Origin of the sequence: Pauljensenia sp. 20925_1_25 (assembly GCF_041433955.1) — a bacterium.
In the GTDB taxonomy this organism is placed as follows: domain Bacteria; phylum Actinomycetota; class Actinomycetes; order Actinomycetales; family Actinomycetaceae; genus Pauljensenia.
In genome coordinates, this window is sequence record NZ_JAPWCL010000001.1 from 1 (window position 1) to 230686 (window position 230686).

Below are 230686 nucleotides of genomic sequence, written 5' to 3' on the forward strand. Positions count from 1 at the left end.
GAGGCCTGCGGGGCCTGGCCGGGCTTCGAGACGACGCGCCGAGCGAAGCTCGTGGCGCGGACGGCGAGCGGGCGGGCAGGCCTCGCGCCGCCCGGAAGTGTGGTGGCGAAGCTGCCGCGCGGAAGCGAGGCAGGCAGGAACTCAGCGTCCGGAGGCGTCGAAGTCGAAGAGGGCGATTGAGGAATAGATCCCGGATGGGTAGATGCGGTCCAAGCGGAAGCCGGGGACGATCCAGGAGGCTTCGACGGTTGCGCCGATGTCGAGGGCGAGGTCGAGGGCGACGTCGTCGACGTCCTGGGCGAGTGTGACGTGTGGGTGGTAGGGGAAGCGTGCTTCGTGGTCGAGGGGGCCGGAGCGGATTTCCTCGGCGATGTCGGTGCAGGCGTTCGCTCCTTCGGTGAGGGTCATGAAGGCGACGTTGGAGATTGGCCGGAAGGAGTCGGTGCCGGATAGGGTGATGCGGAAGGGGGCGTGTCGGGCGGCGATGGCGCGTAGGTGGTCGATGACGTCGGCGCGTGCGTCGCGGGCGACGGGTGTGGGTGGCATGAGGGTGATGTGTGCGGGGATGCGTGATCCGGCGAGGTCTCCGAGGCGTAGGCGCAGGTCTGTCAGGTGTGAGACCCAGGGTTCGGGGATGGCGACGACGACGCCGAGCCAGTCTTGGCCGGGGAGTCGTTGGGGGAGGAACATGTGGCCTGCCTGTGTCGCGGGGTGGGCTTCCCACTGTACCGGTGTGGTGGGGTTGGATAGCGCTTGAAGGTTGTGAGGGCGTTCACGTAGCCTTGTGGTGAGTGAGACCAAGGAGGATCTGATGACCGCTCTCGTGTGGGCCGATGCTGCTACCCCGGAGGAGGGTGCCGAGCAGGCTGCGGCTCTGTTTCGTGAAACGTTTGACTATGAGCCGAGGGGCGTGTGGAGTGCGCCTGGTCGCGTCAACATTATTGGCGAGCATGTGGATTATAACGGGGGGCCGTGTCTGCCGATTGCGTTGCCGCATCGTGCGTTTGTTGCGTTGTCACCGCGCTCGGATCGGATGGTGCGTCTTGTGTCGACGCAGACGCGTGCGGCGGTTGATGTGTTGGATTTGGATACGTTGGGTCCGAAGGGTACGCCGGGTGAGGTGACGAACCATTGGACGGCGTATCTGGCGGGTGTGGCGTGGACGCTGGATCGGGCGGGGTATGGGCCGTTGCGCGGCTTTGATGCGGCCTTGTGGTCGTGTGTGCCGCTGGGCGCTGGTCTGTCGTCGAGTGCCGCGTTGGAGTGTGCGACGGCGGTTGCTCTCGATGAGGTGTGCTCGCTGGGTCTGGCGGGCACGGTTGAGGCCCCGAACGATGAGGGGCGCAAGGTGCTCGTGGATGCCGCCCGCGCCGCTGAAAACCAGGTGGCGGGTGCGAACACGGGTGGCCTGGATCAGACGGCATCCCTGCGCTGTCGTGAGGGGCATGCGCTGGCCCTCGACTGCCGCGATATGTCGATACGCCAGGTTCCCTTCGACCTGAGCGCGGTCGGCCTCGAGCTTCTCGTCATCGACACGCGTGCCAAGCATTCGCTGGCGGATGGCCAGTACGGGTCGCGCCGCGCGGATTGTGAGGAGTCGGCTCGGATCCTGGGTGTGGATCAGCTGGTCGATGTGGAGGATGTGGACGAGGCCTCGGCTGCGTTGGGTGGTGAGCGTTTGGCTGCGCGCACCCGCCATGTTGTGTCTGAGATTGCGCGTACGCGCGCCTTCATCGAGCTGTTGGATGAGGGGCCGTTGGAGGGTGTGCGCGTGGCGGTTGCGGGTGCCCTCATGAATGATTCGCATGACTCGCTGCGTGATGACTATGAGGTGTCCTGCGAGGAGTTGGATGTGGCCGTGGAGGCGGCGCGAGCTGCGGGCGCGTATGGTGCTCGTATGACGGGCGGCGGTTTTGGCGGCAGTGCGATTGCGCTTGTCAGTGCGGACGCTGTGCTCGGCGTGGCCCGGGCTGTTGCGGACGCCTATGAGGCGCGTGGTTGGCAGTCTCCTCACTTCATCCGGGCTCTGCCGGGTGTGCCAGCGGGGCGGCTGAGCTAAAGAATCCTGAGACGATCCGAGGGGCCGGTGCTTCAGCATTTGAAGCACCGGCCCCGGCCTCGTTACACTTGAGGAAGCAACGAAAACGCGGGAAGGACGCAACATGGGGATCGGCAAACGAGCATGGCAGGTGGCGGGCGCGGCGGCTGGCGGCGCGAGTCTCTTCGGCGGCGGTGTGGCGATTGGGCGTCTGCTGCGCCTCGATTCCCAGCGCGGTGACTACCGCCGGTCCTGGGAGAATCACAATCTGGCCACGCTTGAGCGCCTGCGTCAGCTTGACGAGCACCCCGAGGGGGAGTCCCCCTACTTGATCGTCTCCCTCGGCGATTCTTCCGTGCAGGGTATGGGTGCCTCGCGCGTCACCGAGTCCTACCCGGCGCGCCTGGCCTCAGCGATTGCGCAGCAGATGGATCGCGAGGTTCTGCTGCTCAACCTGTCCCTGTCGGGTGCCACCATCGAGTCCGTGGAACTCACTCAGCTCCCGCAGATGCGCGGCTTGGGCCTGCTGGACGGCCCCTACCGCCCCGACCTGGTGACGCTGACTATCGGTGGTAACGACGTGATGGCCGAGGATATGGCCCCCGGCCAGTTCGAGGAGCGTCTGCGTCGGATCCTGGCTGCGCTGCCGTCCGGTGCCCTCGTCTCCACGATCCCGTCGTTTGGCATCATGCCGCAGGAGAGCCGCGCGCAGGACATGTCCGACCGCATCCGCGCCGCTGTCGAGGACTCTGACGCGCACCTGGTCGACCTGCGTTCTCTCACCCAGGAATACTCGCTGCCGACGTACACGTTCGCCTACCACGCGGCGGACTTCTTCCATCCCAATTCGGCTGCCTACGCCAAGTGGGCGCAGCTCTTCGCCGACGCCTGGGCCGAGTCCCGACGTGAGCCAGCCCCCGTCGTCGAGGACGCCCCCCAGTGGGACATGCTCTCGGCGCGGGTGGCACAATCGGAGTATGACGACTGACGGACCGTGGCTCGTCGTCGGGTTAGGTAACCCCGGCGCGCAGTATGCCTCCACTCGACACAACGTCGGGTATTTGACCCTCGACGTGCTGGCCGCGCGCGGCGGTGCGACCTTGACATCGCACCGCTCGCGTACGCACACCGCCGACGTGCGCCTCGGGATCGGCCCGGGTGGCGTGCCCGGCCCCCGCGTGATTCTCGCGCGCTCGGACAGCTACATGAACACCTCGGGCGGCCCGATCAGTGCGCTCGCCTCCTTCCTGAAGGTCCCCCCGGCTCGTATTCTCGTCATTCACGACGACATGGACCTGCCCGCGCACACCCTGCGCCTGAAGGTCGGCGGGGGAGAGGGCGGCCACAACGGCCTGAAGTCCCTCACCCAGCACCTGCATACCCGCGATTACGCGCGCCTGCGCATCGGCGTCGGGCGTCCCCCGGGGCGCATGGATCCCGCTGACTATGTGCTGGCCGCCCTGCCCTCCAAGGAACGCCCCGACTGGGACGTGACCTTCGAGCAGGCAGCTGACGTCGTCGAAGACATCGTGACCAAGGGTTTTGCCCCCACCCAGATGATCCTGCACACCGGGTCCTGAACAAGGTGGTGCCCCACGTTGGGCACCACCGCGTACCCTCACCGCGAAAGGCAGCGCGTGCTACTTACCGGACTCCTCCCGGACATCTCCACCGATCCCGCGATCGAAACGGCCACCGACTCCATCGAGGCGGGCCGTTCGGGCACAATCGTCGCCCCCGTCGGTATCCGGCCACCCCTCCTTGCGGCCGTCGCCACGCGCGCGGCAACGCCGCTCGTGGTCCTCACCGCCACCGGGCGCGACGCCGAGACGCTGACCAACGCCCTGGCCTCGTGGATCCCGGGTGTCGCGATGCTGCCCGCGTGGGAGACCCTGCCCCACGAGCGTCTCTCGCCCCAGGTCGACACGATGGCCCGGCGCATCGCCGTCCTGCGCCGCCTCGTCCACCCGGTGGCCGGAGACGAGAGCGCGGGTCCGATCTCGGTCCTCGTCGTCCCCATTCGTGCGTTCCTCCAGCCGATTATCTCCGGCCTGGCGGACCTCGAACCCGTGCGTGTGCGCACCGGCGATATCCTGGACCTCACGGACGTCACGAACCGACTGGCTGAACTCGGATACGAGCGCGTCGACATGGTCGAAGGACGCGGCCAGATGAGCGTGCGCGGCGGCATCCTCGACGTGTTTCCACCCCAGGAACCCCACCCACTGCGCGTCGAGCTGTGGGGCGACGAGGTCGACGACATCCGCGCCTTCTCCGTCTCCGACCAGCGAACCCTCGGCGAGGCCGCCGACGGGGTGTGGGCCGTGCCCTGCCGCGAACTGCTCCTGACCCAGGCCGTGCGCGCCCGCGCCCGCGAGGCCGCCGCTCGCCTGCCCGGTGCCGCCGAGATGCTCAGCCTCGCCGCCGAAGGAATCGCGGCCCCCGGCATCGAATCCCTGGCCCCCATCCTGGTGTCCGGCATGGACTCCCTCCTCGACCTGCTGCCCGCAGGCTCACCGATCCTCGCCTCCGACCCCGAACGCATCCGTGCTCGCGCCGCCGACCTCGTCGCCACGACCGAAGAGTTCCTCGCCGCCGCGTGGAGCGCCGCAGCCGGGGGAGCCGACACCCCCCTCGAGGCCTCCAAGGCCTCGTTCCTCGACCTGGGGGACCTGTGGGGGAGTGGGACGCGCCCCTGGTGGGAACTCACCGACCTGCCGCCCGCCGACCTCGCCTCCGCCATCGACGAGGCCGACTCGCCCTCAGCGGACGGCCCCGCCCCCGTCGTCGTCTCGCCCACCCTCATGCGTGTAGGTGCCCGCGACGTGCACCCCTACCGCGGGGACTTCGCCCGCGCCGCCGCCGACCTCACCGACCTGGCCAGAGACGGCTGGCGCATCGTCGTCACCACCGAAGGCCCCGGCCCCGGCCGACGCATCCGATCCATCCTCACCGACGCCTCGTGCCCGGCTGCGCTCGCGGACAACGTGGAAGCGCAGCCAGACCCCGGCCTCGTCACGATCACGACCGCGCAGGCCGGCGTCGGCTTCGTCGCGCCCCACCTGAAACTCGCGATCCTCACCGAGGGAGACCTGACCGGTCGCGTCGGAGCCACCACGCGCGACATGCGGCGCATGCCCTCGCGCAGGCGCAAGGGCGTCGACCCCCTGACCCTGCACCCCGGTGACTACATCGTCCACGACCAGCACGGCATCGGGCGTTTCATCGAGCTGGTCTCCCGCACAATCGGGCGTGGGGACGCGGCCTCCACGCGCGACTACCTGGTCATCGAGTACGCGCCCTCCAAGCGCGGCCAGCCCGCCGACCGGCTCTTCGTGCCCACCGACGCGCTCGACCAGATCTCCAAGTACACGGGATCCGACGAACCCTCCCTCACCAAGATGGGCGGGGCTGACTGGGCGAAGACGAAGGCCCGCGCGAAGAAGGCCGTCAACGAGGTCGCCAAGGAACTCATCCGCCTGTACGCCGTACGCCAGCAGACCAAGGGACACGCCTTCGGACCCGACACGCCCTGGCAGCGCGAACTCGAGGACGCCTTCCCCTACGTCGAGACACCCGACCAGCTCGTCACCATCGACGAGGTCAAGGCCGACATGGAAAAACCCGTCCCCATGGACCGCCTGCTCACCGGCGACGTCGGCTACGGAAAGACCGAAATCGCCGTGCGCGCCGCCTTTAAAGCCATCCAGGACGGCTACCAGGTTGCGGTCCTCGTGCCCACGACCCTGCTGGTCACCCAGCACGCGGAGACCTTCGCCGAACGCTACGCCGGGTTCCCCGTGCACATCGGCACCCTCTCGCGCTTCTCTACCCCGAAGGAGACCGAAGAGGTCAAGGCGGGGCTGGCCTCGGGCAAAATCGACCTGGTCATCGGCACACACTCCCTGCTGACCGGCACCGTCTCCTTCAAGAAGCTCGGCCTGGTCATCATCGACGAGGAACAGCGCTTCGGCGTCGAACACAAGGAAACCCTCAAAGCCCTGCGCACCGACGTGGACGTCCTATCCATGTCCGCCACCCCCATCCCACGCACCCTCGAGATGGCGATCTCCGGCATCCGCGAGATGTCGATCCTCCAGACCCCGCCCGAAGAACGCCAGCCCGTCCTGACCTTCGTCGGCGCCTACACGGATGCCCAGGTCAGCGCCGCAATCCGGCGTGAGCTGCTGCGCGATGGACAGGTGTTCTACGTGCACAACCGCGTCGACTCGATCTCCTCGGTCGCCGCCCACATCTCCGAGCTGGTCCCCGAGGCCCGCGTGCGCACCGCCCACGGCAAGATGAACGAACACCAGCTCGAGGCCGTCATCCAGGACTTCTGGAACCATGAGTTCGACGTCCTCGTGTGCACGACCATCGTCGAAACCGGCCTAGACATCTCCAACGCGAACACGCTCATCGTTGACCGCGCCGACACCTTCGGCCTCTCCCAGCTCCACCAGCTGCGCGGGCGCGTCGGACGAGGCCGCGAACGCGCCTACGCGTACTTCTTCTACCCGGGTGATAAGGCTCTGACCGAGACCGCGCACGAGCGCCTGAAAACAATCGCGGCGAACACCGAGCTGGGCGCAGGCCTGGCCGTGGCCCAGCGCGACCTCGAGATCCGAGGTGCCGGTAACCTCCTGGGAGGCGCCCAGTCCGGCCATGTCGAAGGCGTCGGATTCGACCTGTACGTGCGCATGGTCTCCGACGCCGTGGCCGCCTACCGTGGCGATGCACCCGCGGAGAAGGCGGACGTGCGCATGGACCTGCAGGTGGATGCGCACATTCCTGAGGGCTACGTACGCGGCGAACGCCTGCGCCTCGAGGTCTACGCCAAGATCGCGGCCACGACCACCCCCGAGCAGGAGAAGGACGTGCGCGAGGAACTCGTCGACCGCTACGGCCCGATTCCTCCCCAGGTCGACCTGCTCTTCGCGGTCGCACGCCTGCGCGAGACCGTGCGCCGCGCGGGGATCACGGAGATTGTCACTCAGGGCAAGTACCTGCGCGTCTCGCCCGTCGAGCTGCGCGACTCCCAGGTGATGCGCCTCAAACGCCTGCATCCGGGCACGGTCATCAAGGCCGCTGTCCGCCAGGTCCTCGTGCCCCTACCGCTCACCTCGCGCGTCGGCGGGTCCCCGCTCACCGATGGTCCGCTCCTGGAGTGGGTGGAGACGCTGGTGACCAAGATCCTTGTGCCTTTTGGCGAGTAGTGCCTGTGGTGGAATACACTGGTCCTATTGCGTCGCAACACATCTGAGGAAGGAACGCTCGTGCGCTACACACGCCAGCTGGCATCCACCGCCCTGATTGTGGCCGCAGGACTGGGAATGGGGGCGTGCTCCACCCATCCCGGCGCTGCCGTCATCACCTCGTCGGGAGTCACATACTCCAACGCGGACATCAAGGAAGCCGCCCAGGAGCTGTTCGACATGAAGCTCACAAAGTCGGTGGACACCGAGTATGGGATCCGTACGAGTCTGATGAATAGTGAAGCCCTGGCCGCCGCAGGTGCCAGCGTGGGCATTACCGTCACCGACGAACAGGTTGACGCGCTGATCGCGCAGGATGTCGCACAGGCTGGAGGCACTGTGCCCGCCACAATGGGGCGTGCGACCCGCGCCATCTTCGAATCTGAGACGATCAGTCAGCTTATCAACGCGCAGGCTCAGGTCGATCCGACGGCTGGAAAGATCGCATCCGCCGCCCTGGCAGAGGCGCAGAAGAACTCCGGTGCCATCCTCAACCCGCGCTTCGTTCAGCCCTCCCTCGGCGGAACCAACACCCCGGAGGTCCCATTGTACGGAGACGCAGTCGCCGCTCCGAAGGACCCCGACGTGTCCTCGCTGATGGGTGGGGGAACGAATGGCCCTAAGACGCAGTGACGCACGTGTGAGTGTTCGCTCACAGTAGGCGGGGGACTAATGTCGCTTGTCCGGCGTCGCGCATAGGAGCGTTTCGCTCCAAACAATAAGACGTCGCCTCATCGGGGGTGACCACACATGGCGGTCCGTATTACCGTTGTACTGACCGCTTCCACGCAACAACATCGATTGGAGAATGACGTGGCAGTTATTGAAGGCATTGGTGCACGCGAGATCCTCGACTCGCGCGGTAACCCGACCGTTGAGGTCGAGGTCGTCCTTGAGGACGGCACCGCTGCGCGCGCGTCCGTTCCCTCCGGCGCGTCCACCGGCGCGTTCGAGGCCGTCGAGCGTCGCGATGGCGACAAGGGCCGCTACCTCGGCAAGGGCGTCCAGGACGCTGTTGACGCCGTCGTCGAGCAGATCGCCCCCGAGCTCATTGGCGAGGAAGCCGACGATCAGCGCTACATCGACCAGGCCATGATCGACCTGGACGGCACCCCCAACAAGGGCAAGCTCGGCGCGAACGCCATCCTCGGCGTCTCCCTCGCCGTGGCCAAGGCCGCCGCGAAGTACGCGGACCTGCCCCTGTACAAGTACCTGGGCGGCCCCAACGCTCACGTCCTGCCCGTCCCCATGATGAACATCCTCAACGGTGGCTCCCACGCGGACTCCAACGTTGACATCCAGGAGTTCATGATCGCCCCCCTCGGCGCTCCCTCCTTCCGTGAGGCCCTGCGCTGGGGTGCCGAGGTCTACCACACGCTCAAGGGCGTCGTGAAGGACCGCGGTCTGTCCACCGGTCTGGGCGACGAGGGCGGTTTCGCCCCCAACCTGGACTCCAACGCTGAGGCCCTCGACCTGATCGTTTCCGCGATCGAGAAGGCTGGCTTCAAGCCGGGCGAGGACGTTGCCCTGGCCCTGGACGTCGCCTCCTCCGAGTTCTTCAAGGACGGCCTGTACCAGTTCGAGGGTGAAGGCCGCTCGACCGAGTACATGGTTGAGTACTACGAGAAGCTCATCTCGAACTACCCGCTGGTTTCCATCGAGGATCCGCTGGATGAGGACGAGTGGGATGCCTGGAAGGCCTTGACCGCCGAGATCGGTGGCCGCGTCCAGCTGGTCGGCGACGACCTGTTCGTTACCAATCCCGCCCGCCTGAAGAAGGGCATTGAGCTGGGTGCTGCAAACGCGCTGCTCGTGAAGGTGAACCAGATTGGTTCGCTGACCGAGACCCTCGACGCCGTCGAGGAAGCGCACCGCAACGGCTACCGTTCGATGACCTCGCACCGCTCCGGCGAGACCGAGGACACCACCATCGCCGACCTGGCCGTCGCCACCAACTCCGGCCAGATCAAGACCGGTGCTCCCGCTCGCTCCGAGCGCGTCGCCAAGTACAACCAGCTGCTGCGCATCGAGGAGCAGCTGGGCGAGGCCGCCGTCTACGCCGGCCGCTCTGCCTTCCCTCGCTTCAAGTGAGCCTAGGCAACTAGCCGCATAGCTCCGCGCGGGTCCGCAAGGATCCGCGCGGAGTTTTTTCACGGCGTGGAACCAGGCCAAAATCGCCCCGATAGGGCACGATAGAAGAATGGCTAGTCGTCGTCCCTCCTCCCGCCCATCCCCGCGTCGTCGCGCGTCCTCCTCTGACGGGGCGCGTTCGACGCGCGAGATCAACGCGGAAAAGTCACGTCAGCGCCGGGCTGCCGCACAGGCCGCAAAGAAAGACGAGGCCTCGGCGCGGGGAAAGAAGAAAGCCAGCACAGCGGATCGCAAGAAAGCCGGGCGTACTCAGTCCGATTCCGCGAAGGCAACCGCGTCCTCGGCCCGTGAGCGACTGGCCGCACGCACTCGTGAACGCGGTGCGAAGCGGACGCCGCGCGAGAATGGCAACATCCTGTCGATCGGCGGCTTGGACGTGTCCACGCGGCTTGTCGTCGTCATGGTCGTCGCGGCGATCCTCTCAGTTATGCTCGTGCCCAGCCTCTTCCAGTGGTGGCAGCAGGAGCGCGAACTCGCGCAGATCAAGTCACAGGTCGCTGAGCAGCAGAAGAAGAACGCCGACATGCAGCGTCAGCTTGACCTGTGGAACGATCCCGACTACATCTCGACGCAGGCACGCGAACGCCTGGGATACGTGCGTCCGGGTGAAACTCAATACACGGTGGTTGATCCGGGGCCGCAATATCAGGACTCCGCCATGGCTGCTGCGGCGACGCCCACCGGACCCGCACGCCCCTGGGTGCAGCAGGTCGCTATCCTAGTGGGGAAGGCGGACCAGCCGCCCACCTCGAATCCCATCCCGTCTGCTGATACCAGCGAGTCGGGACAGGAGAACACCACCGGCGAAGAAAGCGAAGAATGAGCCTCGTTAACACCACGGACGCCACCGAAGCGGACCTTGAGGTCCTGCGCGACCAGCTGGGCCGCGTGCCCCGAGGCGTCGTCGGTATCGCCGCGCGCTGCGTGTGCGGGCGTCCCACGGTCGTCGCAACGGCTCCGCGCCTGCCCGACGGGACTCCGTTTCCCACGACCTACTACCTGACCCACCCGGCCGCCGTCAAGGGTGCCTCGACGCTTGAGGCCGAGCACGTCATGGAAACCCTCAACGAGGAACTCGCCGCCGACGAGGAGCTGCGAGCTGCTTACGCGCGCGCCCACCAGGCCTACATCGACGCGCGCCTGACCTTGGGCGACGTCCCCGAGATTTCCGGCGTCAGCGCCGGCGGTATGCCCACGCGCGTCAAGTGCCTGCACGCCCTCGTTGGCCATTCCCTGGCCGCGGGTCCCGGCGTGAACCCCATCGGAGACCGGGCACTCGCAATGCTGGAGGAACGCGGTCTCTTTTCGACCGCGCGCTGCTCCTGCTGACCGCGCCCACCGAAGCTAGCCCCGGCCTCGTCCGGGACGACACACACGAGAAACGAAGCGATGACCCGCGTAGCTGCCATTGACTGTGGAACAAACTCAATCCGACTGCTCGTCGCCGACGCTACCGTCGGCGAGGACGGTCGCACCCGCCTTGCCGATCTGACGCGCCAGATGCGTATCGTGCGCCTGGGCAAGGGGGTGGACGCACGCGGCTACCTGGACCCGGGAGCGATTTCGCGCACCGTGGAAGCCACCATCGAATATCAGCGGATGATCGAGAAGCTCGGCGCGACGCGCACCCGCTTCGTTGCGACGTCGGCGACGCGCGATGCCTCCAACAGCGCCGAATTCGTCCGCCAGATCAAGGCGGTCATCGGCGTCGAACCCGAGGTTATCGTCGGCACGGAGGAGGCCTCGCTGTCCTTCCGCGGTGCCGTCGGCGGGCTGGGGGGCAGCGTGCGCACCCCCATGCTGGTTGTCGATATCGGCGGCGGCTCGACCGAGCTGGTGCTGGGGTCGACGAGCGTCAAGCAGGCGATCTCCATCGACATGGGCGCCGTGCGCGTCACGGAGAAGTTTTTCGCCCGCGTGGATCCGTCCGGAGGAGTGCCCGCTGAGGACCAGGCCCGCGCGATCGCATGGATCGACGAGCAGCTGGACGGTGCCGAGAAGGCAGTGGACCTTGCGCGCGTGCGCTCCCTCGTCGGGGTCGCCGGGACCGTCACGACGCTGACCGCGCAGGCCCTGGGCCTGACCTCCTACCAGCCCGAGCGCATTCACGGTGCCCGCCTGAGCGCCGCCCAGTTCGACCAGGCCGTGCGCTTCATGGTCGACCAACCGACCTCCGTCAAGGCATCCCTGGGCTTCATGCCCGAGGGCCGCGAGGACGTCATCGCCGCCGGCGCGCTCATCTGGAGTCGGATCGTGACCCGCGTCCTCGCGCGCGCGGAGGCGGCCGGGCACCCCATCAGCGACATCATCACCTCCGAGCACGACATCCTCGACGGTATCGCGATGGCGATGGTCGACCAGGCTTGATGCGCGTGCCAGCCTCCCGTAGGCTGGTAGCGTCCCGCCCCCGTAGCCCAATTGGCAGAGGCAACCGACTTAAAATCGGTGTGTTGTGGGTTCGAGTCCCACCGGGGGTACTGTCACGTGCGCCTCATGGACGAGGCCGTGGCTCCTTGCGCGTGCGCGCGCCACAGACGGAGGCCAGTTTCGTTGTACGCATAACGGTACGTTTCCCTCCGCGCGTGCCTCCGTGCGAGACTTGAGGCAATACGTCACTGAACAAGGAGGAAATATGGCCAACCCGGTGATGAACTCAATCGTCAAAGACTGGTCCACCCAGCAGACAACCCCCGCCGGATACCCGACCATGCCCGGCTACCAGCCCGCCTCGCAGCAGGCTCCCAACCCGTACGCCGGACAGACGAACCCGTACGCGGCCCAGCAGGCTCCGGCGTACGGTCAGCCGACCGGTTACGGCGATCCGCAGGCCTACGGCCAGCAGCAGGGAGCATACGGTGATCCGATGGCCTCCTATGAGGCGATGATGACCGCTCCCGCCGCCGATGCAGTGGATCGCGGCCGCATGACCTACGACGATGTCGTGGTCAAGTCCCTCATCTGCTTCGGCCTGCTCCTGGCAGGTGCGACCGTCGGCTGGATGATGGGTCTCGCGTCGCCCTCCATCGCGGTGGCCAGCATGTCCGTCGGCTGCCTCGTGACCCTCGGCCTCGGCCTGTTCGTCCAGTTCTCGAAGAAGGTGCGCCCCGGCGCAATCATTGCCTACTCGCTCATTGAGGGCGTGGTGCTTGGTGCGCTGTCCTGCTTCTTTGAGATCGTGTACCCGGGCATCGTGGTGACCGCGGTCCTGGCGACCCTCGTCGTCATTGGCGTGACGCTGGGGGCCTTCAGCTTCGGCTTTATCCGCAACTCGGGCGCGGTTACCCGCATTGCGACCATCGGCTCGATCTCGTTCTTCTTCTACTACATGATCAGCCTCATCCTGTCCCGTTCGGGCGCGGTCGACATGACGGCCGTCAACAACTACAAGGTGTTCGGCTTCATTCCGCTTGGCGTCATCATCGGCGTGATCGCGATTATCATCGGCGTCCTGTGCCTCGTGCGCGACTTCGACGCCGTCAAGGTCGGCGTGAACACCGGTGTGCCCGTCAAGTACTCGTGGCTGTGCACCTTCGCGATCATGACGGACGTCATCTGGATCTACCTCGAGATCCTCAAGCTCCTGTCCTACTTCATGCGCCGCGACTGACGGCCATCCCTCTCAGCGACCCCTACCCCAACAAGGAAAGACACCATGGAGAACATTTCTGTCACCGGCGAATTCGGCCGCAAGCCCGCCCTCGCCTTCGAGGGTACCCCTTCCGACGAACTCGTCGTCGAGGTCCTGCGCGCGGGCGACGGCCAGGTGGTCGAGGCCGGCGACACGATCACCTGCCACTACTACGGCGCGGTCTTCGGCTCCGCCACCGACTTCGACAACTCCTTTGATCGCGGCGGTGCCCTGTCCTTCCAGATCGGCGTGGGTATGGTCATCCCCGGCTGGGACGAGGGCCTGGTCGGCAAGCGCGTGGGTGACCGCGTCCTGCTGTCCATCCCCGCTGAGCTTGGCTACGGCGCGCGCGGCGTCCCGCAGGCCGGCATCCCCGGCGGCGCAACCCTCGTGTTCGTCACGGACATCCTCGGCGTGAACTAATCGCAGTTGACAAACGGGGCGGGCCAGCACTGGTGTGCTGGCCCGCCCCGCGTGCGTGAGGCGTCCTCCAATTACTCGTGGGGAAGCGCCGGGCAGGCAACCCCGGTGCGAGCGTGGCACTCATAGCCGCCAGGATTCTTCGCCAGGTACTGCTGGTGGTACTCCTCGGCGAGCCAGAAGCGGGCATTCGACTCGGGCGAGGGAGCCGGAGATATCACCGTCTGGATCGGGCCGAAGCCGCGTGCGGAGAGGACCTCCTGGTAGGCCTCGCGCAGGGCCTGCCCGATGCGCAGCTGGTCGGGTGTGGTCGTCCAGATCTGCGAGCGATACTGGTCGCCGATGTCGTTGCCCTGGCCACCCACCTGCGTGGGGTCGTGAATCTCGAAGAAGAGACGGATCAGGTCGACCGCGCTGGTCGCCGACGTATCGAAGACGACGCGCACCGTCTCCGCGTGGCCCGTCGAATGCGAACACACCTGCCGGTAGGACGGATCGGGGGAGTGCCCGCCCATGTAGCCCACCGCCGTCGAGACAACACCGGGCGCATTCCACAGTGCCTTTTCGACACCCCAGAAGCACCCCCCGGCCAGGAAGATAACCTCCTGGCTGGCCCCGGCCTCGTCAATGAGAGGCGTACCAAACACGGCATGTACGGAGGAACGGACCCCCGTCTGTGCCAAACGAAAGAAAGTATCCATGTCTCACATTTGACCACCGCCACCCCCACATGCGCCCGATGAGCGCGTAAAGACGGGAAAAAGTGACAGGCGCGGGTAGTCTTGGGGCGTGAGAAAAGGAGAACCAGTGGCTACAGCACCTAAACGACCGCGCTGGAATCTGTCGGGCCTAATGGGACGGCTGAACGCAGCGCTACCCGCGAAGAACGCCGGAAGAGGAGCATTCTCTGGCGAGATGCACACTCCCGCCCCCGTGGTTCTCTCGGTGCGCGAGGAAAACCACGATGAACTTGACGCCTCCGCCCTGGTGCCACGTACCCTGCGCGTAGCCGCGGCCTTCTCGTGGCGCACGCTCGTCGTCGTCGGGCTGGTCACCGCTTTCCTGTGGGCCGCCGCCGGGCTCACGCTCGTCATCATGCCGGTCGCGATTGCCTTGACTCTCGCCGTGCTGCTCGAACCCCTCGTTTCATGGATGCGGCGCAAGCTGCACTTCCCCTCGTCCCTGGCCGCAGCCGTCGGCCTCCTCGTTTTCTTCTTCGCCGTTGCCGGGGCGCTGAGTCAGGCAGCCGCCGAGCTCATCCAGCAGGTCCCGCAGCTGGCCGTGCAGGCTGCGGAGGGCTTTGGCACCCTCATCCAGATGATCTCGACCAACGACTACCTGAAGAACGGCCCGCTCAAAATCGACACGACGGTGCTGAACCAGGCGGCCGATCAGATGCGCAGTGAGGTGATGAACTGGCTCAACACGAACAAGGAGACGCTGGCGACCGGTGCTCTCAACATCACGTCGTCGGTGGGCACGCTGGCCACCTCCGGCCTGACGATGCTTTTCTGTCTGTTCTTCTTCCTGAAGGAAGGGCGCTCGATCTGGCTGTGGTGCGTGCGCCTGCTGCCCGCTCCCGCGCGCGTTCCCGTCCACGAGAGCGCGATCCGCGGTTGGGCGACCTTCGGCTCCTACGTTCGTACGCAGATTCAGGTGGCGGCCATCGACGCGGTCGGCATTGCACTGGGCGCGTTCTTCCTGGGTGTGCCGCTCGCCATCCCGATTGGTGTTATCACGTTCTTCGCGGCATTCGTGCCGATTCTGGGTGCCTTGACCTCGGGTGTCATCGCGGTGATGGTTGCTGCGCTGAACGGCGGTCTGTCGAAGGCGATCATCATGCTGATCATCATTCTGGTCGTCCAGCAGATCGAGTCCAACATCTTGCAGCCCTTTATGATGTCGAACGCGGTGTCCCTGCATCCCGTGGCCGTCATGCTGGTTATTACCGCGGGATCAGCGATCGCGGGCATTGCGGGTGCGGTCTTCTCCGTGCCGATTGCGGCCTTCATTAACGCGACGGTCATGTACCTGCACGGCTACGACCCAATGCCTGAGTTGGCCACGGCGCAGGACCGGCCGGGAGGCCCCCCGGGAACGCTCGAGAAGCAGATCGCCGCGACGTATGCTGGTAAGCCTGATACGCGTCCCTACACGTCGGTCCTCGAGGCCGATGGGGACGAGGTCGTGGCATCCGTGGATGCTCACGCCGAGGTTCGCGTGGAGCGGGAGGCGCCCGCCCCCTCAGGTGCGGTTGCCGAATCTGCGGGGGAGAAGTCGGGCGAACCCCCGACGCCCCACGTGGAGGCCTGATCCTCCCCTTCGAATACGTAGACGCGAGTGGGTCCCACCTGATGGTGGGACCCACTCGCTGCGTATGTAGCACGCGGCAGCGCGAACGCTGCGCGCAGGCTCAGCCTTCGAAAGGCTTGGCGTCGAGGATCTCGACGTCGATCATGCGGCCGGTGGGGGCCTCGAAGGAAAGCTTGTCGCCTGCCTTGTGACCGATGACGGCGGCACCGAGGGGTGCCTGCGCGGAGAAGACCTGAATGCCCAGGTCGCCTCCGGCGTCGCGAGAGCCGAGCAGGAACGTCTGCTCGCGACCGGCGACGATGGCGGTGACAACCATTCCGGGTTCGACGATGCCGTCGTCGGCGGGGGTGTCGCCAACCTCGGCGTGCTCGAGCATCTCCTGGAGGACCTGGATGCGCGTCTCGTTCATGGACTGCTCGTTGCGCGCGGCGTGGTAGCCGCCGTTCTCGCGCAGGTCGCCTTCCTGGCGGGCTGCATCGATGAGGCGTGCGATCTCGACTCGCTTGACCTCGATGCGTTCCTTGAGCTCGTACGCGAGCAGGTCGTACTGGGCCTGCGTAAGCCATTGAGTGTCGGCCATGGTTCCTCCATTGACGTGTGTCAGTCGATTGAGCGCCGACACGTGGGTGTCGGCGCGCACGGTGTTGAGTGTAGCAACAATGTGCACGACGACGTGGTCGGCGTGCGCGGTCGTCGCGTTAGGAACCTAGGACTGCCAGGTAGACGGCGATGCAGTGGCAGGCCCACGCGGCGACGGTGAAGGCGTGGAAGATCTCGTGGAAGCCGAACCAGGTGGGGGAGGGGTCGGGTTTCTTCGCGCCGTAGACGACAGCTCCCAGCGTGTAGAGGACACCGCCCGCGACAATGAGCCACACGATGGCGGGGCCGCCTCCTGCCCACAGCTGAGGCAGGTACCAGACGGCGACCCAGCCGAGGGCGACATACACGAGGGTGCTGAGCCAGCGCGGTGCAGTGGGCCAGAAGAGGTTGAGGAGGATGCCGATGATCGCGCCTCCCCAGACGACGGACAGGAGGATTGTGGTGTCGGAGCGGCTGAGGAGCGCGATGGTCAGCGGCGTGTAAGTGCCCGCGATGAGTAGGAAGATGTTGGAGTGATCCAGCCGCTTCCACATGATCTCCCAGCGTGGGGCCCAGTAGAAGCGGTGGTAGGTCGCGGAGACGCCGAAGAGAATGAGGGAGCATGCCAGATAGACGGCCGACCCGATTTTGGTCGGGGTCGTGGGGGCCAGACACACGAGCACGATGGATGCGGCCAGCGACAGGGGGGCGGCTGCCAGGTGGAGCCAGCCGCGCAGCTTCGGCTTGATTTGGACGAGCTGTCCGGACGCCCACTGCTTGGGCGTGAGCGATGCGATCTTCATCTCTTCACCTCATCAATTTCTTACGCTACCGTAGGTTACTACGGCGTAAATTCCGGGGTTCGGCATGTTCTCGCACTGCGAGAGTATTTCTGTTTCCCTGTGACGAACGGCGCGATACCCTTACTGTCATAAGAGTAGGCCGCTTCGGCCTGTGCGACACGAAGGAGAGACGACATGGGCCAGTGGAACATGCTCTACGACATGTACGAGCGTCGCCTCAAAGCCGAGCTGTCCGATGCAGCAGTCCCCAAACACATCGGCGTCATCCTGGATGGAAATCGGCGCTGGGCGAAGTCGCTGGGGGCAACCGCCTCGCAGGGACACCGCGCGGGAGCCGGCAAGATCGCCGAGTTTCTCGATTGGTCCGAGGACGCTGGGGTCTCCATCGTCACGCTGTGGCTTCTGTCTACCGACAACCTGGCGCGCGACGAGGGCGAGCTGGGTGAGCTGCTGCGCATCATCTGCGAGGCCGTCTCCCTCCTGGCGGACCAGGGGCGTTGGAAGCTGGCCGTCGTTGGTGACCTAGCTCTGCTGCCTGAGCAGGTGAGTGAGGATCTGCGTGCGTCCGTCGCGCGCACCGCAAGCGTGCAGGGTATGACCGTCAACGTCGCGGTCGGCTACGGTGGCCGCCACGAGATTACCGAGGCCGTGCGCTCCATGATGCGCGAGGCCGCGGCAAAGGGACTCACCCTCGATGAACTCGCCGACTCCTTCACCGACGCGGACATCACCGCCCACGTGTACACGAAGGACCAGCCCGACCCCGACCTCGTCATCCGAACCTCGGGCGAACAGCGCCTGTCGGGCTTCATGCTGTGGCAGTCCGTGCACTCCGAATACTACTTCTGCGAGGTCTACTGGCCGGACTTCCGTCGCGTCGACTTCCTGCGCGCCTTGCGCTCCTACGCCCAGCGTGAGCGCCGCATGGGCAAGTAGCCGCGCCCACCAACGAACGAGGCCGGGATCCCATCACGGGACCCGGCCTCGTTGGTGAATCTGGAGGTGCCAGACGGGGTCTGCTCAGGCGAGTTCGTGCGCCCAGGGTGGATTCGCGCCGCTGCGTGACACGGTCACGTCGGACACGGCGCTGGCGCGGTCGATGATGGCGCGCACCTGTTCCTCCGGGAGGACGCGCAGTGCCTCGCGTGCGCCTGTGCCACGCAGTCCCATGCCCCACAGAGCGTCAATCATGCCGCCCATGAAGGAATCGCCCGCCCCGACCGTGTCGACGACCTTGACGTCGCCCGGCGTCTTCGTGAAACGCAGGCCCGAGGCCGTGGCAACCAGGCAACCGTGCTTGCCGCGCGTGACGACCACGAGCGACGGACCCAAGCCCAGCCAACGTTCCACGACCTCGTCGATGGCAGCCCCGCCCGTCAGCCAGTCGATGTCTTCGTCCGACACCTTGACGATGTCGGACAGAGCGATGAAACGCTCAATCGAGGCGAGTGCCGTCTCGGGATCACCCATGATCGAAGGGCGCGCGTTCGGGTCGAAGCACACGAGTGCATGCTCGCGTCCGCGCTCCAGCGCATCCAGGACAGCCGACGCGCCCGGTTCAATGATCGCCGAAATGGAACCGGCCTCGAGGATCTGAGCTGTCTCGGGAACCTCAATGGGGGCGGTGGGTGCCCACTCCAAGTCGAAGGTGTAGGAGGCCGCACCGTTTGCGTCCAGGTGTGCCAACGCGGACGACGTGTGCGAAGCGCCGCGCGAGGCGTCGGTGATGAGCACGCCCGAATCGGCCATATGGAACTCAATGAGGCGTCCACGCGCGTCCGAACCGATCCACGTCGCCAGCTCAACTGGCCGTCCGAGCCGCCCGAGGGTCAGCGCGACGTTCGCAGGGGATCCACCCGGGATTTCCACGGGGAACTCCGGCTGATCGTGCGTGATCATGACATCGATGAGGGCTTCGCCGATTGCGAGCACGTGGGGGATGGACTGTGTCATCTGGTCTCCTCGCTTGCGGTCCGAAAACGTCCGGAAACTAGCCTAGCGGGCGTCGACCGCCTGCGTCCCCGTGCGCTCCGCCAGGCGAGACTGTGCCCCGTCGAGGATTTGTGAGCAGCGAGCTGCCAGCGCTTCCCCGCGCTCCCAGAGCGTCAGCGTGTCTTCCAACGGTGCTTGACCACTCTCAAGTGTCTGGACAATACGCACCAATTCGTCGCGCGCGGCCTCATATCCCAGGGACTGAGGATCGGGAAGCTGATCGGTCGGGGTCATTGTGTTGTTCCTTACGATTGATGGGCGGGTGGGACGAGGCCGGGGCTGAGGTCCCGGGTCACGATTCGGTTGGCGCAGTGGGGGCGGTGGCACCCACGACCTGAGCGACCATGCGGCCAGACGCGAGGATGCCTTCGATGAGGTCCCCCTTCTTCACCTGTGCCGAGGAGGTGATGAGCTGGCCCGACGGGGTCTTCAGCAGCGCGTAGCCGCGATCCAGCGTCGCCTGCGGGGACAGGGCAGTCAGTGTGGCGCGCGCACGGGTCAGGCTCTGACGCTCCGACGCCAGGCGGCGCTCGACCGCCGTGCGTAGCGCGGTCACGCGCTGGTCGAGGGCCGCGCGATGCCCGTCGACAATGGCCCCCGGCCCCTGGAGAACCGGCCGCGACGTCAGGAGCGACAGGTGCGAGCGCTCCGTCATGAGGCGACCGGCCAACGCTCCACGCATGCGGGAGACGGCTTGGGCGACACCGTCGCGTTCGCGGGCACGGTCCGGGACGATGCGGCGCGCCGCGTCCGTTGGGGTTGAGGCGCGGTAATCCGCGACGAGGTCCAGCAGGGGAGAGTCGCCCTCGTGTCCGATGGCGGACACGACGGGGGTGCGGGCGTCGGCGACCGCGCGCACGAGGCGTTCGTCGGAGAAGGGGAGGAGGTCCTCGACCGCTCCGCCGCCGCGCGCGATCACGATGACGTCCACGTCCTCCATGGCGTCCAGCTCGAGCAGCGCTCGGCCCACTTCGGGCACGCAGTGATCGCCCTGGACGGCGACCTCGCGGATCTCGAAGCGCGCGTCTGGCCAGCGATCCGAGGCGTTGACGACCACGTCGTCTTTCGCTTTCGCGCCCCGACCGCAGATCAGCCCAATCGTGCGCGGCAGGAATGGCAGGGGTTTCTTGCACGCATCCGAGAACAGACCCTCGGCGGCCAGGCGGGCGCGCAGCGCCTCAATCTGGGCCAGCAGGTCACCCACACCCTGCAGGTGAATCTCCGCCGCCTGCAGGTTGAGTCGGCCCGAGCGCTCCCAAAACACGGGTTTCACGCGCGTCACCACGCGCGCACCCTCGGTGAGCGGCGTGGAATCCATGACGCCCGCCCACGCGGTCACCGTCATCGACGTGTCCGTCTCCAGGTCGCGCAGCGTCAAAAAGTGCATCTTCGCGCCCGGGCGCACCTTGTACTCGACGACCTGGCCCTCCACCCACAGGGGACTCATGCGGTCCACGTACACCTTGATGTTCTCCGTCAGCCTGCGCAGCGGCCACGGATTATCCCGCGTCGTGTCGGCAGCTTTCGCGGCGGGCGGACGTGCGGGAGCGTGCGCGGTCCCCGCTGTGGGGGAGGAGGGGGCATAGGGCGAGGTCACTCCCACAGGATGCCACACGCCGCCCCCGTCTGCGTCCCTGCGCCCGAGCGTGTGGGAAGTCGGAAGCGTGGGCGAGCCCAGGCCTCGCATCGGAGGTGACAATGTGTGATTCCCACGCCCCCGCGCACGCCCTCGCCCCCGGGCGCTAGGGTGGACGCATGAATGAAAACGTCGACCTGCGAGCCAGCGCCGAGACCCCCCTGCCCGCCCCCCACGGAGAGGGAAGCGGTCGCATTCTCCTTGCGGCCCCCCGCGGATACTGCGCCGGCGTGGACCGCGCCGTCGACGTCGTCGAAAAAGCACTCGAGCTCTACGGCGCGCCCGTGTACGTGCGCAAAGAGATCGTCCACAACAAGTTCGTCGTCGAGTCGCTGACCAAGCGCGGCGCGATCTTCGTCCAGGAGACCGACGAGGTGCCCGAGGGTGCCCGCGTCGTCTTCTCCGCGCACGGCGTCTCCCCGGCCGTCCACGAGGCCGCCGCCACCCGCCACCTCGCCACGATCGACGCGACCTGCCCGCTGGTGACCAAGGTGCACCGCGAGGCCGTGCGCTTCGCGAAGGAAGACTACGACATCATCCTCGTCGGCCACCAGGGGCACGAGGAAGTCGAGGGCACCTTCGGTGAGGCACCCGGCCACATCCAGGTCGTCGGCACCCCCGACGAGGTCGACAACGTTGTCGTGCGCGACCCTTCGCGCGTCGTGTGGATCTCCCAGACCACGCTCTCCGTCGACGAGACCCGCGAGACCGTGGACCGCCTGCGCCAGCGCTTCCCGCAGCTCATCGACCCGCCGTCGGACGATATCTGCTACGCCACCCAGAACCGCCAGGGTGCCGTGAAATTCATCGCGCCCCAGGTGGACGTCATGGTCGTGGTCGGCTCGGCGAACTCCTCGAACTCGGTGCGCCTCGTCGAGGTCGCGCTCGAGGCCGGGGCGGGGTCCGCGTACCGCGTCGACAAGGCCGAGGAACTCGATGAGTCCTGGTTCGAGGGTGCCCGTACTGTGGGCCTCACCTCCGGCGCATCCGTTCCCGAAATCCTCGTGCGCGACGTCATCGAATGGCTGCAGAACCGCGGATTCCCCACCGTTGAGGTAGCCCGTACCGAGACCGAATCGACGACCTTCGCGCTACCCCGCGACTTGCGCGCCGACCTGAAGAAGGCCGGCATGGTGCCCGCTCGCCCCCACGCACCCCGCGTCGCCGGACCCGACCACACCAGTTGAGACCGTACCTCCGACCGTCTGACAGTGCGGTAAAGTGGCGTGCAAGGACGAGTATTCGTCGATTGTCGAGCCAACGCGGAGGTTGTGCATGGATCCCATCGAACGAGTCAGCGACGCAGTCGCCGCCCTGGCCGGGCGCGACCTGACGCTTGAGGACTACCACCAGTTCCTCCTCGACGCAGCGGCCCTCCTCGCGCCCGCACGCCCCGTCATCGTCGGCGGAGGCAGGCACGGGAGCGAGGCGCGATGGCGGGTCGGCGGGCGGACGCTCGCGATCAGCGGCGGCGACAGGCCCGATATGCCCCTGGTGTCGGTGAGCTTCGTGGACACCGAGCACGCCGAGGACGAGGAGTTCCGCGAGGTTAAGTGGGGCCTCATCCAGGACACCCCCTTCCACTGGGCGATTTTTCTCGGCCCCGAAACGCCGGAAGATGTCTGGGCTAAGCGCTGCGGATGCCTGTGCTACAACTGGGAACTCTTCGACGAGGTCTTCGATCCCGTCTTCCGGTCCTTGCCCCACGACCTGGCGAAACTCCCACCCGCGTGGCGTCCGCAGATCGTCTACCAGTGGGACATGAGCGTTACCGCCCTGGGCGTCGTCACCGTGCGCGCCACCGTCGACGGGGTCCAGATCTCCAGCGACGTCACCGGCGACTCCGTTACGCTGCCGCCCGGCTTCCAGATGGGAATCGGGCGGATCCTCGCGGGCCTCGCGCAAGGGGCACCGCTGCGCGACGTGCGCTTCCTGGAATCCCGCGGCTTCAGCATCGGCCCCACAAGCCTGACGGGACGGGAAACCCCCGAACTCCTCCAACAGATCGCGTGGATGGAAGAACACAACTGGGACGAGCTCGGCCCCGACACCGAGCACAACCGGTGCCCCGGTCTGACCTTCGACGAGCTGCGTACCGCCGTTGCACTGGCCGCGGGCGACACTGAGGAGGAACCCAGGCCTCGTACCACACGGGACAACCCCGCACCCATGCGCGCAGGCCTGACGACCGAGCAGCTCCAGTGGCTCGTCCAGCAGTGGCTGGGCGGCGCGCCCATCGCCGACCTCCTGACACGCGGACTGGGCGGGGAGAACGGCACCTACCTGACAAAGCAGGCCATCGTCGGCACTGATTGGGCGGCCTACCAGCCCGAGCACAACGGCGAATGGGCGATCATCGTCTCCCCCGCCGAAGGCGAGGAGTGGAACGACGACCAACAGGTGGCGGGTGCCGCCTGGCAGCTGTGTACCACGCTGACAAACATGGTCGGGCCAGCCTTCGCGGGGCGCACCACCAGTCATTTCGCCTACACGCGATTCTTCCGCGTCGGAGAGCGCGCCCTTAGCATCGATACACTCCTCGGGCTGCGGCTCCGGCTCGGAAGCTTCGAGGAAATGAAGGCTTTCTACCCGCGCGACTAGCTCGGTGTGCTGCCCTGAGCGTCGGCGTGACGTAGCGCGTGGGTGCTACGCCGTCCGGCCTGCTCCGATAGGATGGGGGCGTGTCTCTTACTATCGGTATCGCTGGACTGCCCAACGTCGGCAAGTCCACCCTGTTCAACGCCCTGACCCGCGCGACCGTACTCGCCGCGAACTACCCCTTCGCGACCATCGAGCCCAACGTCGGCGTCGTGCCCCTGCCCGACCCGCGCCTGAACAAGCTCGCGGAGATCTTCGGCTCCCAGCGCATCCTGCCCGCCACCGTGTCCTTCGTGGACATCGCCGGTATCGTGCGCGGCGCCTCCGAGGGTGAAGGCCTGGGCAACCAGTTCCTCGCCAACATCCGCGAGGCCGACGCGATCTGCCAGGTCACGCGTGCATTCTCCGACCCCGACGTCGTGCACGTCGACGGCAAGGTGGACCCGGCCTCGGACATTGAGACCATTAAGACCGAGCTGATCCTCGCCGACATGCAGACGATCGAGAAACAGATCCCGCGCCTCGAAAAGGAGGTGCGCGGCAAGAAGACCGAGCCGATCGTCCTCGAGACCGCGCGGGCGGCCCTCGACCTGCTGGAGCGCGGTGAGCTGCTGTCCGGCCCCGAGGGAGCCAAGCTGGACCAGGACGCGCTGCGTTCCTTCCAGCTCATGACCTCCAAGCCCTTCATTTTCGTGTTCAACATGGACGCCGCCGAAATGGACAACGAGGAGATGAAGGACGAACTGCGCGCCCTCGTCGCCCCCGCCGAAGCCATCTTCCTGGACGCCCAGTTCGAGGCAGAACTGGTCGAACTGGACGACGAGGACGCCCGCGAGATGCTCGAAGAGTCCGGCCAGGACGAGTCCGGCCTGGACAAGCTGGCCCGCGTCGGCTTCGACACCCTCGGCCTACAGACCTACCTGACCGCAGGCGAGAAGGAAGCGCGCGCCTGGACGATCCACAAGGGCGACACCGCCCCCAAGGCCGCCGGCGTCATCCACACGGACTTCGAGAAGGGCTTCATCAAGGCCGAGGTCGTCTCCTACGACGACCTGGTCGAAGCTGGCTCCATGGCCGCCGCGAAGGCCGCCGGCAAGGTCCGCATGGAAGGCAAGGACTATGTGATGCACGACGGTGACGTCGTGGAGTTCCGCACAGGGCTTACGTCTAAGAAGTAAACTGGAGGCATGAAGCCGACCTCCTCCCAGCCTGTCCGTGCAGCCATCTACCTTCGTATCTCTCTCGACCGCGAGATGGACGGCCTCGCGATTGACCGTCAGCGCGAGGACTGCGAGAAGCTCGCTCAGTTCCGTGGCTGGGAGATCGTCGAGACTTACGTCGATCAATCAATTTCGGCCTCGGATAAGACGAAAAAGCGCCCTGCCTACCTGCGGATGGTCGCTGACTACGAGGCGGGGCTTCTTGACGCGATCGTGTGCTACGACCTCGACCGGCTCACCCGACAGCCTCGGGAACTTGAAGACTGGATCGACCGAGCAGAGTCCCGTGGCCTACTTCTTGTCACTGCGAACGGCGACGCTGACCTTGGCACCGACGGCGGGCGCATGTACGCCCGCATCAAGGCTGCGGTCGCGCGAGCGGAGGTCGAGCGCAAGGGCGCTCGCCAGTCTCGGGCGCACGTCCAACGTGCCCGGCAAGGGAGGCCACCCAAAGGGGTTCGTCCGATGGGCTATACCACCGCTGGCGAGCTCATCCCTCACGAGGCTGAGGCTGTGCGTGCCATCTACGCTGCCTTCCTTCGAGGGGACTCGCTGCACGGAATCGCACGCGCCCTCAGCGGCGCTCAGGCCGACGGCGAGGCGGCTGGGGTTCCGCGCGTGCCCCTGCACAGTCGGACGATCGTCCTCGAACGCAATGCTTGACGGCAGGCTGAGGGCAAGCAGCTTCGCCCGGTGCCCGATGACAAGCCCTGGTCGCCCTCGACGGTGCTCGGCATCCTGCGGAACCCTCGTTATGCGGGGTACTCGGTCTACACCTCGAAGGACACTCGTCGGCAGGAGGCCGGGGAATCGCGCCGTAAGGCCCTGCGAGACAACCTCGTCAAGGATGAGAACGGGGAGCTCGTCCTCGGGCAGTGGGAGGCGATCGTCGAAGCAGATCAATGGTGGACAGTTCAGAACCTTCTCGACGACCCTGCCCGCGTGACGAACCGCAGCGGCTCCACCGTTCGCAAACACCTGGGGGCAGGGCTTTATCGATGCGGTGAGTGTGGGGAGCCGGTGCGAACCCGCGCCCGCTACTACAGCTGCAACGCCGGGCATCTCAACCGAACCCGAGACGCGATTGATGACTTCGTGCGGGCTCTCGTTGTCGCCCGGCTCCAGAAGAAGGACCTCAGGCGTCACAAGAAGCAGGCGGACCCCGAGGTCAAGGACGCTTTTTCGGAGCAGATCGCACAGCAGCGCGCACGCATTGCTCGTGCTGAGCGAGACTACGACGCCGAGGTGATCGAGGGTGCTGACCTCGCCCGCATCCGCGACGCTGCTCGCACTGAGATCACCCGCCTTGAGGCCGAGCGCCTCGCCTCTGAAACCGGAACGGTGCTCGCGCCGATCCTCGGCACACCAGACCCGGCAGCGGCTTTCCTGGAGGCTCCCATCGCGTTGCAGCGCACCATGATCGACACGTTCATGACCGTGACGCTCAAGCGGGCAAAGCAGGGCAAAAAGGGCTTTGATCCTGAGTCGGTTGAAATCGTGTGGAAGTGAAGTGGCTCCGAGGTGCTGACGTTGGGTGCTCCAGGTGGGGATCCAGAAGCATACAAGACCGCACCCTGCGGGCGCGAAAAGGCGAAACTGGTCAGCGTCCCTTCGGGGCGCGAGCTCATCCGCACAGGAGGACGAGCTCGTGAGGTGAAATGCCCATGCATCTGGTCGGCAACATGTGAATGAGACCGGGAACACACAGTGCTGCACACATTGCACACATTGTGCACACATCATGTGTACAGTACTTTTTGTTGAGATACCAAGGAAAACTTGGTGTTGCACACACTGCACACATCTGAACGCATTACGTCCTCTATAGGGCAAGTGCCACGAGCAGCAGGTGATCGCGTCCTAGGATGAGTTCGACACGTGCTCCCTTAGCTCCACCCAATGCTATCTGACCTGCGCATATGCGTTCGGAACGTCGGTGCGTGGGGTATGCGTGGGGTATAGCAGCCGCACGGACGCTTCACGCCGGGCACGGTGTCGCTGCTTCCGAAAGGCGAAACACCATGACCCGCACGTTCACCCCCATCCAGCCTGACCCCGGCGATGCTCCAGCGGCACGGCTGGGGTCCGCCCGTCTCCACGCCCTCGAGGCGGTGGCCCGATGAACGCTTCGACGATTCCCTTCCGGGATCTCACCCCTGCCCGTTGGTGGTGCTCCTCCACCCTCTCAACTGACCCCGGCGACCCTGCCACCTGGTACCGGAGTCTCGTCCTCGAGGCGCCCGGCGACGGCGCGGAGATCCTCCTCGAGGTCACCGTGAACGACGAGGGCGGGCCAACTGTGGACGCGTTGACGACTGCGCACACCCTCCGGGATCTCGAGGCGCTCCGCCGGACGCTCGCGGATCTCGTCCCCACCTTGGCGGCGCTGTCGACGTGTCGGGATGAGGTGCGGGCGTAGCGTCCCGTTGTCGTCCTAGTTGCGCCCCTGGGGCCGTTCGTCGGCTCTGGGGGCGCTTCCGTGTTCGCCCTCTCATGGTGTTCGGGCCTTTGTGCTCGGCTGCTTCTGCTTCGCGTTTGGCTTTGGCGCGTGCGGCGTACCTCTCCGCCGACGCTTCACAGAGTCGGAAGGCCGGGTGTGTTACGGCGGACTCGACCTGGCTTCCACCACTGACATCACGGCGTTCGTCCTCGTCTTTCCGCCAGAGACCGGCGACGACAAGTGCGTGATCGCGCCGTGGTTTTGGATCCCCAAAGACAACATCGAACAGTGCGTGAACCGTGATCATGCCCCGTATGACCTGTGGGAACGCCAAGGCTTCCTGCAAACCGGCGAAGGCGACGTCGTCCACTACGCCGGCATCGAAACCTTCGTCGAACAATTAGGGGAGCGCTTGGACATCCGTGAGATCGCGTTCGACTGATGGGATGCGGTCCAGATGAGCCAGAACCTCGAAGAAGCGGGCTTCGCCGTCATCGCCTTCGGGCAAGGCTTCAAAGACATGAACCCACCCTCCAAGGAACTGATGAGAAGGCAACCTCGCCCACGCAGGCCACCCCGTACTGGCATGGATGGTCGACGACATCCATGTCCGAACCGACCCGGCAGGCAACATCAAACCCGACAAGCAAGAGTCCACCGAGAAGATTGGCGGAGTCGTCGCCACCATCATGGCCCTCGACCGAGCCATCAGAAACGGCAGCGCGCCAGGCTCGGGCAGAGTCTACGACGAACGAGGGCTGTTGGTGTTCTAGCGAATTGCCGATCTACTTGTCTTCAATGCACTCATTTGTCGAAGAGATCCTCTGTGCGCCGTGATGGTCTGCCATCCACCGCTGATCGTTGACATCTGTAAAGCAAAAGCGAAAGTTCTCGTTCAAGATTACGCGGGGTGGTTGTGAACTGAATAGATCCTGACTGTACGTGTTCGCGTATTCAACCTTCTCGCCAGGTGAAACGGTCGGAAAGGGGATCTCGAATCCATGCTCCGTATTCTGGAATTCGTGGTAATTATCGCCGGAGACGCTTAAGGTATTAAGCGGTTTGGGCATGGCTAGAACCAGGTTGAATACTGGATTCGGTGACGAGTTGTGGAAGGTGGAAGTGATCTCTTTCCCATACTGGCCTGATTCGACCTGTGAGATGTCCGCGCTAATTGTTATTCGGGCAAATGCTTGATTTGCTTGGTGGAATTGTTCTGCCTCGATTGCGCGATTGCGATCATGGATGTTGAAGCCAAGTGCCGCTACGGCGATGATGACTGAAACTAGCGAAATTGCCTCAGATGCGGAGATCCAACTGCGCCAAGATTTCTTCTTCTCTCGGGTTTTGTTGCCCGATGATTTTACTGACTTCCTGGTCATGGGTTTGCTCCATTGTCTCTAATCGGGCACACGCTTCTTCCCCGGTCATCGATCTGATCTTATCTGTGAAAGGTGAGGCAAATGGGATTCTTCGACTGGCTGCGCGGCATCAACATTCAGCCAAGCTGACGACCACGCGCTCACGAGCGGTGGCTACTCGTTCTGAAGCGTCCTGGGGTTTGTTCCGAGTCTCGCGAAGGAGAATCGGAGTGTGCCCGGGAAGGTTCGGTCCCGAGTTGCCTAAGCGTGCAGTTCGCGTGGTCTGCGAGCGTCAGGCCCGTGAGGGCGGGGCGTGCGGTGTCCAAACGAGGGCGTGCGGTGTCCAAACGAGGGCGTGCGGTGTCCAAACGAGGGCGTGCGGTCGGCGGAATCGAGGCGAGGTAGTCCTCGACCTCATTCCCGGCGGCCGACTGCGCCCTCGTCGTCATGCGTTCTTCTGTCCCGGCTGTTGCGGAACGACCGTCCCCGCGAGCGCCTTCTCGCTCGGGCGCGCGAGCGGTCCGACGAGGTCGTGGGCGACGTAGGGCTCCTCGAGGAAGGCGACCTCCTCGGCCGAGAGCTCTAGCGAGAACGCGCGGACGGCGTCGTCGACCCTCGAAGGCTTCGAGCACGACGATCGGCATGTCGATCTCCCGATCGCGATCGTACTTCTGGCGCATCGTCCCGTCCGTCGTCGAACGGACCGAGTCGGAGTCCCAGGTCGATCTTGTGAGGTGGCCCGAGGCGAGCGGGCTGTACGGCGTGAGGCTCATGCCGTACTGGCGCACGACCGGGATGAGCTCGCGCTCGTCCTCGCGGTAGAGCAGGTTGTAGTGGTTCTGCAGGCTCGATAAGCGCGTCCATCCGTTCTCGTCGGCGACCCGCTGGAGGTTGTGGAGCTGGTAGCCGTACATCGCGGAGGCGCCGAGCGCCCGCGCACGACCGTCGCGGACGAGCCTGTCGAGCGCCTCCATCGTCTCGGCCATGGGAGTCGAGTAGTCGAAGCGGTGGATGATGTAGAGGTCGAAGCGGTGGATGATGTAGAGGTCGAAGCGGTGGATGATGTAGAGGTTGAGGTAGTCGACGCCGAGGCGCGTCAAGGTCCCCTCGATCTCCCGCTCGATCGCCCCCTCGACAGATGTCCCTCGTTGAAGTAGGCCTTCGAGGCGAGGACGACGTCCTCGCGCGGCACGGCGAGGCGACGGAGGGCTTCGCCGATGTACTCCTCGTTCGTGCCGTGCGCGTAGGTGTTCGCCGTGTCGATGAAGTTCACGCCGAGTTCGAGGGCGCGGGTGATGATCGCCTCGGTCTCGTCCACGCGGACCATCCACTAGTGGAAGCGGGGAAGACCTTCCCGAAGCTCATCCCGCCGAGCCAGAGCCTCTGGATCGAGATGCCGGTCGTGCCCAGCGTCGTGCGTTCCATGATCGGTCCTCTCCGTGCGTTCGATTCGTCGTCGGCCGTGGGGCGTCGCTCTTCCGTCGAATCCCCGCTGAGGGCCGGGCCTGCGCCCCTGCCGTGCCTCGGAGCGAGAACTCCGCGACGCGCCGGCCGGCCGGATCCGCTTCCGCAAGCATCGCAGACCCCACTCGGCCTGTGGAAACCGATCGCCCATCACCTGCTCGACCAGCATCTCCGATCAGCGAGCCCAGCGCCGCGTCCTCGATCCCTCGCTCCGTGTGTCGTCCGCTTCATCTTCTTCCCAAGAATCACCCGCCACGTCTAAGGTTAGGCTTGCATAAATTTACGAAAGGGCCGAGGTGAAGACACTTTCACGAACACTCTCAGGAATCGCCATGGCATCGCTCGCGCTCGGCACTGCGAGCCCGACGTTCGCAGCCGTCGCGACGAGTCCGGCGTCCGGTTCCGAACCGGCGAACCCGACGTCGACGACCGAGCACGGGGAACGCCGCGCCAGCGGAGCCGATTCGGACTCGCTGCGATTCTCCTGGATCTACGAGTCGCGCTACGGCGACATCATTCGCAAGACGGATCGCCTCACGTACAAGGACGCGGGCGCGACGACTCCCGTATCCTGCGACATCACCGGCGATAGTCTGGCCGACATGATCTTCGCGAATCGCACGGGCCTCCACGTCCTCCCCTACATCCCCTACGGTGATCCGAGCGACGAGGTCGAGATCTCGCTGAGCGAACAGCGCAACCTCCTCACCACCGCGGCCCCGGCCGGTGAGAACGCATTCGGCAATGCCGTCACCTGCGTCTCCATCAAGGGCGCGCCCCACGTCGCCGTCGCCGGCGGGCGCGCGGTCTACCTGTACTCCTCCGACTCCGCGGCCCCTCGACTCCTGGCCGCGATCGACCCCGACGCCGATGTGCTCGCGATCGCGGGAAGCCCGGACAGCCCGTTCCTCGCGGTCGGCACGGCCGATAAGGTCACGATCGTCGATACCGCGCGCTTCGAGACGACGCCGAAGCCTCCCGCTCCGCCCTCGGATCCCCCCACCGGATCCAACGACGACGAGTGGAACGAGGACGGCCCCGAACCTCCTCTCGGCTCGGGCGGCGAACTCGACCCCGACGTCGCCGACCTGTTCGACTCCGACGACTCAACCCCGGAGCGGAGCGCGACCGAGACCGGCGCCGAATCCGACGCGAGCGCGGCCGGTGCTGGAACCGCCGACGCGAGCGCGCCCGGCGCGCGCCGCCTGCTGCGCGATATCGCCTCCGCCACCTGGAACGTCGATACCTCGAAGGGCCTCGCACTGCTCGCCTTCGGATCCGACCTCGCGGTCGGCACTCCCGCGACGAGCACGGTGGCCTACGCCCCGGCGTCGGCGAGCAGCCTCGACGGCGCGCCCCGTATCGTCGGCGCGTCGAAGCAGGGAGCAAGCGCTGAATTCGGTGCGGCGATCGCCCGGATCGGCGACATCAACGCGGACGGCGCTCCTGATCTCGCCGTCGGCGCGCCGGGCCACAACAACGAGGCCGGCGCCTTCGCCGTCGTTCAAGCGGGGATCGACACCGTCATCGACCTCGACTCCACGGCATCCGCCCCGGTTCATGCGAGCGAATCGGCGAAACGGACCGGCTATCTCTTCCGCAGCCCCCTGTACGGACGGCTCGGCGCGTCACTCGCGTGGGTCGACGGCGGGGAGTATCCGGGCGCCCTCTTCGTCGGCCGCCCGAAGGATGGCGAGCACCCCGGTGCGCTCGCGATCTCCGCGAAGGCGTTCACGCAGGACTTCAACGCGGGGCAGGGGATCCTCGATCTCCCCGGCGCGCACCATGCGACATTCGTCTCCGCCGAGGGCGGTGAGAGCGACCCCGGCGCGGGGCTCGGCATCATTCCGCGCCGAGGAGACGACCCTCTGCAGGGCGTCTACACATCGGACTCGAAGGGCCGCATCGACGTATGGACCGTCGACATGTTGCGCCAGGGCGAGAAGACCCACAGCGACGACGAGGAGATCGTCGCTCCGATCCCCGAGCCCCAGCCCCGCAAGGAGGAGACCTCCTTCGTCCCGCTCGACACCCCGACCGAGAAGTCGTGGCTCGGCGAGTTCTCGTCCGGCCTGGGGGGCTCGCTCGCGCGAGGCGCGTGCGATGTGACCGGGGACGGGCGCCCCGACATCATCTCGGGCAACGTCGTGCGGTCCCAATGGAAGTGGGATCCGTACTACGCGGAGAGCACGCCCACGCGCGGCTGGATCTTGAACGTCACCGGCGAGATCTCGATCATCCCGGGCGGTACCGCCGGTCAAGCCCTCCCCTCCGCTGAGACGATCTCGATCCTCGGCCCGCGTCGCACCGCCGACCCCGCAACCGACGCCAACATCGGGTTCTCCGTAGCGTGCCTGGGCGACGTCAACAAGGACGGCGTGGACGATATCGCCTTCGGCTCGCACACGATGTCTCGCGTGTGGGTCGTCTTCGGCGGCTCGCACCTGCGCGACGTCGACCTCAACAAGCTCGATCCGGCGCACGGCTGGTACGTGGATCTTCCGTCGGTGGGCGCGGGCGCGTTCAACATCACTCGCGTGGGCGACGTGAACGGCGACGGCATGGCCGATGTCGGTTTCATCGTCGCGAACGCGGCCGTCTCCGCCGACAAGAACGCGACCCCGCAGGGCGCGGCGTTCATCCTCCGCGGCAAGGCCGATGGCGCGCCCGTCGACATGCGCGACCTCACGAAGAACGACCCGGCCGTTCTTCAGCGCATCGATTCGCCGGAGGGAAACACCTTCAACAGTTTCACACGCGTGGGCGACGTGAACGGCGACGGCACCGCGGACTACGTCGTGACCGACTTCCAGCACATGCGCGACTACGTGATCCCCGGCAAGGCGTGGGTCGTCTACGGGCGGGCCGCCGACGCTACGAGCGACCGCTCCGCCGCCGGAGCGCGCGTCCGGGCCGGAGCCCCCGGTGCCGGCTTCGCGCTCACGATGCCCTTCGACGCCTCTCACCGGCTCGGCGCGGGCACCTCGGTGGCGAACGTCGGCGACGTGACCGGCGATTCGATCAACGATTTCGTCATCGGATTCGACGGCGGCCTGCTCGCGAACCAGGGAACCGGCGGCGTCGCGCTCGTGGCGGGCGAGAAGGCCGCGATCGGCCAGGAGCTGGACGACGTCGTGATCTCGCCGAAGGACCCGGGCGCGACGTCGGCGCGCGTCAGGATCATCACCGGCCCCGAAGGCGAGAAGGACCACGGGTTCGGATACGCGGTCGACGCCCTCCCGATTCCGGGAGCGGGTTCGGCGATGCTCGTGGTCGGCGCCTACGGCTCGACCGGGAACGGGCGCGCGTGGGTGTTCTCGACCGACGAGTTCGCGTCGGATCCTCGAGGAATCGCCGATATCAAGGGGACGGAGATCGCTTCGCGCGGCGAGCGCTCCCGATTCGGCCGCGCCGTCGCCTTCATCGGCGACTACCTCGGGAAGGCCACGGTCGCCATCGGCGGAGACGGCGTGATCGACGACGCCGCGACCGGCGACCAAGGTTTCGCCCACTCGGCGCACATCCTCGCCAGGGCCGTCGACCTGCCCGATGGCGCCGCGCCGAAGCCCGACGGGAACGCGCGTCCCGGCGATTCGTCGACCGCTCAGTCCTCGACGACTCAGACGCCCTCCCCGGGTGCCGAGGTCGCGAAGGGGCCGGGTCGTGGGAAGGCCGATCTCGCGCGCACCGGTTTCACCGCGGGCGGCATGATCGCGGTGGCACTCGGTTGCCTGGCGGCGGGCGCGGTGCTGATGCGCCGCGGCGCCGAGGACTGATCCTTCCAACCTCATCGAGGAGTCGTCCCCGCGAACGGGGGACGGCTCCTCGATGCGTTCCCCCGTCGGGGAAGGGCGCTCATTTCGCAGCCGGGCGATGGGCGCCGAGAACACCATCCCGGCGCTCGCGATTCGCGCGGGAGGCGCCGACGCGGCGCAGGAAGCCGGACTGACCGCCACCGCTCCCATCGACGCCGAACTCGTCGTGCGCGCGGCCCCCGACATCGTCTTCGTCGAGGACTTCATGGGAGCGGGCATGGGCCCCTTCCAAGAACTCCTGTCGAACCCGGCTCTGGCCGAGGTCCCCGCCGTGAAGAACAAGCGGATCGTGCTCCTGCCGATGAACGAGGCCTCGGCGGTCGCCGGCACGAATCTCCCTCTCGGCTACGAGAAGATCATGACCGAGGTGCATCGGTGAGACGCCGAGGACGCGGCCCTCTCGGGGGCGAAGCGGCGACGGCTCGGGGACGCTCCCCGGAGGCGCGCGCCTTCTTCGCCCCCGGGAACCCGGCGATCGCGCGTCAAGCCCTCCTCATCTCGATCCGCGCCTGCGCCGCGGCTCTCGCCCTGATCGGCATCGCCGACGTCCTCGCCGCGCACCTGGTCGGCGCCCGACTTCACGAGTCCTCGATCATCCTGACGGCGGTGTGGATCCTCGTCGTCTGCCTCGCCAGGCTCGCCCTCGGCCGCGAGACCGACGCCTCCCGGAGCCGCGAGGCCCGCCGCATACGGCGGGCCCTGCTTGAGCACGCCTTCCGCCTGGGGCCCGCGCGAATCGGCGCCGAGGAGACCGGGCGCCTGATCTCGCTGCTCACCGACTCCGTCGAACGCGTCGTCGAATACCGGCAGGCCTACATCGGCGAACTCATCGGCGCCGTCGCCACGCCCTTCCTCGTCCTCGTCGTCGTCGGGGCGCTCATCAACCCGGTCGCCGCGCTCGTCCTCGTCGCCTGCATCCCCTTCGTCCCCCTCTCGATCGCTCTCTTCCAGCGCTTCGTCCGCGACGACTCGTCGGCTTCGCGCGAGATGCGGGCCCGTCTGTCCGCCCAGTTCCTCGAAGCCATCCAAGGCCTGTCCACTCTGGTGGGGATCGGCGCGGCCGACCGCGTGGGGGAGCGCCTGGCGCGCACGGGCGAGGACAACCGCCTCGCCGTCATGCGGGTTCTCGCGCGGAATCAGCTCATCCTGTTCGTCATGGAGGGGGTGTTCTCCCTCTTCCTCGTGACGGCCGCGATCGTCGTCTCGTGGATCAGACCACCTCGGCAAAAAGTTGCGAAAAACGCCTCATCGGAGCGAGGTGGTCTGCACTTTGGGCGAATCGTGACGAGAGGCTCAGCCCCGGCCTCGTGAATGTGAGTGCCCTGCCCGCGACAAACGTGGGGGCAAGGCGATCTCGCCCTGCCCCACGTCTCACGCGCCTGTGTCTGTTCCAGTGATTGTCGGCGACGGCTGGCCCGTGACGGCCTTCGATGTTGATGTTGAACTCACCGAGCGCGCCAGGCGTACGAGGACATCAACCTGCTTGGGAGGCGTCCCCAGAGACGTAGCGACGTCCTCGTTCAACAGCTTCCTGAGTTCGGTCACGGTCCACTCGACCTCGCAGTCCGGCGCGATGCTCGTGTCCGCTTGAACCCAGAGCTTGCTCGGAGAACCGGTGACGAAAACGGTGCAGCGCTCGACCCCGGGAAGGTCCTGAACGCGCTCGGACAGCGCCTGCGACAGAACATCGGGGGAGAGAATAGCCAGCAGAGCGCCATCGGAGCCGCTGAGCCTGAGTGGAGAATTCGCAGGCCTGCGCGGCACCTGCATGAGGAGCAGGAACAGACCGACAACGAAGGCGAGAACGGACGCCAGAACGCCGCACGGCACGAGCCAGTGGGCGTGAGGCGAGAGAATCGCCCCGATCTGGTCGTGCGTCGCGGCCAGGTACGCGGAAATGCCGGGCAGATGGTGGCCGGCGTCGAGGCCGGATGCGAAGAACCATGCGGACGCGCAGACGATAAACAGCCCGAAGAATGCCAGGAGAACCCTGTTGAGAGCGGCAGAAACTGAACGCATAATCGGCTCTCCTTCAACTCACACGCCTGGCGCGGACGCGGCTGCGGGTGATGCCCTCGGGGTTGAAAACCTCCAGGGCCTCGTCGGTCTTCTCGGACGCGGCTTCGCGCACGGCGTCTAAGTCATCCGCGTCGCTGAAGACGACAACGTCGACTCGTGACCTGCGCACGGTGGCGGAAGCGGACCGAATCGTGGCGAGCTGTTCGACGTGCCTCTTTACGAGGATTGCCAGGTCAGAACGGTGAAGTGCCGTCTGCCCGGGGATATCGTCGGGAAGAAAAGCGACGTGCCTGGGGCGACCGGGCCACAGGGCTGCGACAAGCATCAACAGGCCGCATGCGGCCGCGATTCCGGCAGCAATAAGTGCCGCGATGGAGCTAAAGGACACCGTGCCGATCGCGTTGAGCGTGGTGACGGTGCGCTGCGGCCAGGACCCCGTGAGGAGGCGGTATCCCGTCAGCCATGTGCCGAGTCCCCCGATAATGAGGAGAAGCAGCGCCAAGACGGTGGCAGATGCGCTCCGGGTCGGGCGATAAATGAGCGCCGGTACGGGTGCTCTCATCTCAGGCTCCTCCTGACATGATTGCTCGGGTTGAGCCACGAAATGTCGATGGACATCTTGGCGACGCGTACCCCGCACAGCTTTTCGACGCGACCGCTCACGTGCGTGCGTAGGTCCTCGATAGTGGAGGACAAGGGGGTGGGGAAGACGAGGCCGAGGTCCAGATGAAGGATCGCGCGCTGCCCATAGAGTTGGCATGTGGCCTCGGGCCGAGACCCGAAGTTTCGGCGGGAGCCAATCCCGAGGACTCCACCTGCGTTCGAGCCGACGGCGGCAAATTCAAACGCGGCTTGAGCGGCGATTCGGGCGACGACATTGGCCGGAATAGTCGTGGTGCCGCGCTGTGTCAAGGAGGATTCCTTCTCGCGCGACGGCTTCGACTGCGTGACTGCTGAGTCAGGCGCGGCCACGCTCGTCACCTCTTTCGCCAATCGAGGATACGTTGGACATCGACCCGGCCCTCCAGATAGAGGCCCACTACCCATCCGACGACGCCGCACAGGGCAACGAGGACGAAGCTGGCGAAGGAACCGAACGCGAGAACGGCTCCCATGAACAGGCCCACCAGGAGAGCCAGGTGCGTTGTCTTCATGAGAATTCCTCAGATCCAGGCGTCGAGGTCGACTACTTCAGATCGGTTGAGGCGGAGGTGTTTATTTCCTCCTCGGGCAGGTGGACGTCGGTGACGTCGATGTTGACCTCGACGACCTCCAGGCCGGTGGTTCCTTCGATCTGGTCGATGATGTTGCTGCGAATATCGTTGCAGACGTTGATGATGGAGTAGCCATACTCGACGACGACGATGACATCAATGGCGGTCTGGGTTTCGCCCTTGTGTACGGTGATGCCGCCGGTGACGTTGGTCTGGGTGGTGGGGATGCGGTCAGTTACGGCGCTGAAGGCGCGGCGCACGGCGTTGCCCATGCCGTACACGCCGGGTACCTGGCGGGCGGCCATGCCGGCGATCTTAGCGACGACGTTTTCCTCGATGGTGGTCGTGCCGTGGTCGGTCTGGAGGGGACCCTCGGGGGTCTTGTCCTGGTCAACGTTCTCGTTGTTGTCGCTCATGTGAGCCTCTTTCATTGAATCGAAGGTGGGGGCCGCTGGGTGATGCGCGGCTCAAGCAACAGGTCAGTGACGTGTCACTGTAGACACCGCGATTAGCTTGTGTGCCCTGCTGATCGCCCTGGTTTTGCTCCCCGCGACCATTCTTCCGTGGTTTGTCGGATCCTGTTGGTTGAAAAAACGCTGTGATCTCGTTAAGTGAGATGTGTCACTGACGGGTGGTAAATAGTGATACGAGGTCACGAGAATTTTCTTCATGACGAGGCTGTGGCCGGCTTGTGTGGGCGTGTCACTGAGTTGCTGTTGGGGGCAATGAATACGCGCAGACAGGCTCTGCACGGCGCATCAACCGTTATGGAGATCAAGCCCTATCCTGGTGCTGGAGGATTCTATGCGGATGACAATTGACGTTGACGACGAGTTGCTCGCGCGCGCCGAGGAACTCACTGGGATCAGTGAACGATCCGCGTTGATCAGGGATGCGGTCGAACTCCTCGTTCGCATTGAGACTGGACGACAGCTCGCTGCGCTCGGTGGTAGCGATCAGGTGGCGGAGGCTGTGCCCCGGAGTCGCGAGCACGCATGAGAGTCCTCGTCGACACGAATATCTGGATCGATTACCTGCGGCAAACTGAGCCGGTCCTGGTCGACCTCCTTGAGCGCGACCAGGTGTGCGTGCACCAGAGTGTCATCACCGAGCTCGCGCTGGGCAACCTCAGGGATCGGGCGATCTTTCTGAAATTGATGATCGTTCATGCCGTGGGCTACCGAGGGGTCCGGCACCTCCTTGAGGAGCGGCGGCTGTGGGGCAGGGGACTGAGTGCTGTCGATGCGGCGCTCCTGGCAAGCGTTGTCGTGACCCTGGGGTCTTGTTGTGGACGCGCGATAAACGCCTGCGTCAGGCCGCACGTGACGTGGGCGTGTTGGCCGACATTGAATGAGGTAGGGGTCTCCGACGAGGCCGTGGCCGGGTCGAGTGAGAGGGTGGCCCGGTCGCTTGCTTATGGCGAGAGCAGCAGGTCCGTCTGCGTGGCGAGGTGTGCGATGCTCTTGGAATACCAAGGGATCCTCGCCGTGATGGCGAGGATCCCCGTAGTAGAGTGCGCCGGTCCAAGCCCGATGCGATTAGTAGGATGGTAGCACTGGGTCGTTGAGAACCAAAGGGTGCTCCGTTCAACGGCGGTGCCTTTTCAAGCGCAGTCGTGATGGGTGACGGCCTGGATGATGCTGGTCCAGAAGGGGTTGAGATCGTTGACTACCACTAAAATTGCTCCGATTCACCCGGGTGAAGTCCTCATGGAAGACTTCATCGAGGGCTTCGGAATTACGCAGCATAAGCTCGCCGTCGCTATCGGTGTTCCGCCCCGCCGTATCAATGAAATTGTTCATGGGAAGCGGAGAATCACGGCGGACACCGCAATGCGTCTCTCCCGCTACTTTGGTACGACCCCGGGTTTCTGGATGAACCTGCAGATGCGCTACGAGCTCGATCGCGCCGAAGATGCGCTGGGGGATACGTTGAGCGGAATCGTTCCCCTCGCGACGGTTGAAGTCGCCTAAACCACCTCAGCCTGACGAGGCCATGGCCGGGTCGCGCGAGGCCGTGGCCCGGCTGTGCTGTTATGTGAGCTGGGTGGACTAGAAGCTGCATCAAAATCCGAATCAACTGATGATGCCTGCGGTGCTATGCTGAGGGTGGAGGTAAGCATGAGAACCACAGTGACACTCGATGATGACCTGCTTGAGCGCGCCGAGGAGCTGACAGGGGTCAGTGAGCGATCCGCTTTGATTAGGGACGCGGTTGAGCTCCTCGTCCGCATTGAGACTGGACGGCAGCTCGCTGCGCTCGGCGGCAGTGATCCGGGGGCGGAGGCTGCGCCTCGGAGTCGCGAGCACGCATGAGAGTCCTCGTTGACACGAACATCTGGATCGATCACCTGCGGAAAAGTGAGCCGGTTCTGGTTGATCTGCTCGAGCGCGATCAGGTGTGCGTGCATCAGAGTGTCATCACGGAACTCGCGTTGGGGAATCTCAAGAACCGCTCGATCTTTTTGAAAGCGCTTGAGCGCCTCATGATCGTTCGCAACGTCGACGACCAAGGCGTGCGGCACCTCGTCGAGGAACGGAGGCTGTGGGGTAGAGGACTCAGCGCGGTCGACGTGGCACTCCTGGCAAGTGCTGTCGTAACCCCCGGTGTCTCGCTGTGGACACGCGATAAGCGCCTGCGTCAGGCGGCGTGCGACGTGGGCGTGTCGGCAGACTTTGAGTGAGATAGGGGAACTCTGAGCGAGGTTGTGGTCGGGTCGCGCGAGAGCGTGGCTCTGCTTTGCTGTCGGTTGAGTGCGAGTGTGAATCGTGTCGTCGATCACCCGGGTGGTAGGGTGTGGCCATGATGACGGATAGCCGGTACTTATGACCGCGCTTCTCAAGGAGGTAACAATGCAGGGAGCAGCTCTCGGGGATGACGGCGTTCAGACCGTGCGCTACTGGCTCTACGTGCCGGGCCACCGCACATCCATGTGGGACGACTTTTACGCGCGCGGCATCATGGGGCTCGCCTAGGGGGAGCTAGGTGACTTGAGGGCGTACGCCAGCAGGTCGGACATGGAACGCCAGCTGCTTCAGACATCCTCTCTTGGAGTGGCAGCACCGCCCCTTAGAAGCGTTCTACCCGGTGATCTACCTGGACGCGATCCGCATCAAAGTCCGATGCGATCACAGGGTGGAGAACCGGGCCTCTCACCTGGCGGTCGGAGTGGACATGGAGGGGCTGAGCTGTCCCGGGTATTGTGGAGAGTGTCTTAGGCCGGATTGAAGGTTTGGGATGTTTGGTCAGCGCCAGTATTCGATGGAGTTGCGTGAGCGTGCGACGCGTATGGCGTTGGAGGCTCGTGCTGATCCCGGGCGGCGTAGGGGTGCTATTAAGCGCATTAGCGGCCAGTTGGGGATCGATCCTGAGGCGCTGCGTACGTGGGTGCGCGCCGTGGAGCAGGGCGGGCGCAATGAGCGTGGCGAGATCAGTGATCAAGAGGCCCATATCCGAGCGCTGGAAGCTGAGAATCGTGAGGTATGGCGCGCCAACGAAATTTTGAAGGCGGCATCGGCTTTTTTCGGGGCGGAGCCAGGTCGCCTCGGACGCTAGTCTGCGATTTCATCGAGGCCAACCGGCATCGGTGGGGAGCTGCGCCGATCTGCACTGCTTTATCCCAGTTTGGGGTGCGGGTTGCTCCCAGTGCCTATTGCGCTGCCCGGACTCGTGCCTTGTCGGCGCGCAGCGTGCGCAACGAGGCGCTGATGCGTGTGATGAGGCAGGTGTGGAAGGAGAACTACTGTGTGTTCGGGGTGCGTAAAATGCACGCCTTCCTCAACACTCACGAGTTGGGCGTGGGACACGTGGCGCGGTGCACGGTCGAGAGACTGATGCGGCGTATGGGCATTCGTGGCGTGAGTCGGCGTCGGACCCGCCATGTCAGCCTTAGCACCGCGCCATGCATGCCCCTTGGACCTGGTCAATCGGCATTTCGGGGCCCATGATCTCAACGAGTTGTGGGTTGCGGACATCACCTACGTGCCAACCCAGGCTGGCTGGGTCTACGTCTCCTTCGTCACCGACGTGTGCTCGCGTAAAATCTTGGGCTGGAAAGTTGCGTCCTCGCTGCATACCGACGTGGCCCTGGACGCGTTGAACATGGCGATCTACCAACGTCGCCGCGATGATATAGACACTCGTGGGCTCGTGCACCACTCCGACCGAGGCGTCCAATACCGCGACGTGCGCTATGGGCAAGCTCTCGCCCGTTGCCAGGCAGTAGCGTCGGTGGGTTCGACCGGTGACTCCTACGATAACGCCCTGGCCGAAGCGTTGAACTCCTTGTACAAAGCAGAACTCATCTACAACGAGGCGCGCCCCGGCTACGCCGGCCCCTGGCGCGATCGGAGAGGTCGAACGCGAAACCCCGCCTGGGTCCACTGGTACAACACTCGCCGCCCCACCTCGCCCTGGGCGGCATCACACCACAACAAGCAGAAAACCAACACACAACAACACGAAAGGAAGCGGCCTAAACAAGCCTCCACAAAACCCAGGACTTGACATGGGGCTCCACGCCTTCCGCAGGTCGCGCTCAAAACGCCAGGTTTGTTCCCAGCGCGGCCAATCCCGGCCCACGCGCCCGTAGACCGCGAGATCCCGGTAACGGGGTGTGCGCAGGTTGAGGACGTCGATGATCCCCGCCGGCCGCAGCACGAACACGTCACGTGCGGCGGCGGTCAAGATGCGGTCGGAGTACTCGCCGGTGCCGAGCGTGTCCACCTCGAACGCGACCGGATCAGCCTTCCCAATCGCATACGAGATGCCCACCTCGCACTCAGCGGCCAGCCCGGCGTCAACGATCGTATGAGCGATCAGGCGAGCCATGTAGGCCGCTGACCGGTCGACCTTGGATGGGTCCTTGCCGGAGAACGCGCCCCCACCATGAGACCCGAGCCCGCCGTAGGTGTCGACCATGAGCTTCCGGCCCGTCAGCCCGGTATCGACTCGCGGCCCGCCCTCAACGAACTGACCCGACGGATTCACAAGAATTTCGGTGTGCTCGTCTATGGGTAGGTAGGTCTGGCAGGCCGGGGCCACAATCAGCGAGCGCACCTCACGCTCCAACACGGCCAGATCCTTGCCCGCCTCATGCTGCACCGAGACCCGACGGTCTCGACGGCGGCGGGGGTACCGGTGTCGTCATAACGCACACTCACCTGGGCCTTGCCGTCCGGGTTGATCCCGCAGATCGTCCCCTCGGCCTGGGCAGTATCGAGACGCTCGCAGGTGCGATGTGCCAGGACGAGCGGGAGCGGGAGGCGTTCAGGGGCCTCGGCGGTGGCGTAACCGTAGACCGTGCCCTGATCGCCAGCCCCCTGCAACGCGAACGCTGAACTATCACCACCGCGTGCCTCCAGCGAGGTGGTGACCCCGGCGTTGATGTCGCTCGATTGGCGGCGCGTCCACACGTAGATCAGGATCCCGAGCGGACTGTATCCGGCACGCGCGAGGGCAGGGCGCACAGACTCCCGGATACGCGGGCGGTGGTTGGTGGTGATTTCGCCGGTGACGATGATCCGCCGACCGGCTGCCATCACCCCCACCGCCACCCGTGCGGCCTTGTCGTCGTAGAGGATGTCGTCGAGGAACTGGTCGGCGATCTGATCGGCCAACTTGTCCGGATGACCAGCACACACAGACTCGGCAGTACAAATCGAATACATAAGCACACTCGCTTCCACGAATCGGAGGGGAACAAGAAAGCGTCCACCCCACTAGAGGATGGACGCGAAGATCATGAGGGGCGGTTAGTAGCGGGCGTTGAGCAGCTGCTCCGTCACCTCTTCGCCGGGCGTGGTGCCCGCGTAGTCGGTGGTGCAGGTGGCGCGCACGATCTCGTAAATCTCGTACCAATACACATTCGCCTGCTTTCCGAAACTCTGGGACATGGCGACAAACGGGCTGGCGATGGCAGCACCGGTGGTGGGGTGTTTGCCAAGCAGGCCGAACTTGGAGATCGCCTGCTCGCACTGCACATACCGGGCAAACGCCTGCGCATACGCCTCAATCAAGCGAGGCGCCACGAAATGGGAACAGCCACGTTGATCGAGCCACTGCCACGTCTCCCGATAGACGAGGTCAGCGCCAAGCGGTTTGCCGTCACGCTGAATCTCCGACAGATAGTCCGATGGTTCGGGCATCGTCTCCCCGGCACGCACCGCATCGTCGCCAATGTCATTACCTGCGAAGTCGAAGGGTTCGTTGAGCGGGTCTTCCAGGCGGGTGGCGGGGCGTCCGGCGGCGAGTTTCTCGCCCAGCGGGCCGGGCTTCGCGCTTGCACGCACGCAGCGTCCGCCCCTGTTGGTGCCATCTTTGGCCATGGGTCGCCTCCTCGCCGTAGTATCGTCATGATATCGGTACTGAAGTCCATGGGAGGTGTGAGTGGTTGAGTCTTTAAAACTATTCGTTCGGACCTACGTGTATTGGGTAGGGATCATCCTCGGCTTCGCGGTAGTGCCCGGTTCTCTGCTCTTCACTGCTGAAGTCGCTCCGGTGAACACTCCATTGTGGCTTGCACCTTTCGCCGGGCTGCTGCTTTTTGTCATTGATCGGCCATCAACATGGGAGCCACCGCTCTGGCGAGCATTACTGATCCGAGTATTGGGTGCAGGATTTGCAGCCACCATGCTCATCGCGTTTGATGCAGTTGCTTCCACCCACTATGGATCTCAACACTGGAGTGAGACGCTCCTGTCTTTCGGTCTCGGTTGGATTGTCTTCACGGTAGTAGCAGGACACATGCTCATGAGCAGCTCCGCCCGATTTGGCACACCTGCTCACACGATCAGGGACGCGATCCGTACCTACACGACATGGATAGGAATCTGCTTCGGGATTTTCTATATCCCCGCCGCGGGACTCTCCGCAGCTGGCACTCTTTTGATGGTTCTTCCGCTTTATGGAACCTTCCTCGCGGGCCTGGTTCTTTTGATAGTTGACCCGCCACGACGATGGCCGCAACCGCGAGTGAAGGCACTGTGGATACGACTCTTATCAAGCGGGGCAGCAGCATTACTACTTGTTGTCACGAACTCGTTCTATTGCAGTACTCGCACACACGAGATTTTCGTCGGGGACTGGCAGGAAAACCTGGTCTTCTTCGTGGGTGCTTGGGCACTTTATTCCGCAGTGGCTGGGGCCAGGTATCTTACGCCTGGCCCCAGCCATGAAGCAGATGACAAACTCAGTAGATGAATTCAGCTAGAGCTTGACATGCTGCCCTCTTGGTTTCTTCGCTAGGCTCAACGCCCGAGTAGCCGTATGCCCCATTGGAACCGTCTGTGAGAAGGCCAACGTATCTGTCATCCAATGGGCCATCAATTTCTGCAAAGAACTTGTCCTTTGCGGTTCCTCCGTCGCTTGCACCAACACTCTCAGAGATCGCCTTGAATCGCTGCAATAGCGAAACTGGATTGTTGTAGTAGCTCCTCAGCGTTCGGGACAGAAGGTTGGGGTCGTCGGCTCCCGAGCCTTTCAGCATCGCAGCCAGTTTGATCGCATCCCCGTCGCTACACAGGTCGGAGTAGTTGCAGCTGTTCGGCAGATCATTGGGGATGGTCAAACCTTGAAGTCCACTGTGATTCATATAGTTATCCCCTTGGCCAACAAGAGCCCTTGCTACTGCAATAATGTTTGAGCCGGGATTCAGTTCAACAACCTTTTGAATCGGACCGAGCGCTGAAGCTAAGTCACCCGCCCATCCCGTCCACTTATCAGGAACGAGCGGATTGAGGTTGATGTAGCCCAGGGTGGTCACACTCATATGCGGGATATCTACTGCACCACCTGCGGGGTCCGTCCATTCTTGTCGATCGGAGCGAATCCACTTATTCAAGGCAGAGATTATCTGGGACGCTTGAGTGTCATCTTCCAGCCTTTTCGCGTCCGTCTCCCGATATGCTTCAGCTGCCGCGGACCACTTTGCGCTTCCCTTGAGGTAGACCGTTGATAGGTAGTTCAGGACACATCGCCAAGTCGGAACTTTGACCCAAGTAACGTAGCTGCCGGATGTGATCGGATCCTCTCCGAAAGCGTAGTCCTTATAGACCACGCGCAATTCCTCGAACCGGCTCTCAAGCGCTTCGATCAGATCGAGAAAATCTAGAGCGTCGTAATTCACTGGCTGCGCGGGGCGCACCGACGAATCGGCTGACATGAGACCCGAATATGCCACGCGGTCAAGATCCCATTTCCCTCGATATCCACTGATTTCGTGGAACTGATCAAATACCCAGTTGTCGGGGATCGGGAAACCGAGATTACCTGAGAATCCGGTAGACATGTCAGAGACGAATGATGCTACCGCGTATCCAGCCTGAGCTATCCGGGTGCAGATGTTTCGTGAGGCGTAGATACCCACTCGGTAGCCGCCGCCGAGGCTTTGCGTTACTGCCTTGAAGTAGGGCAGGATGTGGCTGGTCACCTGAGGATCCGTGGCATCGTAGTCAACGGCGAAGTAGATCACTGTAGGTGGAACACCAAGTCGTTGGGCAGCGTATTGGGCCTCTTTCGCATGACGGTGCCCATTTTCGACACTAAAGTACTTAAGTTCAGTTGAGTACTCTTGAAAAATTGGGAAATACTTCAGCCCATGACCAACGATTCGCTCTAGCTCGCCTGTCCGGAGCGCCTTGAAATAGTCTGCCTCAGACTTACTGCTTTGGTTGGGTTCACTGAGATAGCGGCCTACGATCTGATAACCATCAGCCTTAAGATGTCCAGCAAGCTCGTCAGTGATCTCAAAGCGCGTATCGCAAGCCACACATGGCCGATTGGGGTCGCCTTTTGAAGTGAGCAGGCTCATCCATGTGGTTGGGTCGACCACCCCGGTCACTGGCAAGGCGTGTGCTTGCTGGAACTGCCACAGCGTGTTGCTGATTCCGCTGTTCCACGTGCTGGTCGGCAAAATGGAGTAGCCGTTGCAGACTAGATTCACAGTGGCTAGCCATACCCACTGGTTAGTGCCGCTACTAATTGTCCGTAGTTTGGCGCGAGTGCCTGCACCAAAATTCCCGGTGGCTTCGGCAGGTGTGTATCCTTCGATTGCTTGGAGGACCTGGATTAAAGCCGTGTTCATTTCACGACCGTACAAGCCATCAGTGGGGATGATCCCTGTGTAGTTCTTGTACCCACGGTTAATTGCTTGCTGCGCCTGACGAATAGCTGGCTTGCCGCCGTAGGCAGAGAGTAACCGGAACTGTTTCATTGACAGAAGCGCCATCATTAGTTCAACATCGACCGTTGCGCTCGTATCGCCAAGGCCAATATCGACTTTCATCTGGCGAATAGAGTCGGCCACGTGGTCGGTAAACTCAAGAGTGATGCCACCGTATTCGGCTCGATATCCCTTGCACCACAAGGCTCCTTGAATAATTCCATGAATATTGTCGTAGCCAGAAGTTTGAGTAATGCCGTTTGGCCAACGAGACTTGAATCGAGACTGTGTTCCAGAACCGAAATTGTTTGCCGTCGCTGTAATACCCAGCTCGATTTGCAGAGCGCGGATGAGTGCGTTGATTGTATCCCAGCCAGTGTTACCGGTTTCTTGGACTGAGCCGAACCCAGTTTTATTGCCGTAAGTCGAATTCAGCCACTGCTGAGTTGTCAGCACCATTTGATCTGCCATGATTCCTCCTTCAGAAATCAGTTGTTAACTCGAGGCAGGCGAACATCTGCCACGGAGGGATCCAGAACACCAGATGAGAAGCTCCGAGTTTTTACCTCACCTGTACGTCACCGGGAAACCCGAATCCGGACGGGCAGAGCGAAACTTCGCGAGTTTCATCCCTCACTGGTAATGCCGACGAAGCCCGAAGTGTTAATACCCTGTTTGATTCGGGGACTTTGCACACGGTTGGCCCCGCCCGCTGACCTGTCCGAGCGTCGTAGAGATCGAGAGGCCCCAACCCTCCCCTCGCCAGCGCCGCCAGGTTCCCCCGTGTCTGCCGATCAGCACCGAGGTGCACATCTTTGAGGTTTCGCAACCTCGGCGCGACGTGGCGCAGATTTCAGTAGGTGTAGACCCTCGGGGTCTGCCTCCACCGGTCGCCGTCGAGCGCCGACTGGCGGGAGTGGCGCGGCTTACACAAACTGCGGAGATTGGCCTGGTCATGGGTGCCGCCGTGTTCCAATGGGATGGCGTGCTGGACTTCCTGCGAAGGGGTGTACCGGCCAGCCGCGAGGCAGTCCTCGCACAAGGGGTGGGCGGTGATGTAGGCGGTACGAATCTTGCGCCAGCAGGCCCACATGCATGACGACTCCTTCCTGCTTATGGTTGTGAGTTCGGTGGCGACCGCGTCGATCAATGCGGCCTGGGTCATGTCCTTCGCCTCCAGCGCCTTGAGGACAGCTTGGTCGAGGGTGTCGGTGGCGGTGAGGTGGGTGATGGTGACAGACTCGGCCTGTCCTTGTCGATACAGCCGGGCGCTGGTCTGCTGATACAGCTCCAAGCTCCAGGTCAGTGAGAACCACACGAGCAGGTGGCCACCGGACTGCAGATTCACTCCATGCCCAGCGGAAGCGGGGTGGATCAGGCCAAGCGGGATGTCGCCCCGGTTCCACGCCTCGATTTCCGCCGACGTCTTCAGTTCGCGGGCTTGTGGGAAGCGACGCTGGATGTGTTCGCGGTCGTGTCGGTACCAGTAGGAGACGAGGACGGTTTGGCCGTTGGCGGCCTCGATGATGTCTTCGAGGGCATCGAGTTTCGCCCCATGCACCTCGACCGTATCGCCATGCTCGGGCGTGTTTAATTGTCTGTGGGCTTAGGCTGGTCTTGTCGACACTTCGTTAAGCGGGCGTGTGTGCCTGCGGAGAGTGAGGTGCCTGTTATGGTTTTTCGTCGTCGTTTGACGCCGGAGTATCGTCGTGATGTTGCGTCTTTGATGTTGGATACGGGGGCTTTGATCGCGTCTGTGGCCCAGGATTGGGGGCTGGGTGAAACGGTGGTGGGCCGCTGGGTCAAACTCGAGCGCGAGCGGTGCCAGGCCGCCCAGCAGGGGCGCCCTGATCCACGCGAGATGGAAGCTGAGATCACTGCTTTGCGTCGGCGAGTGCGCCAGCTGGAGAAGGAGAACGAGTTCTTGGGAAAAGCCAACGCCTTCTTCGCCTCTGGGCACTACAACACCAGCGATTTGAGCTGATGGACGCGCACAAGGGCTTCCTACTCGATCACTGTGATGGCCAAGGTCTTGGGTGTCACGCGCGCGGGCTATTACGCGTGGAAAAACCGTGCACCCCAGCGGGGCGAGCGCGCGCTGGTGCGGAGGCGTTTGGATGAGGCGGTGGCCTGGGAACACGAGGTGTCCGGTGGCACGTATGGGGCTCCATGTGTCCGCCATGCTCTGGCGCGCGCGGGTGTGGATGTGGGTGTGTGCGCGGTCGCCGCGTCGATGCGCCGCCAGGGCCTGACAGGCCTGAACACGCACCCGCGCCCGGCTAGGCGCGGCCGGCGGGGTCCGGTGGCCCATGAGGACCACTGCGCCCGCCAGTGGGACCAAGGCGCCCTGGACCGGGTGTGGATCACGGACTTTACCTACCTGCGCTGCGCCCAAGGCTGGGTCTACCTGTGCGCCGTGCGCGATGCACACTCGCGCCGAGTGCTCGGATACGCCATGGGCGAGCAGCACAACACGCGCTCTGGTCATCACCGCGCTCGACATGGCCGCCACCACCCGTGGCAGCTTCCCCACTGGGATCGTGCTCCACGCTGATCGGGGAACACAGTTCACCTCCCAGAAACTGGCCGCCTACATGCGCGCCGTCCAAGGAACCGTGTCGATGGGACAGGCCGGAGTGTGCTGGGATAACGCCATGGCCGAATCCTTTTGGGCCACCCTCAAAACCGAGTACTACTACCGGCGCTCCTTTACCACCCGCGACCAGGTCTGCACTGGGGTCGCCACCTGGATCGAAGACTTCTACAACCGCCGCCGCATCCACACCAGCCTCGGCGGCAAACCCCCCATCGAATACGAACTACACCAAGCGGCCCAGGCAACAGCCGCATAAACAAACCGTCAACAACTTGCACACAGGCCCAGTTATCACCGCCCTCACGGGTGACACCTGCCACGTCGGCCAGCGCCATCAGGTCGTCGGTGTCGGCGACACGCACCTCGACGGTGGAGGCTTCGGAGCCAGGCAGGAGCACAGCCATGCGGTGCTGGGGTCGTCTGGTGCCGAAGATCGCGCGCAGCATCCGCCTGCTGGGGTGGATTTCTTTTGCAGCGAGTGCGGCAGCCGGGCTGGGGTGCTTGGCGATCTTGATCTTGAGCTTGGTGGGCATCCGGGTTTCCTTCCATGTGAGTGGTGGTACGCCCCATCACCGGGTTGGTGAAGGGAGTGCCTTGCATCTGTCAGGCATGGGACGCGCCGAAACCAGACGGCCTACGACTCGGTGAGTGTTTTGCGCAGTTGGGCCAGACCGCGCGAGACGGCTTTCCGCACCGCATCGGCACTGGTCGGCTGGCCTGCGCCGGTCTTGTCGGCGGCGATCTCGGTGAACCAGTCGCCGTGGAGCACATGCAGCTCGATGTACTCGCGCTGCGTCGCAGTCAGTGGACTCAGCAGTTCGACCACCGCGAGGTTGGCCTCGACCTGCTCGGTGAAGTCCGGATCTTCCGAGGCGAAGTAATCCGCGCCCAGCCCGCCACGCTCGTCGTCATCACCGTGGCCGGGTTGGTCGACGGAGATGTCGGAGCGGCGGCGATTATCCAGTTCGCGGTACTCGGCGTACACGTCGTCGAGGTAGGCGCGAGCCCACGTCGGACGCGAAGCCGGGTCGCGCAGCTGGACACGCAGTTTCTCGCTGTCGGGTAGGTCCGGGACGGGTAGGTCGATGGTGTTGCCCCTGGGGGTCAGGTATGGGACGGTGAATTGGTTGTTGAATGCCACGTGAGGGCTTCCCTTCTTACGAAGGGAGACCCCGTTGAGGGCAACCGACGAGAGGCCGTGGTGTTGAGCGGAAACAGTGAGGGGCACCAACCCGACCCGGGGGTGAACCCGGATACAGGTGGTGCCCGTCAAGCGCTCAACGGAGGTCTCCCGAATACGGGTGAAAAACGCATGCGGGTGTAGGAGGAAGGCGGCCGGCCGGTGGCCGGTACGGCTTTGACCGCCACAGCGGTTGGGCTGTCCTGCCGGATGACGTCTGGCCAGCAGAACAGCCGTGAGGGCTACTTGCCCTTACGCGGCTTGGCCTGAGCCAGCGCCGAGGCTGCGACCGACTTCGTCTTGGCCGAGGTGCGACCGTCGCGCAGCAGTGCGGCCGCCTTCTTGGCGACCGGTCGAGACGTCTGCTTCGTGTTTCGTGTACCCATGTCCTTGTTCACCTCCTGCCTCAGTTCGCTCCGACACGGTTACGCGTTCGTGAAGATGAACGCGACAAGAGTGAAGCGGCCTTGTAAGATCGAAGGAACACAGGTTCGCTGTTCGCCCTTGTGGTTCTAGGTTCCCCGATGACGTTTTTCTGATCGGCTGGGAAGCGATGGGTCGCGATGGAGAGGTGGTGCGGTGGATTATAAGTCGAGCTTCCATGCCGTTTTGGCGACGGTGCGCCCGCTGATGAAAGGCACCCGTAACCTTGGCGAGTTCACCGCAGGTCTCATCGACATGGGACTCGTGCCTCGCGGAACCGTCGACGGTGAAAAGACCGCGCTTGAGATGCGCAAGTCGGCGACGTGGAAGGGGTACGCCAACGGGTCTGACCAGCTGCCTACTGTGTTAGCGAGCGAGCTGGCTGGGCGATGGGATCAGTTTCGGTTCGCCAGCAACGTCTCCCAGGCATACGAGGAGTCGGCACTCAATGACCTAGCCGACCGGCTCCACGACCTTGACGAGTCGATCAACAAGGGCAATGTTACCGAAGGTCTAGGCCAGCTGTTCTACAAGGTGTTCACCGAAGCTGCCGGTGAGACCGCTGCCGTAACGGAGCCCTTGACTTTGGCAGACAAGGCCGACCGATCTGGCGTCCCGTACATTGACGAGAAGATGAATCGCCTCAGGCTTGGCGACCGCTCGGTCGCGTTACCGCAGAAGCATCCAACACCGGACACAGTTCAGCCTGCTGAGCTGGGGTATGTTTCGGCGCTCCTGGCCGCGTATTGCGAAGACAAAGCCCGTACCGGCGTTGAGGTGCAGCTGGACGACATCCCGTCGCGTCTGGTTCAACACTTCCAAGAACAGCGCAAAGCGTTCTACCGTGCCGAATGGGTACGAGAAACATCGTGGAACTGCATCCACGATGGGCGGCCATTGTTTGACGATTTCCTGGAAACGATGCACGCGGGAGTCTCCGACACCAACTTGCGTCAGTACCCCAACGGACTCGAACGTCTCTTCGCGACACTGGCTCAAGCAGCCGCAGTCCAACTCGACGGTGTCCGGCTCGACCAGATCATTGACCTGATCGACGTGTGGAGCCGGAAAGGTTCCTGCCACGAACTGGTCGCCCGGAAGCGGCTGGGATGGGTAAATTGATGCGCGCCACGTCCCTAGACACAAGTTTCGAAGCTGAACTGCGCGGGCTTATCTTGCTGTTCCTGCTCGGAGATGCAGCGGATGCCGACTACCTGGGTGCCCTAGACACCATCACCGTCAACGCCCACACCTTCGGGGTCGGGGCAGAGAGCCTCAACGGCACCCACCGACTGGCCAGCGCGGAACTCCACACGCGCACAGTCCTGATGACCCAAGCTCTCCAGCATTTGGCGATCCAAGGATTCGTGACACTACAGCCAGATCGTTCTCCGGCGGCCTTCACGATTACCGCTGAGGGTGAATCAGTCGTCAACCATTTCCGCTCCCGATACGCCGGTCAGTTGTTCGACACCGCGTTGGAGACGATCGAGCGGGTTGGCGACCTGAGCACGAGCGAGCTGGCTCAGATCATCAGGTCAGCGACCCCGGAAGGAGAAACGCGATGACACCTGGCTTCTGGATCAGCAGCATCACCGTGGCCGGGCACCCCACTCGGCGGGACTCCAGCGTTGGTTTCGAATCTGGACTCAACGTCATCTACGGACCGTCTAACTCCGGCAAGTCCTGGGTGCTTCAGTGCATCGACTACGTATTCGGGCTGAAAGCTGACGAGTTCGTCCTCGACGAAAACTCCGGCTACACCGAGGTGCGTATGGGGGTGCGCACCGCGCAGGGCTCACTCACGTTATCGCGCTCCATCGGTGAGGGAGCCAATAACATCGAGGTCTCCAGCACAGACCCACGAATTGAGTCTGGAGTCTACAAACGTCAATCGTCTGGCCGTTCCCCGCTGCTCAGCTCGGTGTGGCTCAAACTCATCGGCTACGACGCCCCTGAAAACCTGAAAATCATCAAGAACCAAAACCTTGAAACCCAGGCGTTGACGTGGCGTACCTTCTGGCATGCGCTGTACGCGGATGAAGACCGGATCAGCACCAAGAAACAAATCCTTCTCCCTCTTCAGGCCACCGCACAGCCCGCGTTCAAATGCGCCCTAGCGTCACTGATCACCGGCAAGGACTATGCCGCCTACGCTCGTGATGAGTCTGTCGAAACGAGGAAATTGCGTAACAACGCGATCATCGACTACCTCGAGCCGCTACCCAAACAGCTTGAAGAACGAATCGAGTTGATCGACAAAGCACTCGGTAGCAGCGACCCAGCAGAGATCCAGCAGCGCATCGATGAGCTGACCGCAGAACTGGAACGTGTCCAGCAACGCATCACACACGCCACCGTGCAGGGGCAAGACATCGTCGCACGCCTCCAACAGGTGCGTGACTCGCTGGCGGAATCCCGCAGTCTGCGGAACCGATACGAGGAACTTGCCGCCTCCTACCGTGCCCGCATCGAGCGGTTCGATTTCGTCGAGGAAGGCCACGCCCTCACCGCACACAGGGAACCGGCAACAACCTGCCCCGTATGCACGCAGGCACTACCGCCGGAAGCGCGATCCGCAGTTCCAGAGCCCGATCTGCGTGAACGCCACGACCTAGCTGCCCGACTCAACGATCTTCGTCAAACGATCCATCAGATGGATGTTGAACAGGCACCACTGCAAGAACAAGAGCAGGATTTCGCCGCAGAAGCCGAGCACATTGCCCGGCGCATTAGCGGCGAGTTAGAGCCGCAACTGCAAGCCCTCTCGACTTCGCTTGCCAGTCACAACGCGATCATCGCCATGCAGGCAGAAAGAGAACAGCACCTCGAACGCAAACAAGCCATCGAAGACGAACTTGAAGAACGCAAGAATCGCACATTCCCCAAGGGCAACTTCAATCCGCTCGACGAATACCCGAAAACGTTCTGGTCGCAGATGGGCACCAACCTGCTCGACGTCCTTGGAGCCTGCGTGTTCCCCAGACTCAAAGATGCCCAATTCTCGCACGAACTGTTCGATGCTGTCATCAACGGCAAAACAAAAGCGAAGGAAGGGCAGGGCTACCGGTCGTTCGTCAACACCGCTGTCATGCTCGCCCTCCGGGAATACCTCGCCTCCGAGGACGCCACACACAACCCCGGCCTGCTTATCATCGACACCCCACTACTGGGGCTCGACGATCCACAGCTCGACCCCGAGCTTCAAGAAGCCCGTGAAACCATCCCCGCTGCCCTCTACGACTACCTCGCCCTCGAACAAGACGGCGGTCAGATGATCATCGCTGACAACACCAAGTTCATGCCCGACATAGAACCGCTAAAGGACCGATGCAATCTCATCGTATTCACGAAACGCGAAGGAGAAGCACGCTACGGCTTCCTGCTCGATGCCCAGGACGAAGACCTGATCGATCTGGAGGGAACAGATGACAACTAACCGCGCCTTCAGCTACACGCCCCTCTGGAAACTCCTCATCGACCGCGATATGAACAAAACCCAACTTCAAGAACGTGCAGGCATCAGTCCAGCCACCCTGTCCAAACTCGGACGCGGCGGCAACGTCACGACCGACGTCCTTGCCCGCATCTGCGAAGCTCTCGACTGCGACGTCGCCGACATCTGCGAGGTCGTCCCCACCGATATGAAGGGAGTAACCGACTAGATGACCGCTCAACGCCTGCAGCTCACCTGATACAACAAGGACAAGGCTCTCATCCCCACCGAGACCGGCAAGTACGGCTACACGTGGGTTGACCCCTCTGATCCGCGTTACTGCGAAACCCACACCCTCGTGCTGGACGACTACGTGCAAGGCACCCAAACGGAGAAGTCGGATGAGTTTGCCTACTCCGAGCGCGCCGATCTGGAACCTCAGGACGACAATCTGCTCATCCTCGGCGAATCCGGCGACGTCCTAGAGGCCCTCACTAGAGTGCCCGAACTGGCCAAGAAGTATGTGGGGCAGGTGAAGCTGATCTACATTGATCCGCCGTTTAACACCGCGCAAACATTTGCCAGTTACGAGGACAACCTAGAGCACTCTATCTGGCTGACGATGATGCGCGACCGGCTGCTGCACATGAAGAAGCTGCTTACCGACGACGGTTCGATCTGGGTGCATCTTGATGATGTGGAAGTGCACCGGATGCGACTCCTTATGGATGAGGTCTTCGGTGCGGAGAATTTTCAGGCAGAGGTTGTTTGGCAAAAGGCCGACTCTCCGCGGCGTGGTTTGGGATTTTCGGTTGACCAGAATTTCGTCATCGTCTACCGGCGCAGCGAGGCATTCGAGCCAAATAAGGCACTGCGCACAGCGGCTGACAACGCCCGATTTTCCAATCCGGACAATGATCCTCTTGGGCCTTGGTGGGATGACAATCCATCCGGTAATCACGGAGATGGCTCTGGTGGTATGTGTTACGCGATTCAGAATCCTTTGACCGGGGAGATGATGCGTCCACCCAAAGGCGCCAGTTGGAGGTACTCGCAACAGCGCATTCTCGCCGGCTTACAGGGATGGGTGCCGTACCGGTTGGAGAACCTGCATAACGCAGAATGGCGTGCCTCCAACGAGGGAGCCCTCGCGAGAAGGCGTCCGATGACGTGTGCGCGCTCGTCCTAGATGTCTCGCTCAATGAAGCACGTGAACGGGTCGCGGCACGGCGAACTTCGGGCGAGCCACTGCCCGAGATCCTGATCCGATCAACGGGAGGAATCGGTCGTAAGGCGTATATCCCCACCGATGGAAATAATCCTCGAACGTGGTGGGAAAACAAGGACGTAGGCCACAATCGCGCGGCCAAGTCCGAACTGAAGGCTCTGTTTCCGATTCTTACCCCTTTTGACACACCGAAACCTGAGCGCCTCCTTGAGCGCATTATTCACACCGGATCAAACCCTGGCGACATCGTCCTGGACGTGTTTGCTGGTTCCGGGACGACGGCGGCGGTGGCGCAGAAGATGGGGCGGCGTTGGGTGACGTGTGAGTTGTTGGAGTCGACGTTTACGACGTTCACGCGCCCTCGCCTGGAGAAGGTGCTCAACGATCAAGACCCGGGAGGGATAACCCGGACGAAGGGCGAACGAGTCGACGCTACGGAAGACGGGCTGCCTGATGGTGTCTCGCCGGAGGACGCCGCGAAATTCACGAGCGTGCTCAACAAGCTGATCAAGGACGACCCGGAATTAAAGAAGAGCGTCGAGGTGAAGACACTGAAGGCTGCCTCGAAGACCAGGCGCACGAAGGAAGTGCTGAACTGGCGTGGTGGCGGCGGCTTCCAGGTCGCCCATCTGTCGCCTGCGTGCTTCGACTACGCCCCTGAATTGGACAGGGTGATGCTGACGGCGGCCGCGACCGGACAGACCCTGATCGAGTCGGTGGCTGCCAACCTCGGGTTCACACTGTTGCACCCGGATGATGACTATATTTTTGATGCCCGCCGTGGCAATGCCTTGTTGAAGGTGGTGGAGGGTGTCGCCACGACCGAGATCGTTGACTGGCTTGCTTCCCAAATCCAGCCCGGCGAGACAATCGTGCTGGCCGCCACCACGGTGATAGACGGTGTGCGCCAGCATCTGCGCAAACTGGTGAAGGGGTCGCGGGTGGTCGCATTGCCCGATGATGTGTTTCGGTACAGCGAAGGTGGTGACCAATGATGGCGAACAGGCTCAACATCAGTTTTGACTCGGACATGCTGGAGTCGATCAGTGCCGAGCTCGACTTGCGTGCTCCGAACAAGGAAGCACTGCGCCAGCTGGTCTTCACTCTCGACGGTGACTATGACCCGACCGTGATGCAGGTGCTCAACCTTGCTACGGGCGTGGGCAAGACCTACTTGATGGCGGCGTTTGTGGAGTATCTGCGCCGCCAAGGAGTTGGCAACGTCGTGATCGTCACCCCAGGCAAGACGGTGCAGGCCAAGACCGTGCAGAATTTCACGCCCGGCACGCCCCGCTACATCACCGGCGCGGCGGTGCCGCCCGAGGTGGTGACCCCACAGGACTACTCGGCGTGGATCGCCCGGCAGAACGGCCCGGCCCGACTCGCGTTCGGCCGTGAAGTGCCAATGCTGGCGTTTATCTTCAACATTCAGCAGCTCATCGCGCCGAAGGAAGCCGAGGGTGACACCCACGGTGGTCCCCAGGACGCGATGCGCCGTAAGCCCCGCCGGTTCGATGAGAACGCCGGCGTGCTCTTTGACTACCTGAAGAACCTCGATGATCTGGTTGTGATCGCCGACGAATCCCACCTGTACGGGTCCAGCGCGGTCGCGTTCAATGCAGCGTTGAAGGAACTCGACCCAGCAGCGGCGATCGGGTTGACCGCGGCGGTGGACAAGACCACCGATCACGTCATTTACGAGTACCCGCTCTACCGCGCCATCCAGGACAAGTACGTCAAGGCCCCGGTGTTGGCGTTCCGCAAGAATGGATATGGCACCGATGAAGCCTCCGAAGAGCAACAGTTGCGGGACGCTCTGCAGCTACGTGCGATCAAGCAGGCCTACTACGACTCGTACACGGCTTCCCAGAACCGCGAGCATGTGAACGCGGTCGCTTTCGTGGTCTGCTCCGATGTGGAGCACGCCACCCAGGTTGCTGAGCTGTTGCGCACGCCGGAGTACCTCGGCCGAGAATCGGCTGTGCTGCAGGTGGACTCCAAGCACGAGGATGAGTTGACCCAACGCCGCCTCGACGAATTGGATCAGCCCGAATCGCTTGTGCTGGCAGTGGTTAGCGTGAACAAGCTCAAGGAAGGCTGGGACGTCAAGAACATCGCCGTCGTGGTCACGCTGCGGGCGATGGCCTCGGAGGTGTTGACCCAGCAGACCATGGGACGTGGCCTGCGTTTGCCGTTCGGGAAGTACACGGGCGTGTGGCAGATCGACCAGCTCGATATCATCGCTCACCAGTCCTTCGCCGAATTGTTGAACGCCGAGAACGTGCTGCAGCAGTTCGGATTGGACGAAGCTGTCCCCGAACCCGACAAGGCCAAGGTTGAGGAGGCGATCCGCAAAGCCGCCGAACAATCCAACTCGGATACAGGCACAGACTCGACCGGCGGTCAAGCATCGACTACGACTATTCCGTGGCCTGGTGCTGGTACCAGCGGTGCTAGCACCGGTGGTGTGGAACCGCATCCGGGCACCGTTCCCGTCGGCGGCAGTGATTCCCCGGGTGCGGGTTTGCCCGGTGTCGGGGTTCGTACCATCACCGAGCAGGAGGATGAGCTCACCTGGGAGTTGGTTTCGATCGGACGGAACCCGAGCTTTGCTGACGTGTCCTACCGATTCCCGGTGACGACGATGACGGTGCAGCAGCCGCCCATTGGCCTGTCCGAAATCAGTGACGCCGTGATCGAGCAAGCGGCCCGTCGGGTTACCTCTGCCGGGGACGTGCTGCTGCGCAAAGAGATCATCGCCGCCCTAGGCAAGAAACTCCGGACAGAGGATCGAGAAAGCGCCGAAGTCGACTCCGTCCACGTCGACAACGCCGATGCCGAGGAGGCGCTGGTCAAACTGGTGATCAACATGTCGCTGGTGCCCAAAACCGAACAGACCGCACGCTACGTCGCCACGTTCCTGGTGCCGAAGTTCATGCGCGCCGTGACGTTCACCGGCTGGACCGTCAAATCCCTCGACTCCGCCCGCGCCGAACTCCTAACGCTGATCAAGAACTACACAACCGAGACACTGCGAGCCACCCGCGAGGTGCCGACCATACAGCCCAAGCAGATGCCAGGCACCGGCTACACGCTCCCGTTAGGTGAGAAGGTACATGACCAGATCGAGAGCCGTGCCCAGTTCGTGCGAGGCCGGGTCTACGGCGGCTGGTTCAAGTCGCTATTCGCCGAGGAATCCTTCGACTCCTTCACCGGCGAATACCAGCTTGCTCGCCTGCTCAACACGTCGCCGGGGATCGTGTGGTGGCATCGCCTGCATCCGCAAGACCAGGCGTTCGTGTACTACAACGCGAAAGACCGCTACTTCCCCGACTTCGTAGCCTTGGACACCAACGGGGTGCATTGGATCATCGAAGGCAAGGACGAGCGCGGCCGCGATGACGCCAGGGTGCAGGCCAAGCGTAAGGCTGCCGAGGCGTTGGTGCGCCGGTTGGTGGCTGAGGATGCCTACGCCGGTCAACACTGGGGCTATCTGATCGCCTACGAGCAAGACACCGCCCGTGCCGACTCGTGGGAAGACCTGAAAGCCTTCGCCAGCCCGGTCAGCAACGCCCTGTAGCTGCGAGTTCGCCTGGGCGCATCACGGGACTCCAGCGTTGCGGGAGGACGAGGGTGACGGCCTCGCTGGTAATGAACACGAATCCGAGCCTGCCATCGGTGAGCGTGCACCCGCCCTCCAGCACCGCAAGGAAGTCCGGGATGTGGAACGCAAGCTGCGTCGGCGATTCGGTCAGGAGCTTCTCGATCGCGGCACGGAGCGTCGACGGACGTCGCCGCGCACCCGTTGACTGCAGGCTGTCCACGGCCTGATCAACCGCCGTGCTGTTGCGCCCAGCGAGCACCTGCAACGCCTCGGCCATCTTCACCAGCAGCACCTCCTGGTAGAGGTGGCTGGTGGTGCAGGTGCCGCGCTTGACGTAGTTCGTCGGACACTCCCACACGTCGACCCGGTTCGGGGTGCCCGAGTGCCAGGTCTTGCGGCCGAACGGCCGTCCGCAGTCGCCGCAGACGATCTTGCGGGACAGGCACTTGCCGAAGGACTTGTAGCCGCGTGGGTCGACGCGGGTGTGGCCTGTTCTGGTCGATCTGCTCGAGCGCGATCAGGTGTGCGTGCATCAGAGTGTCATCACGGAACTCGCGTTGGGGAATCTCAAGAACCGCTCGATCTTTTTGAAAGCGCTTGAGCGCCTCATGATCGTTCGCAACGTCGACGACCAAGGCGTGCGGCATCTTGTTGAGGAGCGGCACCTATGGGGCAGGGGCCTCAGTGCTGTTGATGTGGCACTTCTGGCGAGTGCTGTCGTAACCCCGGCGTGTCGCTATGGACGCGCGATAAGCGCCTGCGTCAGGCAGTGCGCGACGTGGGTGTGTTGGCGGACTTCGTGTGAGGCAGGAGAACTCTGACGAGGTAGTGACCGGGTCGCGTGAGGGCGTGGCCCGGCTTTGCTGTCGGTTGAGTGCGAGTGTGAATCGTGTCGCCGATCACCTGAGTGGTAGTATGTGGCCATGATGACAAATAGCCAGTACTCATGGCTGTGGTTCTCAAGGAGGTAACAATGCAGGGAGCAGCTCTCGGGGATGACGGCGTTCAGACCGTGCGCTACTGGCTCTACGCGCCCGGTGAGGACGCGTCCATGTGGGAAGAGTTCTACGAGCGTGGCGTCATGGGGCTTGGCTCGGCTGCTCTCGGTGATTTGTCCGTGTACACCAGCAAGCAAGAAGTGAGGGAGCGGATGCTTGAGGTCTACCCTGACTACGGACGACAGACGAATGACATTCTTGCTGCGTGGCAGTTCACGAAGGAGATGAAGCCGGGCGACATCATTTTCGCTAAACGAGGCACCAAGGAGATCATCGGGCGTGGCATCGTCACTGGAGAATACTTTTACGATAGCGATGGTGACAGATTCCCCCACCTTCGTCATGTGAGATGGACCGGAAAAGGTTGCTGGAGCCTAGACAAGCCGTTTGCGCGAAAGACGCTCACGGAGGTTAGCGACTACACAGATTTCGTGGGCGGGGTTGAAGCACTCTTTGAGGAGAGCACGGAGGCAGCTGAGAGTGTTGTGCCATCGGAGCCTTTAACCGAGTATTCCGCCCGGCACTTCCTCGACGAGGTCTTCATGGACGAGGGACGCTACGGCGCGACCGTGGGCGTCCTGCGCGCCAAGAAGAACATTATCTTGCAGGGTGCGCCCGGCGTGGGCAAGACGTTCGCGGCCAAGCGCCTCGCCTATTCGATGATGGGCGTCAAGGACGCCTCGCGCGTCATGCTGGTCCAGTTTCACCAGAGCTACTCCTACGAGGACTTCATCGAGGGATACCGCCCCTCTGGTGAAGGCTTCGAGCTGGTCAAGGGTGCCTTCTACTCCTTCTGCAAGAAGGCCGCCGACGACGAGGAGAACGACTACTTTTTCATCATCGACGAGATTAACCGAGGAAACCTCTCCAAGATCTTCGGTGAGCTGTTCATGCTCATTGAGAGTGATAAACGCGGGCCGAAAAACAAGCTCCAGCTGCTCTACTCCCGCGAACTCTTCTACGTGCCCCGCAACGTGTACATCATCGGCATGATGAACACGGCGGACCGCAGCCTCGCGATGCTCGACTACGCGCTGCGTCGACGCTTCGCCTTCGTGGAGTTGCGTCCCGCCTTCGACTCTGATGGCTTTTGCGCCTACCGCGCCGGGCTCGGGCACACTCTGTTCGAGGCATTGGTCCGTGAGGTGGAATCCCTTAATCGCGCGATCATCAAGGATGAGTCGCTCGGTGAGGGATTCTGCATCGGACACAGCTACTTCTGCAACATGGACGCCGACACCTGCACCGACGCAGCCCTGGCCTCGATCGTGGAGTACGAACTCATCCCGATGCTCAAGGAATACTGGTTCGACGAACCCGGCAAGATCCGCGAGTGGAGCGACAGGCTGCGCAGGTCGCTGCGGTGATTCGCGTCCGCAACATCTTCCATATGCTCGCCTACGCCTTCTCGGCGCTCACCGAGCAAGGCTACCGCGCCGTGGCCACGGAGGACTTCGACAACGCGGCCGAGCTGTGTGCCGCCATTCTCGAGCGAGGCGTGTCCCTCCAGCTCAAACGAGGCCTCGGGCAGGAATACGTGAACCGGACCGAGGCACGCTCCTCGCTGCGCGGCAAAATCGAGGTCACCGAATCCGTGAAATCGCAGGCGATCTGGCGCCGCCAGCTGGTGTGCTCCTACGACGAGTTCAGCGTCGATACGACGATGAACCGCGTCATCAAGGCGACGGTGGCGCTGCTCGTGCGCTCGGACATCTCGAAGGCTCGCAAGAAGAGCCTGAAGAAGCTCATGGTGTTCTTTGCCGACGTGAGCGATATCGACCTGCACACCGTCGACTGGAACATGCGCTACGACCGTAACAACCGCACGTACCGTATGCTCATGGCGGTGTGTTGGCTCGTTGTCAAGGGCCTCCTCCAAACCCAGAGCGACGGCAGCGTGCGCATGATGGATTTCTTCGACGAACAGCGCATGAGCCGCCTCTACGAGAAGTTCATCCTCGAGTACTACCGCAAGAAACACCCGCAGCTGCGCGCCAGCGCGTCCTTCATCGACTGGGCGCTGGACGATGGTTTCGCGGTCGGCCTGCCCGCCATGCGCAGCGACATCACCCTGAGCGCTTGCGGCCGCGTGCTCATCATCGACGCGAAGTATTACACCTCCACGATGCAAACGTACTATGAAAAAAAGACCGTAAAGTCGGGGAACCTGTACCAGATCTTCGCGTACGTGAAGAACAAGCAAGTGGCCCTCGAGCGCGCGGGGGAGAGCGTTGAGGTGTCGGGCATGCTCCTCTACGCTGCGACCGACGAGGAGGTCCAGCCCGACTTCAACTATCGCATGAGCGGCAACCGAATCAGCGCGACGACACTCGACCTGGATCGCCCCTTCGAGGAGATCCGCGCACAGCTGGATGGTATCGCCGACACGCTTACTGGTCCGTCAACTCCGGCTTCGTGAAGGAGCGGACCTGGGCAGCGTCCGATTCTATCTCAGGGGCTGTCATGGTCTTCTTCGACGCTGCCTCGAGGGCGCTCACGGAGCGCGCCCGGGACAAGAGCCGGTTCTCCATGGAGGAGACAGCCTTGTTGTAGTAGTCCACGCTGCGCGCCAAGCTCTTGCCCAGGTTCTCCATGTGGCTCGCGACGACGCCGAGCCGCTCGTACAGGTCGCGGCCCAGCGCGATGATCTGGTCCGCTTGCTCGTTGATGTTCGTGCGTGCCCACGCGGTCGCGCACGTGCGCGCAACCGCGAGCAGCGTGACGGGGGAGCACAGGGCCACCCCGCGTGCCATCGCGTCGTCCAGGAGCGATGCGTCCGCGCGCAGCGCCGCCGACAGCGCAGCCTCGGAGGGGACGAACAGGATGACCAGCTCGGGGGAAGAGCCGAGCAGACGCGCATAGTCGCGCGACGCCAACGCCTCGACGTGAGAACGCAGGGCCTTCGCGTGCGCCGCCAACTCCGAGCAGCGGCGGGCCTCCGCCATCTCGCCGCTTTCCTCGATGCCGCAGGCCCTCAGGTACGCGTCCATCGGAGCCTTCGCGTCGAGTGCCAGGAAACCCTGTCCAGGCAGGTGAATCGTTACGTCGGGACGCCCGCGCTCACCCGATGCACTCTCCGCGCCCAGGCCTCGTCCCTGAGTGAGCGAACCAACCGAGCGCTGCTCCGCGAAGTCGACGTGCGGCATCATCCCCGCTGCCTCGAGGATGCGGGCCAGCTCGACCTCGCCCCACGTGCCGCGCGCACTGCGCGAGCGTAGCGCGCCCTCCAGGGAGGCGGTCGTGCGGGCCAGCTCGACCTCGCGCTGGGCGGACTCGCGCAGCTGCTCGGCGAGGGCGCCGTGTTGGCGCGCCCGCGTCTGTTCCATCTGATCGACGCGCTGCGTCATTTGCTCAAGCTGGGCGCGAACCGGGGCGAGCGCCTGCAGGACAGAGGCGTCGCCCTGGGAGCGAGCCTCGGCGGATTCGACGCGACGCGAGAGTTCCTCCGCGCGCGCCTGCCACCGGGCGACCTGCGCGCGCAAGGCGACCACATCATCGCCCGGCTGTGACGCCCGGCGCGCCACCGCCCCCACGTATCCGAGCAGAGCGCCCACAACCAGTCCAACCAGGAGAAAAACAAGTGACATACCCATAACGGCACGATACGAAGGGCCATGCACATCTGCGTCCCGCCGGACTGCAAGCCGCCACCAATCGACCCCGCGTCCAATCAGTCGCCTATCCTGGGTGTAAGACTCATGGGGGAGGGGTATGGAAGCCGTCGATCCGCGCACGATGCACGTCCTGATTCGCGATAAGAACACGCCGAACTGGCAGGATCACACCTGGAAAGTCGCGAAGGCGTGCCGCGACGGGAATCGCGTCGTCGTCACCTATACCAACGGCAAACAGTATCCATACGGCGAGGATCGGGTACGCCTCTACGACCAGGTTGAGCGCCGCAAGGTCGACGCCCTCGATGAGATCCGGGTGTGCGGGCAGCGCTGGAACAGCGTCGAGATCATCTGGACGCTCCGCCGCGCGGGTCACCCGCGTAATCCGCGCTACACGCTGGCGTATCGGAAAGCTGACGGCACGCTCGCGCTTCGGCGCTACGGAAGCGACGAGGTGAGGGCATCGTTCGCGACGCCGGAGCAACGTAAGAACGCCTCCATCCTTGACTATGTCCGCGAGGAAGTCCGTGCGCAGGCGCGACGGGCCGGGGCGACGCTGGACACGAGCGAGCGCTATCCCCGGTGGGTGGGCGAGGGCGCGTCTGCACCGGCGGCCATTCTCGCAAACGTCTGGGAGCGGCTCCCGCAAGCGCCGCGAGGGTCCGCCCTCGAAGCGTTCCTCGCGGGGTCGACGTCCGCGACGACGGGCGCGAGCGACCATCTCCTCATGCCCTTCCACTCCAACATTGATCAGCGCAATGCGATTCGCGCCGCGCTCACCCACCAGATCTCGATCATCGATGGTCCTCCCGGCACGGGCAAGACACAGACGATCCTCAACCTGATCGCCTCCCTCATCGCGCAGGGTAAGACCGTCGGCGTCGTCGCGGGTGCCAACTCCGCGGTGGATAACGTCATCGACAAGCTGACAGAGGAAGGCTACGGATTCCTGGTGGCCAGCCTCGGGAAAGCGGAGCGCGTCAAGGAATTCCACCAGCGTGAGGGGATTCTCGAGCAGCGGCGCGAGGCCTGGGCCAAGAAGGCGTCCACTGCCTCGCCGGGTGCATCCGCCCGTGCTAACGAGGCTGCGCTGCGGGCCGAGGAGGGACAGCTCGTCGCCCTGTGGGAGGACGCACGAGACATCCCGCAGATCCGGGCACGCCTGACCGCGACCCAGCGTGAACGCTTCCTCTTCGAAGAGAAAGTGAAGGAAAGCCGCCGCCCGCTCGCGGAAATTTCGCATCTGGCCGTCGTGCGGCGCAGTTCCGCGACCATCGCTGACCTGCTTGCCCTTGCCCGCTGCGCGCCGAGGCCTGGGCACAGTCCTCGAGGCTTCATCGAGCGGGTGCGCCGCTACTTCGCCTACGGATCGTTGAAGGGCATCGACCTGGAGGACCCGGATGTCCAGTTGGCGCTTCAACTCGCTTTCTATCAGGCCCGCGAACGCGAACTCGGCCGTCGCATCGAGGAGGCGGAGGCGCGCGCGGCCCGCCACGGCCTCGTCGAGGTGAGTGCGCAGTACCGTCGCCGTTCCCGCGAGGCTTTGGACGCCGCCCTCCAGGACCGTTTCGAGCGCGAACGCCCGAGCCGTCTGAGCTCCAATCAGTGGCTCAACCGGCAGACGGACATCCTCCTGCGCACCTACCCGGTGATCGCATCCACCTGCTTTTCGATCCGCAATAACCTGGCCGAGGACACGCTGCTCGACTGGATCATCATCGACGAATCGTCGCAGGTCCTGCTCCCGGAGGGAATAGCGGCGCTGAGTAAGGCTCGCAACGCCGTCATTGTCGGCGACGCGCGGCAGATCGGGCCGATCTTCCAGGGCTGGGACGAAAGCAAACGGCAACCGCCCGCGAAACGATTCGATGTGCGCTCGATGTCGCTGCTCGATTCCGTCAAGGCTATGACCGAATCTGAACAAGTTCCCAGCACCCTGCTCAAGGAACACTACCGCTGCCACCCCGCAATCATCGAGTTCTGCAACCGCATGTACTACGGCGGCCAGCTGATCCCGATGCGCGTGCCGGCGGAGGATGCCCCCGATCCACTCGCGATCGTCTACGCCGCACCGGGAAACCACGCGCGGCGGCCTGCGCGCGGGGGAAGCTTCTTCTCCCAGAGGGAGATCGAGATTATCGCCCAGCTCGAAGACATGCGGGTCATCCGCAAGGGGATCGAGGCGAATGATAAGGACGAGTCCGGCGACTTCGTCCTCGGTGTCGTGACCCCGTTCCGTGCACAAGCAACCGGCCTGCGCCAGCGTATCCGCGCGGACCTCGGGGAAGGCCAGCACGCCCGATGGCTGGCGGAGACTGCGCACAAATTCCAGGGGCGCGGCGCTGGAACGGTGGTCCTATCCACGGTCCTCAACGCGCACGACCGGGCCGCCGCGCGCGAGTTCTACGACTCTGACGCCATGACGAACGTCATCGTGTCGCGCGCCAAAGACCGGTTCATCGTCGTCACCACGCACGGCGGCGTCCGCCTGAGCCGAAACATTAGGACGCTGCTCGATTACATCGAAATGTACGACCCGAGCGCCGTCGTTCAGTCCGACATCGTCTCCATTTTCGATGTCCTCTATAACGCCTACAGTGCGTCGCTCGAACGCTACTCGCGCGCCAAGTGGGCCGACCGTCGGCGCTCGCCCGCCGAAAACATCGCCGACCAATGCCTGCGCGAGGCGCTCACGGAACCAAGGTACGCTCGCTTCGGCTATCAGACCGAAGTATTCCTCAGGGACGCGCTGCCGAACACTCGTCGCCTCAGCGAGGAGCAGCGCGCCTTCGTGTTCACGGATAGCGCCCTCGACTTCGGGGTGTACTCGCGGGTGACCGGGCGCTTGGTCCTCGCCATCGAGGTCGACGGCTGGCAGTATCACGGCAGCAGCGAACAACAGCAGCAGCGCGATGCGCGCAAAGACTCGATCATGGCCGCGTACGGCGTTCCCGTCCTGCGCTTGCCGACGAACGGCTCGGGGGAGGAGCGACTCATCCGCGAGGCACTCGACAAGCTGCTCTGATCGGTGGTCGGCACCCGGTGATCGGTGGTCGGTGTCCGCTTGGTGGGATGTGTGACAGCTGCGTTCGCTGCCCTGTGGTTGTCCCTCATCCGCGTTTGACGAGGTCGGGGCGGGGTTGTGTGGTAGCGCGCGCGTGAGGTGGGAGAACGTTTCATGGTGGTTACTGGGCATTCTTAGTGTTTTGTGTCGGTTCTGGGCGTAGCCTGTGTTCTTAACAGGGCGTGTTTCCGATGGTGGGGGTGCGCTGGAGGATAGCTACCTCATTGTGGAGGTTGAGAGAACATGATGGTTCCACCGTTGTCCGAGCGGCCCGTGACTGAGGAGGACGAGGAGCAGTTCCGGCGAGAGTCCATGCCGCGCACATACACGCTGCGTCAGCGGTGGGCCGACTATCGGGCCGAGGTGAGAGCCAACCGCCCCAAGGGCGCGAAGGCCCGGGTGCGGGCCTGGCTGCACGTCGAGCCGTTCTATTGGGGGATGCGCGCCGCCTACGTTGTGCTTGTCGTTGGGGCAGTCTTCGCCGTTTACATCAACGGCGTCGCTAACGGTTGGTGGCACGCGTGGGGTGAGAAACCCACCGTCGCAGCCACCACCACGCCCACCGCCAGGCCCGTCCCATCCGCGTCAAGTCCCACCGAGGCAGCGATGTCGGGCGGCTACCAGATCGGACCCGACGGCGTGCTCGTGCGCCCCGCCGAACACGCCGCATCCACCTACACCAAACCAGAACTACCCGAAGAAGCCAAGGAGAACACCGAGAGGGGCGCAGAACTCGCAGCCGAACACGCCTTCTCACTTCTCATATATGCCTGGAATACAGGTGATACACAACCATTCGCAGATATCACTCAGTCCGGCGACGGCTTCCGTGAGACTTATATCGACAAAGTCAAGAAATCTTACGCGAGCGGTTGGACCTACGGCATGCACTCAAGCATCACACGGATCGTTAAAGTCGAGCCTGTATCAGAGCAGAAATGGGGAGCACAGCCCAACACTATTGGCGTACAGTTCAAAACTGTAACAAGCAACGGAGTGACGTGCGTCAACCAAAAAATATCCACTGATGAGAGCGAATACAGGTCTAGTGTCACCTTATTCATGACATGGAAGAACGAACACTGGGTTGTCACTGACGGGGATATCAGCAATGATAAATAAAATCCGTTCAACGCTCGCTTTTGCCTCTATTGTCGCGACTGCACTTTTGTGCGTAAACATATCTTCAGCGGCGGGCGACGACAATGCTGGAGGTTGTGCAGATAATCCAGACGCGAAGCTTGGATTCTGCGTCACAGCTGATGGAGACAAAGCTGGAGCAAGATATTGGAAAACTGATGAAAACGAATCGGAAGGAAATCCAGCTGCCAGCGATCCATCCGCGCTCGATGACCAGCGCCCAAAAGAGACAGCGCAGGCAGCAGTTGCTCCTGAGGCGAAAATGGGCTGGCATTGGGAGGCATGTGTCCTCACTGCCATCGGTAAGGAAGCCAACAGTCGTATCGCCTCGGACTATGAGTGCGACTCTCCCCCACCTACCAACGACAAACAAGAACAGCAAGATCCCGGTCGGCAGCCCACAACGGAAGAGATTCTTTACACGGCCGCAGCCGTGATCCACGCTGACGGGGCCGGGTTGTATAAGCGACCGTTGGGGGTCTCCTACACGAACAAGTTCATCCCCACCATCGTCGCGGTCACCAGCCCCACCCAAACACACGTCATCAACCTGCTGGGACGCGACATCACGATCACGCTCACCGCCACGAACTACGAATGGAACTGGGGAGATGGCACCCCCAACCTGGTCACCACCTCCACAGGATCAGTGTGGTCCGAGGGCATGGATTTGAACACCGACCCGAATCTGATCCGCCACTACTACACCCCGCCCCAAGGCTGGCGCTCCATGCTCGACGGCCCATACCCCCACGAAGACCGCGACATCACTCTCACCACCACGTGGAGTGGAACCGCCACCAACCCCTTCACCGGAGAAACACAAACCATCAACGGCCTCGTCACCACCACAGAAACAACCGGCAAATTCCCCCTGTCCCACCTAGTCATCAACAACACCGACACCTGGGAAGAAAAACAAGGCCACTAGTCACAGGATGATTCAGACTGCGCCCCCTCTACATGAGGTGGGTTGTGGTGCGGTGGTTCGGCGCGTCGTCAAGTCAGTCGGGAAGGGCTGCGAATCGCTCCCTCACGCGTTGGCAGTACCCTTCGTCGATCTCTATCAATGCTTTGATTGTTCGATAAATTTCAGAGTTCTGTTCTGATAGCACCGTCGGCGCATGCGTTCATCACCTTCGAAGTTGCGCAGTAATAAAAAGGAGGGAATGCGACCAGAATGATCGATCCCCTCCCGACCCGGCCCGGCTAACCAGGCTAAGCCTACGTTGTGCGTTGATAGTAACACCCGGGCTTCGGTATCTGTCAAGTCAAGGCGGTACGTGTACGCGGATTGATGCTGGGTGTGCGGTGCTGCGCGCAATGGGCCCTACGCCACCACCATGGCCGCCGTGCCCGCGCACATGAGGGCGAGGCCAGCCAGGTATCGCCGCGTGAAACGCTCGTGAAACACGGCCGTCGAGAAGGCAACGGTGACGAGAATCGACAGCTTGTCGATGGGGACGACGACCGATGCGGGCCCGTCTTTCAGCGCGTGATAGTACGCCAACCACGACGCGCATGTCGCGGCACCTGACGCGATGATAAAGGCCAGCTCGCGCGCGGGGAACGACCGCACCTCGCGAATACGCCCCTGCCATGCCACGATCACCCACGCCATGGCCAGCACGACGAGCGTGCGCACCGCAGTTCCTAGCGTCGGATCGACCCCGGAGATACCGACCTTGCCCAAGATCGACGTCAACGCGGCGAACAGCGCGGACGCGAGCGCGTACGTGAGCCAACTACCGCCCCGGCGCAGGGCGAGCGGCAGCCCAGAAAGGTCGTCGGGGTCGACCATGAGCAGGGTCCCCGCCGTGATTACAACGATCCCGACAACACTCCAGGCGGTCACAGGCTCGCTCAGCAGGATCAGGGCCAGGAGGATCGCCAGGACCGTCGACAGTTTGTCGATGGGGGCCACGCGGGATACGTCGCCCCGCGCGAGGGCCGCGAAGTAGCACAGCCACGAGGCCCCGGTGGCCAGGCCCGACAGGATGAGAAACAGGAGCGACCGCCCGTCGATGGTGCCGAGGGATGACGCCGATCCGACCATGGCGGCCATGCCCCACGCTCCTGCCGCGACGACGACCGTTCGTAGGGCCGTCGCCACTGTGGAACTCGTCGTCGCCACTCCAGCTTTCGCGAGGACCGATGTCAGCCCCGCGAACAGGGCGGACAAGCAGGCGGCGAGTAACCACATGAGACTAGAGTAGGCCCGTTCCTGATGTTCTTGCACCCGAGCAAAATGACGGTGTGTCATGGGCGTCAGATCGCGAAAAAAGTAGGTTATAGTTGTTGACTATTCGCCTCTGTGTTGAGGCAACAACGCTATGTAAAGGAACAAGATGAGCGAAAACATCGACGAGCTTGGCATCAACGGTGAATTCGAAGAAGACGGCCGGGAGATCGTGCTCGACACGAGCGGCGAAGTGGAACTCACGGACGAAGCAACCGAGGGTGTCGATGAGCTGCGCGAAACGATCGCCCAGCAGGACTCGGAGGCCGAAAAGTACGCGATTGAATTCCTCAAGAAGGTCGTGCGCATCCGTGGCGTGCGCATCACGAGGGATGAGTTCCTTCGCCAGGAGCTGCGCAAACTTCACATGAGCGACGAGGCGATCGCGAGCGCGCTCGACTCGAACCCTGTGCTGGCCGGTGTCTGTCTGACTGATCTCGACAAACTTGCGGACGGTGTCATCTCATTCGAGACGAACAAGTCCGCGGCGATGTCCTTCGCGGCTGGTATCCCCGGTGGCTTCGCGATGCTCGGCACGATCCCCGCGGACCTGACCCAGTATTACGTACACGCCTTCAGGATCATGCAGAAGCTCGCCTACCTGTACGGATGGCGCGAGCTCCTCAGTGACATGGATGAGGTCGATGACGAGACGATCGGTGTCCTCGCGATGTTCTTCGGCGTCATGCTCGGCGTTGGCGGCGCGGCCCAGTCGCTGACAGTGTTCGCGCGCTCGGTCGCGATGCCCGCGTTCCAGAAGCAGCTGACCAAGCAGGCACTTACTAAGACCTCGTGGTACCCGGTCATGAAGCAATGCCTGCGCTTCATCGGCATCAACCTCACGAAGAAGAGCTTCGCCCAGGGTGTCTCCAAGGTTATTCCAGTCATCGGCGGTGTCGTGTCGGGCGGCATGACTTTCGTGTCGCTCCAGTCCCAGTCCACCCGTCTCAAGGGTCACCTGCGCGAGCTGCCGCCTCCTGGAGTCGATGCCGAGGTCTGGAAGCAGTCGGTCAGCGAAGCGACTTCCAAGGACCAGGAACAGGGTGTGCTGGACAGCGCGCAGCGGGCGCTCGAAAGCACGACCAAGGTCGTCGCCGACGGTGCGACGAGCGCGGCCTCCGCCATCGCCGACGGTGCGACGAGCGCGGCCTCCGCCATCGCCGATGGTGCGACGAGCGCGGCCTCCGCCATCGCCGATGGTGCGACGAGCGCCGCCTCCGCGATTGCCGATGGTGCGACGAGCGCCGCCTCCGCGATCACTGGCGGAGTCAAGGGGCTCTTCGGTTGGAATAAGTAGCATCTCGGAGACGAGGCCGGGACTGAGGCGCGCTCATCCGTGAACTCAGCCCCGGCCTCGTGCATGAGGAGAGGCAGGTCCCACGCTAGAGTGTGCGTAGATGTCAGTGAGCTGTCGGCGGACAGCGAGACGTGAAGGAGCGCAATGCTCGGCAAGACGAATGACTATGGAGTGGATGGCGAGCTGCGTGGAATCACCGCTGAGCAGGCCTCGTCGGCGGAACAGCACGGACTCGACTTTCTGAAGAAGGTCGTTCGATTCCCGGGCGTGCGGATTAACCGCGATGAGTTCTTACGCCATGAACTGACGAAGCTGCGCGCAAGCGAGGAGGTCATCGAGCGGGCGCTGGCCACCAGTCCCGCGCTTGCGGGCGTTCCGCTGCTGGCCCTCGACACCCTCGCAGACGAGACGATCACCTACGAGACGAACAAATCGGCCGCACTTTCCTTCGCGGCGGGTCTGCCCGGAGGATTTGCGATGCTCGGCACGATCCCCGCGGACCTGATGCAGTACTACGCGCACGCTCTGCGGATCATGCAGAAGCTCGCCTACCTGTACGGGTGGCGTGACCTCCTCGCCGACGTGGACGAGGACGAAGAGATGATCGGTGTGCTCGCGGTGTTTTTCGGCGTCATGCTGGGGGTCGGTGGAGCCGCCCAGTCGTTGATGGCCTTCGCGCGCATCGCCGCCAAAACCGCCTATCAGAAGCACGTGACCAAGCGGGCTCTCATGAGCGTCACGTGGTACCCGGTCGTGAAGTACTCGCTGCGCGTCATCGGCATCAACATCACGAAGAGTAGCTTCACGAAGGGGGCCTCGAAGATCGTCCCTGTGATTGGTGGATTCGTGTCGAGCGGCCTGACCTTCATGGCGCTCCAGACCCAGTCGGCACGCCTGAAGGGGCATCTGCGTGAGCTTCCCCCTCCCGGGATCGACGCCGAGGCCTGGGCACAGCACGTCCTCGACACGATTCCGGCGCGCGGCAAGCAGCTCGTGGCGGACGGCGTCCAGAAAACCATGAAAGGCAAGGCGCAGGTCGTGATGGTCGGGGCGAAGAGCGCGGTGTCGGGCATCGCGGAGGGTGCCACGGGTATTGCGGGTGGCGTGAAACAACGCTTGCGGAAGGGGAAGTAGGTGCCCACGCACGAGGCCGTGGCTGGGAACCGCGCGGACTTGCTCAGCCTGACCACGGCCTCGTGTGTTTAACTCGCCACTGTTTGTCGAACGAGGACTCCCAACGCTCGGCAACCTGCCACCATATGCGGGTGAGTGACACGAAAAAGAAGCCCCTGCATTCTTCGACCCAAGAGGCAGGGCCCCTGATGCTGCAGGCTTTCGCCTGGGACATGGCACCGGATGCGAGCCACTGGCGATACCTGGCGCAGCACGCGCAATCGATCGCGGACCTGGGCGTCACGATTATCTGGCTGCCGCCCGCATACAAGGGAAACTACGGTATCAACGACGTCGGCTACGGCGTCTACGACCTGTACGACCTGGGCGAATTCAACCAGAAGGGCACAATCCCCACGAAGTACGGGACGAAGGACGAATACCTGGCCGCTATCGACGCCCTGCACGAGGCGGGGATCGCCGTGTGCGCCGACATCGTCCTCAACCACCGCATGGGCGCGGATGCGACCGAGATGGTGCGCGCGATTCCGATCAACCCACACGACCGCCATCAAGCCCTCGGCGAACCCGAAATGATCGAGGCGTGGACCCGCTTCACGTTCCCGGGCCGCGGCGGCGCCTACTCGGACTTCACGTGGGACTGGACATGCTTCCACGGCATCGACTGGGACCAGGCGACGCAGCGCAAGGGCCTGTGGCTCTTCGAAGGAAAGCACTGGAACGAGTCCGTCAACACCGAGTTCGGCAACTTCGACTACCTGATGGGCTGCGACGTGCACGTCACGGACCCGCGCGTCAGCGAGGAGCTGGACCGCTGGGGACGCTGGTACGTGGAGACGACCGGCGTGGACGCGCTGCGCCTGGACGCCGTCAAGCACGTCGGATCCGACTTCTACGCGCGCTGGCTCGAAGACCTGCGCACCTCCACGGGCCGCCTGCTGCCCGCCGTCGGCGAGTACTGGAGCGGCGACGTGCGCGAACTCGAGGCCTACCTGCACGAGGTCCCCAACGCCATGCTCTTCGACGTGCCTCTGCACTACCACCTCCACCAGGCATCGGTCTCGGACGGCAACGTCGACCTGTCGCGCCTGTGGGAGAACACGCTGACGGCGTCGATCCCCGAGCTGTCCGTCACCTTCGTCGAAAACCACGACACGCAGCCCGGACAATCCCTGGCCTCCACGGTGGCCTCCTGGTTCAAGGCGGCCGCCTACGCGCTGATCCTCCTGAACGAGGCCGGGGTGCCCTGCGTCTTCTGGGGGGACCTCCTGGGAACGCCCGAGACCGGCGACCTGCCCGCTGTGCGTGAGCTCCCCATCCTCATGGGCGTGCGCTTCCGCGCCGCGATCGGCCCGCAGCACAGCGCCTTCGACAACCCGGACGTTGTCGGTTTCTCCCGCGAAGGTCGGGCGGACGTGCCCGGCACGGGCTGCGCCGTCATCCTCTCCGACCGTCGCGCCGCCGAAAAGACCCTGTACGTGGGAACCCACCACGCGGGCGAGGAATGGGAGTGCCTCATCGGCGGCCACCCGTCCGTGCGCGTCGCCGACGACGGTACGCTGACGGGCACCGTCAGTGACGGGGGCCTGAGCGTCTACGTGCCGCGCGTCTGAGCGTGACGCAGCCCGGGCCTCGTCGACAGGGACGAGGCCCGGGCCCGCGCGCGGCTCACCGAAGCGGCGGCGCGTGACGGAGGGCAGCTACTCGTGCGCGGTACCCAACGCGAGTGCAATCGTTTGCGTCGGCACGATGAGCTGCAGCGGGGCGATGGGCGAGACCAGTGCGTCAACGTGATGCGTGTAGAAGTCGCGTGCGTGCTCGTCCTTGCAGTGGATGAGCAGCGCGGCGATTCCGAACTGGTCCGATGCCGCGAGAGTCCGGCGAAGCGCGTCGAGCAGGAGCGTCGCGCCCACACCCTGCCCCTGTACTCGGCGGTCAACCGCGAGCCTGGCCAGGAGCATGCACGGGATTGACCGGGGTCGGTGGGCAGCAAAGTCATCCGGCGACCACTCGCGCCGAATCGTCGCTGCCGCTAGCGCGTAGTAGCCGGCGATACGCCCGCTCTGCTGGCACACGTAGGTCACCGCGTTGTTGGCCCGCTGGTTTTGCCACGCATAGCGGTGAAACCAGGTGTCCAGTTCGTCGTTTCCACACGTGAAATCGCTGCGCTTGTCATGGCGCGCCAACCGGCGGGGAGCGTCGAGCACCGGGAGCTCTAGTCCGTCCATGTCAGCGTCGATCCGACGGGGGAGGGGCGGGCGGCGAGCGCTTGGATTTTTGTCGTCGGAAGCGGCGCGTCCAGGGCCTCCAACAGACGCTCGAAATCCTCGTCTGTTGCGACGAATTCCGTGCGGTCCTCCAGCACCTGATCCGCGCGTTCCAGGGCGGACGCGAGGACAAAATCGCTCAGCGACGTCTGCGTAGTGCTCGCGACGTAGCGCAGCTTTTCCTCCTGCGCAGGCGTCAAACGCAGGTTGATGCGAGATGACTTTGTGGCAGTCGTGTGCGCAGACATGTCGTGCTCCTTTCCGCTCGTACATACATTGTATGCCGGATCGGGGAGAGTAGTGACAGCTGAGCACATAACGAACCCGGGCCTCGTCGACAGGGACGAGGCCCGGGCCAGCGCACGCTCGCGGCTCACCGGAGCGGCGGCACGGACGGGTCGGGCCGTTTACTCCTCCGTGCCGCCCAGCGCGGGGATGCGCTCGATCTGATCCTTGAAGAAAGACTCGGCACTCGAGATGAAACGATCAAGATTGACGAACAGCTGCGAGTCAGTCAGGCCCAGACGGGCAGTCACATACTGCTCGGCGCACAGGCGTTGACGGCCGTCGTCCAGAGCCGCGACGTAGACCTTGGGCCACGTCGTGGACGCGTTCCAGTCGTTACAAGCCTGTAGGAGGCGCGAACGCAGCTCCATCGAGACCTCTTCGCGCACAGCGCCCCACATGCTCACGTCCGCGCCGTCGTTGACGACCGAGAACACGTAGAAGCCGTTCGTGAAGCCCGTGTGCAGGCGGTTGTCCTTCACGTCGTAGGCGTAGTCATTCGTTTCGAAGAAGTCGACGACCCGCTGAAGATCAACGGGGCGCACAATCCGGCGGCGATCAAGAGCGCGCTTGCACTGCTCGATGACCTCCGGCGCGTGCTCGTTGGTCGGATCCATGGCGAGGCACTGCTCGAGGTAGGTCAGCGCGCTCTCCTCCTCATCCTGCCAGTACAGGGCGGTGCCAATGCGATAGTACCACACCGGGTCCGCCATGCCCTCAGCTTCAACGCCGCGCAGCAGCTCGACGGCGTGCCCGATGAGTTCCTTGAAGGAATCCATGTACGGCTGCGCGTAGTTAATGTAGGCGCGCGCCAGCAGGCCAGTCAGCTCGTAGTCCAGCGACGTCGGCGCATCGCGTTCGATGAGCGCAATGATCTTCTGGTGTTCTTGTTCTTCATGCAGAGCATTGATCTGCGCGATGAGCTGTGAGCGCGAATCCACGGGCGTTCCTCCCACGTGAGGTCATGAGTGAGTACCGAAACACAAGCATAACAGGGGAGGGGGAAACGCCCGAGGGGCGTGGGAGGACGCCGCTGTGTAGGGTGGAAGCGTGAAGGAAGAGGCCACGACCGAGGAACCTGCGCCCGACGACACACGCGCCCGCATGAGTGCCGCCGACGCGGCCCAATGGGACGATATTCAGCAGTGGAAAGAGGCACAGATTAGTCCCCTGCGTCCTCGCGTCATTTCCCAGCGCCTGCGCGCCTACGCAATGGCACCTGTCAGGAAGGCAGTCAGGCTCGCGCGAAAGGTCCCCGGCGGCGCGGCCATCGCCTCGACGATGTCTTCGTCGGCGCTGCGCCTCATGGAGAAGGCGACGTCGGTATCCGAGGCCTCGGTGCGTCGCGAGCGCATTCTGAAGTCTTACCGAGAGGCGGGTTACGATGTTGAGCGGCTGGAGGATATCCGTAGCCTCGGTTTGAGCCTCGACCAGATTCGCCCGGTGAGACCTCACCTGAAGATTGCGTATTCGAGCGCCGTGGCTATCGAAGGTGCGCTGACCAGCATCGTCGCGACGGGAGGTTCGGTCGCTGCCGTCCTCGGCCTGGGGATCATCTCGGCCCCCGGCATTGCGATCACGACCTTTGCGCTCGCCCTCGACATCGTAACGTTCCTGGGCGCTGCGACGCGCCTGGTCTCCCACACGGCGGCCTATTACGGCTACGACACGGTTGATCCCGCGGAAAACCATTTCGCCACGATGGTTCTCTCCCAGGCGATCGATCCGAAACGCGCTACCGGCAACCAGGTTGTCGAAAAGCAAACGACGTTGATCGCCGTCAACAAGGTCGTGCGTGACATCGCCAAGCAAGGGCCAATGGATGCCGTCGGGACCAACGCGATCTCGGCTGCCGTGAACCCCTTGGTTGCTTCCCTTGGCTCGCGCCTGGCGGGCATGAAGGTTGCCCAAATTGTGCCGTTCATTGGCATCCTCGTGGGCGCGTTCCTGAATGCCTCCCTCATGCGCACGATCGGCGACACGGCCGACCACCTCTACCGGGAGCGTTTCCTCGCGGAACGCTACGGATACATCGACGAGGCCGGGGAAGACTCCACGGGCGTCGTGAGCGCCGCGGTGGCCGACGAAATCAGCGCCGATAATGCCTCCACCCTGGAAGAGACAACAACCGAGGGGCGCTCGCACTAACGAACGCCCCTCGGGTCTCACACGTCAGTTGCGTGAGTTCCAGTTCTGCCAGTCGTCGTCCTGCGCGTCGACGGCGATCACCGGCATGTGCGCGGTAGCGCCGGGCGTATTGCCCTCGGGCAGCGCCTGTGTGGCCTCTTCTTCACCCTTCTGCTTGTGGCGCTTCGACCAGGGCCAGCGGCGCTTCTTCTGCGCTTGCGGCTCCGGACGGACCTCTTCGCTCCACGAGAACTGCGAGGTCCAGCTCTCCTGGAAGCCGCCGGATTGCTCGGGAGCCTGGGGTGCCGTGGGAACCTGCTGCGCGGCAGCGCCCTGATCTACCGGCGGGAAGGGCTGAGCGGGTGCCGCCGGCATGGGCTGCTGAGGTACCTGCATCTGCGGTGCGGCCGGGATCGCAGGAGCCTGCGGTGCCTGCCGGGCTTGCGGGGCCTGCTGGGGTTGCGGGGCCTGCTGGGGTTGCGGTGCCTGCTGGCTCGCGGCGGGGGAGTCCCAGTCGAAGGAATCCATCCTGTCGAACTGAGGCATCTGCACGGTGGGCACGCCTTCATCCGAGTCATCCCCAAGGGACGAGGCCGGGGCGGGCATCGCCTCGGGCGCGACGCGTGGCTGCGGCGCGGCAACCGGCTGAGGTGCGCCAGTCGATGCGGGGGCGGAGGACGCTTCGGGCGACGCGACGTGTTCCGGCTCAGGAGCTGCGGCCTGCGCGGGCGACGCGGCAGATGCTTGCTGGGTGGGGACCCGCAGCAGCTTGACGGTCGGGACGTCAACGTACTGAGGTGCCTCGGCCGGCGCTTGCTCGGGAGCGGGCGCGTCGACCTGCTCCGGCTGCGCGGCGGACTGAGCGGGTGTGGGTTGCTCGGGTTGGGGTTCTTGTGCGGGTGCGAGATCCGTCTGCGCCTCGGGCTTGTAGCGCGGGAGCTTGACGGTGAGTACGCCGGGGTCTTCGGGTGCTGCGGCGGACTCGGCTTCGGGTGCGGGCTGGGACTGCGCCTCGGGCTTGAAGCGTGGGAGCCTGACGGTGAGCATGCCGGGGTCTTCGGGTGCTGCGGTGGACTCGGCTTCGGGTGTGGGTTGGGCCTGTGCTTCGGGCTTGAAGCGTGGGAGCTTGACGGTGAGCATGCCGGGGTCTTCGGGCGTCGCAGCTGGCTCAGCGGGGGCGGGTTGCTCGGGCTGGGGTTCTTGTGCGGGTGCGGGTTGTGCCTGTGCCTCGGGCTTGTAGCGTGGGAGCTTGACGGTGAGCACGCCGGGGTCTTCGGGCGTCGCAGGGGCGGTCTCAGGTGCAGGCGCAGGAATGGGGGCTGCGGGTGCTGCCCCATGGGACGCCGCGACTGGGTCCGTCTTGGGTGCTTCGACCGGCTCAGCAGCGGGAGCCGCGACAGGTGAGCCTTGGTCGTCGTAGGTGCCGAATAGCTGTGTCTTGGCGTCGGGGTCGGCTTGGTCGTCGTAGGTGCCGAACAACTGCGTCTTCGCATCGGGATCTGAACCGCCAAATGTCGTGAGCAGTTCTGTCTTCTCACCCGACATGGAAGCGGTACCGCGGACCACCGCGGCACCACCCATCGTGGGCTGCTGCGGCTCGTGCTGGGGTGTCGCAGGGTTGGGACCGCGCTGATCGGAGGGGGGCATGCCCATGGGAGCACCGAGAGGCTGGCCGGGGATGCCGCCAGCTGTGGGAGCGTAGATGGGCTGCGGAGAAGCAGCCGGGGTGGGCCCCGTCTGTCGTTGCCAGACGAAGCCCGTTTCGCGCGGCGTCGGGTCACCGGGTGTCGCATTCTGCGCAGGGTAGGGGTTGTGCGTTGCCCCCTGACCGAACTGAGCGGGACCACCAGTGTATGCCGAGGCCTCGGGCATGCCAGGCCGCGCCGGGAAAGGAACGCTTCCCTGGCCTGAGGGGGGCACACGCTGAGCCTGTGACTTCTTCTTGGCCTTCTGTGAACGCAAGGCGTAGACGATGAAGACGACCACCAGAACAAGGATGATGATGCTGATGATCAGGGCGGTCAATAGCCACAAAGATGGAGTCGACGATGCCTCCTCAGCGGCGGCACGCAACGGTGCGGCCACGGTGGCGCTGCCCTTGTTCTCCACGGAAAGGGCCGATGCCGCGTCAGTGAGGTGGACGTCCGTAGCCAGGACGGACGTCTCCGACAAAGGCGGGATCGCGGCTGCGTAGGCCCCTAACGACGGGGTCGACACGATGAATAGGGTCCCGAGCGTTGCGCACAGGGTGCGGAAAAGTCGCATGCAATCCTCCTGGATCTAGGTCACTCGATTATCGTCTGTTCGCGCGCGCAAAGCAATGGAGGGGACGATGCCCGAGAATGTCTGACCGAACGTCAAGTTGGTATGCCTCGCATGTCAAAGAAAAAATCCTCTAACTGACAAGGTCTCCTGAGAAATCATCGCGTAGTATGACAACCGTCTACCTGACGTCAGGTTTTCGACCTTATTACGAGGTGCTATCCGGTCTAACAGAGGAGGGGCGCTGTGAAGTGTCGGCCCGCAACGAGTGCAGATATTCCTGAAATGACACGCATTATCACGGAAGGATTTCTTGACTATCCATTTCATCTCACGCTCAAGCCGTATGTCTACCAGACGGACCGTTACCCACAATGTCTGGCTGTCCTCAATGAGATGATGGCGAAAGCCTACCTGGCCTCCAGGAACGCTCTCGTCGTTGAACATGAGGGACAGGTTATCGCCGTTGCACTCATGCATGATCGGCCAATCGGCTTCTGGCGTAACGTGGTCAGCGGCGGGTATCGCCTCTTCCGCTACGCATCTCCGCTCTTAGTGGCTGACTTTGCCCAGGCGGCCTACGACGGAGATCAGGTCGCTATCGATAATGGCGATTTTGACTGGTATCTCGAGATTTTGTCGGTCGATAAGCGGATGCAGGGTCGGGGAGTAGGCCGATGGCTCGTTGCCAAAGTCCTTCCTGACTTTGTGGCCAAGCGGGGTGGGCGCGCGTACGGACTGGTGACGTGTACGGAATCCAATGCTCGCTTTTATACGAATGGTGGCTGCGAGCTGCTGGGGCGTGCGGAGAAGAAAATGCGAGATGAACCCTTCTCGATTTGGGCCTTCCAGCATCGAGCGGAGCTTCTCCGATGATGGTGGTCTAGCGGTCGAACTCCCGTCGCGGTCGTGAGTGGCCGCACGGTCACGCGGATGCGATCTTTGTGCAGGTCGCGCCGCGTGATGCACGTCCCCCAATTCCGCTTGACTTCAAGGGCTTGAGGTCTTTTAGGGTGAGGTCATGGCAGGAACAGGCTCCGGGCGCACGTACTCTATTAAGGAGGTAGCGGCGCTCGTTGGCTTGCCCCCATCCACCCTGCGCTATTACGAGGATGTCAGCGTTATTCCTGCCATTGCGCGCGATCCCTCGAGTGGGCATCGTATCTACACGGAAGGTGACTTGGAGCTGCTCACCTGGGTCGCGTGTCTGTCGGCGTCGGGTATGTCGATTGCTGATATGCGGGACTACGTGCGCTCGGGTTTGGGTGTAGACCGTGATATTTCCGAGTTTATTTCCCTCCTTGAGCAGCAGGATGCACGCCTTCAGGAGGAAGCGCAGATCATCGAATTACGCCGTGAGTTCTTGCACACAAAGGTCGAGTATTGGCGTGCAGTCAAACGTGAGGACGCGCTAGAAGCTGAGCGCTTGGATACTTGCGCGCGTGAACTTGCTGAGCGCTTGAAATCGTGGTCGCCGCGCTCATAGGAGCCTGGCGGGGTGGGGTTCCATGCCTGCTCCGGACCTCGCCCCGCTAGGGGGCACAGGGCCGCGTGTCTGAATTGGCGCGCGGCCCTCACTTATGTCCGCGGTGTCTTCCAGTAGGCAACGGTGTGGCGCAGGTAAGTGAGCTCGTTGTCGATCAGAGGGGAGAGCTGCTTCCACGGTAGTGTGACTGATCCATGCCATGCGGCCTCGGCGGTGACGAGGAGGTGGGGGAGTAGGTGGAGGAAGGCCGGGTCTGAACTCGTGATCCTGGTGGGGTGGATGAGGGCTTCGACTCCTCGTAATCGTTCGGTTGACATGGCCTCCGGCAGTCGTGAGTGGAGCTGGTGTGCCTGCTCGAACGGTGTGGAGTCGTATGTGGCCGTGGGGCCGTCTCGCCCGTGTGTGTGGGGGAGCGGACGAGGCTCGGGTTGCTCATCGTGGGATAGGCGCGGATCGGGGCATCTGTACGTGGGGTAGGCGCGGATCGGGGCATCTGTACGTGGGGGGAAGGAGATTTCGGGGATGATGCGAATGTCGCGAGCCGCCGCGTAGGTGACGAGGTGGCGGATGTCGGCCTCGGAGTAAAAGCCGTGTGCGCAGTGGGGTGGGTGTGCGAGGCCGCCTCCTAATCGGAGGGAGGTCGCGTGCCCATCGGTTGCCGGGCGGGGCGCTTGTGCTCCTGCGCCGGTGAGAAGGTGGAAGCTGGGGATCGGGATGCGCCATGCCGTGTCGTTGGCGAGTCGCCAGTGCAGGACGTTGAGATGGTATCTGGCCATGATGGTGAGGAGAAGCTCTACGTGGGGCACTGGCCAGAACGTGTGCGCTGAGTCGATGAAGACACCGCGCCAGGAACACGCGGGGCGCATTGTGGAATCGTGGGGGATGGATAAAGCTGCGATCGCCGTTAAATCTCCTCATGTACAGCTAGTAAAAGTGTAACAAGCGTCACTAAAGCTCTGTCTTTGTTTGATGGGGAATGGTCGCGAAAAAAGTGGACATCGGATGGCGGCGTGCGGGTGTTGGAGTAGCCGTGTGGTGGTAACGTGTGAGGTGATCGTGTGAAACAAGTCATGCTCGAAGAGGAGTTTGAGATGCTCTCGACCGACACCGTCTCCCTCAGCCCGAATCCCCTCGTGCAAGCCTTAGGGAAGCCCGCGCAAGAGTTCACGAAGGCCGACATCATCGGATACATCGAAGACAATCGGATCTCGATGCTAAACCTTCGCTACGTCGGCGGAGATGGCCGGCTCAAGACCCTTAACTTTGCGATTCAATCCAAGGCACATCTCGACCGCGTCCTCACCCTCGGTGAACGCGTCGACGGATCCTCGCTCTTCACCTTCGTCGAGGCGACCTCCTCCGACCTGTACGTGGTACCACGCCTGGCCACCGCGTTCCTCAACCCTTTCTCCGCGATCCCCACGGTGGAGTTCCTGTGCGGTTTCTACGATGTGAGCGGAGCGCCCCTGGCCTCGGCCCCGCAGGAGATCCTGCGCAAGGCTCAGCGCGCCCTCGAAGCGGAGACAGGCTGCACCCTCGAGGCCCTCGGCGAACTCGAGTACTACCTCTTCTCCCCGGAGGACCCGTTGTTCCGGGTCGAACCCCAGCGTGGCTACCACGAGTCTGGGCCGTTCTCGAAGTGGGAGGACGTACGTACCGAGACCCTGCTCCACCTGGTGAGCATGGGGTGCGCCGTCAAATACGCTCACTCCGAGGTCGGTAACTTCGTGTCGGATGGGCGTCAGATGATCCAGCAGGAGATTGAGTTCCTGCCCGTAGACGCGTGCGCCGCGGCCGATCAGATGGTGCTGGCCAAGTGGGTGCTGCGCGAGGTCGCCCACTCATACGGCATCGAAGTGTCCTTCTCGCCCAAGATTGCGGTGGGGCAGGCCGGATCCGGCATGCACTTCCACACCCGCCTGGTCAAGGACGGCGTCAACCAATTCTCTACGGGATCGGGCCTCACGGAGGCGGCCTTGAAAGTCATCGGCGGCTACCTGTCGCACGCCGCGTCGCTGACGGCTTTCGGGAACACCGTACCCACCTCGTTCCTGCGCCTCGTGCCCCATCAGGAGGCGCCGACCGCGATCTGCTGGGGTGACCGTAACCGCTCGGTCCTCGTGCGCGTGCCCCTCGGGTGGCAGAACATCGACGACTCGATGTTCCGGGACGCGAACCCGAACGAGCCGCCCATCGCAGGACTTCCTAACGACTCGCAGACCATCGAGCTGCGCAGCCCGGACGGGTCGGCGGCCATCCATCTGCTCCTGGCAGGTATTGTGGTTGCCGCGCGCATCGGGCTGACGCGGCCCGGCATGGCCGACTACGCGCGCAAGCGCAAAGTTGACGGTGACGCCTCACAGACCCCCGGCCTCGACCAGCTGCCCTCCTCGTGTTTCGAGGCCGCGGGCCGCCTTCTCGCGCAGCGCGAAGACTACGAGGAAGGTGGTGTGTTTCCGGTCGGTCTCATTGACTCGTGGGCCGCACGCCTGGTCGAGCTGGGCGACATGCACCTGAGAGATGACCTGGCCGACTCGCGGGTGTCCGTCGAAGAACTCGTCGAGCGTTACTTCCACATCGGCTAGAACACCCGAGCATCGCTCGAATGATCAGTCGCCCGTCGGGGGAGCGAAGCGCTCGCTGGACTCCGGGGTGGGCGGCATATCCGTGGGGTCTTCGCGAGACGAATCGGCCTCCGGTGCGGGCGGCGCAGGCGTGAGCGCCGACAGCGCGGACCCAGGCGCGGGGGACGCGTACGGCGCTGCCACCCCCTTCGCCTCCAAGGCGGCCTCGCGCTGCGACGCTCGCACGGATGCATCCCAGTCGAATTGGGCGTCGGCCGCTGCCTGACGCGACCGGCGAATCCACCGAATGAACGCGCCCACGAGAACCAACGCGAGGACGCCGCCGGTGATCGCAAGGATCGGGGTCAGGGACGAGCGCGCGGAACCCCCGCCTCGTTCCCGGCTCGGCGACGGCGACGGTGACGGCGTGGGAGAAACGGAAGGTGCGGGGGACGCGGCCGCCGCATCGGCGTTCACCGTGCCCGTCGCGGTCACATCGTCACGCACATTCGTCCACGTGACCGTGCTCGCGTCAGTCTTCGTTGAGACGCCCGCGGACGTGACGGCCCCACCTTCCGAGGCCTCGACGATCTCGGAGGCATGCGCGACCAGCGTGACAGAGTCGATGGTGGCGACCGCCTCGGGCGTGGAAAACCCCTCGAGAAGGCGGGCGGATTCCGAATGAAAGTGGAAAACGCCGCCAGAGTCGACCGTCACGACCTCCGACCCTGCACTGGGCAGCACCCACGTGAAGCGGCAGCCGTCGATACCGTTGACATCAACCAGCACGGCGGAGGACGCTTGCGCGCCCGTCCCCATCGATTGGCACTGCTCGCCGATGAGCGGATGATCCGTCGAGAGCGTCACCTCGTGGGTGGCGGACACCCCCGGAGTGATGTCGTAGACCTCAGCCAGGTGAATCGGCGTCGGATCATCCGCGACGGCGGGCGCACCGAGCGCACACAGCGCCAGCGCCCCACCGGCGCAGGCCATTGCGCGTGCACCCCTCACGACGCCTCGTCCTCGGAACGCAGACGCGGGACCGAGGTCTTGGCGGGCTTGACGCCCACCTTGCCCGCGTAAAACGCGCGAATCACGTCCATGTCGGCCCGCACATCACCCGTCAGACGGTACGTCGGCCCCCACCCGAAGGTGCGGGTGTTGCGGTCGATGAAGCCCAGCTGGATCGGCACATCCGCCTCCATGGCGATGCGGTAGAAGCCCGACTTCCAGAACTCACGCGGCGAACGCGTCCCCTTCGGGGTGATGCACAGCGTGAACGAGTCGGACTCGCGGATACGCTGGGCGACCTGCTCGACGAGGCCGTGGGCCGCGCTGCGCTCTACGGGAACCGCGCCGATCTTCTTGACGAACCAGCCCAGCAGCGGGGCCTTCACCACGGAATCCTTCACCAGGAATGAGAACGTGCGCCCCGACTTCCACATGGAAATCGCCATGAAGACGCCGTCCCAATTCGAGGTGTGCGGGGCACCGATAACGATGACCTTGTCCGGCAGGGGCTGCGTAGACAGCTTCCACCGGGAAACAGACAGGTAGGCGGACGCAATCGCGGAGGTGAGAGCCATGGTGGCCTTTCTGGTCGTAGCTGCCCTCAATCCTACCCGCGGGCCGCTCAGTCCAGCGTCTCCACGGCGAGGGACTGCGTCATGATGTGAGGGTGGCCCGGCCACAGCGTCAGCGCCCTCTCGCGCACCGCCGCGGTCTCTACGCACACGAAGTGCTGCCACTCGCCCTCGCCGATATCGCTCATGGTGGCCGCGCCCTGTGCCCAGGGGTTCCACACGATGGTGGAGCCGGAGCCGTTCTTATCCACGATGATGCGTCGGTCCAGCTTGGGGTCGATGACGCTGACCTGCTGCGTCGTCGTGTAGACGCGGTCAGTGAAACCCACGAAGCTCAGGTCCCCGCACTGAGTGGCGTAGCGGCCGCGCACCTTGTCGAAGTAGCGCTCGCCGTCCAAGCCCTCGATGCTCACGTCCTTGACGTCCCCGACGCGCAGGTAGGTGTGCATGGCGGCCTCAATCGCGAAAGGGTGGTCGTCCTCGTTCGTCAGGGTCAGGCTCATGCTCAGCTCGTCACCCGCGCTCACATCGAGGCGCGCGCAGAAGGAATGGGGGTAGAGCATGGAGGTCTCGCCCGTGTGGTGCAGCTCGAAAGAGAACGAGGCCGGGGCGTCGTTCGTGGGGTGGGACGAGGAGCGGAGCTTCCACATGGAGGTGCGGGCAAATCCGTGAGCCCCTGCGCCCGGCCCTGGTCGTGATGGGGAGTCATCAGGACCCCCGAACCAGGGAAGACAGAGGGGGATGCCACCGCGGATTGCTGTCGTGCCGTCGAGAACGGCGCGGGAGGAAAGCCATAGGACATCATCATCGTTGGTTGGGTGCCAGGACAGGAGGTGTGCCCCGAAAGGGGTGATCTGTGTCGAGGCTGAGGGGACAGTGGCGGAGAAGGTGGCGATGTCGCTCATATCTATCAGTTAAGTGGAGGGGTTGTTTCTCAGCAAATAGACCAATCGGTCCAGCTGGGTGGGGTGGTGACGTGGTGGATTTCGCAGGATGGCATGCGCATAGGCCCTCCGTATGCCGATATTCTGGAGAGGTATGTGCGTGGAATCGGTCAGCTGTCCGATTGTCAACCGGGCTTCTGTGCCCCATCACACGCAATAATAGGTGTCCACATGTGAGGAGTCCAGATATGCCCACGCGTCCCGACCTGCGAAACGTCGCGATCGTCGCACACGTCGATCACGGAAAGACCACGCTGGTTGACGCAATGCTCTGGCAATCCGGAGCGTTCTCCGAGCGCGACACGGTCGAAAAGACCGGTGAGCGCGTCATGGACTCCGGCGATCTTGAACGAGAAAAGGGCATCACCATTCTCGCCAAGAACACCGCCGTCCACTACCGTGGCCCCGCCGCGCAGGCCCTGGGCCTTCAGGACGGCGTCACCATCAACGTTATCGACACCCCCGGCCACGCCGACTTCGGCGGCGAGGTTGAGCGCGGCCTGTCCATGGTCGACGGTGTCGTCCTCATGGTTGACGCCTCCGAAGGCCCACTCCCGCAGACCCGCTTCGTGCTGCGCAAGGCCCTCCAGGCCCACCTGCCCGTCATCGTCGTCGTCAACAAGGTTGACCGCCCCGACTCGCGTATCGACGAGGTCGTCTCCGAGACGACCGACCTGCTGCTCTCCCTCGGCGAGGACCTTATGAACGAGGGCATCGACATCGACGTGGACTCCCTCATGGACGTCCCCGTCGTGTACGCCTCCGCTAAGGCCGGCAAGTGCTCCCTCGAGAACCCGGGCGACGGCCAGCTGCCCACCGAGAACCTCGAACCCCTGTTCGAGACTATCCTCAGCCGCATCCCCGGCCCCTCCTACGACGAGGACATGCCCCTGCAGGCGCACGTCACCAACCTGGATGCCTCGCCCTTCCTGGGCCGTCTGGCCCTGCTGCGCATCCACAACGGCACCCTCAAGAAGGGGGCCGACGTGGGATTGGCCCGCCACGACGGCACCATCCAGCGCGTGCACATCTCCGAGCTGCTGGCCACCGAGGGCCTCGAACGCGTCTCGACCGACTCCGCTGCGCCCGGCGACATCGTCGCCGTCGCCGGCATCGAAGACATCATGATCGGCGAGTCCCTCGTTGACCTCGAGGATCCGCGTCCCCTCCCACTCATCACGGTCGACGACCCGGCGATCTCTATGACGATTGGCATCAACACCTCGCCCATGGCAGGTCGCGTCAAAGGCGCGAAGGTCACGGCGCGCCAGGTCAAGGACCGCCTGGACCGCGAACTCATCGGCAACGTGTCGCTGAAGGTCCTGCCCACCGAGCGTCCCGACGCCTGGGAAGTTCAGGGCCGAGGCGAACTCGCCCTGGCGATCCTCGTTGAACAGATGCGCCGCGAGGGCTTCGAGCTGACCGTCGGCAAGCCGCAGGTCGTCACCAAGGAGATCGACGGCGTCCTCAGCGAGCCCATGGAGCGCATGACGATCGACATCCCCGAAGAGTACCTCGGTGCCATCACGCAGCTCATGGCCGCCCGCAAGGGCCGCATGGAAACCATGGCGAACCACGGGTCGGGCTGGATTCGCCTCGAGTTCGTCGTCCCCGCCCGCGGCCTCATCGGCTTCCGCACGCGCTTCCTCACCGAAACGCGTGGCACCGGCATCGCGTCGTCCATCGCCGAGGGCTACGCCCCCTGGCAGGGCACCATCGAGCAGCGCCTCACCGGCTCGCTCGTCGCCGACCGCGCCGGCCAGGCCACCCCCTACGCGATGACGAACCTGCAGGAGCGCGGCTCCTTCATCGTCGAACCCTCCTCGGAGGTCTACGAAGGCCAGGTCGTGGGCGAGAACCCGCGCGGCGAGGACATGGACGTGAACATCTGCCGCGAGAAGAAGCAGACGAACACCCGCAGCGCGACCGCAGACGTGTACGAGTCGCTGACCCCCTCGCGCAAGCTGACCCTCGAGGAATCCCTCGAGTTCGCGGCCAACGACGAGTGCGTCGAGGTCACCCCCGAGGCCGTGCGCGTGCGCAAGGTCGTCCTGGACGCTCAGGAGCGCTTCAAGATCGCCGCTCGCGAGCGCCGCGCCAACCGCTGACCCACCCGAGTGCGCCCCTCCGCCCGCTAGATCGTGGGCGGGGGAGGCACCCTCTTGCCCGTCACCATCGTGCGGGCATCCACGCGAACCGGCCCACGCCTCGTCGCGACCGTGACGTGGGTGGGAGCCACCTCTAAGGCCTCTCCCAGGGCGTCGTGCAGACCGTCTGCCAGGCGGTAACGGATGACGATTCTCTCGCCGACCTCGAAGCGCATCCACGGCAGATCGGGAATTGCGCGAAGAGGGCGTGCGGAAATTTGCTCTCCTGCGTCGGCGTGCGCGCGCTGGGCATGCGGCGACAATGCGCCGTTTTCCGCGGGAATATGTGCGGTGGGTGACTCGGGGCTACTCATACGTGAATAATAGAATCAACGAGTCTTTAGAACTGACCAGGAGGAACGTCTCATGACCTACGTCATCGCGCAGCCGTGCGTGGACGTCAAGGATCGCGCGTGCGTGGACGAGTGCCCCGTCGACTGCATCTACGAGGGGGAGCGCACGCTCTACATTCACCCCGAGGAGTGCGTGGACTGCGGCGCATGCGAGCCCGTGTGCCCCACCGAAGCGATCTTCTACGAGGATGACCTGCCCGAGGAATGGGCGGACTACCTGCGCGCCAACGTCGATTTCTTCAACGAGCTGGGAAGCCCCGGCGGTGCCCAGAAGACCGGTGTCCAGGACTACGACGACCCGATGATTGCCGCGCTGCCTCCTCAGAATGAGGAATGGAAGGCCGAAAACCTCTGACAGTCGATAGGGTAGGGGCATGACAACTACGCTGCCTCGCCCCCTCGACCTGCCCGAATTCCCCTGGGATCAGCTTGCGCCCGCCAAAGCGCGCGCAGCTGCACATCCCGGGGGAATCTGTGATCTGAGCGTCGGCACGCCCGTCGACGACACCCCCGCGTTCATCCGAGATGCGCTCGCCGAGGCATCCAACGCGCACGGCTACCCGACGGTGATTGGCACCGCTGAGGTGCGCGATGCGATCCTCGCTTGGGGGGCGCGACGGGGCATGGTCGATGTCGGCCCCGGCGGCGTGATTCCTACGATTGGCTCGAAGGAAGCCGTCGCCTGGCTCCCCTTCCTGCTCGGCGTACGCCCCGGCGACACCGTCCTGGTTCCCGAGGTTGCCTACCCGACCTACGACATCGGCGCCCGCCTGGCTGGAGCGACTCCCGTCCCCGTCGACCCGACGAACCCCGACTCGTGGCCCGAGGCCACCCTCGTCTACCTGAACTCGCCCGGCAACCCCGACGGACACGTCATGAGTAAGGACGAGCTGCGCGGAGTCGTCGCGTGGGCGCGCTCCCACGGCGCTGTCGTTGTGTCCGACGAGTGCTACGCGGCCCTGCCCTGGGCCGAACCCTATGTGAGCGAGGGCGTGCCCTCCCTGCTGAATGTTGACGTCTGCGACGGCGACGCGAGCGGCCTCCTCGTCCTGTACTCGCTGTCCAAGCAGTCGAACCTCGCGGGCTACCGCGCCGCCCTCATCTACGGCGACCCCGCGCTGGTCGCCCCCATCGTGAACGCGCGTAAGCACTCCGGGCTCATGGTGCCCGCCCCCGTCCAGCACGCGATGGCCCTCGCCCTGACTGACACCGAGCACGTCGAGGACCTGCGGGAGGTCTACGCCGCGCGACGCACCCTTCTCCTCGAGGCCCTGACCGACGCCGGCCTCGACGTTGACCCCGACAGTGCAGCCGGCCTGTACCTGTGGGTCGCCGACCCCGCTAACCCGGCCGACTCGTGGGCGCTCGTGGACCGACTGGCCGAACTTGGCATCCTCGCCGCTCCCGGCAACTTCTACGGCACCGCTGCCCACGGGCGCGTGCGCGTGGCCCTCACCGCCAGCGACGAGCGCGTGGCAGCCGCGGCCAGCCGCATCCGCGAGGCATGGTCCGCCCGCTGACGGTTTCTACACCGAACGAGGCCGGGACGCATGACGCGCCCCGGCCTCGTTCGGTGTGTCCTCGTCAGTTCGAGGCGTGCAGCGCGTCGTTAAGCTCGATGCCCACGACGCCCGCGCGGGCGATGGCCTCGATGCGACCCGTCTGAGAGTTGCGGCGGAACAGAATGTTCGACGCACCCGACAGCTCGCGCGCTGCGATCGTGCGAGGCTCAGCCTCGCCGGAGGAATCAATGAGCGTCACCTTCGCGCCGGCGGTCACGTACAGGCCGGCCTCGACCACGCAGTCGTCGCCCAGAGCGATGCCCAGGCCCGAGTTCGCACCCAGCAGGCAGCGCTCGCCCAGGCGCACGCGCTGCTTACCGCCGCCCGAGAGCGTGCCCATCGTGGAGGCGCCGCCGCCCACGTCCGAGCCGTCGCCGATGACGACGCCCTGCGAGACGCGGCCCTCGACCATGGAGCGACCCAGCGTGCCCGCGTTGAAGTTGACGAAGCCGGCGTGCATGACGGTCGTGCCCTCGGACAGGTAGGCACCCAGGCGCACACGGGTGCCGTCGGCGATACGCACTCCCGAGGGCAGCACGTAGTTGACCATCGGCGGGAACTTGTCGATGCCCTGCACGGTCACGGGGCGACCGTCGCGGGCGCGCAGGCGCAGGCGGGTGGCCTCGAAATCGGCGACCGCACACGGACCCGCATCCGTCCACACGACGTTGGGCAGCACCGCGAAGATACCGTCCAGGTTGATCGTGTTGGGCGCCACCAGGCGGTGGGAAAGCAGGTGCAGGCGCAGGTAAGCGTCCTCGGTCGAGGCGGGGGCCGCGGTCAGGTCAATCGTCGTCGTCACGACGACGGTACGCACGCGGCGCGCATCGTCCACGCGCTCCAGCAGGGCCAGCGAAGTTGCCAGCTCCTCATCGCTCCCGGGTTCGCCCAGGTGCGGGGCGGGATACCACGTGTCGAGAGTTGTTCCGTCCAGGGTGATCGTTGCGAGGCCGACGCCCCATGCAGTGCTGTTATCCATGCCCCTACAGTACGGGGATTACGCGGGTCGTTTCGGAGTGAAACTCAGGGGCGCGGCGCATCCCACAGGTCCGGCCAAAACACGCCCAGCTCGGAGGCCATGGAGCGCAGCAGCGGCAACGAGATGCCGACGACCGAGTGATAATCGCCCGTCACGCCCTCGATGAAGGGACCGCCCAGGCCATCTACTGTAAAGGATCCTGCCACGTGCAGCGGCTCGCCCGTCGCCACGTACGCGTCGATCTCTGCGTCCGAGATGTCTCCGAAGTGGACCTGGGTCGAGGCGGAGCGGGTGACGCTTGCGCTTACCGTGCGCGTGCCCGTCCTCCCGTCGGTCGACGAGGCTGGGGCGAGGATCGCTGCCGAGTGTCCCGTCCACAGGGTGGCGCTCGTGCGGCGCATGGCGCGGATGCGCTCGCGGGCAACCTCGGGAGTGTGGGGCTTGCCGAGCATCTGACTGTCAATCTCGAGCATCGAGTCGCAGCCGACGACGAGGACGGGATCCCCCTCGGGCAGTTCTGGGTCTCCCTGGGCCAGAGCCTCGCACACGTCCGCGCACTTGGCGGCGGCGAGGGCCGCCACCTCGTCAGCGGGGGTGGTGGCACCTCCTGAGAATGCGCGTCCGCCGGGCAGCGCGGCGAGGACGGCCTCCTCGTCAACGGTGGACACCCGGACTATTGGCGTGATGCCCGCCGCGATGAGCGTGGCACGGCGGGCGGGGGAGGCGGAGGCAAGAACGAGGCGCATAGGCACATTGTGGACCATGTGTCACGTCGCGCGCAGTCAAGCTGCAAAATAGTGCAAAAAACGGAGTTGTCGCAGGTAAATGTGCAAATGAGTGGTGGAAAATCAATCAGTCTACTACAATTGTCAGTGCGTGAGGTCATAATTTACTGTGACCTTAAAGCGTGATCTACTATACTTATCATCCGCTGATGTGGTGTTGAGTCAGCCTGACGAGGAGGGAATCGCGATGGATGAGCGTGCGGCATCGTCCCATGCATCTCCCGATGACCTCACCGCAACCAGCTACGTTCCCCAGCTGCTCGGTGGTCATCTCACATACTCTGCCCGCGACCTCGCCGAGGCGACGGACACTCCGATCGAGCGCGTCTTACAGTTCTGGATCGCCCTGGGCTTCCAAGCCCCCGATCCGGATGAGCGGATGTTCTCCCAGCGTGACATCGACGTGTTTGGCAAGTGGCACGACCTCGTCGAGTCTGGTGTTATCGATACCGCCACGTCGCGCTCGCTCCTGCGCGCCAACTCCCACCTGGCCGACCGTCTCGCCCTGTGGCAGTTTGAGGCCCTGGTGGAGGACTCGATGCGTCGGCTCATGCTGGACGACACGACGGCTCGCATGTACGTGCTCGACCACATGCGTGAGCACATCGACGTCTTCCAGGAGATGTTCGTGTACTCCTGGCGTCGTCAGCTCGAGGCGACCCTCTCGCGCTTTGACCGCGAGGTCTCTCAGCGCGGTCACGAGGAGCGTCACAGCCGCTTCCCGCTCAATCGTTGCCTCGGCTTCGTGGACATGGTCTCCTACACCTCGTCCTCAACGATTCTCGGGGATGCTCTGGTCGGCCTCATCGAGCGCTTCGAGGAAGAAAGCCGGACGGCGGTCATCGAAGAGGGCGGTCGCGTCGTCAAGATGATCGGCGACGCCGTTCTCTACATCGCCGATGACCTGCCCACCGGATTGCGCGTGGCAACCGCCCTCATTGAACGTCTCAACGCGGACGATGAAATGCTTCCCGTACGCGCGTCTTTTGTGCGTGGTGACGTCTTTTCGCGCTCCGGCGATGTCTTCGGTCCGACCGTTAATCTGGCGTCTCGCCTCGTGGACATCGCGCCGGTCGGTAAGATACTCACCGATCCTGCCACCGCGGCTGCGATCGCCGCTGGCAAGGGTGGCGAAGGGTACGAACTCGAGGAGTTCCCGACCGCAGACTTGCGCGGTTTTGGGCCTGTTTCTCCCTACCTGCTCTCTGCTCGTGTCGCCTGACGCGAGCGTTCTCAGCGTCTTTCGTTGACTCCTGACGCCCACGTTTTTTGGGTCAAGAGAGGTGAAAGTTTTGGTTCAGAATTGCTAAGATGAGAGTGTGACTACAGTTCTCCTCGTTGAAGACGATCCGGCCATCTCCGAGCCCCTCGCGCGGGCCCTGGGCAGGGAAGGATACGACGTGCGCGCGCACGCCACGGGCGGTGCAGCCCTGGCCGACACACGCAGCGTCGACCTGGTCGTCCTGGACCTCGGCCTGCCTGACATGGACGGCCTCGACGTCGCCCGTGAGATCCGCGCCGCCGGAAACCGGGTCCCGATCCTCATTCTCACCGCACGCACAGACGAAGTTGACATGGTTGTCGGCCTCGACGCGGGCGCGGACGACTACGTGACCAAGCCCTTCCGTCTGGCCGAGCTGCTCGCCCGCGTACGCGCGCTCCTGCGTCGTCAGGTCGCAGAACCCGCTGAAGGCGAGCTGCGCGCCCAGGACATCCGCATGGACGTCGCAGCCCATCGCGCCTTCGTCGGCGACGTGGAGCTGAGCCTGACGGCCAAGGAGTTCGACCTGCTGCGCGTTCTGCTGCGCGAGGCCGGATCCGTCGTCGCTCGCGACGCGCTCATGCGCGAGGTCTGGGGTTCCGACCCGACCGGCTCCACCAAGACCCTGGACATGCACGTGTCCTGGCTGCGTCGTAAGCTCGGCGATGACGCGACCGACCCGCACTACATTACAACCGTGCGCGGGATGGGCTTCCGATTCGAAAGCGCGCGCTAATCCGTCGCTAAAGGAGGGTCACCATGCGCGCACGCGCGGTGAGGATGATTGTCTCCGTCGTCGCTGTCGTGTGCGTCGTCATGGGCCTGCCCGGCGCGTTTTTTGCCTCGGTGTCTATCTGGGCTTCCGAGCAGCGTGACCTGGAAGTCGCTGCCCAGCGCATCGTTCAGAGCATCGACCGTCGCAACGCGGCGGGCGAAAGCACGGACGCTGAGTCAGTAGCGGCGCTCGTCGCCGACCAGAATGAGGGCCGCGACGAACTCAGCTACCGTATTCTCGTGCCCGGCCACAACCTCATTACGGACGAGACTGAGCCGATCGGGCGCACGATGACAGCCTTTGCGGAGTCCCCGAGTGGCGTGAGTGTCCAGCTCACCTCCTCAGCCTCGGGCGCGACCACCCGCATCCTGTGGGCGTGCGGCATGTTCGGTGCTGGCATGATCGGCTCTATGCTGATCGGCCTGCTCATGGCTCGCTCGCTCTCGCGTTCCCTGTCCGCGCCTCTCATCTACCTGGCCGCACAGGCTGAGCAGATCGGCTCCGGCGGCGTGCGCGCTCGCGTTGAAGAATCCGGCATCGAAGAGATCGACCTGGTCTCCGAGGAACTCGCCCGCACAGGCGAGCGCATGGCCGGACGCCTCGCCGCCGAGCGCCAAGCCGCCGCCGACGCCTCCCACCAGCTGCGCACGCCGCTCACCGCCCTGTCGATGCGCCTGGAGGAAATTGAACTCATCTCCTCCGAGGAGGAAGTGCGTGCCGAAGCCCGCACCTGCCTCGAACAGGTCGAGCGCATGACCAACGTCGTTTCCGAACTCCTCGATGTCTCCAAGCGCCAAAACGGTGGGCAAACCGAGGCCATCCACATCCTCGAAGTCTTCAACACCGCCCGCGAAGAGTGGGAGGACCAGTTTAAGGCGGCAGGCCGTCCCCTCGTCTTTCTCGACGAGGCCGAGCGCCCAATCCTGGCCGACGCCGGCAAACTCGGACAGGTACTGGCCACGCTCATCGAAAACTCCCTGCGTTACGGAGATGGAATGACGCGCGTGTGGGCGCACGCCGGTTCCTCCAAACGCGGCGTTATCATTGAGGTCAGCGACGAAGGCGAAGGTATCGACGAAGCCCTGGCACCCGACATCTTCGAAAAGGGTGTGTCTGGACACGGTTCGACGGGCATCGGCCTGGCTCTCGCCCACGACCTGGCCCAGGCGATGGGCGGGCGCCTGGAACTCAAGTCCAACATTCCCCCCGTTTTCACGATATCCGTCGCAGCAATCCCCGCGTCCCTGGACCCCGATCGCGTCATGCCCGAAGGGCCGCTCATTTCCATGGGACGCCGCTCGCGTCGCTTTTAGGAGAGCGGTAGATTGGGAGGCGTGGAACGCGATATGTTGACTCCTCCCACCGTGGCCGTCATCGGCGGCGGACAGCTGGCACGCATGATGCAGGAGAGCGCTATCGCGCTCGGCATTAACCTTCGGGTCCTCGTCGAGGCCGAGGATGGGGCGACCGGTCTGGTGACCGTCGACAAGGCTGTCGGTGCCCCCAAGGATCTGGACGCCGTTCGCGCGCTCATCGACGGTGCGGACGTCCTCACTTTCGAACATGAGCATATTCCTGCCCAAACCATGGAGGAAGCCGCGCGCGTCGTCTCCGTGCAACCCCCGGCCCCCGCTCTCCTGTACGCCCAGGACAAGCTTCAGATGCGTGCGCGCCTGAGTGAGATGGGCATCCCCTGCCCGGCATGGGCACGCGTCGACAACGCGGCTGAGCTGGAGCGTTTCGGAGCAGTCATCGGCTGGCCCCTCATCGTCAAGACCCCGCGAGGCGGCTACGACGGCCACGGTGTCGCGGTGGCCCACAGTCCCGCCGACGTCGAGTCATGGTGGGGAGGCGGCTCACTCCTGGCCGAGGCCCTGGTGCCCTTCACGGGTGAGGTGGCGGCCCTGCTGGCACGCACCCCCTCGGGCGAGGTTGCCTCCTGGCCCGTCGCCTCCACCGTCCAAGTGGACGGCGTGTGTGCCGAGGTCACGGCTCCCGCGATCGGTATCCGACCCGAGACAGCGGCCGAAGCGCGCCGCATCGGAGAACGCATTGCCTCGGAGCTGGGCGTCACCGGCGTCCTGGCCGTCGAGATGTTTGTCGTCGGAGAGGGAGCGGATGAGCGCGTCCTCGTCAACGAGCTGGCCATGCGCCCCCACAACACCGGACACTGGACCATCGATGGGGCCGTCACCAGCCAGTTCGAGCAACACCTGCGCGCCGTCCTGGACCTGCCACTCGGCTCTACCGACCTGCGCGCACCGGATACCTACTCCGTCATGGTCAACCTGCTGGGTTCCGCCTACGACCAGCCCGCGCGTGCCCTCGCCGCGGCCTATGAAGCCGGGGGAGACAGAGCGAAAGTCCACCTCTACGGCAAAGAGGTGCGCCCGGGCCGCAAGCTCGGCCACGTTACCGTCGTCGACAAAGACCCGGACGTGGCTCTGACGCGCGCACGGGCCGCCGTTGAGGCCCTGCACGGCACCTCCGCCAGCGACTGACCACCCAACCGTCGGCCGAACGGCGAGAGCGCCCCGGCCTCGTCCCATCCCGAAAGGACCGCCCATGACCACCGACCTCGACATCCAGCTCACGGCAACCAGCGACTGCCCCCTCGTCGGTGTCGTCATGGGTTCCGACTCAGACTGGCCCACCATGGAACCCGCCGTCGCAGCACTCGCCGAGTTCGCCATCGGCTGCGAAGTCGGCGTCGTCTCCGCCCACCGCATGCCCGAGGACATGGTCGCCTATGGGAGGAGCGCCTCGGAGCGGGGGCTGCGCGTCATCATCGCCGGAGCCGGCGGTGCCGCCCACCTTCCTGGCATGCTCGCCGCCCTCACCGAGCTGCCCGTCATCGGCGTGCCCGTTCCCCTCAAGCACCTCGACGGCGTGGACTCCCTGCACTCCATCGTCCAAATGCCCGCCGGCGTGCCCGTCGCGACCGTGTCCATCGCGGGCGCGCGCAACGCCGGACTGCTCGCCGCCCGTATCCTCGGCGCCGGCGAAGGATCGTGGTGTGAAGGTCTGCGCGCACAAATGCGCGACTTCCAGAAGGATCTGCGCGACGTCGCCAGCGCCAAGGGCGCAGCCCTCGCCAAGCGCGTCGCCGAGGACTACTGACAGGCCCCCACAAGCCCCGCGCGGGTAGGCGCGGGCGCTCCCACCGTCGTATCCTGAAGGCATGAGCATTCTCGTTTGTGGCGGTGCCGGCTACATCGGCGCCCATGTTGTCCGCCTCCTGCGTCAGCGCGGGGATCGCGTCGTCGTCGTCGACGATCTGTCCACCTCGAACGCCGCCCGGGTCGGGGATACGCCCCTGGTTCGCCTCGACGTCGCCACGGACGAAGCGCGGTCCAGCCTGTCCACCCTCATGATGGACGAGGACGTCACCGCCGTCATCCACTTCTCCGCCCGCAAGCAGGTCGGAGAATCCGTCAAGCGCCCTGCCTGGTACTACGCGCAGAACATCGGCGGCATGGCTAACGTCCTGGCTGCCATGGAGGACGCGGGCGTCGACCAGATGATCTTCTCCTCCTCCGCCGCCGTCTACGGCATGCCCACCGCCGAGGTCGTCACCGAAGACATGGCTGGCCACCCCATCAACCCCTACGGCGAAACCAAGCTGATCGGCGAATGGATGATGGCCGACTGCGAGCGCGCATGGGATCTGAAATGGATCGGCCTGCGCTACTTCAACGTTGCCGGTGCTGGCTGGCCCGACCTGGCCGACCCCGCCATCATGAACCTTATCCCCATGGTTCTCGACCGCCTCGAGCGCGGGGAGAGCGCCAAGATCTTCGGCGCCGACTACGACACCCCGGACGGCACCTGCGTGCGCGACTACATCCACGTCATGGACCTGGCCGAGGCCCACATCGCCGCCCTCGACGTCCTCGCTGAAGGCCGCCAGCCCGACCACCACACCTACAACGTCGGTACCGGCCTGGGCACCTCCGTCCAGGAGATCATCGACGGCCTGCGCCGCGTCATCGGCTGGGACTTCCCCGTCGAGGTCCTCGAGCGCCGCGCCGGTGATCCGCCCAAGCTCATCGGTGACCCGCTGTCTATCGGCGTGGACCTGGGCTGGAAGGCCAACAACGGTCTCGACGAGATCCTCACCTCCGCCTGGGAAGGCTGGCAGGCAGGTCCGCGACCCATCACGGTACCCGGTGCCTGAGAGCCTCTTCAACGCCTGACACGGCCGCGGCCTCGTCCCTTCTGTTGTGAGGGAACGAGGCCGCGGCTTGTTCTGCGCTCGGGCGCACCTGAGGACGTCAGCCGATCTGGTTGAGATCCGAGGTCGTGAGTTTGCCGGAGCGCAGCTTGGCGAAGAAGTCAGGGGCCGTCTCGTCACGCAGCAGGACCGCCGAGGCGCCCGCGCTGGTCGTATAGTCCAGCGACTCGATGGGCGGGACGCCCATCAGCTCGTCGGACGAAGCGCTGCGCAGCGCCATCACGAGGGAAGCAACCGTCATGATCGAGGAATCCTCATCGACAGTGAACGACTTGGAACCAGCGCGCTCCACGCGTAGGGTCCGCGCGGGGTTGATGAGGGTCGCGGGGGATGCGGCCTCGGACACGACCTTGGAGATCACCTGACGCTGACGCTTCGTACGACCGATATCGCCCTCCGGATCCTGGTATCGCATACGCGAGAACTGCAGGGCGGTGGGGCCGTCCACCGTGTGGCAGCCAGCGGTCCAGTTCAGGCCCGAATACTCGTCGTTCGAGTCGTGGTCGTAGCACAGCTCCACGCCGCCGACCGCGTCCACCATGTCGGGCACCGCACCCATGCCGATCTGCACGAAGTGATCGATGGTCAAACCCGTCAGCTTCTCGACTGTCTCGACCAGGAGCTGGGGGCCGCCGTAGGCGTAGGAAGCGTTGATCTTGTCCCAGCCGACGCCGGGAATCTCAGCGTAGGTATCGCGGGGAATCGACACCGCAACAGCCTGGCCGTTCGCCGCGATGTTGACCAGCATGATCGAGTCAGCGCGCTCGGATCCCTCAAAGCCGTCCTGCACGGCACCGTCCGCACGCGAGTCCGAACCGGCCAACAGGTACGTCGTACCGGCCGTATCCGAGGCGCCCGACAGTGCGCTCACGCGCCCGATGTTCGTGTTCGCGTCCCACACGAGGAATCCGCCCCACGCGAGAACAATGACCAGGAGAACAGACAGCGTCTTGAGGACCAGGCGTCGGCGGCGCTTGCGCCGAGGCCTCGGAGCTGTCGCCGGAGCGGTGCGTGACGGCGTAGCGCCGGGTGTGGGGACCGGGTCGGGGCCTGCCTGGGAGCGTGTGGCGCTCACCTGGCGCGGCCCGTTACCCGAGGGCGCGAAGCTGGGAGCCGCTGGGGTGCGGGACGTTGCAGCGTTGCCGGAGCCGGGCGCGAAGCTGGGAGCCGCTGGGGTGCGGGGCGTTGCAGTGTTGCTGGAGCCAGGTGCGAAGCTGGGAGCCACAGGGGTGCGGGACGTTGCAGCGTTGCTGGAGCCAGGCGCGAAGGACGGCGGGTTCGGAGCAACCGTCGTCTCGTCGGGCGTGGCAGGCGGGTTCGGAGCAACCGTCGTCTCGTCGGGCGTGGCAGGCGGATTCGGAACCGGCGCACTCCGACGGGCGGAGGACGCAGGTGTCGGAACAGGATACGCCCCCTTGGGGGAGGACGCAGGTGTCGGAACAGGATACGCCCCCTTGGGGGAGGACGACGGTGTCGGGACAGGGTGCGTCGCCTGGGGGGAGGACGACGGTGTCGGGACAGGGTGCGTCGCCTGGGGGGAGGACGACGGGTTCTGTGACGAGTCCGCCTGGCGCGTGCGCAACGACTTGCGCGCGGCCGATCCCGGCGCGAACGACGGGGGCGGGGTAGGAGCGGAACGCCTCGGAAACAGCGAGGACGGATCGCGCTGGGGCTGATCCAGGGTCGGCGGCATCAGCGGGCGCGAGGAGTCGGCACCGTCCTCGGAAATCCTCCACATCTGCGGCGCGATCCCCTCAGGTGGGGGAATGGGCGCGCCGGAGGGAGCCTCCTGGCCGATGACGTGCGCGTCATCGAAGTCGGGGCGGCGTCGTTTCGGGTTGGGCGTGAACGAGGGAGGAGTGCTCATTTGTCTTTCGGCGGGCAGGTGGCGGCGTTCTTCTGGGCGGCAGCCTCGTTGGCTGCGTTGTTCTCAACGGAGGCCGACTGCTCGGTATTGTCCGTGGTGCTCTGGGGCTGACCGGCGTTCTGAGTGTCGGCCGCAGAGGGCGTCGGCGAGGGCACGGCCTGTGCAGCCTTCGGGTCGGGGACCACCAGCTGCGCGCCGTTGCCATCCGTGTAGGTCGTACCCACGGGCAGCGCCTTGTCCTGCTTGAGCGCGGTCCACATGTTGCGGGCCATCGGTTCAGCAGCAATGCGTCGGTTCGGATCCCAGTAGGGCTCTTCGACGGGCATCGTCACAAACTGGATGTTCGTGCGGTCGATCTTCGACAGGACATTGAGCAGCAAATTAGTATCTGCGCTGGCATCGCCCAGGTTCGGGGAGACGTTGACAGACTGGATCGCGGCCTGCAGGAAGGTGAGGAGCGCGCCGGAGTCGGTGACGTAGTCCTTGGCCTGAAGCTCGCGAAGCATCGCGGAGATGAGCTGCTGTTGGCGGCCGATACGAGAGATGTCGGAGCCATCGCCCTGGCCCTTGCGCGAGCGCATGTAGGCCAGCGACTGAGTGCCGTCCAACTTCCAGCATCCCGCGTCGATGTACAGCTGAGCGGACTCATCTTCGATGTGATTAGGGATGTTGAACCAGATACCGCCCAGGGCGTCGATCATCTTGATGAAGCCGGCGAAGTTCACGACCATGAAGGAATCGATCGTCATGCCCGACATGTTCTCGATGGTCGACTTCACGCACGCAATACCGGGCGCGATGTCGGCGTCGGTGTTACCACCGTCGGCACCGTAGAACATGGAGTTGTTGAACATCTCTTCTTCGATGGGCTCGCTGGTCGATCCGTCGCGGTGCTTACAAGCGGGGATATCGACCAGCGTGTCGCGCGGAATCGACACGACCTGAACACGAGAGCGGTCGGCGCTGACGTGGATAACCATCGTCGAGTCGTTGCGAAGGCCGGGGACCTCCTCCTCGTCACCTGCACCGACATTGCCGCTGTCGCCGTTACGCGAGTCCGTGCCGACGACGAGAATGTTGAGGGCGCGGCCGTCAAACGAATCCGGGGTCGCCTGAGCGTTCCCGTCGATCTGATAGTCGCCGATGTCCACGACTCGGTCGGCGAAATCGGCACTGATTTTGGCGTAGAGGAAGCACGCCGTTGACGTGGCGAAGAGAGCGCCGACCATCAGGATGGTGAGCGTATATCGCAGGAGGCCAAAGCGCCCAAAGTTAACAGCCGAGTGCTGGATCGGTCGCAGATTCATGTTACTCATCACTTGTAACCATATCGTTATCGGTCGTGTTTGTCGGGGAATGTGGTGGGGAAGCGGCGTGTTCCACTTGCTGAGGATCCCTCGTCTCAGGGGAGTGATCGCCGGTGGAAACCACTGCCTCGTCAGGAGGACGCACCCCCGCCAGCGCTAGCGCACGCGCGAGCGCCGCCACACGTGCCTCCATGCGCGCTTCGCGCCGGTAGGCGGTGACCATCTGAGCGATCAACGCGACGACAAGGCCGTAGACTATCAGGTTCACCCCGCGATCAACGCCGATCACGTGCGCCAGCCTGTTCGCCAGGGACGGCACGAGGATTGCGACAACGGCAGCAGCGACGAGTGCGCCGATCCCGATGCGGCGCATCGCGAGGGAGGACGCGGAGGAGACCGGGCGCGTGAGCCACCACGCGATGACGGCGAGTGCGAGCAGCAGAAGGACACGAATCAGCAGGTAGGCGCTCATCGTTCTCCCAACACAAGGTCGACGACGATGTTGACGGAATTCAGCAGCGGCTGGCCCTTCGCGCGCGAATAGTCCGTGTAGGAGATCGTCACGGGATGTTCGGCACCTGGAAGGCCGCAGCCAGCCAGCTGGGAGACGATCTGCGAGGCGTGGGCCATGCGTCCCTGGGTCAGGTGCACGTGGGCGAGGGCGTCGGCACGGATGACGCGCAGGCCATTGTGCGTGTCGGTGAGCGCCATGCCGGTGCGGGCGTGAGCGGCCATCGCACCGACGTGCAGCAGAGCGCGCTTGAGCGCGCCGACTTGGGTGCCTCCACCGTCGAGGAAACGGGACCCGAGGACGAAGGCAAGGTCCTCTCTGCGCGCGCGATCAACCATCGCCGCGGCGTCGGCGGGATCGTGCTGGCCATCGGCATCAAAAGTCACTACGTAGCGGGCCCCGCGGGCGAGGGCCGCATCGAAGCCGGTCTGCAGGGCAGCGCCCTGCCCCAGGTTCAGCGGGTGGACCGCCGTGTAGGCGCCGGCGCTGCGAGCGAGAGCGGCGGTATCGTCGCCGGAGGCATCGTCCACGACGAGGACTCGGGGAAAAAGAGCGCGCACGCCCGCGATGACGCCCCCGATGACGGGCGCCTCGTTAAACGCGGGGATGACGACCCACGTGTCGGAGCGCTGCTGCATTTCTCCAGTGTCGCACATAGGGCAGTCCACGCGCCTATAGTGTTGCTATCTGACGGGGCGTACCTGATGTGCGTGATCGTGCCTATAGGACAATACAAGGGAGATACCGTGATCAAGCCCAGCGCCGACGTGGCACCCAGCGCGCAGGTCGCCCCCAGCGCCCGCGTGTGGCACCTAGCCCAGGTTCGCGAAAACGCCCGTATCGGCGAAGAAACGATCATCGGACGCGGAGCCTACATTGGCGAAGGCGTTCGGGTAGGTGCGCGCTGCAAGATCCAGAACTACGCCCTCGTCTACGAACCCGCCTCCCTGGCCGACGGCGTCTTCGTCGGCCCCGCAGCCGTCTTCACGAACGACCACTGCCCCCGCGCCATCAACCCCGACGGAACCCTGAAGAGCGCGTCGGATTGGCACCGCGTCGGCGTCACCGTCGAGCACGGTGCCGCCATCGGCGCGCGCGCCGTATGCGTGGCCCCCGTGCGCATCGGCGCGTGGGCAAGCGTCGGAGCAGGCTCTGTCGTCACCCGCGACGTCGCCCCCTACGCCCTCGTCGTCGGCGTGCCCGCGCGCCGCGTCGGATGGGTCGGCGAGGCCGGGGTACCCCTCGTGGTCGTCGATCCCGACGCTGCACCCGACCGCGAGGCCGGGACAGTCGCGTGGGTGTGCCCGGCCTCGGGCCGCCGCTACATCGAGCGAAACGGCACCCTGACGCCGGAGGAAACCCAGGCCTCGTCCCCGAACACCGCCGACACACAGGCCCAGACCCATGAGGACCACCAGTGATGCAGCCCTTCATTCCACCCGCACGCCCGCTCATCGGCGAGGAGGAAATCGACGCGGTCGCCGCCGTCATGCGTACGGGCATGATCGCCCAGGGGCCGCAGGTCGCCGCCTTCGAGGAGGAGTTTGCCGCCACCCTCGTGCCCGGAACCCACGCCGTCGCGGTCAACTCGGGAACATCAGCCCTGCACTTGGGCCTGCTCGCCGCCGGGATCGGGCCGGGTGACGAGGTCATCGTCCCTTCCTTCACCTTCGCTGCCACCGCGAACTCGGTCGCCATCACGGGCGCGACCCCCGTGTTCGCCGACATTGACCCGCTCACGTTCACACTGTCACCGGCCGCTGTCGAAGCCGCAATCACGCCTCGCACACGGGCCATCATGCCCGTCCACCTGTACGGCCACCCCGCGCCCATGGAGGCGCTTCAGGCGATTGCCGACGCGCATGGACTCATGCTCTTTGAAGACGCCGCTCAGGCCCACGGTGCCACCCTGCACGGGCGCGCGGTCGGCTCTTTCGGCACCTTCGCGGCCTTCTCCTTCTACCCGACGAAGAACATGACCAGCGGGGAGGGCGGCATGGTCACCTCCACCGACCCCAGCGTCATCCGCGGTGTGAAGCTTGCGCGCAACCAGGGCATGGAGACGCGCTACGCCAACGAAATCGTTGGCCTCAACAACCGCATGACCGACATCCACGCGGCCATCGGTCGGGTGCAGCTCACCAAGGTCGGCGCGTGGACGCGCAAACGTCAGGACAACGCCGCCTTCCTGGACGCTCACCTGCGCGGCGTCACCGTCCCGCACGTCGCCCCCGGTGCCACGCACGTCTACCACCAGTACACGATCCGCGTACCCGAAGACCGCGACGGTTTCGCCGCCGCCCTGCGCGAGGAGTACGGCATCGGCTCGGGCGTCTACTACCCGATCCCGAACCACGAGCTGCCCTCCCTGGCCCGCTTCGCCCCCGGTCTGGAGCTTCCGGCCACGCGCGAGGCAGCCGACCAGGTCCTCTCCCTGCCGATCTACCCGTCGCTGACGCCCATCGAGCTGGAGCGCATCGCACACGGCGTCAACGCGCTCGCGGAGGCGGGTGCCTGACGTGAGTATTCGCTTAGGAATCCTCGGCATTGGCTCGATGGGCCGACACCACGTGCGCAACGCCCGCGCCACGCGGGGGGTAGACCTCGTCGCGCTCGCGGATCCGGGCGGCGACCGCTTCGGCGTCGCCGGCAACCTGCCCGTCCTCGGCGGCGTCGAGGAACTGATCGAGGCCGGCATCGACGCGGCGATCATCGCTGCCCCCACCGCCCACCACGAAGCCGCAGCTCTAGCGCTCGCCGAGGCCGGGGTACACACCCTCGTCGAAAAGCCCCTCGCCACGAGCGTGGAGGCGGGCCGGCGCATCCGCGACGCCTTCGCGCGTGCGGGCCTCGTGGGTGCCGTCGGCTACGTCGAGCGCTGCAACCCGGCGCTCATCGACATGCGTCGGCGGATCGCTCAAGGCCAGCTCGGCGACATCGAGCAGATCGCGACGCGCCGCCAGTCGCCCTTCCCCGCGCGCATCAGCGACGTCGGCGTGGTGAAGGACCTAGCCACGCACGACGTGGACCTGGCCGCGTGGGTGGCCGGTGCCCCCTACGAGAGCATCTACGCGCGCACTTCCGCGCGCTCGGGCAGGCCTCACGAGGACATGATGGTCGCTTCGGGCGTGCTTGTCGGAGGCATCCTCGTCAACCACCTCGTCAACTGGCTGACCCCCTACAAGGACCGCACGACCATCGTGACGGGGGAGCGCGGCGCGCTCGTCGCCGACACCGCCATGGGGGACCTGACCTTTTACGAGAACGGCCACGCGCCCCTGCAGTGGGACGCCATCGCGGCCTTCCGCGGGGTCAGCGAGGGCCAGGTCGTGCGCTATGCGCTCACCAAGCGCGAGCCCCTCGCCCTCGAACACGAGCGCTTCCGCGACGCGATTCTCGGCGTGGGCAGCGAGCACGTCACCATGGACGAGGCCCTGGACAACCTGCGCGTCGTCGAGGCCATCCTCGCCTCGGCCGCCACCGGTCGTTCCGTCGACCTGTAGGGAACGCGTTCGGTCGATCATCATCTACCGCGCGGCCCTGTTCCGCACGCAAACCCTCTATCCCGCACGCAAACCCTCTGTTCCGCACGTGGGCGACCCCGCCCACGCTCCGATGAGCGGGTTCACGTGCGGAAGAGAGGACCCACGCTCTTCATAGCGGGTTCACCTGCGCATCGAAGCGCCTGAATCCGCCTCTAGCCGACGAACCCGCCACGGCCTCGTCACCCGAATACGCGTGCGCCCAGGTAACCTGCCGGGCAGGCACCTGGGCGCACGAAGGAGAATCAGGACTCGAGAGCGGGCTTCTGGTCGGGTTCTTCACGCGTTAAGAGGAACGCGAAAGCAATGGCCGCAGCGAAAGAAACCGTGCCGATCACCCAGACCGTGTTCGGGCCGATGGGGGCACCCGGCCACCACCACCCGGCCGTCCGACTCAGATTGAACAGGATGACCGAGGAACCATGGGTGTAGCGCAGCAGCAGGAGGAACAACGCCCAGAACTGGGTTCCTGCCGCCAGCACGCCGAGCACGACAGCCTGCGGACGCGAGACCATGCGCTCGCGCCGATCCATCGTCAGCAAGAAGAACAGGAACACGATCCACAGAGGCATCATGTAGCGCGCCTGGTAGGTAGCCACGTTGTTGAACTCCTGGAGAATACCGATGAGGGTCGGGACGCCAGCCATCGCGCCAACCAGCGTGAGCAGTGTCATCAGCTTGCGCCACGACCAGGTGCGCGCACCAGCGATAAAGACGGCACCCGCGATCAGGAGGCCAACGGTCGAGATAGAGCCGTCGTAGTTCACGTCCAGCCATCCCGGTCCCCAGCGGTAGCCGTAGAAACCGGCGAGGTACTGCGGCAGGAAGGACATGTTGTCACCGAGCAGGTCAATGAGTGAGCGAGACTCGCCCTGCGCCGTCGTCAGGTGGGTGCTCGCGACGTTCGTTGAGCGCATGACGATGATGCCGATGATCGAGGCAACGATGGCAAGCGTGGCCTCGGGCCAGTGCTCGCGACGCCAACGCACCGCGAACGCGAGGGCGACGGTGATGACGAACAGGAAGAATGCGGAGTCGCCGCGTGAGGTACACGACAGGACAGCGCCCAGAGCGGCAGCACCGAGCAGGGACCAACGCCGCCACCCATAGGACTGCGTGGCCGACCATAGACCAGCCGCGAAGGCAAACACGCCTGTGAAGGCCCACGAAGAGGGGTTGTTGGAGGCAATGAAATAGATGCCCATCGGCGTCCATGCCGCCAGAATTGCCAACACGTAGCCGCGGCGCATCGCGCTCGGCATGAGTGCGCCGATCGCGCCGATGAGAACAATAGCGATGCCGACGTTGATGAGACGCATCGTCACACCCGCCCGGTCGGCGTCGTGAGCGATGAAGTGGTGGTGGAATTGGTAGTAGCCCCACGGGTAGTTGCCGTCATCCCAACGGTCGGTCACCATCGTGCGCTCGTCCGAGTTGTTGAGCGAGCAGACGGCAGATTCATTCCCGTGGAACGCGTAGCACGCGACCCTGGTGGCGGAGATGGTCTCGGGAACGACCGGGCCGAAGGTTCCACGTTCGGTGTAGCCGGTCGTACAACCGGAATCCGCCAGCGGGGGAGGACACCAGATAGAACCCAGGTGGTAGTCGTCGTCGGGGGAGGCCCCGAGCGGGGACGACACGGCCCACGCGAGGCCAACGCCGCACACAGACAGCACGAGGCCGATAACGCCGATCACGCGCCAGGCGCGGGTGGACAAACCAAAGCGGTCGCGGAAGGAAGCTGAATGCGGTGCCGGTGCCTCGCCGGGCTGATCCGCGTCCTTGTCCTCAGCGCGATCAATGTCCAGGGGGCGCGCGTTCTCGTCAGACTGATCCGTTTCCGTAGCGAACTCGTCCTCCAAGGGCTTCGCCTCGTCGCTGGGATGGTCGTGAGTGGTCATAGCAGGCAGTCCTTGTGTGTCGCGGTACGTTGGGGATCAGAGTCCGGCTGCGGCGCGGAATGCCTGCGCGTGGACTTCAGCTGCCCGTTCCCAGGTGAACTCCTCGGAGCGAGCGATGGCGGCCTGCCCCAGCCGGGCGCGGCGCTGCGGATCGTTCATCAGGGTGGTGAGGGCGTCGGCGATCGACTCGGGAGTGATGTCGCAGTAGTCGACCGCGTCCCCGCCGACCTCGGGCAGGGACGTCAGGCGCGTCGTGAGCGTCGCAGCGCCACAGCTCATGGCCTCGAGAACGGGCAGGCCGAAGCCCTCCGCGATCGAGGGGTAGGCCAGGACGAGGCATCCGGAGAGGAAACCGGGCAAGTCCTCCAGAGGCAGGTAGCCGGGACGCAGAACCGTCAGGTGCGAGGGGACTGCCGCCAGGGCCGGGTCAATGTCCTCATCCCAGCCCTTGCCGCCGGCCAGAACCAGTGCGGGAGGATTGGGCAGGTCCGAGACCGCCTGCGTCCAACCGCGCACCAGGTTCGGGACGTTCTTGCGGGGCTCGAGAGTGCCGAGGAAACCGATGTACTCCTGGCCATCCAGGCCGAGGGACTTCTTGACACGCGCACGCTCAGCGTCATCCACGGGGTGGAAGATTGATCGGTCTACGCCGTGGTAGGCGACGTAGAACTGCGAGGGGTCACCGCCCGCGTACTTGATCGTCTCATCGCGCGTCGCCTCGGAAGGCACGACGAGCGCAGCAGCCCGACGGATCGCGCGGCGGATCGCGAACGTGAAGAACTTTTGCTTCGTACGCGAGTGTGCCTGCGGGTGGGAGAAGAACGTTGCGTCGTGCAGGGTGATGACGACTGGCACGCCCGGGAACTGCGGGCACGTGTAGTGAGGGGAGTGGAGCACGTCGGGGCGAACCTTGCGGATGAGCGAGGGCAACCCCGTCTGCTCCCACGCGAAACGCATCGGACGCGACTCGAAGCGAGGGGAAATCGGGATGATGCGAGCGGATGGCAGACGCGTGGCAAAGTGCTCTGCGTCGCGCTCTTGCACCGCCATCGTGAGTTCAACGCCCTGGGCCTCGAGTTCGGGCACCAGATCGTCCACGTAGCGGCCCACTCCGCCGAGGTTCGCGGGGATCGCAGTGGCGTCCATGAGGACGCGGACGGGCTTGGACGAGAGAGAGGAAGGCATAATGGTCTCCGGTCGTTGCGAAGGATTTTCCCATTGTATGTCAGTATCTGGCCGGGCAGACGCTGACATACATCTCAACTATCCTGGAGGTATGAGCGTACGCGTCGGAATGGTAGTTGAGCAGATGTGGCAGCCCGTGCCCGGAGGCTCGGGACGATACATCGTGGAAGTGGCCTCTCGCCTGGCCGCGCAGGGGGTACGCGCCGTCGGCATCGCCGCGCGACACGGCGCGGGCGAACCCACCCCGGAAGAGGTAGGCCTGACGATTCCTGTGCTCAACTCCGCGCTGCCGCGCCGCCTCCTGTACGCAGCGTGGGACCGCCTGAGCATGCCGCGCGTGGACCGGATGCTCGGCGTCGGATCGGGCGGGGAAGCGCAGGTCGTGCACGCGACCACCTGGGCGATTCCCCCGACCTCGCGGCCGCTGGTGGTCACCGTTCACGACGTCGCGTTCCTGCGCGATGCCAGCCACTTCACCTCCCACGGGGCCGCCTACTTTAACCGTGCCCTCGACATCACCAGGCACCGTGCCGACGCGGTCATCGTCCCCTCCGAGGCGACCGCGCGCGACTGCATCGAGGCGGGCATCGACGAGGGACTCATCACCGTCATCCCGCACGGCCTCACCCACACGCCCGTCACCGACTCCCAGGTGGAGGGCTTCCGCGCCCGCCACGGCCTGACCCGCCCCTACATCCTGTGGGTCGGCACTCGCGAACCCCGCAAGAACCTGCCGACGCTGCTGCGCGCATACCGCGCCATGGCCTCGTCCACGGATCTCGACCTGGTCCTCGTGGGTCCCGCTGGGTGGGGAGAAGACCCCGAGTGGGGGGACCTGCCCGCCGAACGCACCCACGTCCTCGGACGCCTCGATGACACCGACCTCGCCTGCGCCTATGCAGGAGCGCGTGTCTTCACGTTCCCCTCGATCTGGGAGGGCTTCGGGCTGCCCGTCCTTGAGGCTATGGCGCACGGCACCCCCGTCGTCACCAGCGCCGACACCTGCATGGCGGAGATCACGGGCACCGACGCGGGTCTCCTTGTACCGGCCACCGACGCTCGTGCCCTCGCCGACGCCCTGGAGGCCGCCGCCGGAAGCGAGCACGACCGCCTAGCCGCGGCCGGCCTCGCCCGCGCCACCGACTACACGTGGGAAGCCTCAGCAGCCGCCCACGCCCGCCTCTACGAGACGCTGGCGGGCACCCAATGAACGCCGGGACGAACACCCCCGGCGCGGGAGAACAGACCGGAGCCGCGCGGCGCAGCGCCCGCGTCGTCCTCGTTAACTGGAAGAACGCGCCCCTGACCCTGCGGGCCGCCCGCTCGATCGCCCCCCAACTGCGCCAGGGCGACCGCCTGATCCTCGTCGATAACGGCTCGGGGGACGACTCCCTCGACGTCCTCGCCGCCCACCTGCCTGAGCTGCGTGCGCTCGCGGGCAGACGTCCCGGCGTGGGCGGTGCTGACGTCGAGATCGTCAACGCGGGCGTCAACGATGGCTTCGGTGCGGGCGTGATGGCGGGAGCCTCCGACCTGCGTGAGGGTGCTCTCGTCCTGCTCAACAACGACGCGACGGTCCGCGAGGGTTTTTTGGACGCGCTCCTGGCTCCGCTCGGCGACCCGATGGTGGGAGCGACGACCGCGCTCATCCTCCTGGCCGGGCGCTACCGCGAGGCGCGCGACGGCGAGGCCGTAGCCCTGAGCGGAAACGGTCCCACGCGCTGGGTGCGGCTCAGCGACGACGAGGCCCGGGCCGGTCTGGGCACGATCCTGGTCAATTCGACGGGGAACGTCGTGGACGGCGCGGGCAACGGGCAGGACCGCGACTGGCTGTGCCTCGCATCCGAGCTCGATGCCCCGGCCGAGGTCTTTGGCATCTGTGGGGGAGCGTGCGCGATTCGCTCCGACGCCTGGGAGGAAGTCGGCGGCATACGAACCGACCTGTTCATGTACTACGAGGACACGGACCTGTCCTACAAGCTCCACGAGGCTGGATACAGCGTGCGTTTCGTGCGTGAGGCCGTGGTTGATCACGAGCACGCGGCCTCCTCGGACGCGACTTCGCCGATGTTCACCCGTGTTAATGCGCGCAACCGACTGATCGTCGCGGCTGAGCACGCGGCCTGGTCAGTGGTTGCCAACGCGCTGGCTCGCTCCATCGTGCGCGCCGCGCGCGAGGGCTTCCGCGGTCCGGCGGCTCATGGCATCGCCCAGGGTATCGCCGCGATTCCGGCCGCGCTGCGTCGGCGCCACGCGCGTCGAACACGTCGTGGTGGGGCACATTTACGGTGATTCCTTGTCACAAAGGAAACGCTGGAAAGTGAGTAAAGATACAGAGCTGCGGCAAGGGATGAGTCACTCCTCGGTCAAGTCCGATCCCTGTAGGCGCTAGACTGACGAACATGACACAGACGAATCCGCTGGTGCGTAAGTTCGCGAAGGGTGCCTCCTACCTCAAACGACACGGGGGGCGTATGACGACCGCTCGTCTCTTGCAGGGCTTGGGCAATCAGATTGCAAACTCAGGCAAGGGAAAAGGCAAGGCGCAGTACCCCCTCGGGATGCTCGTCAAGTTCTCTGACGCCGCCGCCCTCGACTGGGTAAGCGAGCCTCACTGGAAGAAGAACCCGCGCACCGTCGGTGAGGGTCCGTTCGTTACCGCGTGGATCATGTCTCCCCCCGGCGAGTCCTCCGGTGGGCACCAGAACATCTTCCGTTTCCTGTCCTACCTGGAGGCGGCCGGTCACACCGTCAAGATCTTCCTCTACTGGTCGCAGGCGATCCCTGTCGACGCGGATCGCGTGCGCGAGATGGTCGAGCGTTCCAGCAACTACCCGTCCCTGAAGGCCACTTACGCCCTCTATGACCCGACAGTCGGCGTCGGCGATGACGTTGACGCGATCTTCGCGACCGGCTGGGAGACCGCCTACCCCGCGTACCTGGATCGTTCCAACGCTCGTCGCTTCTACTTCGTCCAGGACTTCGAACCCTCGTTCTACCCCGTTGGATCCGAGAACCAGCTCGCGGAGAACACGTATCGCTTCGGTTTTGAGGCCTTCACCGCCGGTAAGTGGCTGGCCACGAAGCTCCACGACGAGTACGGCATGACGACGCACCCCTTCGACTTCGCCGCAGAGATGACGCTCTACAAGCGCACGAATGACTCGCGGCGCAAGGACGTCTTCTTCTACGCGCGTCCGGTCACGATGCGTCGTGGATTTGAGCTGGGGTGCATGGTGCTGGCCGACGTCAAGAAGCGTCGTCCGGATATCCGCATTCACATGGCCGGGTGGGACGTGTCGGAGTGGAAGGTTCCTTTCGAGTACGTCAACCACGGAGCGATGAAGCTCGAAGAACTCGCTCCGCTGTATAACCAGTGCGCCGTCGCGCTCGTTATGAGTCTGACGAACCTGTCGCTGCTCCCGCTCGAGCTGGCGTCGTGCGGCACAATCCCCGTCGTCAACGATGCCCCCAACAACCGTCTCGTCTCGGACAACCCTGCCATCGACTACGTGCCGCTCTCGCCCGGCGCTATGGCCGAGGAGATCATTCGGATTGTGGACGCGCAGGATCAGGTGGAGCGTTCGCGTGAGGCTGCTGCCTCCGCGACGACTCTGAGCTGGGAGGACTCGGGACGTACGTTCGTCGCCGATTTTGAGGAGGCCATGAATGCCTAACATTCTGGTGGTCGGAGGAAACGGATTCCTCGGATCTCACTTGGTTGATGCCCTCGCCGCCGAGGAAGGCACGTTCATCCGCGCCTTCGACATGTTCGGCAGTGGAGAACACTGGAAGGCTGAAGGAGTCGAGGCCTTCGATGGTAACTTCCTGAACCGGGATGACGTGGCGCGCGCCGTGCAGGGCATGGATATCGTCGTGCACATGCTGTCCACGACGGATCCCGCGACGGCGGAGAACGATCCGACGCTGGACGTGCGCACGAACATCCAGGGCAGCATCGATCTGTTCCGCGCCTGCGTCGAGGCCGGGGTGAGTCACGTCTACTACGCATCGAGTGGTGGCACGATCTACGGCGACCAAGACAAGGAAAGCTACAGCGAGGACGACCGTACGCTTCCGGTATCGCCCTACGGCATCGGCAAGCTCACCATCGAGAACTACATGCGTTTCTTTGCGCGTAAGTACGATCTGAATTCGACGTCGCTGCGCATCTCGAACCCCTACGGTACTCGGCAGAACCCGCACAAGCGCCAGGGCATCATCCCGATCTTCCTGCGTCACATCCTGAACGGTGAGCCGCTGACGGTCATGGGTGACGGCTCCATGTTCCGCGACTACATTTATGTCGAGGACTTCGCGACGATGGTCTCCACGATGATCCAGCGCGGTGCGTCTCGTTCCGTCTACAATATCGGCTCGGGCTGCAAGACGACGGTCTCTGAAATCGTGGCCTCTATTGAGCGCGTGACCGGGGCGACGCCGGAGATCCAGCATGTCCCCACGCCCTCGACCTATCTTCTCGGATCCGTCCTCAACACGGAGCGAGTGAACAACGAGTTCGGCCCCTTCACAATGACGTCGCTCGACGAGGGGATCGCGAAAACATGGCAGGAGATTCAAGCGCATGGTTACTAAATCGGACTACATCGAGGCGAAGGACGCGTCACTGGACGCGAGTGTCGTCATCCTGACCTACAACGGTGAACAGCACATCGACGAGATCCTCGCCTCGCTGACCACCCAGCGTTTTGACGGCACCTACGAGATCCTCGTCATCGACTCGGGTTCGACTGACTCTACGCTCGACCTCATCGCCAAGTACCCGTCCGTGCGTCTCGTCCAGATCCCTAACAGCGAGTTCGGCCACGGCAAGACCCGCAACCTCGGCGCGCACCTGGCCAAGGGCCGTATCGTCGCCTACCTGACGCACGACGCAACCCCGGCCTCGGACAGGTGGCTTCACGAGATCACTGCGCCCTTTAAGATCTCCGACCGGATTGTCGCCGTCATGGGGTCGCAGATTCCGCGCTCCGACGCGTTCCCGCTGCTGCGCTACGAGATCAAGGGCGTCTTCAACGGCTTCGGACCGGGCTTTGGCACCACCCTGTTCTACGAGGACGACTTCATTCAGGACGAGGGTGTGCGCAACGCCGTCACCTTCTACTCCGACGTCAACTCCGCCGCCCGCAAGGATATTCTGACCGGCGAGGTTCCCTACCGCGACGTCTCCTACGCCGAGGACCAGCTCCTGGGCCGCGACGTCATTTCTGCTGGATACATCAAGGCCTACGCGCCCCGCGCTGCCGTCCTGCACTCTAATGAGATGACCGTCTCCGAGTACGATGACCGCATGTTCGAGGAGACCCAGGGGCTGCGCGAGGTCGGTATCGACGTCGCGATGCCCTCGATCCCCACGGTCGTGCGCATGGTCACGACTGGTATCCTGAAGGACGCGCTGCGCCTGGCGCGTGACCGCGAGGTAGGCAAACGCCGCAAGATCAGCGGCTTCTTCCTCAACCCTGCGTACCACGTGCAGAAGTGGAGGGGCGTGCGCCGGGGCGTTCGCTCCCCGCTCAAGCGCTATGGTCAGTAAGGGACCAGACGGTCAGATATAGTGAGTTGATATGACTGAATCAACGACCCCTTCCCCCGGGTCCTCTCTCGCGCTCCGCGTGGAGCGTATCGAGGCCCAACCCCTGCGAGAGCTGGGTGACAAGAGCGGCCTGGTGGGCGGCACCAAGCGCGCCTTCGCTGACATCTGGAAACGCCGCGAGCTGCTGCGTCTGCTCATCAACCGTGAGCTCAAGGCACGCTACAAGGACTCGAACCTCGGCTTTGTGTGGTCCCTGTTCAAGCCCCTGTCGCAGCTGCTCATTTACTTCATCGTTATCGGGCAGTTCCTGGGTGCGTCACGAGGCATCCCGTCCTTCGCGATCTTCGTGTTCACGGGCCTGACGGCGTGGGGCTTCTTCCTGGAAACCGTCACCGGCGGTACCGGGTCAATTGTCGCCAACTCCGGTTTGGTGAAGAAGGTTTACCTTCCGCGCGAGATTTTCCCGTTGTCGACGCTGGGAACGTCAGCGGTGAACTCGGCGATTCAGCTGGTCATCCTGCTGGGCGCCATCGTGGTGACGGGGGCTATCCCGTCGCTCGCGCAGCTGGCCTACCTGCCGCTCGCTCTCGTCGTGCTGGTCGTGTACGCGACCCTGTTCGCGCTGCTTCTGTCCGCGCTCAACGTCTACATGCGCGACATCCAGCACCTCATTGAGGTCATCACCTTCCTGGCGTTCTGGGCTTCGCCGATCGTCTACTCCTACAGCTACGTGCAAAAGGCACTGGCTGTGAACTACCCGGTGGCGCATGAGATCTACCTCGCCAATCCCGTGACGTTGGCGATCCTCGGATTCCAGCGTTCGCTGTGGGCGGCGGGTATTGATCAGCCCTACCCCGTGCACCTCATGATCCGCCTGGCCGTTGCGGCGCTGATCGGCATCGTCCTCATCTTCGGAGCGCACCGCGTCTTTGCCCGCCTCGAAGGTAACTTCGCTCAGGAGCTCTAATGTCAATGCCTGAAGTCGTCCGCGTTCAGGACGTTTCCAAGGTTTTTAAACTTCATCGGGACACCTCGGTCAAGGACCGTGTGCTGCACTCCTCGCGCGCGCGGGTGGAAGAGTTCCGCGCCCTTGACAACGTGAACGTGGACGTGTCCCTCAACGAATCCGTGGGCCTCATGGGCCACAACGGCTCCGGCAAATCCACCCTCCTGAAGATCATGGGGTCGATCATCCGCCCGACCAGTGGTCGTGTGACGACCCGCGGGCGCATGGCCGCCCTGCTCGAACTCGGTGCCGGTTTCCATCAGGATCTGACGGGACGCGAGAACGTGTTCCTCAACGCCTCGATCCTGGGCATGACACGCGCCGAAACCGAAGCCTGCTTCGATGAGATCGTTGCCTTCTCTGGCATCGAACAGTTCATCGACACGCAGGTGAAGTTCTACTCCTCGGGCATGTACGTGCGCCTCGCTTTTGCGGTCGCCGTCCACTCCGACCCTGACGTCCTCCTCGTCGATGAGGTCCTCGCGGTCGGCGACGAACCCTTCCAGCGTAAGTGCATGGACAAGATCCACTCCTTCCAGACGGAGGGGCGCGCGATCGTCCTGGTTTCTCATTCCGCCGAGCAGGTCGAGTCCGTGTGTACGCGAGGTGTCGTCCTCGACCACGGCAAGCTCGTCTTCGACGGCTCAACCTCGGATGCCGTGCGTATCCTGCGTGAGGGTTTCCAGCGCGATGCTCTCTTCGCCCCCATCCACACGGAGGAGACGGGTGTCATCTCGATCCGAGACATCGCGATGACGGATCAGGGTGGAGAACCCATCCGTGTCGCGCGGACGGGCGACACGATCTGCATCCGCATAGACTTGACCGCGTCCAAGCGCATTGAGGACTGGGTGACCGCCTTCTCGCTGGATACTAACCTGGGTCAGAAGCTGCACTACTACAACTCCCGTAACTCCGGGGCGACCCTGCCGGCCATCGAGGGCGACGCGACGGTGATCATCACCGTGCCGACCCTGACTCTGGGCGAGGGTATGTACCGGATGAACGTGTCGATTGACGACGCGGGCGGTCAGCCCTTCGCTCAGCGAGACGGAGCATGGGACCTGGTCGTCCAAGGAAACGGAATTGGCTCGGGGCCGGTGGCACTGGATTCGTCTATCGTCGTCGAGTCCTGATACGACGCCCACGCCAACCGCGATCTGTTCTTGCGATCACCTCCGTGCTGACGTACGGCATAATGGTGGCAGAGGCGATCGCACTCGACAACACAACCCGACACGCCCCCGGGCGCGCAAAGGAGAAAACCCATGAAAATCGTTGTGACCGGCGGTGCCGGCTTTATCGGAGCGAATTTCGTTCACACGCTCCTTGAGGATCATCCGGATGTCGACGTCGTCGTCCTCGATAAGTTCACCTATGCGGGCAACCGCGCGTCCCTGACTGACGTTCCTGCCGAACTCGCCTCGCGCCTGACCGTCGTCGAGGGCGATATTGCTGACGCCGATCTGGTCGACGGCGTCGTCGCCGGGGCGGACGCGGTCGTCCACTTCGCGGCTGAGTCCCACAACGACAACTCGCTGCTGGATCCCTCGCCTTTCATCCAGACGAACCTGGTGGGTACCTTCACCCTGCTGGAGGCCGTGCGCCGCCACAAGGTGCGCTTCCACCACATCTCCACCGACGAGGTGTACGGTGACCTGGAGCTGGACGATCCCGCGAAGTTCACGCCGACCACGCCCTACAACCCCTCCTCGCCCTACTCCTCCTCGAAGGCGGGTTCCGACCTGTTGGTGCGCGCGTGGGTGCGTTCCTTTGGCGTTGAGGCAACGATCTCGAACTGCTCGAACAACTACGGTCCCTACCAGCACATCGAAAAGTTCATTCCCCGCATGATCACGAACCGCCTGCGCGGCGTGCGCCCCCGCCTGTACGGCGACGGCCTGAACGTGCGCGACTGGATCCACGTGCGCGACCACAACACGGCAGTGTGGGACATCCTGATGAAGGGCCGCATCGGTGAGACCTATCTGATCGGCGCGAATGGCGAGACGAACAACCGCGACGTCGTTGCCATCCTCAACGAGCTGATGGGCTACGCCCCCGACGATTTCGATCACGTCAAGGACCGCCCGGGGCACGACCTGCGCTACGCGATCGATAACTCGAAGCTGGTGACCGAGCTCGGCTGGGAACCGAAGTTCACGAACTTCCGCGACGGCCTGGCCGACACGATCGCCTGGTACACCGATAACGAGGCCTGGTGGGCTCCCCTCAAGGAGGCCGTCGAGGCGAAGTACGCCGCCGAGGGGCACTGATCTCTTGGCTAGCATGATCGAAGACGGCGCCATGCCTCGTCCGCGCGTCACCGTCCTCATGGCCACCTATAACGGGATGGCCGAGGCCGGGGCGTGGCTGGATGAGCAGGTGGACTCCGTGCTCGCTCAGGCGGGGGTGGACGTCTCTCTTGTCGTCTCCGATGACGCGTCGACGGACGCGACGCGCTCCCATCTTGAGGAGCGTGCCGCGTCCGATCCGCGCATCACCATCTTGCCTCAGCGCGACGGTACCCCCGGGGTGACGGGCAATTTCCTGCACCTGTTTACGACGCATGTGCCCGACGGTTCCTTCGTGGCCTTCACCGACCAGGACGACGTGTGGCACGAGGATAAGCTCAGCTCTCAGCTTGCGTTGATGGCGTCCACGGGCGCTGACGTGGTTTCTTCTAACGTCACGGCGTTTGAGTCGCTGCCTGGCGGCGGGGTGGGGGAACGTCGCCTCATTCGTAAGTCTCAGCCGATGCGCGCGTGGGACTTTTTGTTTGAAGCCGCCGGACCCGGCTCTACGTACGTGTTTTCGCCTGACGCACATCGTGTGCTGGCCGAGGTGATTGAGCGCCTGGACTATTCGCAGATCGGCGTGCACGACTGGTACGTGTACGCGCTCGCCCGCGCGATTGGGCTGACGTGGGTGATCGGGGAGGAACCGACGCTGGAGTATCGTCAGCACAGCGCGAACGTCCAGGGTGCGAATTCTGGGGCTGGTGCGCGCGACGCCCGCATGGCGAAGCTGCGCAACGGCTTCTACCGCAACCAGTTCATCCTGATCGCTCGCGCCGCACTGCAGGTGGGTACGTTTGATGCCCCGCGTCGCATCGAACTGGCCACGATCCTGCGCGAGCTTGAGGCCGACAGCCAGTGGGCTCGCCTGCGCTTCGCGCTGCGCTGGCCACAGATTCGGCGCGACCGCACCGAGGGCATAAAGCTCGCGGCCGCTCGTTTTCTGCGCGTCTGGTAAGTGGGTGAGCGGCCGCGCTGTGCTCCCTTTAGCGTGAGTAGACGACCAGTCCGGCGTCGACGACCTCGGTGGTCAGAATCTGTGGAAGCTCTCGGGGCGACACGTATGTCGGGTCAATGATCACGACCGAGCGCCCCGCCATCCACTGATCGAGCACTTGTCCAGCACCCGTGCGAGCCTCCCAGAGCAACGCCACCCGTTGTCCGTGCAGGTCAGCGGGTGGACGCAACCCAGCCAGGGCCTCGTCGCGCGCAGCCTGAAGCGTCGGGGGAGTGTCGACGATCAGGGAGTCCGGTTGCATCGCGATCTCTGCGAGAGCATCCAGGGCACCACCGAGTTCGCCATTCCATGCGAAGGACAGGTACGTAGGTGCCTGGGCCAACACGTGAGCACCGCTCTCGAGGGCGGTGTTTGCCTCGTCGTTCAGAGAGTTTGTCACCAGGAGGTCTCCGGGCAGCGGGCGACGCGTATCGAGGTACTCCCAGCCCATGGCCCTGGCCGCGATCTGCCAGAGGACATCCTGCCACGGCTGGAGGGACGTGTAGATGCGGGCCGGTGTTGGTTCACCTGAACCGAAGAGGTCGGCGGCGATTTCAGTTGTTAAGTAATTAGCGACTTTGGAGAGCCAGCGGGCGACCACGGGGCCGCCCAGCTCGACTCGCACCTGGCCATATTGAGTCAGCGCAGGCCCTGACCATGCGTTAACCACGCCGATGAGTGAAGAGAGCCTGGTCACATTAAATTCAGAAGAATTCCCCATAGTCGTGAGTATATCGAAGGTCCCACGCTTTCCGTTTAACAGGTAACTGTGAAGTCGTTACAAAACTGTAAGCATTTACCGGCGGGTCAGGTGCTACTCTTGAGGTCTCAATAACGCGAAACAGCTTGACTTCCTGCATTGACACGCGTGTAATTCTCGTATTGATCGATTCGTTATAAGGAGCTCCCGCAATGTGGAACATCTTCGGCGACGGACCTCTCGAGTGGTCCGAGGATGCCGACGCGGTGCTGTACGCCCGCATCGACGGCCCCCTTGCGTGGCAGCAGCACGCGCTGTGTGCTCAGACGGATCCCGAAGCTTTCTTCCCCGAGAAGGGCGGCTCCACTCGCGAAGCGAAGGCAGTTTGTCAGGCCTGCCAGGTTCGCGAAGATTGCCTTGAGTATGCCCTCGCTAACGATGAGCGTTTCGGCATTTGGGGTGGCATGTCGGAACGCGAGAGGCGGCGCTTGCGCCGTATGGCCGGTTGAGTCCCGCTTCGCGTGCCGTCGGCGCGATCCTTGTCACCAGGGGGGACGCGCCGCTCACTCAGTCCGTTCTGCGGGCCATCGAGAATCAATCGATGGCCCCGCGTTCGCTTACCATCATCGATGTTGCAGGCCGTCGTGTCACACCGTTTCCCGCCGACCGCGTACCCCGTGGGGCCGAACTCGTGCGCGTCGGACGCGCACGTAATCTGGGCGACGCAATCCGCCGTGCGTACGCTCAAGGTGCCCCCTTCGCTTCCGAACCCTGGTGGTGGATCCTCCACGATGACTCCGCCCCCGAGCCAGAGTGCTTGAGCGAACTCGTTCAGGCGGGTACCGTCGGCAAGACCGTGGGTGCCGTCGGTGTGAAACAGTTGTCGTGGGACGGCTCGCGCCTGCTGGAACTGGGTATCTTTGCGACGGCAAGTGCGCGTCGCCTGGAGCGTATCGGCGACGATGAGATTGATCAGGGCCAGTATGACGGCACGACCGACGTCCTCGGCGTCGGCACGGCGGGTATGTTCCTGCGCGCCGAGGCGTATGACACCATCGGTGGATTCGACCCCGCTCTAGGACCCTTCGGCGACGGCCTCGACATGGGCCGACGCCTTCACCTGGCCGGGTATCGCGTCATCGTGGCTCCCCGAGCCCGCGTGCGCCATGCCCGCACGTCGATGACTCCCGGGATCGACCCGACCCAGGCCTCGGCCCTGTGGGAGGACGCTGATAGTCCCGAGGCCGTGGCTCGGCTCGCCTCCGCGCAAGCCAAGTCGTTCCGTCGGCGTCGCGCCGCCCAGATGTACAACTGGTGCAAGGCCGTACCCGCTCTTGCCCTTCCGTTCCTTGCCCTGTGGCTTCTCCTGTGGACTCCCGCGCGCGCCCTGGGGCGCTTCGTCACCGGGCGAGCCACCCTGGCTCTGCCTGAAATTGCCGCGCTGCTCTCTCTCGTGGCTGCGACGCCACGTCTTCTCGCTGGCAGGGCTCGCGCCGCGCAGTCGCGTACGGTGCCGCGTTCCTCGCTGCGTGCCCTTGAGATCGCGCCCGCGGCCCTGCGCAAAGAACCCGCCGGTGAGGAAGAGGACGACAACGGCGAGCGTATCGATCCCCTGGTCGTCGCATCCATGCGCAGCTACCGGATCCGATCCGCGTCGACCGGACTGGCACTCCTCATTGTGACCTCGATGATTGCGGGTCTCCAATGGTGGGGTGCCGCATCTGGACTCGTCGGCGGAGCCTGGGTCTCCCTGCCCGCCTCGTGGTGGGATCTGTGGAGCGCCGCATGGGCCGGGTGGATTCCCGGCGGCGATGGATACGCCGGGGGAGCCGATCCGCTGACCATCCTCATGGCGCTGCTCAGCGCTCCCGTCGCGCCTCTGGGAGTCACGCCAGGCGCGGTGGCGACTTTCCTGCTCGTCGCATCATCGCCGCTTGCCGCGATGGCCGCATGGGTGCCCACCCGTTGCCTCACGACTTCGCTGCGCGTGCGCTTCCTCGTGTCCCTCGCGTGGGCGCTGTCCCCGGCTCTGCTCATGAGTGCGGCACACGGGGTCCTGGCCGGAACCCTCGCGCACGTTGCCCTGCCGATTCTGGCCGCGTACTGCGTGTCTGCCGTCGCACCCCTCATGGTCGCGAGTGCCTCCGGTGTCGAGGCCGCACCGACCAATCCACGCGGCGTGAACGCGGGCTGCGCGGGCCTGGCCGTCCTCGTCCTGGCCTGCTGCGCCCCGTGGACTCTGCCCCTGAGCGTCGCGGCGCTCATGTGGAGCTCGCGCCGGCGGAGCATCGTCGCCCTGCCCGCGGCTGTGGTCGTCGCTCCTACCTACTTGAGCATTCTTGTTCACCCGTCGGCGTGGGTGGCCCTGACCTCGACGACCGGTGGGGTCCACGCGTACACTCGCGCGTCCTCGTGGTTCGCTTTCCTCGGAATGCCGGCTGCCCCTCAGAGCACACTCGATCTGATCGCTTCCGGCGTCCTTGGTGGAGGTGTCGCGCTCCTTGCTCTCCTGGCCGTCGCGCGTCATCGCACGACCGCCCTTGTGACGGCGCTGAGCGCCGCGCTCGTTGCCGCGCTGTGTGGATGGGCAGCCTCGCACGTCGGGGTCGGACTCGATGGCGCCCTCGTCGCCTCAGCCTGGACATCCCCCGCCTTCTCGGTGTCCTTCGGACTGCTCCTGCTCGCCGCTAGCCAGCTCATCGCGCCGATGAAGGACGAGGACGGCGAGCGCCTCGCGTGGGATGCCTCGGTTTCTGTTCTCCGGCGGGGAGGCACAACCCTTCTTGCCCTGATCCTCGTCGGCATCGGTGCCACCCAGTCGGCGGTCTCGTTCGCGACCCGAGGAGATGCCTCCGACACTCCGACCTACGCGCTCGCCCAGCGTGAGACGGTCTCGCCGGTCGCGACACCCATCATCTCTGCGGTCGGTTCCCAAGCGCAGCGTTCGTCTCGTGCCGGACGCGTCCTCGTCCTCGACGGCGACCCCACGAATGGCACTGTCAATGCCGCCCTGTGGCGAGGGAACGGCCGATCCCTGACGGATGCCTCGCCGGCCGTGCGGGCACTCGCGCTGTCTCACGCCCGCGCAGGCGCGATCACCGGGACTCTTGACGATCCCGCTACGGCCTCGCTCGCGCAGGCCGCGTACACCCTGGTCGTCTACCCCGACGACGCGACCGTTGCGACGCTCGCCGCCCACGACGTTGACACGATTCTCGTGCCCTACGGTGCCAGCGGCGCACAGGCGCTCGCGTTCGGCCTCGACCGCGCGGGCGGCCTCGAGAAGGTCGGAACCACCAACAGCGGTATCGTGTGGCGCGTGCGCCCGAGCGCGCTCAAGCCCTCGCGCGTGCGCGTCGAATCCTCCGGCGGCATCACCACCGACGTTGGCTCCTCGCAGCTGCGCGTAGACGGCAACGTCGACGCGTCTGGCACCCTCGTCCTGGCCGAGCGCGCGGACTCCGGCTGGAGGGCCAGCGTCGACGGCGTGGCCCTGACGCCCACCGACCCGGTCGACGGATGGGCTCAAGCCTTCGACATGCCCGCCGCCGGTCACCTGACAGTGACCTACAGTGCCTGGTGGATCATTCCGTGGCGCGTCGGCGCGGGCATCTGCCTGGTGGTTGTGGCCGCCAGCGCCCTATCCGTGTGGAGGAAGAGATGACAACGCCCCGGACCGCCACCCTGGCCGCGCTCGGTGTCGCCGGGATTGCGGCCGCCGCGCTGGCCACCGGATCCCTGCTCGTCGGGTCCGTTCCCGCGAGCGTCGATGGTACCGCGCAGAGCGCGCACCCCTCGCAGGTGCAGCTCGCCTGTCCGACGGCCCTCGTGGATCCTTTTAACACCAGCAATGTCGCGACGGCCGCCACGTGGTCGTCCCTTTCGTCCGCTCCGATCACGCCCGCGCCGGCCTCGATCACGGGTACCGGCGGCGTCATCCCGACGGGCCTGACGCTTGTCGGCCAGGGCGGCGGTGAACTCGCAGGACTCAGTGCCGTCGGCTGCGCGGCCCCCCGCACCTCCCAGTGGATCGCGGTCGGTGCGACCACGTCGGGTGCTGACATGGTCCTCATTCTCTCCAATCCTGGCCCGACGGCTTCGGTCGTCAGTGTCGATGGCTACGGGGCGTTCGGTCCGCTCAATGCGGCTCCGCGTCAGGTGACGGTTGCCGCGAACTCGTCGGTATCTGTCCTGTTGGCAGGCTGGTTCCCCGATGAAAACTCCCTGGCAGTCCACGTGCAGGCCGACGGGGGAGGGGTCAGTGCCTGGGCTCAGGCGTCCCTCATGAACGGGGAGGTTCCCCAGGGCACGACGCTGGCCTCCGCGATTGCCCCCGCGACGACGCAGACGATCCTCGGCGTTGACCCCAAGGGCACGTCGCTGCTGCGCCTGGTGTCGCCCTCCGGGGATGCGCATGTGAGCGTATCGGTTGCAGATTCGACGGGCGTACATCCCCTGGGCGGTGGCAATGCTACCGTCGCCGAGGGGTCAACCTTGGAGATGCCTCTCGATGGTGCTTCGAAGGATTCCACTCCAATTGCCCTGATCGTCAGTTCTGATCGCGAGGTGGTTGCTCAGACGACCACGATCACGCTCGGTGCCCCGTGGGCGGAGCGTGCCAATGCGTGGATTATGCGCTCCAGCGCCGCGCCCGCCACCCTTCTGACGCAGGCTGTGATTCCGGGCCGCGCGTCGCTGGAAACCATGGCGTCTTCGGTCCTGTCGACGAAACCGATACGCCAGACATCGCTCGAGACCAAGTCCGGTGTCAGCTCGACGCACGCGAGCCTCCTGCTCTATGCGCCCGTCACAGACGGTGACGAGGCCGTGGCTCAGGAGAACGGCGACGGCGAGCAGTCGGCCGCTCCCACGCCCGCGGTGACCCCCAATATCTGGGCTTCCCCCTCGCCGAGTCCCACGCCGACCGGCGACGCGGGCGACGCGCAGTCCACCGGTGTCAGCGCATCGAGTCCTGGCGCTGTCCCCGTCACGCTCGGTGGCCGTACCCTCTACCTGGCACCCGGCGTTCCGACCCTGGTTGAGCTGCCCGAGGCAGCCGGACAGGTGAGCGCGCCCACGCCGATCCAGGCCGCCGTCGTCATTTCCGCAGACACTGCCGTGGGCCGCATGACGACCACGTGGAACGTCGGTACCGAGGGCATCAGCGCTGTCTCCGGATCCATCCGTACCGTCAACTGAGGTGCGGATGCCCGCACGTGGCGCTCGCGCGTGCCAGTGAACGACTGGGGTGCCTGCGCGCCGTCAATGCATCGCGTCGTCGATCTCGTCTGGCGGCAGCGCCAGGATATGGCTGATACGTTCCACGAGAACTCGCCTGGTCATCGTGCCCACCTCTTCGGGCGGGCAACGCAGGGTGATCGGCAGCCGATAGACGACGATCCGATCACGCAGGCCACGGCGTCGATCCGCCGGAAAAATACGGGCCACGACCACGTTATGCGATTCCCACGCTGCCGGATTTGACGGGGGAACATCCTCCACGGCGAATTCGATCGTCGCCACCTGCGGCCAGCGGCCGATCAGCTCGCTGACGAGGTCCGCGACCATGAGGTCGAAGTCCTCTCGCCGTGTACGCCACGCCGGCGTCCCAGGGAAAAAGAGGGGTCCGCGGGGGCCCCGACCATGGCGGTCGCGGCTCATGACATGACGTCTGGTCGGAAACACTCCACCAGGGTAAAACTATGGTGTGCTGGAGCGCGCGATACGGGCATAGAGTGTCGTACTCTTAGGTGCGTGATTGCCCAACGACACTGCTCGAAGCCCGGCTGCTCTGCCGTCGCTGTCGCTACCCTCACCTACGACTATCGTGATTCGACGGTCGTCGTCGGCCCGCTCGCCACCGTCGCCGACCCCAATTCCTACGATCTGTGCGACGAACACGCCCAGAACCTCAAGGCACCCCTCGGGTGGCAGGTCGTACGCCTGGCCACCAACTTTGAGCCGGCTCCGCCCTCGGTCGACGATCTGGCCGCCCTCGTCGACGCCGTGCGCAGGGTTGCGCAAGAAGCGAAGCACGCCCCGGCCTCGTCCTCCGAGAAGCGTTCGACGCGCACCGGCCCCTTCAACTCTGCACGTTCGGTGGGAAGGCCTGACACGTCCAGTCCCCTGGACCCCTCCAGCCCCTACGCGCGAAGGCGCGCCCAGTTCACCGTCGTCGACGGCGAGGACGGCGCAAGCGACGACTGAACCCTAGAGGCCAAAGCGTGCCTGTGTGGCCTCGTGGAAACGCTGCCGTCCGCGGGCTCGGCGCTCGACCTCGCGCGTCCACACTCGATCCCTGCGGGCAACCAGCACGGCGGCAATCACAAGCTCAGGGTGGAGTCCTTCAGGCAGTGGAGTCTGGACGCGCGCGGACAAGCGCTCCGCGAGGGAGGTGGCAACCTGTTCCCTCAGAACCGGGTTGAGGCCCCTGTTCGTCCCGAGGAAGGCGCGTGCTTCGGCGACGAGTGCATCGTCGAGGGGCAGGATCGTCGCGGTGGCCCCCCACTGTTCAAGACCCGGAGGCATGATGAGCGGCGGGTAGAACACCGATGCGCCCTGCGAACACACCATCGTTCCCGCTGCGAGATCGCCCAGACGTTTGCCTTTCGCGTTGAGCATTTCCGCCGCGAAGGCGAGGCCGCCCGCTAACATCCAATTTTCGACGACCCCGGCCCCGATTCGGACCGCGCTGTGGCGGGCAGTCACTGGGCCGCCGTCGTCGCGTACGACGCGCAGGTTCAGCGCCCACTTACCCAGTGATCGACCACGGGTCGCGATCTCGATGGCGAACGGAACGAAGAACGTGACGCTTGCGATCACGGCGATGAAGAAGACACGCAGGGACGAATAGGACATCGTGCCCCACGACCGTGCGGTCAGCGCGAGGAGCAGAAACGCGCTTCCCATGTACACGGTCGCATCGAAAACGGCAGCGGCGAAGCGCTCCATCGGGGAGGCAGGCGTGACGTCGAGGCTCACCGCCTCGCCGGTGCGGACGTAATCGTCCTGAAGGGTGTCCGACTGACTGCGTTGCGCGCTCATATGTGACACGCTAGTCCAATGGACATCGATGTGCTGCGGGTAAGCGGAAAAGACGAGTGGAAGCGCCTCGACGAACTGACTCGTCAGCGTACGTTGAGTGGCACGGATATTGACGAGCTTGATCGGCTCTACCGATCAGCGACCACTGACCTGGCGCGGGTGCGCACGCACAGCCCCGACCCCGATGTGATCGCGGAGCTTTCCCGGCTTCTCTCGGCGGCCCGCGGGCGCCTGGCGGGCACCGGGGGACTCACGGGCCGCGTGATCGCGACGTTTTTCGTCGTCTCCCTGCCTCTGGCGCTCTATCGGATCCGGTGGGTGATCCTGGGCGTCATGGCGGCGTTCATCGCTCTGTGTGCGATCCAGGTGCACTATCTGATGACGACTCCTGAGGCCATGAACGAGCTGGGAAGCCCCGAGATGCTGAGGACCTACGCCAAGCAATCGTTTGTCTTCTACTACCATCAGGACACGCACCTGGAGTTCGGCATGTCCGTGTGGGCGAACAACGCCTGGATTGCCTTCCAGTCGATCATCTCCGGCATTACGGGCGTGTATCCGCTGTGGGTTCTGTGGCAAAACGCCACCTCGTTGGGCACGTCGGCTGCGGTGGTGTTCGAGTATGGGGGCGTGTGGCACTTCTTCCGCTTCATTTTGCCGCATGGTCTGCCTGAGCTGACGGCTGTGTTTATCTCGGTCGCTGCGGGACTCAGGATTTTCTGGGCGCTGCTTGTGCCGGGTGCCATGACGAGGTTCCAAGCCGTGGGGAAGGCCGCGCGCGAAGCGATGACGGTGGCGGTGGGATGCGCGATCCTCTTGGCTGGCTCAGGCTTCCTGGAGGGGTTTGTGACGCCCTCGTATGTCGTGCCGGACGCCGTGAAGATTGGCCTTGGAGTGGCGCTGACCGCGGCGACGTGGGGGTACATCCTGATCCTGGGGCGGCGAGCGCACCGGGCCGGTGCCAGCGCGGATGTGGGCATCGACGCGGGCTATTACCAGCCGGTCGCTGGGTGAACGGACTGCGCGGCCTCATCCCTGTGCCCCAGGGACGAGGCCACGGTCGCGCGGGTGCAGCCGCTCGGTGACGCTCGGGCTTAGAGTCGACCGCTCTTCTTGAGGTCAATGTAGCGGTCGGCCGTACGTGCGGGTAGCAGGTCTGCGGACGCCTGGAGGGTCAAGGCGCCGGCGAGACGCACGTCTGCTGCTCCGGCCTCGTCGGCGCGTTCGGCGAGCGCGGCAGAGGCAGCCAGGAAAACTTCTTCGGCGTCGCTTCGACCGCTCCTGGCCCTCAGCTCGTCGGGGTCGGTGGCTGACGCGACGAGCACCGTGTGGCGCTCGGCGAGGCGCGCTACCGCGTCCGTAAATTCGGTTTCCATGCCGGCGGGCGGGATTTTCGTGGCGAGGACGACGAAGGCGGGATGACGGACGGTTTGCTCGACCGCTGCCGCGGCCTCGGTCCAGTCGGTGACGTCGAGGCGCGGCGAAATATCCGTAAAGGCGTGCGCGAGTGACTCAATGATTTTCGCGCCGCGCACGCCGGACACGCGGGCGCGCACGCGCGAGTCCACGGCCAGGACGTGCACCTTATCGCCCGCGCGATCAGCCAGGGCGGCGAGGAGCAGAGCCGTCTCGATGGCAGAATCCAGGCGGGGCGCGCAGCCAAGTGCGATGGAGTCGACCTCCATGCGCACTGGTGCTCCCAGCAGCGCGGAGGAGGCGCGCCCGCAGTCAACGACGATCACGACATGGCGGTCGCGTTCGGGGCGCCACTGGCGAACCATGAGTTCGGGGGAGCGGGCGGATGCCCGCCAGTCGATGTCGCGAGGGTCGTCGCCCTCGACGTAGGCGCGCAGGGAATCGAACTCGGTGCCGGCTCCGCGCAGCGTCGTCGGTGTGGTGCCTTCCAGTTCGTGCAGGCGCGCCAGACGCGAGGGCAGCAAGACACGCGCCTTGAACTCCGGCAGGACCGACAGGGTGAGTGGGGCCTTGAGTGAGACCTGGCGCGCGCCCAGGTGCAGCGGCCCCCAGGAGCGGATGGTGACGACGTCCGCGTGGCGGGTGCCGCGGCGCGTGGGGGCCAGGATCGTGATGATTTTCTGAGACGAGCGTGCTCCAATGCGTACGCGACGGCGCGGCGGGGCGGGGTGCAAGGACGGCGGCCACGCGTCGCGCACGTCCAGGGTCATCGGCCGTTTCGTCGTGTTGGACAGACGCAGCGTCGCTTCGGTCGTCTGGTCGGCTCGGATCGGCCCGGTCACCTCACGCGTCAGGCGCAGGGTCCGCGGGGAAGGAGCACCGAGTGCGTCGAGGATGCACGCCGCGACGACGAGACCGAACCATGTCCACGCGAACGCCCGCGAGGGGGCGAACGCGAGGGGAATGAGTCCGGCGAGAACGAGGAGCGCGCTGCGCGCTGAGACGATCACGGGTCGCCTCAGCGGGGGACCGGGGTCGCGGCGAGAACACCCGAGATCACGTTGACCGCGGTAATGCCCTCGAGGTTCGCCTCGGCGCGCAGCCCGAGACGGTGCGCGAGGGTCGAGGGAGCCATCGTCTTGACGTCGTCGGGGGTGACGAAGCCGCGGCCCTGGAGGAAAGCCCACACGCGCGAGGTGCGCAGCAGGGCGGTCGCACCACGTGGGGATACGCCCAGGCGGACAGCGGGGGACGTGCGGGTCGCCCGGCAGATATCGACGAGGTAGGCCATGACCGCAGGAGCCACTTCCACACGCGCGGCAGCCTCGCGGGCCGCGTGGAGGTCAGCGGCACCGGCGACCGGGCGGATCCCGGCCTCCGCCAGAGAGCGGGGGTTGAAGCCAGCCTGGTGGCGGGCGATGATGTCGATTTCGGCCTCGCGCGAGGGTAGAGGCAGTTCAAGCTTGAGGAGGAAGCGATCTAGCTGCGCCTCGGGAAGGGGGTAGGTTCCCTCGTATTCGACGGGGTTCTGGGTAGCGATGACCATGAAGGGGTCAGGCAGCGTGCGGGTTGCCCCGTCGATGGAAACCGTGTGTTCTTCCATGGACTCCAGGAGCGCCGACTGGGTCTTGGGAGGCGTTCGGTTGATTTCGTCGGCGAGGAGCAGGTTCGTAAACACCGGACCCTCACGGAAAACGAACTCGGAGCGTCCCGCGTCCCAAATCATGGAGCCGGTGATATCGGCAGGCATGAGGTCGGGGGTGAACTGGATGCGCGCCATGTTGACGTCGAGCGCGCGCGCCAGCGTTCGCACGAGGAGCGTCTTGGCCACGCCCGGCACACCCTCGAGCAGGGCATGCCCGCCGGCGACGAGTCCGACGATGAGACCGGTGATCGCAGCGTCCTGACCGACGACGGCCTTGCCGATTTCAGCCTTGAGGGCCAGGAGGGCCTCCTGGGTGTTCTTCTCGGAGCTGCTGAGGGCTCGGCCTGACCAGCCTTCGCCCGTGGGCGCGGCGTACGAGACGGGTCCGCCCGCGCGCGCAGCCGACACGGGGATACCCGTCGGGGCGGGGTACGAGGCCGGGGATCCCTGGGGCGGGTAGGCGCCGGAAGGAGCAGATGGCGTCGGAGAACCCGACGTGGGCGTGCCACCCGCGGGGCCGTAGGGCTGGCGGGGGCCGGGGACGGGGTTAGTCATGGCGGATCTCCTTCTCAAAGGCGTCGAGGTCGTTGGCGAGTTGGACGAGGGCTGCTTCGTTGACGGGGGGCGGACCCCACAGGAGTGCCTCGTAGCGGGAGGGTGGCAGGCCTCGAAGCGTGAACGCCTGCGTGAGGGCGTTGCGATCCGCGCTGGTAGAAACTCCCAGCGACGAAGCGATGCGCGAGGCGCACGCGCTGCGTAGAGCCGACGCCGCGTGCCCGTATGCACGCTGCGTGCGTAGGAGACGTGCTTTGCCGATGAGGGTCTCGGCGGCGGGCACCTCGACGGGCAGACGCTCGGGCGTCAAGGGACCAAGCCTCCTGCCGAAAGCCAGGGCGAGGAGCGCAAGAGAACCCGCAACGGTGAGGAACGCGGGGGCGAGGTAGGGGGACTGAGTCGGCGTGGTCTCGGCTGGCGACACACCGTCGGTGCGGGACGCGATATACCAGGCGACCTTCGGGGTCCGCCCGATTGCGTTGAACGCGAGAGCGGCGTTGCCTGCCTCCAGGATCCCTCGGTTACGCACCCGCACCGAATCGGGGATGACGGCGCGGAATCGGCCATCCTGGATTCGTTCGGCGTACGCGTAGGTCTCACCGTCCGCCGTGAAACACATCTGCCAGTTGGCACCCGCGCCGGACACGGAGTACCGGGACGGGATGATCTCCGCGGCCCGTCCCGCGATCTCCGACGCGCAAGCCGGTGTGACCTTCGTGCTGCTCGCAGGCCCGCGATCACCGGACAGTCCGTCTAAATAGGCGGGCGAACTCCCAAATTCTTCCTCCAGGCCGATGTAGACAACGTTGGCGCGCGTCTCCACATCCTGCTCGATGGTGTGTGACATGCGGGACGGGAAGACGACGACGAGCGTCGTATCCTCGCCCACCGTTGCCGCCTGCTTCGCGGTCACTTCACGCACCGAGACCCCATGCTTCTTGAGAACCTGCGCGAGGGCTCGAGCGCCGTCACCCGTTGGGTTGCGAATGCCGACAGGGACGGCGTTCATACGTCCGTCAGGCAACGCGGCAAGCCCGAAGAAAACAAGGATCACGAAGGCGATAATCAAGAGCGCGGGGCGCGCTGCACTCGCGCGCTCGCGCGCCGTGGGCGTCACAACGTGAGTCGACGTGGCTTTCATGCGTGATCCTGCGCCTTTCGGCACTGAGCCAACAAAATGGGTGTCAGCTCGCGCAGCGCGTTGACATCCTGCTCGGCAACAGACGAATGCCCGTAGCGCACGCGGTCGAATGTCCGTGCGTGATGGCCGAGTGCGGTCCCCTGATCGGGAACGACGCGCGTTGCGGCAACCGCGGCTTCGCGCGCCGTCAAGCCCGGCGTCGCCGAGACGACCTCACACTCATCCAACCCAACGACCATCAGACGGTAGGCCCACACATAGGCGAGGTTCCAATCCTCGGCAGCCACGGCCTCGTCGAAGCACCGACGAATATCCTCCTCGGTAGCCTCCACCTCGAATACCGAGTGGGACGCGCGAATCCGCAACCGGATCGGGTTGAGGATCACCGCGATCAGGATGGCCGCGATGATAATGATCGCGAGGATCACCAGGATCAGGGACATCGGCGGAGTATCGACCTCATGCCAGGTGAACGCGTTCGCAAGCTTGGTGAAGGCGGATTGGAGGAGACGCTTAAAACCGCTCGAATCGGTGTTGTAAACGGAGCGCGCGAGTTCTTCGCTCAGCCACGACTGAGCCTCGCCCTCGTCGGGCGTCAGAGGAGGATCACACGCGAACATGGCCGCCACCGCCTAGCCCTGGCTTGCGTGGGCGAGGAGGGGTGCGAAATTCTCCTTGCGGATCTTCTCGTCCACGTACATGAGGGTCTGGTACGCCGCCAGGATGGGGACCACGAGTGAGTAGGCGAGCATCTGGAGAGCCGAGATCACTCCGTATAGGATGATCGTCGACCACACGTTGCTTGGATCAGAGGGATCCGCGAGGATCGTGAACATGACAATCACGGCAACAACGCCGATGATCTGAACGATCATGCCCGCGATGAAGCCGACCACCACGTTGATCAGGATCACTCTGCCCAGAGTCACCCAGAACGACCCTGAGGTCAGCGCCCACGAGCGCTTAACGGCCTCGATGGGTCCCTTCTCCTCCAGCACAGCGCAAATCGGCGTGTACAGGAAGCGGATACTGATGACGTAGCTCACCAAGACCACGGGAACCGCCAGAGCAAGCAACAGGCCAAACAAACTGAAGAATGCATCCGAGCCGGGCCAACTGTACAGCGACATGAAGAACAAGATGACCAAGACCAGGAGGGGACTCCCGACCGCGAGCATCGAGAGGAACGAGGCCCCCAGCATCGACCAGAGTCGAGGTTTGACGAGCGCCCACGACTGCTTGAACGTGATTTTCTTGCCGATGACGAGCTGCGAGACGGCTACCGAGAGGACCCCGTCGAGCACGGTACCCGCCAGGAAGGAGCCAGCAAGAAGCGCGATGTAGCCGACGATCGTTGACACGACGGACATATAGGCGGAGTCGAGTAGAGCCTTGGAGGAGGCCTGCGGGTCCAGATCGCCCATCAACGACGTGAAAGAGAACAGCGGCAGCATGGTTCCCGCCAGGCTGAGCAGCGCCACGACAGTCATGACGATGATCGTGAAGCCGAACAGTACCGAGGGGTTCTTGCGCAGTGCGGAAAACGATCCGGAGAACAGGTCGGTGAGGGTGAGCGGGCGCAGCGGGATGATGCCGGGTTTGGGAGCCCAACTCCACGTGCTTGCCTGGCTGTAACCGGATGCGGTGGGAGCGCTGTTACCCGGTGTGTCGGGGGCCGCGTATGCGGGCTGGGGAGCGGCCACGCCTGCGGGGCCTGCACCGGGCGGCGCGAAGGCGGGCTGGTCGGAGGGACCCGGGTAAGCGGGCTGGGGTGCCTGCGCAGCCTGCCCGTTCTGGGGTGAAACAGCGTCCGCGTGCCCCAGATCGTACTGGGTCGGATCGGGTGAGGTCCACGGGGAGCTCATCAATACCTCCAGGTTGCCTGTGTTGTCCTGATCTCAATCCTGCCATAGGTGCGCAGCGTGCGAAACCTTATGACAGTGAGAAACGCTCGTGCCGCCGACGGAATCTTCTGCATCCATGACCGATTCGTGACACTATCGTGACTATGAGTTCGTGCATCCTCGTCGTCGACGACGACGTCGCCCTGGCCGAGATGATCGGCATCGTCCTCGAGAACGAGGGCTATAGCGTCGTCTTTTGTTCCGATGGATCCCAGGCTCTGTCTCAGTTTCAGGAGCACAACCCCGACCTGGTCCTCCTCGACGTCATGCTTCCCGGCATGGACGGCTTCGACGTGTGCCGGGCGATTCGCCGCGTCTCTGACACCCCGATCGTGATGCTGACCGCCCGCTCTGATACGTCGGACGTGGTGACGGGGCTCGAAGCCGGCGCGGACGACTATGTGCCTAAGCCCTTCAAGCCCAAGGAACTCGTGGCGCGCGTGCGCGCACGCCTGCGCGGCCGCGAGGACTCGCAGGTCGACGAGGGGCTGACATTGCAGGACCTCACCATCGACGTGGCTGGACACATCGTGAAACGCGACGGGCGCATGATCGCCCTGACGCCTCTCGAGTTCGATCTTCTGGCAACGCTGGCGCGCTCCCCGTGGAAGGTCTTCTCCCGCGAGGAACTCCTCGAGCAGGTGTGGGGATACCGGCACGCCGCCGACACCAGACTGGTGAACGTTCACGTCCAGCGTCTGCGTTCCAAGATCGAACGTGATCCTGAAAAGCCCGAGCTGGTCGTGACCGTCCGCGGGGTTGGGTACCGTGCCGGCACGGGTGCGTAGCCACCGCGCGGCGCGCTTCGTTCGTACCGTCACGACTTCGAGGCCATGGAGGTCCCTGCGCTCAACGCAGCTTGTCCACCGCATCCGTCACTCCCTGTCGGCTAAGCTCGCACTGGCCATCACGGCCGCCGCGCTGGTGATCCTCCTCGTCTTCGGCGTCATTGTTGCCTCCCAGCTGCGCACCTCCATGTTCGAGACGCGCCGGGATGCGATCCTTGCCGACGCCTCGCTGCGCTTCTCCTCGGCTCAGTCGGTGTTCTCCTCCTCGACGGCCACGTCCGCCGACCAAGTCCAGGAATCCGCGCGCGGTGCCCTGGCCTCGCTGAAAGCCTCCGCCGCCGGCGCTGGCGCGACCAACGTGGCGCTGCTGCGAGCGGAGGGATCCACGGCCTCGCTGCGTATCAACCAGGTCGAGGACGAGCAGATGCGCGGCCTCATCACCCCCCAGATGCGCGAGGCCGTGGCTGGGGGCGGTGCCCAGTGGCAGTCGGTGGCCATCCGGTCCTCCACTACCGACAAGGTCTCGCCCGGCATTCTCGTGGGCACTCAGGTGCAGTTGCCGCGCGCGGGCGCGCACGAGCTCTACATCCTCTACTCGCTGGAAGCCGACCAGAGCCAGGTCGACGTCGTTCTACGCGTGCTCGCCCTGACCTCCCTGCCTATTATCCTGGCGCTGCCCATCGGTGTGTTCGCCCTGCTCCATCGCCTCCTCCTCCCGGTGCGCCTGACCGTCCACGCGGCCACCAGGGCGGCGGAAGGAGACCTGGACGTGCGCGTCGAGGTGCACGGTGCCGACGAAATGGCGGCCCTGGGACGGGCCTTCAACGCGATGACCTCCTCCCTCCAGGACACAATCACCCGCTACGACGAGCTGGCCAAGCTCCAGCAGCGCTTCGTCTCCGACGTCTCCCACGAGCTGCGCACCCCGCTGACCACGATCCGCATGGCCGAAGAGATCGTGTGGGACAACCGCGATGACCTGCCTGCCCACGCGCGCCGCTCCGCTGAGCTGCTGCACGACCAGACTGAACGCATGGAGCAGATGCTCGCCGACCTCCTCGAAATTTCGCGCTACGATGCGGCGAGCGCCCTGCTCGATGCCGAAGAACACGACCTGCGCCCCATCGTCACCCGCGTCGTGGAAGGCTGCGCGGAACTGGCGCAGCGGCAGGGCGTCGCGGTGATAATCGACGCCCCCAGCTGCGCCGCCGCCGAGATCGACGAGCGCCGCATCGAGCGCGTCATCCGCAACCTGGTCGTCAACGCGATCGAACACGCCGACGGGACAGACGTGACGATCACCGTGGCCACGAGTGACACCGACGTGGCCTGCCGCGTGCGCGACCGGGGCGTCGGCATGACCCAGGAGGTCGCCGACCACGTGTTCGACCGCTTCTACCGAGCCGACACCGCACGCGCACGCACGACCGGCGGCACGGGCCTGGGCCTGGCCATCGCGACCGAGGACGTGGCGATCCACGGCGGCCGCCTCCAGGCGTACGGCGAACCCGGGAAGGGAGCCTCGTTCCTCATGACGCTGCCCAAACACCCCGGCGACGAGATCGCCACATGGCCCCTGACGCTGTGGGAGGACGAATGAGACGCGCACTCGCTCTGGTCACCTGCGCCGCGCTGGCCCTCGCGGGCTGCGCATCCCTGCCGACGTCCTCGGCTCCGACCACCTTCGACGTGTCCGCGCGCGACGGCTCCGGCATTCAGTTCTCCGCCGAAGGACCCGTGGATGGCTCCGACGCCTCGACCCTGGTTACCGACTTCCTGCGGGCGTGCGCCGCGGGCACGCAGGACGACTACGCGACGGCCCGTCTGTTCCTCACGGCCTCGTCCGCGCGCGACTGGCAGCCGGAAACCGAGATCCTCGTGTACGACACGGACACAGCGCCGTCGGTGAACGCAGGAGCGGAAGTAGCCTCGCAGACGGATGTGAACGTTTCCGTCCTGGGAGTCGCCAGCATCGACGCGACGGGCGTTCTCACCCGTTCGAATGGGTCAACCGTGTCGCGTACCTTCACCCTCGTGCGTGAGGACGGGCAGTGGCGCATCGACGCCCCCGAGAACATGATCCTCGTCAGCCGAGCGGCTTTGACGGCCTCCTACTCTCTGGCGAACCTCTACTTCCCGACGACCGACGGCACAGATCTGGTCGCGGATCCGCGCTGGTACCCGTCTCGGCGCCTGGCCTCCCACTTGCTGGCGGGCCTCATCGCGGGTCCTCGCCCGTCCCTCGCGTCGGCGGTGTCGAACGCGATTCCTGCCGGGGCGACGCTGCCCTCCCACGGCGTGGAGGTTGCCGACGGCGTGGCCAACGTGGAGCTGACCGGGCCGATGCCTTCGAGCGAGGGGGCACGCACGAGCCTTGCGTGGCAGCTGACGCGAACACTGAAGCAGGCCGCCGATGTGGCGCAGCTGAACGTGACGCTCTCGGGGGAGGCGCTGGACACCGAGACGATCCCGCCCTCGCCACAGTATTCCCTCGACACTCTCGTGGGCGCTGGCGCGTCGGGCGTGGGCATTGTGTCCTCGTCTGCGATGGCTCCCCGAGCGTCGGCGACCGACGCCTGGGCACCGACCGTTTCGCCCGTGGATTCCTCGCTCGTGGCGTGGACAGGTGCCGACGGCGTCTACGCCGAGAAGGACGGGACCTCCGTGGCGTTCCTGCCCGGCCAGGCCCCCCTCGGCCCGTCGGTCGACCGCTACGGATGGGTATGGGGGCCGGCCACCTCGGCGTCATGGCTGAGCGTCGGCGGGGGAGCGGACGGTGCCTTCAGCGTCGGCGTCGAATCGGACAGCGCCGGCGACATCCGCGCGGTGCGTATCTCTCCTGACGGCGCGCGGGCACTCATCATCCGCGGGTCGATGCCGAGCGCGTGGCTGGGCGTCGTCGAGCGTGGCCTGAGCGGTCGCCCGCTCGCGGTGCGTTCCCTCGAACAGGTTGCCCTCGACGGCTCCGTTATCGATGCCTCATGGACGTCGTCAACGGGCGTCGTGCTCGCTGTGCAGACAGGCACCGGCGAGGCCGATCAGCTTGTGACGATGCCTCTGGGCGGGTTGCCCTCGTCCGTGGTGCTCCCGATCCACGTGACGTCGATGAGCGCGGGGGCGTCCTCGGCCTCGGTCGTCATCGTCGGCACGGACGAGGCGGGGAAAGCTCAGGTGCTCCTCCGATCAGGTGCACTGTGGCAAAACGCCCCGGTTTCCTTGACGTCGGCGCGCTACGCGGGTTGAGTCCGATGGCAGGCGCGCGCCGCGCTTCTCTGATGCAGGGATTCCTGGGTGCGCTGCTGCCCGTCCAGTGCGCAGGGTGCCTGGCGTGGGATGAGGTGCTGTGTCCGTCCTGCCGCGCGCTGGCCTCGTCTTCTCCCGCCTTCACCTCGGTGGAGGGAAGGCGCGTCCCGATTCCCGGCGTGGTTCTCGGTGACTACTCGGGGCCGCTGCGCCGGATTGTGCTCGCCGCCAAGCACGCTGCTCGCACGGATGTCAGCGCTTTCCTTGACGAGGCCGGGGCCACCCTGGGCGCGTCGCTGGGGGAGGCGGTGGGCGGGATGGGGACGCCCGCTGGGGCGACGGTTGCCTTGCATGGGAGGGCGCGCTCGGGAGACGGTGCGGTGCGCGTATGGGTCGTGCCAGCGCCCTCGTCGTGGGGTAGGCGCTTGCGGGGGCGACAGGTGGCGTTGCCGCTTGCGCGCGGGGTCGCGCGCGGGTTGGCGTCGGTGGCTCCGGCCGGTCTGCGGGTGTGTGTCGTGGACGCGCTGACCCTGCGCGTGGGTGCTGGCTCGCAGTCGGGCAAGGCGGGGGCAGCGCGCGTTGTGGGACGTATGGGGGCGATGCGGGCACGCGTGGCTGTGCCGACGGGCACGATTGTTATTGCGGTCGATGACGTGGTCACGACGGGTGCGACGATCCGCGAGATGGAGCGAGCGTTGGGACGCCTGGACGGGGTCGCGGCGCTGTGCCGACCGCGGCTTATCTCATGATGCAGGTCACCGACGTGCTATGATGTGGCTACAGACTTTCGATAGCGTGAGAGGCACAGACGCCTGTCACGTCAGTGCGGGAGGTGATAGCTCAGATCACGGTTCGGGCAACGAGCACCGAACAATCCCTACCCGCGGGCAACGATGCCCGCCGCACACCATGGAGGAAACACATGGACATCACCGTCGTCGCACGTAATGCTGAGATTCACCCGAATTTCCGCGCATACGTGGAGGAGAAGGTTTCGAAGATCACCCAGTTCTACCCGCGCGCGCAGCGCGTGGACGTCGAGCTGACTCACGAACGTAACCCCCGCCAGGCCGACACCGCTGAGCGTATCGAGCTGACCGTCTACGGCAAGGGACCGATCATCCGCGCGGAGGCGCAGTCTGCTGACCGTTACGCGGCCGTCGACATTGCTGCCGGCAAGCTCTACGAGCGCTTGCGCCGCCTGCGTGATCGCGTGAAGGATCACCGCCGCAGGTACCCGCGTGACCTGGCTGAAGCCGAAATCCTCGACGTCGCACCGGTTGTCGAAGAGGAAGTCGCTCCCGAACCGGAGGCCCCCAAGCCTCTGCGTAGCGCGGAGGACCTCAAGGTTGGAGAGGCCCGCGAGGAGCAGTGGGGCGATACCCCCATCATCGTGCGCCAGAAAGTGCACGAGGCTCCGCCGATGAGCGTGGATGAGGCCCTCGATCAGATGATGATGGTCGGCCACCCCTTCTTCCTCTTCGTCGACAAGGAAACGAGCCAGCCGTGCGTCGTCTACCACCGTCACGGGTGGACGTACGGCGTGCTTCGCTTGAACACGACGATCTGACGGTTCATTGATGTGGGCGCGCCCCGGGCCGAACGGCCTGGGGCGCTTCCTCGTGTTCGCGCGTCAGCGTTAAATGCGTCCATGTTTGCGCGGGCGTTTCCACTTTGGGCGGTTAGTTCGTAAACTAAAGGGTGGATTTGACTGCTTGCTCTACAAGGGAGCGGGCGAGGAACGTCAGGAGCTATTCGTGTCGATTATTGACAAAATCCTTCGCGCGGGCGAAGGCCGCATGCTGCGCAAGCTAGACCGGCTTGCGTCGCAGGTTGATGCCATGCAGGAGGACTTTGAGGCTCTGACGGACGAGGAGCTGCAGGCCAAGACTCAGGAGTTCAAGGATCGTCTGGAAGAGGGCGAGACTCTGGACGACATCCTGGTGGAGGCCTTCGCAACGGTCCGTGAGGCCTCGTGGCGAATCTTGCGCATGCGTCCCTTCCACGTTCAGGTCATGGGCGGCATCGCCCTGCACCAGGGCAAGATCGCGGAAATGAAAACTGGTGAAGGTAAGACGCTGGTCGCGACCATGCCGTCCTACCTGCGTGCGCTGACCGGCAAGGGCGTGCACGTCGTGACGGTCAACGATTACCTGGCGAAGTACCAGTCGGACATCATGAGCCGCGTCTACAACTTCCTGGGCCTGACCAGCGGCTGCATCCTGGTGGGTCAGACGCCGGCTGAGCGCCGCGAGATGTACGACTGCGACATTACCTATGGTACGAATAACGAGTTCGGCTTCGACTACCTGCGTGACAACATGGCGCAGGTGCCCGAGGATATGGTCCAGCGCGGCCATGCCTTCGTCATCGTCGATGAGGTCGACTCGATTCTCATTGACGAGGCCCGTACCCCCCTCATCATCTCGGGTCCCGCAGACGGCGACCTGAATCGCTGGTACATCGAGTTTGCGCGTATCGCGCGTCTGCTCACGCGCGATGAGGACTACGAGGTCGACGAGAAGAAGAAGACTGTCGGCATCCTGGAGCCGGGCATCGATAAGGTCGAGGACCAGCTGGGCGTGGAGAACCTGTACGAGGCTGCGAACACCCCGCTGATCGGCTTCCTCAACAACGCGATCCGCGCGAAGGAGCTGTTCTTCAGGGATCGCGACTACATCGTGGACGCCGGTGAGGTCCTCATCGTCGACGAGCACACGGGTCGTGTCCTGCCGGGCCGTCGCTACAACGACGGCATGCACCAGGCGATTGAGGCCAAGGAAGGCGTGGAGATTAAGGCCGAGAACCAGACGCTGGCCACGATCACGCTGCAGAACTACTTCCGCCTCTACCCCGAGGGTTCGCGCTCGGGCATGACCGGTACGGCCGAGACCGAGGCCGCCGAGTTTGCCTCGACCTACAAGATCGACGTCGTCCCGATCCCCACGAACAAGCCGATGATCCGCAAGGACCAGCCCGACCTCGTCTACCCGACGGAGAAGGGCAAGCTCAACGCGATCATCGAGGACGTTGTCAAGCGTCACGAGGCCGGCCAGCCTGTCCTCATCGGTACCGCCTCGGTCGAAAAGTCCGAGCTGCTCTCTCAGATGCTCAAGAAGAAGCACATCCCGCACGAGGTACTCAACGCCAAGCAGCACGCCCGCGAGGCCGAGGTCGTCGCGATGGCGGGTCGCAAGGGCGCGGTCACGGTGGCCACGAACATGGCCGGCCGTGGTACCGACATCATGCTGGGCGGTAACTCGGAGGTCATCGCGCAGAAGAACTTGGCTGCCGAGGGCCTGGACCCGAAAGCAGACCCGGAGGAGTACCGCGAGGCGTGGCCCGTGGCCCTTAAGGACGCGGAGGAGGCCGTCAAGGCTGAGCGCGAGGAGGTGCGTGAGCTGGGCGGCCTGTACGTGCTCGGTTCGGAGCGCCACGAGTCGCGTCGTATCGACAACCAGCTGCGCGGCCGCTCTGGCCGTCAGGGCGACCCGGGCGAGTCCCGCTTCTACCTGTCGATGGAAGACGACTTGATGCGCCTGTTCAACTCGGGCATGGCCCAGCGCATCATGGCGTCGGGTGCCTACCCGGAGGATCTGCCCCTGGAGAACCGCATCGTGTCGCGTTCTATCCAATCGGCTCAGCACCAGGTGGAGGCACGCAATTTCGAAATCCGTAAGAACGTCCTGAAGTACGACGACGTCATGACGGGTCAGCGCGAGACCATCTACGGTGAGCGCCGCAGGGTCCTGGAGGGCGAGAACATGGAGCCGCAGCTGCGCTCCTTCATGGAGTCCCTCGTCACGGGCCTGGTGGACGAGGCCGTGGCCGACAAGCCGGTCGGCGAATGGGATCTTCGTGCCCTGTGGGAGAACCTGCGCGGCTACTACCCGCCGTCGGTCACCATCGAGGAGGTCGAGGAGGAGCACGGTGGCAAGCACTCCCTGATCCGCGACGACCTTGTCAACGAGCTGGTTGGCGACATCCACGCCGTCTACGCGGACACCGAGGATCGTATGAACGCCAACCCGCTGGCGCAGGCGCAGTTGGGCGAGGAACCCATGCGTACGCTCGAGCGCCGCGTCGTTATCTCCGTGGTGGACCGCCTGTGGCGCGAGCACCTCTACGAGATGGATTACCTGAAGGAGGGCATCGGCCTGCGTGCGATGGGTCAGCGTGACCCGCTCGTCGAGTACAAGGACGAGGGCGCTCAGATGTTCCAGGCGATGGTTGAGCGTATCCGCGAGGAGTCCGTCCAGCAGGTGTTCGCCTACGCCAAGCAGTTCGAGCGCGCCCTGGCTGCCGCTGAGGAAGAGGCAGGCGGCTCGATCACTCGCGCGTCCGTGGCCTCGGCGCAGAGCGCCCGGTCCGCTTCTGTGGAGGATGCCGAGCCCAGCGTCGAGGAAGTGGCCGCCGCCGAATCCGCCGCTTCTGAGGCGGCGCGCGAGGCTGTGGCGCATGCCCGCTCCGTCATGGGCAACGTGGGTCGCGAGAAGGCTCCGAGCCGCGTGAGCTACAGCTCTGCCGAGGGTGAGTCGGCCTCGTCGTCGGCGAGTGGCAATCGCGCGGAGCGCCGTGCGGTCGCCAAGAGGCGCCGCCGCCGCTGAGCATTGATGACGGGTGAGGGGGTTCCTGCGGGAGTCCCCTCACCCGTTTATCGTCTGCGCGGCGTTGCTCAGGCGAGTTCGAGGGCGGTGGCCATCCAGCGCCCACGGTATTCCTCGAGGCGCAGGGCCAGGGCGTAGATGCGCGCGGCGGTGGCGACGATGACGGCGGCCTCGGTGTGCTGGGCGTCGATGGAGCATACGCGCACGTGGATCGCGCTCGCGCCCCGGGCGCAGGGGGAGAGGTGGATATCGGCGAGGGCCGTGTAGAGGTCGGGCAGGAGCCACCGACGCAGCTGGGGTGCCTGGCGGGCACCCGTGACGACCTCAACGATGGCGCGTGCGAGCGTGGCTGCCCAGGCACTGGGATCGGGAAGCTCCGCCTGGGTGGGGGCGGCGTCGGGCAGGCTGGCGACGCGGGGCCGGTATGTCTGCGGCAGTGAGCGTTGTGAGTTCCATCGAAAAGGCGAGGAGGAGGTGGGCCGAGAGGGGGTGGGTCCCGAGCGGGCGCGGGAGGCGGGCTGGGGGAGTGAACGAGGCCTGGGTGCAATGTGTGTGCTCATGGCTGGTCCTGGGGAATGGTGAGGATTTGTCCGGGGTAGATGAGTGAGGGGTTGGGGATGGCGTGCGCGTTGGCTGCGTGGATGGCCCGCCACATGTGGGTGATGTGTGCGTCGTCGGAGCCTGGTTGCAAGGAGGCGGCGATGGACCAGAGCGAGTCGCCGGGGGCGACCATCACCGTCTCGGGCATGTCGGTGGTGGCCCGGGATGCGAGTGCTGGGTCGGGTACCTCGGGAGGCGATGGAGCGTCGCCTGGGTCGCGCGTCCCCGTGAGTCCTGGGGCCGAGGCGGGGGTTGCCTCCGTGCTTCCTGGCGACGTCGTGAGCGTCGAGGTGGGAGTATCCGCCCAGGTGAGTGAGGCTCCTGGTGTGTCCGTGTCCTGAGCGGTGCTGCTTTCCGCGTCGGCGCTCGTGGTTGGGGAGGCCTCGGGGGATGTGTGGGCAGCGGTTTCGGGGGAGTCTGCCCATGTCAGGGATACACCCTTTGGCCCCGTGTCCTGCGGTGCGGCCAGTGCGCCTCCCAGCGGAACGGATGTGACGAGGGCGGATCCAATGAGGGCGCCGGCTCCCGCCCGCGCGAGCAGGGATCGAGAGAGACGGGTGCCGAAACGAGAGACGAGTAGGTGCGCGGCCCGGCGCAGGGGATCGGGGACATGGCGCAGCGTCGCCAGGTGCGCGCAGGCGGAGGAGAGGAAATTCCATGCGAGGAGAGCCAGGGCGATGAGACCGAGAGCCCAGACGACAAGTGTCTCAGGTGCGTTCGGCGTGATGGGCGGTGCGCCATAGGCGAGGTAGAGCACGTCGAGGATTGCCAGGGGTGTTCCCAAGAGCCACAGGACGGCATCGGTCAGGTACGCCTGTCCCGTCGGGGAGTCTGAATCATAAGTCATGAGGAACTCTTCATCGAGTGGACGGATTCGATAGTGATTACTGTGCACTTCGTACAAATAGATGTCAATCGATATCAATCAATATCGTCAGAATGTGATGTGTAACGCACGAGAATGTGGCATGGTTGGGGCATGGATATGCACGCGTTCATGTATGAACTCGAGGCGCGCTTCGATGAGGTGCGCAGTCGCGAGCTGGAAGAGCTGATCGATGAGTTAACCGATGCCGAACGTGCCTCTGTCACGCTGTCTGCGCGGCTGGCGGGGGCTGATGGCCTCGTCAACCTCTGCCTGCGCGGAGGGAGCGTGGTCGTGGGCGAGGTGCTCGACTCGACGCGCTCGTGGGTGCTGCTCCGTGGCGTGACCGGTGATGCCCTGGTCATGCTTTCAGCTATCGTCGGTGCGTGGCCGCTGGGGCGCAGCGCCGCGCGCGAATCGTCAATCCGTGGCGGCGTTGGTGTCGGGCATGTCCTGCGTGAGCTGAGTGCCCGCGGCGTCGATGTTGCCATTGACTCGGACTGTGGAGACCATCGGGGGATCATCGACGCGGTCTATGCGGACCACGTCGACGTCGCCCTCAGTGGTGCGACCATCGGCTATGACGGTCGTGATGATGCGTGCGGGCAGACCGTGTCGCTGGCGTTGGCGGGGCTTCGTCGACTCCGCGTGCTTGGTCAGCGTTGGTCACCCGACTACTGAGCGCGTTCCGCCTTCTGGCGTTCGCGTGTCGCAGTGTACTGGTCCTGGATAAACTGCTCCAAGACGGATTCTTCGATCCGCCAGACGTGCTTGCCTCCCACCTGAATGGCGGGCAGTTCGCCGGAGGAAACGAGGGCGCGGGTTGCTGACATAGTGAGATTCAGGGTCTCGGCGACGTCAGCGAGAGTGAGAAATCGTGTTGCCATGGCAACATGGTATCAGTTGAGTTCGTTTCGTTTAAATCGTTTGAGTCAGCAATTTTTTCGTCTCTCGATTGGTCGATAGGACTGGTTGATCTCAATAGATATTGAACAACCTACCGCTTTTTGTCAGAACGATGCATTATGGAGGGGTGAAACGCGTCTCAGCTTCAGCGTCGATTCCTGCGCGCGCCCCCGGAAAGATGGACCGTCGATTCATAATCGGCGTGGTCCTCATCATCGCGTCTGTGATCGCCTTCAGTGTCCTTGGCGGATTCCTCCGGGGAGGAACCCGCGTCTACACGGTGACGACCAGCATCGCCCCCGGCGAAGCACTCACGGCTGACAACGTTCGTGAAGTCTCCGTCCATGTCGACACCGCCGTCTACGCGCCGACGGCGGATACGCCCCTGGGCAGCCGTGCCACGCGCATGCTCACCCCGGGTCAGCTTGTCATGCGCGCCGACCTTGTGCCGGACGGTACGGCTGGCCCCCAGGACCCGGACGGCATGGTCCGCGTCGCCCTCACCGTGAACGCAGGACTTCCCGACGGAGTGGCCGATGGGACTGCCATCCGACTGTGGAGCGTCTCGTCCCGCTCGCCCGCGGGTGGTGAGGCGAAGGCCCGCGAAATCGAGGGGACGTTCACCTTCGTACGCTCGGTCGACTCCTCGACCTCCGGGACTCATCGGGGCACGCGCATCGAAATCATGGCCAACGCCCAATCCCTGCCCGAACTCCTGGCCGCGCAGACCTCGAATGAACAGCTGGCCGCCGTCCCGGTGGGGGCCTCGTGAGCGCCGTCCACGGAGTCGTCATCCTGGCCGATCAGCGCTGGGAAGCACCCATAATCCAGGCGATCCAGTCACGCTCTGACTGCCTGGCTATCGTCCGGCGCTGCGCCGACCTGGCCGAGGTGATCGCCGCCGCGCGCGCCGGCATCGCGGATCTCGCGGTCATCGACGGTGCCGACCCCGACCTGACGTCCGATGCCCTCGCCTCCCTGCGCTCAGTCGGAATGTCGGTCGTCGCCCTCGCACCGCACGAGGAACGCTCGCGGCTCCGGACCCTCGGTGTTGCCTCGGTAGCAGCCCCCGGCAGCCCCGACCAGGTCGTCAACTCCCTCATCGCAGCGACCCGCGCGCGTCGGCCGAACCCCACCATGGCCTCGGCCCCACCGCCCCCGCCCGAACCCACGCGACCCGGCTCCGTCCTGGCGGTGTGGGGGACCTCCGGGGCACCGGGGCGCACGACCCTGGCGGCGGGTATTGCGACCGCCTTCGCCACGCACGCGCCCACCCTCCTCATTGACGCTGACACCACGAATCCGACGATTGCCCACCTGCTTGGCCTGCCGGTCCACGCCTCGGGGCTCTCCGTCCTGGCGCGCACCGCCTCACGTGGGCCACTGACCCCCGAGGACGTCGTGGGCGCGTCTGTGCGCCGCTCCGACAATCTTCGGATCGTGACCGGCCTGGTCACCCCGCATCGCTGGCGCGAGGTCAGCCGGACGAGCATCGAAGCGATCCTCGGTGCGGCCCGGCTATGCTCCCGCTACACGGTCGTGGACGTCGCGGCGACCTCCCTGGAAAAAGCAACGCGCGGTGCGAATCGCGACGACGTCGCCCTCAGCGTCCTGGAACGCGTGGACCGCCTGGTGATCGCTGCGCGCGCCGACATCGTCGGCATCAACCGCCTGTCCTTCCTGGCGCGCTGGTGGGACGAACAGGGACGCGACATCCCCGTCGACGTCATCGTGAACCGCGTCAACGCGGATGCGATTGGACCGCGCCCTGTGGCCGCGCTGCAGGCCGCCATCGGAGCGTTCATGCCGGGGCGCATCTTCCACACCGTCAACGAGGACCCCGGAGTGGCGCGAGCCTCCCTGCGCGCCAAAGCGCTGGGAGAAAACGGAACTCGTTGCGTCGCCGCCGACGCGTTGGAAGCGATTGTGGCCCAGTGGGTGCCTACACTGTGACCATGCGCGTCTACGTTCCCGCCGTCCTGTCCGAGCTGTCCGTCCTCCTGCCGCCCGTACGCGTCGGCGTGGTTGCCGTGCCCGACGCCGCGATGAGCGGCGAGGACGTTGAGGTCCTCGAGGACGACGCCATCACCGAGGCCGCTCTGTCCTCCCTGGAGCTGGCCCGAGAGACCGACGGGGCGCTGCCTGCCCGCGTCGTCCTGGCGGTGGACACGCCTACGTCGACGACGCTGACCCCCGGCGACGAGGTCGAACCCCACATTTTCACCGCGCCCTCCTTCGAGTACACGTGGTCGGACGTAGCCGCGATCCTCGTGGACTTGCCCGACGCAGCCTCGGCGGTCAGCGCCGTCCTGGAGGCCGACACACAGGAGGGTGCCGACGAGGCCGTGGCCGCCCTGTGGGAGTTCTCCCTGGCGTGGTTCGACCGCTCCGAGCGCCCGGACGTCCTGGCGCTGCACAAGGGCTGACGACCGCCGCACGGGGTGCTCCCGCGCGGCGCGCTACGTCGGCGTCGACCGCGCGAAGCCGTCGCCTCGCGGATCGATGCCCGCAGACGTCCGATCCCTACGCGCGCACCCGCAGCGTCGAGCCGCCCTCCTCGAGGGGGCGCACCTGGATTTGGTCCGCGATCTGCGTGGCCATCTCTTCAACGTGCGAGATGACGCCGACCGTGCGGCCCGCGCTGCGCAGCGCCTGCAGCTGCTCCATGACGAGCGCGAGGGTGTGTGAGTCCAGCGACCCGAAGCCCTCGTCGATAAACATTGTGCGCAGCTCAACCCCTCCGGCCTCGGCTGTCACGACATCCGCCAGGCCGAGCGCGAGCGCCAGGGACGTGTAGAAGGTTTCCCCGCCCGACAGCGTGCGAGGGCTGCGCGTGGCCTCCGTGTCGTGGTCGACGATAGCCAGGCCGAGACCCGACTTGCGTGAGGAAGTACCGTCGTCGGGCACGGCCACGAGCTGGTAGCGTCCCGACGAGATTCGCTCCAGGCGAGGATTCGCGGATGCGAGCACGTCCTCGAGCCGAGAAATGAGCACCCATGCTGACAGCGGCGTGGCCGCGAGGTTGTCCGGGCCGGATGCTGCCGCGATGTCCGCGAGGCGACGGATGGGACCCGCCTGCTCTCGGGCCTGCGCGAGCGCGTCCAACGCCTGCTCCAGGGAGACGCGAGAGGCCTCGATCTGCGCGCAGTGCTGCTCGAGCTTGCCCGAGGCCCGGGCGGCGGAAGCGGCGTCCTCGTCGGCCTTGCGGGAGGCAGCGGTGAGAGCCTCGAGGTCCGGCGCTGGGGCCGATGCCGCGCGGGTCAAGCGCTCCGACGCAAGGGCCTCGCGTACCGCGAAGATCTCGCGTTCGTGGGCGCTGACGCGCGCTTCAAGCGCCGCGACGTCGCGTTCTTCCAGCAGGAAGGAACGCCAGGAGTCGGCCTCTAGCCCCTGGGCTTCTAGGGCCTGGGTGAGGGCCGCGCGCGCCTCGCGATCAGACTCGCTGGCCTGCTCCCAGTCGGCGCACGCACGCACGACCTGGGACGCGCGCGACGCGTCCTGCTTCAGCTGCGCGGCGCGCGCGTCCAGAGACTCGAAAGTGGAACGTTCCGCTTCCACGCGCTCGACCGCCTGCGCCAGCGCGGCCCTGCGTTCCTTGAGCGTCGAGGCCAGCGACGCGGCCTTTTCGCGGGCGGCCGCGAGGGCATCCGTCAGACCGTCGAGGCGGGTGCGCTCCTGCGCGAGGGCCGCCTCGATCTCAGTGATCTGCGGGCCGAGAGCCTCGAGCTTCGCAACGAGTTCGACGGCCCGATCCCGCTCAGTCTCGAGCGTCGGCGTGGGGGCACCAGCCACCTCGTTGAGCTGGGCGATACGCCGCACGAGGTCCTGGTGGCGCGCCCGCGCGTCTCGCAGTGCGCTCTCCGCGCGGTCACGCACCTGGTCGAGTTCGGCGACCTGCTCGCGCGTAATCTCCCCGTCCGAAGCCGGTGCGGGAGCGGGGTGAACGGTGGATCCACACACGGGACACGGCGTGTCCTCCTCGAGCTCGCGCGCGAGGGCCGATGCGCTCTGCGCAATCCACAGGTCATGGCCGTCCGCTGCTGCGGCGTTCGCGAGCTTCGCAGCGACGGTGGCCTCGCGAAGCTTGTCCGATGCGCCGAGAAGGGCCGAGCGCAGCAGATCTGCCTCAATGGAGGCATCCACGCGCTCGTTGATGGCGCGCAGCGCGGACGCGGCCTCAGGCAGCGTGTCGGCGTCTGCCCGCATGAGGCGCAGGGCCTCGGTTGCTTGCTCGATGCGCAGGGGCAGTGCCTCGCGCTCGGCTTCGATCGAGGAGACGCGCGCCGATGCCAGCTCATGCTGGGAGCGTAGCGACTCGATCTGCGCGCGCGCCTCGGGCAGCGAACGCTCGACGGCCAGGGCCTCCTCGAGAGAGCCGCGCGTGCGCGTCGCCTCGTCGCGCAGACTCTGCGCCCGCTCACCGAGATCAGCCACGGCCTCGGGCGTGAGAGACTCTGGGATGACGGAGGCTGCCTCGCCGAGACCGGAGGAGAGCGCCAAGACCTGGTCGCAGGCCCTCTCCAGGCGCGTGAGCGCCTTCTCCTGGGCGGAGGCATAGGGAGCGACGGCCAGCGCTCGGCGGGCGTCGGCCGCGCGCTGAGCATCGGCGAGCACACTCTGCTCAGCCGCCACGAGAGCCTCCAGACGCTCACTCAGGCGAGCGTGCTCGGCCTGCCCCTGCGCCAGAGCACGCCCCTCGGACAGGGCGTGGGAGGCCTCGCGAGCGGCCGCACTGGACACCTGAGCGACGTGCAGGGTCTGCTCGTGTGCCTCGCGCGCGCGAGCGCAGGCCTGCTCGGCCCAACGCCGCACCGCGCTCGAATCCTCCGCGCCCGCGTCCAGCTGGTCGGCATCCTGGTCACCGGTCGCCCGCTCGTCGGGAGCCGACCCGTCCGTGTGCGCGTCCTCGCTCAGGGCACTGTCGAGGGACCGCATGCGCTCACATGCTCCGATGGCGGCCACGCGCCGCTCCTCGATGCTGCGCTTCGACGAGGCTGCCGCATCGACGAGAGCCTTCGTGAAGTCGGAGTAGATCTGCGTGTCGAAAATGTCGCGCAGGATCTGCTCGCGATCATTCGAGGTGGCGGTGAGGAACTGGGAGAACTTGCCCTGCGGCAGCACGATCGTCTGGAGGAACTGGTCCTTATCCAGGCCCACGATTGCCGGAATCTCGGAGCCCACGTCGCGCGGACCCGACGCGATTGCTTCGACCGTGCGCCATCCGTCCGGCGCGTCCGGATCCTCCACGACCCGCGTGAGCGTCGACTTCGAATTGCGCTGCGACTTCTTGCCCGCCGGTGTGTACGCCGGGGTGCGCGTCACCCGGTAGATGCCCGTCGCCACCTCAAAGACCAGGTCCGCCTCCGACGGATCTGAATCCGAGATGTGGTTGGAGCGCAGGCGGTCCTTCGACGCGTCCTTCGTGCGCGCCACGTCCCCGTACAGGGCGAAGGTGATGGCGTCGATGAGCGTGGACTTACCCGCGCCCGTGGGACCCTCAAGCAGGAAGAGCCCCGATTCGTCGAAGGCGGAGAAGTCGACCGTGTGTGCTCCCGCGAAGGGGCCGATTCCCGTCATGCGTAGCCAGCGGATTTTCACTGCATGTCCTTTCCTCGAAGCTGCGCCCACACGTCCAGGGCGAGCGCGCGCTCCTGTGGGCTGAGCGCCCGACCGCCCACAGCCTCGTAAAACTCCTCCGTGACCTCGCGCGGATCTCGCGAGGCGCGCACGGTCATCGCGGGCGTGAGCGAGGGGGCCTGGGAGGGGCGGTGCACGACGACGAGGGCGTGCGGGTAGATGTCGCGGATGCGCGCCACCATGCGCTCGGGGCGGGCACTGTCCGTGACCGTGATCGACACGTACGAGGCCGTGGCGGCCTGATCGGGATCGGTGAGTAGTTCCTCCATGGTCCCCTCAAGTACTGCAATGGCGCGCAGCGTCGGGATGGGCACCACCTCGATATCGGTGATCGAGGTGGCGTCCGTGGTCACGAGGGTGACGGACTTGGTGGCCCCGGCCTCGGAGAAGGAATACGCGATGGGCGAGCCCGCGTAGCGGATCGGGACCGCGGACCCCGAGATGTTCTGCGGGCGGTGCAGGTGCCCGGCCGCCACGTAGTCGAGTCCGTGGGGCAGGGGTGTCTCGCCCCCGAGCGTGTCGAACAGATCAGCCGACACGGAGGGCACACCGCCCACCTGGATGTCGCGCTCGGAGTCCGAGGGCTGGGCGCCCGTCATGAAGGCGTGCGGCATCGCGATGGCCGGGCGCTCGTCGCCCGCGTGTCGCCGAGCCGCGAGGTCCGCGCGCACCCGGCGCAGGGCCGCCGCCAGGACCGCCTGGTGGGAGCGGGGAAGGGGAGCGGGCAGGCCGGATTCTCCCTCAGGCTCCAGGTCCGACAGTGACTGACGCACGAGGTCGGGTTCCAGGTAGGGCATCGGGTACACGAGCGCGCCCCCGGCCTCGACCGGCCTGCCGATCGCCTCCGGATCCGTCACCACGTGCAACGAGGGGGTGAGCATGTCGGCGAAAAGCCCCAGGCGCGCGGCCCCGTCGTGGTTACCCGACGTCAGGATGACCGTCGTGAGCGTGGTCAGCTCGCGCAGGGCGCGGCGCATCCGCGCGAGCGCATCCACGGGTGGAACTGCGCGGTCGAACACGTCGCCCGAGATGAGGACGGCATCCACGCCGCGATCACGTACGAGGGCGACCAGCCAGTCGATAAACGCGTCCGCGCTCTCGCCCAGAGACACGCCGTGCAAGGTGCGTCCCAGGTGCCAGTCGGAGGTGTGCAGAATCAACATGTCACCAGTGTGGCAGAGGGCGCCCACATCTGCGTCCGTCACACACGCTTGGAGAGTGGACATGAGCTGCGCCTTTGCTCCCAGCCGATAGCATGGTGGACATGACAAAGCCCTTCCTCATGCTGACCTCGCGCGACGACGGCCCCGTGCTGGCCTCGGAAAGCGCCGACCTGCCGCGTTTCTCGGGACTGACCTCCGACCAGGTCCACCAGGTGCGCATCGAGAGAGAGCTGCCCGACCTCGACCTGTCTAATTACTCGGGTGCGTTCGTGTGCGGGTCCCCGTGGGACGCGAACGCGGACGACCACGTGAAGGAAGAGCGCCAGGTGCGCGCCGAGGCCTGGCTGCGTTCCTTCTACGACCGGGCGCTGGGCGAATCCTTTCCGATCTTGGGCCTGTGCTACGGGCTGGGTACCCTCACCCTGCACCTGGGCGGCGTCATCGACACCCACCACGGCGAGGAAATCAGCGGTATCGCGCTGACGAAGACCGACGCGGGCCGTGAGGACCCGCTCCTTGAGGGTACGCCCGACCGCTTCTACTCCTACGTCGGCCACCACGAGGCCGTGCGCGAGCTGGCCCCCGGCATGCAGGTCCTCCTGGCCGGGGATGATACCCCGATCCAGATGGTGCGCGTCGGCGAGGCCGCGTGGGCGACTCAGTTCCACCCCGAGATGGACTTGGACGGCGTGAACATCCGCATCGACCAGTACGCGGGGCGCTACTACCCGGCTGAGAAGGCCGAGGCCATCCGCGCCCAGGTCGCGACCGTGGACACGGACCCCTCGCGCATCATTCTGCGTAACTTCGTGAGCCGCTTCCAGCGCTGATGCGACCGCTCTCCCTCGGCGCTAGCTCGCCGGGGGGAGGAGACGTGTCTCGGTGCTGTCGGTCCTTCACGACCATGATTGCGACGGAGATGCAGATCGTCGCCAGCAGCGCGAGCGTGGCGATGATCCATGGGATCGTGATGGACGAGGCCGTGGTATCCGTGGCGGTCACCGACCCGATGAGGGTGGCGAGGATGGATACCGACGCACACGCGAGTCCGATGTGCTCATAGGTGCGCGGCGAAGGCCGCATGCTGGTTGGTGCCAGCGTTCGCGTCGATCCGGGCATCTGGTTGGCCAACAGGGCGGCTGAAATAGCGATGATGTAGTCGGTCGTCCCCGCGTCATCCCAGATGAAGGCACTTCCAATCGAGACGATTGCCAGGAGGATCAGGACGACGAGGAAGATGTAGCGCAGCATCATCTCGCCGTGGCTCGGTGCTGACGGAGCCGGAGTAGTCGCGCGATGGTGGGAGTTTGACACGACGATCACTTCCTCGTGAAACGGGTGTAGCGCTCGTCGCTACATTCTCATTGTTGGTGTTGTGAGCGACGTGTCAACCAGAATGAGTGGCTAATGTGTCACATGGTGCTTCTGTCGTGCGCGTCCTGCCGCCGCGCTATGTCCGTGAGCAGGCGATAGCGGGCATTATCGCGCGGCCTTGCTGGCGGCCTCCGCCGTTGCCACGGCCTCGAGAAGCCTGTGCACCGACGCCACGCGGGAAGCGCGCCCATGTCGCACCTGATCAGCGTCGCTGTCTCCGGCCTCGTCGATGGCGAAGGGACCGGTGGCGCGCGCGTAAGCGCCCAGCGCGCACGAGGGTTCCTCCTCGTCGTGCGAGCACAGCGGCAGGCACCAGGACGCTGCGTCGGCGACGTCCGGGAAGACCCCGAGAACGTCGGCGACGCTCACGTGCCCCAGGCCGAAGGATCGCACGCCGGGCGTATCCACGATCCAGCCGCCCGCCTCCAGCTCGAAGGCCTCCGAGGACGTAGAGGTGTGGCGCCCGCGTCCCGTCACCTCGTTCACGTGGCCTGTCGCACGGCCCGCGCCCGGCACCAGCAGGTTGATGAGCGTGGACTTACCGACCCCCGAATGCCCCACCAGCACCGACCAGTGGCCGGCCAGCAGGGTCCGCAGCTCGGCGACGCCCGGGTCGGCCTCCCCGGCCTCGGCGCTTGTGAGCACGACGCGCACGTCGAAGTCCTGGTAGGCGGCGATCAGCTCGTCCGCGCTGGCCAGGTCTGCCTTCGTCAGCACGAGGATGGGGGCCAGGCCCGCCTCGTAGGCGGCGACCAGGCAGCGGTCGATCATACCCGTGCGCGGCGGCGGATCCGCCAGCGCCACGACGATGCACATGGTGTCCGCGTTCGCGACGATTGCCTTCTCGCCGCGCTGATCCGGCGCGTCCTCGAGGGAGCGGCGCAGCACCGAGGAGCGTTCCTCGACGGCGACGATGCGCGCGAGCGTGTCGGGGCGCCCCGACAGGTCGCCGGTCAGGCGCACGCGGTCGCCCATGATGACGGATCCGCGTCCCAGCTCGCGGGCGCGCACGGCCACCACGCGGGTGCCGTCCGTCTCCAGGCTCACCTGGTAGCGGCCGCGGTCAATGCCGATGACGCGGCCCAGCGGCTTGGAGGACCAATCGGGGCGGTCCTTCGTGCGCGGGCGCGAGCCCCTGCCGGCGCGCACGCGCACGCGCGGGTCGTCGGTTCCGGTGTCGCGCCGCGCCATCACTGCTCCTCCTCCTTCGACGAGGCCGTGGCGGCCTGGGCGGACCCCTGACCGTCGGCGCTCACGAGCGAGGCCCACATGGCCTCGAAAGTCGGCAGAGTCTTAGATGTGCAGGCGATGTCGTCGACCGTGATACCGGGTGTGACCAGGCCCAGGATCGCGCCGAAGGTCGCCATACGGTGGTCCGCGTAGGAACGAATCTGCGCGGCGTGGAGCGGGCGCGGCGTGATGATCAGGCTGTCCTCGGTCTCTTCGGCCTGCCCGCCCGCGCGGTTGATCTCGGCGGCCAGGGCAGCCAGGCGGTCGGTCTCGTGTCCGCGCAGGTGGGCGATGCCGCTCAGGTGCGATGGGCTCGAGGCGTAGGCGCAGATCGCGGCCAGGGTGGGGGTCAGCTCGCCGACCTCGGCCATGGTTGCGTTGATGCCCGGATAGTTGCCGGCACCTGGACCCGTCAGGGTCAGGCCCTCCTCGTCCAGCGTGATGGTCGCGCCCATGTGCCCCAGCAGCGCCCGCCAGGCGTCTCCCGCCTGCGTCGTCGCCCCCGGCCACGCCGGGATCCGCACGCGCCCGCCCGTCACCATCGCGGCCGCCAGGAAGGGGCCGGCATTGGACAGATCGGGTTCGACGGTGATGTCGCCGCCGCGCGGGCGCGACGGGAAGATGTGCCACGTCGCGAGGTCCGCGCGGCCCTCATCCACGACCTCCAGGTCAATGCCCGCGCCAGCGAGGGACGCCAGCGTCATCTCCACATGCGGCATCGACGGGACGATGCCCGGAGCCGACACGAAGAGGGGATCGCCCACGAGGGGCGAGACAAGCAACAACGCGGAGAGGAACTGCGAGGAAGACGAGGAGTCTACCCAAGCCTGCGCGCCGAGCGGCGTGTGGATCGGGCCCCGGATCGTGAAAGGCAGGTGCCCGCGCTCCCCGTGATAGGTGACGGTTGCGCCCATACGTACCAGCGCGTCCAGGAGCGGGCCGAGCGGGCGCGCGTAGGCCTGCTCGTCCCCATCGAAGAGCGTCTCCTCGGGAGAGAGAGCTGCCAGCGGAGGCAGGAAACGCATGACCGTCCCGGCCAGTCCGCACTCGATGCGACCGCTTCGGGGCGGCAGCGACATAGGGGTGACGCGCAAAACTCCCGCGCCCTCGTCCTCGACGCGTGCGCCCATCACCTCCAGAGCGGCCGCGAACAGGCGCGTGTCGCGCGCATCCAGAGCACCCCTGATCAGGGAAGGGGAATCGGCGACGGCCGCCAGGTAGAGGGCGCGCGCCGTGATCGACTTCGAACCCGGCACCTCAACCGTGGCGTCCACGGGGAAGGCAGCCAGGGGAGCGGGCCAGGGCGCGCTCACGAAGCGGTGCCGCTCAGGCGCTCCGCGACCGCGGCCTCGGCCGCAGCGATCGCGCGGCGCTGATCTCGGCGCATCGCACGAGCGACGAGGGCCGAAGGCTGGCCGACGCGGTCCGTCGACGCGATGAGGACGCCGCCCACGAGGCCCAGCTTGCCCAACGCGCGGGCGCGCAGGTACTTGGCGTGATCCTTCGGCAGCTTGCGCATAGCACCGGGGGTCGGCATGTGCACGAGCGCCATCGGTGCACCAATTGCGGCCAGGCACAGAGCCGCGCTACGAGGGTGACGACCGGTCGCAAAACGCAGGCCAGCGAGCACCGTGACCGCGCCCGTCACGCGGGTGGCGAGGGCCAGCTGCTCATCCGTCAGCGGCTCCAAGCCGACCGCGCCGGTCGCCTTATTAATGAGGGGACGCACGCTCGCCGCGTGCTCCACGTGTTCATAGGGATGCCTCAAAGCATCGACCCCATCGGCAATGAACGGGGCAGCGAGCAAGGGACGGGCAACAACGCGCAGCAGATTCATACCCCTATTGTTCGATACCTTGGCCTCAGGGGGAAGCCGAACGGCCCGGCCGCCTCCAAACAGCAGGTTGAAAGTGGTGTAACACACATGGCGTGAGGGTTGTGGAATAAAGTTGGACGTGAGGCGTTGCCCTCAGTATGATCGCCCGTCCCTCCCATTCAGTCGCGCCCACCGTGGGCACGACTACCCTGGGAAGCGATGGACACAACAACCCCCCAACCGACGCCGCAGACACACGACCCGGCCACGGCCTCGTCCACCCCGGACAACGAGGCACTCCAGGCGCGCTTCATGGACGAAGCGATGCCCCTCATGGATCAACTCTTCGGCGCGGCCCTGGGCATGACCCGCAACCGAGCCGACGCGGAGGACCTGGTCCAAGAGACCTACCTCAAGGCCTACCAGAAATTCCACCAGTACAAGCCCGGCACCAACATCAAAGCCTGGCTGTACCGGATCCTGACGAACACCTACATCACCAGCTACCGCAAGGCCCAGCGTTCGCCCAAGCGCGCCTCCACCGACACCGTCGAGGACTGGCAGCTGGCCGACGCCGCCTCCCACGCGGAGACCGGCCTCAAGTCCGCCGAAGTCGAAGCCCTCGAGGCGCTGCCCTCCGCGCAGCTGCGCGAGGCCCTCGATTCGCTCTCGGAGGAACACCGGATGGTTGTCCTCATGGCTGACGTTGAAGGAATGAGCTACAAGGAAATCGCCGAAGAACTAGGAGTTCCCATGGGGACCGTCATGAGCCGCCTGAACCGGGCGCGCAAAAATCTGCGCTCCTCGCTGGCTGACGTCGCCGCGGAATACGGGATCGGAGGAACGAAGTGAACGCACACATCACCTGTCAGGACGTTCTCGACGCCCTGTACGAACTCATCGACTGCGAGGAATGCGACCGCCGCAGTGACCTCATCGACGCCGGCTCCGTGCCCGGACCCGATGCGCGTGCCCGCGCCCTCATGATCCAGCACGTCGCCACCTGCCCGCACTGTACGGACGCGCTGGACGCTGAACGCCACGTGCGTGCTCTCATGCGCGGCTGCTACGAGTCCGAGCAGGCCTCACCCGCGCTGCGCGCCCGCATCGTCGCCTCGATTTCAAGCGTGTCCGTCACCTGGCGCTGAGCGCGTCACCGCTGGTCTCGCCCGCCTCGACGAGGCCTGGGCGGGCCGCCGCTTTTCGGTGACCTTCGTCGCCGCAGTGGCGTTGTGCCTTGGTGGTTGAGGCCAATGTGTGCAAGAATGCTTCAGTCTAGACAACAAACCCAAGGAGAATGACATGTCGAAGCGGGGTCGTAAGCGTCGCGATCGTCGTAAGAACGGCGCGAACCACGGCAAGCGTCCTAACGCCTGAGCCGATTTCGTTGCGCGCCCGGACCCAGCGGTCCGGGCGCGTTTTGTCTACCTGCGTGCGCCCCGGTGTGCCCCGTGTGCCCCGTGCATCCCTGTGCTGAGTGCGTTCCAAGCGCTTGCGGAGGCGCACCCGTGCGTGCGGGTGTCCGTCAGTCGGCAGCTAAGGGTGCTGGCAAGGCGAAAAGGCGCACCCGTGCGTGCGGGTAGGCCGGAGGACATCGTCATTGAACAGTCTGCTCGCGGATAGGTTGCGCCTTCGCGGATAGGTTATGCGCATGTGGATAGGTTAATAAGCTATCCGCGTGTTCGTTACCTATCCGCGTGTTCGTTACCTATCCGCGAAGTCCTGGTGTAGAAGCGGCGAAGAGGGCCATCACACCGTTTCGAGGGCAGCTTCCACAGGAAACGGAACTCGGGAGCGGGGATCATAGGCCCCAGGATACGGCTCAGTCTGACGCGCAGTTCCTCCCAATCATTGTAGTCGGGCCAACTGACTCGGATCACCTGCCAGCCTGCATCTCGGAGATTTTGGTCGCGCATAACCCAGTTACGTTTTGCCTGTTCGAATTCATCGCGCGTCTCGCCAAGTTTCGTGACTCCGTCGAACTCAATGATGATGTGGAGATCCTCGATCAGGAGGTCGACATAGTAGTGATACCCGTGAACACCGATGTGGACTTGCGTGTGAACTGTGAAGGGACAGATAGAACGAACGATCCATAAGAGTGCGGCTTCTGCAACATTGGCGCAACCCGGATCGATCGCCGACAGTATTGAACGAGCGCGACGATACCCGCGTACCCGTCCGGCCCGGTCGAGTCGCGCGAGGAGGTCGGTCCGGATTTCCTCGGCGCGTTGTCGGCACTCGTCTTGATGAAACATGGAGAAATGGCTCCAGGAGTTCAGTGCCATGCATCCCAGGACGAATGCTTCCAGAGGGTCCTCATGAAGCGCGCAACGAACGAGAGCATCGTAAGGGTGCTCCGTGACCAATCCGTCCACGGTGGCGCGTGTTGTGGAGAGGGGAGGGAACGGTGAACACGACACCGATGTTTCTGGAACAGTTGTTGAACCGACGCAACAGGACGGCAACGTCGAGGTGCACCGTCGGTGGGGGCGATAGATGGTGATCGTTGGATTCTGGGCCCACCCGTGGATGCCTATGAGACGTAGGCAGCTGGTCCCCACGAAGACGGGTGCTTGTTCGTGCGAGGCGTTGACGGCGTGCAAACGGGCGCGGGCCACGGCATCCCACACCTCCCAGGGACCGGCTGACGCAGCATCGAGGGGGATCACTGCGCCTACCCCGCGCATGATGCGAACTGTCGTTGTATCGGGGCAATGGCACGTCGTTTCTGGGGGCAGGGTGATGAGGATTGGCATCTGTGTCATGGCTGCAGTGTCCTCCCGGAAACGGCGCTCAGAAAAGCGCTCGGCGAGGACCTGTGGATAGTAGCGACACGTCATATCCCCCTGTGGATGGCGCTGAGGGTTGTGGACGCGGATAGGTTGCGCCTTCGCGGATAGGTTATGCGCTCGCGGATAGGTTAATAAGCTATCCACGTGTTCGTTACCTATCCGCGTGTTCGTTACCTATCCGCGTGTTCGTTACCTATCCGCGTGTTCGTTACCTATCCGCGTGCTGGTTTCCTATCCGCGTAGAAAGCCCGCACGTGAGACCCACACTGGTAGCCCGCACGTGAGGCTCACGCTGGACGTGCACACGCCCTGCCACCTGAGTGCTGGGACCCGTTGGAACCTCACTCCGGGCACACGAAGTCGCACTCCGCGCAGCGTATCCTGGTAGCTGTTCGGTGCACATGGTCGCGACGGCCACGGGCGCAGCCCACACAAAGGAGTTGGAATGTCCGTCCAGATGCGTCTTGTCCACACTCGCATGGGAATGACACCGCCGGCGCTGCACAGCGAGGAATTGGCGCGCGAGATGGCGCTGCACGCCCCGCAGCCCAGCCCCATGCCAGCGCGCATGCGCGCCCGCTTCACGGCGACCACCGACGGCGGCGTGACCCGTGTACTCCCCAAGCGAGGCCTGCGCTCGGGTGGGGTCCTCGTCTTCTTGCACGGCGGTGCCTACGTGTATCCGCTGGTCGAGGGGCAGTGGGGTATCGTTGAGGGACTCATCGACCGCACGGGCCTGCCCGTCATTATTCCTGACTACCCGCTCGCCCCCAAACACGCGGCGACCGACGCATTCGACGTCGTCCAGCCCATCATTGACGAGGCCCAGGCTGAGTTCGGCCGAGTCATTCTCTTCGGCGACTCCGCCGGGGGCGGCCTGGCTATTTCTCTGGCGATGCAGCGACGGGACGCGGGAGCGCGTCAGGTGGACGGCCTCGTCCTGTATGCGCCGTGGGTGGACGTCACCATGACGAACCCGGCGATCACGGACGTGCAGCGCCTCGACAAGATCCTGCGCGTTCCCGGGCTGGCGTGGGCGGGACGCGCGTGGGCGGGGGACCTGGACCCCGCAGATCCGCGTGTCAGCCCACTGTACGGCAACCTTTCCGCGTTGCCGCCAATGCTTATCTTCCAGGGCGATGCCGACATTCTGGGGCCCGACACGATTGAGTTTGCGCGCGCTGCTGCCCGCGCTGGCGTGGACGTGCGCCTGCGCGTGGAGCCGGGAGGCTTCCACGTCTACGTCCTGTCCGTCCCCTTCATTCCCGAGGCCGTGGCCGCCCTGGACCGCAGCGCTCGCTTCGTGACAGGGATTCTTAGGAACCGCTGAGGCCGCGTGTTTCACGAACGTTCCACGGCCTCGTCGGTGGAAGGGACGAGGCCGTGGACGAGACGTGGGGACGCTGCGGTGAGGCTCACTTCAAGTGAGCGTCATTAATCACCCAGGAGTAGTAGTAGACGCTCATGGTGACGGAAGTCGTCCCCGGGTTCTTGATGCAGGCGTCGTCGAGGACCCTGTTAATGGTGCTGCGATCCCGGAAGTATTCGTCGCGCACGTTTGTCTGATGCGTCGTGCCGTCAGTTAGGGTCATCGTGAAACGATGGATGACCACGGTGTAGCTGCCGGCGTAGCGGCCTCGTGAACGTGACTCCGTGCGTTCCGTGTGGGTGCACGAGGCGACGGTGACGGTCTGCGGGCCGGTGGCCAGGTCGAGGGTGACGGGTGTTCCGTAGGCCAACGTGTTGAAGGCGCTGGGAATCAGAATGATGACGGGCAACGCCAGGTACGCCAGTCGCGCATGAAAGCCCATGACCTGTCCGGCGCGCTCAGCTCTCGCGAAGCGATCAAACGCCCAGGTGATGGCACCTATGCACGCGAGCATGATGAGGAATGCAACAGCGTAGACGATCGCGAGCCAACTGATCCTGTTCGGCCCGTGAACCGGGTTATCGCCCTCCCTGAAAAACGCAATCGCGACTGCAATAAAAGTGAATACGACGAGTATCTTGTAGCTGAAATCCCTGTCCTCAGCGTCGGTTGCAGGCGGGATGGCGTCAGGCAAGGGCGTGCTCACGAGGGGGGACCGTCGTGGTGGCTGCCGTCGGTTCATGTCTGCGGCGTGTCGCGCGGCAGTCCTCGGAACGACGCGACGTCGAGCATCCTTCCCGTGTCGGCCTCGTCTCTCGTGACGCCTGCGCCTGTCGCGGACCGCGAAGCGGATTGAACAAAAGAGGGCGCATCCGATGAGCGAGACGAGGACAATCGCAGCGCTGGCCGTGAGCGCACGGGGGATACCGGGCCGCGAGATCCACGCGATTCGAATGATCACGGCGCAGGCGACGGCCGCAAGACTCCCCACGCACACGACGGCGGCAGTGCGTGAGAGGAAGGGGTCGCGGTGAGAAGGCATGTCGTCCTATTTGATCCGCGCCTCGACGATAATCCAGGTGTTGCGATAGACCATCATGCTCAACGACGCCGATCCCGAACGGCGGGAGCAGGCCTCGTACAGGACGCCGGGCAGGCCGCCCTCATGCGTGATGTCTTCCGCGTGGTATCGCTCGAGCGTCGTGTGGCGGGTGGTGCCGTCATCGAGCGTGAACGTAAAGACGTTGTCGTACACGGTGGTGTACGAATGGCGGCGGCGCCTCTGCTCTGTTTTGTACTGCTCGTAACTGCACGACGTGACGGTCACGCTCTGCTGGCCGTCCGCGACGTCCATGGCGGCGGGGACCCCGTTGTAGAGCGCGTAGCCGGCGAGCACGACCGCGATGAGCGCAGAGAGATACAGGCCGTTGCGTCGTTTCGCCGCCTCCTCGAGCCTGCCCTGCGCGGTCACCTGCCGGATCCCTCGGCGCACCGCCGCTGAAAAGGGGAAGAATCCGAGTGCGAACAGGAACTCGACGGCGCTCGTGATAACGATCCAGTACAGTCGCTCCTCGCCGAACTCAAAGGAGTTTCCGATCATGATGACGAAGAGCAAGGGAACCAACGCGATGAGAAAAATGACGGTATAGGTGACCCATTTACGCTTAAATCGTGCTGCCTCCTCGGGCGTCTCGGCCGTGGGTGCCTGTTGGCCGCTTACCGCTCCGGCGGGCATCTGGTGGCGGCTCAGCGCCTCGGCGGGCACCTGTTGTCCGTTTTGCACCCCGCCAGGTGCCTGTTGTCCGTTTGGCGCACTGGCGGGCATCTGGTGGCGGCTCAGCGCCTCGGCGGGCGGGAATACGCCGGGAGCCGGGTACGCGGGTGCCTGAGGTGAGCGGTACGCGGATGGCTGAGACGAGGGTGGCTGGGGCACCGGCGACGTGGGCATCTGGGGGCCTCCCGCGCTCTGCTGGTACGGGTTCCCCGGGTATGCGCCTCCCTGGTACGGGTTCCCCGGGTACGGGGGCACCTGGCCGGGGTAGGACGGATCGGAGGGGTTGGGGGAGGGGTATTGGTTGCTCATGCTGTCTCGCTGGTCGTGTGGATTGGTGGTGTCAAGGCCGTGGCCAGATGGACACATCCATCTATGCGGGCGGTGACTCACCGAGCGGCAGATGGACGCTGAGCGTCCACGTGCCTGCCTGGGCGTTGGTGTCCATGGTTCCACCCTGGCTTTCCGCGAGGGCGCGGATCTCGCCCATCGGTCGCTGGGCAAGGGTGTCGGCTTCGGTGCTGATGACTCTGATTGCCAGTGTGCAGTCGGTGTCAGTTGCGGCGCCGGACACTGTGGTGGAGGCGAACTTGTCGAGTTCAGCGATGTGGGAGAGGACCAGGTAGATGATTTCTGCGCCCACGGCGTCGCGGAAGCGACTCAGCGGAGTATATGCGGTGAACAGGTTGACGATGGCGAAGCCGGATTGCTGGGCGTGGGTGATGGCCCCGTCGATGGTCGCGAAATTGCCGGGTGGTGCGGGCGGGGTCGGGCGCTCGCGGCTGCTGGGCTGGGCGCGGGCGGGCGTCGGCGCGGGCCCAGCGAGGTTCGCGGGCAGTGTCGCGGCTGGGTAGCCGACCGCGTGGCGGGGAGGCGTCTTCCAATCCCTGTACAGGGCTCGGATGCCGGCAGCTGCTGCGACGACAATGAAGACAATCAGATAGGAAGCCGCTGCGGTGACGACAGCCGGCGACCATGAGCCGCGTGAGAAGAAAGATCCCAGGACAATATTGAGGGACAAGAAAGCGATGCTGATTGCGCAGATAAGGAGCTTTTCGCGCGTGGTGGCTTTCTTCTTGGTCATGTGCCGCTCATTCCACTCGCGCGTCGACGATGATCCAGCTGCGGCAATAGACATCGACGGTCAGTGACGTTGCGCCGGAACGCGCCTTGCATGCCTCGTCGATGATTGTAGAGATACCACTGAACAAAGCCATCACGATAATGACAATTGGGTTCGCATGTCCTCACACGTCGGTCGGGGTTGCGCCCGTCCACTCGTACCATCCCTGATGCTGGACGATCCACGCCATGAGCGCGTATCCGGCCTGGCCGGGCAGGGTCTGGCCGTCTTTGCCGCGCGCCATGGAGGCGGCCATGTCCTCGAACCACTGGTCGTGGGCGACCAGGGGTGTGTAGCAGTCGACGAAGGGGATCCCGCGGCGCCCGCACACCTCGGAGCAGGAGGAGGCCAGCGCTTTGAGGGCGCCGGAGTCGACGCCGGCCAGGGGCGGGGGACCCACCACAAAGCTGGGGATGCCTAGAGAGGTCGCACGGTCGGTGATATTGGCGAGGTTGAGGCGCGAACGGGCCGTGGAGATGCCGGCGGGAACGTCACCGGGGCCGATCCCGATGACGAGGCCGTGGGGTTCTCCGTCGGCCAGGCGCGGCAGGACCTCGGCCTCCCAACGGGCGGCCATCTGCTTGGTTGTCTCGGAGGGGACCGCCAGCGTCAAAAATGTGGCGGGCACGTCGAAGGTCGAGTGAGCGTTGACGCGGCCAACCCAGCCCAGGCCTCGGGGGTCTCCGACGCCCGCGACGAGCTCGTCGCCGATGAAGCAGATGCGCATGGTGGTCCTTTCCGGGTGTGCCTGCGCGCGCCCGGAATACCGGGCGCGCGCAGGGAGGTCGCTAGCCTTCGAAGGCCTGCGCAATAAGGGTAGCTGCTTGCTCCTTGTGAAGCGAGGCACGTCCGGCTGCCGTCGTCGCGGATTCGGGGCGCGACACCAGGCGTACGGGGCGTCCGAGTGACGGGAACAGGTTGAGTGCCAGGTGCGGCCAGGCACCCTGGTTACGTGGCTCGTCCTGCACCCACGTCACTGTCGCATTCGGGTACTGGGCCAGGGCCTCGGCCAGCTCGGCCTCGGGCAGCGGGTAGAGCTGCTCCAGGCGGATAATCGCGGTCGACGTGTCACCGCGGTGTGCGCGCTCCTTGGCGAGGTCGTAGTACAGGCGACCCGTGCACAGCAGGACGCGGGTGACCGCCGACGGGTCGGTGATCGTGGTGTCGCCGATGACGGGCTGGAAGGAACCCGAGGTGAACTCGTCGATGTGCGAGGCCGCGGCAGACAGGCGCAGCAGCTGCTTGGGCGTGAACGCGATGAGCGGCTTGCGCGGGCGCTTGTAGGCCTGGGTGCGCAGCATGTGGAAGTAATTCGCCGGCGTGGAGGGCTGGACGATCCACATATTGTCCTGAGCGGCCAGCTGCAGGTAGCGCTCGATGCGTGCGCTCGAGTGGTCGGGACCCTGGCCCTCGTAGCCGTGAGGCAGGAGCATGACCAGCGAGGAACGCTGGCCCCACTTCTGCTCCGCCGAGCAGACGAACTCGTCGATGACCGTCTGAGCGCCGTTCGCGAAGTCGCCGAACTGTGCCTCCCAGATGGTGAGGGTCTCGGGGCTCTCCAGCGAGTAGCCATAGTCGAAGGCCAGCACGCCGTATTCGCTCAGCGGCGAGTTCCACACGTCGAAGCGCGCCTGGTTTTCCGTCAGGAATCGCAGGGGAGTGAACTCGCGGCCGTTGGAAGCGTCGTGCAGAACCGCATGGCGCTGGACGAAGGTCGCGCGGGCCACGTCCTCGCCGGACAGTCGCACGCCGGTGCCCTCCATGAGCAGGGTGCCAAACGCCAGGAGTTCCGCGAAGCCCCAGTCGATGGGCTTGTTGCCCAGCGCCATCTCGAGGCGGCGCTCGCACAGCTGACGCAGCTTCGGGTGGGGTTCGAAGCCGTCGGGGAAGCGGACGTGGGCGCGGCCGATGCGGCGCAGCTGCTCGGCGGGGGCCGCCGACGTCCAGCCGATCATCATGCCGATGCCAGGCATCTGCGATTCCGGCATGGTCCACTCCTCGTCGCGAGACTCACCGGCCTCGCCGACGCCGGCGGTCAGCGCCGGGTCGTGCGTGCGACTACCCGGGTTCACCTCGGACACGGAGGAGGCACCGCCCGCGCGGGTTTCATCCAGGATGCGCCCCAGTTCCGCCTCGTACTGGGCGATGGACTGGCGGGCCTCGTCCTCGGTGAGCTGACCGCGGCCCACGAGGCCGCGGATGTACACGGCGCGCGTGGAGGGGATGCGGTCGATGAGCGAGTACATGACGGGCTGAGTCATCGACGGGTCGTCGCCCTCGTTGTGGCCGCGGCGACGGTAGCACACCATGTCGATGATGACGTCCTTGTGGAAGGCGTTGCGGTACTCGAAGGCCAGGTGCGCGCAGCGGATGACGGCCTCGGGGTCGTCCGCGTTCACGTGCAGGATCGGGACCTGTAGGCCCTTGGCCAGGTCGGTCGCGTAGCCGGTCGAGCGCCCCTGCGTCGGGCCGGTCGTGAAACCGATCTGGTTGTTGACGATGATGTGAATTGTGCCGCCGGTCTTGTAGCCCTCAAGCTGGGAGAGGTTGAGGGTCTCCTGGACGACGCCCTGGCCGATGAAGGCCGCGTCGCCGTGGATGAGGATCGGGATGATCGGCAGGTCCGGGTCGCCCAGGTGCTCCTGCTTGGCGCGCACGATGCCCTCCAGGACGCCGTCTGCGGCCTCCAGGTGCGAGGGGTTAGCGCCCATGTAGACCTTCGTGGCCAGGCCGTCGTCGAGGGAGTATACGCCCCAGGTGCCCAGGTGGTACTTGACGTCGCCGGAACCCTGAACGGAGTTGGGCATGTAGTTGCCCTCGAACTCGTCGAAGATCTGCGCATACGACTTGCCGGCGATGTTCGCCAGGACGTTGAGTCGGCCGCGGTGCGCCATGCCGATGGCGACCTCGTGGATGCCGGTGCGCGCCGAGTCAGCCAGGATGTGGTCGAGCAGGGGGATCAGGGACTCGCCGCCCTCGAGCGAGAAGCGCTTTTGCCCCATGAACTTGGTCTGGAGGAATTCCTCGAAGGCTTCGGCACGGATGAGGGTGTCCAGGATGTGGCGCTGCGCCTCGGGGGAGGGGGCCTTGTAGGGGCGCTCGATGCGGTACTGGACCCAGGCGCGCTGCTCGGGGTCCTGGATGTGCATGTATTCGATGCCGACCGTGCGCGTGTAGGTGTCGTGCAGGCGCGTGAGGATGTCGCGCAGCAGCATCTGGTCGGAGCCGCCGAAGCCTCCGGTGGGGAAGGGGCGGTCCAGGTCCCACACGCTCAGGCCGTAGGACGCGATGTCCAGGTCGGGGTGGCGGCGCACGCGGTAGGCCAGCGGGTCCGTGTCGGCGGCCAGGTGGCCGCGCGAGCGGTAGGCGTGGATGATCTCCGCGATGCGCGCGGGCTTACCTTTTTCGCGCTCAGGATCGTATTCGTAGTCGGCTTCCCACGAGTAGGGGCGCGTGGGCACGTGCATGGACGTGAAGACGCGCTCGTAGAAGCCGTCGCGGCCCGACAGCTTCGCGTCGACCAGGCCCAGGAGGCGCCCGGAGGCGGCGCCCTGGATGATGCGGTGGTCGTAGGTGGAGGAGAAGTACATCGTCTTGCCGATGCCGAGGCTGGCCAGGCGCTTGGGGGAGACGCCGCGGAATTCCGCCGGGTAGTCGGTGGCACCCACGCCGATGATGAGTCCCTGGCCGACCATGAGGCGCGGCACGGAGGTGGTGGTGCCCAGCGTCCCGGGATTGGTGAGGGTGACGGAGGCCCCCTGGAAGTCGGCGGTTGTCAGCGTCGCGTTGCGGGCGCGCGCAACCAGGTCCTGGTAGGCATCAACGAACTCGGAGAAGGTTAGCGTGTCGGCGTCGTGGATGACTGGGACCTTCAGGGAGTGGTTCCCCTGCGCGTCAGCCACGTCGATGGCCAGGCCGAAGCCGATGTGCGCGAGCTGCTCAACGGCGGGCTTGCCGCCCTCAAGCGTGTAGCGCACGTTCAGGTCGGGCATCTCGCACAGTGCTTCGACCAGCGCGTAGCCGATGAGGTGTGTGAAGGAGACTTTGCCGCCGACGGTGCGCGCCAGGTGCGCGTTGATCAGGGCGCGGTTTTCGATGAGGAGCTTGGCGGGAATCTGACGCTGGGAGGTGGCCGTGGGGATGGAGAGCGAGGCTTCCATGTGCTTGGCGGTCGCGCGCGCGGCGGACTTGAGGATGTGCAGCTCGTCCTGGGCGGGCGCTCCGTGGGAGCGGGTGAAGGCGGCGCGTCCGTGCGCCAGGCGCGTGTAGGGGCTGGTGGCCTCGGCGACCGCGGCGGGCGGCGCGGGCGGCAGGTCGGAGCGGGTCACCGAGACGACGGGTGCGGCCGGGGGCGTGGGGTGTGCATGCTCCGCTTCCTCAATGTCGAGGGTGGGCGGGGTCACGCTCACGGGCACCTCGGGGGCCTTCATCGACGAGGCCGGGGCTGCCTGCTCGGGTGCGCTGCCCTCGATAGCACCCTCCGGGATTGCGGGACGCTTGGCGCGCAGCTGCGGGGGAGCGGTCTCGGTCGCAAAGTAGGCGCGCCACGACGGATCGAGGAGCTGCGGATCGCGCTCGTACAGGTCGCGCATCTTTGCGAGATACCACTGCGGGTCGGGCTGGGAAACTGTGTGGGTCGGCACGTATTCCTCCGTTTGACTCACGCCGCGCGTACGGGCTTGTATCGCGGCGACCATACCCGACAGATTCTACCTCTACGTGACAACCTTCACGAGATGTGGGAGACACTTGGCGATCATTTCAAGGGCCTTTGGTCCGGTATAGGGAGAGTGTTGACACAGAGCGACGGTGTGTGGACGCGCACGCGGGGAGGAAAGTCCGGGGCCGCTAAACTGGATGCATCATGGACTGCGACACTGTCGGCTTTTCTGCCGCTCTTTCCCGCCCCCTGCCCGCGCGTGTACCCGTGGCTCGCCCCGGCCTCGTCGAGAGGAGGCAGCGATGACGACCGTCCTTATGCTCCTCCTCGGCGTCGTTCTTACCGCCGGCACCTTCGTCTTCGTCTCCGCCGAATTCTCACTTGTCGCTGTGGACCAGGCCGTCCTTGACAAGAAAGCGGACGAGGGGGACCGAGGAGCCGCATCCGTCCTGCGCGCCACCCGTACCCTGTCCACACAGCTGTCGGGTGCCCAGGTGGGCATCACGCTGACCACGATCCTGCTCGGCTACACGACGCAGTCCGCGCTGGCGGACCTGCTGGTGGGATGGCTCGGCGCAGCCGGGCTGGCCTGGGGCCTGGCCACCGGCATCGCGGCCTTCGTCGCCGCCGCGTTCATTAACGTCTTCTCGATGCTCTTTGGTGAGCTTGTCCCCAAGAATCTCGCGCTGGCCCACCCGATGGCCACCGCCGTGCGTGTCGTCCCCTTCCAGATGGCCTTCACCGTGATCGCCCGCCCCATCATCTGGGTACTGGGTGGCACCGCGAACTGGGTGCTCGCCCGCATGGGTATCGAGCCGCAGGAAGAGATTTCGTCGGCGCGTTCCGCATCCGAGCTGGCGGCCCTCGTCGAGCACTCTGTCGAAGAAGGTACCTTCGACACGTCCACGGCCGACCTGTTCGTCAACACAATCCGCATGAGCACGCTCAGCGCCGCCGACGTTATGACCGACCGCGGGCGTCTGCACACCCTCGGCGAGCGCGACAGCGCCCAGGACGTGCTGGACCTCGCTCACGAAACCGGTCACTCCCGATTCCCCGTCATCGGCGATGACTCCGATGACATCCTCGGCCTGGTCTCCCTGCGTCGCGCGGTCGCCGTGCCCGCCGAGCGCCGCGCCGACGTGCCCGTCATCTCCTCCTCCCTCATGACCGACGCCCCCACCGTTCCCGAGACGGTGCCGATTGGTCCGCTCATGGTCCAACTGCGCGACGAGGGGTTGCAAATGGCCGTCGTCGTCGACGAATACGGCGGCGTCTCCGGCATTGTCACCCTCGAAGACGTCGTCGAAGAAATCGTCGGCGAGGTCTCCGACGAGCACGACCAACGTCGCCTCGGTATCCGCCCGCGCCCCGACGGGACCTTCCTTGTGCCCGGGACGCTGCGTCCCGACGAACTCGCACGTCGCACAGACATCAACCTTCCCGAGGACGGCCCCTACGACACGATCGGCGGCCTCGTCATGAACGAGCTGGGCGACATCCCGTCCGTCGGCTCGCGCGTGAACGTTGACGGTGTCGGCATCGAGGTCACTCAGATGCAGGGCCGCAGGGTCGCGCAGGTCGCGATCACCCCCGCGCCCGCTGACGAACCGGAGGTGGAGGCATGAGCGCCGGTATGGGCATTGCTATCACCGTCGCGCTGCTGGCGGTCAACGCGTTCTTCGTGGCCGGCGAGTTTGCGGTCACCTCAACGCGGCGCTCGCAGGTTGAGCCGCTCGCCGACGAAGGCGCGCGCGGTACACGAGATGCGCTCTACGCGCTGCAACACGTCTCCCTCATGCTCGCCATCTGCCAGCTGGGCGTCACGGTCGCCTCCACGACGCTGGGCGTCGTCGCCGAACCTGCGATTGCGCACCTCGTCGAGTCGCCGCTGGAACGCCTGGGTGCTCCCGAGGCGACCAGCCACGTCGTCGGATTCGCAGCAGCCCTCATCATCGTGTTGTTCTGCCACGTCGTCTTCGGCGAAATGGTCCCGAAGAATATCTCGATCGCCGCGCCGGTACGGATGCTCCTCATCCTGGCCCCCATCCTCGTGCGCCTGGGCCACGTCCTGCGCCCCATCATCGAGGCCATGGACCATTTCGCGAACTGGTTCGTCCGTTTGTCGGGTTATGAGCCTCGCTCGGAGATTTCGGCCTCCTACACGGTCGAGGAGGTCGCCTCCATTGTCGTCGCATCCCAGGCCGAGGGTGTCCTCACCGACGAACTGGGGCTGCTCAGTGGCACCCTGGAATTCTCAGAAGAAACCGCGGGTTCTGCGATGGTGCCCCTGGCTGACCTCGTCGTTCTCCCTGCGGGTGCCACCCCCGCCGACGTGGAGGAACGAGTCGCTCATACCGGCTACTCGCGCTTCCCGATTGCGGGCGAGGACGGTGCCATCGCCGGCTATGTCCACCTGAAGGATGTTCTGTACGCGTCCGGCGAGGAACGCACCCAGCCGATTACCCCGTGGCGCATCCGCCGCCTCGAGGCCGTCGCCTCCTCCGACCAGGTTGAAGACGCACTGCGCCACATGCAGCGCACCGGCGTGCACTGTGCGCTCGTGCGCGACGAGGGTGTCCTCGTCGGTATCCTCTTCCTGGAGGATATCCTGGAACTTCTGGTCGGCGAAGTCCGCGACGCCCTCCAGCGACCCTAATGGCGAAGCGCCTGGCGCCGCCCGTGCGGGCATTGCTACAGTGGAACGGTCAGAAAACGAGAGGGGAATAGCGTGAGCAACATGGAGTGCCCGCTGCCCAAGCGGTCGCAGCTGCGCGCCGCGCGATCTCGGGCAGGTGATGAGGAAAAATACACCACCGCCGAGATCCCATCCGATGTGGCCCCGGAACCCGTGCAGCGAGTGGCCCCGGAACCCGTGCAGCGAGTGGCCCCGGAACCCGTGCAGCGAGTAGCCCCGGAACCCGTGCAGCGAGTGGCCCCGACGCCCATGCAGCCAGTGGCCCCGGAACCCGTGCAGCGAGTAGCTCCTCCGCCGCGCGCCTACACGCCTCGCCAACCAAGCTTTGAGTCGGCGCTCCCTCCATCTGTTGAGTTGCTTCCTCAGTCCATTGAGCGGCTTCCTCCATCTGTCGAGTTGCTTCCTCAGTCCGTTGAACAGATCCCCTCGTCCGTCGAGCGGCACCCAAGGCTCAGCTTCGATCAGATCGCCTACGAATACGACGCGGCGTTTCCCGAGGAAGAAGCTTTTTTCGACGACGATGAGGATGCCTCGTCGGGAGAAACCCCGGAGCGTAACATCCGTCCCGGCGGCTACCTGCTGCGCACACTCCTCATTCTTGGCCTGGCGGGTTCAACAATCGCGGTCCCGATGACGGGCCGAGTCGGATCCGACTCCTCCCTGACAGTGCCTGTGCGTGCCTTCGGCTCCGCCACGGGCCGCGGCAGCTGGGCCTCCTCCCAGGTCCTGCCCGAGGCGATCTCACTCGACGCCACACTCACTGCCAACACGCGTGCGAAGGCCAAGGCACCCGTCACAGTCACCGGTTGCAAAGCCGGCGCTGGTGCCGACGGCAATCGCCACGTGAAGGTCCTGGCCGACACGGTCTACTGGCCGCTGGCCGAGGGAAGCTACACGATTACGTCGCCCTTCACGATGCGTATCTCGCCTGTTTCCGGTCAGCTCCTGGCCCACGAGGGCATTGACATGGCGGCACCCATGGACACGCCCATCACCGCTGTCTACGGCGGCGTGGTCGAGGAACTCGCCGAGAACTCCCACGCGGGTGCTTACGTACAGATCAGGCACACCTTGCCCGACGGTACCGTCTTCCATTCGGCCTACCTGCACCAGTACATGAACAAGATTACGGTCAAGCTCGGTGACACCGTCACCGCCGGCCAAGTTATCGGTGCCGTCGGAAGCAACGGCTGGTCGACAGGCCCTCACCTGCACTTCGAAATCCACGACGCTTCCGACACTCCCGTGGACCCAGAATCCTGGATGGCCGAACACAAGGCCATTTACCTCGGACAGGAGCCCTGCTCATGATGCCCGTGACCATGCGTCAGGGTCCCATCGTCTTCGCTCACCGTGGCGGCGGCGAGGAGGCCCCTGAGAACACGATGGCCGCCTTCGCCCACGCCTACGCGTCCGGGCTTCGCCACATCGAAACCGACGCGCACCTGAGCGCGGACGGCGCAGTCGTGATCTGCCACGACGAAACCGTGGATCGTTGCTACGACGGTACCGGCGCGATCAACGACATGACGTGGCGGGAATTGTCCTCGCTGCGCCACCGCGACTCGGGTGAACCCATGCCGCTTCTTGCGCAGGTCCTGGAGGCCTTCCCGGACATGTACCTCAACATCGACGTGAAGGAACCGGGTGTCGAGGGGCCGCTCTTGGACGTCGTCGCCGAACATGGTGCCGCTGGCCGCGTCCTGGTCGCCTCCTTCTCAGAACCGCGTCTGCGCGCCGTGCGCGACATGGCTGCCTCCGACCCCGCTCGCGCCGTCGCAACGTCGCTGGGCACCGAGGCCGTGGTGCGCCTTGTGGGTGCCGCAAAGAGCGCCACGAACCCCGCCTGGTGGCACGTGCCCGGCCCGCGCCAGGGTGTCATCGCCGCCCAGGTGCCCATGTACCAGGGTCCCATCCGCGTTGTTGACGAGCGTTTCGTCGCCACCGCTCACACCCTGGGACTGGCCGTGCACGTGTGGACCATCAACACGGTGGCCGACATTCTGCGGCTCCTCGAGGTCGGTGTCGACGGCATCATCACCGACCGCCCCGCCTTCGTACGCGACTTCCTTGACCAGCGCGGCCTGTGGACACAGCCTCCAGCTCCGGGCGTTGGTACACACCCGATGCCGAGGGATTGACCCGTGCTCCCGTGACCGCTCCTTTCCGCGCCGAGTGCTGCGGTTGGGTGGCGCGGGCGGAGCCGCCGGAGCATTCGTCGGGCCGTGCAGGGGTATCGCGAGGCGGGGAGCGGAGTAACCCATGAATGACACCATCGTGATCGCGCTGTGTCTGGCCGGCCTGTGGGTCCTCCTCGTCGGGCTGCTCCTCGTTGAGACGAGGTCGGACTCCTGGATCGGGGTCGCGTGGCGCAACGCGGACGTCACCAGCCAAGTCAGCAAGAACGCTCGCGCGGTCTGTATTCCGGCCCTCATCTGCCTGTCCTACTTGGTTCTCTACGTCAAAGCGGCCGCTTCCTGGGGTGCCTCCGACAGGGCGCTGTTTGGCCTGAACGTCCTCACGTACGTCACCGCTGCGGTGATGGTCGCAGGCCTGACGCCACTTCGATTCCCCGACGACTGGTACCCCCAGTACCCCGATCCTTTGAGTGAACCGTGGACGGGGGACAACAACGAGGATGAGTCCGCCTAGGCGCGTCACGTACATGCAGAGAGGGGGCGGAGCCGCGTGGCTCCGCCCCCTCACCGCTGGCTTACTCGTTGCCGCTGAAGTCGGCCACGGCCTCGTCCAGCCCCGCGCGACGGATGCGCACGAGCGAGAGGAACACCAGGCCAGCGGCCAGGGCGATGCCGAGGCCTCGAACGAGCCAGGACTCGCCCACGAAGATCATCGCCATGGCGGCCAGGACGGGCACCAGCAGCGTGAACGCGTAGCCGATGTAGCGGCCAAACGACGGCATGGGCACGCCGTCGGACTCGGCGACCGACTTGACCATAAAGTTCGGGCCGTTACCGATGTACGTGATCGCGCCACAGAACACGGCACCCAGCGAAATCGGAATCAGGTAGTACTCGGGCACGCCCGCGATCAGGGTTCCCTCGCCGCCGGATGCCTTCGCCATCTCGAAGAACGTCATGTACGTGGGAGCGTTGTCCAGGATCGAGGACAGGCCGCCCGTGAACACGAAGTACGTCATGCGCGTGAGCGGCAGAGACGGGGCGATCTGCTCCAGGTAACGCAGCGCGGGTGCCATCGTCGAGAAGATACCGATGAACAGCGTCGCGACCTCCATGATCGGGCCCCACGTGAACGCGTTCTCTTCGAAGCGGACCTTCTTGTCCGACAGCTTGTAGGACAGGCCCGCGACCGCGAACATGATGACTTCGCGCCACGGCACCAGGTCAACCCACGAGTGGACGTGGCCCTCGGCCAGCGCCTCGCCATCCCACGACGGAGCGAAAGCGACGGACAGGATGATGATCGCGAAGAACAGCAGATTGATCTTTCCGTGCAGACGCAAGGGCTGCACCTCGCGGTCGTCGGCCTCGATGGAGGAGGTGTCCTCAGAGGCGTAGCGCACGCGGTCAATCGAGTAGTAGGTGAGGAGCAGCAGCGCCAGAGTAAACAGCCACTCCTTCCACAGCGCGAACGTCCACGCGAAGGGCACGCCGTGCAGGTAGCCGAGGAACAGCGGCGGGTCGCCGAGCGGAGTCAGTATGCCGCCACAGTTCGCCACAATGAAGATCGTGAACAGGACCGTGTGCACGCGGTGCTTACGTTCCTTGTTCGTCTCCAGGAGCGGGCGAATCAGCAGCATGGCCGCGCCCGTCGTCCCGATGAACGAGGCCAGCAGGCCGCCGATCGCCAGGAAGATCGTGTTGTTACGCGGGGTCGCCTTGATATCACCGGCCAGGTGAATGCCGCCGGACACCACGAACAGCGCGAAGAGCAGCGCGATGAACTGCACGTACTCCACGCCCGTGGCGATGAGCGGGCCCGTGCCCGCCCTCATGAACATCCAGACCGTCGTCGGCACGCCGAGAGCGAGCGCGACGGAGAGCTGGGAGCATTCCTTTTCCCACCAGTGTGAGGTCTTCGGGATGATGGGCAAGAGCGCGATACACGCGAGCATCGCGACGAAGGGGAGCAGACTCCACCATGGGTAGGTCATTGGCCATTCCTTGGTAGACGATAGAGACGCTCTTTATTTTATGCGGTGGCTGCGTGGCGGGGAACGTTGTCCGAGGTGGGAGTGGCCTCATCGACGAGGCGGGGGCGGGTGCACGGGTGGAATCGACAAGGCGGGGGCAGGCAGGTGCATCGGTGCGGGCACGCGGTGGGCGCGTGAATGGCGGCGACCGAGATGCCGCGTCGGCGCGGCGTTGACGCGGATCCGGGTATGCGTGGCGCCCCGAACAGGACTCGAACCTGCGACCTCTTGCACCGGAGGCAAGCGCTCTATCCGCTGAGCTATCGGGGCAGCGCCGCTAGTCTAGCAGGGTTCAAACGTCCGCGCGTAACGGTGAGGTGTGCCATACTAGTGGGCGTTGCTTGTCCGTGAACCCCCAGGAGGATTCCATGCGCGTCCATATTGCCACTGATCACGCCGGTTTTGAGCTGAAGGAAAAGGTGATCGCCCACCTGCGCGAGGCCGGTTATGACGTCGTCGACCATGGCGCGCACGTCTACGACGCGCTCGACGACTACCCGCCGTTCTGTATCGAAGCGGCCAAGGCTGTGGCCAGCGAACCCGGCAGCCTCGGCGTCGTTGTCGGTGGCTCTGGCAACGGTGAGCAGATGGCCGCCAACTGCGTGGAAGGCGTGCGCGCCGCCCTCGTCTGGTCGGACGCGACCGCGCGCCTGGCCCGCGAGCACAACGATGCGAACATGATGGCTGTCGGTGCCCGCCAGCACAGCGACGACGAGGCCATCGCTCTCATCGATGCCTTCCTCGAGACCCCCTTCAGTGGGGATGAGCGCCACCAGCGTCGCATCGACCTGATGGCCGCGTACGAGCGTTCCGTGCGCGCCTGATTGCTTGGCGCATGCGAAGCGGGGCCGGCGATCCACCGGCCCCGCTTCGCATGCCCCGTTTCCGTTTCCTCGGCTCCGGCCTCGTCCTCTTAGCCCTGACCGGTGAAGGTGAGGTAGACGAGGAACAGGTTGAGCGCGACGATTACGGCCGCGATGAGGAAACCGGTCGCGCGCAGGGTGCGGGTGTTGGCGTAGTCGCCCATGACGTCGCGCGATGCGGTCAAGTGCATGAGCGGGATGATCGCGAAGGGGATACCGAACGACAGAGCGACCTGCGAGACGACGAGCGCCCACGTGGGTTCCGCGCCCGCGCCCAGGATGATCAGGGCCGGGATCAGGGAGATAAGGCGGCGCACGAGGATGGGGACGCGGATGTGGAGCAGGCCGTTCATGATCTCGCTGCCCGCGTAGGCACCCACCGACGTCGAGGCCAGGCCCGAGGCTAGCAGGCCCACCGCGAAGACAGTGCCCACGATGGGGCCGAGCGTGGAGGAGATCGCGGCGTGCGCGCCCTCGATGGTGTCGGTGCCGCTCTGTCCGGCCAGTGCGGCGGCTGCCAGGAGCAGTAGCCCGATGTTGACCAGGCCGGCGATGCTCAGCGCCCAGTAGATGTCGATGCGGGTCGCGCGCAACAGGCGCGAGAGGTGGCCGGAGGAGTGGCGTGAATCTGCGGTGGAGGGTCCGAGTTCGTCGGCCTCGTGGTCGTTGACCAGCGAGGAGTGCAGGTAGACGGCGTGTGGCATGACTGTCGCGCCGAGCATGGATGCGGCCACGAGGACCGAGTCTGTGCCCTGGAAGCGGGGGAGGAGTCCGCCGAGCATGCCCGAGGGGCTGGGAGGCGCGACAAACAGGCCCGCCAGGAAGCCCAGCGTGATGACGATCAGTAGGCCGACGATGATTGTTTCGAACTGGCGCTGTTTGCCTTCGCCTTGGACGACGAGAAGCGCCATGGACACGGCGCCGATGATGACGCCGCCCCACAGCAGTGAGATCCCGAAGAGGAGGTGGAGGGCGAGCGCGCCGCCGATGACCTCGGCAAGGTCGGTCGCGGCGGCCACGATCTCTGCCTGGATCCAAAAGGCGATGCGGCCGGGCTTGGACATGCGATCGCCCAGGAGGGCGGGCAGGGATCGGCCGGTGACGAGGCCGAGCTTGGCCGATAGGTATTGGACGACCATCGCGAAGATGTTCGAGGCTACCAGGACCCACACAAGCAGGTATCCGTAGCGCGCGCCGGCCGTGATGTTGGCTGCGACGTTTCCGGGGTCGACGTAGGCGACGGCCGCGACGAAGGCGGGGCCGAGGAGAGGGATGAGCTTGTGGCGGTGCTCGGTGTCCGTGGCGTTCACGGGAATCCTCACTGCAGATAGGAAATGTTCGGCTACCCGAAATCTTACTCGCCACTCGCGCCCGGTCACGGGACGAAAGCCGCCCGGGTGGGCCTCGTGTGGCCAGGTTTTCACACGCACGCCGCGTATAGGTGAGCGGTGACGAGGCAAAACCCCGTAGGCTAAAGGGGTGACTCCTGAAGAACTTGCCTCCCTTATTCGCTCGACGCTGCTGGACGCTGCCGCCGCCGGGCGCATCTCTATTGACCCCGCCCTGGTGCCCGACCCCGTGACGGTCGAGCGTCCCCGCGTGCGCGAGCACGGCGACTGGGCGACCAACGTCGCCATGCAGCTCGGCAAGAAGGCCGGCATGGCACCGCGCGAGTTTGCACAGATCCTCGCGGACGCTCTCGCCGCCGCCGACGGCATCGATTCCGTCGAGGTCGCGGGTCCGGGCTTCATCAACATCCGCCTGGGCGCGGGGGCAGCCGGCGAACTCGCCCGCACTATTGTCGAGGCCGGGGCTGAGTATGGTCGTAACGCGACGCTCGCGGGTCGCTCCATCAACCTCGAGTACGTGTCCGCGAATCCGACCGGTCCCGTGCACCTGGGTGGCGCCCGCTGGGCCGCCGTCGGCGACTCTCTGGCGCGCCTCATGGCCGCCTCCGGTGCCGCTGTGACCCGCGAGTACTACTTCAACGACCATGGCTCGCAGATCGACCGCTTCTCCCACTCGCTCTACGCGCGCGCCATGGGCCGCGAGGTTCCCGAGGATGGCTACGGCGGCCAGTACATCGCTGACATCGCCGACCAGGTCCGCGCCGATGCGCACGCCGCCGGTGAACCCGACCCGGTCACGCTGCCCGAGGACGAGGCCATCGAGGTCTTCCGCGCCCGCGGCGTCGAGCTGATGTTCGCTGAAATCAAGGAGCGCCTGCACTCCTTCCGCGCCGACTTCGACGTCTTCTTCCACGAGGACTCCCTGCACAACTCGGGTGCGGTGGCCGAGGCGATTGAGCGCCTGCGCAAGCGCGGCGTGATCTTCGACGAGGGCGGCGCGGTGTGGCTGCGCACGACCGCCTACGGCGACGACAAGGACCGCGTCCTCATCAAGTCGGACGGCCAGGCCGCGTACTTCGCGGGCGACGTCGCCTACTACCTGAACAAGCGTGAGCGCGGCGCGGATGCGGCCATCTACCTGCTGGGCGCTGACCACCACGGCTACATCGGCCGCATGATGGCCATGTGCGCCGCCTTCGGCGATAAGCCGGGCGAGAACCTGCAGATCCTCATCGGCCAGCTCGTCAACCTGGTCAAGGACGGCGAGCCCGTGCGCATGTCCAAGCGCGCCGGCACCATCGTCACCCTCGACGACCTCGTCGACGCCGTGGGCGTGGACGCCGCGCGCTACGCCCTCGTGCGCGTGTCCATGGACACGCAGGTCGACATCGACCTGGACCTGCTCTCGCAGCACTCCAACGACAACCCGGTCTACTACGTGCAGTACGCCCACGTGCGCACCTGCAACGTTGCCCGCAACGCGGCCGCGCACGGCGTCACTCGCGACGCTGACTTCGATCCAGCCGCCCTCGACTCCGAGGCTGACGAGGCCCTGCTGGCCGCCCTCGCCCAGTTCCCCGCGCAGGTCGCACAGGCCACGGAGCTGCGTGAGCCGCACCGCATCGCCCGCTACCTGGAGTCCCTGGCTGCCACCTACCACGCCTGGTACGGCCAGTGCCGCGTGACGCCTCGCGGCGACGACCCGGTCGAACCCGGCCATGTCGCCCGCCTCTGGCTCAACGACGCGGTCACCCAGGTGCTGCGCACCGGCCTCGGCCTGCTCGGCGTGAGCGCCCCCGAAAGGATGTGACCTGGTGAGCGAGGCGGTTACCCTGACGTGCCCGACCCCCGATGAGCGCCCGGACCTGTGGCCGTGGAGCGCGACCCGGGTGGATGGCGTGCTGCGCGTGGGAGGCGTCGACCTGACCAGCGTCGCCGCCGACTTCGGCACGCCGACCTTCGTGCTTGACGTCGAGGCCATGCGGGGGCGCGCCCGCGTGTGGGCATCGGCGATGGCCGAGGAGTTCTGGGACGGCTACGGAATGAACGGTGGCGACGCCTTCTACGCCGGCAAAGCGTTCCTGAGCGCCGACGTCGCGCGCCTGGTCGCGGCCGAGGGCCTGGGGATCGACACCGCGTCGCTCGGCGAGCTGACCCTCGCCCTGCGCGCAGGCGTGGATCCCTCGCGCATCGGCCTGCACGGCAACAACAAGTCGGATGCGGAGATCCGCCTCGCTCTTGAGGCCGGCATCCACCGCATCTTCATCGACTCGATGGACGAGGTTCGCCAGATCGAGCGTATCGCCGCTGATCTCGGCGTCGTCGCGCCCGTCATGGTGCGCCTGAAGTCCGGCATCCACGCGGGTGGCAACGAGTACATCGCGACCGCCCACGAGGACCAGAAGTTCGGCCTGTCTCTGGCCACCGGCCAGGCCTACGAGGCCGTGGCCGCGATCAAGGACGCGCCCCACCTGGACTTCCGCGGCCTGCACAGCCATATCGGGTCACAGATCTTTGGGACCGAGGCCTTCGTCGAGGCCGCGCGCATCGTCGTTGATTTCGCGGCGGTTCTACGCGACGAGCTGGGCTTGGAAGTGCCCGCGATTGACTTGGGTGGCGGCGTCGGTATCGCCTACACGGGGCAGGATCCTGTCCCGACTTCCCCGGTCGAGGTCGCACGTGCCCTGGCCACCGTGGTGCGGGAGCGCTGCGCCCACCACGGCCTGCCGATCCCGCACGTGTCCGTCGAACCCGGCCGCTCCATCGCAGGCCCCTCGATGGTCATGCTCTACCGCGTCGGCGTCGTCAAGGACGTCTCCCTGGAAGATGGGGGAGTGCGCCGCTACGTGGCGATCGACGGCGGCATGTCGGATAACATCCGTCCCGTTCTCTACGACGCGACCTACACGGCGACGCTCGCGAACCGGGACCCGGCGCAGGCCTCGTCCCTGGCGCGCTGCCGCATCGTCGGCAAGCACTGCGAGAGCGGCGACATCATCATCCGCGACATCGACCTGCCGGCCGACATCGCGGGTGGCGACCTGCTGGCCGTGCCTGCCGTCGGCGCGTACGGCTACTCGATGGCATCCAACTACAACATGCTGACGAAGCCCGGCGTTCTCGCCGTCGAGGATGGAACCGCGCGCTGGTTCGTCCGTCCGCAGACGGTGGATCATCTGCTGGCGTTGGACGCTGGTCTGGAGTAGACGAGATCGTTCTGGAGTCAACGAGGCGGGGAGTGCGTGCGCTCCCCGCCTCTTGTATTCCCGAGTTCGCCTCTGTTCCCGTGCTGAGGCGATGCTTTCTGAGCGACGTCGCATGTAATCCCCGACAGTATCTAGCTCGTTCGTTTTAGTTCGCATGATCGTGTCACTCCTGTTGTGGAGCTGCATGCGATATTGTGGCGGAATCATATTGTGAGCTTAGGGCAGCCTACATTTTGTTGTTACCGGCAAATTCTAGGATGATGGTGTTGCCCGCAGATGCAGACCTGCACGACGCAGTCCCAACCGAAAGCCGAGGAACAATGCGCCGCACCGCCGCACGCATCGGAGTCGTTGCCGCACTCGCCCTGTCCATGGGCGTCGCGACGGCGGTGGCCCCGCCCGCCCGCGCCGACGAACCCACCGACGGCCTCATCTCGTCTCCCCGCGCGAACGACGACGAGATGAACTACGCGATCAACCTGGCCCCGAGCGCCAGTGCCTCCGACCTGGAGCGAGCTATCGGCCTGGTCTCGTCGGTGAAGGGCGCGGCCCTGGCCTCGTACCCCGAGATCGGCACCTTCTTCGCTCAGAGCGCCACGCCCTCGTTCGCGCCCGACTTGGCCGCCGCACTGAAGGACGCGGGTATCCCGGTTCACTCCATCGGCCCGACCCGCACCGAGGGGGTTCTCTATTACGAGCGAGTCGCTCTCCCCGCGGGTGCCGAGGCCCCGGCTGCCGAGGCCCCGGCTGACGAGGCCCCCGCCGCCGAGGAGAACGCCGATACCCCCGCAGTCGAGGCCCCGGCAGCCGATGACCCTGCGACTGACGACGCTCAGTCGGGCGGCCTGGCCGCCATGCGCGACGAGAGCGCGGCCGATGCGGCGGATGAAAGGATCTTCAACTGGGGTGCAGAAACTATGCACGCGCGCGAGGCGGGGGCGGTCTCCGTGGAGCGCGCGCCGGTCACGGTCGCCGTCGTTGACTCGGGCGTTGAGGACACGCACCCGGATCTGGCGGGCCGCGTGGATACCGAGCGTTCGGTGAAGTGTTCGGTCAACGGCGTGGCGACGCAGGACTTCTACGGCTGGCGCGACGAGTTCTACCACGGCACGCACGTCGCCGGCATTATCGCGGCGAATCACAACGACATCGGCATCGACGGCATCGCCCCCGAGGCGACCATCGTGGCAATTCAGGCTACGAACGACAATCGTCTTATCTACCCCGAGTATGTGACGTGTGCGTTTATGTGGGCGGCCAGCCACGGCGTGGACATCGTGAACAACTCGTATTCGATGGATCCGTGGGTCTACTGGAGTCCGACCGATCCCGAGCAGGCGGCGGGCCTGGAGGCCGCGACCCGTTCCATCAAGTACGCGCAGGGCAAGGGACTGGCGGTCATTGCGGCCGCCGGTAACGAAGGGGTGAGCATCGACAACCCGACGGTTGATAACGGTTCCCCGACGGACGCGCCTGCTCCGACGAAGGGCCGGAACGTCGAGGGTGGCATCCGCGTGCCCTCCATGCTCGACGGCGTCGCGCAGGTGAGTGCGGTTGCTCAGGCGTACAACGTAAAACCCGGCCTGTCGCTGGCGCGCGCGGATTTCTCGAACTACGGTACGACAATTGATTTTGCGGCCCCCGGCGACCAGATTTACTCGACCGCGCCGCTGCTGTTCTACGTGAGCGGCTACGCGGTTGCCGACGGCACTTCGATGGCGACCCCGCACGTCGCGGGCGTTGCCGCGCTGCTTCAGTCGGTGCACCCGGAGTACACGGGCGATCAGATCATTGACCTGATGAAGAAGCAGGCGGCGGGTCACTACGGCGAACTCAACGCCCCGTGGGACGGCAAGGAGTACCGCGGCGCGGGCCTGCCCGACGCGCTGGATGCGGTCCTGAAGGACCAGCCCACTCCCGCGATTGGTCAGATCGAATACTCGACCGATGGCGCGCAGTGGGCGCCGCTGGACGGCCAGGAGCTCTCCGGTTCTCTCTCCGTGCGCGCGACGGTGAGCGGTGCTGTGACGTCGGCGCGTCTGCTCGTGGGCGGCCAGGAGATCGCGACGGGCACGCCCGCGGGCGGCGTCGTGACGCTTCAGGCTGACGGCGTGGATGTCTCCTCCCTCTCCGGTGCGCAGTCCGTGACAGTCGAGGCCTCGGGTCGTAACTCGGATCCGCGCGCCGACGATGACGCGAGCGCGTCGGCACCGTTCACGGTTGCGGGCGGCGACGATCCGAACGAGGCCGTGGCCGGCGAGTGGACATCCGATGCGACCGGCTGGTGGTGGCGCAAGGCCGACGGCACCTACCCGGTTTCCGAGGCGATGCGCATTAACGGCGAGGTCTACCGCTTTGACGAGCGCGGCTACATGGTGACCGGCTGGGCGAGTCAGGGCGGTCAGTGGTTCTACTACGGCACCTCTGGTGCTCAGGCGTCGGGCTGGGCGAACGTGGGCGGCACCTGGTACTACCTGGATCCTGCGACGGGCGCGATGCGCACGGGCTGGCTGGAGCTGGATGGAGTGTGGTTCCGTCTGGACGCTTCGGGTGCGATGCGCACGGGCTGGCTGAAGGAGGGTTCGGCCTGGTACTACCTGCAGCCCTCGGGCGCGATGGCAACTGGCTGGCTGAAGGAGGGTGCGTCCTGGTACTACCTGGATGAGACCGGCGTCATGGTAACGGGCGACCGCGTGATCGACGGAGTTGCATACTCCTTCGATTCGTCTGGCCGCATGCGGTAGCCGCCACCTCGGCACCCCCGGGCAGGGCCACGCCCGGGGAGGGCCGACAGCGGCCTGGGAGGGGTCGCGCACGCGCGCGGCCCCTCCCGCTGTCACGGTCGAATTTTCTCCTGTGTTGCCCGATGTTAAGCGGTATGAATTGTCGGACATGTCAAACTCTAGGATGATGGTGATCACGTGTGCACGGTGTCGTGCGCGCGACACTCACAACCGAAATGAGGAACCATGCGCCGCAACGCTGCACGCATCGGGATCGTCGCCGCTCTCACCCTGTCGATGGGCGTCGCGACGGCGACAGCCCCACCAGCCCGAGCCGATAACCCAACCTCTCTGATTGCCCCCGCTCGAGCGAGCGCGGGCCTTATGAACTACGCGATTAACTTGAACCCGGGTGCTGCTCCCGCTGACCTGGAACGCGCACTCGCCACGGTCTCCTCCGTGGGCGGCGTCGCCCTGGCCTCGTACCCGCAGATCGGCACGTTCTTCGCACAGAGTGAGTCGGCCTCGTTCGCCCCGGACATGGCCGAGGCCTTGGCGGGGTCCGGGATCACGGTGCACTCGATTGGCCCGACCCGCGTGGCCGCCGTGCCGGAGGGGGAGCGCGTCGAGGCCCCCGCGCCCGCTCCGACACCCGAACCTGCGCCCGCTCCGACACCCGAACCTGCGCCCGTTCCGACACCCGAACCTGCGCCCGTTCCGGCACCCGAACCGACACCCGAACCTGCGCAGTCCGGGGACGGCACAGGCCAGAGCGGTGACCAGTCGGGCGCGCAGTCCGGCGGCGTGCAGAGCGCTCGCGGACGTGCGCTGAGCGAGGCTGACGGGGCCGAGGAGATCTCGAACTGGGGAGCTGCGGCCATGAGCGTGGCCGAGGCGGCGGGTGTGCCCGTCGCGCACGCCCCCGTGAGTGTCGGCGTCATCGACACGGGTATCGACGACATGCACCCGGACCTGGCCGGGCGCGTGGACCAGACGCGTTCCGTGTCGTGCGCGGCCAACGGCGTCGCCTCCCAGGCGTACGGGGGCTGGCGTGACGACTACTTCCACGGCACGCACGTCGCCGGCATTATCGCGGCGAACCACAACGGAATCGGCATCGACGGCGTCGCGCCGGATACGACCCTCGTGTCGATCAAGGCCGCCAACTCCGAGCAGCTCATCTACCCCGAGTACGTGACGTGCGCGTTTATGTGGGCGGCCAGCCACGGCGTGGATATCGTCAACAACTCGTACTCGATGGACCCGTGGATGTACTGGAGTCCGACCGATCCCGAGCAGGCGGCGGGCCTGGAGGCCGCGTTGCGCTCCATCGCCTACGCGCAGAGCAAGGGACTGGCCGTCATCGCCTCGGCAGGCAACGAGGGTGCGGACAACGACCATCCGACGACTGACTCCGGCTCGCCGACCGACATGGACACGCCCATCAAGGATCGTCCGGTCGCGGGATCCATCCGCGTTCCCGGCCAGGTGGCGGGGGTCAGCCAGGTGAGTGCTCTCAAGCGCGTCGACGAGGAGACCAAGCCCGAGTGGACGACCCTCGCGCGCGCGGACTTCTCCAACTACGGCACCACCATTGACTTCGCGGCACCCGGCGACGGCATCTACTCCACCGTCCCAACCTCCCAGTACCCGAGCGGATACGCCAAGACGAGCGGCACCTCCATGGCGGCCCCGCACATCACGGGCATCGCCGCGCTCATCAAGGCCACGCACCCCGCGTTCACGGGCACGCAAATCATCGACCTCATGCGCAAGCAGGCAGCCATCGACTACACGCGCCTGGAGGTGCCCGCCGACGGCAAGGAATACCGCGGCTACGGCTTCATCAACGCGCTGACCACCATGCGCCGCGACCAGATGCAGCCGACCGTCACAACCCTCGAATACAGGGTCGGCAAGGGCGAATGGAAGAGCCTCGACGGAGCGACCCTGCCCGCAGGCCCCGTCACCTTCTACGCGGCCGCCGCCTCGCCGATCAGCCACCTGCACATGGACGTGGCGGGCCTGACCGGCGTCGACCGTGACGGCTCCGGTAAATACGGCGCCCCCGAGCTGAGCGTGTCCGCGGAGAACGTGGACCTCTCCTCCCTCCTGCCCGACGGCACGGACTCAGTCACCGCCCGCGTCCAAGTCAGCGCCGCAGGCATCAACTTCGACCGCCAAGCCGACGACGACACGGGCCGCGAAGCGACCTTCACGGTCTCGCGCGACCCCGCCGTCGTGCCCCAGCCCGCGCCCGCCCCGGGCACCGGCGAGGCCCCCGCGCCCGGCGAAGCCACAGCCGGAATCACCGCCCCCGCGCGCGCCGCCGAACAACTGCCAGCCAACTACGCGGTGAACCTCCCCATGGGCACGGACAAGGCCACCTTCGAGCGAGCCGCAGCCCAGGCCTCGTTCAAGGGAGGACTGGTCCTGGCGCGCTACCCGCAGTTCTCCACCTTCTTCGTCCAATCCGCCTCCCCGACGTTCTCACCCGACCTGGGCGCGGCGCTCATCAAGGAGGGCATCAGCTACGACTCCATCGGCCCCACCCGCCAGGCACCCGTCGGCGGCAACGAGGCCGTGGTCCCCATCGACTACACGACCCGCGTGCGAGCCGACGCAGCACTCGCGGCCGCGCCGAAGTCCGACGCCGTGCAGAGCGAGGGAACCCAGAGCGAGGACGAGGCCGGGGTGACTCCCGACCCGCAGACCTCCAACGGGTGGCACCTCCAGGCCCTGCACGCGCTCGAGGCCCAGGACGTCGACGTCATGCGCGCCCCCGTGACCGTGGGCATCATGGATCAGTCCGTCGACGACACCGTGCCGGACCTGGCCGGGCAGGTGGACCACGCCAAGTCCGTGGCCTGCAACGTCAACGGCATCCCCAACCGGGATCCGGCGGCGTGGCGCTGGGACGACGCGACACACGGCACGCACGTGGCCGGGTCGATTGCCGCCAAGCATGACGGCGTGGGCGTGGACGGCGTGAACCCGACGCTGCGCATCGCCGCGATCAATGTGGCGTCGCGCAACGGCGGCTACTTCTACCCCGAATACATCGCGTGCGGCTTCGTGTGGGCCGCCGAGCACGGCATTTCGGTGACGAACGGCTCCTACTACGTCAACCCGTGGAAGTACTGGATGCCGAAGGATCCCGAGCAGGCCGCCGGCCTGGAAGCCGTCCAGCGTGCCGCCGACTACGCGACGTCGAAGGACGTCATTAACGTGGTGGCCGCAGGCAACTGGACGACGGACCTGGATAACCCGCCCGCGACCGACGATTCGTCGCCGGGCGACACGTGGGGGGCGTTCGAGCGTGACGTGACGGGCGGCGTCTACATGCCGTCGATGATGCGCGGCACCCTCGCGGTCTCCGCGCTGCAGCTGCCCAAGGACGCGGACCCCGGCACGGGCGTGCTGGAGCCGACGTCCTGGTCGAACTGGGGTGCCAGGACGATTGATTTCGCGGCACCCGGCGCGAAGATCTACGCGCCGCTGACGAGCTGGTACGGCAAGGCCTACGGGAACCTGTACGGTACGTCGCAGGCCTCGCCGCTGGCCGCGGCCGTCCTCGCGACGTTGCGCCAGGTGCATCCGGAGATGAGCGCGTCGGAGATTGTCGCTGTGGCGAAGAAGCAGGCGTCAGCACCCGAGAACTGGTCGCGCCTGGCCGCGCCCACGGAGGGCCGCGAGTACCGGGGCGCGGGCTTGCCTAATGCGCTCGACGCCGTGCTCAAGGACCAGCCTGTGCCGGTGATTGGCGCGGTCGAGTATTCAACCGACGGGGTGGCGTGGAAGCCGCTGGCGGGGGAGACCCTCGCCGGGCGCGTCTCCGTGCGCGCCACCGTGACCGGGCCGGTGACCAGCGCTCGGCTGCTGCTCGGCGACCGCGAGATCGCGACCGGAGTCGGCGACGGCTCGTTCGATGGGGCCGGCATGACGCTTCAGGCCGACGGCGTGGACGTCTCGCACCCGGCGGGCACGGGACGCTTCTCCGGCGCAGCCACGGTCACGGTCGAAGCCTCCGGGCGCAACTTCGATCCGCGGGCCGACGACGACGCGACCGCGCAGGTTCCCTTCACGGTCAGCACCGACCACGTGGGTCCCGACGAGGCCCGGGCTGGGCGCTGGGTGTCCGGCACCTTCGGCTGGTGGTGGCGCTACGACGATGGGAACTACCCGACCTCCACGCAGCTGCGCATCGACGGGGCGATCTACCGCTTCAACGCGCGCGGATACATGGTGACCGGATGGGTGTACGAGGACGGTCAGTGGTACTACTACGGCGCGTCGGGCGGCCAGGCCGCCGGATGGGTTCGTGTGCACGGCACGTGGTACTACCTGGATCCCCTCACCGGCGCGATGGCGAGCGGCTGGACGAAGGTGCAGGGCACCTGGTACTACCTCTCCTCCTCCGGCGCGATGCGCACCGGATGGGTGCGCGATGGGTCCGCGTGGTACTACCTGACCTCCTCGGGTGCCCTGGCCACCGGCTGGCAGCGCGTGGGATCCTCCTGGTACTACCTGTCACCCGACGGCGGCGCGATGGTCACCGGGTGGCTGCGCGACGGTGATGCCTGGTACTACCTGACGTCCTCAGGCGCGATGGCGACGGGTAGTCGATGGATCGACGGCACGCGCTACGCCTTCGATGATGAGGGGAGGATGATGCCGTAGGTCTGGCCCGGCTGGCGTGGCTTCTCCTGCCTGCGCGGCTCTTGTGGTTGATCGCGCGCTGGCGGGACTGACGTTCCTGCTTCGGCTATTTCGGCTGATCCAGCTGCTGGAGCTGTCGCGGCGGTGACGGTGTTGATTGCTCTTGAGGCTGCTGCGGCTCTTGCGGCTGGGACGGGACCGGGGCCGCGCACCATTCCTGGTGCGCGGCCCCGCGTTGTTTCACGGGAATTGTGCGTGAAACAAGTGGTTCTTGGCGGCTCGCGTTGCCGGTGTGCGTGGCTCGATGCGCTGCGTATGGGCGATGCAAGGGACGTGAATGATGCTCTGCGCGTGGGCGACGCTTGGGATGTGAATGATGCACTGCGCGTGGGCGACGCTCTGGGCGTTGCTGATGATGGGCACTCACTGTTGGTGTGCACCCGGGGCGCCAACGCTTCGTACGCGAACCCGCTTATCGGAGCCTGGGCCTCCTAATCCGCACGTGAACCCGCTTATCGGAGCCTGGGCGAGGCTGCCCACGTACGGAACAGCGGGTTTACGTGCGGACAAGCGGGTTAGTGCTCCAGATAGCGGGTTCCCGTGCGTGAGCGAATCGTCGCGGTGTAGATGTGCCGGACTTGCGCCAAGGCGTGAAAACCAGTTGTTTCACGGGTAATTCCCTTGAAACAACCACGTTGTCTCAGTGGCCTTGTTTTTCTTCCCAGGTGTCGGTGTTGTTGATGACCAGGTGGGACAGGGGGAATTTGCCGGTTGTTTCTGTGGTGGTGACGAGGCCGTTGATGGTTTGGGTTTCCCCGGTGAAGGGGTTGGTGGCGGTTCCACTCCACGTGGTGGTGAGAGTGATGTCCCGGTCTTCGTGGGGGTAGGGACCATCCAACATGGAGCGCCAGCCCTGGGGCGGGGTGTAGTAGTGGCGGATAAGGCGGGGGTCGTTGTTGGGGTCGATGCCTTTCTCCCACGCCACCCCTGGCGACGTCGTGATCGTGTTGGGCGTTCCGTCACCCCAGTTCCATTCGTAGTTCGTGGCTGTCAGCGTGATCGTGATGTCGCGTCCGAGTAGGTTGATGACGTGGGTTTGGGTCGGGTTGGTGACGTTGACGATGGTGGGGATGTGCTTATTCGTGTACGACACCCCGATGGGAAGCTTGTGAATTCCGGCGTCGTTTGCGTGAATAGTGGCAGCAGCACTGCGCAGAATGCTCAGAGTCGAGGGAGGCTCTGACCACGTTTCGTCGGAAGGCAAGAGATCGCCACACCTCCAGACAACCGGCACGATGTAAACGTCCGTCCTGTAGGATAGTGGGCGCTCACAATGGTCACTCAGTGCAAAACCTGGGCGCGCATTCAGCCGCTTAGAATCACTGGTAGGCTGGTGATTATTGTTGCTTGAATGGGGCTGATAACTGCCTCCTTTGGCGGCAGGACTGCTGTTAGTCTCTTTTTCCCAGGCCTCAGTGTCGATGTCTCGGCCATTTCCGTTAGCGTCAAAACCTGAGCTTGGTGCGAGAGCTGTCGAGGGAGGGGTACTGTATATCAGTACAATGAATAATGTCGTACAACAGGCCAGGAAAATACGAAAACTATTCTTCATCATGATCTTTGGCACTCCCTTGTACCTCGGTCCAACGACCATCGGTCCAGGTCATGAATAAGGAGATCGTGGAGCTGTGTTCAGTGTTGTCTACAGTGATACTTTGCCCCTTACATCTTGTTCCGTAGTTGGCGTTAACTCGAAAACGGACACCTATGGTGTTAGGTGGAATCGTTCCTCCTTGTGTGGGAACCGCTTCCAGGCGGAGTACCTCTTGCACTGTTGCGGTGTTCCCAAATGACCAACCATTTGTATACATCTCTTTGGTATTGGCAATGTGGCCCGTGGCGAAATTTGATGACGGGTCAGACATATCAACGAGCGGTTGTGTGTCTCCTGAGTTCCACGCATAGACAATGAGGTCAAGGTAGTGCCTCGCCGCTGCTTCGGCACCTTTCTCGGTGTTTTCTTTGGCTTCTTCGGGTAGTTCGGGTTTGGTGTAGGTGGATGCGGCGTGTTCGGCGGGGCGCACGAGCACGCCGTCGGGTCCGATCTGGTAGCCGCCCGACATCGCCGCCTCGGTGGGACTCGACGCGGATGGTGCGGGCCGGGCGGCGGGCGTCGTGGCTGCGACGGTGGGTTTCTCGCCCCACGCGTGCCACCAACCGTTGGCGACGCCGTTGATGTAGACGGCGAAGACTGCCCCAACGAAGAGAATCACGTAGGTGGCGCGCATCCCCCAATAGAACGGCTCGACGTGTAGCCAGGCCCGTACCCTGGCCTTCGCGCCCTTGGGGCGGTTGGCTCTCACCTCGGCCCGATAGTCGGCCCACCGCTGACGCAGCGTGTACGTGCGCGGCATGGATTCGCGGCGGAACTGCTCCTCGTCCTCCTCAGTGACGGGCCGCTCGGACAACGGTGGAACCATCATGTTCTCTCAACCTCCACGATGAGGTAGCTATCCTCCAGCGCACCCCCACCATCGGAAACGCGCCCTGTTAAGAACACAGGCTACGCCCAGAACCAACACAAAACACTAAGAATGCCCAGTAACCACCACGAAACGTGCTCCCACCCCACGCGCACGCTACCACACAACACCGCCCCGACCTCGTCAAACGCGGACGAGAGAGAACCACAGGGCAGCGAACCCCGCTGTCACACATCCCACCAACCGGACACCAACCACCAACCACCGGGGGCCGACCCCGCGCTCAGTGGCAGCGCCCAGGAAGGCGGAAGGCACCGCAGGCGGCACAAAAGATGGGGCCGCGCACCCGGGGCGCCAATGCTTCGCACACGAACCCGCTTATCGGAGCCTGGGCCTCCTAATCCGCACGTGAACCCGCTTATCGGGACCTGGGCGAGGCTGCCCACGTACGGAACAGCGGGTTTACGTGCGGACAAGCGGGTTAGTGCTCCAGATAGCGGGTTCCCGTGCGTGAGCGAATCGTCGCGGTGTAGACGTGCGCGGCCCCCACCAGCAAGAACCGCCCCGTAGAACGGTAAGAACAGTCCCACAGAACGGTTCCCAAAGAGGAAACCTATCGGCTACCCGCAGCGACGAACCCCGCTTCCTGCGGCGTCGTGCCGAGGCGCGCGGCGATGAGTTCCTTGTCTTCGTCGGATGCGAGGTCGCGGACCCACGAGGCGTAGGTGGCCTCGTCGGCGTGGACCTCCTGGGTGAAGGGGTTGCGCCGCTTCGTGACGATGACTCGGATGTGCGCGACGAACATCCACACGTTCGCGATGAGTGCGGCCGCCGAGACGATGAGCAGCGCCCAGGGGTTGTGGGAGCTGCGGTGGGCGAACATCGAGTCGTGCATGAAGTGCGGGAAGGTGAGGACGACCGCCGACCAGAACGTGAGTGTGTACGCCCGGTACTGGATCCACGCGCCTCGGCCGAGCTTCATGAGCGCGGGGATCGTGCACGCCGCCAGCAGCGCCACGCCCGAGTACCATGCGCGGTCCGCCAGGCAGTTGTACACGTACGCGAAGTTCCACAGGTCGTAGGCGATGATCCACCCGATTGTCAGGTCGCCCCAGACGAGGGCGCGCTTCTTGCCTGTGGACACGAAGATCCCGACCCAGCCGGAGATAGCCAGCAGGTTGAGGATCCCGGCGATGCCGTTCATGATGTTCCACGGCCCGCCCCACGTGACCATCCCCTGCGAGGGGTCCACCCCGTGAATCCCGTAGCACTGGAAGTCGCGCACCACGGCCTCGGCGATGTTCACCGCGAGGATGATGGGTGGGATGAGCAGGTACCAGCGGTTGTGCCGCAGCCTCGGGAATACTTGGAGGGCGACGAGGCAGAGGGAGCCCGCCAGCGCCGAGTACTGTTTCACGATGGGGAACCAGCCGGCCGAGGCCGTCCCCGCCGTTGAGTGCGGCCACCAGAAGATGGTGAGGGCGACCGGCACGACCACGAAGAGCGCGAGGACGACCCACATGTTGCGCTGCGCGAGCCACGCCGCGCCCGCGAGCAGCGCGATGACGACGAGGAGCATCGCGTAGTCCCACCACTGGCCGACCTCGAAGAAGAACAGCGTCGGGTAGTCCGGGGGAGTGATGCCGCCCATCAGTGCTGCTCCTTGCCCCAGTTCGGCAGGTAGCTGCGCTCCATCTTTTGGCGGATCTGCTCCTCCCAGGAGAACTCCGGCTCGCGCCAGCCGTCGAAGTAGGAGGCGTCGATTTCGGAGGCCCACGGGCTGTCCGCGCCCGTCGGCGGCCAGGAGGGGTCGTCGGTGACGGGCGGGCGGATTTCGGCGACGGCGGGGGCGGACCGTCCGTAGCGGAACCACTGGGTGTAGGTCTCCTCGAAGAGGGGAGTGTTGTCGTGGCGGCCGGCGGCCGTGCCCGAGTTGAAGAATCGCCCGCCGAGCATGCCGCGCATGAAGCGGCCCGTGAGGTGCTGCTTCTTTTTGAACTCGAGGACGCGCTTGACGTAGAGGTTTTGCAGGTGGGTCATGCATCCGCCGATGAATTCGATGTTGACCCAGTTCAGAGCTTTCATGGCGGGGGAGGCGGGTTCGTAGCCGATGCGCCAGTGGTTGATGAGGCGCGTGCGCTCTCCCGACAGGGGCACCATGTAGAAGCACCAGGCGGCGGCGAAGTTCGTCATGCCGGGGAAGCGGAACGCGTAGGATCCGGGCGCTTTGGGCGGGTTTTTCGTGTCGACCCACTGGACCATGTACTTGCCGGGCACGACGTCCGCCCACTCCATGGACATGCCGTGGAAGTCGAAGGCGGCGATGTCGCCGGGCATCATCGAGTCGGGCTGCTGGAATTCCTCCTGGATCTCGTAGGAGTTGAAGAAGGGGAGGCGCGCGAAGACTCGCTCGAGGAACTCCGAGGAGAAGGACCCGGATTTTTCGGCGCCGATCTGTTTGAAGAGCCGCCACACCGCGTAGGCGGGCGCGTCGATTGTGATTGCGTAGGTGGAGGAGTATCCGTTGTCGTAGTTCGCGTCGATCAGGTCGTCGCCCGGGTAGCGCCAGGCTTGTTCCTCGGGTGTGGCTTTGCCGCTGAGCTGGCTGAAGGCGTACATGCCGCCCAGGAGCGCGGCGCTCCCCGCGAGGGCGGCGCAGCAGAGGGTGCGATGGGATCGGGCGTTACGGGTCATGGGTCCTCCTCCTTGAGGAATTGACGAGGGGCGCTTCCGCTGGTGCGGAGCGTGGGGAGCCCCGGTGCGTTGTGGGATTCAACGGTGAACCCCGCACGCTAGGTTAGTGTTGGGGATTATGATAGCCGACAACTATTAGCCCGGTTGCACATTCGAAGGAGAATGCTGTGGACTCGCTGTTCCTCTGGGAGCTTGGAACTCCCAAGGTGTATCTCATCTGGCTGCTCGTGCTGGCGGCCCAAATCATCGTCGCGGAAATCAACAGGCGATGGAACTGGACGATCTTCGCCGTGTGGACCGTGGGCGGCATCGCCCTGATGCCCTACGCGTGGATCCACGGGACCCCGATGGTGGGGTGGTTCCCGTTCGGTAAGTACGCGATCATGATCCTGACCGCCACCATGACGGGCACGGTCCTGGTCTACGCGAAGCGCAACCCCGTCAAAGCGCACAAGTACGCGATCTGGCTGGGCGTTGCCCTGTGGATCGGCCTGGCCGTCAACATCATGGAGGCGAACATCCGTGACCTGACGATCTATGTCAACGCGGATTCGTACTACGCGTGCGGCGCCGACTGGCAGTGCCTCAAACAGGTCAACGACTCCCACACCATCGACATGATCGCCGGACTGCCCGAGGCCAGGGGCGTGACCGCCGACCTCCACTCCCAGCAGTGGTACCAAGACGTCGCCGCCAACCTTGACGCCCGCCACGTCGGCATCGACCCGGAGACGGGTTTCCGCACCATCGGCGGCTACTGGAACCTCCTGTCCGCCGCCGCCGGCCTCCTCAACATCATCACCATCACGGGCCTGGGTAAAATCATCGTCACCTCGCCCGGAAAACGCTCCGTGCGCGGCCTCATCTGGGTGGACATGGTCTGGCCCTGGGTCATCGCCTACGACCTGTGGAACCACGCCTTCCTCTACAACTCCCTGGCCGACTACACGTGGTACTGCACCCTCGCCCTGCTTCTCGCCTGCACGATCCCCGCGTTCACCTGGGCGAAAGGGCAGTGGATCTGGTTCCGCTGCTTCACCCTGGTCTTCTGGATCTCCATGAACACGCTCCTGCCCGAAGTCCTGGTCCCGCCCTCCGACATCTTCAACTTCGCGACCATGGATCCGCGCGCCAACATCGCCTGCGCGGCCCTCGCGCTCGCGGCCAACGTCGCGCTGTTCGCGTACTGGCTCTACAAGATCGTCGCGTTTAAGCGCAACCCGATCACGGGCGTCCTGTACTGTGAGCTGGCTGAGTTCCGCGCCATCGTGCGCGAGCATTGCGATGACAAGGACAAGTACTTCCTCGTCGACCGTATCCCGCAGACGCCCGCGCAGCTCGGCTTCGAGCCCGACTCGCCCACCCCGCCCGCTGATGGCTACCGCGCCTGGATGCCGTGGTGGCGGGGAGAAGATCGGCGGCACCCCGCTAAGAGAGACGCGGGTTCTCAGTCGTAGGCGCCGTTCGCGTTCTCACCACGAGGCCTCCCCGGGCATTTTCGGGGAGGCCTCGGTTCGCGTGAGACGAGCCGATGCGCGAATATGTGTCTAAATATTGAGCTTGTAAAACGCTCAAATAGCTTGTATTTTCGAGAATTAAGTGCGTCATTTGTCTCGACTGTCAAACCTGTGGATCATGGTTACTGCATGGGCAACGATGCTCATGCATAGCGACAAGTGAAAGTCGAGGAACCATGCGCCGCACAGTTGCACGCATCGGCCTCGTCGCGGCCCTCGCTCTGTCCATGAGCGTGGCTGCGGCGACCGCCCCGCCTGCCAGCTCCGACGATAACGTCGGCCTGGTCTCGTCTGCCCGATCCGCTGCGGGCCTCATGAACTACGCCATCAACCTCGACCCCAACGTGGGGGAGAGCGAGATGGCCAGCGCCGCCGACCTGATTCCAAGCGTCGGCGGCGTTCTTTTGACCAGCTACCCGCAGTTGGGCACCCTGTTCGCCCAAAGTGAGTCGGCCTCGTTCGCGCCCGACATGGCCGCCGCCCTGGCGAAGGCCGGAGTGAGCGTTCACTCCATCGGCCTGACCCGCGTGGCCGCCGTACCGGAGAGCGAGCGTGCCGTGGGCGGAGCGACGCACGCAGACCTGGCAGGTGCTCCCGCGGCTGAGTCCGCTGCGGACGTGCCAGCCGCGGACGCGCCCGACGTGCCTACCGTGACGATCCCGGACCCGAACAGCAGGGTCGGTTCGGCCCGCTCGAACTGGGGCGCCGAGGCCATGGATGCCCGGGGCGCTGCCGAGGTCGCCGTGACCCGTGCACCCGTGACCGTCGGTGTCATCGACACTGGCATCGACGACACGCAGCCCGACCTGGTGGGGCGGGTGGACACCGCCCGGTCCGTCTCGTGCGCCGTCAACGGCGTCCCGAACCAGGCTGAGGATGCCCGGAGGTTCAGCAGTGGGCACGGCACCCACGTCGCCGGTGTGATCGCCGCCAACCACAACGACATCGGTATTGACGGCATCGCGCCGGAGGCGACGCTCGTGTCGATCAAGGCGCTCAACGAGTCGGACCTGCTCTACCCCGAGGCCCTCGTGTGCGCCTACGAGTGGGCGACGACCCACCAGGTGGACATCGTCCACAACTCCTACCAGATGGACCCGTGGGTGTACTGGAACCCGACGGACCCCGAGCAGGCCGCCGCCCTCGAGGCCGCCGAGCGCGCGATTCACCGCGCCCAGTCAAACGGACTCGCGGTGATCGCGGGAGCCGGTGACCGCGGCGTCGACATCGACCACCCGACGACCGACAGTGACTCGCCGACGGACTCGACGCCCATCCCGAATCGCCCCGTCGAGGGCGCGCGGATGGTTCCGGCGCAGGTCAGCGGCGTCGTGACCGTCAGCTCGGTCGGCATGGAGGACTGGAACGCGGAGCCGCTACGGGCGACGCTGGTGCGCGCGGAGCGGTCGAACTACGGGGCGTCCGTTGACTTCGCCGCGCCGGGGGAGTGGATCTATTCGACCTACCCGAACGGGCGGATCCCGCAGATCTACGGATACACGTCGGGCACGTCAACGGCCGCCGCGCACGTGAGTGGCATCGCCGCGCTCGTCAAATCGGTGCACCCGATGCTGCCCGGCGCGCAGATCATCAGCATCATGCGCAAGCAGGCCGCCTACGATTACGGGCGCTTGAGAGCCCCGAGTGACGGCGCGGAGTATCGAGGCTACGGTTTCCTCGACGCCCGCTCGGCGATGGTGTTCGATCAGGCGTTCCCGGTGATCCGCGCGGTCGAGTATCGCGTCGGTGACGGCGAATGGACCAGCCTGAGCGGTGCCGTGCTGCCCGCTGACGTCGTGCAGATGCGCGTCGAAGCGAGCGCGCCGGTCTCCTACATGAACCTCGACATTCCGGGTGAGATAGCAGTGTCCACCGACCGGGAGGATGGTTACTTCGCTGAACCCATGCTCCTGGAAGCCGACGAGATGGACCTGCGTCAGGTGATCCCCGACGGCCAGGAGTACGCGTCCCTCACGGCGGTGGTGTTTGCTGAGGGCCTCAACTACGACAGGCACGCCGACGACGATGCAACCACCGAAACCACCTTCACGGTCGCCCGCGACCCGAACGCAGTGCCCGCGCCGCAACCCGCTCCCGACCCGGGGGAGGACCCGGCTCCCGGCGAGCCCGTCGCCCCCGGAATCATCTCGCCCGACCTGCCGACCCACCAGCTGCCCGCCAACTACGCCGTGAACCTCACTGCGGGAGCGGATGAGGCTACCTTCCAGCGTGCGGCTGCCAAGGCCTCGTCCCTGGGAGGACTGGTGCTCGCGCAGTACCCGGCCTTTGGGACGTTCTTCGTCCAGTCGGGTTCGCCCAGCTTCGCGTCCGACCTGGGCGCGGCGCTCTCCGAGGCGGGCATTTCCTTCCACTCCGTGGGGCCGACTCGCCAGGCACCGGTGCTCGGCAACGAGGCGATCACGCCCATCGGCGTGGAGGGGAACCCGGTCGCTGGTGCCGCGGACGAGGCCGGGGCCGGGCCTGGTGCGGACTCGCCGGTGATCGTCGGCGGACTCTACCCGCCCCCGCCGAGCGACAACCAGTGGCACCTGAAGGCCGTCGGAGCGCTGGACGCGCAGGGCGTGGACGTCATGCGCGCGCCCGTCACGGTGGGTGTCATGGCGGACGGCTTCGACCACATGATCACGGACCTGGACGGGCGCGTCGACTTCGATAAATCCGTGTCCTGCAACGTCAACGGCATCCCGACCGGCTCCTCGTGGACGTGGGGGTCGACGGATGCGACGCGCGGCACGCAGATGGCCGGGGCGATCGCGGGGCGCGGCGTCTCCAGCGGCGTGCCCGGCGTCAACCCGACGCTGAGCGTCGCGGCGATCAACGTGCAGTCGCGCCAGACGGGCATGCACTACCCCGAGTATGTGGTGTGCGGCTTCGTGTGGGCTGCCGATCACGGGATTTCGGTGACTGCCAGCTCCTTTGCGGCGGACCCGTGGAAGTACTGGATGCCTCACGAACCCAACCAGGTGGCGGGGCGCGAAGCCATGCGCCGCGCCATCGACTACGCGGCGTCGAAGGACGTCATCAACGTGGTGGACGCGGGAAGAGGCGGCATTGACTTGGATAATCCGCCGAGTAAGGATTCGTCGTCGCCCACCGACGCGTGGGCACCCTACGAGCGCGACTCGTGGAGTGGCCTGACCATCCCGGCCATGATGGACAACGTCGTGCCCGTCTCCACGCTGCGCCTGGTGGATGGGCAGGACCCGGCGTCGGGCACACTCGAGCCCGCGTGGACGGCGAACTGGGGCAAGCAGACCATTGCTTTCGCGGCTCCCGGCGAGAACGTGTACACGTCGCTGCCGAGCGCTGCCGGGTCGCCCGGCGATGTTGCGAGGGATTCGTCGATGGCCGCTCCCGTGGCCGCGGGCGTGCTCGCGACGCTGCGCCAGGTGCACCCGGAGATGAGCGCCTCTCAGATCCTCGCGTTGGCGCGCAAGCAGGCGGGGTCCCCTTCCAACTGGGCGCGTCTGGCCGTGCCCGAGGGTGAGCACGAGTACCGGGGTGCCGGCATGCCGAGCGCGCTGGACGCCGTCCTGAAGGACCAGGCGCGGCCCGTCGTCGGCGAGGTCGAGTACTCGACTGACGGCTCTACGTGGACACCGCTGTCCGGGCAGACCGTGTCCGGGCGCGTGTCCCTGCGCGCGACCGTGACCGGGCCGGTGACGTCGGCTCGGTTGCTCGTTGGCGGCCAGGAGGTCGCGACCGGGCAGGGGAGCGGCGAGTTTTCCGGTCCCGGCGTGACGTTGCAGGTTGATGGTGTGGACGTGTCGCGGCCTGTGGCTGGGGGTCCTGCCGTCGTCGGTGGCACGGCCGTGACCGTCGAGGCTTTCGGGCGCAACTCCGATTCGCGCGCCGATGACGACGTCGTTGCTCAGACGCCGTTCACGGTGGGGTCTGGGTCCGGCGGGTCTGGGGCCGGGATCGGTGGGTCCGGTTCCGGTTCTTCTGGCGTCGCCGAGGCCGGGGCCGGGCGCTGGGTCACCTCCGCCCGGGGCACGTGGTGGCGTTTTGATGACGGCACCTACCCGACGAACACGCGCCTGCGCATTGACGGGAAGGTGTACCGCTTCAACGCGCGCGGCTACGTGGTGACCGGCTGGTCTCGCGTGGACGGCCAGTGGTCTTATTTTGGGCGCGACGGTGCCCAGGCTTTTGGCTGGACGCGCATCCAGGGGGCCTGGTACTACCTGGATCCTTACTCGGGCGTGATGCACAAGGGCTGGCTGAAGGACGGAGGGCACTGGTACTACCTGTCTTCGTCGGGGGCCATGGTGACGGGTACCCACTGGATTGGCGGCACGCGCTACGAGTTCGACTCCCGGGGCCGCCTGCTGACGTGAGTGTCGGTGGTCTGACGGATTCCGGATGACAGATTCCGGCTGAAACAAAACGGGGCCGCGCACGAAAACTCGTGCGCGGCCCCTCGCTCGCGTGCTGAGAGTTGTTCTCCCGTCGTTGTCAGTACCGACTCAATCAGCGGTGCTTCTTGCGATTCTCGTATACGTTATTTGTATGAGCGAGCGTCTTCTTCGTGGAGTCCCCGTCAGTGACGAGCAGATTCAAGCGTGGGCTGATGAGGCTGAACACGGGTACGACCTGGCGGACTTGCCTTCGCCGCGCCCGGGGCGTCCTCCGGTGGGGGAGGGACCTGCTGCTGTGGCGGTACGTCTGGATGAACAGACGCTGAAGGACGCTCATAGAACGTGCAGCTTTCGAGGGGATCGTGAGCCGTTCTGACGCGGTTCGCGCGGCGGTGCGAGAGCGGCCCATCGCGTCTAATTTCATTCCAGTGCTCGCAGACATTGCGGGATTGATCGCTCCACCGATGAGGCTGTCCTGCATACGTGTGAGCACGTCCTGAACTCTCGTCCTCTCGATGTTGAGGACGATCCCAGGCGGTGGCTCGTGGTGGGTATCGACCAGTCTGAGCGTGTTCTCGAATTGGTCGTATTAGTTTTCGATGGTGGCGGAGAACTCCTCATTCATGCCATGAAGGCACGTGCCCAGTTCCTGGACGAACTCGTGTAGCTTGCGGGTGGCTGTCTGCTGTGGTCGTGGGGGATGGTCTGCAAATCCTGAAACCAGGCGTCGCTGGAGGAGTTGAGGCCAGTTCTTAATGCACCGTGTGGTGCTCGGTGCTTTCTGACGGTGACTTCTATGGTCGCGAATGGGAGGATCGTGACGGGTCTTAATGCACCTTATGGCGCTTGGTGCTTTCTGACACCGAGTACCACACCAGGTATATCCCGGTGGATTGGGAGTCTTAATGCACCTTATGGTACTCGGTGCTTTCTGACTGCTGACACTGTGTCCGCCGTTTTCGTGGCTGTCCGGTCTTAATGCACCTTTTGGCGCTCGGTGCTTTCTGACCGACGTTCGCTGAAGTGTCGAGTTCGAAGGCTCGTTAGTCTTAATGCTCCTTATGGTGCTTGGTGCTTTCTGACTCAGTCAGGAGGTGCAGTGGGTCGACGACGAGTACCAGCTATCTTAATGCACCTTATGGTGCTCGGTGCTTTCTGACGTGAGCACGAGCTTTGTTCGAGCGAATAGGCGTCAGCCGTCTTAATGCACCTTATGGTGCTCGGTGCTTTCTGACCAGTACTATCGGCGTGTGCTCACGGGGCGTGAGAAGTCTTAATGCACCTTATGGTGCTCGGTGCTTTCTGACGTTCATGCATGTCAGTCTTGAACTTCTTTGCTATGTCTTAATGCACCTTTTGGCGCTCGGTGCTTTCTGACATGGCCTGACCTACGTCACGATGGACGGTCCTGCGAAGTCTTAATGCACCTTATGGTGCTCGGTGCTTTTTGACGCGTCGCCTGGAGGTCGTCGGGAAGGCCCGCGACGCTGGGTCTTAATGCACCTTATGGTGCTTGGTGCTTTCTGACGAAAGCTATCATGAATGGTGCTGTGAGCAACGCCATGATGTCTTAATGCACCTTATGGCGCTTGGTGCTTTCTGACGTTCACCTCGTCAACGACAACTACGAGCCTCACGACATGTCTTAATGCACCTTATGGCGCTTGGTGCTTTCTGACCCACCAAGCGACCCTCAGCCGCATCCACATGGGAACGTCTTAATGCACCTTATGGCGCTTGGTGCTTTCTGACACCTTCTTCGGCAACCTGATGAACTAACCAGGAGAGGTCTTAATGCACCTTATGGCGCTTGGTGCTTTCTGACGGCGGCCTCCACGACCTCCACCACCGCATCGCTTGGGCGCGTCTTAATGCACCGTTTGGCGCTCGGTTCTTTCTGACGCGAATGGAATCGAATGTTCTACTTGGCGTATGGTTGTCTTAATGCACCGTTTGGCGCTCGGTGCTTTCTGACACTGGATCAGCGGAAGACGCAACGCAATTCCCGTCAAGTCTTAATGCGCCTTTTGGCGCTCGGTGCTTTCTGACCTCTCAAGTTCGACTTCCTTGGGCTCAAAAACCTAGATGTGTCTTAATGCACCTTTTGGCGCTCGGTGCTTTCTGGCCCATCCACTTCATCCACACCATCAGCCCGTGGGCCTGAGTCTTAATGCACCTTTTGGCGCTGGGTGCTTTCTGACATGCAGATCGCGATAGGGCGATCAGTAAAGGTAAGGCTGGGTCTTAATGCACCTTATGGTGCTCGGTGCTTTCTGACGGCGGTTCCAACTGCCAGTGACCGCCGCTGTCGGAAGGTCTTAATGCACCTTTTGGCGCTCGGTGCTTTCTGGCGACAAGTGGGCACCTGTGAGGGATGCTCACAGATTGGTCTTAATGCACCTTTTGGTGCTCCGTGCTTGTTGACCATCCAAGAGCAGCCCTTTGATAAGTTCGAGAGAGAGAGAGGGGCTAAATGCACCATATGGCGCTCGGTGCTATCTGGCCTGGCTTTCTCCAGAGGATATGAACTTTCCTTGGTAGTCTTAATGCACCTTTTGGCGCTCGGCGCTTTCTGACCCCCCAAGGGCGAGCTGTTCCTCGCAGCCGTGACCTCCCTGTCTTAATGCACCGTTTGGCGCTCGGTGCTTTCTGACCAACTACTACACTGAACCCAACTGGATCGGCGCACGCGCGTCTTAATGCGCCTTATGGTGCTCGGTGCTTTTTGACTGGGAAAACGTGCAAGGAGCGCTCAGTGCGTCAGCTTTTTCTTAATGCACCTTATGGCGCTCGGTTCTTTCTGACCTTCCAGATGACCTACAACATTCACCTGACGGAGGTTGTCTTAATACACCTCATGGTGCTCGGTGCTTTCTGACCGCGGAAATCTATGCGCGATACGAGCTGATCGACCACGAGTCTTAATGCGCCTTGTGGTGCTCGGTGCTTTCTGACCGATGGCGTTACTGGCACTGCTCATCGTACCGATCCTCCTGTCTTAATGCACCTTCTGACGCTCGGTGCTTTCTAACCCAAAGAACAGCGATAACCCCTAGTGTTCAACGTGCTGACCGTCTTAATGCTCCGTTTGGTGCGGGCCACGGATGGTTCCGTAAAAATGTTGCACGTAATTCCCGGCCTGTTGTTTCGACGTTTGAAGTCGGATCGTTGAAATTCTGCGATTTCTAATTGTTGGTGCAGAGTTGAAAGAAGAGAATTACGTGCGAAATTTTGGGCGCTTGGTGCTTTCTGACACTACAACCCCGTCGCTGATGTTGCCAACGGTGCAGTCGTCTTAATGCACCTTTTGGCGCTCGGTGCTTTCTGACAAAGACGAGCGCACCCGCCTCGAATCCCAGGCTCTTAAGTCTTAATGCACCTTATGGCGCTCGGTGCTTTCTGGCTCCGGTGAACCTTGGGCTGATGCTCGAGGTCGACGAAATGTCTTAATGCACCTTATGGTGCTCGGTGCTTTCCGACGACACGTTGTTGACTACAAGATGCTGTCGAAGAAGAAGATGTCTTAATGCACCTTATGGTGCTCGGTGCTTTCCGACGAAAGTCAACACAATCGACGAGTGGCTCTCTGGCGATGTGTCTTAATACACCTTATGGTGCTTGGTGCTTTCTGACACACCGCAGGTGTTCAGCGACATGTTCGCGGCCCCCGGGTCTTAATGCACCTTATGGCGCTTGGTGCTTTCTGACCGGCAACGACAAGACGGTCGGTTTCGCGGGCGACTGGACGTCTTAATGCACCTTATGGTGCTCGGTGCTTTCTGACGCTTCTACGCCGCCACCACAGCAGTCGTCTGGTACTTGTCTTAATGCACCTTATGGTGCTCGGTGCTTTCTGACCTGGAACAGTGGTTTGTTGTTTCACCGCAACCCAGACTCCGTGTCTTAATGCACCTTATGGTGCTCGGTGCTTTCTGACAGTCTGAGGATTCTTCCGAGGGGACGAACTCAATGACGTCTTAATGCACCTTATGGTGCTCGGTGCTTTCTGACCGTCCTATCAGGAGCGCGTCATCGTCCGAGCCGTCAAGTCTTAATGCACCTTATGGTGCTCGGAGCTTTCTGACCCACCCACTCCCCGATCTCCAGAAGTTGGTGATCGAGTCTTAATGCACCTTATGGTGCTCGGTGCTTTCTGACCCTCCGGGATTGCGGGACGCTTGGCGCGCAGCTGCGGGGGGTCTTAATGCACCTTTTGGTGCTCGGTGCTTTCTGACTTAACGTCGACGCCACGGACCCCGGTCCTTGGACCGACACGTCTTAATGCACCTTTTGGCGCTCGGTGCTTTCTGACTGCCCGGCGTGTCGCACCCTCTGTGGCCAGGGGAAACGTCGTACCGGATCGCCAGTGGTCGAAAAAGCACCCCTCCGGCCAACAAGCACGAGGCCAGAATATCAGACTTTTCGTTGCGACTGCTCGCATCGCCGCGGAACGTCTGTGGGGCCGACGCTGTCCCGGAAATCGCCGTCATCGTCGGCGTGTCGCTCCTCTATAACGCTTCACACGTGTCGAGTAACCGCAAGGTTGTTGGGTGGAAGGACAGACAATGACGACACTCGCCACGGCCTCGTCCCTGAGAGAAGCGACCAGCTCCGAAGCCCTCACTCGCGCCAGACGCCGACTCCTCACAGCACACCCCGACCCCACCAGAGCGAACACCCCCACGCCGGGAAGCCTCACCGACGAACAACTCCGTGTCCTCGCCGCCCACGACTGGGCGCCGCCACGCATCGCCGCACTCGACGCGAGCGCTCTCATGATGGCGAACCCTATCACTCGGGCGCTCCTGGCCGAATCGGTGCGCGAAACCCTCGAACACCGCCTCGCCGCGGAACGCCCCCACGGTACCTACGACGACACGCGCGCAGGACACGACTCATTCAGCAGGGGACTCATCGAGGACTACGACCACGGCAACCACCACCTCGCGCGAGCCACCATCCGCGTCGCCGACCCGGGCCTCGTGACCTGTGCGGGCCTTTCGGCACTGGACGTGTCCGACGCCGACGCGCCCATTATCGACGAACTCGCCCGGGCCTCGGACCCCAACCTGATCGTGAGCGTCCTCGCCGACGCCGCCCTGCTCGATCTTGACAGGTACGCCACCGGACAAGGCCTGCGTTACTTGCGCGTTGGAACCACTCTCATGCTCGCGGCACCGAGCGAGCAGCGCCTGGCCGATGCCATCGACACTGTCGCGGCCGCGGCCATCAATGTGGGTGCGCGCGTCACCGACCTGACGACCCAGTATATTGACGAGGAGAAAGCCCTCGCGAGCGTCGGCATCGATCCGTGGACCACCCGGCCCGGCGACGAACCCACAGGCCAAGCCGACCGCATCCTCTACGTCGGCCGCGACGGCGCACGCGTCCATGTCAAAGCGGGCCGCGTCCTCGTCGACGCGCCCGGCTCGCTGCCAGCGACCTCCGTGCCGAAAAACAGCGTCACGCGCATCGTTCTGTCTGGAAACGTCGGCCTGTCCGCGGGCGCGCGCTCGTGGGCGATGCGCAGCGGCGTCGACGTCGTGTGCCTGTCGCGGCGAGGCTCGTACCAAGGCACCCTCATCGGTGCGAATAGGGGAGCGCACGCTAGTCGGCTTCTCGCGCAAGTGGCCCTGACCGGTGACAACGAGCGCCGCGTCCGCCTGGCCGCCAGCCTCATTGGCGCGAAAATCCGCGGCCAAATCCACGTCCTCACACGCATCGCCCGGCGCGACGAAAGCGTGCATGTCGCCGACACGACCGCGCACATGCACGCCTGGCGGCGCTCCCTCGCAGGTACGCGCACGCTCGACGAAATCATGGGCATCGAAGGCGCGTGTTCCAACGCCTACTTTGACGCGCTTGCCGCGTGCGTGCCCGCCGACGTCACCTTCGACGGGCGCAGCCGACGCCCACCCCGCGACCTGCCCAACGCCGCCCTGTCCTACGGGTACGCGATCCTCCTGTCCGAATGCGTCGGCGCGCTCCACGCCGCCGGGCTCGAACCGCCCCTCGGCATCGCGCACGCGCCCACCGACAAGCGCCCTAGCCTGGCGCTGGACCTCATGGAACAGTTCCGCCCACTCCTGGTCGACCAGACCGTCATGGCGCTCCTGCGTACACGCAAGCTCCGGCCCGAACACGGCGTCGTCGAAGCCGAGGCCGGGGGAGTGTGGCTGGGCAGCGACGGCAAGAAAATTCTCGTCGACGCGTACGAGACCGCCTGCCAGCGATCCGTCACCGGCGCCCTCCCCGGATACTCGGGGTCGTGGCGCAGACACATCGCCCACTCCGCGCAGATGCTGGCGCGCGCCATCGCCGAACCCGACTACCAGTGGAGCGGGGTCGCCTGGCGATGATCTACATCATCGCCTACGACATCGCCGACAATAAACGACGGCTCCGCGTCGCCAAAACACTGGAATCCTGGGGCTACCGCATCCAAGAATCCGTGTTCCAACTCCGCCTCGACACCGCCACGCTGGCTCGCGTACGCTCTCGGCTCGCCGCCCTCATCTCCGAGACCGACGACGTCATCCACATCTACCCCATCTGCTCATCCTGCGCCGACCACGCCGACATACTCGGCGCGGCCATAGCGCTGGACGATATGGGGTTGTGTCGGGGAGTGTGGTGAGGGGGAGCTAGCGTTTGCGTGAGCGGCGTCTCCGCCTATGTTTCCCGGAGCTTTCAGGTATGTCGTTTTGTGTCTTGCTGGAGCATAGTCCGTTCTGTTTAGGATGTGAGTCGGAGCGTTTATCTCTCTTGTTCTTGTGTCTGTCCTTCTTATCTGCTCTGCCACGTGTTGTGTTATCTCTTGTTGTCCTACTCTGGCTGGAATTATTGCCATGATCGGACTTCTTTTCTGCCAGAAAAACATCTTTTTGCTCGGAACCGCTTTTTCCCCAAAGGGCTTGAGGTGCCCGCCCGGCATAACGGTTCTGGCTCTTGAAGAACAGAGGACTGCCATTACTGCTGGTTGCATTGTTAACCTTGTTCTCATCAAGGTTAATGTATCTAACGGGAACTGCTTTATCATCTCCATCCGATGTAGACTCATTGTCTTCGAAACCATAAGCAATCCTTTGGAAAGCGCGAATCGACGGCAGGCGCGTCAAGTCGCCGATCTTGGTATCCCTGATCAGTTCTGGTGCCTCTTTGCTCTTATTGCTCTTAGAATCCGAGCCAAGGACAGTCGTGAGCTTCAAGTACCCCTCTGCAATGTCTGGGAGTTCTTGGAAGTAAACGAGTTTGCCTACAATCTCTACCTCAACGAGTCCGAGGCCGAGGGGTTTTCCGATTCCTAGCTTGTGATAACCGATCCCTTGACACCCTTTTGGGGTTAGGTTTTTTGGTATGAGTGGCCACAAGAGGAATGCAAGTTCCTTTGGAGATAGATCCTCAAAACTAACCCTGCACGAAAGGCGCGAGCCTGTCTTTAACCATGAACGCACTCGGAGTCGAACTGAGTCGTTATCCTTAGTCGTATCACGATTCTTATCGTATTCGGTAATGATGGCTTTGAGATTCTGATCAATCGCCGATCGGTGTGTTGGATATGCTGCCTCACCCAATGAAGAGGTAGACGGGTTGAAGAGGTTGGCTCTACTATCGTCAGATCGTTTGGAGTGTATTCTTGCGTTCTTGCTATTTTCCGTCGGATTCGGAAAATCCTTCCGAGAGACAAGAAAGCGTCGGCCACTGCTTGGTTTTGGACTAAGTAGCGGGGGAAGCAACTTGTATTCCTCCTCCTTTGGTGGACGTGCAATAGCGTTGTCTGAAATGGAGACAGGGCTGACCTGAATGCGACCGCGTAGCGCGGTTCCGTTGTCGTCGTTGCTGCCAACAAAACCGAATAGTCTGTCAGCTGCTGACGCTTCATTCAGATTCTTAGCTGGGCGAACATTATCGCGTTCAGCAATGCTTAGTGGAGAGTGTGAATAGGCGTGTCTTCCTACGCTAATTGGAATCAATTCTGAAATTGTGTCATTTGGGTCGATAATGGCATATGCCAGTCGCCCTTCTGTAAATGTCTCCTCTGCGATTTCGCCACTGGTGAAAACATTGCTCTTTCTAGGTTGCTTCTCCTTGTCTTTGTTTGACTTTCTTCTCCTGGCTTGTGTGCTCTTCTTACCTTTTGTGTTTTGCTTGCTGCGTTTATTGTGGGAGTCTACTATGTCTTGTTCGGTTTGGTAGGAGTGAACTACTGTTAGATAGGAGTCTATCGTGGATCGTGAGCAGAGTAGTTTCTTTGCCAAAGTGTTGTTAGTGTTGTTTGAATCTTTGTCTCGTTGGATAAATATCCTTTCTGCCCACTTTCTTTTCCCGTGCTTCGTTCCGAAGTTTGTCATGTTTTTGAGGAGCTGTTCGTGTGGTGTGGTAATATACAGGAATCCTGTAAATGTGTGTGGCATCTTTGGTTCTTGAGTGTTATTTGTCTTTGTTTGCTCGTATTTGCCGAGAACTAATTCGAATGGTCCATCCGCTTTGGAAATTTTGCTTACTATCCATCGGCCCTTAATTCGGTATGCTTCAAATCTGACTTGATCGTGAGTTTTGAAGTGTTCCGCGATTCTCCTCCCATTGTCCTTGTTGTGTTTAAAGGTACCGAAGCTCTCTTCTTTTCTCGTATCATCCAATGCGCGTGAATCTAGGATCGGTATGAATGCGGGTTTATTGTCGTTGTGCCCGCCGCCGTCAAGTCGCTCGAACTCATATTGTCCATCAGCGTCTTCAGGTGGGGGTGCATATGTGCATCGCACAGGGACTAATGATAGTGCTTGGTCTGGTTGTGTTCGGTATGTGAGTTGAGTTCTGTGGGTTTGTGTGTCGAAAATGCGGAAGCGTGACGATGTGATTCGTTCGTATGCTGTGCTTAGTAGCCCTTTGATCATTGTTGGAGCAATGAAGGGTTTTCCTGCGACTTCCTGGACCTGAAGGTAATGAATGCCCTCTTCTTCCGTCTGTTCCCCGATGAGCAAAGGTGAGTGGGCGGTCAATTGAAGATCAAAGTAACCGCTGAGTCTGTCAGCATGGAGGTGATCTAGGTATGTTTGTATGCCCTCTTGATAAATCGCTTCGTAGTTTTCTGAATTGGTCTTTTGTACGTCGTCTGGTAGTCGCGGTATTCGGTTCACACTTGAGTAAAACGTATGTTCCTCATACTCTCTTTCTTTGCGTTTATCACCCATCTTTAGTTCCACCTTCCCGTGAATAGCTGGTCGACAACGACCGTATTTCCGTACTTATCTTCTTCTTGGATGAACTCGAGTGCCGACATGCCGTTAGTGGTGGTGTCTGGTTTGCCCTGTTTTGTCTGATCAGTGCCGGTATCGGGGGCAGACTCTTCTTTGCTAGTCGCAGCAGACTTGTGCTGCAGATAGCTCACCTTGTGGAACAAGCCGCCGACAGGTGCTGACTCCGTGCCTTCAGACGATGCCTTGACTATGCCGACTGTGAGCATCAGCTCGACAGCACCCACGCCGTTCACCCAACGGTACTCGTGAGCCAGAACGTCGCCCTCTGCGGGTTCGTCAGGCAGTTTCACCGGTACCCACAGGCGCAGCTCGAATAGCTTCGTCGGATCGAATTCTCGTCCATCGATCTGCGCGACCGTGAGCTTCGGTGCCTCGGCGGAGGATCCCTGATCGAAACCCAAGACTGGCCACGTCCCGTTGGTTGCGAACGCTAGGCCCTGAACGTCCCCGCCCGAATGTGTCCGTGCGTACGCGAGGAAGACATCCAAGCATGGTGTGTCACCGGACTCCGAGAGGATCGGTGACTGTGCCAGTATCATTTTCTGATTCTTGTCAGTCATCGGCGGCTCCCGTTCCTGCAGATTGTTTATGCGCAGCGCCCGGGCCGTTCTCTAGGTGCTTAGACCAGTCCGTTTCTTCGTACTTACCCTTTAAATGTTCCAGGACCTGTTCCGCGAGCTTGCGCTGCCCCTCGTAGAGGGCGTCAGTCATAGCACCAGCGCCTGTCTCCGGCTGCTGCAGTGCTTCGCAACCAGTGAAATTCCACGATGGAAGGTCAACACCTTTACGGTCAGCCCCCTTTACCTCGATCGTTGAGACGACAACCTGTCCCAGGCCTCGCGTCGAACGGCTTCCCAACGGGAGCGTACCCGCCGACAACTCAGCGAGCACCAGCCCGAGCAACACGTAGGCGGCGTGAGCGTAGTCGGCGTGGGTAGGTTTCGGTTGCTCGCGCCCGACTGAACTGTGCTCCGCCTCGTCAGCATCGGCAGGTCCGCGCTTAGCTTCCGGCCCCTTCTCCGCCTCGATGTTCTTCAGGAGGCGTCGCAGGTCAATATCAATCTGGATCGGCTCCCACTCGGTGCCCAGATACACGGCCTCAGTGAAGAGCCCGCCGTCGATGACGCCGCCCGTCCATCGGTCAATCGCGTTGTGCGTGATCTCGATGCGTTTCCCACGCTCAGTCGAGAGACAATCATGGACGGTGACCGCGCCCCGGTATTCCGTGCTGCCGAACATGTAGCGGACCAGGTTCGGCTCCGCAGCGATCTGTTCGTGGAGATCATGGGACGCGAACGTGGGCAATTCGTCTCTTGCTGCGAGGACTGTCCGCGCGATGCGCGAGGCCCGCGAGCGCAACGCACCGCGAATCGAGGTTCCCGGTATGAGGAGTTGTGCCTCATCCCAGGGGACAGATGGATCGCGGAGGGGCTCTGTCACTCCGTTGGCGGTAGGATCCGTCTCCTGAGCTATTTTCTTGCGCTGCTTCGTCAGGTTCTCGTCCTCGGCGACGAAAATGCCGGTGGGTGACCACCAGTTGATCGTGATGCGCGCAGGTTCGTCCAGACTCCATCCGCCCAGTTCGAGGGGAATTGGCGTCCCTTCTTCGTCCTCACCGATGAGGGCATCGAGAACGTCCGCCGGTGCAGTCAGCCTGCCGGTGTCGGTCGTCCGGCCGGTGCGATGGAGCTTCGGCTCGATAACCTGGATTGTTCCCTGGCCAGAGCCTGTCCGTCCACCGAGGGATACCGCACCGGATCTCAGAACGTCAACTATGAACTCGAGGAGCTTTTTAACGGAATCGGAGGGCGCAGGCCCAGGAATCCCATCCGACTGTTTGTTCACTGTCGGTTCGCCATCGCGTCCCGCCGCGCTGATACGGATGTTGAAGCTTGTGCCGCGGGGCAAGAACTCGTGCTCGTAGAGCGCTCCGTCCGAGGCAGCTCCCGTCGTCCGGTCGATGCCGACGCCGTGACGCCTCGGCAAGGGGGACTCTCCTGAGTCGCTGTCCTTGTATTGCGGGAAGGACACCGCGTAGAAGGTCAGCGCGCTTCGACGAACAGGCAGCACATCTTCGGGGGAGTCCCCTTCGTGGTGCGCAAGATCGTCACCCCACAGCGATTTCCAATTCGTCTCGCTGTAGACGCCATGGGGGTCGTCCTTCAACTTCCGTTCCTCCCACAGCATATTGCACGCCGCGCGCACGGCCCCTCTGATGGAACGGCCGGGGATCGTCGGCTCTTTAAGGCCATTGCGGCAGAAGCGGATGACGGTTCCCTCTCTGTCCCGGTCGGGGACCTCGTCGACGCCGCCGATGTGGAGTTCCGACGTCAGCTCAACGGGGATGGTCAGTTCATAACGTGTGAAGGTCACTTGCCTTCGCCTCCTTTGGTTGCCGCCGAGGAGATAAAGTCCTGTTTTGTCGCCTTCGTGACGGTGAGGCTCTCACAGTTGAGCAGTGGGTGGTCCACGACGAAGCGGCCGTAGCCCTGCGCCGTCAGCTCGCCCACTCCAAAGGGGGCGAGCTCCAGGAGCTTGTCTCGATCCTTCTTGCTGACGTGCACCTGGATCACCGATCCTGCCTGGATCGCTAGGCGACTCGCGCGCGGCCCGTTGTCTGCAGGCGACCACGAGTCGACGCGGCGGTGGCGGATAGAGGTGGTACCGACTGCCTCGACGATGATGCCCTCGCGCCTGAATACGCGAATGAGGTCGTCGGTGGTCCCTCCGGCCCCGAGCCCAGCGGAGCGCGCAATCACGTCGGACGTGAACCACAGCCACACACCCCTGGACGAGGCCGGGGTGCCCTCGCCGGGTGCCGTCCCGTTGGCAGACTTGGATGCATCGCCTGTGGGCTGCGCGATACCAGCATTGCCGAAACGGCCGCGCGACTCCCGCTCATCGTCTGTCTCTTCGCGCAGCGTGCACGTCGCGGACCCGAAGGTGCCCGTGAGCTTGCGTGACCCCAACCGGGCCTTGTGCTCCTTGCCGAGCAAGGCGTCGCCGCCGCAGGCCTCCCAGAGTTCGTCAGACATCCAGACGTGTGCGCGCATGCGCATGCCCTCGGGCAAGGCCTCGACCAGGACCAGCTGCCCCTTACTGGCCGCGCCCGTCTCGTGGTTGATGGCGGTCGTCTGTCGCCCGCGCAGGGGAGGCTTACCGTACCAGCCCTGAGTCTTCGTGCCGGGCTCTTTGCCGTCGCCTCCCTTGGGGTTGAAGAAGACGAATCCGCCGCGAACGGGAATCCTATTCGTGCCCTCGGTGGAGTCACCGTATAGGGTGATGGATGAGTTCGGGGGCAGCGTCTTGTCCGTCTTGAGCGTCAGGGGAACGGGGAGTCCCTCAATTTTCTTGATGACGGGCAACGCGTCCGAGACGAACAGGTGGCCGCCGGTCACGGCGTTGGTGACGACTGCCTCCTTGTCTCCGCGCTTCTTCGACGACACCAGTCGGTGCAGCCAGGGAAGCAGCACCGTTCCGCGCAGGAAGTCCAAGGAGCGGATTTCGTTTGAGAAGGGGACCTCGTAGGACACGATGGGCGAGTTGAGCGTGAGGTCGAGGATCAGGTGGTGCCCGCCGCTGTGCTGAGCTGCGGAACCGTCGACGATTCCGACCTGGTGTTGCGTGCCGCTCTGCTGCGGGGCTGGGAGCTCGTTGGCAGCGTTTTCGGTCAACTCTGCTGCCAGCCTCTTGAGGCTCGTCCTCAGCGCCTGCGCGCGTGACGAAGCGAAAGCGACGAACTCGGACGTGGACTGAGCGTTCCGCGCTTCAAGCTTGTCTCCGGACACGAGGACCGTGCACTCGCCGTCGCCTCCGCTGCGGCCCGAGCCGATGCCTCGGACCATGAGGCCCGCAACCCCCAGGAGGAAGTGAGCCGCCTCAATAGTCTGTTGAAGGTAGTGCTCATCCTTGGCCTCACTCGTCGCCGGAACGGAGAGAGTCACACCGGCCTCGTCGATGAGTGTGAACGTGCCCGTGAGGATGCCGGCCGCAGCGCGCTCCGTGAAGCGCAGGAACTGGTCGCGCGCCGTTCCGGTCTTTGGGTTGATGAACAAGGACACCGTGTCGTGAACCGGGATCGACGAGGCCGGGATCGCGTCCGAGAAGAGAACGTGACGTGGGTGGGGGGTTGAGCCCGGCTTGCTGTCGGGGTTCTGGCCGAAGAGCCACAGGGCAAAGCTGGTCCACTTCGCCTCCTTCTGCCCGTCGAGGGCCTTCGCCGCCAGCATCGCCTGCTCGCGCAGGACGCCCGTGATGACTGTGCCGCGCACGACCGGATCGTCCCCGCAACGCTCGATTGTTGAGTGCGTGCGTCCCGCGTGACCCACGCCTGTGGATACGCCCCAGTCGGACGTGAACACGATGGTCACGTGGCCGCTCGCGGTAGGTGAATCGGTGGTCACTGGGCACCTCCTTTGGTGGGATGGTCTGCTGTTTCCTGGGGGCCATCGCCGCCGGTGTTCTTGCCAATCCGTGAAACGAGGTAGCCGTCGGACAAGTTCCCGGACAGGTCGATGAGGTCCAGGAGCCATCGCACCTGCTCGATGCAATCCTCAGTATCCTTGCTGGGATCGGCGAGGCGGACTTGCGAGGGTAGCGGCCCCAACGCGTCCACGAGTGCCTTCATACCCCGCGCGTTCTCCTGCGCATCCGTCCACTCGACGCGGATCGCGCAGATGGGGTGCTTGCAGCGCTTCGTTATCCTCTTGTCGTTGTCCGGCTCTTCCCTGTCCTTGTCGATCTGCTCCTGCGTCGCGAACGCTATTTTGTTGTTCTTCAGGACGACATACCCGAGACACTCGGATCGCGCCGTATCATCCTTGGGGACCTTGACATAGTCGGCGAGGAGCTTGACGATGCGGTTCGCACGGGCACGCGGGAACGGATCGCCGGTGGTCTGCGTGGGAGCGTCCGGTTTCTTGCCGTCGAAGGCAGCGACTGCCCGGAGGATGCGCTCCCAGGTGGGCAACGGCTGCGACGTTGTGGTGGGTGTTTCCTCAGCCGAGGTCGTGGTTGCGTCCCCGATGCGCTCCGGCGCGTAGTGGCCGATCAGGAAGGGGCGCTGCGTACGGCCCTTGTACTCGTCCAGCGTGTCGTCCGGGTCGAGGACCGTTGCGTCGCGCAGGACGTGGAAGTCGATCGTCGAACAGGGGACCGTATCCTTCTTCTTGCCGAGCTTCTTCCCGCGCGACACCATGCCCTCCGCCAGGTCGTAGGCGATATGGAACGGGAAGTTACGCCCCACGATGGCCACGCCCGCCGAGGCAGTGAGCGGGCCGGCTGTCTCCGCGCCTGCGACGACTGCGAGCTGTTTGAGCAGCTCGTCCTCACCGGTCAGCTGCTCGTAGTGACGAACGTACGATTCTGCGAAGGGAATCGCGAACTTTCCTTCGACGTAGACGGTGAGGTCGTCGCCCCCGACAAGCACCGGGACCACCGGAGGAGCCTGGCGTCCATGCGCGTAATCTTCGACGTCCTTCCACGCAGCAGCTACAGCTGCTTTGACGACACCGTCGAGACGGTAGTTCACCTCCATGACGAACCACTGAAACGGGTCCTTGTCTCGTTCACAAGGGTTATCTTTGCACTTATATGCAGCGGATTTAAGGGAATCAAGTTGGGACTGAACCGTGTCATATGACTTACCGAGGTCGCGCATGATCGCGCCCACGCCGTTACCGTCAACATGGACCACACCAACTGAAGACAGGGAAGGGGGAGTGGAGTCCTGGTCTAGCTCTGACCCTGGCGTTGCATCGCCTTCTCGGACAATTTTCTGCTCTACAACCGCTGTCTCCTGAAAGGCCGCTTCCAGGCGGGTTGGGTCACGATAGAGATCAGCCATGGACGTCTTCAATTCACCTGAGACATCGTCAAGCTGCTTGAAACGTGCAGGCAGTGCCCATGCACGCTTGAAGCGCGCTGGACGAGATAGCTTGTAGTCGGGTTTCGCGTCTTCCTTCGTAGCTGTGTACAGGATCGAGTTGAAATCAACCAAAACCGTAGATTGGGACTCCTCGTCGTTATCTTGCTTCTCCTGTTCCTTGAGCTTGACACGCCCCTCGTATGATGCCTTAACTCCCACTGCACGCGCGGTCGCGTAAATCCTATTCGTGTCTGACTCTGTCAAGGGTGTAACCGCTGGAAGCGCCGATTCGTCTGCTCTCTCCAGGAACGGGAACTGTGGGAAGCGCGCCGCCGCCGGTCGGCGGTTCAGCGAGTACTCACTGAAGGCTCGGTCGAGTCGTTTCAGATCCACCGGATCAACCGGATCAGATGACGTTTCAATGAAGACACCCGTGACGTCGAGGCCCGGGGCGTCAGTCAGCGCACGGAGCGTGACCTCTCGGATCAGTCGCTTCGCTAAATCCGTTGGATCGCCATCAGTCTCGGTGAATCGGACGATCACCTTGCCGGACGAGTCGGAGACCCAGAAGGAACTCGGAAGGGGCTTTGCATCAAGGAGTTCTTCTGCTTTATCCTTCACCCACTTGGACAGCAGGGTGATCTCGAAGGATGCGCCGATCTGCTCGCGCAGGCGAGGAGACGAGAAGATGAAGGGCTGATTACTGTTCGTCTGCAGCATGACGAGGCTGCAAGTCGTATTCATTCCTGTCATCGGTCTTAGCCCTTCGTTATCGGGAGAGTCGTGAGAAGAGAGAAAATGTCTGTTATCATGCGACCTGGTTGATTCACTACTGCAGTGAAGGGACGTCTAAAAGTCGTGGCATTTTCCCCCTTCAATGAGTTAACCGGGCAGAGAATAATTAGCCCAACAACGGGCTTATCTTGCTCGATAAGTTGCTTGGTAGTTGACGGGGTACCAACTATCTGAAGCGTGCTTTGTAGTATCTCAGATTGATCTTTATCGAGAGGATCAAAATCTTTACCAGTTAGCGCCAAGATCACTAGATCGTACTTTTCATAATCATTGTCGGTGTAACTATCGGCGTTGGTGATATTCTCCATCGCAAAGAGATTGGAGTACTTAAGTTGTGTTTCGATGTTTTCGCGTTCATCTTTGTTGCCGATGATAACGATCTTACGATCTTTCAGGCCGCGATTAATGCGTTCGCGTAGCCTGAGTAGTGTTTTAACGGATGCCTCACCAGCCCAGATGACAGCTAGTCCTCCCGCTATGGCGGCGATAGTGGGGAAGAGGAGTTCAGTGCATAGTTCCTTCCACCACGGAACTGGAATGAGAAAGTAGAATACAGAAATGAACAGAGAAACGGTTATGATGTCGCATGCGGATGTTATCGCCACACGATGAGGGGATTTGCTGATATCAATCAATGTCTCTTCCTCTCTTATGCGGCCACAGCGTCTATGACGCCCATGCCGAAGCTCGTGTGTGAGCCGATGTTCGTGTATGCGGACAGGGCCATCAGGCGTGAGAAGATGCGGGTCGCTTCGGCCCCCTCGACGCCGCTGATGCGCAGGTGGCCCTCGTGGGCCGGGATCTGGCGTGAGCTGAGGCGGCCCTGGCCCGAGTTGCGTGGCATCGCCAGTGACACCGTGGATGAGTGCGTGAAATCCTGGGTCGCCAGCACGCTCGCCATGGCATGGCGGTCGATGCGTGGGGGAGCGAACCTCCGATTCCACGTCCACCAGCGCTGCTGCAGACTCGTCGCAATCGTCGCCGGAGACAGGCTCGGAACGTGATGCCCCTTCGACGAAAACGTCGTCGGAGTGACAAGGCGAATCTCCCACGTGGTGTCCTGATCGCGCTCCGCCAGCTCCTCCCAGGATGCCTGGTTGATGATCTGTCCCTCGATCGCAATCAGCACAGCGTCGTCCTCGGTGCCTGCGCCGAGGCGCATGACGCCTCCCCACGACAGCCATGCGTCCAGCGTGTCGACCAGGCGATCATCCAGGAAGCGCACCTCCATGCCGAACGTGGACTCTGAGTGGCAGAGTTCCCCGAGCGAATACGGTTTCACGCTGCCCGCGCCGTGCGGTGGCCGGTGCGCCAGCGTCGGGAACTGGGAAGCCCTGGCCGGGCTAATACCCGGCGGTAAGTCCAACACTGCTGACAGGGCGGCGTGAAGCCTCCTGGGTGTGGCTGGCACCCCCTCTGGAGCGTCAAAGCTCATGTAAATGGATGTCGGCATCGGTGCCTCCCATCACTCGCGTGTGACTGTCGTCTCTGACGGTAGTATAAAATGTCTGACAGATCATGTCCAACTGTCAAGCATTCGGTCTGGCTGATCAGTAGGTATTGCCGTGTATTTTTTGCCTACATTACGTGGTTTACTATTTGCATCTAATTTTGGTTCTGAATGTCCGTCTAATGGATTGTTGAACCCTGTCTAGGGTTACAACGGTTCTTGGTGAAGGAGTTCGTTGTGGCTGGTGTTAGTCGTGTTTTTCAGGGGGGTTGAGTACCCCTCCCGTCGTGAGGCGTGTCAGGCTCGGCATCGGGAGTATGTGCGGACTCTTGCTGATGGTTTGAACTTCACGCAGGCAGCTCACGCTGTTGGCGTCTCGAAGCGGACGGGTAAGGTCTGGCGTAATGGTCGAACTCGGTCAAGGTGACCGGTGTGAGCGAGCTAGTATCGCTCCTCAGGCTCATTGGTACCGTCTGTATATGAACTGCCAACCTCATCGGGTCAATAAATCGTCTCCGAGTTGGGTCTTGACGTGTACTTTTGCGACCCGCACTCACCCTGGCAACGCGGTACCAACGAGAATACGAACGGGCTCCTGGGCCAATACATGCCCAAAGGCACCGACCTCTCACTCCTGACCGAAACGGACCTGGACGCCATCGCCAACCAGCGCCTTGAACTGCTGCTCAGGGCATAAGACGTGTTGCAACCACCCACAGAATCTGCCGTCCCCTTAAAGAAGGGGGTAGAGGTTGGCTCGTCATTAGAGAATTCAACCTCTACCCCCAACCAATACGCACTCACACACTCAACTTGGAAGAGTCTACATTCGTGTTTAAACTCAACCTACGTGGATTTAGTAGAGTCGACATGTGAGAGAATGGTAGAATTTCAGAGTGTCCAAACTCGAGTGAATGCGTATTCCCTCAGCAAAGAGGCTCGCTGGTTGATATCGTCGGCGGTGACTTCCTCCTTAGTTTCATCATCAAGCCAGCTTAACAAGCAATCGTCAAGAAGATTTGCCTTGCGGAGTGTCGCGCGCTTCTCTGCAAAGTTGCAATCGCCCTGCTTGTTATTCTTATCCTTCTTGAGAATTGTCAAATTTCCGAGAGAATATTCGGGACAATTGTTCGAACTTTTCTCATCGCAGGTGGACTTAGGTTTGATATGTTCGATCGAGAAGTCGGCTGTATTAAATGCCTGCCCGCAGTGGAAATCTGAAATATCCTGGGCGAGTTTCATGAGTACATACTGGATAAGAGATGCGCGTCCTGTGGCACGATCCTTCGATGTGAGTTTTTCGCCACTATAGAATAGTTGTGAAAAGTTCACTTTCGTCCTGTCGAGAAGTCCCTTTTCTGTAGCCGAACTTCTCAATGCTGAAATGAGGTCATCAACAAGCTCTTGGCATCTTTTCTTGGTCTTCGCTTCAAAGATTGCGTTAGCCAGGCGATTGTATCGCTTGCGCATGCCGCCATTGCTGCCAACAGCTCCAAGCGCATTGTAGTGAAAATGGTAGTGTTCAAGTGTGCGTGTTAGGCGTTGCAGATCTCTTTCGCGCATTTTTCCTTGGTGGAATTTGCGAATCGCCGCAAGTAATGCAGAGTTCGCTACGGATACGTTGAAAATTTTCAATGCGCGAATTGAGTCTACGACTTGTGGTAGCTTGAGAAAATTAAGTTCATTGCCTTTGTTTGGCAATGCCTGAATGTACATCGTATCCAAATATGTGTAGATTTGCGCGTCTTCTTCTAGGGTGCCTAGGTAGTCAGTGTACCTTTGTCGGATCTCTTCTTCGGAGAGGTGACCGCTTTGTGAAGCACTGAGTTTTGACTTTAGAGCCTTAAAAAGCTCGGCTTCCTTGCATTCAGGGTTTCTTGAATTCCATGATTGCCAAATGAAACGGCTAAAGATGCTGTCATTCGTTCTTGGATCAGTTAGTTTCTCTGTTGTTGTTGTTTCTGTCGGTGTTGCTTGGTCAATGCTGTCTCTTAGTGCAGTCCATCGTTCTGCTATGTTCTTTCTGTCAGCGTCGGAACGTGCGCCGTTTTTGATGATTAGGTTCTTGATTAGATCGGGGAGCTCTAGATCTAGTCCTCGAGTATTTAGAGTCTCAAATACAAGGAAGCCATCCTCTTCGGAATTTAGCTCGATCTGAATTATACGAGCGTTGAGGATATTTCCTCGGAACTCATCTAGTTTGCGTAGTTTTGCTTCGTCATCTTCGAGTCGTTCAAGTTCGGTGACCAGTGATGTTTTGAAATAGGTAAAGGCGTTCTCGATCTTGCGGTGAGATGATTCATCCGCCCTTACTGCTTCAACCTCTGTGAAGTTGAGTACGTCTTTTGAGTAGGTGCTTTCCGGTCGTAGGATAACTGGGTACCTGTTGCCTTTGAGGTCTTCTCGTACGAGAAACTCGCTTTGCGTCTTTTCTGCACCTTGGTGACATTGGCGTTGGATGGCGGGGTTATTTTCGTTGCTCTTGTCGAGATCTTTATATGCGTCGCGAATGGCGGCCAGAGCGATTGTTGCAGTTGTTAGTCGCTGTTGTCCGTCAATGATGACGAATTTATTGCCGAATAGATTAATCCGCTCTGAGATGAATGTTACGGTAGCTCCGAGGAAATAATCGCGATCTTTGGTGACGACATCTTCCCAAAAATCGATTAGCTGTTCGTCTTCCCAAGCGTATGGCCGTTGGTATGTTGGAATTTCATAGAGGCATTCACTCAGGCATTGTTGAATAGTCTTATCGCTCGTTTCGATGTTGATTTGTTTTGACATTGTGGTACCTTTCGTTTTGGTTTCGTTATTGGATTGGTTTCGCAATTGGTTGCTTGTGTGTGCGTAATTCTCTATGTTGTGGTGAATTTTTCTGAATGTTGGCTTTTAACTACTCCTGACTCTCTCGTGGTTGGCGCGGTCTCTGATCTGCCCTGGCCGGGCCGATACCCGGCGGTAAGTCCAACACTGCTGACAGGGCGGCGTGAAGCCTCCTGGGCGTGGCTGGCACCCCCTCGGGAGCGTCAAAGCTCACGTAAACGGATGTCGGCATCGGTGCCTCCCATCACTCGCGTGTGACTGTCGTCTCTGACGGTAGCATAAAATGCCTGACAGATCACGTCCAACTGTCAAGTGTCTCGCCTAGCTGGCCAATGCGCATCTAAAAGAACTTTTCCGCATGATAGGCCCCTTAAGTATCATTATTTATTTCAATTGGTGAACAACTGTCTAGTGCATTGTTGGATTCATCTGCGGATTTGGGGACCAGGAGCTGCCGCAGCCCTACTGTCCATCGTCAAGAATGCTCGAATCCCTACCCGCCGCCACAAATTAGGTCAAGACTTCTTAAAATGTGAAACCCCTCTGGGAGGTTTGTCAGGAACCTTGAGATGATTGACACTATGGCGCGTTGTCTGGACTGACCAGGGGCCGCGTCTCCGTTAGCACAGCAGCACAGAAACGAGGAACTCTGATGCACCAACGCTCATGGAAGGCCCTCATCGCGGGAGGAGCCGCCCTCACGGTCGGCTTAACCCTCACCGCGTTCGGAGCGCCCTCCCACGCAGAAGGCGTCGCAGGAATCACCTCCGAGGCGCGCGCCCAGGACGAGGTCATGAACTACGCGGTCAACCTGCCCGCCACCGCCTCGCGCTACGACTTCAACGCGGCCGTCTCCAAGGCCTCGGAAAATGGCGTGGTCCTGGCCCAATACCCCGAATTCAATTCCTTCTTCGTCCAGTCGGTGAAGGCCGCCTACGCGCCCGACCTCGGCAAGAGCCTCGTGGCCGCGGGCATCTCCTACGACTCCATCGGCCCCACCCGCTACAAGACCGTCACGGGTGACGAGGTCCGCACCGAGCAGCCCACGAAGACCGACGCCGAAGCGAACGCCGTCAACGAGGCCGCCGCCGAGCATGAGACCGGCCTGTCCGCCGACTCCCAGCTCAACGACTTCACCCCCGACGAGGGCGACGCCAACGCCTGGGGCCTGTCCGCCATCGGCGCGGTCGAAGCCCAAACGGTCGACGTTCCCCGCGCGGCAGTCACCGTCGCCGTCATGGACACCGGCATCGACCCCGATCACAAGGATCTGAAGGATCGCATCGACGCCTCGCGCTCGGTCGGCTGCCAGGTCAACGGCATCCCCAACCAGGACCCTTCGGCCTGGAAGGATGACCACTACCACGGCACGCACGTCGCCGGTACCATCGCGGCCTCGCACAACGGATACGGCGTGGACGGCGTGGCACCCGACGCGACGCTGATCGCCATCAAGACCTCGAACAAGGCCGGCTCCTTCTACCCCGAGTACGTGGCCTGCGCCTTCGACTGGGCGGCCGAGCACAACGTTGACGTGTCGAACTCCAGCTACTACATGGACCCCTACGCCTTCTGGATGCCGAACGAGGCCTCCCAGGCCGCGGGCCTCGAAGCGGCCTCGCGCGCCGTGCGCTACTCCAAGGAGCACGGCGTCGTTAACTTCGCCGCCGAGGGCAACTCCGACGACGACCACGACAACCCGACGATCGACAAGGATTCCCCCAACGACGTTGAGGGTGCGGCCGTCGAGCGTAACGTTGCGGGCGGCATCGACGTCCCGGCCATGCTCAACGATTCGGTCCTGTCCGTCTCCGCGCTGAAGCTGCCGACCGGTGCCGACCCGGCCACCGCGAAGCTCGAGCGCGCCGGATTCTCCAACTACGGCAAGAACTCGGTCGACGTGGCCGCCCCCGGCCAGCGCATCTGGTCCACGATGCCCACCTGGGAGAAGGACCCGCCGTTCGGCTACCTGTCGGGCACGTCCATGGCCTCCCCGCACGCGGCGGGCGTGGCCGCGCTGGTCAAGGAGATCCACCCGGATTACACGGCCGATGAGGTCATCGCGCTGGTCAAGAAGCAGGCCGGCTACACCTACGACCGCCTCGCCGAGCCGACGGACGGCAAGGAATACCGCGGCGCGGGCCTGGTCAACGCGCTCGACGCGGTCCTGAAGGATCAGCCCAAGCCCGTCATGGGCAGCGTCGAGTACTCCTACGACGGCGGCACCGACTGGCGTCCGCTGGCCGACGCCCACGTCGCAGGCATGATCTACGTGCGCACCACCGTCACCGGCCCGGTCACCACGGCCACCATGAAGGTCGAGGATCAGGATCCCGTCACGGTTGAGGGCACCGGCGAGTTCACCGGCAACCAGGTCGTCCTGCTCGGCGGCCCCTACGACACCAGCAAGCTGCCCGCCGACGAGCCCTTCGCCTCGGTCACTGTGACCGCGGAGGGCCGCAATAAGGACGAGCGCGCCGATGACGACGTCGCGGACGACGTGCACTTCCACGTCGATGCATCCGCCCACGAGGGCGGCGCGTGGGTGAACGACCCCGCCGGTTGGAAGTACTGCTACACCGACTCGACGTGCGCAAAGGGTCCGCTCACCATCGGCGCGGACAGCTACTACTTCGACGAGAACGGCATCCTGGGCACCGGCTGGGTCAACTATGACGGTGCGTGGCACTGGCTGGGTACCTCCGGCCGCATTGCGACCGGCTGGGCCAAGGTCGCCGACGCCTGGTACTACATGGACAACTCCGGCGCGATGACGACGGGGTGGACGCAGGTGCGCGGCTCCTGGTTCTACCTGGCGGACTCCGGAAAGATGGCCACGGGCTGGACGAAGATCGGCGACTCCTGGTACTACTTCCAGGAGTCGGGCGCGATGGCGACCGGCTGGGTTAACGACGGTGGCACCTGGTACTACCTGAACGAGTTTGGCCAGATGGTGACCGGCCGCGTCCAGATCAATGGCACGTGGTACACCTTCAACAAGTCGGGTGCCTTGCGCCGCTGAGCCGCCACTGACGAGGCCGTGGCCCCTTCCCCGGTCACGCATCCTCGCGCTCTCCTGAGAGCATGAGAAAGCGGGCGGGTCCGAACGTATGGTTCGGACCCGCCCGCTCATATGTTCCAGAGCGAGGAAGGGGCTTCAGGCACTCGAAGCGCCCTTAGCCTCGCTCCGGTGTGTCAGCCCAGCGAATCGAAGAGGACCTGCAGGCCCTCCGTCATGGTCGGGTGTGCGACCGGGAGGAAGCGGAGCTGCTCGTAGGTCAGGCCACCGGCCATCGCGAGCTGCACGGAGGTAATCACCTCGGAGACGTTCGGGCCGATCAGCGTTGCGCCCAGGATCTGGTGCGTGTTCGCGTCCACGATGGCCTTCCAGAAGCCCTCGCCCGCGTAACGCAGCGTCTTGGCGCGCGGGATCGCGGCCGTCGGAACCTTCGCGATGCGCACGTCGAGGCCGGCCTCGCGTGCCTCGCCCTCGGACAGGCCGATGCGGGCCAGCTCGGGGGTGGCAAACACGGCGTAGGGGATCGTGCGGCCCTTCGTGGTGGTCGTCGGATCATCCAGGGACGCGCCGGAAAGCTGCGCGCGAATGATACGGAAATCCGACCAGGACGCGTGTGTGAACATGGGGGTGCCCGCGCAGTCGCCGGCCGCCCACACGCCCTCAGCCGAGGTGCGCAAGTGCTCATCCACCGCGACGAAACCGCGATCCGTCAACTCAACCCCGGCCTCGTCCAGGCCGATGCCGTCCGTGTTGGGCACGCGACCCACGGCCACCAGGACCGCCTCGGCGGACACCGTGGAGCCATCCGTGAGCGTCAGGGTCGTCGTGTTGCCTTCGCGCGAGGCCGACGCCGCGCGGCCGCGCACGATGTGCACGCCGGCGGCCTCAAGGCCAGCCTCAACGACGCGGGCGGCGTCCTCGTCCTCGCGCGGCAGCACGTGATCCCCCGAGGAAATGAGCGTGACGTCCACGCCGAAGGTCGCCATCATCGATGCGAACTCCACGCCGATGTAGCTGGCACCGATAATCGCCAGGGAAGAAGGCAGCTCCTCCAGGCGCAGGATCTCCTCGTTCGTCCACGCGCCAGACTCCCACAGGCCGGGGATCGCGGGACGTGCCGGGCGCGAACCCAGGTTGATGAGGACGCGCTCGCCGCGGATCGTGCGCTCGCCGCCCTCCTCAAGGGCGATCGTCACCGTGCGCTCGCCCGTGAAACGAGCCTCGCCGCGAATGAAATCCAGGCCGGGGGCCGCGAACATCTTCTCGTGCGCAGCCACCATGGCACCGACGATGCCCTCCTTGTGAGCGCGGAGCTTAGCCAGGTCCACGCGCGCGCCCTCGGTGCCGACGATGCCGAACGCCTCGTCCGTGCGGGCGTCGCTCAGGCGACGAGCCGAGTTGACCAACGACTTCGTGGGGATACATGCCACGTTAATGCAGGTGCCGCCGACGAAACGCCGCTCCACCATGGCGACCTTCCAGCCGGCCTTCGCGCGCTCCATCGCGAGGGACTTTCCGGCCTTGCCGCCGCCAACAACCAGCAGGTCGACGGTCTCGATTGCGTTCGTGGACATGTTTCTCCTTCAGTTAGTGAGGTGATACTTATCAGAACGACCGCGCGGCGGATCTATTCCACAGGGTGAACATCCCGGGCGTGTCGCTTCTCACCCGCAAACAGCGAGATACCAGTCGATTGGCTGTTGTATAGGAGCACTGTGTCATAGTGTGGTCCTGCCGGTCGTTGAAAGTGCCTCCGGCATGCTTGAATAGAGCCATGAGGGCTCTAGAAATTGGTGATTTCAAAGAGGATGTAGGAGCCGCGCTCGCGCGGGCCTCATCCGGGGAAGTCGTCACGCTCACACAAGAAGGCCAGCCGGTCGCCGAGCTTGGCCCTGTGCGCATGTCGACGTACCAGCAGTTGCGCGACTTGGGTCTCGAGCGCCCCGCCATGGCGGACCTCGACACCTACCAGATGCCGTCCAAAAACCTCCCTGACGGGCGGGGCATCGTCGGCAAACTGCAGGACTGACGAAGTTTGTCACCAGGCTCCATGTGCTACCGTGTAGCACATGGAGTCCGTTGGTATTCGCGAACTGCGTCAAAACGCCTCCCAGGTGGTGGCCAGGGCTGCTGCCGGCGAGGTCATTACCATCACTGATCGCGGCCGCCCGGTCGCGCAGATGAGTCCCCTTGCGAACTCGTCGATCGAGCGCCTGCGTGAGCGCGGGCTGATAACCCCCGCCACTCGGACCTTTGAGGAGTACTGCGCGTCGACCAAGCCGACAACAGGGCCTCCGCTCAGCCCGGTTCTCCAGCAACTGCGCGATGAAGAACGTTACTAATGGCGCTCTACTTCGATACGTCGGCGCTGGTCAAGCTCATCATTCCCGAGGAGGGGACCGAGGCGCTCGAGACATTCATCAACCGCGCCGACTGCGGCTTGTGGACCAGTGAACTCTCACGCACAGAACTGATGCGCGCGTGCGTACGCCGGGGAGCGGATGCCTCGCAGGTGCGTCAGCTTCTGTGGAGTTTTTCCACGCTGACCTTCGACACCGAGATGTTCGACCTGGCGGGGAGGCTCCTGCCCGTGGAGCTGCGCAGCCTCGACGCGTTGCACCTGGCTGCCGCGCTTTCGATTGGCCGCGATCTCCAAGCCATTGTTACCTACGACAAGCGCATGGCGGACGCGGCGCGCAAGAGCGGAATTCCCGTCGAGTCACCGTGCTGACTCGCTTCCGCCTCCGAGTCACGCTTCGCGTGCCCGGGCGCACTTTCCGTTAGTTCCGGCGCTTGGCCCGGTTCGTGGGCTCCGCGTGCAGCGGGTCCTCGGGCCACGGGTGCTTGGGGTAGCGCCCGCGCAGCTGCGCGCGCACGTCCCGGTAGGGTCCCGCCCAAAACGACGTCAGGTCCGAGGTGACCGCCGCGGGCCGACCCGCCGGGTCTGTCAGGTGCAGGACCAAGGGAACGCGCCCGTCCAGCAGACGCGGCGTGTCCGTCCACCCGAACGCTTGCTGCACGCGCAGGGTAAGCACCGGGTGCGCCCCGCTCCAGTCAATCGGCCGCGTCCCACCGGAAGGAATCGGGAGTTTCTCGGGTGCCAGCTCGTCCAGGCGCGCCGCCTCTGGCCACGGCAGCAGCGAGCGCAGCACGTCCAGCATCGACACCTGAGACAGGGGAGTGCCCGACGCGAGGCGTCGCCCCCACGGAGCCAGCCACTGGTGCGCGCTGCCCGCCAAGGCCTCGTCCGACACGTCCGGCCACGGCTCGCCAAACGCGTTGTGGAGCGCGCGCATGCGCTCCCTCAGGGACGAGGCCTCCTTGCCCCAGCCGAGTTCGCCGAGTCCGCGGGAGGCCAGATGCTGCGCCACCAGCGCGGTCGCCTCCTCATCGCTCAGGGCGCGGGCGGGAGAGGAAGACAAGGGGATCGCACCGAGGCTGCGCGTGCGCGTCGCGCGCAAGATACCTTTCTCAATCGATGCGTCCGTGCGGGTGGTCAGGAGAGCCGAACCCGCCGCCAAAGCATCCTCCTCGCTCAGCGGGACGGCGGCGAGGATGCGTGCGTGGCGCGAGGCCGGGGCGCGGTCAATGGAGGCCACAGCCAGCCACTCCTGGGTTTCCAGGGGAGAACCGTCGGGCAGTTCGCCGCCCACGCCGCCCGCCAGAATATACGCGGACGAGGCCGGGCGACGCCGCGCGATCCACTGCGGGTAGGCGAGCGCGCAGGTCAGGGCCAGCTCGTCCTCGCGGGTTCGCACGCCCCGCCGCTTCGCGCGGGAGTCGCCCGCACCCCGAGCGTTGCCGCGCGCCGCGTCAGCGCCGGGCAGGTCGAGTCCCGCCAACTTCCTGTCTGCCAGCCTGGATGCCAGGTGTTTCAGGCGCGCCTCCGTTTCCTTGACGCGCGCCGCCTGGGCGCGGCCGACTCCCACGTCCCCGCCGCGCCCAAGTCGGCGCTCGAGGCCTCCCAGGTCGGCACCCGGCGTGCGCACATCCTCCGACAACAAGGCCACGAAGCGCGCCGCCTTCGACGCCCCCAGGAGAGCGCTCGCAGCCAGAAGGGCCCTGCCCAGGGGCGGGTCCAACGGCAGCGACGCCAACGTGCGGCCCAGAGCGGTCGCGGCCCCGGCCTCGTCGATGGCACCCAGGGAAGACAAACGCTCCCTGGCGGCCTGCCACGTGCCCGCGGGTGGAGCGTCGAGCAAGGCGAGGTCCTCCACCGGCGTGCCCCACGCGGCCACCTGCAAGCGCGCGTCCGTCAGGTCCTGCGTGGCGATGCCCGGCGCGGACTGGGCGGGCCTGCGCGCCACGTCCACCGGGTCCATGACGCGAACGGCGATGCCCGGCCCAGTGCGCGCGGCGCGGCCCGCACGCTGCTCCAAGCGAGCGAGCGAGGCGGGAACCGTCACCAGCGAAGACAACGAGCGCCCCGCATCGAAGCGCGGCTCGCGAGCCAGGCCAGCATCGACCACGACGGACACCCCCGGAACCGTCAGCGACGACTCAGCAATCGAGGTGGAGAGGATCACACGGCGCTGATCGGTGGGGGAGAGCGCGCGGTCCTGCTCGGCGGCGCTGAGCTGGCCGTGCAACGTCAGAACCTCGACGCCGGGGATGCTCAGCGCGCCGCGCACGGCCTCGATCTCCCCGACGCCCGGCAGGAACACCAGGACCGACCCCTCGGTGGCAGCGACCGTGTCCTCGACCGTGCGCGCCACGTGCTCCAGATACTCGCGGCGCACACCCACGCGCTCATTCCCGAGCGCGCCCACGGCCTCGACGCCGCGTGGTGGGGGAGCATAACGCAGCTCCAGCGGAAAAATATCGCCCGGAATATCCACGAGCGCGGGTTCCGCGCCCGTCGCCTCGCGCAGCCAAGAGACCGTGCGCGAAGCCTCCAGCGTAGCCGAGGTCAGAGCGATAAACAGGTCCTCGCGCAGCGCCGAACGCGCATCCAAGGCGAAAGCCAGCGCCAGGTCCGTGTCCAGGTCGCGCTCGTGGAACTCGTCGATGACGAGTCCCGCGACGCCCGGCAGCTCCGGGTCACGCTGCAGGCGGCGCAACGCCACGCCCGGCGTCACCATCTCCACGCGCGTGCGCTCGCTGATCCTCGAATCCCCGCGCACCGAATAGCCGACCTGCCCGCCGACCTCCTCACCAAGCAAGCGGGCGATCCGGCGGGCCGCTGCTCGCGCGGCCACCCGGCGCGGCTGGGTGACGAGCACCCGCCCGGCCGAGGCCTCGTGCCCCTCCAGCGCAACCGCGACAGCGGGCGGCAGCAGCGTCGTCTTACCCGTGCCCGGGGGAGCGGTCACCACCGCGCAGCCGCCCGGCCGCGTCGCCGCCGCGATATCGCCCAGTGCGCGCGTGACCGGTAGCTCCGGCGGGTTGCAAACAAGTTCTTCGAGGGTGGTCATGGCTCAATATTTCACAAGCGAGTGATACTGCTGACGGGCTTTCATTGCGCGGAGTTGCCGTTTTTTCGCAGCATTTCAACGTCGTACCCTGCTTCTGCCTCTGCGACCCACGCGTCAATCTGGTCCTCGCTGACAGCTTCTCCGTGCACGGTCTGTTTGTTCATATACACAGGCTAATACGAAGGTGATGAGGCTGAGGAAGATGGGGCGGCAGAGTAGACTGGAAGCAGTATGACTACGGAGAACACTGCGCCGACGCTCGCGGCGGCCACCCTCGCACACACCACGGGGCGCGTCACCATCCCCGCAGACATGGACCCGATTGTGGTCCTCGGCATCGCAGACCAGGTCCTGCGCGCCCTCGAACGCGGCTTCCCGCACGTCCGCTTCCTCGTGACCGGGCGCGACATCTCCCTCGCGGGCACCCAGGCGGACATCGACGTGGCCGCCGGACTCCTCGAGGAACTCATCGGCATGGCCCGACGCGGCACCGCCCTGGACGCCACCGCCGTCGAACAGGCCATCGGGCTGCTCGGACGTCTCACCTCGGGCGAAGCCCCCACAGAGGAGATCCTCTCCGCGCGCGGCCGCTCGATCCGCCCCAAGACCCCCGGCCAGAAGGCATACACGGACGCCATCGACCGCGCCACCGTCGTCTTCGGCATCGGCCCCGCGGGCACGGGCAAAACCTACCTGGCTATGGCCCAGGCCGTGCGCCGCCTCCTCTCCGGCGAGGTGCGCCGCATCGTCCTGACCCGCCCCGCCGTCGAGGCCGGGGAAAACCTGGGCTTCCTGCCCGGCTCCCTCACCGACAAGATCGACCCCTACCTGCGTCCCCTCTACGACGCCCTGGGCGACATGCTCGACCCCGAGGCCTTGCCCAAGCTCATGGCCGCCGGCACCATCGAGGTCGCGCCACTGGCCTACATGCGCGGCCGCACCCTCAACGACTCCTTCATCATCCTGGACGAAGCCCAAAACACGACGGTCGGCCAGATGAAAATGTTCCTCACGCGCCTGGGCTTCGGCTCCAAGGTCGTCGTCACGGGCGACGCCTCGCAGGTCGACTTGCCGGGCAGCCAGACCTCCGGCCTGTCCGTCGTCGAAAACATCCTGGGCGACATCGACGACATCGAATTCTGCCGCTTGACCAGCGCCGACGTCGTGCGCCACGAGCTGGTCGGTGCCATCATCGACGCCTACCAGCGCTACGACGATCGAAACGCCGCGCGCCGCGCGCGCACCCGCAGCCACAACACCGCACGCAGGGAGTACACGTCATGACCGAGGTCATCAACGAGACCGACTACGAGATCAACGAAGCCGAGTTTTCCGCCCTGGCAGACTACGTGCTCGACCAGATGCACGTCAGCTCCGACGCGGAAGTCAACATCATCTTCATCGACCCCGAGCCGATGGAAGACCTGCACGTGCGCTGGCTCGACCTGCCCGGCCCGACCGACGTCATGAGCTTCCCCATGGACGAGCTGCGCCCCGGCACGGCCGACCGCCCCACGCCCCCCGGCATGCTCGGCGACATCTGCATCTGCCCGGCGATTGCCTCCCGCCAGGCCGCAGAATCCGGTCACAGCGCCGCCGAAGAAATGCTGCTCCTGGCCACGCATGGCATGCTGCACCTCCTCGGCTACGATCATGCGACCGATGCCGAACGTGAGGTCATGTTTGCTCTCCAGCGCAAGCTCCTGCTGACCTTCCTGGCCACCCGATGACCCTCACCGTCCCCCTGGAGGCGGCCCCGGCCTCGCCGATCATGGGCGTGCCCTCCGTGGCCCTCCTGATCCTGGCGGTCATCGCCCTGGCCTTCGCATCCATCGCGCAGAGCGTCGAGCAGGCCATCCAACGCCTGACCCTCGCTGGCGTCGAAGACCTCATCGAGGAAGAGCACAGGAACGCGCGCATCCTCTACGGCCTCGTCGATCACCGTCGGCGCACCCTGCTGTCGCTGCGCGCCTTCCGTACCTTCTGGCAGGTCGTCTACGCCGTCACGGGCACCATCGTCCTGGTGGACACACGCCTGCCCTGGTGGGCGGTCGCCCTCATCGCGGTGTCCGTCATCGCAGTGATCCAGCTGATTTTCGTCTCCTTCCTGCCCGCCCAGTGGGGCGCGCGCAACCCCGAAGGAATCGCGTTGGTCGGGACCGGGCTGGCTGATCGCCTCGCGTGCCTCAGCCACGTCGCGGACCCGCTGCTGACCCGCGTACGCTCCTCACGCCCCGCCCCCGAACCCACCGAAGCGCAGGCACGCGCCGAACTGATCTCCGACCTGCGCGAAATCGTCGACGAGGTCGGCGAACCCGAGAGCTTCGAGGAAGAGGACCGCGACATGGTCCGATCTGTCCTGGACCTGGGACACACGCTCGTGCGCGAGGTCATGGTGCCGCGCACCGACATGGTGACCATCGACGCCGACACGCCCGCGCCCTCCGCGCTGCGCCTCTTCGTGCGCTCCGGATTCTCGCGCATTCCCGTCGTCGGCGACGACGTGGACGACATCCGAGGCATCCTGTTCTTCAAAGACCTGGTCTCCCGCTGGGAGGCGAATGGCGGCCAGCTAGACCTGCGCGCCGAGCAAATGATGCGCCCCGCCGAGTACGCTGTCGAAATGAAGCTCGCGGACGACATGCTGCGCCAAATGCAGGCCGAGCGCTTCCATATGGCCATCGTCATCGACGAATACGGCGGCGTCGCGGGCCTGGTCACCCTCGAAGACATCCTCGAGGAGGTCGTCGGCGAACTCACCGACGAACACGACCGCCACTCCATCGAACCCGAGGAAACAGAGCCGGGCACCTGGCGCGTGCCCGCACGCTACCCGATCTCCGAACTGGGCGAACTCCTCGGCCGCGACATCGAAGACGAGGACGTCGACTCCGTCGGCGGCCTCCTCGCTAAAGCGATTGGGCGGGTTCCCCTGCCCGGCGCGACCGGCACCCTCGCCGGCGTCATGATGACGGCGGAAGAGGCGCGCGGACGCCGCCGCCAAGTCTCCACGATCCTGTGCCGCCTCGACCCCGACTCTCCGCTTATCACTGACCCTATCCCCGCCGACGACAAGGACAACTGACATGCGATTCCCCTCCGACGACGAACTCATGGCCGGCCCCAACGCCTTCGGGGACGCGCGCATCGAAGTGGCACCCGACGCCGCCGATCCGGAAGCCGACGCCCGCGCGCAGATCGAGGCCGGCCTCGGCGAAACCTCGGACGAGGCCGGGGCTGAGTCCGGCGACGATGCGGACTCTGAGGAATCTGAGGACTCTGACGGCTCTGAAGATTTTGAGGATTCTGACGGCTCTGAGGATTCTGAGGAGGACGAGGACTATGGCGACCTCGAGGGCCTGGAGGACGAGGAGGACGCCGACCTCGACGCGTTCGAGGCACTGACCTCGCTGGCGTCCCTGCGCGAGGACGCGGCCGCGACCATCGAGATCCCGGACTTCCCCGAGGACTTCCGCGCCGGCTTCGTGTCGATCGTCGGGCGCCCCAACGTCGGCAAGTCGACGCTGACGAACGCGCTGGTCGGACGCAAGATCGCGATCACCTCGGGCCGCCCCGAAACGACGCGCCACAACATCCGCGGCATCGTGCACGGGGATAACTACCAGCTGGTGCTCGTGGATACCCCCGGATACCACCGGCCGCGCACGCTGCTGGGCAAGCGCCTCAACGACATGGTGCGCGAGGCCCTGTCCGAGGTCGACGTCGTGCTCTTCTGCCTGCCCGCCGACCAGCGCATCGGCCCCGGCGACCAGTTCATCGCCCGCGAGCTGCGCGGCATCAAGCGCCCGATCATCGCGGTGGCCACCAAGTGCGACGCCGTGCCGCGTGAGCGCGTCATGAAGCATCTGCTGTCCATCGAAAAGCTGGGGGAGTGGGCCGCCATCGTCCCAGTCTCCTCCGTGGAGGGCAAGGGCATCGACCACCTGCGCGAGGTGCTGGCGCAGACTGTGCCGCTGTCTCCGCCGCTCTACCCCGAGGGCGACGTTACCGACGAGTCGCGCGACACCCTCATCGCCGAGTTCATCCGCGAGGCCGCCCTCGAAGGCGTGCGCGACGAGCTGCCGCACTCCCTGGCCGTCCAGGTCGAGGAGATCATCGAACGACCTCGCCGCGAGGGCGACGACCGCCCGCCCATGCTCGACATTCACGTGAACGTCTACGTCGAGCGCGACTCCCAAAAGGCCATCATCATCGGCCGCAAGGGCTCGCGCCTCAAGCAGATCGGTACACAAGCCCGCGCCCACATCGAGGAGCTGCTGGGTCGCCGCGTCTACCTGGATCTGCACGTGCGCACCGCGAAAGACTGGCAGTCCGACCCGAAGATGCTGGGTCGCCTCGGGTTCTGACGTGCCCAGCGTCATCCGCGTGCGCGGTGCCCGCGTCCACAACCTGAAGAACGTGGACGTCGACGTTCCCCTGAACGCCTTCGTTGCGGTCGCGGGCGTATCCGGGTCGGGCAAGTCTTCCTTGGCCCTGGGCACGCTCTACGCGGAGGGTTCACGGCGTTACCTGGAGTCCTTGGCGACCTACACGCGCAGGCGTATCTCCCAGGCAGCCAAGGCCTCGGTGGACGAGGTGGCGCACGTACCTGCCGCACTCGCGTTGCGCCAGCGCCCCGGCGTGCCCGACGTGCGCTCCACTTTCGGCACGGCGACGGAACTCCTCAACCATCTGCGCCTCCTGTTCTCGCGCGCGGGCTCCTACCTGTGTCCGAACGGGCACCGCGTCCCTCCCTCGCGTAATGTCGCCCTGGAGGTTCCTCTCACGTGCCCGCAGTGTGGGGAGTCCTTTAGGGGGCTCGGCGCGGAGGAAATGGCCTTCAACTCGGGCGGCGCGTGCCCGGTGTGCGAGGGGACGGGCGTCCAGCGCGTCGTCAACCGCGCCGCCCTCGTGCCCGATGAGTCCCTGACCATCGACGAGGGGGCCGTCTCCCCGTGGGGGTCTCTCATGTGGAAGCTCATGAAAGACGTCGCCCGCGAGATGGGCGTGCGCACGAACGTGCCCTTCCGGGACCTGACCGACGCCGAAAAGGAAATCGTCTACGAGGGGCCCGCCGAAAAACGCCACATCGTCGTCGCCACCAAGACGGGCGGTGCCGAGCTGG

The 230686-nt window shown here is 64.6% G+C and carries 198 protein-coding genes, 2 tRNA genes, 9 pseudogenes and 1 CRISPR repeat array (1 of these 210 cut by a window edge); of the genes and pseudogenes, 125 read left to right on the top strand and 84 right to left on the bottom strand.

Features of this window, described 5'->3' with window-relative positions:
- Positions 1-141: 141 nt before the first annotated feature.
- The gene (locus O3932_RS00005) at positions 142-690 is read right to left on the bottom strand and encodes a 2'-5' RNA ligase family protein (RefSeq protein WP_009649229.1); all 549 of its coding nucleotides are present in this window, start codon (positions 688-690) and stop codon (positions 142-144) included.
- A 121-nt stretch (positions 691-811) separates the two neighbouring features.
- Here O3932_RS00005 and galK point away from each other — a divergent pair, with 121 nt between their 5' ends.
- From galK to O3932_RS00065, 12 genes are all read left to right on the top strand, one after another.
- Complete coding sequence (gene galK / locus O3932_RS00010) at positions 812-2059, top strand: galactokinase (protein ID WP_371535352.1); 1248 nt, start codon at positions 812-814, stop codon at positions 2057-2059.
- Between the two features lie 103 nt (positions 2060-2162).
- Positions 2163-3026: an SGNH/GDSL hydrolase family protein gene (locus tag O3932_RS00015; protein WP_296505111.1), complete on the top strand. Its 864-nt coding sequence runs from the start codon at positions 2163-2165 to the stop codon at positions 3024-3026.
- The gene (gene pth, locus O3932_RS00020) at positions 3016-3618 is read left to right on the top strand and encodes an aminoacyl-tRNA hydrolase (RefSeq protein WP_296505110.1); all 603 of its coding nucleotides are present in this window, start codon (positions 3016-3018) and stop codon (positions 3616-3618) included. The genes O3932_RS00015 and pth overlap by 11 nt, the downstream gene beginning before the upstream one ends.
- A gap of 57 nt (positions 3619-3675) precedes the next feature.
- Positions 3676-7254 carry a transcription-repair coupling factor gene (gene mfd, locus O3932_RS00025; protein ID WP_371535355.1) on the top strand — a complete coding sequence of 1193 codons (3579 nt, stop codon included), beginning with the start codon at positions 3676-3678 and terminating at the stop codon, positions 7252-7254.
- A gap of 60 nt (positions 7255-7314) precedes the next feature.
- Positions 7315-7926 carry a hypothetical protein gene (locus O3932_RS00030; protein WP_009649214.1) on the top strand — a complete coding sequence of 204 codons (612 nt, stop codon included), beginning with the start codon at positions 7315-7317 and terminating at the stop codon, positions 7924-7926.
- A 180-nt stretch (positions 7927-8106) separates the two neighbouring features.
- Complete coding sequence (eno, locus tag O3932_RS00035) at positions 8107-9384, top strand: phosphopyruvate hydratase (RefSeq protein ID WP_016460196.1); 1278 nt, start codon at positions 8107-8109, stop codon at positions 9382-9384.
- 109 nt (positions 9385-9493) lie between these two features.
- Positions 9494-10267 carry a septum formation initiator family protein gene (locus O3932_RS00040; RefSeq protein ID WP_371535356.1) on the top strand — a complete coding sequence of 258 codons (774 nt, stop codon included), beginning with the start codon at positions 9494-9496 and terminating at the stop codon, positions 10265-10267.
- The gene (locus O3932_RS00045; protein WP_009649213.1) at positions 10264-10773 is read left to right on the top strand and encodes a DUF501 domain-containing protein; all 510 of its coding nucleotides are present in this window, start codon (positions 10264-10266) and stop codon (positions 10771-10773) included. Before O3932_RS00040 ends, O3932_RS00045 begins: the two co-directional genes overlap by 4 nt.
- A 60-nt stretch (positions 10774-10833) precedes the next feature.
- Positions 10834-11811: a Ppx/GppA phosphatase family protein gene (locus O3932_RS00050; protein ID WP_009649228.1), complete on the top strand. Its 978-nt coding sequence runs from the start codon at positions 10834-10836 to the stop codon at positions 11809-11811.
- 36 nt (positions 11812-11847) lie between these two features.
- Positions 11848-11921, top strand: a tRNA-Leu gene (locus O3932_RS00055).
- Between the two features lie 155 nt (positions 11922-12076).
- Positions 12077-13051: a Bax inhibitor-1/YccA family protein gene (locus O3932_RS00060; RefSeq protein WP_009649218.1), complete on the top strand. Its 975-nt coding sequence runs from the start codon at positions 12077-12079 to the stop codon at positions 13049-13051.
- 45 nt (positions 13052-13096) lie between these two features.
- Positions 13097-13495, top strand: coding sequence for an FKBP-type peptidyl-prolyl cis-trans isomerase (locus tag O3932_RS00065; RefSeq protein WP_009649224.1), 399 nt, complete (start codon positions 13097-13099; stop codon positions 13493-13495).
- A gap of 71 nt (positions 13496-13566) precedes the next feature.
- On the opposite strand, the gene msrA is transcribed toward O3932_RS00065, so the two are convergent.
- Positions 13567-14193: a peptide-methionine (S)-S-oxide reductase MsrA gene (gene msrA, locus O3932_RS00070; RefSeq protein ID WP_371535358.1), complete on the bottom strand. Its 627-nt coding sequence runs from the start codon at positions 14191-14193 to the stop codon at positions 13567-13569.
- 151 nt (positions 14194-14344) lie between these two features.
- Between msrA and O3932_RS00075 the strand changes: the two genes are divergently transcribed.
- On the top strand, positions 14345-15805 hold the full coding sequence (locus O3932_RS00075; RefSeq protein WP_371535655.1) for an AI-2E family transporter: 1461 nt from the start codon (positions 14345-14347) through the stop codon (positions 15803-15805).
- A 100-nt stretch (positions 15806-15905) separates the two neighbouring features.
- On the opposite strand, the gene greA is transcribed toward O3932_RS00075, so the two are convergent.
- Both greA and O3932_RS00085 read right to left on the bottom strand, forming a co-directional pair.
- Positions 15906-16385: a transcription elongation factor GreA gene (gene greA / locus O3932_RS00080; protein ID WP_371535658.1), complete on the bottom strand. Its 480-nt coding sequence runs from the start codon at positions 16383-16385 to the stop codon at positions 15906-15908.
- 118 nt (positions 16386-16503) lie between these two features.
- Complete coding sequence (locus tag O3932_RS00085; RefSeq protein WP_371535359.1) at positions 16504-17187, bottom strand: hemolysin III family protein; 684 nt, start codon at positions 17185-17187, stop codon at positions 16504-16506.
- A gap of 174 nt (positions 17188-17361) precedes the next feature.
- Between O3932_RS00085 and O3932_RS00090 the strand changes: the two genes are divergently transcribed.
- Positions 17362-18123 (top strand): isoprenyl transferase, encoded by a 762-nt coding sequence (locus O3932_RS00090; protein WP_009648297.1) that lies wholly within the window; start codon positions 17362-17364, stop codon positions 18121-18123.
- An 84-nt stretch (positions 18124-18207) separates the two neighbouring features.
- On the opposite strand, the gene O3932_RS00095 is transcribed toward O3932_RS00090, so the two are convergent.
- Genes O3932_RS00095 through xseA form a run of 3 tightly spaced genes read right to left on the bottom strand, consistent with a single transcriptional unit; the run spans position 18208 to position 20776 of the window.
- The gene (locus O3932_RS00095; protein WP_371535360.1) at positions 18208-19140 is read right to left on the bottom strand and encodes a carbohydrate kinase; all 933 of its coding nucleotides are present in this window, start codon (positions 19138-19140) and stop codon (positions 18208-18210) included.
- 42 nt (positions 19141-19182) lie between these two features.
- Entirely contained in the window at positions 19183-19413 is a 231-nt protein-coding gene (locus O3932_RS00100) for an exodeoxyribonuclease VII small subunit (RefSeq protein ID WP_009648325.1), read from the bottom strand.
- Between the two features lie 58 nt (positions 19414-19471).
- Entirely contained in the window at positions 19472-20776 is a 1305-nt protein-coding gene (gene xseA, locus O3932_RS00105) for an exodeoxyribonuclease VII large subunit (protein WP_371535362.1), read from the bottom strand.
- Between the two features lie 158 nt (positions 20777-20934).
- Between xseA and O3932_RS00110 the strand changes: the two genes are divergently transcribed.
- The 7 genes and pseudogenes from O3932_RS00110 to O3932_RS00140 form a co-directional block, all read left to right on the top strand.
- The gene (locus O3932_RS00110) at positions 20935-22002 is read left to right on the top strand and encodes a 4-hydroxy-3-methylbut-2-enyl diphosphate reductase (RefSeq protein ID WP_009648301.1); all 1068 of its coding nucleotides are present in this window, start codon (positions 20935-20937) and stop codon (positions 22000-22002) included.
- An 88-nt stretch (positions 22003-22090) separates the two neighbouring features.
- Positions 22091-23416 (top strand): hypothetical protein, encoded by a 1326-nt coding sequence (locus O3932_RS00115; protein ID WP_371535364.1) that lies wholly within the window; start codon positions 22091-22093, stop codon positions 23414-23416.
- Positions 23417-23496: 80 nt separating this feature from the next.
- On the top strand, positions 23497-24591 hold the full coding sequence (gene ychF / locus O3932_RS00120) for a redox-regulated ATPase YchF (protein ID WP_371535366.1): 1095 nt from the start codon (positions 23497-23499) through the stop codon (positions 24589-24591).
- Between the two features lie 9 nt (positions 24592-24600).
- Positions 24601-25296 carry a recombinase family protein gene (locus O3932_RS00125; protein ID WP_371535367.1) on the top strand — a complete coding sequence of 232 codons (696 nt, stop codon included), beginning with the start codon at positions 24601-24603 and terminating at the stop codon, positions 25294-25296.
- 30 nt (positions 25297-25326) lie between these two features.
- Positions 25327-26142, top strand: coding sequence for a recombinase family protein (locus tag O3932_RS00130; protein ID WP_371535370.1), 816 nt, complete (start codon positions 25327-25329; stop codon positions 26140-26142).
- A gap of 610 nt (positions 26143-26752) precedes the next feature.
- Positions 26753-27052, top strand: a complete 300-nt coding sequence (locus tag O3932_RS00135) for a hypothetical protein (RefSeq protein ID WP_291451716.1) — start codon at positions 26753-26755, stop codon at positions 27050-27052.
- A gap of 160 nt (positions 27053-27212) precedes the next feature.
- Positions 27213-27846 (top strand): annotated as a pseudogene (locus O3932_RS00140) (terminase TerL endonuclease subunit); the annotation flags it as partial.
- 12 nt (positions 27847-27858) lie between these two features.
- Here O3932_RS00140 and O3932_RS00145 read toward each other — a convergent pair.
- From O3932_RS00145 to O3932_RS00155, 3 genes are all read right to left on the bottom strand, one after another.
- Positions 27859-28455, bottom strand: coding sequence for a hypothetical protein (locus O3932_RS00145; protein ID WP_291451717.1), 597 nt, complete (start codon positions 28453-28455; stop codon positions 27859-27861).
- Positions 28456-28595: 140 nt separating this feature from the next.
- Positions 28596-29534 carry an aldo/keto reductase gene (locus tag O3932_RS00150; RefSeq protein WP_371535373.1) on the bottom strand — a complete coding sequence of 313 codons (939 nt, stop codon included), beginning with the start codon at positions 29532-29534 and terminating at the stop codon, positions 28596-28598.
- Positions 29531-29752: an aldo/keto reductase gene (locus O3932_RS00155; RefSeq protein ID WP_009648321.1), complete on the bottom strand. Its 222-nt coding sequence runs from the start codon at positions 29750-29752 to the stop codon at positions 29531-29533. Before O3932_RS00155 ends, O3932_RS00150 begins: the two co-directional genes overlap by 4 nt.
- Before the next feature lie 478 nt (positions 29753-30230).
- Between O3932_RS00155 and O3932_RS00160 the strand changes: the two genes are divergently transcribed.
- From O3932_RS00160 to O3932_RS00170, 3 genes are all read left to right on the top strand, one after another.
- Positions 30231-33674 carry an integrin alpha gene (locus tag O3932_RS00160; RefSeq protein WP_371535375.1) on the top strand — a complete coding sequence of 1148 codons (3444 nt, stop codon included), beginning with the start codon at positions 30231-30233 and terminating at the stop codon, positions 33672-33674.
- Between the two features lie 97 nt (positions 33675-33771).
- Positions 33772-34092, top strand: coding sequence for an ABC transporter substrate-binding protein (locus tag O3932_RS00165; RefSeq protein ID WP_296505077.1), 321 nt, complete (start codon positions 33772-33774; stop codon positions 34090-34092).
- Complete coding sequence (locus O3932_RS00170) at positions 34089-35024, top strand: ABC transporter transmembrane domain-containing protein (RefSeq protein WP_371535377.1); 936 nt, start codon at positions 34089-34091, stop codon at positions 35022-35024. Before O3932_RS00165 ends, O3932_RS00170 begins: the two co-directional genes overlap by 4 nt.
- Positions 35025-35084: 60 nt before the next feature.
- Here the strand turns inward: O3932_RS00170 and O3932_RS00175 are convergent, their stop codons facing one another.
- Genes O3932_RS00175 through O3932_RS00195 form a run of 5 tightly spaced genes read right to left on the bottom strand, consistent with a single transcriptional unit; the run spans position 35085 to position 37362 of the window.
- Positions 35085-35732: a hypothetical protein gene (locus O3932_RS00175; RefSeq protein WP_371535379.1), complete on the bottom strand. Its 648-nt coding sequence runs from the start codon at positions 35730-35732 to the stop codon at positions 35085-35087.
- Positions 35733-35745: 13 nt separating this feature from the next.
- A complete protein-coding gene (locus O3932_RS00180; protein WP_371535382.1) occupies positions 35746-36294 on the bottom strand; it encodes a DUF6286 domain-containing protein in 549 nt (182 codons plus the stop codon).
- Positions 36291-36704: a hypothetical protein gene (locus tag O3932_RS00185; RefSeq protein ID WP_371535385.1), complete on the bottom strand. Its 414-nt coding sequence runs from the start codon at positions 36702-36704 to the stop codon at positions 36291-36293. Before O3932_RS00185 ends, O3932_RS00180 begins: the two co-directional genes overlap by 4 nt.
- Before the next feature lie 5 nt (positions 36705-36709).
- Positions 36710-36886, bottom strand: coding sequence for a hypothetical protein (locus O3932_RS00190; protein WP_009057414.1), 177 nt, complete (start codon positions 36884-36886; stop codon positions 36710-36712).
- Positions 36887-36918: 32 nt separating this feature from the next.
- Positions 36919-37362 carry an Asp23/Gls24 family envelope stress response protein gene (locus O3932_RS00195; protein WP_009648304.1) on the bottom strand — a complete coding sequence of 148 codons (444 nt, stop codon included), beginning with the start codon at positions 37360-37362 and terminating at the stop codon, positions 36919-36921.
- A gap of 394 nt (positions 37363-37756) precedes the next feature.
- Here O3932_RS00195 and O3932_RS00200 point away from each other — a divergent pair, with 394 nt between their 5' ends.
- The 10 genes and pseudogenes from O3932_RS00200 (at position 37757) to O3932_RS00245 (ending at position 41452) form a co-directional block, all read left to right on the top strand.
- Positions 37757-37945: a type II toxin-antitoxin system VapB family antitoxin gene (locus O3932_RS00200; RefSeq protein WP_232204180.1), complete on the top strand. Its 189-nt coding sequence runs from the start codon at positions 37757-37759 to the stop codon at positions 37943-37945.
- Positions 37942-38300 (top strand): annotated as a pseudogene (locus O3932_RS00205) (type II toxin-antitoxin system VapC family toxin). Before O3932_RS00200 ends, O3932_RS00205 begins: the two are co-directional and overlap by 4 nt.
- Before the next feature lie 283 nt (positions 38301-38583).
- Complete coding sequence (locus O3932_RS00210; protein ID WP_083836245.1) at positions 38584-38919, top strand: HigA family addiction module antitoxin; 336 nt, start codon at positions 38584-38586, stop codon at positions 38917-38919.
- 147 nt (positions 38920-39066) lie between these two features.
- Positions 39067-39261, top strand: coding sequence for a type II toxin-antitoxin system VapB family antitoxin (locus O3932_RS00215; protein WP_034505048.1), 195 nt, complete (start codon positions 39067-39069; stop codon positions 39259-39261).
- Complete coding sequence (locus tag O3932_RS00220; RefSeq protein WP_009648295.1) at positions 39258-39629, top strand: type II toxin-antitoxin system VapC family toxin; 372 nt, start codon at positions 39258-39260, stop codon at positions 39627-39629. The genes O3932_RS00215 and O3932_RS00220 overlap by 4 nt, the downstream gene beginning before the upstream one ends.
- A gap of 169 nt (positions 39630-39798) precedes the next feature.
- Positions 39799-39921: a hypothetical protein gene (locus O3932_RS00225; protein ID WP_009648316.1), complete on the top strand. Its 123-nt coding sequence runs from the start codon at positions 39799-39801 to the stop codon at positions 39919-39921.
- A gap of 70 nt (positions 39922-39991) precedes the next feature.
- A pseudogene (locus O3932_RS00230) lies at positions 39992-40132 on the top strand (transposase); the annotation flags it as partial.
- Between the two features lie 51 nt (positions 40133-40183).
- The gene (locus O3932_RS00235; protein WP_009648313.1) at positions 40184-40501 is read left to right on the top strand and encodes a transposase; all 318 of its coding nucleotides are present in this window, start codon (positions 40184-40186) and stop codon (positions 40499-40501) included.
- A 152-nt stretch (positions 40502-40653) separates the two neighbouring features.
- Positions 40654-40893, top strand: a complete 240-nt coding sequence (locus O3932_RS00240) for a transposase (RefSeq protein WP_371535661.1) — start codon at positions 40654-40656, stop codon at positions 40891-40893.
- Positions 40826-41452, top strand: coding sequence for an IS3 family transposase (locus O3932_RS00245; protein ID WP_366101240.1), 627 nt, complete (start codon positions 40826-40828; stop codon positions 41450-41452). Before O3932_RS00240 ends, O3932_RS00245 begins: the two co-directional genes overlap by 68 nt.
- A gap of 12 nt (positions 41453-41464) precedes the next feature.
- Here O3932_RS00245 and metK read toward each other — a convergent pair.
- Positions 41465-42615 (bottom strand): annotated as a pseudogene (metK, locus tag O3932_RS00250) (methionine adenosyltransferase); the annotation flags it as partial.
- 84 nt (positions 42616-42699) lie between these two features.
- The gene (locus tag O3932_RS00255) at positions 42700-43272 is read right to left on the bottom strand and encodes a P27 family phage terminase small subunit (RefSeq protein WP_009648296.1); all 573 of its coding nucleotides are present in this window, start codon (positions 43270-43272) and stop codon (positions 42700-42702) included.
- A gap of 61 nt (positions 43273-43333) precedes the next feature.
- Here O3932_RS00255 and O3932_RS00260 point away from each other — a divergent pair, with 61 nt between their 5' ends.
- Positions 43334-44146 (top strand): hypothetical protein, encoded by an 813-nt coding sequence (locus tag O3932_RS00260; protein ID WP_299239541.1) that lies wholly within the window; start codon positions 43334-43336, stop codon positions 44144-44146.
- Here the strand turns inward: O3932_RS00260 and O3932_RS00265 are convergent.
- From O3932_RS00265 to O3932_RS00275, 3 genes and pseudogenes are all read right to left on the bottom strand, one after another.
- Positions 44136-46577 (bottom strand): glycoside hydrolase domain-containing protein, encoded by a 2442-nt coding sequence (locus O3932_RS00265; protein ID WP_371535389.1) that lies wholly within the window; start codon positions 46575-46577, stop codon positions 44136-44138. The two genes, O3932_RS00260 and O3932_RS00265, sit on opposite strands and share 11 nt — an antisense overlap.
- Positions 46578-46959: 382 nt before the next feature.
- Positions 46960-47187: pseudogene (locus tag O3932_RS00270) on the bottom strand (HNH endonuclease signature motif containing protein); the annotation flags it as partial.
- Between the two features lie 42 nt (positions 47188-47229).
- A pseudogene (locus tag O3932_RS00275) lies at positions 47230-47685 on the bottom strand (ATP-dependent helicase); the annotation flags it as partial.
- Between the two features lie 93 nt (positions 47686-47778).
- Here O3932_RS00275 and O3932_RS00280 point away from each other — a divergent pair.
- The 3 genes from O3932_RS00280 to O3932_RS00290 are packed head-to-tail and all read left to right on the top strand — an operon-like array spanning position 47779 to position 48958.
- Positions 47779-48090: a transposase gene (locus O3932_RS00280; RefSeq protein ID WP_009647327.1), complete on the top strand. Its 312-nt coding sequence runs from the start codon at positions 47779-47781 to the stop codon at positions 48088-48090.
- A gap of 36 nt (positions 48091-48126) precedes the next feature.
- On the top strand, positions 48127-48660 hold the full coding sequence (locus O3932_RS00285; RefSeq protein WP_371535391.1) for an IS3 family transposase: 534 nt from the start codon (positions 48127-48129) through the stop codon (positions 48658-48660).
- Entirely contained in the window at positions 48608-48958 is a 351-nt protein-coding gene (locus tag O3932_RS00290; RefSeq protein ID WP_051023496.1) for an IS3 family transposase, read from the top strand. Before O3932_RS00285 ends, O3932_RS00290 begins: the two co-directional genes overlap by 53 nt.
- A 378-nt stretch (positions 48959-49336) precedes the next feature.
- Here the strand turns inward: O3932_RS00290 and O3932_RS00295 are convergent, their stop codons facing one another.
- Positions 49337-49843, bottom strand: a complete 507-nt coding sequence (locus O3932_RS00295; protein WP_009647330.1) for a hypothetical protein — start codon at positions 49841-49843, stop codon at positions 49337-49339.
- A gap of 281 nt (positions 49844-50124) precedes the next feature.
- Positions 50125-50268 carry a hypothetical protein gene (locus O3932_RS00300; protein ID WP_198002790.1) on the bottom strand — a complete coding sequence of 48 codons (144 nt, stop codon included), beginning with the start codon at positions 50266-50268 and terminating at the stop codon, positions 50125-50127.
- A gap of 193 nt (positions 50269-50461) precedes the next feature.
- Here O3932_RS00300 and O3932_RS00305 point away from each other — a divergent pair, with 193 nt between their 5' ends.
- The 7 genes from O3932_RS00305 to O3932_RS00335 all read left to right on the top strand — a co-directional run bounded on the left by O3932_RS00305 (position 50462) and on the right by O3932_RS00335 (position 58549).
- The gene (locus O3932_RS00305; RefSeq protein ID WP_009647325.1) at positions 50462-51427 is read left to right on the top strand and encodes an ABC-three component system protein; all 966 of its coding nucleotides are present in this window, start codon (positions 50462-50464) and stop codon (positions 51425-51427) included.
- Entirely contained in the window at positions 51415-51873 is a 459-nt protein-coding gene (locus O3932_RS00310; RefSeq protein WP_299241237.1) for an ABC-three component system middle component 2, read from the top strand. The genes O3932_RS00305 and O3932_RS00310 overlap by 13 nt, the downstream gene beginning before the upstream one ends.
- A complete protein-coding gene (locus O3932_RS00315; protein ID WP_009647337.1) occupies positions 51870-53744 on the top strand; it encodes an AAA family ATPase in 1875 nt (624 codons plus the stop codon). Before O3932_RS00310 ends, O3932_RS00315 begins: the two co-directional genes overlap by 4 nt.
- The gene (locus tag O3932_RS00320; protein ID WP_009647326.1) at positions 53734-53970 is read left to right on the top strand and encodes a helix-turn-helix transcriptional regulator; all 237 of its coding nucleotides are present in this window, start codon (positions 53734-53736) and stop codon (positions 53968-53970) included. Before O3932_RS00315 ends, O3932_RS00320 begins: the two co-directional genes overlap by 11 nt.
- 129 nt (positions 53971-54099) lie before the next feature.
- Complete coding sequence (locus O3932_RS00325; RefSeq protein WP_009647333.1) at positions 54100-54930, top strand: site-specific DNA-methyltransferase; 831 nt, start codon at positions 54100-54102, stop codon at positions 54928-54930.
- A complete protein-coding gene (locus O3932_RS00330) occupies positions 54912-55964 on the top strand; it encodes a DNA methyltransferase (RefSeq protein ID WP_009647331.1) in 1053 nt (350 codons plus the stop codon). The genes O3932_RS00325 and O3932_RS00330 overlap by 19 nt, the downstream gene beginning before the upstream one ends.
- On the top strand, positions 55961-58549 hold the full coding sequence (locus O3932_RS00335; protein WP_009647336.1) for a DEAD/DEAH box helicase: 2589 nt from the start codon (positions 55961-55963) through the stop codon (positions 58547-58549). Before O3932_RS00330 ends, O3932_RS00335 begins: the two co-directional genes overlap by 4 nt.
- Here O3932_RS00335 and O3932_RS00340 read toward each other — a convergent pair.
- Entirely contained in the window at positions 58533-59015 is a 483-nt protein-coding gene (locus O3932_RS00340; RefSeq protein ID WP_314736723.1) for a zinc ribbon domain-containing protein, read from the bottom strand. The genes O3932_RS00335 and O3932_RS00340 overlap by 17 nt on opposite strands.
- Positions 59016-59055: 40 nt before the next feature.
- Between O3932_RS00340 and O3932_RS00345 the strand changes: the two are divergent.
- From O3932_RS00345 to mcrC, 3 genes and pseudogenes are all read left to right on the top strand, one after another.
- Positions 59056-59378 (top strand): annotated as a pseudogene (locus O3932_RS00345) (VapC toxin family PIN domain ribonuclease).
- A gap of 168 nt (positions 59379-59546) precedes the next feature.
- Complete coding sequence (locus tag O3932_RS00350; protein WP_009647898.1) at positions 59547-60938, top strand: AAA family ATPase; 1392 nt, start codon at positions 59547-59549, stop codon at positions 60936-60938.
- Positions 60905-61990 carry a 5-methylcytosine-specific restriction endonuclease system specificity protein McrC gene (gene mcrC, locus O3932_RS00355; protein WP_371535396.1) on the top strand — a complete coding sequence of 362 codons (1086 nt, stop codon included), beginning with the start codon at positions 60905-60907 and terminating at the stop codon, positions 61988-61990. Before O3932_RS00350 ends, mcrC begins: the two co-directional genes overlap by 34 nt.
- Here mcrC and O3932_RS00360 read toward each other — a convergent pair.
- Positions 61962-63164 (bottom strand): DNA recombination protein RmuC, encoded by a 1203-nt coding sequence (locus tag O3932_RS00360; RefSeq protein ID WP_009647899.1) that lies wholly within the window; start codon positions 63162-63164, stop codon positions 61962-61964. The genes mcrC and O3932_RS00360 overlap by 29 nt on opposite strands.
- A 118-nt stretch (positions 63165-63282) precedes the next feature.
- On the opposite strand from O3932_RS00360, the gene O3932_RS00365 reads away from it, so the two are divergent.
- The 3 genes from O3932_RS00365 to O3932_RS00375 all read left to right on the top strand — a co-directional run bounded on the left by O3932_RS00365 (position 63283) and on the right by O3932_RS00375 (position 68320).
- A complete protein-coding gene (locus tag O3932_RS00365) occupies positions 63283-66210 on the top strand; it encodes an AAA domain-containing protein (RefSeq protein ID WP_371535398.1) in 2928 nt (975 codons plus the stop codon).
- Between the two features lie 312 nt (positions 66211-66522).
- Complete coding sequence (locus O3932_RS00370; protein WP_371535400.1) at positions 66523-67371, top strand: DUF6318 family protein; 849 nt, start codon at positions 66523-66525, stop codon at positions 67369-67371.
- Positions 67361-68320 (top strand): hypothetical protein, encoded by a 960-nt coding sequence (locus tag O3932_RS00375; RefSeq protein WP_314736719.1) that lies wholly within the window; start codon positions 67361-67363, stop codon positions 68318-68320. Before O3932_RS00370 ends, O3932_RS00375 begins: the two co-directional genes overlap by 11 nt.
- Before the next feature lie 399 nt (positions 68321-68719).
- On the opposite strand, the gene O3932_RS00380 is transcribed toward O3932_RS00375, so the two are convergent.
- Positions 68720-69592: an EamA family transporter gene (locus tag O3932_RS00380; protein ID WP_299240527.1), complete on the bottom strand. Its 873-nt coding sequence runs from the start codon at positions 69590-69592 to the stop codon at positions 68720-68722.
- Between the two features lie 145 nt (positions 69593-69737).
- On the opposite strand from O3932_RS00380, the gene O3932_RS00385 reads away from it, so the two are divergent.
- The 3 genes from O3932_RS00385 to O3932_RS00395 all read left to right on the top strand — a co-directional run bounded on the left by O3932_RS00385 (position 69738) and on the right by O3932_RS00395 (position 73672).
- On the top strand, positions 69738-70925 hold the full coding sequence (locus tag O3932_RS00385; protein WP_371535403.1) for a hypothetical protein: 1188 nt from the start codon (positions 69738-69740) through the stop codon (positions 70923-70925).
- Between the two features lie 144 nt (positions 70926-71069).
- Positions 71070-72059, top strand: coding sequence for a hypothetical protein (locus O3932_RS00390; protein ID WP_371535405.1), 990 nt, complete (start codon positions 71070-71072; stop codon positions 72057-72059).
- A 125-nt stretch (positions 72060-72184) separates the two neighbouring features.
- The gene (locus O3932_RS00395) at positions 72185-73672 is read left to right on the top strand and encodes an alpha-amylase (RefSeq protein WP_371535407.1); all 1488 of its coding nucleotides are present in this window, start codon (positions 72185-72187) and stop codon (positions 73670-73672) included.
- An 87-nt stretch (positions 73673-73759) separates the two neighbouring features.
- On the opposite strand, the gene O3932_RS00400 is transcribed toward O3932_RS00395, so the two are convergent.
- From O3932_RS00400 to O3932_RS00410, 3 genes are all read right to left on the bottom strand, one after another.
- Positions 73760-74287 (bottom strand): GNAT family N-acetyltransferase, encoded by a 528-nt coding sequence (locus O3932_RS00400; protein WP_371535409.1) that lies wholly within the window; start codon positions 74285-74287, stop codon positions 73760-73762.
- Positions 74275-74574 (bottom strand): DUF1778 domain-containing protein, encoded by a 300-nt coding sequence (locus O3932_RS00405; protein ID WP_371535412.1) that lies wholly within the window; start codon positions 74572-74574, stop codon positions 74275-74277. Before O3932_RS00405 ends, O3932_RS00400 begins: the two co-directional genes overlap by 13 nt.
- Positions 74575-74733: 159 nt before the next feature.
- Positions 74734-75552: a YbjN domain-containing protein gene (locus tag O3932_RS00410; protein ID WP_314569388.1), complete on the bottom strand. Its 819-nt coding sequence runs from the start codon at positions 75550-75552 to the stop codon at positions 74734-74736.
- 109 nt (positions 75553-75661) lie between these two features.
- Between O3932_RS00410 and O3932_RS00415 the strand changes: the two genes are divergently transcribed.
- Positions 75662-76759: an EcsC family protein gene (locus O3932_RS00415; protein ID WP_371535416.1), complete on the top strand. Its 1098-nt coding sequence runs from the start codon at positions 75662-75664 to the stop codon at positions 76757-76759.
- Between the two features lie 24 nt (positions 76760-76783).
- On the opposite strand, the gene O3932_RS00420 is transcribed toward O3932_RS00415, so the two are convergent.
- Positions 76784-79003 (bottom strand): hypothetical protein, encoded by a 2220-nt coding sequence (locus O3932_RS00420; protein ID WP_371535419.1) that lies wholly within the window; start codon positions 79001-79003, stop codon positions 76784-76786.
- Positions 79004-79285: 282 nt separating this feature from the next.
- Between O3932_RS00420 and O3932_RS00425 the strand changes: the two genes are divergently transcribed.
- Both O3932_RS00425 and O3932_RS00430 read left to right on the top strand, forming a co-directional pair.
- A complete protein-coding gene (locus O3932_RS00425; protein WP_296505042.1) occupies positions 79286-79876 on the top strand; it encodes a GNAT family N-acetyltransferase in 591 nt (196 codons plus the stop codon).
- A gap of 145 nt (positions 79877-80021) precedes the next feature.
- On the top strand, positions 80022-80486 hold the full coding sequence (locus O3932_RS00430) for a MerR family transcriptional regulator (RefSeq protein WP_009648199.1): 465 nt from the start codon (positions 80022-80024) through the stop codon (positions 80484-80486).
- A 92-nt stretch (positions 80487-80578) separates the two neighbouring features.
- On the opposite strand, the gene O3932_RS00435 is transcribed toward O3932_RS00430, so the two are convergent.
- Positions 80579-81352, bottom strand: a complete 774-nt coding sequence (locus O3932_RS00435; RefSeq protein WP_371535422.1) for a family 20 glycosylhydrolase — start codon at positions 81350-81352, stop codon at positions 80579-80581.
- Positions 81353-81577: 225 nt separating this feature from the next.
- Between O3932_RS00435 and O3932_RS00440 the strand changes: the two genes are divergently transcribed.
- Positions 81578-83071, top strand: coding sequence for a glutamine synthetase family protein (locus O3932_RS00440; protein ID WP_371535664.1), 1494 nt, complete (start codon positions 81578-81580; stop codon positions 83069-83071).
- 24 nt (positions 83072-83095) lie between these two features.
- Here O3932_RS00440 and O3932_RS00445 read toward each other — a convergent pair whose 3' ends face one another.
- The 3 genes from O3932_RS00445 to O3932_RS00455 are packed head-to-tail and all read right to left on the bottom strand — an operon-like array spanning position 83096 to position 85538.
- Positions 83096-84061, bottom strand: coding sequence for a transmembrane domain-containing protein (locus O3932_RS00445; protein WP_371535425.1), 966 nt, complete (start codon positions 84059-84061; stop codon positions 83096-83098).
- Positions 84058-84636 carry a 1-acyl-sn-glycerol-3-phosphate acyltransferase gene (locus O3932_RS00450; protein ID WP_291448511.1) on the bottom strand — a complete coding sequence of 193 codons (579 nt, stop codon included), beginning with the start codon at positions 84634-84636 and terminating at the stop codon, positions 84058-84060. Before O3932_RS00450 ends, O3932_RS00445 begins: the two co-directional genes overlap by 4 nt.
- Positions 84637-84683: 47 nt before the next feature.
- Positions 84684-85538, bottom strand: a complete 855-nt coding sequence (locus O3932_RS00455; protein WP_371535428.1) for a D-hexose-6-phosphate mutarotase — start codon at positions 85536-85538, stop codon at positions 84684-84686.
- A gap of 227 nt (positions 85539-85765) precedes the next feature.
- Between O3932_RS00455 and typA the strand changes: the two genes are divergently transcribed.
- A complete protein-coding gene (gene typA / locus O3932_RS00460) occupies positions 85766-87685 on the top strand; it encodes a translational GTPase TypA (RefSeq protein ID WP_009648196.1) in 1920 nt (639 codons plus the stop codon).
- Between the two features lie 26 nt (positions 87686-87711).
- On the opposite strand, the gene O3932_RS00465 is transcribed toward typA, so the two are convergent.
- Complete coding sequence (locus tag O3932_RS00465; RefSeq protein WP_315295321.1) at positions 87712-88038, bottom strand: 2-hydroxymuconic semialdehyde dehydrogenase; 327 nt, start codon at positions 88036-88038, stop codon at positions 87712-87714.
- A gap of 52 nt (positions 88039-88090) precedes the next feature.
- Between O3932_RS00465 and fdxA the strand changes: the two genes are divergently transcribed.
- The gene (fdxA, locus tag O3932_RS00470) at positions 88091-88432 is read left to right on the top strand and encodes a ferredoxin (protein ID WP_009648216.1); all 342 of its coding nucleotides are present in this window, start codon (positions 88091-88093) and stop codon (positions 88430-88432) included.
- Between the two features lie 19 nt (positions 88433-88451).
- The gene (dapC, locus tag O3932_RS00475; RefSeq protein ID WP_371535431.1) at positions 88452-89597 is read left to right on the top strand and encodes a succinyldiaminopimelate transaminase; all 1146 of its coding nucleotides are present in this window, start codon (positions 88452-88454) and stop codon (positions 89595-89597) included.
- 64 nt (positions 89598-89661) lie between these two features.
- On the opposite strand, the gene dapD is transcribed toward dapC, so the two are convergent.
- Both dapD and O3932_RS00485 read right to left on the bottom strand, forming a co-directional pair.
- On the bottom strand, positions 89662-90618 hold the full coding sequence (gene dapD, locus O3932_RS00480) for a 2,3,4,5-tetrahydropyridine-2,6-dicarboxylate N-succinyltransferase (RefSeq protein ID WP_299238828.1): 957 nt from the start codon (positions 90616-90618) through the stop codon (positions 89662-89664).
- Positions 90619-90662: 44 nt separating this feature from the next.
- Positions 90663-91364 (bottom strand): nucleoside triphosphate pyrophosphatase, encoded by a 702-nt coding sequence (locus O3932_RS00485; RefSeq protein ID WP_371535434.1) that lies wholly within the window; start codon positions 91362-91364, stop codon positions 90663-90665.
- Between the two features lie 226 nt (positions 91365-91590).
- Here O3932_RS00485 and O3932_RS00490 point away from each other — a divergent pair, with 226 nt between their 5' ends.
- From O3932_RS00490 to galE, 6 genes are all read left to right on the top strand, one after another.
- Entirely contained in the window at positions 91591-92625 is a 1035-nt protein-coding gene (locus O3932_RS00490) for an adenylate/guanylate cyclase domain-containing protein (RefSeq protein WP_315294203.1), read from the top strand.
- A 97-nt stretch (positions 92626-92722) separates the two neighbouring features.
- Positions 92723-93400 (top strand): response regulator transcription factor, encoded by a 678-nt coding sequence (locus O3932_RS00495; RefSeq protein ID WP_296505022.1) that lies wholly within the window; start codon positions 92723-92725, stop codon positions 93398-93400.
- Between the two features lie 23 nt (positions 93401-93423).
- Complete coding sequence (locus O3932_RS00500; RefSeq protein ID WP_009648194.1) at positions 93424-94752, top strand: ATP-binding protein; 1329 nt, start codon at positions 93424-93426, stop codon at positions 94750-94752.
- Positions 94753-94785: 33 nt separating this feature from the next.
- Positions 94786-95940 carry a 5-(carboxyamino)imidazole ribonucleotide synthase gene (locus O3932_RS00505; RefSeq protein WP_371535437.1) on the top strand — a complete coding sequence of 385 codons (1155 nt, stop codon included), beginning with the start codon at positions 94786-94788 and terminating at the stop codon, positions 95938-95940.
- Positions 95941-96004: 64 nt separating this feature from the next.
- The gene (purE, locus tag O3932_RS00510; RefSeq protein WP_291448539.1) at positions 96005-96559 is read left to right on the top strand and encodes a 5-(carboxyamino)imidazole ribonucleotide mutase; all 555 of its coding nucleotides are present in this window, start codon (positions 96005-96007) and stop codon (positions 96557-96559) included.
- Positions 96560-96620: 61 nt separating this feature from the next.
- Entirely contained in the window at positions 96621-97616 is a 996-nt protein-coding gene (gene galE / locus O3932_RS00515; RefSeq protein WP_371535441.1) for a UDP-glucose 4-epimerase GalE, read from the top strand.
- A gap of 97 nt (positions 97617-97713) precedes the next feature.
- On the opposite strand, the gene O3932_RS00520 is transcribed toward galE, so the two are convergent.
- From O3932_RS00520 to O3932_RS00535, 4 genes are all read right to left on the bottom strand, one after another.
- Positions 97714-98898: an LCP family protein gene (locus O3932_RS00520; protein WP_371535666.1), complete on the bottom strand. Its 1185-nt coding sequence runs from the start codon at positions 98896-98898 to the stop codon at positions 97714-97716.
- A 638-nt stretch (positions 98899-99536) separates the two neighbouring features.
- Entirely contained in the window at positions 99537-100847 is a 1311-nt protein-coding gene (locus O3932_RS00525; RefSeq protein WP_009648201.1) for an LCP family protein, read from the bottom strand.
- Between the two features lies 1 nt (position 100848).
- Entirely contained in the window at positions 100849-101319 is a 471-nt protein-coding gene (locus O3932_RS00530) for a DUF2304 domain-containing protein (protein WP_009648223.1), read from the bottom strand.
- Positions 101316-101996, bottom strand: a complete 681-nt coding sequence (locus tag O3932_RS00535) for a glycosyltransferase family 2 protein (RefSeq protein WP_314569481.1) — start codon at positions 101994-101996, stop codon at positions 101316-101318. Before O3932_RS00535 ends, O3932_RS00530 begins: the two co-directional genes overlap by 4 nt.
- 108 nt (positions 101997-102104) lie before the next feature.
- Between O3932_RS00535 and O3932_RS00540 the strand changes: the two genes are divergently transcribed.
- Genes O3932_RS00540 through O3932_RS00550 form a run of 3 tightly spaced genes read left to right on the top strand, consistent with a single transcriptional unit; the run spans position 102105 to position 104861 of the window.
- Positions 102105-102779, top strand: coding sequence for an acyltransferase (locus O3932_RS00540; RefSeq protein WP_314569484.1), 675 nt, complete (start codon positions 102105-102107; stop codon positions 102777-102779).
- The gene (locus O3932_RS00545) at positions 102776-103876 is read left to right on the top strand and encodes a DegT/DnrJ/EryC1/StrS family aminotransferase (protein ID WP_371535444.1); all 1101 of its coding nucleotides are present in this window, start codon (positions 102776-102778) and stop codon (positions 103874-103876) included. Before O3932_RS00540 ends, O3932_RS00545 begins: the two co-directional genes overlap by 4 nt.
- 1 nt (position 103877) lies before the next feature.
- A complete protein-coding gene (locus O3932_RS00550; protein ID WP_371535447.1) occupies positions 103878-104861 on the top strand; it encodes a Gfo/Idh/MocA family protein in 984 nt (327 codons plus the stop codon).
- A 284-nt stretch (positions 104862-105145) separates the two neighbouring features.
- Here O3932_RS00550 and O3932_RS00555 read toward each other — a convergent pair whose 3' ends face one another.
- Positions 105146-106801 carry a DUF2142 domain-containing protein gene (locus O3932_RS00555; RefSeq protein WP_371535450.1) on the bottom strand — a complete coding sequence of 552 codons (1656 nt, stop codon included), beginning with the start codon at positions 106799-106801 and terminating at the stop codon, positions 105146-105148.
- A gap of 36 nt (positions 106802-106837) precedes the next feature.
- A complete protein-coding gene (locus O3932_RS00560) occupies positions 106838-107986 on the bottom strand; it encodes a glycosyltransferase family 1 protein (protein ID WP_009648221.1) in 1149 nt (382 codons plus the stop codon).
- 91 nt (positions 107987-108077) lie between these two features.
- Between O3932_RS00560 and O3932_RS00565 the strand changes: the two genes are divergently transcribed.
- The 9 genes from O3932_RS00565 (at position 108078) to O3932_RS00605 (ending at position 117801) form a co-directional block, all read left to right on the top strand.
- Entirely contained in the window at positions 108078-109196 is a 1119-nt protein-coding gene (locus O3932_RS00565; protein ID WP_232204176.1) for a glycosyltransferase family 1 protein, read from the top strand.
- Positions 109193-110278 (top strand): glycosyltransferase family 2 protein, encoded by a 1086-nt coding sequence (locus O3932_RS00570; protein ID WP_315294189.1) that lies wholly within the window; start codon positions 109193-109195, stop codon positions 110276-110278. The genes O3932_RS00565 and O3932_RS00570 overlap by 4 nt, the downstream gene beginning before the upstream one ends.
- A gap of 110 nt (positions 110279-110388) precedes the next feature.
- Positions 110389-111663, top strand: coding sequence for a glycosyltransferase family 1 protein (locus O3932_RS00575; protein WP_371535453.1), 1275 nt, complete (start codon positions 110389-110391; stop codon positions 111661-111663).
- Positions 111656-112582 (top strand): NAD-dependent epimerase/dehydratase family protein, encoded by a 927-nt coding sequence (locus O3932_RS00580; protein ID WP_009647864.1) that lies wholly within the window; start codon positions 111656-111658, stop codon positions 112580-112582. The genes O3932_RS00575 and O3932_RS00580 overlap by 8 nt, the downstream gene beginning before the upstream one ends.
- Positions 112572-113540, top strand: a complete 969-nt coding sequence (locus O3932_RS00585; protein WP_009647868.1) for a glycosyltransferase family A protein — start codon at positions 112572-112574, stop codon at positions 113538-113540. Before O3932_RS00580 ends, O3932_RS00585 begins: the two co-directional genes overlap by 11 nt.
- A 31-nt stretch (positions 113541-113571) precedes the next feature.
- Positions 113572-114507, top strand: a complete 936-nt coding sequence (locus O3932_RS00590; RefSeq protein WP_009647873.1) for an ABC transporter permease — start codon at positions 113572-113574, stop codon at positions 114505-114507.
- A 5-nt stretch (positions 114508-114512) separates the two neighbouring features.
- The gene (locus O3932_RS00595; RefSeq protein ID WP_371535457.1) at positions 114513-115682 is read left to right on the top strand and encodes an ABC transporter ATP-binding protein; all 1170 of its coding nucleotides are present in this window, start codon (positions 114513-114515) and stop codon (positions 115680-115682) included.
- Positions 115683-115814: 132 nt separating this feature from the next.
- On the top strand, positions 115815-116822 hold the full coding sequence (rfbB, locus tag O3932_RS00600) for a dTDP-glucose 4,6-dehydratase (protein WP_009647865.1): 1008 nt from the start codon (positions 115815-115817) through the stop codon (positions 116820-116822).
- Between the two features lie 13 nt (positions 116823-116835).
- Positions 116836-117801 (top strand): glycosyltransferase, encoded by a 966-nt coding sequence (locus O3932_RS00605; RefSeq protein WP_296504990.1) that lies wholly within the window; start codon positions 116836-116838, stop codon positions 117799-117801.
- Positions 117802-117829: 28 nt separating this feature from the next.
- Here O3932_RS00605 and O3932_RS00610 read toward each other — a convergent pair whose 3' ends face one another.
- On the bottom strand, positions 117830-118441 hold the full coding sequence (locus tag O3932_RS00610) for a hypothetical protein (RefSeq protein WP_366101370.1): 612 nt from the start codon (positions 118439-118441) through the stop codon (positions 117830-117832).
- 311 nt (positions 118442-118752) lie between these two features.
- Here O3932_RS00610 and O3932_RS00615 point away from each other — a divergent pair, with 311 nt between their 5' ends.
- From O3932_RS00615 to O3932_RS00625, 3 genes are read left to right on the top strand one after another with little or no spacing between them, the layout of a single operon-like run.
- Positions 118753-119049 (top strand): WhiB family transcriptional regulator, encoded by a 297-nt coding sequence (locus O3932_RS00615; RefSeq protein WP_009647886.1) that lies wholly within the window; start codon positions 118753-118755, stop codon positions 119047-119049.
- Complete coding sequence (locus tag O3932_RS00620; RefSeq protein WP_371535460.1) at positions 119046-122204, top strand: glycosyltransferase; 3159 nt, start codon at positions 119046-119048, stop codon at positions 122202-122204. Before O3932_RS00615 ends, O3932_RS00620 begins: the two co-directional genes overlap by 4 nt.
- Entirely contained in the window at positions 122201-123739 is a 1539-nt protein-coding gene (locus O3932_RS00625; protein ID WP_371535462.1) for a DUF5719 family protein, read from the top strand. Before O3932_RS00620 ends, O3932_RS00625 begins: the two co-directional genes overlap by 4 nt.
- A gap of 63 nt (positions 123740-123802) precedes the next feature.
- On the opposite strand, the gene O3932_RS00630 is transcribed toward O3932_RS00625, so the two are convergent.
- The gene (locus O3932_RS00630; RefSeq protein WP_009647891.1) at positions 123803-124108 is read right to left on the bottom strand and encodes a metallopeptidase family protein; all 306 of its coding nucleotides are present in this window, start codon (positions 124106-124108) and stop codon (positions 123803-123805) included.
- A 186-nt stretch (positions 124109-124294) separates the two neighbouring features.
- Between O3932_RS00630 and O3932_RS00635 the strand changes: the two genes are divergently transcribed.
- A complete protein-coding gene (locus O3932_RS00635) occupies positions 124295-124747 on the top strand; it encodes a DUF3499 domain-containing protein (protein ID WP_009647866.1) in 453 nt (150 codons plus the stop codon).
- Between the two features lie 3 nt (positions 124748-124750).
- On the opposite strand, the gene O3932_RS00640 is transcribed toward O3932_RS00635, so the two are convergent.
- The gene (locus tag O3932_RS00640; protein WP_371535464.1) at positions 124751-125584 is read right to left on the bottom strand and encodes an RDD family protein; all 834 of its coding nucleotides are present in this window, start codon (positions 125582-125584) and stop codon (positions 124751-124753) included.
- Between the two features lie 18 nt (positions 125585-125602).
- On the opposite strand from O3932_RS00640, the gene O3932_RS00645 reads away from it, so the two are divergent.
- Complete coding sequence (locus O3932_RS00645) at positions 125603-126598, top strand: stage II sporulation protein M (RefSeq protein ID WP_347715487.1); 996 nt, start codon at positions 125603-125605, stop codon at positions 126596-126598.
- 80 nt (positions 126599-126678) lie between these two features.
- Here the strand turns inward: O3932_RS00645 and O3932_RS00650 are convergent, their stop codons facing one another.
- From O3932_RS00650 to O3932_RS00670, 5 genes are read right to left on the bottom strand one after another with little or no spacing between them, the layout of a single operon-like run.
- Positions 126679-128010, bottom strand: coding sequence for a DUF58 domain-containing protein (locus O3932_RS00650; RefSeq protein ID WP_296504979.1), 1332 nt, complete (start codon positions 128008-128010; stop codon positions 126679-126681).
- Between the two features lie 8 nt (positions 128011-128018).
- Complete coding sequence (locus tag O3932_RS00655; protein ID WP_371535467.1) at positions 128019-129200, bottom strand: AAA family ATPase; 1182 nt, start codon at positions 129198-129200, stop codon at positions 128019-128021.
- Entirely contained in the window at positions 129193-130341 is a 1149-nt protein-coding gene (locus O3932_RS00660; RefSeq protein WP_371535470.1) for a DUF4350 domain-containing protein, read from the bottom strand. The genes O3932_RS00655 and O3932_RS00660 overlap by 8 nt, the downstream gene beginning before the upstream one ends.
- Positions 130338-130961, bottom strand: a complete 624-nt coding sequence (locus O3932_RS00665) for a DUF4129 domain-containing protein (RefSeq protein WP_291448651.1) — start codon at positions 130959-130961, stop codon at positions 130338-130340. The genes O3932_RS00660 and O3932_RS00665 overlap by 4 nt, the downstream gene beginning before the upstream one ends.
- A 12-nt stretch (positions 130962-130973) precedes the next feature.
- Positions 130974-132206 carry a glycerophosphoryl diester phosphodiesterase membrane domain-containing protein gene (locus O3932_RS00670; RefSeq protein ID WP_371535473.1) on the bottom strand — a complete coding sequence of 411 codons (1233 nt, stop codon included), beginning with the start codon at positions 132204-132206 and terminating at the stop codon, positions 130974-130976.
- 143 nt (positions 132207-132349) lie between these two features.
- Here O3932_RS00670 and mtrA point away from each other — a divergent pair, with 143 nt between their 5' ends.
- The 6 genes from mtrA to secA all read left to right on the top strand — a co-directional run bounded on the left by mtrA (position 132350) and on the right by secA (position 140883).
- Positions 132350-133033 carry an MtrAB system response regulator MtrA gene (gene mtrA / locus O3932_RS00675; RefSeq protein ID WP_371535476.1) on the top strand — a complete coding sequence of 228 codons (684 nt, stop codon included), beginning with the start codon at positions 132350-132352 and terminating at the stop codon, positions 133031-133033.
- Positions 133026-134633, top strand: a complete 1608-nt coding sequence (gene mtrB, locus O3932_RS00680; protein WP_009647878.1) for an MtrAB system histidine kinase MtrB — start codon at positions 133026-133028, stop codon at positions 134631-134633. Before mtrA ends, mtrB begins: the two co-directional genes overlap by 8 nt.
- On the top strand, positions 134630-136276 hold the full coding sequence (locus O3932_RS00685; RefSeq protein ID WP_371535478.1) for a GerMN domain-containing protein: 1647 nt from the start codon (positions 134630-134632) through the stop codon (positions 136274-136276). Before mtrB ends, O3932_RS00685 begins: the two co-directional genes overlap by 4 nt.
- A complete protein-coding gene (locus O3932_RS00690) occupies positions 136228-137025 on the top strand; it encodes a ComF family protein (RefSeq protein ID WP_371535481.1) in 798 nt (265 codons plus the stop codon). Before O3932_RS00685 ends, O3932_RS00690 begins: the two co-directional genes overlap by 49 nt.
- A 173-nt stretch (positions 137026-137198) precedes the next feature.
- The gene (gene hpf, locus O3932_RS00695) at positions 137199-137846 is read left to right on the top strand and encodes a ribosome hibernation-promoting factor, HPF/YfiA family (protein WP_009647860.1); all 648 of its coding nucleotides are present in this window, start codon (positions 137199-137201) and stop codon (positions 137844-137846) included.
- Positions 137847-138033: 187 nt separating this feature from the next.
- Positions 138034-140883 carry a preprotein translocase subunit SecA gene (gene secA / locus O3932_RS00700; protein ID WP_371535484.1) on the top strand — a complete coding sequence of 950 codons (2850 nt, stop codon included), beginning with the start codon at positions 138034-138036 and terminating at the stop codon, positions 140881-140883.
- A gap of 68 nt (positions 140884-140951) precedes the next feature.
- On the opposite strand, the gene O3932_RS00705 is transcribed toward secA, so the two are convergent.
- Together O3932_RS00705 and O3932_RS00710 are read right to left on the bottom strand one after the other, a co-directional pair.
- Positions 140952-141443, bottom strand: a complete 492-nt coding sequence (locus O3932_RS00705; RefSeq protein WP_371535487.1) for an Rv3235 family protein — start codon at positions 141441-141443, stop codon at positions 140952-140954.
- On the bottom strand, positions 141440-142330 hold the full coding sequence (locus O3932_RS00710; protein WP_371535489.1) for a LysM peptidoglycan-binding domain-containing protein: 891 nt from the start codon (positions 142328-142330) through the stop codon (positions 141440-141442). Before O3932_RS00710 ends, O3932_RS00705 begins: the two co-directional genes overlap by 4 nt.
- A 132-nt stretch (positions 142331-142462) precedes the next feature.
- Here O3932_RS00710 and O3932_RS00715 point away from each other — a divergent pair, with 132 nt between their 5' ends.
- A complete protein-coding gene (locus O3932_RS00715; RefSeq protein ID WP_371535491.1) occupies positions 142463-143029 on the top strand; it encodes a hypothetical protein in 567 nt (188 codons plus the stop codon).
- Here O3932_RS00715 and O3932_RS00720 read toward each other — a convergent pair.
- Complete coding sequence (locus O3932_RS00720; protein ID WP_009647892.1) at positions 143023-143235, bottom strand: helix-turn-helix domain-containing protein; 213 nt, start codon at positions 143233-143235, stop codon at positions 143023-143025. The two genes, O3932_RS00715 and O3932_RS00720, sit on opposite strands and share 7 nt — an antisense overlap.
- Before the next feature lie 197 nt (positions 143236-143432).
- Here O3932_RS00720 and O3932_RS00725 point away from each other — a divergent pair, with 197 nt between their 5' ends.
- From O3932_RS00725 to O3932_RS00735, 3 genes are read left to right on the top strand one after another with little or no spacing between them, the layout of a single operon-like run.
- Entirely contained in the window at positions 143433-144026 is a 594-nt protein-coding gene (locus O3932_RS00725; protein WP_371535668.1) for an SAF domain-containing protein, read from the top strand.
- Entirely contained in the window at positions 144023-145207 is a 1185-nt protein-coding gene (locus tag O3932_RS00730; RefSeq protein WP_371535494.1) for a CpaE family protein, read from the top strand. The genes O3932_RS00725 and O3932_RS00730 overlap by 4 nt, the downstream gene beginning before the upstream one ends.
- Before the next feature lie 2 nt (positions 145208-145209).
- Positions 145210-145680: a hypothetical protein gene (locus tag O3932_RS00735; RefSeq protein WP_034504666.1), complete on the top strand. Its 471-nt coding sequence runs from the start codon at positions 145210-145212 to the stop codon at positions 145678-145680.
- A gap of 97 nt (positions 145681-145777) precedes the next feature.
- On the opposite strand, the gene O3932_RS00740 is transcribed toward O3932_RS00735, so the two are convergent.
- Both O3932_RS00740 and O3932_RS00745 read right to left on the bottom strand, forming a co-directional pair.
- On the bottom strand, positions 145778-148852 hold the full coding sequence (locus O3932_RS00740; RefSeq protein ID WP_371535496.1) for an AAA family ATPase: 3075 nt from the start codon (positions 148850-148852) through the stop codon (positions 145778-145780).
- A complete protein-coding gene (locus tag O3932_RS00745; RefSeq protein ID WP_371535498.1) occupies positions 148849-150054 on the bottom strand; it encodes an exonuclease SbcCD subunit D in 1206 nt (401 codons plus the stop codon). The genes O3932_RS00740 and O3932_RS00745 overlap by 4 nt, the downstream gene beginning before the upstream one ends.
- 101 nt (positions 150055-150155) lie before the next feature.
- On the opposite strand from O3932_RS00745, the gene O3932_RS00750 reads away from it, so the two are divergent.
- Positions 150156-150884: a gamma-glutamyl-gamma-aminobutyrate hydrolase family protein gene (locus O3932_RS00750; RefSeq protein WP_034504244.1), complete on the top strand. Its 729-nt coding sequence runs from the start codon at positions 150156-150158 to the stop codon at positions 150882-150884.
- Here O3932_RS00750 and O3932_RS00755 read toward each other — a convergent pair.
- The 4 genes from O3932_RS00755 to O3932_RS00770 form a co-directional block, all read right to left on the bottom strand.
- On the bottom strand, positions 150847-151368 hold the full coding sequence (locus tag O3932_RS00755) for a hypothetical protein (protein ID WP_371535501.1): 522 nt from the start codon (positions 151366-151368) through the stop codon (positions 150847-150849). The genes O3932_RS00750 and O3932_RS00755 overlap by 38 nt on opposite strands.
- Positions 151369-151533: 165 nt before the next feature.
- Positions 151534-152619: a ribosome small subunit-dependent GTPase A gene (gene rsgA, locus O3932_RS00760; protein WP_371535504.1), complete on the bottom strand. Its 1086-nt coding sequence runs from the start codon at positions 152617-152619 to the stop codon at positions 151534-151536.
- The gene (aroA, locus tag O3932_RS00765; RefSeq protein ID WP_371535507.1) at positions 152619-153971 is read right to left on the bottom strand and encodes a 3-phosphoshikimate 1-carboxyvinyltransferase; all 1353 of its coding nucleotides are present in this window, start codon (positions 153969-153971) and stop codon (positions 152619-152621) included. Before aroA ends, rsgA begins: the two co-directional genes overlap by 1 nt.
- On the bottom strand, positions 153968-154495 hold the full coding sequence (locus O3932_RS00770) for a DoxX family membrane protein (RefSeq protein ID WP_296504943.1): 528 nt from the start codon (positions 154493-154495) through the stop codon (positions 153968-153970). The genes aroA and O3932_RS00770 overlap by 4 nt, the downstream gene beginning before the upstream one ends.
- A gap of 198 nt (positions 154496-154693) precedes the next feature.
- Between O3932_RS00770 and O3932_RS00775 the strand changes: the two genes are divergently transcribed.
- From O3932_RS00775 to O3932_RS00785, 3 genes are all read left to right on the top strand, one after another.
- Positions 154694-155326, top strand: coding sequence for a sigma-70 family RNA polymerase sigma factor (locus O3932_RS00775; protein ID WP_315295685.1), 633 nt, complete (start codon positions 154694-154696; stop codon positions 155324-155326).
- Positions 155323-155622, top strand: a complete 300-nt coding sequence (locus O3932_RS00780) for an anti-sigma factor (RefSeq protein WP_371535510.1) — start codon at positions 155323-155325, stop codon at positions 155620-155622. Before O3932_RS00775 ends, O3932_RS00780 begins: the two co-directional genes overlap by 4 nt.
- A 154-nt stretch (positions 155623-155776) precedes the next feature.
- On the top strand, positions 155777-155851 hold the full coding sequence (locus tag O3932_RS00785) for a 50S ribosomal protein bL37 (protein WP_370465157.1): 75 nt from the start codon (positions 155777-155779) through the stop codon (positions 155849-155851).
- A gap of 308 nt (positions 155852-156159) precedes the next feature.
- On the opposite strand, the gene O3932_RS00790 is transcribed toward O3932_RS00785, so the two are convergent.
- Positions 156160-156762 (bottom strand): hypothetical protein, encoded by a 603-nt coding sequence (locus tag O3932_RS00790; RefSeq protein ID WP_371535512.1) that lies wholly within the window; start codon positions 156760-156762, stop codon positions 156160-156162.
- 952 nt (positions 156763-157714) lie between these two features.
- On the opposite strand from O3932_RS00790, the gene O3932_RS00795 reads away from it, so the two are divergent.
- Positions 157715-158599: an alpha/beta hydrolase fold domain-containing protein gene (locus O3932_RS00795; RefSeq protein WP_371535514.1), complete on the top strand. Its 885-nt coding sequence runs from the start codon at positions 157715-157717 to the stop codon at positions 158597-158599.
- A gap of 85 nt (positions 158600-158684) precedes the next feature.
- Here the strand turns inward: O3932_RS00795 and O3932_RS00800 are convergent, their stop codons facing one another.
- From O3932_RS00800 to O3932_RS00825, 6 genes are all read right to left on the bottom strand, one after another.
- On the bottom strand, positions 158685-159344 hold the full coding sequence (locus O3932_RS00800; RefSeq protein WP_371535515.1) for a hypothetical protein: 660 nt from the start codon (positions 159342-159344) through the stop codon (positions 158685-158687).
- A gap of 342 nt (positions 159345-159686) precedes the next feature.
- Positions 159687-160721: a hypothetical protein gene (locus tag O3932_RS00805; RefSeq protein WP_371535517.1), complete on the bottom strand. Its 1035-nt coding sequence runs from the start codon at positions 160719-160721 to the stop codon at positions 159687-159689.
- Positions 160722-160782: 61 nt separating this feature from the next.
- Positions 160783-161493 (bottom strand): hypothetical protein, encoded by a 711-nt coding sequence (locus tag O3932_RS00810; protein ID WP_371535518.1) that lies wholly within the window; start codon positions 161491-161493, stop codon positions 160783-160785.
- 7 nt (positions 161494-161500) lie between these two features.
- The gene (locus O3932_RS00815; protein WP_371535521.1) at positions 161501-161626 is read right to left on the bottom strand and encodes a hypothetical protein; all 126 of its coding nucleotides are present in this window, start codon (positions 161624-161626) and stop codon (positions 161501-161503) included.
- Positions 161627-161656: 30 nt separating this feature from the next.
- Positions 161657-162259 carry a GDSL-type esterase/lipase family protein gene (locus tag O3932_RS00820; RefSeq protein ID WP_009649251.1) on the bottom strand — a complete coding sequence of 201 codons (603 nt, stop codon included), beginning with the start codon at positions 162257-162259 and terminating at the stop codon, positions 161657-161659.
- A 61-nt stretch (positions 162260-162320) separates the two neighbouring features.
- Entirely contained in the window at positions 162321-166229 is a 3909-nt protein-coding gene (locus tag O3932_RS00825; protein WP_371535524.1) for a multifunctional oxoglutarate decarboxylase/oxoglutarate dehydrogenase thiamine pyrophosphate-binding subunit/dihydrolipoyllysine-residue succinyltransferase subunit, read from the bottom strand.
- Positions 166230-166494: 265 nt separating this feature from the next.
- Here O3932_RS00825 and O3932_RS00830 point away from each other — a divergent pair, with 265 nt between their 5' ends.
- From O3932_RS00830 to O3932_RS00850, 5 genes are all read left to right on the top strand, one after another.
- A complete protein-coding gene (locus O3932_RS00830; RefSeq protein WP_291453465.1) occupies positions 166495-167820 on the top strand; it encodes a hemolysin family protein in 1326 nt (441 codons plus the stop codon).
- The gene (locus tag O3932_RS00835; RefSeq protein ID WP_371535526.1) at positions 167817-168851 is read left to right on the top strand and encodes a hemolysin family protein; all 1035 of its coding nucleotides are present in this window, start codon (positions 167817-167819) and stop codon (positions 168849-168851) included. Before O3932_RS00830 ends, O3932_RS00835 begins: the two co-directional genes overlap by 4 nt.
- A gap of 435 nt (positions 168852-169286) precedes the next feature.
- A complete protein-coding gene (locus tag O3932_RS00840) occupies positions 169287-170201 on the top strand; it encodes a M23 family metallopeptidase (protein WP_371535529.1) in 915 nt (304 codons plus the stop codon).
- The gene (locus O3932_RS00845) at positions 170198-171031 is read left to right on the top strand and encodes a glycerophosphodiester phosphodiesterase (RefSeq protein ID WP_371535532.1); all 834 of its coding nucleotides are present in this window, start codon (positions 170198-170200) and stop codon (positions 171029-171031) included. The genes O3932_RS00840 and O3932_RS00845 overlap by 4 nt, the downstream gene beginning before the upstream one ends.
- 121 nt (positions 171032-171152) lie before the next feature.
- Positions 171153-171542, top strand: a complete 390-nt coding sequence (locus tag O3932_RS00850; protein WP_314567291.1) for a hypothetical protein — start codon at positions 171153-171155, stop codon at positions 171540-171542.
- A 61-nt stretch (positions 171543-171603) separates the two neighbouring features.
- On the opposite strand, the gene O3932_RS00855 is transcribed toward O3932_RS00850, so the two are convergent.
- Positions 171604-173022, bottom strand: a complete 1419-nt coding sequence (locus O3932_RS00855) for a sodium:proton antiporter (protein ID WP_371535535.1) — start codon at positions 173020-173022, stop codon at positions 171604-171606.
- 233 nt (positions 173023-173255) lie between these two features.
- A tRNA-Arg gene (locus O3932_RS00860) sits at positions 173256-173331 on the bottom strand.
- A gap of 98 nt (positions 173332-173429) precedes the next feature.
- Between O3932_RS00860 and O3932_RS00865 the strand changes: the two genes are divergently transcribed.
- Positions 173430-173885 carry a ribose-5-phosphate isomerase gene (locus O3932_RS00865; RefSeq protein ID WP_371535538.1) on the top strand — a complete coding sequence of 152 codons (456 nt, stop codon included), beginning with the start codon at positions 173430-173432 and terminating at the stop codon, positions 173883-173885.
- A gap of 89 nt (positions 173886-173974) precedes the next feature.
- Here O3932_RS00865 and O3932_RS00870 read toward each other — a convergent pair whose 3' ends face one another.
- The gene (locus O3932_RS00870) at positions 173975-175234 is read right to left on the bottom strand and encodes an Nramp family divalent metal transporter (protein ID WP_371535540.1); all 1260 of its coding nucleotides are present in this window, start codon (positions 175232-175234) and stop codon (positions 173975-173977) included.
- Positions 175235-175403: 169 nt separating this feature from the next.
- Between O3932_RS00870 and argS the strand changes: the two genes are divergently transcribed.
- The 4 genes from argS to O3932_RS00890 all read left to right on the top strand — a co-directional run bounded on the left by argS (position 175404) and on the right by O3932_RS00890 (position 185882).
- Entirely contained in the window at positions 175404-177083 is a 1680-nt protein-coding gene (gene argS, locus O3932_RS00875) for an arginine--tRNA ligase (RefSeq protein WP_009647556.1), read from the top strand.
- A gap of 4 nt (positions 177084-177087) precedes the next feature.
- Positions 177088-178479, top strand: a complete 1392-nt coding sequence (lysA, locus tag O3932_RS00880; protein ID WP_371535542.1) for a diaminopimelate decarboxylase — start codon at positions 177088-177090, stop codon at positions 178477-178479.
- Positions 178480-178799: 320 nt separating this feature from the next.
- Complete coding sequence (locus O3932_RS00885; RefSeq protein ID WP_371535545.1) at positions 178800-181223, top strand: S8 family serine peptidase; 2424 nt, start codon at positions 178800-178802, stop codon at positions 181221-181223.
- A 225-nt stretch (positions 181224-181448) separates the two neighbouring features.
- Positions 181449-185882: a S8 family serine peptidase gene (locus O3932_RS00890; RefSeq protein ID WP_371535547.1), complete on the top strand. Its 4434-nt coding sequence runs from the start codon at positions 181449-181451 to the stop codon at positions 185880-185882.
- 679 nt (positions 185883-186561) lie between these two features.
- Here O3932_RS00890 and O3932_RS00895 read toward each other — a convergent pair.
- The 4 genes from O3932_RS00895 to O3932_RS00910 form a co-directional block, all read right to left on the bottom strand.
- Positions 186562-187014, bottom strand: coding sequence for a hypothetical protein (locus O3932_RS00895; RefSeq protein WP_299240573.1), 453 nt, complete (start codon positions 187012-187014; stop codon positions 186562-186564).
- A 448-nt stretch (positions 187015-187462) separates the two neighbouring features.
- Complete coding sequence (locus tag O3932_RS00900) at positions 187463-188344, bottom strand: DUF6318 family protein (RefSeq protein ID WP_371535550.1); 882 nt, start codon at positions 188342-188344, stop codon at positions 187463-187465.
- Between the two features lie 613 nt (positions 188345-188957).
- Positions 188958-189995, bottom strand: coding sequence for a DUF5692 family protein (locus O3932_RS00905; protein ID WP_299241148.1), 1038 nt, complete (start codon positions 189993-189995; stop codon positions 188958-188960).
- The gene (locus O3932_RS00910) at positions 189995-191038 is read right to left on the bottom strand and encodes a hypothetical protein (protein WP_299241145.1); all 1044 of its coding nucleotides are present in this window, start codon (positions 191036-191038) and stop codon (positions 189995-189997) included. The genes O3932_RS00905 and O3932_RS00910 overlap by 1 nt, the downstream gene beginning before the upstream one ends.
- A 167-nt stretch (positions 191039-191205) precedes the next feature.
- Between O3932_RS00910 and O3932_RS00915 the strand changes: the two genes are divergently transcribed.
- From O3932_RS00915 to cas2, 5 genes are all read left to right on the top strand, one after another.
- Complete coding sequence (locus tag O3932_RS00915) at positions 191206-192495, top strand: DUF5692 family protein (protein WP_371535553.1); 1290 nt, start codon at positions 191206-191208, stop codon at positions 192493-192495.
- Positions 192496-192731: 236 nt separating this feature from the next.
- Entirely contained in the window at positions 192732-196916 is a 4185-nt protein-coding gene (locus O3932_RS00920; RefSeq protein ID WP_371535556.1) for a S8 family serine peptidase, read from the top strand.
- A 565-nt stretch (positions 196917-197481) separates the two neighbouring features.
- Positions 197482-197604, top strand: a complete 123-nt coding sequence (locus O3932_RS00925) for a toxin-antitoxin system toxin subunit (protein ID WP_296504890.1) — start codon at positions 197482-197484, stop codon at positions 197602-197604.
- A 2550-nt stretch (positions 197605-200154) separates the two neighbouring features.
- Positions 200155-201249: direct repeats of the CRISPR family, unit length 37 nt; unit sequence GTCTTAATGCACCTTATGGTGCTCGGTGCTTTCTGAC.
- A gap of 253 nt (positions 201250-201502) precedes the next feature.
- Positions 201503-203296 (top strand): CRISPR-associated endonuclease Cas1, encoded by a 1794-nt coding sequence (gene cas1, locus O3932_RS00930; protein ID WP_296504888.1) that lies wholly within the window; start codon positions 201503-201505, stop codon positions 203294-203296.
- Positions 203293-203574, top strand: a complete 282-nt coding sequence (gene cas2, locus O3932_RS00935) for a CRISPR-associated endonuclease Cas2 (RefSeq protein ID WP_296504886.1) — start codon at positions 203293-203295, stop codon at positions 203572-203574. Before cas1 ends, cas2 begins: the two co-directional genes overlap by 4 nt.
- A gap of 7 nt (positions 203575-203581) precedes the next feature.
- Here cas2 and O3932_RS00940 read toward each other — a convergent pair whose 3' ends face one another.
- The 7 genes from O3932_RS00940 to cas6 form a co-directional block, all read right to left on the bottom strand.
- A complete protein-coding gene (locus O3932_RS00940) occupies positions 203582-206128 on the bottom strand; it encodes a TIGR03986 family CRISPR-associated RAMP protein (protein WP_371535559.1) in 2547 nt (848 codons plus the stop codon).
- Between the two features lie 2 nt (positions 206129-206130).
- A complete protein-coding gene (locus tag O3932_RS00945; protein WP_371535562.1) occupies positions 206131-206595 on the bottom strand; it encodes a hypothetical protein in 465 nt (154 codons plus the stop codon).
- A gap of 151 nt (positions 206596-206746) precedes the next feature.
- Positions 206747-208567, bottom strand: a complete 1821-nt coding sequence (locus tag O3932_RS00950; protein ID WP_296504878.1) for an RAMP superfamily CRISPR-associated protein — start codon at positions 208565-208567, stop codon at positions 206747-206749.
- Positions 208564-210597 carry an RAMP superfamily CRISPR-associated protein gene (locus tag O3932_RS00955; protein WP_371535564.1) on the bottom strand — a complete coding sequence of 678 codons (2034 nt, stop codon included), beginning with the start codon at positions 210595-210597 and terminating at the stop codon, positions 208564-208566. The genes O3932_RS00950 and O3932_RS00955 overlap by 4 nt, the downstream gene beginning before the upstream one ends.
- Positions 210594-212813 carry a hypothetical protein gene (locus tag O3932_RS00960; RefSeq protein ID WP_371535566.1) on the bottom strand — a complete coding sequence of 740 codons (2220 nt, stop codon included), beginning with the start codon at positions 212811-212813 and terminating at the stop codon, positions 210594-210596. Before O3932_RS00960 ends, O3932_RS00955 begins: the two co-directional genes overlap by 4 nt.
- A gap of 5 nt (positions 212814-212818) precedes the next feature.
- The gene (locus O3932_RS00965; protein WP_296504874.1) at positions 212819-213490 is read right to left on the bottom strand and encodes a hypothetical protein; all 672 of its coding nucleotides are present in this window, start codon (positions 213488-213490) and stop codon (positions 212819-212821) included.
- A 14-nt stretch (positions 213491-213504) separates the two neighbouring features.
- Complete coding sequence (gene cas6 / locus O3932_RS00970) at positions 213505-214224, bottom strand: CRISPR system precrRNA processing endoribonuclease RAMP protein Cas6 (protein WP_371535568.1); 720 nt, start codon at positions 214222-214224, stop codon at positions 213505-213507.
- A 316-nt stretch (positions 214225-214540) separates the two neighbouring features.
- Here cas6 and O3932_RS00975 point away from each other — a divergent pair.
- Together O3932_RS00975 and O3932_RS00980 are read left to right on the top strand one after the other, a co-directional pair.
- Positions 214541-214726 (top strand): annotated as a pseudogene (locus O3932_RS00975) (hypothetical protein); the annotation flags it as partial.
- Between the two features lie 108 nt (positions 214727-214834).
- Positions 214835-215002: pseudogene (locus O3932_RS00980) on the top strand (IS30 family transposase); the annotation flags it as partial.
- A gap of 194 nt (positions 215003-215196) precedes the next feature.
- Here the strand turns inward: O3932_RS00980 and O3932_RS00985 are convergent.
- Positions 215197-217089, bottom strand: coding sequence for a DUF262 domain-containing protein (locus tag O3932_RS00985; protein ID WP_296504870.1), 1893 nt, complete (start codon positions 217087-217089; stop codon positions 215197-215199).
- Between the two features lie 691 nt (positions 217090-217780).
- Here O3932_RS00985 and O3932_RS00990 point away from each other — a divergent pair.
- Positions 217781-220150: a S8 family serine peptidase gene (locus tag O3932_RS00990; RefSeq protein WP_371535571.1), complete on the top strand. Its 2370-nt coding sequence runs from the start codon at positions 217781-217783 to the stop codon at positions 220148-220150.
- Between the two features lie 173 nt (positions 220151-220323).
- Here the strand turns inward: O3932_RS00990 and O3932_RS00995 are convergent, their stop codons facing one another.
- Positions 220324-221721, bottom strand: a complete 1398-nt coding sequence (locus tag O3932_RS00995; RefSeq protein ID WP_371535573.1) for an NAD(P)/FAD-dependent oxidoreductase — start codon at positions 221719-221721, stop codon at positions 220324-220326.
- 200 nt (positions 221722-221921) lie between these two features.
- Here O3932_RS00995 and O3932_RS01000 point away from each other — a divergent pair, with 200 nt between their 5' ends.
- From O3932_RS01000 to O3932_RS01010, 3 genes are read left to right on the top strand one after another with little or no spacing between them, the layout of a single operon-like run.
- The gene (locus O3932_RS01000; RefSeq protein ID WP_009647282.1) at positions 221922-222176 is read left to right on the top strand and encodes a type II toxin-antitoxin system Phd/YefM family antitoxin; all 255 of its coding nucleotides are present in this window, start codon (positions 221922-221924) and stop codon (positions 222174-222176) included.
- A gap of 40 nt (positions 222177-222216) precedes the next feature.
- Positions 222217-222489, top strand: coding sequence for a type II toxin-antitoxin system Phd/YefM family antitoxin (locus O3932_RS01005; protein WP_299241108.1), 273 nt, complete (start codon positions 222217-222219; stop codon positions 222487-222489).
- Positions 222489-222878: a type II toxin-antitoxin system VapC family toxin gene (locus tag O3932_RS01010; RefSeq protein WP_009057585.1), complete on the top strand. Its 390-nt coding sequence runs from the start codon at positions 222489-222491 to the stop codon at positions 222876-222878. The genes O3932_RS01005 and O3932_RS01010 overlap by 1 nt, the downstream gene beginning before the upstream one ends.
- 49 nt (positions 222879-222927) lie before the next feature.
- On the opposite strand, the gene hrpB is transcribed toward O3932_RS01010, so the two are convergent.
- Complete coding sequence (gene hrpB / locus O3932_RS01015; protein ID WP_371535576.1) at positions 222928-225561, bottom strand: ATP-dependent helicase HrpB; 2634 nt, start codon at positions 225559-225561, stop codon at positions 222928-222930.
- A gap of 41 nt (positions 225562-225602) precedes the next feature.
- The gene (locus O3932_RS01020; RefSeq protein ID WP_009648903.1) at positions 225603-225725 is read right to left on the bottom strand and encodes a hypothetical protein; all 123 of its coding nucleotides are present in this window, start codon (positions 225723-225725) and stop codon (positions 225603-225605) included.
- 67 nt (positions 225726-225792) lie between these two features.
- On the opposite strand from O3932_RS01020, the gene O3932_RS01025 reads away from it, so the two are divergent.
- The 5 genes in view from O3932_RS01025 to O3932_RS01045 are tightly spaced (at most 1 nt apart) and all read left to right on the top strand, a layout consistent with a single transcriptional unit that may run on beyond the window.
- Positions 225793-226845: a PhoH family protein gene (locus O3932_RS01025; protein WP_009648899.1), complete on the top strand. Its 1053-nt coding sequence runs from the start codon at positions 225793-225795 to the stop codon at positions 226843-226845.
- Entirely contained in the window at positions 226842-227291 is a 450-nt protein-coding gene (gene ybeY / locus O3932_RS01030) for an rRNA maturation RNase YbeY (protein ID WP_296504857.1), read from the top strand. The genes O3932_RS01025 and ybeY overlap by 4 nt, the downstream gene beginning before the upstream one ends.
- The gene (locus O3932_RS01035) at positions 227288-228646 is read left to right on the top strand and encodes a hemolysin family protein (protein ID WP_371535580.1); all 1359 of its coding nucleotides are present in this window, start codon (positions 227288-227290) and stop codon (positions 228644-228646) included. Before ybeY ends, O3932_RS01035 begins: the two co-directional genes overlap by 4 nt.
- A 1-nt stretch (position 228647) precedes the next feature.
- Positions 228648-229928 (top strand): GTPase Era, encoded by a 1281-nt coding sequence (era, locus tag O3932_RS01040; protein WP_371535583.1) that lies wholly within the window; start codon positions 228648-228650, stop codon positions 229926-229928.
- 1 nt (position 229929) lies between these two features.
- Positions 229930-230686: the 5' portion of an excinuclease ABC subunit UvrA gene (locus O3932_RS01045; protein WP_371535586.1), read on the top strand. It continues 1709 nt past the right edge of the window; the window shows 757 of its 2466 coding nt (coding positions 1-757); it begins with the start codon at positions 229930-229932; its stop codon lies beyond the right edge, outside the window.

Bases quoted from the DNA above. Each gene is read 5' to 3' on its own strand.
- O3932_RS00200 (WP_232204180.1), top strand. From the start codon at position 37,757: ATGACAATTGACGTTGACGACGAGTTGCTCGCGCGCGCCGAGGAACTC.
- O3932_RS00815 (WP_371535521.1), bottom strand. From the start codon at position 161,626: ATGGCTTTGTTCAGTGGTATCTCTACAATCATCGACGAGGCATGCAAG.
- greA (WP_371535658.1), bottom strand. From the start codon at position 16,385: ATGGCCGACACTCAATGGCTTACGCAGGCCCAGTACGACCTGCTCGCG.
- O3932_RS00500 (WP_009648194.1), top strand. From the start codon at position 93,424: ATGCGCGCACGCGCGGTGAGGATGATTGTCTCCGTCGTCGCTGTCGTG.
- O3932_RS00245 (WP_366101240.1), top strand. From the start codon at position 40,826: ATGTCAGCCTTAGCACCGCGCCATGCATGCCCCTTGGACCTGGTCAAT.
- O3932_RS00705 (WP_371535487.1), bottom strand. From the start codon at position 141,443: ATGAGCACACACATTGCACCCAGGCCTCGTTCACTCCCCCAGCCCGCC.
- O3932_RS00735 (WP_034504666.1), top strand. From the start codon at position 145,210: ATGCGCGTCTACGTTCCCGCCGTCCTGTCCGAGCTGTCCGTCCTCCTG.
- O3932_RS00455 (WP_371535428.1), bottom strand. From the start codon at position 85,538: ATGAGCGACATCGCCACCTTCTCCGCCACTGTCCCCTCAGCCTCGACA.
- O3932_RS00320 (WP_009647326.1), top strand. From the start codon at position 53,734: ATGACAACTAACCGCGCCTTCAGCTACACGCCCCTCTGGAAACTCCTC.
- O3932_RS00085 (WP_371535359.1), bottom strand. From the start codon at position 17,187: ATGAAGATCGCATCGCTCACGCCCAAGCAGTGGGCGTCCGGACAGCTC.
- O3932_RS00240 (WP_371535661.1), top strand. From the start codon at position 40,654: ATGCGTGTGATGAGGCAGGTGTGGAAGGAGAACTACTGTGTGTTCGGG.
- dapC (WP_371535431.1), top strand. From the start codon at position 88,452: ATGACAACTACGCTGCCTCGCCCCCTCGACCTGCCCGAATTCCCCTGG.
- O3932_RS00335 (WP_009647336.1), top strand. From the start codon at position 55,961: ATGATGGCGAACAGGCTCAACATCAGTTTTGACTCGGACATGCTGGAG.
- O3932_RS00835 (WP_371535526.1), top strand. From the start codon at position 167,817: ATGAGCGCCGGTATGGGCATTGCTATCACCGTCGCGCTGCTGGCGGTC.
- O3932_RS00385 (WP_371535403.1), top strand. From the start codon at position 69,738: ATGAGCGAAAACATCGACGAGCTTGGCATCAACGGTGAATTCGAAGAA.
- O3932_RS00450 (WP_291448511.1), bottom strand. From the start codon at position 84,636: ATGGCTCTCACCTCCGCGATTGCGTCCGCCTACCTGTCTGTTTCCCGG.
- O3932_RS00395 (WP_371535407.1), top strand. From the start codon at position 72,185: ATGCGGGTGAGTGACACGAAAAAGAAGCCCCTGCATTCTTCGACCCAA.
- O3932_RS00820 (WP_009649251.1), bottom strand. From the start codon at position 162,259: ATGCGCATCTGCTTCATCGGCGACGAGCTCGTCGCGGGCGTCGGAGAC.
- O3932_RS00490 (WP_315294203.1), top strand. From the start codon at position 91,591: ATGGATGAGCGTGCGGCATCGTCCCATGCATCTCCCGATGACCTCACC.
- O3932_RS00890 (WP_371535547.1), top strand. From the start codon at position 181,449: ATGCGCCGCAACGCTGCACGCATCGGGATCGTCGCCGCTCTCACCCTG.
- O3932_RS00805 (WP_371535517.1), bottom strand. From the start codon at position 160,721: ATGAGCAACCAATACCCCTCCCCCAACCCCTCCGATCCGTCCTACCCC.
- O3932_RS00075 (WP_371535655.1), top strand. From the start codon at position 14,345: ATGGGACGGCTGAACGCAGCGCTACCCGCGAAGAACGCCGGAAGAGGA.
- O3932_RS00770 (WP_296504943.1), bottom strand. From the start codon at position 154,495: ATGAATCTGCTGCGCGTTGTTGCCCGTCCCTTGCTCGCTGCCCCGTTC.
- O3932_RS00905 (WP_299241148.1), bottom strand. From the start codon at position 189,995: ATGGGCGGCATCACTCCCCCGGACTACCCGACGCTGTTCTTCTTCGAG.
- O3932_RS00850 (WP_314567291.1), top strand. From the start codon at position 171,153: ATGAATGACACCATCGTGATCGCGCTGTGTCTGGCCGGCCTGTGGGTC.
- O3932_RS00225 (WP_009648316.1), top strand. From the start codon at position 39,799: ATGCAGGGAGCAGCTCTCGGGGATGACGGCGTTCAGACCGTGCGCTAC.
- O3932_RS00585 (WP_009647868.1), top strand. From the start codon at position 112,572: ATGGTTACTAAATCGGACTACATCGAGGCGAAGGACGCGTCACTGGAC.
- hpf (WP_009647860.1), top strand. From the start codon at position 137,199: ATGGACATCACCGTCGTCGCACGTAATGCTGAGATTCACCCGAATTTC.
- rfbB (WP_009647865.1), top strand. From the start codon at position 115,815: ATGAAAATCGTTGTGACCGGCGGTGCCGGCTTTATCGGAGCGAATTTC.
- O3932_RS01000 (WP_009647282.1), top strand. From the start codon at position 221,922: ATGAGGGCTCTAGAAATTGGTGATTTCAAAGAGGATGTAGGAGCCGCG.
- purE (WP_291448539.1), top strand. From the start codon at position 96,005: ATGACCACCGACCTCGACATCCAGCTCACGGCAACCAGCGACTGCCCC.
- O3932_RS00060 (WP_009649218.1), top strand. From the start codon at position 12,077: ATGGCCAACCCGGTGATGAACTCAATCGTCAAAGACTGGTCCACCCAG.
- msrA (WP_371535358.1), bottom strand. From the start codon at position 14,193: ATGGATACTTTCTTTCGTTTGGCACAGACGGGGGTCCGTTCCTCCGTA.
- O3932_RS00100 (WP_009648325.1), bottom strand. From the start codon at position 19,413: ATGACCCCGACCGATCAGCTTCCCGATCCTCAGTCCCTGGGATATGAG.
- O3932_RS00910 (WP_299241145.1), bottom strand. From the start codon at position 191,038: ATGACCCGTAACGCCCGATCCCATCGCACCCTCTGCTGCGCCGCCCTC.
- O3932_RS00725 (WP_371535668.1), top strand. From the start codon at position 143,433: ATGGACCGTCGATTCATAATCGGCGTGGTCCTCATCATCGCGTCTGTG.
- O3932_RS00810 (WP_371535518.1), bottom strand. From the start codon at position 161,493: ATGACCAAGAAGAAAGCCACCACGCGCGAAAAGCTCCTTATCTGCGCA.
- O3932_RS00375 (WP_314736719.1), top strand. From the start codon at position 67,361: ATGATAAATAAAATCCGTTCAACGCTCGCTTTTGCCTCTATTGTCGCG.
- O3932_RS00315 (WP_009647337.1), top strand. From the start codon at position 51,870: ATGACACCTGGCTTCTGGATCAGCAGCATCACCGTGGCCGGGCACCCC.
- O3932_RS00405 (WP_371535412.1), bottom strand. From the start codon at position 74,574: ATGTCTGCGCACACGACTGCCACAAAGTCATCTCGCATCAACCTGCGT.
- O3932_RS00400 (WP_371535409.1), bottom strand. From the start codon at position 74,287: ATGGACGGACTAGAGCTCCCGGTGCTCGACGCTCCCCGCCGGTTGGCG.
- O3932_RS00390 (WP_371535405.1), top strand. From the start codon at position 71,070: ATGCTCGGCAAGACGAATGACTATGGAGTGGATGGCGAGCTGCGTGGA.
- O3932_RS00435 (WP_371535422.1), bottom strand. From the start codon at position 81,352: ATGCGCCCCGCGTGTTCCTGGCGCGGTGTCTTCATCGACTCAGCGCAC.
- O3932_RS00590 (WP_009647873.1), top strand. From the start codon at position 113,572: ATGACTGAATCAACGACCCCTTCCCCCGGGTCCTCTCTCGCGCTCCGC.
- O3932_RS00420 (WP_371535419.1), bottom strand. From the start codon at position 79,003: ATGCGACTTTTCCGCACCCTGTGCGCAACGCTCGGGACCCTATTCATC.
- O3932_RS00560 (WP_009648221.1), bottom strand. From the start codon at position 107,986: ATGCCTTCCTCTCTCTCGTCCAAGCCCGTCCGCGTCCTCATGGACGCC.
- O3932_RS00220 (WP_009648295.1), top strand. From the start codon at position 39,258: ATGAGAGTCCTCGTTGACACGAACATCTGGATCGATCACCTGCGGAAA.
- O3932_RS00605 (WP_296504990.1), top strand. From the start codon at position 116,836: ATGATCGAAGACGGCGCCATGCCTCGTCCGCGCGTCACCGTCCTCATG.
- O3932_RS00380 (WP_299240527.1), bottom strand. From the start codon at position 69,592: ATGTGGTTACTCGCCGCCTGCTTGTCCGCCCTGTTCGCGGGGCTGACA.
- O3932_RS00125 (WP_371535367.1), top strand. From the start codon at position 24,601: ATGAAGCCGACCTCCTCCCAGCCTGTCCGTGCAGCCATCTACCTTCGT.
- O3932_RS00350 (WP_009647898.1), top strand. From the start codon at position 59,547: ATGCAGGGAGCAGCTCTCGGGGATGACGGCGTTCAGACCGTGCGCTAC.
- O3932_RS01020 (WP_009648903.1), bottom strand. From the start codon at position 225,725: ATGAACAAACAGACCGTGCACGGAGAAGCTGTCAGCGAGGACCAGATT.
- O3932_RS00440 (WP_371535664.1), top strand. From the start codon at position 81,578: ATGCTCTCGACCGACACCGTCTCCCTCAGCCCGAATCCCCTCGTGCAA.
- O3932_RS00595 (WP_371535457.1), top strand. From the start codon at position 114,513: ATGCCTGAAGTCGTCCGCGTTCAGGACGTTTCCAAGGTTTTTAAACTT.
- O3932_RS00195 (WP_009648304.1), bottom strand. From the start codon at position 37,362: ATGAGCGACAACAACGAGAACGTTGACCAGGACAAGACCCCCGAGGGT.
- dapD (WP_299238828.1), bottom strand. From the start codon at position 90,618: ATGGATAACAGCACTGCATGGGGCGTCGGCCTCGCAACGATCACCCTG.
- O3932_RS00430 (WP_009648199.1), top strand. From the start codon at position 80,022: ATGGCAGGAACAGGCTCCGGGCGCACGTACTCTATTAAGGAGGTAGCG.
- O3932_RS00485 (WP_371535434.1), bottom strand. From the start codon at position 91,364: ATGCGCCTCGTTCTTGCCTCCGCCTCCCCCGCCCGCCGTGCCACGCTC.
- O3932_RS00365 (WP_371535398.1), top strand. From the start codon at position 63,283: ATGGAAGCCGTCGATCCGCGCACGATGCACGTCCTGATTCGCGATAAG.
- O3932_RS00525 (WP_009648201.1), bottom strand. From the start codon at position 100,847: ATGAATCTGCGACCGATCCAGCACTCGGCTGTTAACTTTGGGCGCTTT.
- O3932_RS00005 (WP_009649229.1), bottom strand. From the start codon at position 690: ATGTTCCTCCCCCAACGACTCCCCGGCCAAGACTGGCTCGGCGTCGTC.
- O3932_RS00825 (WP_371535524.1), bottom strand. From the start codon at position 166,229: ATGGTCGCCGCGATACAAGCCCGTACGCGCGGCGTGAGTCAAACGGAG.
- O3932_RS00290 (WP_051023496.1), top strand. From the start codon at position 48,608: ATGGCCGCCACCACCCGTGGCAGCTTCCCCACTGGGATCGTGCTCCAC.
- O3932_RS00160 (WP_371535375.1), top strand. From the start codon at position 30,231: ATGGCATCGCTCGCGCTCGGCACTGCGAGCCCGACGTTCGCAGCCGTC.
- O3932_RS00095 (WP_371535360.1), bottom strand. From the start codon at position 19,140: ATGACACAGTCCATCCCCCACGTGCTCGCAATCGGCGAAGCCCTCATC.
- O3932_RS00265 (WP_371535389.1), bottom strand. From the start codon at position 46,577: ATGGCAGATCAAATGGTGCTGACAACTCAGCAGTGGCTGAATTCGACT.
- O3932_RS00960 (WP_371535566.1), bottom strand. From the start codon at position 212,813: ATGACAGGAATGAATACGACTTGCAGCCTCGTCATGCTGCAGACGAAC.
- O3932_RS00065 (WP_009649224.1), top strand. From the start codon at position 13,097: ATGGAGAACATTTCTGTCACCGGCGAATTCGGCCGCAAGCCCGCCCTC.
- O3932_RS00535 (WP_314569481.1), bottom strand. From the start codon at position 101,996: ATGCAGCAGCGCTCCGACACGTGGGTCGTCATCCCCGCGTTTAACGAG.
- O3932_RS00995 (WP_371535573.1), bottom strand. From the start codon at position 221,721: ATGTCCACGAACGCAATCGAGACCGTCGACCTGCTGGTTGTTGGCGGC.
- O3932_RS00235 (WP_009648313.1), top strand. From the start codon at position 40,184: ATGTTTGGTCAGCGCCAGTATTCGATGGAGTTGCGTGAGCGTGCGACG.
- O3932_RS00715 (WP_371535491.1), top strand. From the start codon at position 142,463: ATGGATATGCACGCGTTCATGTATGAACTCGAGGCGCGCTTCGATGAG.
- O3932_RS00505 (WP_371535437.1), top strand. From the start codon at position 94,786: ATGTTGACTCCTCCCACCGTGGCCGTCATCGGCGGCGGACAGCTGGCA.
- O3932_RS00775 (WP_315295685.1), top strand. From the start codon at position 154,694: ATGGACACAACAACCCCCCAACCGACGCCGCAGACACACGACCCGGCC.
- typA (WP_009648196.1), top strand. From the start codon at position 85,766: ATGCCCACGCGTCCCGACCTGCGAAACGTCGCGATCGTCGCACACGTC.
- O3932_RS01035 (WP_371535580.1), top strand. From the start codon at position 227,288: ATGACCCTCACCGTCCCCCTGGAGGCGGCCCCGGCCTCGCCGATCATG.
- O3932_RS00710 (WP_371535489.1), bottom strand. From the start codon at position 142,330: ATGACTTATGATTCAGACTCCCCGACGGGACAGGCGTACCTGACCGAT.
- O3932_RS00555 (WP_371535450.1), bottom strand. From the start codon at position 106,801: ATGACCACTCACGACCATCCCAGCGACGAGGCGAAGCCCTTGGAGGAC.
- O3932_RS01010 (WP_009057585.1), top strand. From the start codon at position 222,489: ATGGCGCTCTACTTCGATACGTCGGCGCTGGTCAAGCTCATCATTCCC.
- O3932_RS00045 (WP_009649213.1), top strand. From the start codon at position 10,264: ATGAGCCTCGTTAACACCACGGACGCCACCGAAGCGGACCTTGAGGTC.
- O3932_RS00425 (WP_296505042.1), top strand. From the start codon at position 79,286: ATGACACGCATTATCACGGAAGGATTTCTTGACTATCCATTTCATCTC.
- O3932_RS00310 (WP_299241237.1), top strand. From the start codon at position 51,415: ATGGGTAAATTGATGCGCGCCACGTCCCTAGACACAAGTTTCGAAGCT.
- O3932_RS00015 (WP_296505111.1), top strand. From the start codon at position 2,163: ATGGGGATCGGCAAACGAGCATGGCAGGTGGCGGGCGCGGCGGCTGGC.
- O3932_RS00795 (WP_371535514.1), top strand. From the start codon at position 157,715: ATGTCCGTCCAGATGCGTCTTGTCCACACTCGCATGGGAATGACACCG.
- O3932_RS00985 (WP_296504870.1), bottom strand. From the start codon at position 217,089: ATGTCAAAACAAATCAACATCGAAACGAGCGATAAGACTATTCAACAA.
- O3932_RS00285 (WP_371535391.1), top strand. From the start codon at position 48,127: ATGGCCAAGGTCTTGGGTGTCACGCGCGCGGGCTATTACGCGTGGAAA.
- O3932_RS00300 (WP_198002790.1), bottom strand. From the start codon at position 50,268: ATGGGTACACGAAACACGAAGCAGACGTCTCGACCGGTCGCCAAGAAG.
- O3932_RS00720 (WP_009647892.1), bottom strand. From the start codon at position 143,235: ATGGCAACACGATTTCTCACTCTCGCTGACGTCGCCGAGACCCTGAAT.
- O3932_RS00465 (WP_315295321.1), bottom strand. From the start codon at position 88,038: ATGAGTAGCCCCGAGTCACCCACCGCACATATTCCCGCGGAAAACGGC.
- O3932_RS00645 (WP_347715487.1), top strand. From the start codon at position 125,603: ATGGACATCGATGTGCTGCGGGTAAGCGGAAAAGACGAGTGGAAGCGC.
- O3932_RS00210 (WP_083836245.1), top strand. From the start codon at position 38,584: ATGCTGGTCCAGAAGGGGTTGAGATCGTTGACTACCACTAAAATTGCT.
- cas1 (WP_296504888.1), top strand. From the start codon at position 201,503: ATGACGACACTCGCCACGGCCTCGTCCCTGAGAGAAGCGACCAGCTCC.
- O3932_RS00530 (WP_009648223.1), bottom strand. From the start codon at position 101,319: ATGAGCGCCTACCTGCTGATTCGTGTCCTTCTGCTGCTCGCACTCGCC.
- O3932_RS00625 (WP_371535462.1), top strand. From the start codon at position 122,201: ATGACAACGCCCCGGACCGCCACCCTGGCCGCGCTCGGTGTCGCCGGG.
- mtrA (WP_371535476.1), top strand. From the start codon at position 132,350: ATGAGTTCGTGCATCCTCGTCGTCGACGACGACGTCGCCCTGGCCGAG.
- O3932_RS00990 (WP_371535571.1), top strand. From the start codon at position 217,781: ATGCACCAACGCTCATGGAAGGCCCTCATCGCGGGAGGAGCCGCCCTC.
- ybeY (WP_296504857.1), top strand. From the start codon at position 226,842: ATGACCGAGGTCATCAACGAGACCGACTACGAGATCAACGAAGCCGAG.
- O3932_RS00845 (WP_371535532.1), top strand. From the start codon at position 170,198: ATGATGCCCGTGACCATGCGTCAGGGTCCCATCGTCTTCGCTCACCGT.
- O3932_RS00145 (WP_291451717.1), bottom strand. From the start codon at position 28,455: ATGACCAGGAAGTCAGTAAAATCATCGGGCAACAAAACCCGAGAGAAG.
- O3932_RS00190 (WP_009057414.1), bottom strand. From the start codon at position 36,886: ATGAAGACAACGCACCTGGCTCTCCTGGTGGGCCTGTTCATGGGAGCC.
- O3932_RS00615 (WP_009647886.1), top strand. From the start codon at position 118,753: ATGTGGAACATCTTCGGCGACGGACCTCTCGAGTGGTCCGAGGATGCC.
- O3932_RS00750 (WP_034504244.1), top strand. From the start codon at position 150,156: ATGACAAAGCCCTTCCTCATGCTGACCTCGCGCGACGACGGCCCCGTG.
- O3932_RS00580 (WP_009647864.1), top strand. From the start codon at position 111,656: ATGCCTAACATTCTGGTGGTCGGAGGAAACGGATTCCTCGGATCTCAC.
- O3932_RS00745 (WP_371535498.1), bottom strand. From the start codon at position 150,054: ATGTTGATTCTGCACACCTCCGACTGGCACCTGGGACGCACCTTGCAC.
- O3932_RS00570 (WP_315294189.1), top strand. From the start codon at position 109,193: ATGAACGCCGGGACGAACACCCCCGGCGCGGGAGAACAGACCGGAGCC.
- O3932_RS00685 (WP_371535478.1), top strand. From the start codon at position 134,630: ATGAGACGCGCACTCGCTCTGGTCACCTGCGCCGCGCTGGCCCTCGCG.
- fdxA (WP_009648216.1), top strand. From the start codon at position 88,091: ATGACCTACGTCATCGCGCAGCCGTGCGTGGACGTCAAGGATCGCGCG.
- O3932_RS01005 (WP_299241108.1), top strand. From the start codon at position 222,217: ATGGAGTCCGTTGGTATTCGCGAACTGCGTCAAAACGCCTCCCAGGTG.
- O3932_RS00855 (WP_371535535.1), bottom strand. From the start codon at position 173,022: ATGACCTACCCATGGTGGAGTCTGCTCCCCTTCGTCGCGATGCTCGCG.
- O3932_RS00920 (WP_371535556.1), top strand. From the start codon at position 192,732: ATGCGCCGCACAGTTGCACGCATCGGCCTCGTCGCGGCCCTCGCTCTG.
- O3932_RS00360 (WP_009647899.1), bottom strand. From the start codon at position 63,164: ATGGGTATGTCACTTGTTTTTCTCCTGGTTGGACTGGTTGTGGGCGCT.
- O3932_RS00940 (WP_371535559.1), bottom strand. From the start codon at position 206,128: ATGGGTGATAAACGCAAAGAAAGAGAGTATGAGGAACATACGTTTTAC.
- O3932_RS00640 (WP_371535464.1), bottom strand. From the start codon at position 125,584: ATGAGCGCGCAACGCAGTCAGTCGGACACCCTTCAGGACGATTACGTC.
- O3932_RS00660 (WP_371535470.1), bottom strand. From the start codon at position 130,341: ATGAAAGCCACGTCGACTCACGTTGTGACGCCCACGGCGCGCGAGCGC.
- O3932_RS00790 (WP_371535512.1), bottom strand. From the start codon at position 156,762: ATGGCACTGAACTCCTGGAGCCATTTCTCCATGTTTCATCAAGACGAG.
- rsgA (WP_371535504.1), bottom strand. From the start codon at position 152,619: ATGGCGCGGCGCGACACCGGAACCGACGACCCGCGCGTGCGCGTGCGC.
- O3932_RS00175 (WP_371535379.1), bottom strand. From the start codon at position 35,732: ATGCGTTCAGTTTCTGCCGCTCTCAACAGGGTTCTCCTGGCATTCTTC.
- O3932_RS00255 (WP_009648296.1), bottom strand. From the start codon at position 43,272: ATGGCCAAAGATGGCACCAACAGGGGCGGACGCTGCGTGCGTGCAAGC.
- O3932_RS00180 (WP_371535382.1), bottom strand. From the start codon at position 36,294: ATGAGAGCACCCGTACCGGCGCTCATTTATCGCCCGACCCGGAGCGCA.
- O3932_RS01025 (WP_009648899.1), top strand. From the start codon at position 225,793: ATGACTACGGAGAACACTGCGCCGACGCTCGCGGCGGCCACCCTCGCA.
- O3932_RS00865 (WP_371535538.1), top strand. From the start codon at position 173,430: ATGCGCGTCCATATTGCCACTGATCACGCCGGTTTTGAGCTGAAGGAA.
- O3932_RS00655 (WP_371535467.1), bottom strand. From the start codon at position 129,200: ATGACTAACCCCGTCCCCGGCCCCCGCCAGCCCTACGGCCCCGCGGGT.
- O3932_RS00830 (WP_291453465.1), top strand. From the start codon at position 166,495: ATGACGACCGTCCTTATGCTCCTCCTCGGCGTCGTTCTTACCGCCGGC.
- O3932_RS00575 (WP_371535453.1), top strand. From the start codon at position 110,389: ATGACACAGACGAATCCGCTGGTGCGTAAGTTCGCGAAGGGTGCCTCC.
- O3932_RS00115 (WP_371535364.1), top strand. From the start codon at position 22,091: ATGGATCCCATCGAACGAGTCAGCGACGCAGTCGCCGCCCTGGCCGGG.
- O3932_RS00665 (WP_291448651.1), bottom strand. From the start codon at position 130,961: ATGTTCGCGTGTGATCCTCCTCTGACGCCCGACGAGGGCGAGGCTCAG.
- galE (WP_371535441.1), top strand. From the start codon at position 96,621: ATGAGCATTCTCGTTTGTGGCGGTGCCGGCTACATCGGCGCCCATGTT.
- O3932_RS00135 (WP_291451716.1), top strand. From the start codon at position 26,753: ATGAACGCTTCGACGATTCCCTTCCGGGATCTCACCCCTGCCCGTTGG.
- O3932_RS00090 (WP_009648297.1), top strand. From the start codon at position 17,362: ATGGGCCAGTGGAACATGCTCTACGACATGTACGAGCGTCGCCTCAAA.
- O3932_RS00050 (WP_009649228.1), top strand. From the start codon at position 10,834: ATGACCCGCGTAGCTGCCATTGACTGTGGAACAAACTCAATCCGACTG.
- O3932_RS00885 (WP_371535545.1), top strand. From the start codon at position 178,800: ATGCGCCGCACCGCCGCACGCATCGGAGTCGTTGCCGCACTCGCCCTG.
- O3932_RS00165 (WP_296505077.1), top strand. From the start codon at position 33,772: ATGGGCGCCGAGAACACCATCCCGGCGCTCGCGATTCGCGCGGGAGGC.
- O3932_RS00110 (WP_009648301.1), top strand. From the start codon at position 20,935: ATGAATGAAAACGTCGACCTGCGAGCCAGCGCCGAGACCCCCCTGCCC.
- era (WP_371535583.1), top strand. From the start codon at position 228,648: ATGCGATTCCCCTCCGACGACGAACTCATGGCCGGCCCCAACGCCTTC.
- O3932_RS00670 (WP_371535473.1), bottom strand. From the start codon at position 132,206: ATGAGCTCCCCGTGGACCTCACCCGATCCGACCCAGTACGATCTGGGG.
- O3932_RS00630 (WP_009647891.1), bottom strand. From the start codon at position 124,108: ATGGTCGCGGACCTCGTCAGCGAGCTGATCGGCCGCTGGCCGCAGGTG.
- galK (WP_371535352.1), top strand. From the start codon at position 812: ATGACCGCTCTCGTGTGGGCCGATGCTGCTACCCCGGAGGAGGGTGCC.
- O3932_RS00280 (WP_009647327.1), top strand. From the start codon at position 47,779: ATGGTTTTTCGTCGTCGTTTGACGCCGGAGTATCGTCGTGATGTTGCG.
- cas2 (WP_296504886.1), top strand. From the start codon at position 203,293: ATGATCTACATCATCGCCTACGACATCGCCGACAATAAACGACGGCTC.
- hrpB (WP_371535576.1), bottom strand. From the start codon at position 225,561: ATGACCACCCTCGAAGAACTTGTTTGCAACCCGCCGGAGCTACCGGTC.
- O3932_RS00900 (WP_371535550.1), bottom strand. From the start codon at position 188,344: ATGATGGTTCCACCGTTGTCCGAGCGGCCCGTCACTGAGGAGGACGAG.
- O3932_RS00040 (WP_371535356.1), top strand. From the start codon at position 9,494: ATGGCTAGTCGTCGTCCCTCCTCCCGCCCATCCCCGCGTCGTCGCGCG.
- O3932_RS00565 (WP_232204176.1), top strand. From the start codon at position 108,078: ATGAGCGTACGCGTCGGAATGGTAGTTGAGCAGATGTGGCAGCCCGTG.
- O3932_RS00215 (WP_034505048.1), top strand. From the start codon at position 39,067: ATGAGAACCACAGTGACACTCGATGATGACCTGCTTGAGCGCGCCGAG.
- pth (WP_296505110.1), top strand. From the start codon at position 3,016: ATGACGACTGACGGACCGTGGCTCGTCGTCGGGTTAGGTAACCCCGGC.